This window comes from Candidatus Nanosynbacter sp. TM7-075, from assembly GCF_022828255.1.
GTDB lineage: Bacteria > Patescibacteriota > Saccharimonadia > Saccharimonadales > Saccharimonadaceae > Nanosynbacter.
In genome coordinates this window covers 57,672-281,983 of sequence record NZ_JAJQJW010000001.1, presented here as the reverse complement: position 1 = coordinate 281,983, position 224,312 = coordinate 57,672, and the positions used below count along the sequence as shown (strand labels likewise).

General features: G+C 44.3%; 241 protein-coding genes, 12 tRNA genes, 2 pseudogenes and 1 other annotated feature (1 of these 256 only partly in view). Of the genes and pseudogenes, 69 read left to right on the top strand and 186 right to left on the bottom strand.

Annotated features, from left to right (window positions below; all coding sequences use genetic code 11):
* Positions 1-45: 45 nt before the first annotated feature.
* From LRM42_RS01545 to LRM42_RS01535, 3 genes are all read right to left on the bottom strand, one after another.
* The gene (locus LRM42_RS01545; RefSeq protein WP_243812457.1) at positions 46-258 is read right to left on the bottom strand and encodes a hypothetical protein; all 213 of its coding nucleotides are present in this window, start codon (positions 256-258) and stop codon (positions 46-48) included.
* A 128-nt stretch (positions 259-386) separates the two neighbouring features.
* The gene (locus tag LRM42_RS01540) at positions 387-1,172 is read right to left on the bottom strand and encodes a carbohydrate kinase family protein (protein WP_243816481.1); all 786 of its coding nucleotides are present in this window, start codon (positions 1,170-1,172) and stop codon (positions 387-389) included.
* A 5-nt stretch (positions 1,173-1,177) separates the two neighbouring features.
* Positions 1,178-1,978, bottom strand: coding sequence for an exodeoxyribonuclease III (locus LRM42_RS01535; RefSeq protein WP_243816480.1), 801 nt, complete (start codon positions 1,976-1,978; stop codon positions 1,178-1,180).
* A 30-nt stretch (positions 1,979-2,008) separates the two neighbouring features.
* Between LRM42_RS01535 and LRM42_RS01530 the strand changes: the two genes are divergently transcribed.
* Genes LRM42_RS01530 through LRM42_RS01520 form a run of 3 tightly spaced genes read left to right on the top strand, consistent with a single transcriptional unit; the run spans position 2,009 to position 5,182 of the window.
* Positions 2,009-2,818, top strand: coding sequence for an alpha/beta fold hydrolase (locus LRM42_RS01530; RefSeq protein ID WP_243816479.1), 810 nt, complete (start codon positions 2,009-2,011; stop codon positions 2,816-2,818).
* A gap of 20 nt (positions 2,819-2,838) precedes the next feature.
* Positions 2,839-3,864, top strand: a complete 1,026-nt coding sequence (locus LRM42_RS01525; protein WP_243816478.1) for a glycosyltransferase — start codon at positions 2,839-2,841, stop codon at positions 3,862-3,864.
* A gap of 19 nt (positions 3,865-3,883) precedes the next feature.
* Positions 3,884-5,182 carry a glycosyltransferase gene (locus LRM42_RS01520; RefSeq protein WP_243816477.1) on the top strand — a complete coding sequence of 433 codons (1,299 nt, stop codon included), beginning with the start codon at positions 3,884-3,886 and terminating at the stop codon, positions 5,180-5,182.
* A 29-nt stretch (positions 5,183-5,211) separates the two neighbouring features.
* On the opposite strand, the gene smpB is transcribed toward LRM42_RS01520, so the two are convergent.
* Positions 5,212-5,688 (bottom strand): SsrA-binding protein SmpB, encoded by a 477-nt coding sequence (smpB, locus tag LRM42_RS01515; protein WP_129632756.1) that lies wholly within the window; start codon positions 5,686-5,688, stop codon positions 5,212-5,214.
* A gap of 89 nt (positions 5,689-5,777) precedes the next feature.
* Between smpB and LRM42_RS01510 the strand changes: the two genes are divergently transcribed.
* Positions 5,778-7,436: an ABC-F family ATP-binding cassette domain-containing protein gene (locus LRM42_RS01510; RefSeq protein WP_243816476.1), complete on the top strand. Its 1,659-nt coding sequence runs from the start codon at positions 5,778-5,780 to the stop codon at positions 7,434-7,436.
* A 50-nt stretch (positions 7,437-7,486) separates the two neighbouring features.
* Here the strand turns inward: LRM42_RS01510 and LRM42_RS01505 are convergent, their stop codons facing one another.
* Both LRM42_RS01505 and LRM42_RS01500 read right to left on the bottom strand, forming a co-directional pair.
* Complete coding sequence (locus tag LRM42_RS01505) at positions 7,487-7,774, bottom strand: glutaredoxin family protein (RefSeq protein ID WP_129634903.1); 288 nt, start codon at positions 7,772-7,774, stop codon at positions 7,487-7,489.
* Positions 7,775-7,822: 48 nt separating this feature from the next.
* Positions 7,823-8,047: a hypothetical protein gene (locus LRM42_RS01500; RefSeq protein ID WP_129632746.1), complete on the bottom strand. Its 225-nt coding sequence runs from the start codon at positions 8,045-8,047 to the stop codon at positions 7,823-7,825.
* 39 nt (positions 8,048-8,086) lie between these two features.
* On the opposite strand from LRM42_RS01500, the gene LRM42_RS01495 reads away from it, so the two are divergent.
* The 10 genes from LRM42_RS01495 to atpC are packed head-to-tail and all read left to right on the top strand — an operon-like array spanning position 8,087 to position 15,166.
* Complete coding sequence (locus LRM42_RS01495; protein ID WP_243816475.1) at positions 8,087-8,347, top strand: hypothetical protein; 261 nt, start codon at positions 8,087-8,089, stop codon at positions 8,345-8,347.
* Positions 8,344-9,180 carry a F0F1 ATP synthase subunit A gene (gene atpB, locus LRM42_RS01490; protein WP_243816474.1) on the top strand — a complete coding sequence of 279 codons (837 nt, stop codon included), beginning with the start codon at positions 8,344-8,346 and terminating at the stop codon, positions 9,178-9,180. The genes LRM42_RS01495 and atpB overlap by 4 nt, the downstream gene beginning before the upstream one ends.
* Positions 9,181-9,216: 36 nt before the next feature.
* Positions 9,217-9,429 carry a H(+)-transporting ATPase gene (locus LRM42_RS01485; RefSeq protein ID WP_129637300.1) on the top strand — a complete coding sequence of 71 codons (213 nt, stop codon included), beginning with the start codon at positions 9,217-9,219 and terminating at the stop codon, positions 9,427-9,429.
* Between the two features lie 16 nt (positions 9,430-9,445).
* Positions 9,446-9,988 carry a F0F1 ATP synthase subunit B gene (atpF, locus tag LRM42_RS01480; protein ID WP_243816473.1) on the top strand — a complete coding sequence of 181 codons (543 nt, stop codon included), beginning with the start codon at positions 9,446-9,448 and terminating at the stop codon, positions 9,986-9,988.
* Complete coding sequence (locus LRM42_RS01475) at positions 9,989-10,387, top strand: F0F1 ATP synthase subunit delta (protein ID WP_243816472.1); 399 nt, start codon at positions 9,989-9,991, stop codon at positions 10,385-10,387.
* 8 nt (positions 10,388-10,395) lie between these two features.
* Positions 10,396-11,922, top strand: a complete 1,527-nt coding sequence (gene atpA / locus LRM42_RS01470) for a F0F1 ATP synthase subunit alpha (protein ID WP_129744594.1) — start codon at positions 10,396-10,398, stop codon at positions 11,920-11,922.
* Positions 11,923-11,925: 3 nt separating this feature from the next.
* Positions 11,926-12,807 carry an ATP synthase F1 subunit gamma gene (atpG, locus tag LRM42_RS01465; RefSeq protein WP_243816471.1) on the top strand — a complete coding sequence of 294 codons (882 nt, stop codon included), beginning with the start codon at positions 11,926-11,928 and terminating at the stop codon, positions 12,805-12,807.
* Entirely contained in the window at positions 12,804-13,253 is a 450-nt protein-coding gene (locus LRM42_RS01460; RefSeq protein WP_243816470.1) for an NUDIX hydrolase, read from the top strand. The genes atpG and LRM42_RS01460 overlap by 4 nt, the downstream gene beginning before the upstream one ends.
* A gap of 51 nt (positions 13,254-13,304) precedes the next feature.
* Positions 13,305-14,738: a F0F1 ATP synthase subunit beta gene (gene atpD / locus LRM42_RS01455; protein ID WP_243816469.1), complete on the top strand. Its 1,434-nt coding sequence runs from the start codon at positions 13,305-13,307 to the stop codon at positions 14,736-14,738.
* Between the two features lie 2 nt (positions 14,739-14,740).
* Positions 14,741-15,166 carry an ATP synthase F1 subunit epsilon gene (gene atpC, locus LRM42_RS01450; RefSeq protein ID WP_129632721.1) on the top strand — a complete coding sequence of 142 codons (426 nt, stop codon included), beginning with the start codon at positions 14,741-14,743 and terminating at the stop codon, positions 15,164-15,166.
* A gap of 35 nt (positions 15,167-15,201) precedes the next feature.
* Here atpC and LRM42_RS01445 read toward each other — a convergent pair whose 3' ends face one another.
* From LRM42_RS01445 to LRM42_RS01435, 3 genes are all read right to left on the bottom strand, one after another.
* The gene (locus LRM42_RS01445) at positions 15,202-16,077 is read right to left on the bottom strand and encodes a protein kinase family protein (protein WP_243816468.1); all 876 of its coding nucleotides are present in this window, start codon (positions 16,075-16,077) and stop codon (positions 15,202-15,204) included.
* A 13-nt stretch (positions 16,078-16,090) separates the two neighbouring features.
* Complete coding sequence (locus LRM42_RS01440; RefSeq protein ID WP_243816467.1) at positions 16,091-17,134, bottom strand: tRNA dihydrouridine synthase; 1,044 nt, start codon at positions 17,132-17,134, stop codon at positions 16,091-16,093.
* Between the two features lie 795 nt (positions 17,135-17,929).
* On the bottom strand, positions 17,930-21,226 hold the full coding sequence (locus tag LRM42_RS01435; protein ID WP_243816466.1) for an ATP-dependent helicase: 3,297 nt from the start codon (positions 21,224-21,226) through the stop codon (positions 17,930-17,932).
* A gap of 99 nt (positions 21,227-21,325) precedes the next feature.
* Between LRM42_RS01435 and LRM42_RS01430 the strand changes: the two genes are divergently transcribed.
* From LRM42_RS01430 to LRM42_RS01420, 3 genes are read left to right on the top strand one after another with little or no spacing between them, the layout of a single operon-like run.
* Positions 21,326-21,643 (top strand): hypothetical protein, encoded by a 318-nt coding sequence (locus LRM42_RS01430; protein ID WP_243816465.1) that lies wholly within the window; start codon positions 21,326-21,328, stop codon positions 21,641-21,643.
* Positions 21,644-21,698: 55 nt separating this feature from the next.
* A complete protein-coding gene (locus tag LRM42_RS01425; protein WP_129635180.1) occupies positions 21,699-22,187 on the top strand; it encodes a hypothetical protein in 489 nt (162 codons plus the stop codon).
* The gene (locus LRM42_RS01420; protein ID WP_243816464.1) at positions 22,187-24,499 is read left to right on the top strand and encodes an HAD-IC family P-type ATPase; all 2,313 of its coding nucleotides are present in this window, start codon (positions 22,187-22,189) and stop codon (positions 24,497-24,499) included. The genes LRM42_RS01425 and LRM42_RS01420 overlap by 1 nt, the downstream gene beginning before the upstream one ends.
* A 5-nt stretch (positions 24,500-24,504) precedes the next feature.
* On the opposite strand, the gene LRM42_RS01415 is transcribed toward LRM42_RS01420, so the two are convergent.
* The 3 genes from LRM42_RS01415 to LRM42_RS01405 are packed head-to-tail and all read right to left on the bottom strand — an operon-like array spanning position 24,505 to position 29,082.
* On the bottom strand, positions 24,505-25,698 hold the full coding sequence (locus LRM42_RS01415; protein WP_275973069.1) for a restriction endonuclease subunit S: 1,194 nt from the start codon (positions 25,696-25,698) through the stop codon (positions 24,505-24,507).
* Positions 25,699-25,706: 8 nt separating this feature from the next.
* Positions 25,707-27,746 (bottom strand): HsdM family class I SAM-dependent methyltransferase, encoded by a 2,040-nt coding sequence (locus LRM42_RS01410; protein ID WP_243816462.1) that lies wholly within the window; start codon positions 27,744-27,746, stop codon positions 25,707-25,709.
* On the bottom strand, positions 27,739-29,082 hold the full coding sequence (locus LRM42_RS01405) for a class I SAM-dependent RNA methyltransferase (RefSeq protein ID WP_243816461.1): 1,344 nt from the start codon (positions 29,080-29,082) through the stop codon (positions 27,739-27,741). Before LRM42_RS01405 ends, LRM42_RS01410 begins: the two co-directional genes overlap by 8 nt.
* A gap of 73 nt (positions 29,083-29,155) precedes the next feature.
* Between LRM42_RS01405 and LRM42_RS01400 the strand changes: the two genes are divergently transcribed.
* A tRNA-Gln gene (locus tag LRM42_RS01400) sits at positions 29,156-29,230 on the top strand.
* A 141-nt stretch (positions 29,231-29,371) separates the two neighbouring features.
* Complete coding sequence (locus LRM42_RS01395; protein ID WP_243816460.1) at positions 29,372-30,046, top strand: hypothetical protein; 675 nt, start codon at positions 29,372-29,374, stop codon at positions 30,044-30,046.
* Here LRM42_RS01395 and LRM42_RS01390 read toward each other — a convergent pair.
* The 6 genes from LRM42_RS01390 to LRM42_RS01365 form a co-directional block, all read right to left on the bottom strand.
* Positions 30,043-30,207: a hypothetical protein gene (locus tag LRM42_RS01390; RefSeq protein ID WP_243816459.1), complete on the bottom strand. Its 165-nt coding sequence runs from the start codon at positions 30,205-30,207 to the stop codon at positions 30,043-30,045. The genes LRM42_RS01395 and LRM42_RS01390 overlap by 4 nt on opposite strands.
* A gap of 152 nt (positions 30,208-30,359) precedes the next feature.
* A complete protein-coding gene (locus tag LRM42_RS01385; protein ID WP_243816458.1) occupies positions 30,360-31,025 on the bottom strand; it encodes a DUF2268 domain-containing putative Zn-dependent protease in 666 nt (221 codons plus the stop codon).
* A gap of 130 nt (positions 31,026-31,155) precedes the next feature.
* Positions 31,156-32,904, bottom strand: coding sequence for a DUF262 domain-containing protein (locus tag LRM42_RS01380; RefSeq protein ID WP_243816457.1), 1,749 nt, complete (start codon positions 32,902-32,904; stop codon positions 31,156-31,158).
* A 143-nt stretch (positions 32,905-33,047) separates the two neighbouring features.
* Positions 33,048-33,506, bottom strand: coding sequence for a GreA/GreB family elongation factor (locus LRM42_RS01375; protein WP_243816456.1), 459 nt, complete (start codon positions 33,504-33,506; stop codon positions 33,048-33,050).
* Positions 33,507-33,583: 77 nt separating this feature from the next.
* The gene (locus LRM42_RS01370; protein ID WP_243816455.1) at positions 33,584-34,534 is read right to left on the bottom strand and encodes a sensor histidine kinase; all 951 of its coding nucleotides are present in this window, start codon (positions 34,532-34,534) and stop codon (positions 33,584-33,586) included.
* A complete protein-coding gene (locus LRM42_RS01365) occupies positions 34,531-35,199 on the bottom strand; it encodes a response regulator transcription factor (RefSeq protein ID WP_243816454.1) in 669 nt (222 codons plus the stop codon). The genes LRM42_RS01370 and LRM42_RS01365 overlap by 4 nt, the downstream gene beginning before the upstream one ends.
* A 64-nt stretch (positions 35,200-35,263) precedes the next feature.
* On the opposite strand from LRM42_RS01365, the gene LRM42_RS01360 reads away from it, so the two are divergent.
* From LRM42_RS01360 to LRM42_RS01350, 3 genes are read left to right on the top strand one after another with little or no spacing between them, the layout of a single operon-like run.
* Positions 35,264-36,013 carry an ABC transporter ATP-binding protein gene (locus tag LRM42_RS01360; RefSeq protein ID WP_243809466.1) on the top strand — a complete coding sequence of 250 codons (750 nt, stop codon included), beginning with the start codon at positions 35,264-35,266 and terminating at the stop codon, positions 36,011-36,013.
* A complete protein-coding gene (locus LRM42_RS01355; protein WP_243816453.1) occupies positions 36,006-37,238 on the top strand; it encodes an ABC transporter permease in 1,233 nt (410 codons plus the stop codon). Before LRM42_RS01360 ends, LRM42_RS01355 begins: the two co-directional genes overlap by 8 nt.
* Before the next feature lie 2 nt (positions 37,239-37,240).
* Positions 37,241-38,374 (top strand): AI-2E family transporter, encoded by a 1,134-nt coding sequence (locus LRM42_RS01350; protein WP_243816452.1) that lies wholly within the window; start codon positions 37,241-37,243, stop codon positions 38,372-38,374.
* Positions 38,375-38,412: 38 nt separating this feature from the next.
* Here LRM42_RS01350 and cysS read toward each other — a convergent pair whose 3' ends face one another.
* Both cysS and LRM42_RS01340 read right to left on the bottom strand, forming a co-directional pair.
* Complete coding sequence (gene cysS / locus LRM42_RS01345) at positions 38,413-39,846, bottom strand: cysteine--tRNA ligase (protein ID WP_243816451.1); 1,434 nt, start codon at positions 39,844-39,846, stop codon at positions 38,413-38,415.
* Between the two features lie 145 nt (positions 39,847-39,991).
* The gene (locus LRM42_RS01340; protein WP_243816450.1) at positions 39,992-40,657 is read right to left on the bottom strand and encodes a hypothetical protein; all 666 of its coding nucleotides are present in this window, start codon (positions 40,655-40,657) and stop codon (positions 39,992-39,994) included.
* A 307-nt stretch (positions 40,658-40,964) separates the two neighbouring features.
* On the opposite strand from LRM42_RS01340, the gene LRM42_RS01335 reads away from it, so the two are divergent.
* Positions 40,965-41,795: a hypothetical protein gene (locus tag LRM42_RS01335; protein ID WP_243816449.1), complete on the top strand. Its 831-nt coding sequence runs from the start codon at positions 40,965-40,967 to the stop codon at positions 41,793-41,795.
* A 12-nt stretch (positions 41,796-41,807) separates the two neighbouring features.
* Here the strand turns inward: LRM42_RS01335 and LRM42_RS01330 are convergent, their stop codons facing one another.
* Positions 41,808-42,788, bottom strand: coding sequence for a DHH family phosphoesterase (locus tag LRM42_RS01330; RefSeq protein WP_243816448.1), 981 nt, complete (start codon positions 42,786-42,788; stop codon positions 41,808-41,810).
* 209 nt (positions 42,789-42,997) lie between these two features.
* On the opposite strand from LRM42_RS01330, the gene LRM42_RS01325 reads away from it, so the two are divergent.
* On the top strand, positions 42,998-44,164 hold the full coding sequence (locus LRM42_RS01325; protein ID WP_243816447.1) for a PKD domain-containing protein: 1,167 nt from the start codon (positions 42,998-43,000) through the stop codon (positions 44,162-44,164).
* A gap of 68 nt (positions 44,165-44,232) precedes the next feature.
* Here the strand turns inward: LRM42_RS01325 and recR are convergent, their stop codons facing one another.
* The 10 genes from recR to rplJ all read right to left on the bottom strand — a co-directional run bounded on the left by recR (position 44,233) and on the right by rplJ (position 53,088).
* A complete protein-coding gene (recR, locus tag LRM42_RS01320) occupies positions 44,233-44,850 on the bottom strand; it encodes a recombination mediator RecR (RefSeq protein ID WP_232736512.1) in 618 nt (205 codons plus the stop codon).
* A 4-nt stretch (positions 44,851-44,854) separates the two neighbouring features.
* A complete protein-coding gene (locus tag LRM42_RS01315; RefSeq protein WP_129744088.1) occupies positions 44,855-45,145 on the bottom strand; it encodes a YbaB/EbfC family nucleoid-associated protein in 291 nt (96 codons plus the stop codon).
* Between the two features lie 32 nt (positions 45,146-45,177).
* Positions 45,178-46,638: a glycosyltransferase family 39 protein gene (locus tag LRM42_RS01310; RefSeq protein WP_243816446.1), complete on the bottom strand. Its 1,461-nt coding sequence runs from the start codon at positions 46,636-46,638 to the stop codon at positions 45,178-45,180.
* A gap of 21 nt (positions 46,639-46,659) precedes the next feature.
* Complete coding sequence (dnaB, locus tag LRM42_RS01305) at positions 46,660-48,012, bottom strand: replicative DNA helicase (protein WP_129635267.1); 1,353 nt, start codon at positions 48,010-48,012, stop codon at positions 46,660-46,662.
* On the bottom strand, positions 48,012-49,460 hold the full coding sequence (gene dnaX, locus LRM42_RS01300) for a DNA polymerase III subunit gamma/tau (RefSeq protein ID WP_243816445.1): 1,449 nt from the start codon (positions 49,458-49,460) through the stop codon (positions 48,012-48,014). The genes dnaB and dnaX overlap by 1 nt, the downstream gene beginning before the upstream one ends.
* Positions 49,461-49,506: 46 nt before the next feature.
* Positions 49,507-49,899, bottom strand: coding sequence for a hypothetical protein (locus LRM42_RS01295; RefSeq protein ID WP_243816444.1), 393 nt, complete (start codon positions 49,897-49,899; stop codon positions 49,507-49,509).
* A gap of 571 nt (positions 49,900-50,470) precedes the next feature.
* The gene (locus LRM42_RS01290; protein ID WP_243816443.1) at positions 50,471-51,346 is read right to left on the bottom strand and encodes a DUF2797 domain-containing protein; all 876 of its coding nucleotides are present in this window, start codon (positions 51,344-51,346) and stop codon (positions 50,471-50,473) included.
* A 9-nt stretch (positions 51,347-51,355) separates the two neighbouring features.
* Positions 51,356-51,871 (bottom strand): hypothetical protein, encoded by a 516-nt coding sequence (locus LRM42_RS01285; RefSeq protein ID WP_129744342.1) that lies wholly within the window; start codon positions 51,869-51,871, stop codon positions 51,356-51,358.
* A gap of 249 nt (positions 51,872-52,120) precedes the next feature.
* Positions 52,121-52,498 (bottom strand): 50S ribosomal protein L7/L12, encoded by a 378-nt coding sequence (rplL, locus tag LRM42_RS01280; protein WP_129632638.1) that lies wholly within the window; start codon positions 52,496-52,498, stop codon positions 52,121-52,123.
* A gap of 65 nt (positions 52,499-52,563) precedes the next feature.
* On the bottom strand, positions 52,564-53,088 hold the full coding sequence (rplJ, locus tag LRM42_RS01275) for a 50S ribosomal protein L10 (RefSeq protein WP_243816442.1): 525 nt from the start codon (positions 53,086-53,088) through the stop codon (positions 52,564-52,566).
* A gap of 59 nt (positions 53,089-53,147) precedes the next feature.
* Positions 53,148-53,284: a sequence feature (ribosomal protein L10 leader region), on the bottom strand.
* A gap of 377 nt (positions 53,285-53,661) precedes the next feature.
* Here rplJ and LRM42_RS01270 point away from each other — a divergent pair.
* Positions 53,662-54,051: a hypothetical protein gene (locus tag LRM42_RS01270; RefSeq protein ID WP_243816441.1), complete on the top strand. Its 390-nt coding sequence runs from the start codon at positions 53,662-53,664 to the stop codon at positions 54,049-54,051.
* Between the two features lie 1,162 nt (positions 54,052-55,213).
* Here the strand turns inward: LRM42_RS01270 and rplA are convergent.
* Complete coding sequence (rplA, locus tag LRM42_RS01265) at positions 55,214-55,900, bottom strand: 50S ribosomal protein L1 (protein ID WP_129632827.1); 687 nt, start codon at positions 55,898-55,900, stop codon at positions 55,214-55,216.
* Between the two features lie 451 nt (positions 55,901-56,351).
* Between rplA and eno the strand changes: the two genes are divergently transcribed.
* A complete protein-coding gene (eno, locus tag LRM42_RS01260) occupies positions 56,352-57,632 on the top strand; it encodes a phosphopyruvate hydratase (RefSeq protein WP_129634982.1) in 1,281 nt (426 codons plus the stop codon).
* 64 nt (positions 57,633-57,696) lie between these two features.
* Here the strand turns inward: eno and LRM42_RS01255 are convergent, their stop codons facing one another.
* The 8 genes from LRM42_RS01255 to LRM42_RS01220 form a co-directional block, all read right to left on the bottom strand.
* Positions 57,697-58,254 (bottom strand): L-threonylcarbamoyladenylate synthase, encoded by a 558-nt coding sequence (locus tag LRM42_RS01255; protein WP_243816440.1) that lies wholly within the window; start codon positions 58,252-58,254, stop codon positions 57,697-57,699.
* 59 nt (positions 58,255-58,313) lie between these two features.
* Positions 58,314-58,739, bottom strand: a complete 426-nt coding sequence (gene rplK / locus LRM42_RS01250; protein WP_129632624.1) for a 50S ribosomal protein L11 — start codon at positions 58,737-58,739, stop codon at positions 58,314-58,316.
* 66 nt (positions 58,740-58,805) lie between these two features.
* Complete coding sequence (nusG, locus tag LRM42_RS01245) at positions 58,806-59,351, bottom strand: transcription termination/antitermination protein NusG (RefSeq protein WP_129632621.1); 546 nt, start codon at positions 59,349-59,351, stop codon at positions 58,806-58,808.
* Between the two features lie 10 nt (positions 59,352-59,361).
* Positions 59,362-59,691 (bottom strand): preprotein translocase subunit SecE, encoded by a 330-nt coding sequence (secE, locus tag LRM42_RS01240; RefSeq protein WP_129634978.1) that lies wholly within the window; start codon positions 59,689-59,691, stop codon positions 59,362-59,364.
* 89 nt (positions 59,692-59,780) lie between these two features.
* Positions 59,781-60,974 (bottom strand): ATP-binding protein, encoded by a 1,194-nt coding sequence (locus LRM42_RS01235; RefSeq protein WP_243816439.1) that lies wholly within the window; start codon positions 60,972-60,974, stop codon positions 59,781-59,783.
* A 30-nt stretch (positions 60,975-61,004) separates the two neighbouring features.
* The gene (locus LRM42_RS01230) at positions 61,005-61,697 is read right to left on the bottom strand and encodes a M48 family metallopeptidase (RefSeq protein WP_243816438.1); all 693 of its coding nucleotides are present in this window, start codon (positions 61,695-61,697) and stop codon (positions 61,005-61,007) included.
* Positions 61,698-61,699: 2 nt separating this feature from the next.
* Positions 61,700-62,242, bottom strand: coding sequence for a P-loop nucleotide/nucleoside kinase family protein (locus tag LRM42_RS01225; protein ID WP_129744334.1), 543 nt, complete (start codon positions 62,240-62,242; stop codon positions 61,700-61,702).
* Between the two features lie 60 nt (positions 62,243-62,302).
* Positions 62,303-62,379 (bottom strand) — tRNA-Trp (locus tag LRM42_RS01220).
* Positions 62,380-62,506: 127 nt separating this feature from the next.
* Between LRM42_RS01220 and LRM42_RS01215 the strand changes: the two genes are divergently transcribed.
* The gene (locus tag LRM42_RS01215; protein WP_243816437.1) at positions 62,507-63,709 is read left to right on the top strand and encodes a glycosyltransferase family 4 protein; all 1,203 of its coding nucleotides are present in this window, start codon (positions 62,507-62,509) and stop codon (positions 63,707-63,709) included.
* The gene (locus tag LRM42_RS01210; protein ID WP_243816436.1) at positions 63,706-64,908 is read left to right on the top strand and encodes a glycoside hydrolase family 57 protein; all 1,203 of its coding nucleotides are present in this window, start codon (positions 63,706-63,708) and stop codon (positions 64,906-64,908) included. Before LRM42_RS01215 ends, LRM42_RS01210 begins: the two co-directional genes overlap by 4 nt.
* 66 nt (positions 64,909-64,974) lie before the next feature.
* On the opposite strand, the gene rpmG is transcribed toward LRM42_RS01210, so the two are convergent.
* Positions 64,975-65,193: a 50S ribosomal protein L33 gene (gene rpmG / locus LRM42_RS01205; RefSeq protein ID WP_129632843.1), complete on the bottom strand. Its 219-nt coding sequence runs from the start codon at positions 65,191-65,193 to the stop codon at positions 64,975-64,977.
* 129 nt (positions 65,194-65,322) lie between these two features.
* Positions 65,323-66,444 (bottom strand): ADP-ribosylglycohydrolase family protein, encoded by a 1,122-nt coding sequence (locus LRM42_RS01200; RefSeq protein WP_243816435.1) that lies wholly within the window; start codon positions 66,442-66,444, stop codon positions 65,323-65,325.
* 110 nt (positions 66,445-66,554) lie between these two features.
* On the opposite strand from LRM42_RS01200, the gene LRM42_RS01195 reads away from it, so the two are divergent.
* Complete coding sequence (locus tag LRM42_RS01195) at positions 66,555-68,423, top strand: site-specific DNA-methyltransferase (RefSeq protein WP_243816434.1); 1,869 nt, start codon at positions 66,555-66,557, stop codon at positions 68,421-68,423.
* Positions 68,423-71,524: a restriction endonuclease gene (locus tag LRM42_RS01190; RefSeq protein WP_243816433.1), complete on the top strand. Its 3,102-nt coding sequence runs from the start codon at positions 68,423-68,425 to the stop codon at positions 71,522-71,524. Before LRM42_RS01195 ends, LRM42_RS01190 begins: the two co-directional genes overlap by 1 nt.
* A 75-nt stretch (positions 71,525-71,599) precedes the next feature.
* Here the strand turns inward: LRM42_RS01190 and LRM42_RS01185 are convergent.
* From LRM42_RS01185 to infA, 26 genes and pseudogenes are all read right to left on the bottom strand, one after another.
* Positions 71,600-71,675: transfer RNA gene (locus LRM42_RS01185), tRNA-Thr, on the bottom strand.
* A gap of 47 nt (positions 71,676-71,722) precedes the next feature.
* Positions 71,723-72,010, bottom strand: a complete 288-nt coding sequence (locus LRM42_RS01180) for a hypothetical protein (protein WP_243816432.1) — start codon at positions 72,008-72,010, stop codon at positions 71,723-71,725.
* 107 nt (positions 72,011-72,117) lie between these two features.
* Positions 72,118-72,411 carry a hypothetical protein gene (locus LRM42_RS01175; RefSeq protein WP_243816431.1) on the bottom strand — a complete coding sequence of 98 codons (294 nt, stop codon included), beginning with the start codon at positions 72,409-72,411 and terminating at the stop codon, positions 72,118-72,120.
* 20 nt (positions 72,412-72,431) lie between these two features.
* Entirely contained in the window at positions 72,432-72,713 is a 282-nt protein-coding gene (locus LRM42_RS01170) for a hypothetical protein (RefSeq protein WP_243816430.1), read from the bottom strand.
* Positions 72,714-72,817: 104 nt separating this feature from the next.
* On the bottom strand, positions 72,818-73,099 hold the full coding sequence (locus LRM42_RS01165) for a hypothetical protein (RefSeq protein ID WP_243816429.1): 282 nt from the start codon (positions 73,097-73,099) through the stop codon (positions 72,818-72,820).
* A 12-nt stretch (positions 73,100-73,111) separates the two neighbouring features.
* Positions 73,112-73,375: a hypothetical protein gene (locus LRM42_RS01160; protein WP_243816428.1), complete on the bottom strand. Its 264-nt coding sequence runs from the start codon at positions 73,373-73,375 to the stop codon at positions 73,112-73,114.
* A gap of 108 nt (positions 73,376-73,483) precedes the next feature.
* Positions 73,484-73,777: a hypothetical protein gene (locus LRM42_RS01155; RefSeq protein WP_243816427.1), complete on the bottom strand. Its 294-nt coding sequence runs from the start codon at positions 73,775-73,777 to the stop codon at positions 73,484-73,486.
* A gap of 354 nt (positions 73,778-74,131) precedes the next feature.
* Positions 74,132-74,216 (bottom strand) — tRNA-Tyr (locus LRM42_RS01150).
* Between the two features lie 6 nt (positions 74,217-74,222).
* Positions 74,223-74,299 (bottom strand) — tRNA-Thr (locus LRM42_RS01145).
* A 43-nt stretch (positions 74,300-74,342) separates the two neighbouring features.
* Positions 74,343-75,026, bottom strand: coding sequence for a tetratricopeptide repeat protein (locus tag LRM42_RS01140; RefSeq protein WP_243816426.1), 684 nt, complete (start codon positions 75,024-75,026; stop codon positions 74,343-74,345).
* A gap of 10 nt (positions 75,027-75,036) precedes the next feature.
* Complete coding sequence (locus LRM42_RS01135; RefSeq protein WP_243816425.1) at positions 75,037-75,846, bottom strand: AAA family ATPase; 810 nt, start codon at positions 75,844-75,846, stop codon at positions 75,037-75,039.
* Entirely contained in the window at positions 75,847-76,992 is a 1,146-nt protein-coding gene (locus tag LRM42_RS01130; protein WP_243816424.1) for an RluA family pseudouridine synthase, read from the bottom strand.
* Positions 76,993-77,004: 12 nt separating this feature from the next.
* Positions 77,005-78,048 carry a tryptophan--tRNA ligase gene (gene trpS, locus LRM42_RS01125; protein ID WP_243816423.1) on the bottom strand — a complete coding sequence of 348 codons (1,044 nt, stop codon included), beginning with the start codon at positions 78,046-78,048 and terminating at the stop codon, positions 77,005-77,007.
* Positions 78,049-78,115: 67 nt separating this feature from the next.
* Positions 78,116-78,421 (bottom strand): hypothetical protein, encoded by a 306-nt coding sequence (locus LRM42_RS01120; RefSeq protein ID WP_243816422.1) that lies wholly within the window; start codon positions 78,419-78,421, stop codon positions 78,116-78,118.
* Positions 78,418-79,007, bottom strand: a pseudogene (locus tag LRM42_RS01115) (non-canonical purine NTP pyrophosphatase). Before LRM42_RS01115 ends, LRM42_RS01120 begins: the two are co-directional and overlap by 4 nt.
* A gap of 15 nt (positions 79,008-79,022) precedes the next feature.
* Positions 79,023-79,598, bottom strand: coding sequence for a class IV adenylate cyclase (cyaB, locus tag LRM42_RS01110; protein WP_243816421.1), 576 nt, complete (start codon positions 79,596-79,598; stop codon positions 79,023-79,025).
* Positions 79,595-80,458 (bottom strand): alpha/beta fold hydrolase, encoded by an 864-nt coding sequence (locus LRM42_RS01105; RefSeq protein ID WP_243816420.1) that lies wholly within the window; start codon positions 80,456-80,458, stop codon positions 79,595-79,597. Before LRM42_RS01105 ends, cyaB (LRM42_RS01110) begins: the two co-directional genes overlap by 4 nt.
* Before the next feature lie 70 nt (positions 80,459-80,528).
* Complete coding sequence (rpsI, locus tag LRM42_RS01100) at positions 80,529-80,927, bottom strand: 30S ribosomal protein S9 (protein ID WP_129632884.1); 399 nt, start codon at positions 80,925-80,927, stop codon at positions 80,529-80,531.
* 1 nt (position 80,928) lies between these two features.
* Positions 80,929-81,360: a 50S ribosomal protein L13 gene (rplM, locus tag LRM42_RS01095; protein WP_243816419.1), complete on the bottom strand. Its 432-nt coding sequence runs from the start codon at positions 81,358-81,360 to the stop codon at positions 80,929-80,931.
* 1 nt (position 81,361) lies between these two features.
* On the bottom strand, positions 81,362-81,748 hold the full coding sequence (gene rplQ, locus LRM42_RS01090; protein WP_129636875.1) for a 50S ribosomal protein L17: 387 nt from the start codon (positions 81,746-81,748) through the stop codon (positions 81,362-81,364).
* Between the two features lie 2 nt (positions 81,749-81,750).
* Positions 81,751-82,674 (bottom strand): DNA-directed RNA polymerase subunit alpha, encoded by a 924-nt coding sequence (locus LRM42_RS01085; RefSeq protein WP_146423081.1) that lies wholly within the window; start codon positions 82,672-82,674, stop codon positions 81,751-81,753.
* 21 nt (positions 82,675-82,695) lie between these two features.
* Positions 82,696-83,316 (bottom strand): 30S ribosomal protein S4, encoded by a 621-nt coding sequence (gene rpsD, locus LRM42_RS01080; RefSeq protein WP_232736548.1) that lies wholly within the window; start codon positions 83,314-83,316, stop codon positions 82,696-82,698.
* A gap of 2 nt (positions 83,317-83,318) precedes the next feature.
* Positions 83,319-83,708, bottom strand: coding sequence for a 30S ribosomal protein S11 (gene rpsK / locus LRM42_RS01075; protein WP_129745336.1), 390 nt, complete (start codon positions 83,706-83,708; stop codon positions 83,319-83,321).
* Between the two features lie 15 nt (positions 83,709-83,723).
* Complete coding sequence (gene rpsM, locus LRM42_RS01070) at positions 83,724-84,110, bottom strand: 30S ribosomal protein S13 (RefSeq protein WP_129632902.1); 387 nt, start codon at positions 84,108-84,110, stop codon at positions 83,724-83,726.
* A 2-nt stretch (positions 84,111-84,112) separates the two neighbouring features.
* Positions 84,113-84,229 (bottom strand): 50S ribosomal protein L36, encoded by a 117-nt coding sequence (rpmJ, locus tag LRM42_RS01065; protein ID WP_129637195.1) that lies wholly within the window; start codon positions 84,227-84,229, stop codon positions 84,113-84,115.
* 54 nt (positions 84,230-84,283) lie between these two features.
* Positions 84,284-84,526, bottom strand: coding sequence for a translation initiation factor IF-1 (infA, locus tag LRM42_RS01060; RefSeq protein WP_129635133.1), 243 nt, complete (start codon positions 84,524-84,526; stop codon positions 84,284-84,286).
* Between the two features lie 105 nt (positions 84,527-84,631).
* Here infA and LRM42_RS01055 point away from each other — a divergent pair, with 105 nt between their 5' ends.
* Positions 84,632-85,207, top strand: a complete 576-nt coding sequence (locus tag LRM42_RS01055; RefSeq protein WP_243816418.1) for a hypothetical protein — start codon at positions 84,632-84,634, stop codon at positions 85,205-85,207.
* Between the two features lie 51 nt (positions 85,208-85,258).
* Here the strand turns inward: LRM42_RS01055 and secY are convergent, their stop codons facing one another.
* Positions 85,259-86,734, bottom strand: a complete 1,476-nt coding sequence (gene secY, locus LRM42_RS01050) for a preprotein translocase subunit SecY (RefSeq protein ID WP_243816417.1) — start codon at positions 86,732-86,734, stop codon at positions 85,259-85,261.
* A 136-nt stretch (positions 86,735-86,870) separates the two neighbouring features.
* On the opposite strand from secY, the gene LRM42_RS01045 reads away from it, so the two are divergent.
* Entirely contained in the window at positions 86,871-87,584 is a 714-nt protein-coding gene (locus tag LRM42_RS01045; protein WP_243816416.1) for an OmpA family protein, read from the top strand.
* Positions 87,585-87,650: 66 nt separating this feature from the next.
* Here the strand turns inward: LRM42_RS01045 and rplO are convergent, their stop codons facing one another.
* From rplO to LRM42_RS00910, 27 genes are all read right to left on the bottom strand, one after another.
* The gene (rplO, locus tag LRM42_RS01040; protein ID WP_243816415.1) at positions 87,651-88,124 is read right to left on the bottom strand and encodes a 50S ribosomal protein L15; all 474 of its coding nucleotides are present in this window, start codon (positions 88,122-88,124) and stop codon (positions 87,651-87,653) included.
* On the bottom strand, positions 88,124-88,714 hold the full coding sequence (gene rpsE / locus LRM42_RS01035) for a 30S ribosomal protein S5 (protein ID WP_129632920.1): 591 nt from the start codon (positions 88,712-88,714) through the stop codon (positions 88,124-88,126). The genes rplO and rpsE overlap by 1 nt, the downstream gene beginning before the upstream one ends.
* A gap of 1 nt (position 88,715) precedes the next feature.
* Positions 88,716-89,066: a 50S ribosomal protein L18 gene (gene rplR / locus LRM42_RS01030; protein WP_243816414.1), complete on the bottom strand. Its 351-nt coding sequence runs from the start codon at positions 89,064-89,066 to the stop codon at positions 88,716-88,718.
* A gap of 2 nt (positions 89,067-89,068) precedes the next feature.
* Entirely contained in the window at positions 89,069-89,602 is a 534-nt protein-coding gene (gene rplF / locus LRM42_RS01025; RefSeq protein ID WP_129632941.1) for a 50S ribosomal protein L6, read from the bottom strand.
* A gap of 89 nt (positions 89,603-89,691) precedes the next feature.
* The gene (locus LRM42_RS01020) at positions 89,692-90,426 is read right to left on the bottom strand and encodes a hypothetical protein (protein ID WP_243816413.1); all 735 of its coding nucleotides are present in this window, start codon (positions 90,424-90,426) and stop codon (positions 89,692-89,694) included.
* 165 nt (positions 90,427-90,591) lie between these two features.
* Positions 90,592-91,044, bottom strand: coding sequence for an NUDIX hydrolase (locus LRM42_RS01015; protein ID WP_243816412.1), 453 nt, complete (start codon positions 91,042-91,044; stop codon positions 90,592-90,594).
* A gap of 132 nt (positions 91,045-91,176) precedes the next feature.
* A complete protein-coding gene (locus LRM42_RS01010) occupies positions 91,177-91,917 on the bottom strand; it encodes a uracil-DNA glycosylase family protein (RefSeq protein ID WP_243816411.1) in 741 nt (246 codons plus the stop codon).
* Between the two features lie 352 nt (positions 91,918-92,269).
* On the bottom strand, positions 92,270-93,007 hold the full coding sequence (locus LRM42_RS01005; RefSeq protein WP_243816410.1) for an alpha/beta fold hydrolase: 738 nt from the start codon (positions 93,005-93,007) through the stop codon (positions 92,270-92,272).
* Between the two features lie 274 nt (positions 93,008-93,281).
* The gene (gene abc-f, locus LRM42_RS01000; protein ID WP_243816409.1) at positions 93,282-94,892 is read right to left on the bottom strand and encodes a ribosomal protection-like ABC-F family protein; all 1,611 of its coding nucleotides are present in this window, start codon (positions 94,890-94,892) and stop codon (positions 93,282-93,284) included.
* An 82-nt stretch (positions 94,893-94,974) separates the two neighbouring features.
* Entirely contained in the window at positions 94,975-95,370 is a 396-nt protein-coding gene (rpsH, locus tag LRM42_RS00995; RefSeq protein WP_243812383.1) for a 30S ribosomal protein S8, read from the bottom strand.
* Between the two features lie 26 nt (positions 95,371-95,396).
* Positions 95,397-95,666 (bottom strand): 30S ribosomal protein S14, encoded by a 270-nt coding sequence (rpsN, locus tag LRM42_RS00990; RefSeq protein ID WP_129630942.1) that lies wholly within the window; start codon positions 95,664-95,666, stop codon positions 95,397-95,399.
* Positions 95,666-96,250 (bottom strand): 50S ribosomal protein L5, encoded by a 585-nt coding sequence (rplE, locus tag LRM42_RS00985; RefSeq protein WP_129743752.1) that lies wholly within the window; start codon positions 96,248-96,250, stop codon positions 95,666-95,668. The genes rpsN and rplE overlap by 1 nt, the downstream gene beginning before the upstream one ends.
* Complete coding sequence (gene rplX, locus LRM42_RS00980; RefSeq protein ID WP_243812382.1) at positions 96,250-96,570, bottom strand: 50S ribosomal protein L24; 321 nt, start codon at positions 96,568-96,570, stop codon at positions 96,250-96,252. The genes rplE and rplX overlap by 1 nt, the downstream gene beginning before the upstream one ends.
* Entirely contained in the window at positions 96,570-96,938 is a 369-nt protein-coding gene (gene rplN / locus LRM42_RS00975) for a 50S ribosomal protein L14 (protein ID WP_129630950.1), read from the bottom strand. Before rplN ends, rplX begins: the two co-directional genes overlap by 1 nt.
* Positions 96,935-97,246 (bottom strand): 30S ribosomal protein S17, encoded by a 312-nt coding sequence (gene rpsQ / locus LRM42_RS00970; protein ID WP_129630953.1) that lies wholly within the window; start codon positions 97,244-97,246, stop codon positions 96,935-96,937. The genes rplN and rpsQ overlap by 4 nt, the downstream gene beginning before the upstream one ends.
* Positions 97,246-97,455 (bottom strand): 50S ribosomal protein L29, encoded by a 210-nt coding sequence (gene rpmC, locus LRM42_RS00965; protein WP_129635100.1) that lies wholly within the window; start codon positions 97,453-97,455, stop codon positions 97,246-97,248. Before rpmC ends, rpsQ begins: the two co-directional genes overlap by 1 nt.
* Positions 97,455-97,868: a 50S ribosomal protein L16 gene (gene rplP / locus LRM42_RS00960; protein ID WP_243816408.1), complete on the bottom strand. Its 414-nt coding sequence runs from the start codon at positions 97,866-97,868 to the stop codon at positions 97,455-97,457. Before rplP ends, rpmC begins: the two co-directional genes overlap by 1 nt.
* Complete coding sequence (gene rpsC / locus LRM42_RS00955) at positions 97,869-98,504, bottom strand: 30S ribosomal protein S3 (protein ID WP_243816407.1); 636 nt, start codon at positions 98,502-98,504, stop codon at positions 97,869-97,871.
* Complete coding sequence (gene rplV, locus LRM42_RS00950) at positions 98,505-98,963, bottom strand: 50S ribosomal protein L22 (RefSeq protein ID WP_243816406.1); 459 nt, start codon at positions 98,961-98,963, stop codon at positions 98,505-98,507.
* A 2-nt stretch (positions 98,964-98,965) separates the two neighbouring features.
* Entirely contained in the window at positions 98,966-99,232 is a 267-nt protein-coding gene (rpsS, locus tag LRM42_RS00945; protein ID WP_129630968.1) for a 30S ribosomal protein S19, read from the bottom strand.
* Positions 99,233-99,238: 6 nt separating this feature from the next.
* Entirely contained in the window at positions 99,239-100,078 is an 840-nt protein-coding gene (gene rplB / locus LRM42_RS00940) for a 50S ribosomal protein L2 (RefSeq protein WP_129630971.1), read from the bottom strand.
* The gene (locus tag LRM42_RS00935) at positions 100,078-100,398 is read right to left on the bottom strand and encodes a 50S ribosomal protein L23 (RefSeq protein ID WP_129630974.1); all 321 of its coding nucleotides are present in this window, start codon (positions 100,396-100,398) and stop codon (positions 100,078-100,080) included. Before LRM42_RS00935 ends, rplB begins: the two co-directional genes overlap by 1 nt.
* A gap of 1 nt (position 100,399) precedes the next feature.
* Positions 100,400-100,999, bottom strand: coding sequence for a 50S ribosomal protein L4 (rplD, locus tag LRM42_RS00930; RefSeq protein ID WP_129744859.1), 600 nt, complete (start codon positions 100,997-100,999; stop codon positions 100,400-100,402).
* Positions 100,999-101,613 (bottom strand): 50S ribosomal protein L3, encoded by a 615-nt coding sequence (gene rplC / locus LRM42_RS00925; RefSeq protein ID WP_129630980.1) that lies wholly within the window; start codon positions 101,611-101,613, stop codon positions 100,999-101,001. Before rplC ends, rplD begins: the two co-directional genes overlap by 1 nt.
* Before the next feature lie 190 nt (positions 101,614-101,803).
* Entirely contained in the window at positions 101,804-102,136 is a 333-nt protein-coding gene (locus tag LRM42_RS00920) for a hypothetical protein (RefSeq protein ID WP_129630986.1), read from the bottom strand.
* Positions 102,137-102,205: 69 nt separating this feature from the next.
* The gene (gene rpsJ, locus LRM42_RS00915; RefSeq protein WP_129630989.1) at positions 102,206-102,523 is read right to left on the bottom strand and encodes a 30S ribosomal protein S10; all 318 of its coding nucleotides are present in this window, start codon (positions 102,521-102,523) and stop codon (positions 102,206-102,208) included.
* Positions 102,524-102,617: 94 nt separating this feature from the next.
* Positions 102,618-103,559 carry an L-lactate dehydrogenase gene (locus LRM42_RS00910; protein ID WP_243816405.1) on the bottom strand — a complete coding sequence of 314 codons (942 nt, stop codon included), beginning with the start codon at positions 103,557-103,559 and terminating at the stop codon, positions 102,618-102,620.
* 145 nt (positions 103,560-103,704) lie between these two features.
* On the opposite strand from LRM42_RS00910, the gene LRM42_RS00905 reads away from it, so the two are divergent.
* Positions 103,705-104,472 (top strand): hypothetical protein, encoded by a 768-nt coding sequence (locus LRM42_RS00905; RefSeq protein ID WP_146423612.1) that lies wholly within the window; start codon positions 103,705-103,707, stop codon positions 104,470-104,472.
* A gap of 74 nt (positions 104,473-104,546) precedes the next feature.
* Here the strand turns inward: LRM42_RS00905 and tuf are convergent, their stop codons facing one another.
* The gene (gene tuf / locus LRM42_RS00900) at positions 104,547-105,731 is read right to left on the bottom strand and encodes an elongation factor Tu (protein ID WP_129630995.1); all 1,185 of its coding nucleotides are present in this window, start codon (positions 105,729-105,731) and stop codon (positions 104,547-104,549) included.
* A 114-nt stretch (positions 105,732-105,845) separates the two neighbouring features.
* Complete coding sequence (gene tgt / locus LRM42_RS00895; RefSeq protein ID WP_243816404.1) at positions 105,846-107,051, bottom strand: tRNA guanosine(34) transglycosylase Tgt; 1,206 nt, start codon at positions 107,049-107,051, stop codon at positions 105,846-105,848.
* 39 nt (positions 107,052-107,090) lie between these two features.
* Here tgt and LRM42_RS00890 point away from each other — a divergent pair, with 39 nt between their 5' ends.
* The 3 genes from LRM42_RS00890 (at position 107,091) to LRM42_RS00880 (ending at position 111,057) form a co-directional block, all read left to right on the top strand.
* On the top strand, positions 107,091-109,058 hold the full coding sequence (locus LRM42_RS00890; RefSeq protein ID WP_243816403.1) for an alpha-amylase family glycosyl hydrolase: 1,968 nt from the start codon (positions 107,091-107,093) through the stop codon (positions 109,056-109,058).
* 111 nt (positions 109,059-109,169) lie between these two features.
* Positions 109,170-109,565, top strand: coding sequence for a hypothetical protein (locus LRM42_RS00885; protein ID WP_243812997.1), 396 nt, complete (start codon positions 109,170-109,172; stop codon positions 109,563-109,565).
* Between the two features lie 100 nt (positions 109,566-109,665).
* On the top strand, positions 109,666-111,057 hold the full coding sequence (locus tag LRM42_RS00880; RefSeq protein ID WP_243816402.1) for a threonine/serine exporter family protein: 1,392 nt from the start codon (positions 109,666-109,668) through the stop codon (positions 111,055-111,057).
* Between the two features lie 69 nt (positions 111,058-111,126).
* Here LRM42_RS00880 and fusA read toward each other — a convergent pair whose 3' ends face one another.
* From fusA to LRM42_RS03955, 10 genes are all read right to left on the bottom strand, one after another.
* A complete protein-coding gene (gene fusA, locus LRM42_RS00875) occupies positions 111,127-113,217 on the bottom strand; it encodes an elongation factor G (protein WP_243816401.1) in 2,091 nt (696 codons plus the stop codon).
* Positions 113,218-113,321: 104 nt separating this feature from the next.
* Positions 113,322-115,799 carry a S1 family peptidase gene (locus LRM42_RS00870; RefSeq protein ID WP_243816400.1) on the bottom strand — a complete coding sequence of 826 codons (2,478 nt, stop codon included), beginning with the start codon at positions 115,797-115,799 and terminating at the stop codon, positions 113,322-113,324.
* A gap of 12 nt (positions 115,800-115,811) precedes the next feature.
* Entirely contained in the window at positions 115,812-116,306 is a 495-nt protein-coding gene (locus tag LRM42_RS00865; protein ID WP_243816399.1) for a YajQ family cyclic di-GMP-binding protein, read from the bottom strand.
* Between the two features lie 79 nt (positions 116,307-116,385).
* Positions 116,386-116,865, bottom strand: a complete 480-nt coding sequence (gene rpsG / locus LRM42_RS00860) for a 30S ribosomal protein S7 (protein ID WP_129635155.1) — start codon at positions 116,863-116,865, stop codon at positions 116,386-116,388.
* Between the two features lie 2 nt (positions 116,866-116,867).
* Positions 116,868-117,281, bottom strand: a complete 414-nt coding sequence (rpsL, locus tag LRM42_RS00855) for a 30S ribosomal protein S12 (protein WP_129631024.1) — start codon at positions 117,279-117,281, stop codon at positions 116,868-116,870.
* Positions 117,282-117,554: 273 nt separating this feature from the next.
* The gene (gene rpoC / locus LRM42_RS00850) at positions 117,555-121,388 is read right to left on the bottom strand and encodes a DNA-directed RNA polymerase subunit beta' (RefSeq protein WP_243816398.1); all 3,834 of its coding nucleotides are present in this window, start codon (positions 121,386-121,388) and stop codon (positions 117,555-117,557) included.
* A 1-nt stretch (position 121,389) separates the two neighbouring features.
* Complete coding sequence (rpoB, locus tag LRM42_RS00845; protein ID WP_243816397.1) at positions 121,390-124,731, bottom strand: DNA-directed RNA polymerase subunit beta; 3,342 nt, start codon at positions 124,729-124,731, stop codon at positions 121,390-121,392.
* Positions 124,732-124,901: 170 nt separating this feature from the next.
* Positions 124,902-125,546, bottom strand: coding sequence for a dTMP kinase (tmk, locus tag LRM42_RS00840; protein WP_243816396.1), 645 nt, complete (start codon positions 125,544-125,546; stop codon positions 124,902-124,904).
* 2 nt (positions 125,547-125,548) lie between these two features.
* Complete coding sequence (locus tag LRM42_RS00835) at positions 125,549-125,989, bottom strand: HIT family protein (RefSeq protein WP_243816395.1); 441 nt, start codon at positions 125,987-125,989, stop codon at positions 125,549-125,551.
* A 2-nt stretch (positions 125,990-125,991) separates the two neighbouring features.
* Complete coding sequence (locus tag LRM42_RS03955; RefSeq protein WP_243816394.1) at positions 125,992-126,711, bottom strand: dCTP deaminase; 720 nt, start codon at positions 126,709-126,711, stop codon at positions 125,992-125,994.
* Positions 126,712-126,815: 104 nt separating this feature from the next.
* Here LRM42_RS03955 and LRM42_RS00825 point away from each other — a divergent pair, with 104 nt between their 5' ends.
* Both LRM42_RS00825 and LRM42_RS00820 read left to right on the top strand, forming a co-directional pair.
* Positions 126,816-127,310, top strand: coding sequence for a dihydrofolate reductase (locus LRM42_RS00825; protein WP_243816393.1), 495 nt, complete (start codon positions 126,816-126,818; stop codon positions 127,308-127,310).
* Between the two features lie 46 nt (positions 127,311-127,356).
* Positions 127,357-127,692 carry a hypothetical protein gene (locus LRM42_RS00820; RefSeq protein WP_243816392.1) on the top strand — a complete coding sequence of 112 codons (336 nt, stop codon included), beginning with the start codon at positions 127,357-127,359 and terminating at the stop codon, positions 127,690-127,692.
* 53 nt (positions 127,693-127,745) lie between these two features.
* On the opposite strand, the pseudogene LRM42_RS00815 reads toward LRM42_RS00820, so the two are convergent.
* The 4 genes and pseudogenes from LRM42_RS00815 to hisS all read right to left on the bottom strand — a co-directional run bounded on the left by LRM42_RS00815 (position 127,746) and on the right by hisS (position 132,026).
* Positions 127,746-128,683, bottom strand: a pseudogene (locus tag LRM42_RS00815) (thymidylate synthase).
* A 91-nt stretch (positions 128,684-128,774) separates the two neighbouring features.
* Entirely contained in the window at positions 128,775-129,368 is a 594-nt protein-coding gene (locus tag LRM42_RS00810) for an ATP-dependent Clp protease proteolytic subunit (RefSeq protein ID WP_243816391.1), read from the bottom strand.
* A 7-nt stretch (positions 129,369-129,375) separates the two neighbouring features.
* Positions 129,376-130,665 (bottom strand): trigger factor, encoded by a 1,290-nt coding sequence (gene tig, locus LRM42_RS00805; protein ID WP_243816390.1) that lies wholly within the window; start codon positions 130,663-130,665, stop codon positions 129,376-129,378.
* 26 nt (positions 130,666-130,691) lie between these two features.
* Positions 130,692-132,026 carry a histidine--tRNA ligase gene (hisS, locus tag LRM42_RS00800; RefSeq protein ID WP_129743768.1) on the bottom strand — a complete coding sequence of 445 codons (1,335 nt, stop codon included), beginning with the start codon at positions 132,024-132,026 and terminating at the stop codon, positions 130,692-130,694.
* Positions 132,027-132,243: 217 nt separating this feature from the next.
* Between hisS and LRM42_RS00795 the strand changes: the two genes are divergently transcribed.
* Complete coding sequence (locus LRM42_RS00795) at positions 132,244-132,675, top strand: hypothetical protein (RefSeq protein WP_243816389.1); 432 nt, start codon at positions 132,244-132,246, stop codon at positions 132,673-132,675.
* On the opposite strand, the gene LRM42_RS00790 is transcribed toward LRM42_RS00795, so the two are convergent.
* Entirely contained in the window at positions 132,672-133,208 is a 537-nt protein-coding gene (locus LRM42_RS00790) for a TrmH family RNA methyltransferase (protein WP_243816388.1), read from the bottom strand. The genes LRM42_RS00795 and LRM42_RS00790 overlap by 4 nt on opposite strands.
* Before the next feature lie 268 nt (positions 133,209-133,476).
* On the opposite strand from LRM42_RS00790, the gene LRM42_RS00785 reads away from it, so the two are divergent.
* Positions 133,477-133,707, top strand: a complete 231-nt coding sequence (locus LRM42_RS00785) for a hypothetical protein (protein ID WP_243813011.1) — start codon at positions 133,477-133,479, stop codon at positions 133,705-133,707.
* Between the two features lie 305 nt (positions 133,708-134,012).
* On the top strand, positions 134,013-134,471 hold the full coding sequence (locus tag LRM42_RS00780) for a hypothetical protein (RefSeq protein ID WP_243813012.1): 459 nt from the start codon (positions 134,013-134,015) through the stop codon (positions 134,469-134,471).
* Positions 134,472-134,597: 126 nt separating this feature from the next.
* Here the strand turns inward: LRM42_RS00780 and LRM42_RS00775 are convergent.
* Together LRM42_RS00775 and LRM42_RS00770 are read right to left on the bottom strand one after the other, a co-directional pair.
* A tRNA-Leu gene (locus LRM42_RS00775) sits at positions 134,598-134,684 on the bottom strand.
* Positions 134,685-134,724: 40 nt separating this feature from the next.
* Positions 134,725-136,335 (bottom strand): FAD-binding oxidoreductase, encoded by a 1,611-nt coding sequence (locus LRM42_RS00770; protein WP_243816387.1) that lies wholly within the window; start codon positions 136,333-136,335, stop codon positions 134,725-134,727.
* An 84-nt stretch (positions 136,336-136,419) separates the two neighbouring features.
* Here LRM42_RS00770 and LRM42_RS00765 point away from each other — a divergent pair.
* Positions 136,420-136,504, top strand: a tRNA-Leu gene (locus LRM42_RS00765).
* A gap of 128 nt (positions 136,505-136,632) precedes the next feature.
* Here LRM42_RS00765 and LRM42_RS00760 read toward each other — a convergent pair.
* The 4 genes from LRM42_RS00760 to LRM42_RS03975 all read right to left on the bottom strand — a co-directional run bounded on the left by LRM42_RS00760 (position 136,633) and on the right by LRM42_RS03975 (position 138,308).
* A complete protein-coding gene (locus LRM42_RS00760) occupies positions 136,633-137,046 on the bottom strand; it encodes a hypothetical protein (RefSeq protein WP_243816386.1) in 414 nt (137 codons plus the stop codon).
* 267 nt (positions 137,047-137,313) lie between these two features.
* A complete protein-coding gene (locus LRM42_RS00755; protein ID WP_243809246.1) occupies positions 137,314-137,454 on the bottom strand; it encodes a hypothetical protein in 141 nt (46 codons plus the stop codon).
* Positions 137,436-137,984: a non-canonical purine NTP pyrophosphatase gene (locus tag LRM42_RS00750; protein WP_243809243.1), complete on the bottom strand. Its 549-nt coding sequence runs from the start codon at positions 137,982-137,984 to the stop codon at positions 137,436-137,438. The genes LRM42_RS00755 and LRM42_RS00750 overlap by 19 nt, the downstream gene beginning before the upstream one ends.
* A 12-nt stretch (positions 137,985-137,996) precedes the next feature.
* Positions 137,997-138,308, bottom strand: a complete 312-nt coding sequence (locus LRM42_RS03975; protein WP_445083037.1) for a 7-cyano-7-deazaguanine synthase — start codon at positions 138,306-138,308, stop codon at positions 137,997-137,999.
* A 165-nt stretch (positions 138,309-138,473) separates the two neighbouring features.
* Between LRM42_RS03975 and LRM42_RS00745 the strand changes: the two genes are divergently transcribed.
* From LRM42_RS00745 to typA, 3 genes are all read left to right on the top strand, one after another.
* Positions 138,474-138,550 (top strand) — tRNA-Val (locus LRM42_RS00745).
* A 19-nt stretch (positions 138,551-138,569) separates the two neighbouring features.
* Positions 138,570-139,091 carry a hypothetical protein gene (locus tag LRM42_RS00740; RefSeq protein WP_243816385.1) on the top strand — a complete coding sequence of 174 codons (522 nt, stop codon included), beginning with the start codon at positions 138,570-138,572 and terminating at the stop codon, positions 139,089-139,091.
* Positions 139,092-139,188: 97 nt separating this feature from the next.
* Entirely contained in the window at positions 139,189-141,012 is a 1,824-nt protein-coding gene (typA, locus tag LRM42_RS00735; RefSeq protein WP_129744899.1) for a translational GTPase TypA, read from the top strand.
* A gap of 62 nt (positions 141,013-141,074) precedes the next feature.
* Here typA and LRM42_RS00730 read toward each other — a convergent pair whose 3' ends face one another.
* Positions 141,075-141,644, bottom strand: a complete 570-nt coding sequence (locus LRM42_RS00730; RefSeq protein WP_146423587.1) for a hypothetical protein — start codon at positions 141,642-141,644, stop codon at positions 141,075-141,077.
* Between the two features lie 36 nt (positions 141,645-141,680).
* Positions 141,681-142,853, bottom strand: a complete 1,173-nt coding sequence (locus tag LRM42_RS00725) for a replication-associated recombination protein A (RefSeq protein WP_243816384.1) — start codon at positions 142,851-142,853, stop codon at positions 141,681-141,683.
* A 102-nt stretch (positions 142,854-142,955) separates the two neighbouring features.
* Between LRM42_RS00725 and LRM42_RS00720 the strand changes: the two genes are divergently transcribed.
* Positions 142,956-143,702, top strand: coding sequence for a slipin family protein (locus tag LRM42_RS00720; protein ID WP_129743970.1), 747 nt, complete (start codon positions 142,956-142,958; stop codon positions 143,700-143,702).
* Between the two features lie 141 nt (positions 143,703-143,843).
* Here the strand turns inward: LRM42_RS00720 and LRM42_RS00715 are convergent, their stop codons facing one another.
* From LRM42_RS00715 to LRM42_RS00700, 4 genes are all read right to left on the bottom strand, one after another.
* Entirely contained in the window at positions 143,844-144,521 is a 678-nt protein-coding gene (locus LRM42_RS00715) for a J domain-containing protein (protein ID WP_243816383.1), read from the bottom strand.
* Positions 144,521-145,435, bottom strand: coding sequence for a hypothetical protein (locus tag LRM42_RS00710; RefSeq protein WP_243816382.1), 915 nt, complete (start codon positions 145,433-145,435; stop codon positions 144,521-144,523). Before LRM42_RS00710 ends, LRM42_RS00715 begins: the two co-directional genes overlap by 1 nt.
* Complete coding sequence (locus LRM42_RS00705) at positions 145,436-145,924, bottom strand: hypothetical protein (protein WP_243816381.1); 489 nt, start codon at positions 145,922-145,924, stop codon at positions 145,436-145,438.
* Positions 145,925-146,268: 344 nt separating this feature from the next.
* A tRNA-Gly gene (locus LRM42_RS00700) sits at positions 146,269-146,343 on the bottom strand.
* A gap of 72 nt (positions 146,344-146,415) precedes the next feature.
* Between LRM42_RS00700 and LRM42_RS00695 the strand changes: the two genes are divergently transcribed.
* The 5 genes from LRM42_RS00695 to LRM42_RS00675 all read left to right on the top strand — a co-directional run bounded on the left by LRM42_RS00695 (position 146,416) and on the right by LRM42_RS00675 (position 149,114).
* Positions 146,416-146,491 (top strand) — tRNA-Phe (locus LRM42_RS00695).
* A gap of 49 nt (positions 146,492-146,540) precedes the next feature.
* A tRNA-Gly gene (locus tag LRM42_RS00690) sits at positions 146,541-146,616 on the top strand.
* Positions 146,617-146,718: 102 nt separating this feature from the next.
* Positions 146,719-147,006, top strand: a complete 288-nt coding sequence (locus LRM42_RS00685) for a metal-sensitive transcriptional regulator (protein WP_243816380.1) — start codon at positions 146,719-146,721, stop codon at positions 147,004-147,006.
* Entirely contained in the window at positions 147,006-147,482 is a 477-nt protein-coding gene (locus LRM42_RS00680; RefSeq protein ID WP_243816379.1) for a DUF4396 domain-containing protein, read from the top strand. Before LRM42_RS00685 ends, LRM42_RS00680 begins: the two co-directional genes overlap by 1 nt.
* A 45-nt stretch (positions 147,483-147,527) precedes the next feature.
* A complete protein-coding gene (locus tag LRM42_RS00675) occupies positions 147,528-149,114 on the top strand; it encodes an alpha-amylase family glycosyl hydrolase (RefSeq protein ID WP_243816378.1) in 1,587 nt (528 codons plus the stop codon).
* A gap of 13 nt (positions 149,115-149,127) precedes the next feature.
* Here LRM42_RS00675 and LRM42_RS00670 read toward each other — a convergent pair whose 3' ends face one another.
* The 6 genes from LRM42_RS00670 to tyrS form a co-directional block, all read right to left on the bottom strand.
* Positions 149,128-149,427 carry a hypothetical protein gene (locus tag LRM42_RS00670; protein WP_129744853.1) on the bottom strand — a complete coding sequence of 100 codons (300 nt, stop codon included), beginning with the start codon at positions 149,425-149,427 and terminating at the stop codon, positions 149,128-149,130.
* Between the two features lie 488 nt (positions 149,428-149,915).
* Positions 149,916-150,464, bottom strand: coding sequence for a 16S rRNA (guanine(966)-N(2))-methyltransferase RsmD (gene rsmD, locus LRM42_RS00665; RefSeq protein ID WP_243816377.1), 549 nt, complete (start codon positions 150,462-150,464; stop codon positions 149,916-149,918).
* Positions 150,454-151,278, bottom strand: coding sequence for a phospholipase C/P1 nuclease family protein (locus LRM42_RS00660; RefSeq protein WP_243816376.1), 825 nt, complete (start codon positions 151,276-151,278; stop codon positions 150,454-150,456). Before LRM42_RS00660 ends, rsmD begins: the two co-directional genes overlap by 11 nt.
* Position 151,279: 1 nt before the next feature.
* The gene (gene recG / locus LRM42_RS00655) at positions 151,280-153,322 is read right to left on the bottom strand and encodes an ATP-dependent DNA helicase RecG (protein WP_243816375.1); all 2,043 of its coding nucleotides are present in this window, start codon (positions 153,320-153,322) and stop codon (positions 151,280-151,282) included.
* Positions 153,323-154,078, bottom strand: a complete 756-nt coding sequence (locus LRM42_RS00650) for an HAD-IIB family hydrolase (protein ID WP_178142960.1) — start codon at positions 154,076-154,078, stop codon at positions 153,323-153,325.
* Positions 154,078-155,301, bottom strand: a complete 1,224-nt coding sequence (tyrS, locus tag LRM42_RS00645) for a tyrosine--tRNA ligase (protein ID WP_243816374.1) — start codon at positions 155,299-155,301, stop codon at positions 154,078-154,080. The genes LRM42_RS00650 and tyrS overlap by 1 nt, the downstream gene beginning before the upstream one ends.
* 73 nt (positions 155,302-155,374) lie before the next feature.
* Here tyrS and LRM42_RS00640 point away from each other — a divergent pair, with 73 nt between their 5' ends.
* Entirely contained in the window at positions 155,375-158,035 is a 2,661-nt protein-coding gene (locus tag LRM42_RS00640) for a transglycosylase domain-containing protein (protein WP_243816373.1), read from the top strand.
* Positions 158,036-158,040: 5 nt separating this feature from the next.
* On the opposite strand, the gene LRM42_RS00635 is transcribed toward LRM42_RS00640, so the two are convergent.
* The 6 genes from LRM42_RS00635 to LRM42_RS00610 form a co-directional block, all read right to left on the bottom strand.
* On the bottom strand, positions 158,041-158,847 hold the full coding sequence (locus LRM42_RS00635; protein ID WP_243816372.1) for a PIN/TRAM domain-containing protein: 807 nt from the start codon (positions 158,845-158,847) through the stop codon (positions 158,041-158,043).
* 10 nt (positions 158,848-158,857) lie between these two features.
* A complete protein-coding gene (radA, locus tag LRM42_RS00630) occupies positions 158,858-160,207 on the bottom strand; it encodes a DNA repair protein RadA (RefSeq protein WP_243816371.1) in 1,350 nt (449 codons plus the stop codon).
* Positions 160,207-161,187: a GumC domain-containing protein gene (locus tag LRM42_RS00625; RefSeq protein WP_243816370.1), complete on the bottom strand. Its 981-nt coding sequence runs from the start codon at positions 161,185-161,187 to the stop codon at positions 160,207-160,209. Before LRM42_RS00625 ends, radA begins: the two co-directional genes overlap by 1 nt.
* Positions 161,171-163,627, bottom strand: a complete 2,457-nt coding sequence (locus LRM42_RS00620; RefSeq protein WP_243816369.1) for an ATP-dependent Clp protease ATP-binding subunit — start codon at positions 163,625-163,627, stop codon at positions 161,171-161,173. The genes LRM42_RS00625 and LRM42_RS00620 overlap by 17 nt, the downstream gene beginning before the upstream one ends.
* 40 nt (positions 163,628-163,667) lie before the next feature.
* Complete coding sequence (nusA, locus tag LRM42_RS00615; RefSeq protein WP_129636861.1) at positions 163,668-164,789, bottom strand: transcription termination factor NusA; 1,122 nt, start codon at positions 164,787-164,789, stop codon at positions 163,668-163,670.
* Positions 164,790-164,905: 116 nt separating this feature from the next.
* The gene (locus LRM42_RS00610) at positions 164,906-165,598 is read right to left on the bottom strand and encodes an HNH endonuclease family protein (protein ID WP_243816368.1); all 693 of its coding nucleotides are present in this window, start codon (positions 165,596-165,598) and stop codon (positions 164,906-164,908) included.
* Between the two features lie 20 nt (positions 165,599-165,618).
* Here LRM42_RS00610 and LRM42_RS00605 point away from each other — a divergent pair, with 20 nt between their 5' ends.
* Both LRM42_RS00605 and LRM42_RS00600 read left to right on the top strand, forming a co-directional pair.
* On the top strand, positions 165,619-168,120 hold the full coding sequence (locus tag LRM42_RS00605) for a M1 family metallopeptidase (protein ID WP_243816367.1): 2,502 nt from the start codon (positions 165,619-165,621) through the stop codon (positions 168,118-168,120).
* 253 nt (positions 168,121-168,373) lie between these two features.
* The gene (locus tag LRM42_RS00600; RefSeq protein WP_129744838.1) at positions 168,374-168,814 is read left to right on the top strand and encodes a hypothetical protein; all 441 of its coding nucleotides are present in this window, start codon (positions 168,374-168,376) and stop codon (positions 168,812-168,814) included.
* 115 nt (positions 168,815-168,929) lie between these two features.
* Here LRM42_RS00600 and rnhB read toward each other — a convergent pair whose 3' ends face one another.
* The 3 genes from rnhB to rplS all read right to left on the bottom strand — a co-directional run bounded on the left by rnhB (position 168,930) and on the right by rplS (position 170,990).
* A complete protein-coding gene (gene rnhB / locus LRM42_RS00595) occupies positions 168,930-169,919 on the bottom strand; it encodes a ribonuclease HII (protein WP_243816366.1) in 990 nt (329 codons plus the stop codon).
* Positions 169,903-170,400: a hypothetical protein gene (locus LRM42_RS00590; protein WP_243816365.1), complete on the bottom strand. Its 498-nt coding sequence runs from the start codon at positions 170,398-170,400 to the stop codon at positions 169,903-169,905. The genes rnhB and LRM42_RS00590 overlap by 17 nt, the downstream gene beginning before the upstream one ends.
* Positions 170,401-170,468: 68 nt before the next feature.
* Positions 170,469-170,990 carry a 50S ribosomal protein L19 gene (gene rplS, locus LRM42_RS03970; protein ID WP_129743651.1) on the bottom strand — a complete coding sequence of 174 codons (522 nt, stop codon included), beginning with the start codon at positions 170,988-170,990 and terminating at the stop codon, positions 170,469-170,471.
* A gap of 163 nt (positions 170,991-171,153) precedes the next feature.
* Between rplS and LRM42_RS00580 the strand changes: the two genes are divergently transcribed.
* On the top strand, positions 171,154-172,287 hold the full coding sequence (locus tag LRM42_RS00580; RefSeq protein WP_243816364.1) for an NAD(P)-dependent malic enzyme: 1,134 nt from the start codon (positions 171,154-171,156) through the stop codon (positions 172,285-172,287).
* Between the two features lie 2 nt (positions 172,288-172,289).
* Here the strand turns inward: LRM42_RS00580 and LRM42_RS00575 are convergent, their stop codons facing one another.
* Positions 172,290-173,831, bottom strand: coding sequence for a hypothetical protein (locus LRM42_RS00575; protein ID WP_243816363.1), 1,542 nt, complete (start codon positions 173,829-173,831; stop codon positions 172,290-172,292).
* 37 nt (positions 173,832-173,868) lie between these two features.
* The gene (locus LRM42_RS00570; protein ID WP_243816362.1) at positions 173,869-175,491 is read right to left on the bottom strand and encodes a GspE/PulE family protein; all 1,623 of its coding nucleotides are present in this window, start codon (positions 175,489-175,491) and stop codon (positions 173,869-173,871) included.
* Positions 175,492-175,542: 51 nt separating this feature from the next.
* On the opposite strand from LRM42_RS00570, the gene LRM42_RS00565 reads away from it, so the two are divergent.
* The gene (locus LRM42_RS00565) at positions 175,543-176,103 is read left to right on the top strand and encodes a TrmH family RNA methyltransferase (RefSeq protein ID WP_243816361.1); all 561 of its coding nucleotides are present in this window, start codon (positions 175,543-175,545) and stop codon (positions 176,101-176,103) included.
* 489 nt (positions 176,104-176,592) lie between these two features.
* On the opposite strand, the gene dnaE is transcribed toward LRM42_RS00565, so the two are convergent.
* From dnaE to LRM42_RS00510, 11 genes are all read right to left on the bottom strand, one after another.
* Entirely contained in the window at positions 176,593-180,333 is a 3,741-nt protein-coding gene (dnaE, locus tag LRM42_RS00560) for a DNA polymerase III subunit alpha (protein ID WP_243816360.1), read from the bottom strand.
* A gap of 19 nt (positions 180,334-180,352) precedes the next feature.
* Positions 180,353-180,649, bottom strand: coding sequence for a DUF5665 domain-containing protein (locus tag LRM42_RS03950; RefSeq protein WP_243816359.1), 297 nt, complete (start codon positions 180,647-180,649; stop codon positions 180,353-180,355).
* Entirely contained in the window at positions 180,618-180,905 is a 288-nt protein-coding gene (locus LRM42_RS00550; RefSeq protein ID WP_243816358.1) for a hypothetical protein, read from the bottom strand. Before LRM42_RS00550 ends, LRM42_RS03950 begins: the two co-directional genes overlap by 32 nt.
* Before the next feature lie 15 nt (positions 180,906-180,920).
* A complete protein-coding gene (locus tag LRM42_RS00545) occupies positions 180,921-181,814 on the bottom strand; it encodes a UTP--glucose-1-phosphate uridylyltransferase (RefSeq protein ID WP_243816357.1) in 894 nt (297 codons plus the stop codon).
* Positions 181,815-181,848: 34 nt separating this feature from the next.
* The gene (gene gatB, locus LRM42_RS00540) at positions 181,849-183,297 is read right to left on the bottom strand and encodes an Asp-tRNA(Asn)/Glu-tRNA(Gln) amidotransferase subunit GatB (RefSeq protein WP_243816356.1); all 1,449 of its coding nucleotides are present in this window, start codon (positions 183,295-183,297) and stop codon (positions 181,849-181,851) included.
* Positions 183,297-183,716 (bottom strand): hypothetical protein, encoded by a 420-nt coding sequence (locus LRM42_RS00535; protein WP_243816355.1) that lies wholly within the window; start codon positions 183,714-183,716, stop codon positions 183,297-183,299. The genes gatB and LRM42_RS00535 overlap by 1 nt, the downstream gene beginning before the upstream one ends.
* Positions 183,716-185,086, bottom strand: a complete 1,371-nt coding sequence (gatA, locus tag LRM42_RS00530; protein ID WP_243816354.1) for an Asp-tRNA(Asn)/Glu-tRNA(Gln) amidotransferase subunit GatA — start codon at positions 185,084-185,086, stop codon at positions 183,716-183,718. Before gatA ends, LRM42_RS00535 begins: the two co-directional genes overlap by 1 nt.
* Positions 185,086-185,373 (bottom strand): Asp-tRNA(Asn)/Glu-tRNA(Gln) amidotransferase subunit GatC, encoded by a 288-nt coding sequence (gene gatC / locus LRM42_RS00525; RefSeq protein WP_243816353.1) that lies wholly within the window; start codon positions 185,371-185,373, stop codon positions 185,086-185,088. The genes gatA and gatC overlap by 1 nt, the downstream gene beginning before the upstream one ends.
* A 65-nt stretch (positions 185,374-185,438) precedes the next feature.
* Positions 185,439-186,230, bottom strand: coding sequence for a hypothetical protein (locus tag LRM42_RS00520; protein WP_243816352.1), 792 nt, complete (start codon positions 186,228-186,230; stop codon positions 185,439-185,441).
* Between the two features lie 30 nt (positions 186,231-186,260).
* Positions 186,261-188,231: an excinuclease ABC subunit UvrB gene (gene uvrB, locus LRM42_RS00515; protein WP_243816351.1), complete on the bottom strand. Its 1,971-nt coding sequence runs from the start codon at positions 188,229-188,231 to the stop codon at positions 186,261-186,263.
* 27 nt (positions 188,232-188,258) lie between these two features.
* Positions 188,259-188,858, bottom strand: a complete 600-nt coding sequence (locus tag LRM42_RS00510; protein WP_243816350.1) for a hypothetical protein — start codon at positions 188,856-188,858, stop codon at positions 188,259-188,261.
* A 123-nt stretch (positions 188,859-188,981) separates the two neighbouring features.
* On the opposite strand from LRM42_RS00510, the gene LRM42_RS00505 reads away from it, so the two are divergent.
* Positions 188,982-189,650 (top strand): LOG family protein, encoded by a 669-nt coding sequence (locus LRM42_RS00505; RefSeq protein WP_243816349.1) that lies wholly within the window; start codon positions 188,982-188,984, stop codon positions 189,648-189,650.
* Here LRM42_RS00505 and LRM42_RS00500 read toward each other — a convergent pair whose 3' ends face one another.
* From LRM42_RS00500 to LRM42_RS00470, 7 genes are all read right to left on the bottom strand, one after another.
* The gene (locus LRM42_RS00500) at positions 189,651-190,130 is read right to left on the bottom strand and encodes a hypothetical protein (protein ID WP_243816348.1); all 480 of its coding nucleotides are present in this window, start codon (positions 190,128-190,130) and stop codon (positions 189,651-189,653) included.
* Positions 190,130-191,092: a carbohydrate kinase family protein gene (locus tag LRM42_RS00495; protein WP_243816347.1), complete on the bottom strand. Its 963-nt coding sequence runs from the start codon at positions 191,090-191,092 to the stop codon at positions 190,130-190,132. Before LRM42_RS00495 ends, LRM42_RS00500 begins: the two co-directional genes overlap by 1 nt.
* Positions 191,092-192,003: a class II fructose-bisphosphate aldolase gene (locus tag LRM42_RS00490; RefSeq protein WP_129634629.1), complete on the bottom strand. Its 912-nt coding sequence runs from the start codon at positions 192,001-192,003 to the stop codon at positions 191,092-191,094. Before LRM42_RS00490 ends, LRM42_RS00495 begins: the two co-directional genes overlap by 1 nt.
* Positions 192,004-192,478: 475 nt before the next feature.
* Positions 192,479-193,441 carry a transketolase family protein gene (locus tag LRM42_RS00485; RefSeq protein ID WP_243816346.1) on the bottom strand — a complete coding sequence of 321 codons (963 nt, stop codon included), beginning with the start codon at positions 193,439-193,441 and terminating at the stop codon, positions 192,479-192,481.
* Positions 193,438-194,274: a transketolase gene (locus LRM42_RS00480; protein ID WP_243816345.1), complete on the bottom strand. Its 837-nt coding sequence runs from the start codon at positions 194,272-194,274 to the stop codon at positions 193,438-193,440. The genes LRM42_RS00485 and LRM42_RS00480 overlap by 4 nt, the downstream gene beginning before the upstream one ends.
* A complete protein-coding gene (locus LRM42_RS00475) occupies positions 194,274-194,924 on the bottom strand; it encodes a ribulose-phosphate 3-epimerase (RefSeq protein WP_129744819.1) in 651 nt (216 codons plus the stop codon). Before LRM42_RS00475 ends, LRM42_RS00480 begins: the two co-directional genes overlap by 1 nt.
* Positions 194,921-195,373, bottom strand: a complete 453-nt coding sequence (locus tag LRM42_RS00470; protein ID WP_129631214.1) for an RpiB/LacA/LacB family sugar-phosphate isomerase — start codon at positions 195,371-195,373, stop codon at positions 194,921-194,923. Before LRM42_RS00470 ends, LRM42_RS00475 begins: the two co-directional genes overlap by 4 nt.
* A 222-nt stretch (positions 195,374-195,595) precedes the next feature.
* On the opposite strand from LRM42_RS00470, the gene LRM42_RS00465 reads away from it, so the two are divergent.
* Complete coding sequence (locus LRM42_RS00465; RefSeq protein ID WP_129744818.1) at positions 195,596-196,006, top strand: hypothetical protein; 411 nt, start codon at positions 195,596-195,598, stop codon at positions 196,004-196,006.
* 121 nt (positions 196,007-196,127) lie between these two features.
* Here the strand turns inward: LRM42_RS00465 and gap are convergent, their stop codons facing one another.
* Positions 196,128-197,150, bottom strand: coding sequence for a type I glyceraldehyde-3-phosphate dehydrogenase (gap, locus tag LRM42_RS00460; protein ID WP_243816344.1), 1,023 nt, complete (start codon positions 197,148-197,150; stop codon positions 196,128-196,130).
* A gap of 70 nt (positions 197,151-197,220) precedes the next feature.
* On the opposite strand from gap, the gene LRM42_RS00455 reads away from it, so the two are divergent.
* Positions 197,221-198,738: a RelA/SpoT family protein gene (locus LRM42_RS00455; RefSeq protein WP_243816343.1), complete on the top strand. Its 1,518-nt coding sequence runs from the start codon at positions 197,221-197,223 to the stop codon at positions 198,736-198,738.
* Between the two features lie 42 nt (positions 198,739-198,780).
* Here the strand turns inward: LRM42_RS00455 and LRM42_RS00450 are convergent, their stop codons facing one another.
* The 4 genes from LRM42_RS00450 to pheT are packed head-to-tail and all read right to left on the bottom strand — an operon-like array spanning position 198,781 to position 203,490.
* Positions 198,781-199,311, bottom strand: a complete 531-nt coding sequence (locus LRM42_RS00450) for an inorganic diphosphatase (RefSeq protein WP_243816342.1) — start codon at positions 199,309-199,311, stop codon at positions 198,781-198,783.
* A gap of 4 nt (positions 199,312-199,315) precedes the next feature.
* On the bottom strand, positions 199,316-200,248 hold the full coding sequence (locus LRM42_RS00445; protein ID WP_243816341.1) for an NAD(P)/FAD-dependent oxidoreductase: 933 nt from the start codon (positions 200,246-200,248) through the stop codon (positions 199,316-199,318).
* On the bottom strand, positions 200,241-200,918 hold the full coding sequence (locus LRM42_RS00440) for an FKBP-type peptidyl-prolyl cis-trans isomerase (RefSeq protein WP_129631231.1): 678 nt from the start codon (positions 200,916-200,918) through the stop codon (positions 200,241-200,243). Before LRM42_RS00440 ends, LRM42_RS00445 begins: the two co-directional genes overlap by 8 nt.
* A 58-nt stretch (positions 200,919-200,976) precedes the next feature.
* A complete protein-coding gene (gene pheT, locus LRM42_RS00435) occupies positions 200,977-203,490 on the bottom strand; it encodes a phenylalanine--tRNA ligase subunit beta (RefSeq protein ID WP_243816340.1) in 2,514 nt (837 codons plus the stop codon).
* A gap of 179 nt (positions 203,491-203,669) precedes the next feature.
* Between pheT and LRM42_RS00430 the strand changes: the two genes are divergently transcribed.
* Together LRM42_RS00430 and LRM42_RS00425 are read left to right on the top strand one after the other, a co-directional pair.
* Positions 203,670-203,945, top strand: a complete 276-nt coding sequence (locus LRM42_RS00430; protein WP_243816339.1) for a hypothetical protein — start codon at positions 203,670-203,672, stop codon at positions 203,943-203,945.
* Positions 203,946-204,018: 73 nt separating this feature from the next.
* Positions 204,019-204,918 (top strand): hypothetical protein, encoded by a 900-nt coding sequence (locus tag LRM42_RS00425; RefSeq protein ID WP_243816338.1) that lies wholly within the window; start codon positions 204,019-204,021, stop codon positions 204,916-204,918.
* A 69-nt stretch (positions 204,919-204,987) separates the two neighbouring features.
* Here LRM42_RS00425 and LRM42_RS00420 read toward each other — a convergent pair whose 3' ends face one another.
* Positions 204,988-205,329 (bottom strand): ASCH domain-containing protein, encoded by a 342-nt coding sequence (locus tag LRM42_RS00420; protein ID WP_243816337.1) that lies wholly within the window; start codon positions 205,327-205,329, stop codon positions 204,988-204,990.
* A gap of 85 nt (positions 205,330-205,414) precedes the next feature.
* Here LRM42_RS00420 and cyaB (LRM42_RS00415) point away from each other — a divergent pair, with 85 nt between their 5' ends.
* From cyaB (LRM42_RS00415) to LRM42_RS00405, 3 genes are all read left to right on the top strand, one after another.
* Positions 205,415-205,981 carry a class IV adenylate cyclase gene (gene cyaB / locus LRM42_RS00415; RefSeq protein WP_243816336.1) on the top strand — a complete coding sequence of 189 codons (567 nt, stop codon included), beginning with the start codon at positions 205,415-205,417 and terminating at the stop codon, positions 205,979-205,981.
* A 55-nt stretch (positions 205,982-206,036) separates the two neighbouring features.
* Positions 206,037-206,420 (top strand): hypothetical protein, encoded by a 384-nt coding sequence (locus tag LRM42_RS00410; RefSeq protein WP_243816335.1) that lies wholly within the window; start codon positions 206,037-206,039, stop codon positions 206,418-206,420.
* Positions 206,421-206,523: 103 nt separating this feature from the next.
* On the top strand, positions 206,524-206,943 hold the full coding sequence (locus tag LRM42_RS00405; RefSeq protein WP_243816334.1) for an NUDIX domain-containing protein: 420 nt from the start codon (positions 206,524-206,526) through the stop codon (positions 206,941-206,943).
* Between the two features lie 234 nt (positions 206,944-207,177).
* Here the strand turns inward: LRM42_RS00405 and LRM42_RS00400 are convergent, their stop codons facing one another.
* From LRM42_RS00400 to LRM42_RS03965, 4 genes are all read right to left on the bottom strand, one after another.
* Complete coding sequence (locus LRM42_RS00400; RefSeq protein ID WP_243816333.1) at positions 207,178-207,441, bottom strand: hypothetical protein; 264 nt, start codon at positions 207,439-207,441, stop codon at positions 207,178-207,180.
* Between the two features lie 136 nt (positions 207,442-207,577).
* Positions 207,578-208,078: an NUDIX domain-containing protein gene (locus tag LRM42_RS00395; protein ID WP_243816332.1), complete on the bottom strand. Its 501-nt coding sequence runs from the start codon at positions 208,076-208,078 to the stop codon at positions 207,578-207,580.
* Between the two features lie 284 nt (positions 208,079-208,362).
* Complete coding sequence (locus tag LRM42_RS00390) at positions 208,363-209,163, bottom strand: abortive infection family protein (RefSeq protein ID WP_243816331.1); 801 nt, start codon at positions 209,161-209,163, stop codon at positions 208,363-208,365.
* Positions 209,164-209,228: 65 nt separating this feature from the next.
* The gene (locus LRM42_RS03965; RefSeq protein WP_445083036.1) at positions 209,229-209,480 is read right to left on the bottom strand and encodes an ATP-binding protein; all 252 of its coding nucleotides are present in this window, start codon (positions 209,478-209,480) and stop codon (positions 209,229-209,231) included.
* 287 nt (positions 209,481-209,767) lie between these two features.
* Between LRM42_RS03965 and LRM42_RS00385 the strand changes: the two genes are divergently transcribed.
* The gene (locus LRM42_RS00385; protein WP_243816330.1) at positions 209,768-210,763 is read left to right on the top strand and encodes an alpha/beta fold hydrolase; all 996 of its coding nucleotides are present in this window, start codon (positions 209,768-209,770) and stop codon (positions 210,761-210,763) included.
* 5 nt (positions 210,764-210,768) lie between these two features.
* Here the strand turns inward: LRM42_RS00385 and LRM42_RS00380 are convergent, their stop codons facing one another.
* The 4 genes from LRM42_RS00380 to LRM42_RS00365 are packed head-to-tail and all read right to left on the bottom strand — an operon-like array spanning position 210,769 to position 213,179.
* Positions 210,769-211,230 carry an HIT family protein gene (locus LRM42_RS00380; RefSeq protein ID WP_243809921.1) on the bottom strand — a complete coding sequence of 154 codons (462 nt, stop codon included), beginning with the start codon at positions 211,228-211,230 and terminating at the stop codon, positions 210,769-210,771.
* A gap of 30 nt (positions 211,231-211,260) precedes the next feature.
* Positions 211,261-211,893: a DUF998 domain-containing protein gene (locus tag LRM42_RS00375; RefSeq protein WP_129744028.1), complete on the bottom strand. Its 633-nt coding sequence runs from the start codon at positions 211,891-211,893 to the stop codon at positions 211,261-211,263.
* A gap of 4 nt (positions 211,894-211,897) precedes the next feature.
* A complete protein-coding gene (gene pheS / locus LRM42_RS00370; protein WP_243816329.1) occupies positions 211,898-212,941 on the bottom strand; it encodes a phenylalanine--tRNA ligase subunit alpha in 1,044 nt (347 codons plus the stop codon).
* A gap of 1 nt (position 212,942) precedes the next feature.
* On the bottom strand, positions 212,943-213,179 hold the full coding sequence (locus LRM42_RS00365; protein ID WP_129631287.1) for a hypothetical protein: 237 nt from the start codon (positions 213,177-213,179) through the stop codon (positions 212,943-212,945).
* Positions 213,180-213,236: 57 nt separating this feature from the next.
* Here LRM42_RS00365 and LRM42_RS00360 point away from each other — a divergent pair, with 57 nt between their 5' ends.
* On the top strand, positions 213,237-214,172 hold the full coding sequence (locus LRM42_RS00360) for an MIP/aquaporin family protein (RefSeq protein WP_243816328.1): 936 nt from the start codon (positions 213,237-213,239) through the stop codon (positions 214,170-214,172).
* 52 nt (positions 214,173-214,224) lie between these two features.
* On the opposite strand, the gene LRM42_RS00355 is transcribed toward LRM42_RS00360, so the two are convergent.
* From LRM42_RS00355 to LRM42_RS00345, 3 genes are read right to left on the bottom strand one after another with little or no spacing between them, the layout of a single operon-like run.
* Positions 214,225-215,295, bottom strand: a complete 1,071-nt coding sequence (locus LRM42_RS00355) for a DNA recombination protein RmuC (protein WP_243816327.1) — start codon at positions 215,293-215,295, stop codon at positions 214,225-214,227.
* A gap of 18 nt (positions 215,296-215,313) precedes the next feature.
* Positions 215,314-215,808, bottom strand: coding sequence for a hypothetical protein (locus LRM42_RS00350; RefSeq protein ID WP_129637143.1), 495 nt, complete (start codon positions 215,806-215,808; stop codon positions 215,314-215,316).
* Positions 215,809-215,853: 45 nt separating this feature from the next.
* Complete coding sequence (locus tag LRM42_RS00345; protein ID WP_243816326.1) at positions 215,854-216,387, bottom strand: phosphatase PAP2 family protein; 534 nt, start codon at positions 216,385-216,387, stop codon at positions 215,854-215,856.
* Between the two features lie 28 nt (positions 216,388-216,415).
* Between LRM42_RS00345 and LRM42_RS00340 the strand changes: the two genes are divergently transcribed.
* Positions 216,416-216,490 (top strand) — tRNA-Gln (locus LRM42_RS00340).
* Between the two features lie 21 nt (positions 216,491-216,511).
* Here LRM42_RS00340 and LRM42_RS00335 read toward each other — a convergent pair.
* Both LRM42_RS00335 and trmD read right to left on the bottom strand, forming a co-directional pair.
* A complete protein-coding gene (locus LRM42_RS00335; protein ID WP_243816325.1) occupies positions 216,512-216,931 on the bottom strand; it encodes a hypothetical protein in 420 nt (139 codons plus the stop codon).
* A gap of 178 nt (positions 216,932-217,109) precedes the next feature.
* Positions 217,110-217,778 carry a tRNA (guanosine(37)-N1)-methyltransferase TrmD gene (trmD, locus tag LRM42_RS00330; RefSeq protein ID WP_129631305.1) on the bottom strand — a complete coding sequence of 223 codons (669 nt, stop codon included), beginning with the start codon at positions 217,776-217,778 and terminating at the stop codon, positions 217,110-217,112.
* A gap of 103 nt (positions 217,779-217,881) precedes the next feature.
* On the opposite strand from trmD, the gene LRM42_RS00325 reads away from it, so the two are divergent.
* Positions 217,882-218,448, top strand: coding sequence for a hypothetical protein (locus LRM42_RS00325; protein WP_243816324.1), 567 nt, complete (start codon positions 217,882-217,884; stop codon positions 218,446-218,448).
* Between the two features lie 205 nt (positions 218,449-218,653).
* Here LRM42_RS00325 and LRM42_RS00320 read toward each other — a convergent pair whose 3' ends face one another.
* From LRM42_RS00320 to LRM42_RS00300, 5 genes are all read right to left on the bottom strand, one after another.
* A complete protein-coding gene (locus tag LRM42_RS00320; RefSeq protein WP_243813089.1) occupies positions 218,654-219,043 on the bottom strand; it encodes a KH domain-containing protein in 390 nt (129 codons plus the stop codon).
* Positions 219,044-219,113: 70 nt separating this feature from the next.
* Positions 219,114-219,830: a ribonuclease III gene (rnc, locus tag LRM42_RS00315; protein ID WP_146422716.1), complete on the bottom strand. Its 717-nt coding sequence runs from the start codon at positions 219,828-219,830 to the stop codon at positions 219,114-219,116.
* A complete protein-coding gene (locus LRM42_RS00310) occupies positions 219,831-220,328 on the bottom strand; it encodes an NUDIX hydrolase (RefSeq protein WP_164999994.1) in 498 nt (165 codons plus the stop codon). It abuts the gene before it with no gap.
* Positions 220,309-220,767 carry a transcription antitermination factor NusB gene (nusB, locus tag LRM42_RS00305; protein ID WP_129631319.1) on the bottom strand — a complete coding sequence of 153 codons (459 nt, stop codon included), beginning with the start codon at positions 220,765-220,767 and terminating at the stop codon, positions 220,309-220,311. Before nusB ends, LRM42_RS00310 begins: the two co-directional genes overlap by 20 nt.
* 24 nt (positions 220,768-220,791) lie before the next feature.
* Positions 220,792-220,938, bottom strand: coding sequence for a hypothetical protein (locus tag LRM42_RS00300; RefSeq protein WP_164999843.1), 147 nt, complete (start codon positions 220,936-220,938; stop codon positions 220,792-220,794).
* A gap of 135 nt (positions 220,939-221,073) precedes the next feature.
* On the opposite strand from LRM42_RS00300, the gene LRM42_RS00295 reads away from it, so the two are divergent.
* Positions 221,074-221,604: a hypothetical protein gene (locus tag LRM42_RS00295; RefSeq protein ID WP_243816323.1), complete on the top strand. Its 531-nt coding sequence runs from the start codon at positions 221,074-221,076 to the stop codon at positions 221,602-221,604.
* Positions 221,605-221,612: 8 nt separating this feature from the next.
* On the opposite strand, the gene leuS is transcribed toward LRM42_RS00295, so the two are convergent.
* Positions 221,613-224,114, bottom strand: coding sequence for a leucine--tRNA ligase (gene leuS / locus LRM42_RS00290; protein WP_243816322.1), 2,502 nt, complete (start codon positions 224,112-224,114; stop codon positions 221,613-221,615).
* A 65-nt stretch (positions 224,115-224,179) separates the two neighbouring features.
* On the bottom strand, positions 224,180-224,312 hold the 3' portion of the coding sequence (locus LRM42_RS00285) for a hypothetical protein (protein ID WP_243816321.1). The gene runs 956 nt beyond the window's last position; only the last 133 of its 1,089 coding nucleotides appear in the window; its start codon lies beyond the right edge, outside the window; it ends in the stop codon at positions 224,180-224,182.

The window sequence follows — 224,312 nt, the reverse complement described above, 5'->3', positions numbered from 1 at the left end:
GAGGCTTTACAGCCTTCTAGGCAAGCTGTTTCCTTCCCGCGGGCTTTACAGCCCTTTATTCCCGTTTGTTTTCGCATTCAGCAAGAATGCGAGCCCGGAGCAGGCACCGCCCAGCGCTCCAATAAGTGCTGTGGGGAGTGTGGGTAAGGCGAGTACGAGCGAAGCCAAGGCTCCGACTAGGGCTCCTGCTAGGGCGGGGATGATGATGATCACGATAACCGTGATAATCATGATGAATACGATCCAGATTTTTTTCATGACACTTCCTTTCAAGAAGTGCTTCACTCACGACTAAGGGCTACTCTCGCCCTTGACAAGTCGCGGCGAAAGCTTGGTAGTATAATACAACTAATTGTACGTAATGTCAAGCGGATATTTATAAGAAGCTACATTTTGCAAATAGCGGTGCTGATTGCTGCTAACGGCGCTTTCGGCGACCAAATCAAGTAACTTGCGGCGCGGGCGCCGACGGTTCCCCGCCAAATTGCCATTGGTGCGTCCCATTTTTGGGTGACGACTTCTCCGCTGTGGGCAATTATTAAATTGTCGGCATGAAAAACGCAAATGGTTACGGGATATGTGATGGTGAATTTGTGAAGCGCTTCAACGAGTTGCGACAATTGAATACTGAACGTAATCATTTTTGGATAAAAAATTGCGCGGAATATTTTCTGAACTTGCGCCAGACTTGCTACGAAAACCACGTGCGGATTGTCCAAAATTTCCTGAAAACTATTCTGCACAAGGTCAATCGCATCTCGCGTCAGAACGACGGGAATTTCTGACTTTTTGATCAATTCTTCGTAGACAATTGCCGTCTGACTATTCCGCCCAGCGTCGCCGCATAATAGCAATACGTCCGCCCATCTTTCCAGCGCCAAAGTTTCAGTGAGCGCTTCGTTTGCCAAACTCCCTGATTGGTTTGTCGGTGCGAATAAAACGTCGGTCATATTCGCGGGAACATTTTTTTTCAAGGCGTCAGGGAGTAAAACGCGAGCCTCACCTACGCCAGCCTTGAGCGCCTCTTGGTAACTTTCTGCCACCGCCAAAAAGCCTAATTTGTTACCGCCGATGATTCCTAATTTTCCCGCTTGGTCGCGTCGTTCTGGCTTGTTCCATTCAACATCCGGAAAAAGTGGCTTTCCTGGTTCTTGTTTGTGCCAAAATTTCATATCCATTACAAATTTACCTCAATACTCACCGGACAATGATCGCTACCCATTTGTTCTGGATGAATTTGCGGATTAGTAACGCGATTTGCAATTTCACGCGATGCCAGCCAATAGTCAATCCGCCAACCAACATTTCGTGCTCTGGCATTCGCCCAATGCGTCCACCAAGTATAAGCGCCAGTTTTTTCAGGGAAAACCGTCCGGAAAGTGTCCGTAAATCCAGCGTCCAAATAGTTCTGAAAACCTTCCCGCTCTTCGTCGGTGAAGCCGTGCTTGCCGACGTTGGGTTTCGGATTTGCCAAGTCAATTTCCTGATGTGCCACGTTCATATCGCCACAATAAAGGACTGGCTTTGACAATTCCAGCTCTTCCAGATAAGCCAACACCGCCTTATCCCATTTTTTATATCGCAAATCTAATCGGCTCAAATCCCCTTTTGAGTTCGGAGTGTAGCAATTGACAACCCAGAAATCGTCAAATTCGGCGGTGATAATTCGTCCTTCGTCGGCTGGATTGCCGTATTCGTCGCCCGTTAAGTCAAATTGCTCAATGATGTTTGGCGGAAAACCGTCACGCCAGCTTAAGGGTGGGATTTTAGAGAAAATCGCCGTGCCGGAATAGCCTTTTTTGGCGGCGGAATAGAAATGCTCGTGATAATTCGGTAGGTCAATTTCAACCTGATCTCTGGCGGCCTTAGTTTCCTGTAGACATAAAATATCTGGATTGTACGTGTTAATAAACTTCGCGAATTCACCTTTATTTATAACTGCACGAATGCCGTTTACGTTCCAAGAGAAAAGCTTCATAATTTTATTATACCGTGATGATATAATTTAATGAATATGCTACCAATGTACGATAAGTTTTTGGGCGAAATATCAAGCGATTTCATGGACGTCGGAGGTGTGAAAACTGCTTGCTATTTTTATCAAGGCGGCTCGAATAAAACTATTTTGCTAATTCACGGCATTGGTGGAGATTTTCACGGAATGATTCCGCTGGCTTATCACCTGAAAAATGACGCGAATTTGGTGTTTGTTGACTTGCCTTCTCACGGCAGAAGTCAATTGATAAAAGATATGAAAATGATCGATATTGAAAATTGGGCGATGAATTTGATGTCGGCTTTTGACGGTAAAGGCGTGTCAGTTGACGAGGTTGTTGCCCATTCGCTTGGATGTTTGGCGGCAAATAAAATGCGATGCCGGAAAATTTGGTACATCAGTCCTCCGATGAAAACTTCGGTTATGTCGAGAATTTCCTCGTCGTTCTTTTACCGCACTCGTCGTATAAGTCAATATATTTATTTGAACTATTATTTTTCGGTGTTCCGTGGGCTGTGCTTGGTGAATAATAGACGGAAAAGCACCGTGGATTTGATACGGTGGCTGACGAAAAATACGCGAGTAACGCGGCAGCAATATTTGGAGCAATCGAAAATTGCACGGGACATTTCTCGAGGCAATAAAATTATTATTTCTGAGCGTGAGTTTACGGGATTGATAGTTGGGCGACGGGACAAGATTTCGCTTCCTGTGAACGCCGCCGATGGTGTAAAAATTGATAAATTTGTGGAGCTTGATACGGGACATTTGTCGGTGTTGGATAGCCCAGAACTGGTTGCCGAATTGATATTGGCGGAATAATTATTTGCTATACTGTAGGTATGAGTAAGAAAGACGATAAAAAACTAATTGTTGATATGATTTCTGAGAGCGAATTCACTGTTCAGGGTCATGGTGTGCATACGGCCTTTGTAGAGATGACAAATGCGCTTAAAGATCGTAATGATATTGATATTGCGGTGAATAAGGCTCGGTTAGATGCGGATATAGTCCATGCGCAAACTACCGGACTGTATTCGATGAAAAAAATGCGTCAATCTGGCGGAAAGAAGGTTGTGTCTGCTCATGTTGTACCAGCTTCTTTTATAGGCAGTATTAAGGGCGCGAAGTTGCTAGAGCCACTTGCTCGCGCGTATTTACGATGGTTTTATAATAAAGCTGACTTGGTTTTAGCGGTATCTGATTATACAAAGAATGAACTGGAAAAAATTGGTGTCAAGAAGCCAATTTCTATATTATATAACACTATAGATACGGCAAAATATGCCAATTCACCGGCGAAGAAGAAATCTGCTAGACAAAAGCTTGGCATTAGCAATGATGCTTTTGTGGTCGTTGGAAGTGGTCAAGTGCAGCCACGTAAGCGTGTCGATGTGTTTTTTAATATGGCAGAAAAGATGCCTGATGTGGAGTTTGTATGGGTCGGCGGCGTGCCGTTTGGAGTGATTGCGGCTGAGAATGGTGCTATGCAAAGAATGATGAATAATCCGCCAAAGAATTTGAAATTTACCGGTGTGATACCGCTTGACGATGTTGCTGATTATTACCGTGCGGCCGATGTATTTGTATTGCCGAGCGAGCAGGAAACCTTCGGTTTGGTTGTTGTTGAGGCTGCTGCCGCAGGATTACCTGTTGTCTTGCGAGATATTTCTGATTATGACACAACATTTAGAGATGGGGCGGTAATGGCTTCGTCTGATAGCGACTTTGTCACTCAAGTTGATAAACTGAGGCGAAATAAGAAATTTTATAGCCAACAATGCCGATTAGCAGAAAAGATTGCCAAACGTTTTGACAGTAGTGCTGGCGCCGAGCGATTGGTCGAATTTTATCGATCGCTGATATAAATGGTATAATGGGGCTATTATGAGGATAGGACTTTTTACGGACAGCTACAGGCCGTCCATTAACGGTATCGTTTACGTTGTCGAATCATTAAAGCGCGAGCTGGAAGCTTTGGGGCATGAGGTTTATGTTTTTTGCCCAGCAAAGTCTATTAGTCCGTCCAAGCAAGCCGAACTTCTCCACGAAGATGAAAATAGTCGAATAATTCGTTTCCGCTCAATTACGGGCGCGTTTTTTGATGATTACGACACGTCGGTGTTCTTCCCTCCTGTGGTGCAGCGTCAAATTGCCAATATGCATCTGGACGTCGTTCATATTTTTACGCCGTCGCAAATTGGTCTATTGGGCGTGAAGGCGGCGAAGAAAAATAATATTCCTTTGATTATCCAGCATTGTACGGATCTATACGAATTCGTCGATCATTATCCTGCGGTTTTGCCGGGAGTTTTGGCGTTGGCGGGAGTGGTTTTTCCATTGTCGGTGAAATTGAACGGACAAGATTTGCTGGAAGTTGCCAAGCTTTACCGTCCGCGTAGTGGCGTAACGAAATGGAATAAAGATATTATTGAGCGCGTTATTACTATTTTATATAGCAAGGCAGATGCGGTGATTGCTCTGTCGCGTAAAAGCCGCGATCAATTGGAATCTTGGCAGACCGAAGATTACACCTACGATGTTACTTTAATGCCAAACGGCGTGAATGCTCTTCCGCGGGCGAGCGCGAAACGAGTTGCAGAATTTCGCGAGCAATGGGGTCTTGACGAAAAAGATGAAGTGTTTGGATTTGTTGGGCGTTTGGGCGAGGAAAAGAATTTGCCAATTTTGATTCAGGCGTTTAGCGAGTTTATTGCCGAAGCTCGTCCGAAATCAAAGCTGTTGTTTGTCGGTGATTTTGAATATCGAAAGACTTTGGAAAAAATGGCAGCCGAGACGGATTTTGCGGATAGGATTATATTTACTGGCGCTATGCCACGAGAAGATTTGGGCGTGGCGTATAAAGTAATGAACGTGTTTACTTTTCCTTCGCTTAAAGATACGCAAGGCTGGGTTCTTCACGAAGCTGCTCACGCCGGAAAGCCGATTGTTATTATTGACAAGGAAGTTTCAGAGGTTGTGAAGGACGGAGTCAATGGCTATTTTGCAGAGAATAATCCAGAAAGTGTCGCAGAAAAAGTAATTGCAATTCTAAAAAGCCCGAAGAAACAAGCGGAGTTTAGTGCTGAAAGTAAAAAATTAGCCAACAAGTTTACGGAGCGCAGTCAAGTGAAGAAGCTTGAAAAGCTCTATCAAAGGCTAATTGACGCGCGCGAAAATCAATAAATCTCAGGCTGATTTTGTAATCGGTGCGGCTATCTATTAGAGATAAGCCGCCTGGTTTCTCGGTCTTGATCGCGGCGTTTGATGGTTTGTCTTTTGTCGTAATTTTTCTTACCTTTTCCGAGCGCAATTACGACTTTAATGAATTTTCCATTGGTCAACAATTTGGTCGGGACAATTGTCATTCCCTGTTTTTTGGCCTCTGTAAAATTGGACAATTGTTTTTTACTTACCAATAATTTCCGCGCTGAAGTGTCGACTGAGCGGCTATTTGCTTCTCCGCGAACGTTTAATCGCAGTGAAAAGCTGGCGTTATTTAGCCATAGTTCGCCATTTCTTAAGCTAACAAATGAGCCTTTAAGCTGGACGTGACCTTCTCTGGCGGCTCGCACTTCCATTCCAGTTAAAACCAAGCCAGCTACAATTTCTTCGCCAAGTTCATAATCAAACCGTGCGCGACGATTGACAATGTTCTGTGTGGCTGGTTTTTTGGCTTTTGGCTTTGACATGAATTATATTATAGCAAAACTTAACGCGACAGTATATTTAGGCTAGTTTGGTGCGGCTGAAATATGACTTATGTTACAATATCTCAAGCATGATAGCCGACATTCACATTACTGAGAAAAGTTTTGGCGATAAGACGTTGATGAAAGACGTCAAGTTCAGCGTGGACGACGGCGAGAAAGTTGGTGTGGTTGGTCGTAACGGTGTTGGCAAGTCGACGCTGTTTGGAATATTGAGCGGAAAAGATACTGATTATACGGGCGAAGTTATTTTTCGGCGCGGCATTACGGTTGCGACTACCGCTCAGGAGCATCATGGATTGGGCGATCAAACGGTCATTTCGTATATTCTTGGTGGACTTCCAGAATATTCCAAGCTTAAGAAAATCATCGATGAATATCCGCTGACTATGGGCGACAATATGCGAAAAATTGAGGAATATACGCAAGCCCTGGAACGATTTGACCAAAAAGGATTTTATCAAGTTGAAGAAAAAATTGAGCGAGAGCTGAGTAATTTTCAATTAGACGGTTATGGTGATCGGAAGATTTCTTCCCTGTCTGGTGGTCAGAAAAGATTAGTTGAGATTGTTAAAATTATGCACTCGGAGGCGCATTTGGCGCTGATTGACGAGCCGACAAACCACATGGATTACGTTGCGAAACAGCAGTTTATTGATTGGATGAATTCGCAGCCGCATCAAGCGATGTTGATAATTACGCATGACCGAGACGTGCTTGGGCAAGTTGATCGAATAGTTGAGATTAAGGACGGACAAGCCGTTAGTTACCGTGGAAATTACGACGCGTATTTGAAGCAGAACGCTCAAGCTACGACGGCTGGAATGAATAATTTTGAGCAGATTGAGAAGCGAATTGTTAACCTGAAACAAAAAGTTTTGGATTATCAGCGGCTTAAGGAAAAGTCGCGTAATCCTGGCACAATTCAGAAATTTAAGCGCTTGGAGAATGAGGCGCGAGCGGAGCTGGAGGAATTGTCGGAAATGGAAAAGCCGACGTTTTGGATTGACAAGGAATCCGTTGGTCAATTGGATTATAAATCGGCCGAGCGTTACGGAAAATTCAAGTCGCGTAATATTCGCCTGAGCATGAAAGACGCTTCTAGCCGCAGTCAGCACGTGTTGGTTCGCGCGGAAAATGTGGCGGTTGGGATTGGTGAGCGGATATTGTTTGAGGACGTGAATATTGATTTGCGCGAAGGTGAAGCGATTGAAATTAGAGGTCGTAATGGCGCTGGTAAGACTACGTTGATTCGGATGATTTTGGCGTCGGGCAAGAGTTTTGACGGCGGTCCTGTTCTTTATTCTGGCGATATTTTCCTTGATCCGCAGGTTCGAATTGGCGTTTATGAGCAAGAAATTGACGAGCGATATCTGTCTGATCCGCTAGAAAAAGCAATTGAAAAGTTATACATGAGTCGCGATTTGTCGATTTCTGATACGAAAATTCGGCAACTTTTGGCTGACTATTTGTTCACGGACGCTGATCGGATGACGCCGCTGGCTCGCTTGTCTGGCGGTCAAAAGGCGCGTTTTCAGATTATTGCTATGCTGGCGAACGACCCGCAACTGCTGATTTTAGACGAGCCGACGAATCACTTGGATTTGCCGAGCATCGAAGAACTGGAAACGGCGTTGGCCAAATATTCCGGCGCGATTCTTTACGTCAGCCACGATAATTATTTCCGCGAAAAACTTGGCGGCAAAGTTGTGCAAATTGGCGCAGAATAAAAATTTTCCGCCAGAATTTGACGGAAAATATTGAATCGTTTTTAAGAAAATTAGTCGGCTAGTAAGCCGTTTTTTCGTAGCAAATCTTGTAGTTTCGGTCGATCAAAACCAAGCACTAATTCCCCGTTAATATCCGTTACTGGCACGCCTTGGAAATTGCCGCCATTTTTATTTAGCAATTCCTCTTTTGCGCCAGGATCAGCCTCGATATCTTTGGAAACAAAGTCAATTCCCAGCTTCTTCAGCCATTCCATTTCCGTGTGGCAAAACGCACACCAGCTAGTGTTGTACACGACAACTTTTGTGTCTTGATGGTTGTTCGTTGTGTCTTCGCTCATATATTCCCCTATTTAATAACACTTCCAATTATAACATAACGGTTACGTCTATTTAGAATTCTTCGACGTCAAATGCCAATTTTTGCACCATTCGCAGTGGTATATATCGATCGACAAATTCGGGTTTGCTAATTCTTGGATTTCTGCTGCTTGGCGGGCTTTTATCTCTGTTGAGAAGCGACGCTTTTTTTGACAATTAGCCAACCCTGAAATTGACATCAATGATGTTTTTTGGGTTTTTTGACTATTTTTTGAATAATTTCGTCGTGGCATCTTGCAAAATAGTATAACAGATTGATATAGTGGAAAGTAATGGTAAAAGAAACTGACATTTCGGCTAATGATACAGGCGATTCTGGTGCGATGATGATTTTGGCAAGGACGATGATTGGTACAATGTGGCGAATGTTTTTGCCGACGATTGGCTTGACTTTGTTAGGATTGTGGTTGGATAATGTCAGCGGAATGAAGATGAGATGGTTGCTTGCTGGAATTGTTTCTGGCGCGATTATCTCAGTGGTTCTCGTAGCTTTGCAGATTGCTAAAATTAAACAGCAGGAGTTGAAGAAATGATTGATTATATGGCAAGCGCTGGTCCGCATATTTCAGTAAAGGTTGACGAAGTTCTCAATATTGCTGGCGTATCTATTACGAATTCGCACTTGATGGGATTCTTGGGATTGATCGTGCTGGTGTGGGCAATGTTCCGTACTCGTGCGGCGGTTTTAGGTAAAAAGAAGCATAATTTTATCACAAGACTAATTCAGTGGACGTTCGACGGACTTTATAATACAGTTTGCCAAGTCATTCCGGACCGAAAATGGGCACGTAAAGTTGCTCCGCTTTGTATTACGTTGTTTTTCTTTATCGTTGCGCAGTATTGGCTGGGACTTTTGCCGATCGTTGGTCCAATTACTATCGGTGAGCATCACACTCCGCTGTTTCGCGGTGGCGTGGCGGATCTTAATATGACATTCGGCTTGGCAATTGTGACGATTGTTGCGGCTCAGATTTACGCGTTTAAGTATTTGGGTTTTAAGGGTAATATGGGGCGATATTTCGTTAACCCGCTGCGTGATCCAATTATGTCATTTGTTGGCATTTTGGAATTAGTGGCTGAATTTTCGCGAATGCTGGGACTTAGTTTCCGCCTATTTGGTAATGTTTTGGCTGGCGAAATTCTCTTGGCAATTATCGCTTACATGACGAAGTTTTTGTCGCCCGTAGCTCTGCAGCCGTTCTATTTCTTTGAATTGTTTATCGGCGGTATTCAGGCGTATATTTTCTTTATGCTATCAACTGTGTTTATTTCCCTGGGGCTGGCTCACCATGATTCGCACGAGCCAATTGATGAAGTTCACTCCTCTGTTGAAACTAATAAATTAGCAACATCAGAGAGTGATTAAATTAGGTAATAATTAATTAAAAGGAGAATATTAACCATGGAAGCATTAGCATTCACACTTACCTACGCAATCCCAGCAGCATTTGCAGCAATTGGTGCCGCAATCGTTGGCGCAGCAGCTATGAACGCAGCTGGTCGTAACCCAGAAAAAATCAACGACCTACGCACAATGATGATCTTGGGTATTTCATTCATCGACGCTATTGCTATTATCGGTTTCGTCGCAGCAATCGTCGGCAAAGTTATGTAGTTTTCGGGAGTAAATTGTGGAGAAAATATTAACACAATTTGCCAATTCTGGCGCATCGGAAAAAGCTGGTTTGTTTGATTCGCTAGGTATTGATTGGGCGCTGTTGGCGTTTCAGACGGTAGCATTTTTAATCTTGCTATTTGTTCTTCGCAAGTTTGTCTATCCGCCAATGATGGAAATGCTCGTCAAGCGTGAAAAGGACCTGAAAGCGGCTGACGCGGCGGCAAAATCTGCCAAGGAAAACGCCGACCGAGCCGAAGAAATGACCGCCGAAATTATGCGAAAAGCACGAGCGCAAGCTAGTGATATCGTGGCGTCTGCTCGAGAAGAAGCGACCGAAGTCGTTGAAGAAGCGGCTAAAAAAGCGACTGCCAAATCTGAAGCTTTGATTAAAGAAGCGCATAATACGATTGCTCAAGAGATTGAAAACGCTAAGAAAGACCTGCACAATTCGACACTAGAGTTGGTGGCTGAAGCGACTGGCAAGGTTTTGGGCGAGAAAATTGATGCGAAGAAAGATACAAAGCTGATTTCGGAAGCGCTTGAGGAGGCTGAATAGATGAGATTAGTGTCCAGGAGAAAGTTGGCAAAGTATGCAGCTGAACAGATTTTAGCTGGCAATGACGCGGTGTTGGAAGAAATTGCTGGTCTTTTGATTTACGAAAAGCACGAACGTGAAGTTGATTTGTTGGTGCGAGACATTGAGGCAGAATTGGCTGAGAACGGTGAAATTGTAGCGTCGGTCGAGAGTGCGAGAGCGCTTGATGAAAATACAAGGCGTAAAATAGAGCAATTTCTGGCGACTGCGGTGAGCGATAAAAATAGCAAGCCAAAAGTGTCGCTAAGAGAATCAATTGACCCGACGTTGATTGGCGGATTTAAGCTACAAACGCCGACCGCAACACTGGACGCAACGGTTTCGAAGAAGTTAAACGACTTGCGGGCGAAGAAAATCTAGGAGGAAAAATGAGCAAGATTGATGTGACAGAATTAGCCAAAAGCCTGCGGGAAAAAATCGCGCAGTTGGAGGCGACAGAAGGTTTGGAAGATGCCGGCGTGGTTATTCGCGTCGGTGATGGTGTGGCTTGGGTGCACGGCTTGAGCAGTGCTGGCTATAGCGAAGTGTTGGAAATTGAAACTGACGGCGGCACGGTTGAAGCGTTTGCTTTGAACTTGATGGAAGATGAAATTGGTGCGGTGATTCTTGGTGGTGAAGATAAGGTCAAGGCTGGCGCTAGCGTTCGCCGTAAGGGTTCGGTGCTAGACGTTCCTGTCGGCGAAGAATTGTTGGGGCGAGTGGTTGATCCGCTAGGTAGACCTCTTGACGACGGTCCAGCGATTAAAACGAAGAAACGTGGTTTAATTGAGCGTCCTGCCATTGGCGTGATGGGTCGTAAGTCGGTTCACGAGCCTCTGATGACTGGCATTATGTCGATTGACGCGATGTTCCCGATCGGTCGTGGTCAGCGTGAGCTTATTATTGGTGACCGTCAAACTGGTAAAACGGCAATTGCTATCGATACGATGATTAACCAAGCTCGTCAAAAGACTGGCGTGGTGAACGTTTATGTGGCGATTGGTCAGAAATTGTCGAAGATTGCTCGATTGGTCGACCGATTGAAGGAGGAAGGCGTGATGGATCAGACGATTATCGTCGCGACCAGTCCGTCCGATGCGGCTTCCCTGCTTTATTTGGCGCCTTACGCTGGTACTGCCATGGGTGAATATTTCCGCGATAACGGCGGTCACGCATTGATGATTTATGACGATTTGACGAAGCACGCGGTGGCTTACCGACAGATGTCGTTATTGTTGCGCCGTCCACCAGGACGCGAAGCTTACCCAGGTGACGTCTTCTATTTGCACTCACGACTATTGGAGCGCTCGGCTAAATTGTCAGATAAACTTGGCGCAGGAAGTTTGACGGCCCTGCCAATCATCGAAACGCAAGCTGGCGACATTTCCGCTTACATTCCAACCAACGTGATCTCTATTACCGACGGTCAGATTTTCCTGGAAACCGACTTGTTCTATCAAGGCATTCGCCCAGCCATCTCAGCCGGTCTATCAGTTTCTCGTGTTGGTGGCGCAGCTCAGACGAAAGCCGTTAAATCTGTCGGCGGAAACTTGAAGCTCGGTCTTTCTCAGTTCCGCGAATTGGCATCATTTGCTCAATTCGGCTCAGATCTTGACGACGCGACAAAAGCTCAAATTGACCGCGGTCAGCGACTCACTGAACTTCTGAAGCAACCGCAGTATCAGCCAATGAGTGTCTGGGAGCAATTTGTTAGCATTCACGCGGTGACTGGCGGTATGTTTGACGATGTTCCAGTTTCTAAGATTAAGGACGCGCAGTCTGCTCTATTGACTTATCTCTGGAAAAATTCTAAAGATGCTATGCGTGAGTTGAACAAGGGCGACAAGCCTTCGGATGAGCAATTGAAATTGATTGATGAAGCTACGAAAGAAATAGCGAAAGGATTTGAGGAGTAATTCATGCCGAGCACTCGCGCGCTGAAAAATCGCATTCGTTCGGTGGACTCAACTAAGCAGATCACCAAGGCTATGCAATTGGTGGCGGCTAGTAAAATGCGTCGGGCTCAAGAGGCGGACAAAGCTTCTGCGCCGTACACAATGGCGGCGGAAGAGCTGTTGTCTTATTTGGCTAGCCAAGGCGCAACCGACAATCATCCGCTGTTTGCCAGGCGAAAGATAAATAAGCGATTGATTATCGTGGTGGCCAGCGACAAGGGTTTGGCTGGCGCATACAACACCAACGTTTTGAAGAAGTATTTGGAGCTATTAAAGCGTGATGACGAGCGCGGAATTGAGAACTTGACTTTGACGATTGGTCGGCGAGCTTCGCAATTCGCAACGCGCCTTAAAGATACGAAAATCATCGGTACGTATGAAGATTTGCCAGATCAGCCGTCTGGATTGACGTTTCACACGATTTTGAACACGGCGATAAATATGTTTGAGAATGGCGAAGTTGACGCCGTTACGCTTGTTTATACGCGTTTTGTCAATAGCATGGTTCAGACTGCAGAATTGGACAGATTATTGCCAGCAGGAACGAAAATCTTGGTTGATCCGAGTGAAGTTTCTAACACGATTTCTGACGCCAAATATGAGCCGAGTATTCCAGAAGTTTTGGACGCGGTGGCATATCGTTTGGTCGGCGCGCGACTATTGCAGGCGTTACTCGACGCTCGCGCTAGTGAACATTCTATGCGTATGATGGCGATGAAGAATGCTACGGATAATGCCAGTGATTTGGTTGACGATTTGACGCTAGCTATGAATAAGGCTCGCCAAGGGGCAATTACTCAGGAACTTGCTGAAATTTCTGGTGGCGTGGAGGCGATGGAACAATGATAAATAACACAACCCTATTCGTCAGTACTGTTGTTGTAAAGGACGGTAAGTTGTTGGTCGTTCAAGAGGGCAAAAATAATTATGGTCAATTAGATACCTGGAATTTTCCAGCTGGTCATGTTGAGCCTGGCGAAAGATTGGTGGATGCGGCGATACGCGAAGCGAAGGAGGAGTCTGGCTACACAGTTGCAATTGATGGTGTGCTGTCGGTGCTGTTGAAAAATACTGATTCTGGTATGTCGCTGGTTGTGTTCTTTCTAGGACACGTTGCCGATGGTTCTCCTGTCGCGCACGAAGAAGGAATCCAGCAGGTTGACTTCGTGACGTTAGAGGCTTTAGAGAAACTGAACTTGCGCTTCCCTGATGATATGATAGAGCCGGCTCGTCGAGCATTGTCGGATAAGAGTTATTCTTTGGATATAATTATGGATTATCAGGAGGCGTAGATGCGATATGAAAAGTGAGATTAATACAAAGGAAGTGCGGAGGAAAAATTGATGAGTAAAACACTAGGTAAAATTATTCAGATCGTTGGCGTGGTCGTTGACGTGGAGTTTCCACGAGACGTTGAACTTCCAGCGATTTACGACGCGTTGCACGTTAAAAACGGCAAAGAGACGCTGGTTTTGGAAGTAGCGCAGCACTTGGACGAGCATACTGTTCGAGCAATTGCCCTGTCTTCGACAGATGGATTGAGCCGTGGTGCAGAAGTTGTTGCAACTGGCGCTCCAATTTCCGTTCCAGTCGGCGCGGAAACCCAAGGACGAATGTTCAATGTTGTCGGTGAAGCGATTGACGAAAAACCGCAACCAAAGGGCAAAACCGCCCCAATTCACCGCCCTGCTCCAGCGCTTTCTGAGCAGTCAAATAAGACTGAAATCTTGGAAACTGGTATTAAGGTTGTTGACTTGATTGCTCCGCTTGCTAAGGGTGGAAAAGCTGGCTTGTTTGCTGGTGCTGGTGTCGGTAAAACTGTTCTTATTACTGAGTTGATCAATAATATTGCTAAGTTCCATTCTGGAAACTCTGTTTTCGCCGGTGTTGGTGAGCGAACTCGTGAAGGTAACGACCTCTACTATGAAATGGAAGAGGCTGGTGTTTTGGACAAGACTTCGCTGGTCTTTGGGCAAATGAACGAGCCGCCTGGAGCACGTTTGCGAGTGGCATTGTCGGGTCTGGCGATGGCCGAAGCTTTCCGCGATGAAGGTAAGGATGTCTTGCTATTTATCGACAATATTTATCGCTACACTCAGGCTGGTGCTGAGGTGTCGGCATTGCTTGGTCGTTTGCCAAGCGCGGTTGGTTATCAGCCAAACCTCCAGCAGGAAATGGGCGCATTGCAAGAGCGAATTACCTCAACGAAGAAAGGTTCGATTACCTCTGTTCAGGCTGTCTACGTGCCAGCTGACGACTTGACCGACCCAGCTCCTGCGACGACCTTTGCCCACCTTGACGCTACAATTGTGATGAACCGTGCTTTGACGGAAATTGGTATTTATCCAGCGGTTGACGTTTTGGATTCCAGCTCAAACTCGCTTGATCCAGAAATTGTCGGCGAAGAGCATTACCGCGTGGCGCGTGAGGTTCAGCGAATTTTGCAGCAATACAAAGAGCTTCAGGATATCATCGCTATTTTGGGTATGGAAGAATTGTCAGACGATCAGAAGCAGATTGTTGCCCGCGCTCGTCGTATTCAGAGATTCTTGGCACAGCCGTTCCACGTGGCTGAGAAGTTTACCGGAAATCCAGGTGTTTACGTTAAATTGGAAGATACCATTCGCGATGCTTCCGACATTTTGGCTGGTAAATACGATGATAAGCCTGAAAACTGGTTCTATATGGTTCAGGGTACGCTGGCTGATCAAGTTGCTCGCGACGCTGAAGCTGAAGCTGCCGAGGCTAAAAAACATTCTGAGAAGAAAGCTAAATAGTCATGAAATTGTCATTAGTCACACTTGTCGGTACGAAGGTTGACGAAGAAGTTTATTCGGTGTCAATTCCGACTACTGACGGCGAAATTTCCGTTTTCCCAAGCCACGAGCCGCTAGTGACGATTGCACGGGATGGCGTGATTACCGTGCGTCGACATAAAGAAGATTCTGATAATCAGTTGGAGTATTTTGCAATCTCTGGTGGTGTGGTAAAAATTGACTATTCGTCGGTGCAAATTCTGGTTGATGAAGCTGATCACGGTGACGACATCATCGAGGCAGAAACTCAGAAGGCTCTGGAGCGTGCTATTAAGGCGCGTGATGAGGCTGGTGATCAAGTTGAGCGCGAGAAAGCCAAGCAGCTTATCGATCGTCATATGGTGCGATTGAAGGTTGCTGATCTTCATAGACGTAAGCGACGACGCTAATTATATATCTGCAATACTACGAAGGAGCCTGATTATTAGGCTCCTCGTGCTATGTCTTGCTTGAGATCCTCGATTGACACTCGCGCAATATCGACAGTGTCATAGGAATATAGATTAGGAATGTCCTCTTCGTATGGCTTAATAAAGTACTCGATAATGAGTTCTGAGTCTAGCATCCGCTGACCGTCGTAATTGTATTGACCGCTCATTGAATAGGCACAACTCCCAACGTCTCGCACGAACCTAGAGATTTTTGCCGAGTCTTTGTTGGTTTGCTGAAATGTTTCGGTATCAATACACCACGGTTTAGTGCTGATAGTAAATGCAAAGTTTTTTATTTGCGCGTCATTCATTGTATACGGTTTTTCTAGGCTGTGAAAATAGTGCATAGTAGCGAATGCAGTACGGGCGATAAGCCGTGCTTTTTCTTCAGGTAGCATAGTCTCGCGGTATTCGTCGACTAGACTGTCACAGCTCCGCACGCCTTGTATAAAATCGGTAATCACTGCCACTTCTCTATTCTCGAGGCGGATAACGCCTTTCGGCTCGAAGGTGCGAATTGCTTGAGGGTGCTCTAGGCTATTGATGTGTCGCATAGTATCAATATCTTTCAATGCTGCGCGCGGTGTAAGATATGGCTTGATTGCCCAAGGTTGAGTTGCGAGAGGTACGCCTGAGCAGTATGATGTTGCATCATAAAACCCAACTTCATTGATGCTATTGCGGCGACCTTCTGAGTAATCGTCGCGAGGGTCTAACCCTATATAAAGATAATCTAATGGCACGCCTAACTGGTCGGTGCCAAATAATGCAATATCTCCTGGAGATAGTTGATCTACTTGTTCCCGTAAATCGCTCGTATCATCAATGGCAATTGGTGTTATAGATAAATATCCTTCGAGCTGACGCATAAACTATTTTATATCACAAATCACGGATATTTGCAATAGCTAGGCGGACTTCATCGGTCGTCGTAGTGTGCATCAATTTCTCCCGAAGTTCCTTTGCACCGTCAAAATCGCGAATATAAATCTTGAAAAAACGTTTTAGAGTTTCAAAAGGTCGACCGAGGGTTGGTTGGTAGTGGTCGAAGAGGTCGAGGTGGTAGTGCAGTAAGGCAATCAGCTCAGATTTGTGATGAATAGTTGAGCTATACTCTGCCTCGGAGTACTCTTTTGGCGTTCGGCTGACGGGGCTTGACGCGCCTGTCACAGCCTCCTCGACTGAGGATAGTTCAATTGCCCTCCTAAAGCAGAACGGATCACTGAAGACGCCCCGCCCGATCATAATGCCATTCACGCCAGGATGTTTTCTGGTAATTTCCAGCCCATGCTCTCGATCGCGAATGTCGCCGTTGATAGTCAGGAGCGTTTGTGGGGCAATTTCATCGCGCAGTTTAACAATCTCGTCAATCAATTCATAATGCGCCGCGACTTTACTCATCTCTTTTTTGGTGCGCAGATGAATTGTCAAATTCACAATGTCTTGCTTGAGAATTGCCGTAAGCCACTCGCGCCATTCATCGACGTAAGTATAGCCCAGCCGAGTTTTTACGCTAACTGGCAATCCAGATTTTTTGGCAGCGTCAATTGCAGCTATCGCTATGTCGGGTCGGCGGATCAGAGCTGCGCCACCGCTTTTAATGGCAGATTTGGCGGGACATCCCATATTGATATCAATTCCGTTAAAACCAAGTTTCGCGCAGTGCTTCGCGAAAGCTTCCATGTCCCCTGGCTCGCCACCCCAGATTTGCGCAATCAGTGGCTGCTCATCGTCGGTCTTAATTAGTCGCCCAGCTATGGCTTTGTCGCCAGCGTGAACCCAGCCGGTGGCATTTGCGAACTCGGTGAAAAATATATCTGGCGCGCCAGCCTGTTTCACGACATGACGAAACACGACGTCGGTGACGGCTTCCATTGGTGCCAATATGAAAAATGGCTGCGGTAAATCATTCCAAAACGATGTCATCTCTGTTATTTTATCACAAAAAGGAGAAAACCCCTCACTCTCGTCTTTGAGAATGAGGGGGATGGCGGGCTCAAGCGGTTCTGCTCGGAATTGATTTCAACGCTGAAATCGACTACCACGAGTGAATCTCGCGAGCCCGAAAATTAGAAAACATCAATACTTCCACGTGCCGGCTCACGTTGCTAGGCGCCATCGTCTAGCGGGGAGTATTGATGAACCTGAACGCCGCCCGTTGGGGCGCTCGACAGCGTTAGGTTTTTTAATTGCCGGATGGCGGACGGCGACGGGAGTTGAACCCGTCCATCCTCGATCAACCACTTCGTCGTGGAGAATCGAGGGGCTATCCTGCGCGTCCCTTGATTCTTTTCCGGACTAACCGGCTGGCTGAATCACGCCAGGAGCGGACGGACGCTCTTTTGCTGATTCTAAATCAACTTTTTCATAGATGGGTTAAGATCTATGACCGTCAATTTAACAAGAGCCAGTTCTAACCCTTACTCTTGTTGAGGGCGTCTTTCGCCTTCTGCCCGACAGAGCCTGCCTGCTTGGCGGCCTCTTCGAGCTTAGTGCGCTCGTACGGGCTGAGCTGCCCTCCAGCCATACCCTTCTTGATAGCAGTTTCTCGCTGCTTAGGCGTCCATGTGTCAAACATGGATATCACCCTTTCTAAAAGAAAAGAGCTGACCTCCTAATTATGCTCCTAGAGAGCATAACTCGAAAAGTCAGCTCTACCAACAAAGCGTTTACTATAATAACACTAATTATAAAAAAATGCAACAATATACCAGAATATTTTTATATTTCGCCCGCCAGCAGGTCTTTTTCGAATTGCAGCATTCCCTTATAATCTGGCGAATATCCAGAGATATCTGGCATATCGAGCGTGGTGATTTTTTGCCAAATGATGTTTACGAGTTTCGCGAATTCGGACAATTCTTCGCTGGAGAACGTGTCTTCCAGGCTGAGGATATCGCCGGTCTTCATGTCTGGCTCGACAAATTGCAATCGCCCGCCAGTAAACGTGAAATTGCTATAATCGCGTGAATGCTCGACCAGTAGTTGATAGAACATCAATTGCTGACGATATTTATGAAGTTTGATTTTTTCGTAATCAGCCGAACCTTTCCAGGAATGCGCCGGCTTGCCAGTTTTATAATCCGTTACGAAGATGGTTTTATTTTGCTTGTCGATGTCTACGACGTCAAGTTTACCCGTCAATCTGGCGTTATCTATAATTACGCCTTGGTTTGAAAAGTCCAATTCCGCCAAGTCCGTGTCGTGAAAATCTGAAGATTTGGCGTTTAAGAACGCGGTCAAAGCTGACTTCCCTTTATCCAAATACAACTGAAAATCGTCCGCTGGCAAATGTTGGCTCTCGAGGGATTTTTGGAAGAATTGGAGGATTTGTTCGGTGCTTGGCAATTGATGATCGGCACTGAATAAGCAATGTGCTTGCTGAAGGCTGCTGTGAATCGCGGTTCCGTAAGCTGCGGCGGAATTTTTGGCGGATGGGAAATGTAGCAAATTGTTCAATAAGAAATTCTGCGGCCCGCCACGTGAAACGTCGAGGAAATTATTCAAATGCGTCGCGGAAAGTTTGTATGTTTCCAGCGCTGGCGCCAATAAGTCCTTTAATTCCGGAATAATCGGTGAAGTTAGTCGCGTCGTCCAGTCGGTTTCAGCGAGTTCAATTTGCTCCGCTGGATCGTCGCTGGTCGGAATGATGGTTGGCGTGCAATTCGTCAAGAAACTGGCGATTATCGTATCGCTGCCAGAATCGTTGGTTTGAGAATAAGTCATGGTCAATGTGGTTTTGGCGCGAGTCATCGCCACAAAGAATAATCGAAGTCGTTCGTCGTAAGTGGCGCCCGCTGGCTGAAGTTGGAGGTTTGCGGGATATCTGATAGCTCGGCTACGTGTGCGGACTTTTTCACCCCAAGCGCTGTCAATTGCCCCAATCACGAAAACGTGCGGAAATTCCAGACCTTTGGATTTATGGGCGGTCATCAAATTTATGGCGCCGCTGAGTGAACTTGCGTGCGTGCGAATTTGCGTTAAGCGAGTTTTTGTTGAAATATGTAGGTTAATAAATTCCAAAAAATCTTCCAGAGTTGGGTTTTTATCGGTGATTCGATCGCGAAGTTTTTGGCGCAAAGTACGCAAACTTTCCAGAATTGTCAGATATGCTTCTGGGTTTTTATCTAGTTTTTCTGGCGAGAAATAGAAATTGGCGAGAGAATTAACCTGAAGGTCGCCGCTTTCGTCGTTAGTTAAGCCTAATAAATTGTCCAATTGCTCTTCCAATGGCAGATTCGGTACGTCCTTAGCGCGTTCCAAAAGCCACTCCGCAAATTCCTTAAATACGCTATTCGCCAGCATACTTTCCAGCCACAATTGCCGATTTTTGTAAGCTTGAAGACTCAACTTCCAGATGTCAAGCGCAGAAAATCCAAACGCTGGATGAGCCGTAATTTCCGGTAATAGGCTATTGGCAACATCCAAATTATTCTGGCTAATCGCCACGACAGTTCGCGCTAATTTGTCCAGAATCTGAATTATATCTTGCTCCAAAATATCGTCGTGACGCTCGTAATTGACAAAAAGATTTTCCTTATAAAGATGCGGAAGAATTTCAATGAGTTCCTTATGGTGGCGCGCAATAATCGTGATGTTTTCTGGTTTCTCGCCATTTTTTATCAGCTCGGCAATTTGTTTGGCAATTCCCGCTCGCTCTTCGCTAACAGATGAGAATTCTTGGATTTCGACTTTTGAGCCTTCGCTATTTGCGTGTGCGGTCAATTGCTTTGATAGGCCGTCAATTGTGTTTTCTAATCGATCCGCGCCTTGGGTGATGACGTCCCGCGCCGATGATAAAATGTTTTCGGCGGAACGATAATTGTCGGTCAAAACGATGATTTTTGGGTTGTGATAATGCTGGCGGAAACGCTGGATGTTGCCCACGTCTGCGCCTTGGAAGCTGAAGATTGCTTGGTCGTCATCGCCGACCGCCATGATGTTTGGATTGTCGTCGTTCTCGCTGGTCAAATTGAACAATAATCGTAATTGCGCCAAGTTTGTGTCCTGGAACTCGTCGACCATGATGAATTGGAATTGCTCTTGGAGGTTTGCGCGCAGTTCTGGGTGAGATTCGCAGGCTTGGATAACGGATAAAATCATATCGTCATAGTCAAATAACGAGCGCTCGGACAAAATATTTACGTATTTTTCGTAAACGTCAATTGCGGCGGATAATTTTTCTGCGGCGGTAAAATCTTTCAGGACAAATTCGCCATTGGCATTTTTTTCGCACCATTTATTTTTCCAGGCGGTCAGTGGCTTGGTTGAGTTTTCGTCAATTGCTTCCTGGGCGGCGTGCACAATGCTCAGCGCCAAAACGTTGGCGTATGGCGTGATTGAGGCTGGCAATTTTGAGTTTTTCTCGTCAGGATTTTTGGCGGCTAAATTGGCAATTTTCTCAGCTATCGGCGCAAACAGCTCGATTGTCTTTTTCGATATTTTGGCGGAAAATACTTGCTGAATGTCTGGCGCGATTTCGGCAATTGTACTTTGATTGTCCTCAATAATTGCCCGTAATTCCGACGGCGTTAAACCGCTTTGCTTGAACTCGGAAATAATGCGAATGAGGTCTTTAATATAAACGAATTCCCCGTTATTTTTCGCGCTTAATGGATTTCGCCAATCAAGTCCTTCGAGTATTCCAGAGATAATTTGATATTGCGTCAATTCGTCAACCGGCTGAGCGTCGGCGCCACGGAAAAAATACTCGCGATGTTGATTGATGATTTCTGTGCCGAAGCTGTGGAATGTATGAATCGCAATTTTATACGCGTCCTCACCGATAATCTGGCGAAGTCGTTGGCGCATATTTGTGGCGCCACTTTCGGTAAACGTCAAGCATAAAATGCTGTTCGGTAAAGTGTCGGTCTGTCTTAGGATTTGGGCAGTGCGCATACTTAGAAGCTCGGTTTTCCCTGTTCCTGGCCCAGCAATTACCAAAAGCGATCCGTGAATGTAGTCGACTGCTTGTCGTTGATTATCGTTTAATTTAGCGTAACGAGTATTGAAATCCATAGTTTTATTTTACCATGTTGGCGGTCTTCGGAGCGCGATATCAAAATTGCTATTTACAGAATTAGTCTAAGGTTGTAAATTTAGCATAAGGAGGATTAAATGAAAAACTTAAAGAAGATAAAATTTAGTCACATATATATGTTTGTGTTGACGATTGCGTTGATCTTTCTGAGTTATCAAGTCTACTGGCTGAATGAAAAAGAATATCGAATATCAGTCCAGTCCTCCATCGATTATCTTGAAAACGCCCAAAGCATTAAGCGACTTGAGTTTTGTGTTAATCATGCCATTAAAGATTGTACTGAAGAAAATGTCGACGCTTGGAATGAAAAACATCCAGAAGACGCGTTTAAGGGTAAAAGCCACTTGGATATTTCCCGTCAATCAGTCGAATCGGTCAGACAGGTTGGCTATTAGATTTCACATCTTTGCTATCTCGCGCACCTCATAAAAAAATGGTAAAATATTATCTATGAATAAGGCGACGTACGACGAGCTGGCGCTGGAGCGAATTGCTAAGGAAAAATTTGGTTTTCCAATTGATGTTCAATCGATAATTTTGTGGCACGCTGATGTTAGTCGCACGGCTAAGGCGTCGGTTTTTTTGACGAATAAAAAGCAGCTGATGATGTATTTGGAGGCGACTTCGCCGTTGATTTTATCTGATGTTAAAAAGATAATTTCACGAATGGGTATGCGGGCGGAATTATTTCTTCCGCCAAAAGGTCAGCCGCGATATTTTGAAGATATCGGCAAGCGCAAATTCCGCGAAGTTTTTCCTGGAAGAAAGCACGTTACGGATGAAGATTTGCATTTTTATAAAACTTTGGCGCCGTATAATCCTGCCTTGGTTTTGATTTCTGAAGTGAAAAATGGCGAGATATATCAATTCGATTCTGACGCGTACGGAAATTGGCGAGTTGGCGCAAGGTTCAGCTACAGAAGGATTCGGGCAATTTAATGCGCGACTACTTGGATATTATTAAGCGGAATCTGCTTTCACCTATTGTCGTGGTAATTTTTCTGTTGGCTGGCGCGCTGGTTTATGTTCGTGAATATCGTGACGCGTGGTTTATCTCGGTTGTGATTGTCGTGAACTCGACGATTGGCATTATTCAGGAGCTAAGGGCCAAGCGAGTTTTGCGTCAATTGGAGCTGATGAGCGCACCGAAAGCTCGATTGTTAAAAGATGGAAATGTTGTCGAGGTCGGTTATGACGAGCTTAAGATTGGCGATGAGATTCTTATTCAGGCTGGCGACGAACTACCTGCAGACGCGAAAGTTATTGAGTCGAAAGGCTTGGAGTTAAATGAAAGTATGTTGACTGGCGAGTCTGCGTCGATTGAGAAAAAGGACGGCGATGTCGTGTTGGCGGCGACTACGGTTTTGGCTGGTGAAGGTACGGCGCGAGTAATCGCGATTGGTGACGACACGAAAGCTGGCGCGATTAGCCAAGTCTTGAAGCGTTACAAACCAGAACTCACACCTTTGCAATTGGCGATTTGGCGCGCAATTTACTTCTTGACTTACGGCGCAATTGTCCTGTCGCTACTTATTGCTATCGTCTATTATTTCTCTGGCGATAACGTCGTAGTCATCCTAAAAACCATCACTTCGGCAGCGGTTACGGTCGTGCCTGAAGGTCTGTTGTTGGCGAGTTCTCTGCTTTTGGCGTTCGGCTCATTGCGATTAGCCCAGGCAAAAGTCTTGCCGCAAAAATTGTCAGCAATTGAAGCGATGGCGCTTTTGAATCTGCTGGCCGTAGATAAAACAGGCACCTTGACTAGTGATGAAGTGACGCTGGAGCAGGTTGTGGCTTTTGGTGATGAAAATGACTATTCAGACTCTGACGTTGCCAGTTTTGCGGCATTAATTGCTCATGAAACCAGCGGCGGAAATATCACTGGTCGTGCGATTTTGGCGGAAGCTACGTCGCCAAAAAATACGAAAGTTTTGGAAGTGATGGCGTTTTCGTCGGCGCGTAAAATGGCTGGCGTGAGGGCGAATATTGACGGTGAAATTCGGACTTTGATGATGGGCGCGCCAGAGTTTGTGTCGAAGTTGGCGCCAGTAGATAAGGAAACTCAGAAGAGGTTGAATGATTGGGCTGACAATGGCTTGCGCGTGTTGATGTTGGCTGAATTTTCGGACGATAAAACCAAATTGAAAGACTTGAAAAACGGCTCTGGAACGGCAATTGGTGCGGTTGTTCTGCGCAATTCCCTGCGTCATGGCGTTGTTGAAACGGTGGATTTTTTGCAGAGTCAAGGCGTAACTATTCGCGTAATCTCTGGCGATAATCCGCGCACAGTTCAATATATCGCTAAGGAAGCTGGAATTAAACATCCAGAAAAGGCAATTTTAGGTGAGGATTTGGCGGCGCTTAGCGAAGATGAATTTAATAAGGCTGCCGATACTTACACGATTTTTGCCAGGGTTTTGCCAGACCAAAAAGAGCGCTTGATTAATCGATTCCAGCAATCCGGCAAATTCACTGGCATGGTCGGCGACGGCGTGAATGACGCTCTGGCGCTGAAAAAGGCAGACCTCGGCGTGGCGATGTACGCGGGCGCTCCAGCATCGCGCCGAGTTTCCGACATTATATTGCTCAACAATTCGTTCACTTCCCTTCCGATGGGAATGAAATTGGGTAATCAAATAATGCAAGCAATCGAAGTCATCGCTGTCCTATTTTTTCATAAAATTATTTACGGCGTGACGCTTCTTCTTGCGACGATTCTCATCGATATGAATTATCCGTATTCGCCGCGTCACATTACGTTTATGAATATATTTCTGGTGACTATGCCAACTCTTATGTGGACGCTGTTTCCACCAGTGCCGAAGCATCGAATAAATCCGAAGCGATTTTGGCATGATACTTTGCTGGCTGTTGCGCCGATTGCTTTAATTACTGGCATGACTGTCGCGTTCACCTATTGGATTACCTCTGTTATGTTCCCTGGTCACGCTGCAGAAGTCGCAACGATGACCGTGCTTACTGCAACTTTGTTTGGTGTATATTTGGTGTTCTTGGTGGGGATTATGCTTGACGTAACCATCGATAAATCCGCCAAGCGTGCTCGCTTGCTTTATCTTCTGTCGGTGATTATTGTGGCGGCTGGAAGCTTTAGTTTTGGTTTCCTACGCGATTTCTTCGACTTTACTGTGCCGAATTTGTTCATAATGTGGCCAGCAGCTGGCGCAATTGTCGTAGCAATGTTGGCCCAGCTATTCATTGCTCGCTGGGCTGGTCGGCGAATTGTTCAGTAAATATTTTAATTTTCTTTGACTATCTTCTTTGTGGACTGTATTTTCTCATCCGCATAAAGAACCACGTCTTTTATAACCAGTTTTTGTACGGCAGAAATGAGAAGTTCCATAAATTCAAAATCTATTTTCCCATCTTTTGTTGGAAGTTGGATAGACATCTCTTTTGCTATGTTTCTATTAAATTTATTGCCATAATCGAATCTTCCAGAAGCAGATTTTCTAAAGCAAGTAACAATATACATTAAACTTTTGTATTCCCATTTTTCTTTATACACTAACGGATATAATCCTTGTATGTGAGAATAACCTACGTAATCAGTTGGCTGATAGAAAATCCCATCCGATGTAGTCGTATCACTATAAGTAATCATATTCCCTTTTTCTGTGGGTGACAAGTTTGTGTATCCAGTTATTCCATTATTTACGCTACTATTGGTTACGACAGGATATAATCCGTTTTTTTCAAACAAATCTTCATTCGTTAATTTGTATGCCTTAGTTGGTTTTATTTCAAACAAGTCTCCGATTTTGATTTTATTGAAAATATCTTTGAATTTGCATTCACCAAACATTATGCTATCATAAGCGTTTAATGCTTCTTTTTCTTCACTAGACAATTCGTAATTGTCTAGTCCGCTTACCGTTAGGTAAGCGGAAAGTTCGCGTATACGCTCCTCTTCGAGTTCGCGTATACGCTCCTCTTCGAGTTCGCGTATACAAGCGTCCATAAATTCAAAATCTATTTTTCCGTCTTTTGTTGGAAGTTGAATAAACTCTTTTTTTACTTTTTCCCAACCTGCCTTGTCAGTCCACGCAAAATTGCCATATATAGACTTCGCAATTGCGCCTGTTAAAAATAAATATTGATTATCATTAGGTGTATATTCCTCTTTAAACGATATAGCGTATGCATCTTGCAATACGGTAAATTCTTTATTCTGGTAAAAAGTCGCTCCCGTATTTGCTCCATTTGCAGAAATAGAGATTACATTCTTTAATATAGTGGCATTATCTCTAGGAGCATAATTGTTAAGACCTTGGTTTTCAATACCCGCAGTCAAAACAGGAAGAGTAAACTCTGCTATTTTTTTTGGCGATAAATCGCCTACCTTCATCTTTAAATTGTTCGTTTTTAATTTCTCAAACAAATCTCCGATTCTATACTCGCCCCACTGAACGTCTTTAAGCTTTTTGTTCAGTGAGGAATCTATTTTCCCAGGCGGTTGTCCTCGCTCTCATTTTTAAGCAAGTTTGACACTTCCCACGCCAGATAATCAGCCACGGTCTTTTTAAAATCCTCTAATGTTGGTCTTGTGTCTATTGGCGCTGTCTGATTCCAGTCTGAACCGTTTTCTGGATCAATATGCCCTTCGTAATATTCTTTTTCCGTAAAGATATTTAGCTTACTCTTTCCGAATCGCACAAGGTCTACTACTTCCTGGTATCTTTCTTTTGCCCTGTCGGTATCTCTTAGATTTACACTAGCCTTTTTCCTGTTGGTCCTTGTGTAGCCGTCGTTTGAAAAGTCTATGAATTTAACGACTTCGTCTTTTTGGTGCGCTTCTCCTGCCCTAAACACGTATATATTTGTCTGTACGCTTGATTTTCCAACGAATAAATCTATAGGCATTTTAATACTTGCAAGTAGTGTATTCTTCGTAAGAATCTTCTTATTGAGTTCCTTTGCTTTTCCGCTACCTGCTGAATTTTGAATGATAATGGCTGCGTATCCTCTGTCCATCATGGAAAGCGCTTTTTCTACGAAAATCATTCCATTGCCCTCTGCTGAATAAGGTGGATTAAGCACAAAGGCGGTTGCTGGGAATTTTTCATCTGTTTTGCCGAATCCGTATTTGCCATCAAAATCAAGAAGCGAGTCTTTATTTAAGATGTTTGAGCTTCCATCTCCCATAAGTATCATGTTTAAGATTGCAAGCATATAGATGTTTGATAACACCTCTAATCCTAGAAGCTGCTCTGCTTTTATTTTGAGTTGTTTTTGCTCTAACTCTAATGGAGATGTTATTTTTGCTTTTGCGTCTATAATCATCTCATTCATCGCGGCAACAAGTAGACCTGCGCTTCCTGTCGCAAAGTCCCAAACGTAGCTGTCTTTGTCTACTCGAGCAAGTTTTACTAAAAGATTAGCGACATAAGATGGAGTTAACACTACGTCATTTAGCTTATCTTGCGTAAAGCCAAGCCACGAGTACATTTCATTAAATAGCTTACCTGTAAAGTCTGTAGTCAGTCCTATCTTATAATAAATACCCAAGTCATCAACTATCTTTGAAAATATTCTCTTAAGCTGACTTTCTCCGTTTATCGGCTTATTAATATTTTCAGATAATAATGTGTTTTTTAGAGTCCTTACGATAAGGTCTTGTTTTGTCTTAGGCAAGTTTTTCTGTTTTAAGAACGCCTCTATCTTTCTAACAATAATATCCCCGTCCGTATTTCCCTCTTCTGTAGATGATTTTAATTCGGACTTTTCAAGCGGTCTTACTTTGTCTGGTATTCCGAGCGTTGCCATAATTGAAGCTGAAACAAGATACACTCTGTCGTTTTCACTAAGCCCTTTTTCGTTTGCATAGATGTCATTGTTAAGCTTTACGAGGCTTGCATTTATCTCTTTCTCTCTTTTGTCTTTGAGTGCTTCCAATTCTTCACTTGATAAAGAGAGTTCATTTACTTTTTTAATAAAATCATTAAAATTTTCTTTTCTCAAAAACGAAAGATCGCTGTATTTTCCTACTTCTTGTCCAATACCCAAGTTATCTTTGGACACATAATAAACACCTATAGAGTGTTCTATCTCGCCGTTGGCTTTTTTATATCCCGTAACACCAATAGCGATTACGTCAGTGTAGCTTGTGTAGTGAAGTACGGCATTTGCGTAGTGTACTGCGCCATTTACAGCATAGCTATTGATATTTTTGTAGTTAGGTTCATTTTTGCTTGTTCTGTTGTCTACTCTGCCATCTTCGTCAAGTCTAACTAGTTTATCTTTATAGCCTTTGTATTCTATAAGTACTGGGTAATGATTCAAAGCCTCATCTTGCAATAAAAGTTTAGCGTCTGGTCTGTTGCCGCCTGCGCCACCACTCTTTGACTTATATTCGTCTAAAGCCTTATCTATTTCCTCATTGAGGCTTTCTTGCTCTAGTTTGTAATCTAACTTGTAATCTTTAAGCCAGCCGTTCACGAGGTCGGCAATTTTTGGTTCTATGGATTGTTGCTTAATCATTTTTACTCTCCTTTTCAATATTCTCTAGCTTCTTGTCCAAAACCACAAGGTGCTCAATGTGCGGCGTCCTCGGGAAGAAATTGTAGCCTTGATGATGCACGATTTCGTATTTTTCTTGAAGCAAGCTGACGTCTCGCGCCTGCGTGACGGGATTGCAGCTCAGATAAATAATCCGAGGCGGCTCAGTTTCCAGCAGTCGATTAGTAACATCCGCGTGAAGTCCAGCACGCGGCGGATCAACGATGACAATTTGCTCGCCTGTTATATATTCCAGAGATTTTTCGCTTGGCGCCAAAATCGCCTTGGCATTCGGTCGATTCAGCTTGGCAATATTCCTCTGCATTTCCGCGACGGCATGTTCGTTAATTTCCACCAGCGTCACGTCGTCGCCGCCAATTGTCAAACCAATTGTCCCAACGCCAGAATAAAGGTCGAGCGTTGGCATTTTTTCATTGCAATCGATCCATTTTTTCATATCGTTCAGGGCTTTTTCGTAAACGGGAATGTTGACCTGAAAAAATCCTTCGCAGGCGTAGTTGAAGGCGACGCCTAAAATCGTGTCGCTCAGTGTTGTGTCGCCGAATTTGTTCAAGCGTTCGGTGATTCGGCTGGCTGGGCTTTTGGGGTCGGAATAGATTATTTCGCCACCTTTGGCTGATAGTAATTTGGCTTCATCGTCGGAAATCAGGTTTTCTATTCGATCTTTTACGTACAATTGCCAGACGGCGTTTCCCTGTTGATCTGAGCGAATCAGGAGTGTTTTTAATTGGCGTGCGACGATTGGTTTTTCTCGTAATAGATCGCGGATTTCAATTGCCAATTTATTTATACTCGGGTGCGCCAAGCTGGTTCCATCGACGACGACTTTTCCCTTGCCGCCACGCTTAAAAAATGCCAAGTCCAAAGTTTCTTTTTCGTCGTCATCCGTTTTGTCACCGAACCAACTGAACTCGACTTTATTGCGATAATTAAATTCTACGCCGTCAGAAAATACCTCGATTTTTTCAGGCAATGTGATGTTGTGAAGTAAAAAAGCTTCTTCGATTAGCGACGCTTTGTACGATTGCTCGCTGGACATCGGCATTATTTGCCAAGGGCTGGTGCTTAAATAGCTATTTTCATCCTTCGGCGTAATTCGCTCTGGGCTTTTCTCGATAATTTCCGTCACTATTCCCTCGACGAAGTGTGATTTTTTCTTTGTCACGCGAATCGTTACAAGTTCTTTCGGCAGTCCTCCCCAGACGAACGCTTTGCGGCCGTCGTCAAGCGTCCCGATGGCTTGCCCGCCGCCAACGATTTTTTCCAATCTTAAAGTCTCAAAAATTTGTTTTCTCATTAGATTATATTATATCAGGATGTGTGGATTTTTTCTGGCTGGCGTGCTATAATCGTCATTGTCCTGGCAATAGTGGGACGTCGCCAAGTGGTAAGGCACTGGGTTTTGGTCCCAGCATTCGCAGGTTCGAATCCTGCCGTCCCAGCCAAGCTGTATAACAGAGTGAGTGACAAGGTTCCATGACCTTTAGCTACCATGAATAACTACCTCTGTTGTAAAGCTTGGTTAAATAGGAATTACTGTCCAGTCCGGAATGGCTGGACGGCTTGTAAGGTAATTGCTGCGCTTGATGAATTTATCGAAAGAAAGGAAGAAGATGAAAATCAATAAACTTGCTTTACAGGCATTTTATGAATCACACAGAGACGAGTACTTGCGGCGACGATTTTCTGGTGACAAAGCCTTATGGGATGAATCATACAAATGGGATATATTGCCGCGCCTTAATAAAGAGCTGGCGGCGTACGACTCGGTTAATGGTGACTCGATTGCAGAGATCGCGCATATTGTAACGCACCATACAAATACTAGCAATTTTGCTAACTGGCGTGATATTGAAGACCTAAAAGCTCTTCTATTACGTAAAAATGCCCATTCGGTCTTGAGTGAATTATGGTTAGCAAAACCCGAAACGGCTGCGGAGTGCATTCAGACGGCTAGTCAACTTGCACAATTGTTTATGTCAGACAAAAGCTTTGCTCCGTCTACCTGGGCATACCTGCTGGCAGCACTCGATTGTAATTCGTTTGCACTGTATCGTGAAGTGATTATGAAACAAGTTGCTGAGATATGTGGTGTTGATAGCCCTACTGCTGCATCTCAGGGAGAAAAATACACGTTGCTCAACGACGCCGCATTGTATCTGGGTGAGCTAATGCGAGATGATATCAACGACGTGCCGTATATGCAGGCACTGAATGGGCAGGATTTTTTGTGGGTTACGCTAGAATATTCTGATTCTTAAAAGTCTGTTCCTTCATTTTCTGGAATGCCACGCGCAATGTTGTACTCTCTAATTTCTTGGTGGCGCTTCTCCTTATACTCCTCAAAAGAATACCTCTTAATGACTGAACCCGAATCGTCATATTCGACGTATTGCACGCCGCCAGCTGTCATTTTATCCACATCTCTTAGTCCCCAATAGGTCCTTATCCTTGCTACTCCCTGTATGCGTTTTATTTCGTCGCCGTAGGTTTTAATGAGCGATCACAAAAAGCGTAGTTTAAAACTACGTCTCGTCCCCGTTGTTACGCATATCACGACAGGGACTCTTCAATCTATAGGATAAAATCCTTGTAACTTGCCAAAGTCGCCTGTGCGATAGTCTGACTAGTTTGATGTAGGTGTTGCTTCACGAAGTAATACCCAAGTTTATATCCCGCCCAGCGCGGTAAAACATCATCGCCGGTGAAAAATATTTTGGTATAATTGTAAACCTTGTCTTCAAAATTGCCTTGTAGTGTGGCAATTATCTTATCAATTTCAGCTTGAGAAGTTTTCTGCATTTCTCTCAGGAAAAATTGTTGGTTTCGCCGTCCGAGTTTATTCATCGCTTCCTCTTCTAGCGCGACCGCCAAGCCCTCTAAAATCATCCCATCAAACATAGTTTCGGCATATTCAGGCAGTTTTTCCCAACGCAGCGAATGCGACATTTCGTGGCAAATCGTTTCGAAAATAAAATCCTCGCTAATCCCGTGCTGGCTTTTATCAACAGAAATCATAATCAAGCGCGAATGAAGCGTTTTGCCAGCGATTCCGTCCTCGGCGATAGTTGGCAGCATAAACGAAGGTGTAGCGATAATTACATCAACTTCGTAATCAAACTGCGCGAACTCGCTCGAAACAAAAGTCTCGGCTTGTTGCGCTGTATTTTTGAATATGGCAATTTCGGCATCGGTGAAAGTTTGGTTGGCGTTAGCGATGTGTAGGTGGAGTTTGCTCATGGTTTTACTATACTGTAATAACATAAGTATTACTATAGGGGTAACGCTATTTATTAAGTGCAATATTTAAATGGAAATCACTAAAATCTTAGCAGCGACCTTCCGCTCTTTTGGGCGATTTTTTTTGTTTTTAAGCAATCAAGCCATTTTTATCTAGTAAATTCATAAAATCGTCAATAAACAAATTAGTCCTCTCGACAATTTCTTTTTCTCCGAATTTTTTATAAACGTTGCTTATATTCTTGAGCTCAAGATTTTCTGTTCCGCCTATGCGCTGTCCTCTACTGTTGTCAAAACCCTGGTAATATTTAATTTTATCTTCGAATCTATAGTCGGATGCACGAATATTGATCCGTTTTTCTAAAAGAGATTTATTGCCAAGGAGGTCGATTTGTCGATTATTAGACAATCCTTTCTCATTTTCCTGCCGCTTTCTGGGATAAATATGTTCAATATCAAACTGCTGAGAGAGTTTTGGATATAATTGCTCTTTATTAAGCATCATACGAAGCGCCAGCATGGATTTTGTGATTGGTCTGCCGTTCTTGAAATCATAAATAAGGATCGCACTGCGTGTTTGCTCTTTATCAAATTTGAAGTCTGAGAATGTAACTTCATTCAGATTAACTATATTCAGCATCTCGGCAAAAATAGGCGTTCTTAATGCGTTCACGCCTGGGTGCATTATTGCGTATCCCCATATGAATGCAATTGTACGATCGAGAAACATCTTAAAATCTTCATCACCCAATTTTCCGTCTTCGGTGCGATTTGCTAAATAGTAAACAGATATGAAATAATTCCACATGCTATTTGGCGCGTAGTTTAATATAAAGAGCTTCTTTAAGACGTCTTCGCTGAAACGTTCACGATTTTGATCGGTAATGTCTTCCCAGAATTGAGCAAGATCTTTAAGATTTTCAAAAGTGTCATCTTGTTTAAGTACGGAATATTTATCACGCTCATAGAATCTTCTGAGTGACTCGGTCGTGGAAGACTTGTTATTGTCTCGCTTGGCACGAATAAAATACATATATCTTGTAAACAAATCGTCCATTGGTGTGCCGGTGATTGGGTGAAAGATTTTTTCACATGTCTCCTCGAGTTTTTTCCAATCTTTAATAAACTCATCCCTGTCGTCTTCACTTTTCTGTTTGTAATATTGATAGAATTGAGCCTTAAAAATATCGGAATCCGAAAGCGGGAGACCCCTATCGTTTAACGTTGAGAATATACGAAGGGCGGTATCTTGAGACTCGGCTTCAATTGGCATTAAGATGCAGTTATTAAGAATTCTTGCTGGTAAGTTCTTTGCAAAAGTTGGGAAGCTATTGATGAATTCATCAACTTTTTTAAGGAAAAACCTAAAGTTATTGGCATATCGGCTAGTTTGGCTGTCGGTAACGATGCCTGTTCTTAGGATTGAAAGGAACTCCTCCTTGTCTTTATCGGTGGCTACGACAGAATCTATTTTTAGGTGATCTTTATCTGGCTTGCCCATTTCATCTGTTTTCCATATACAGCTGGCGATACGCTCGGAAAAGTCTTTTGAGCCTTGGTCTTGCATTTTGGTGAAGCGATCGTAAAAGGCTCGAAGGAGAAGCATGAATGTGGTTAGGCGCTGCTGACCGTCGATCACTTCTTGTTGTTTTTTGTCGTTTTCAAAAGTCACAATTGAACCGAGAAAATACTCGTCGTTCCCATCGAACTTCGTAGCATCATTGTCTGGTATTGCAAAAGAAAATATATCATCCCAGAGAGTCTGGCAACTATCCTCATCCCATGCATATGGACGCTGGTAATCTGGTATGATGTAGTCTGCTTTTCTATCCGATAAGAGTGCATAGATACTTTTTTGGTCTACGTTTAGCTTTGACATAATATCCCCCGTTTATTTTTTGTCGCTAAATTTGTGAATATTCTTAGTGTAATTATAGCATGCCGCAGCATCGGCTTATTGCTTTATATAAAAAAGCTCCCACTCGCTAGTGAGAGCTAAACTGTCATGGTGGACAATTTGGATTAGCTAATTTTAACGACTTGTAGCTGTCTGGTCATCAAGCCATTTTTCCAGGAAACAGTTTCGGATTTTTTGTGATTTAACAGGCTTTTCCCTAGCGGGCTATCCACGGAAATTCGCCCGTCCAGAGGGTTTACTTCCAGGCTATGAACCAGCGTGTAGCGGAAGATTTTTCCTTGTTGATCCACCAAATCCACGACTGAGCCAATAGCGATTTTTAATCGATCGCGCTTCCTTGGCAGCGGCTTGGCGTGACGCAAAATGTCCTTCTTCATAAAGATTTTTGATTGAATATTTTCCAGTTGCGTAATTACATCGTTGCGGCGTAATTTGTCATCACGCGATTTGGCGCGCCCAATTTCTTTCAATTCTAATATGAGCGCTTTCTCTGAAATCTCTAGCCCAGAAATTTCTTTCTGAAGCTCCTTAAATCCTTTTTTGCTTAAAAATGTTGTACTCATACTTCCCCTTTCGGATCGGCAATTTTGCCAATCAACAATCCCATTACAACATCCAATTCTGAAAAATAGCTGAAAATTTACAGAATCGGCAAGGAAATTGTGAAAATGGTTGAGTTTTTTGAGGTGCTAACAGAGATTTGCCCGCCTAGCGCTTTTGTCAATTGTTCCGCTAATGGCAATCCTAATCCGTAGCCTTTTGTCTGTTGGTTGCCGCGGAAAAATCGTTCAAAGACGTGTGGCAGAGTTTGTTGTGAAATCGTGCCGTCGTTGATGAAGTTGACGGTGATGTTTTGTTTCGATGGAATGATGCAAATTTTTACCACAGAATTTTTCGGGCTATGTTTCAATGAATTGTCGAGCAAAATCGCGCACAATTCTCGCGTCGCGGTGTGATGAAGCGGAATATTTATGTGTTCTGGGCAATTCATTTTAACTCGCGCTTCAGCTTTCCGTTCGCGAACGAGTTCGGATATCAATTCCGTCAAGTTAAAGCTTTTATCTTCCAGCGCCAACTTATTTTCCGTTCGCGACAGTTCCAGAAGCATCGCCGTAAGCTCGGTCAATTTATTTATTTCCTCCAAATTGCTTTCCAGAGTTTCTGTAAGCTCTGCCTTATTCGCCTTCTGATTTTTTAACGTAAATTCAGTCTCTGCTTTCATAATTGCCAAAGGAGTTCGGAGCTGATGGCTAGCATTAGCAACAAATCGTGATTGGGCTTTGTGGGCGGTTTCTATCGGTCGCAAAGTAATTTTCGCTAATAAATATGAACACCAACCGCCAGCGAGCAGAACGATAAGATTTATATAGCCCAAACTAATCAAAAGATTTCGAGTTGAATTATCTATTCTCTCTGACAAATTAATCGCAGGAAAATCGCCCTTCCTTTGAACGATAATTTTATGAATTTGCGCATCAACTTCCGAGCGCGCCACCTGAAAAATAATGCTACTAAACAGCAAACTGACGATCATCAAAATCATCAAATACCAGCCCGCCAACTTAATTGTTGCTGAAGTAAAAATTTTCATGATTCAATCCTATAGCCGAAGCCGCGCACGGTTTTTATCAATTGTTTTTTGAACGGTTTGTCGATTTTTTGGCGTAGATTTTTTATGTACGCCTCGACATTATTCGGTAAAATATCAGCGTCAAAATCCCAAACGTGATCAATCAGCGTTTCTTTACTGAGAATCTGATTCGGATGTTGTATCAAATATTCCAGCAGTGCATATTCTTTGTTCGTGAGGTCAATATTCTTCCCAGCTCGCGTTACGGTTTGCTGTTGCTTGTCAATTTTCAAATCGTCAATTTTCAAGATGTCTGGCTGGCTAATTGGTGGACGACGAAGCAAAGCTCGCACACGCGCCAACAGCTCGTCAATTGCAAAAGGCTTAGTCAAATAATCATCAGCGCCCACGTCCAGCCCAAGCGTTTTATCTTCGGTCGTGCTCAGTGCTGTCAGAAACAGAATTGGCATATTTTTCCCGTTTTCGCGCAATTTTTTAACAATCTCCGTGCCCTCTAATCCCGGCAACATTCGATCAACAATCAACAAATCATACGGCTGACTATCCGCCAAATTAAAGCCCTCTTCCCCGTCGTACGCCGCATCAACCGCGTATTTTTCGCGCTTCAAAGATTCGGTTATGACCCTCGCAATTTTTCGTTCGTCCTCAATAACCAACAGTCGCATATTTTATATTATATCTTTTTTCCCGCGCTAAGTGCTATAATTTTATTTAAAGAAAAGGAGGCATATGCCAGATAATAAAAAAATGGTTGAGATTCGTCATTTTAAGATGAGTTTCGGTGATAAAACTGTTATAAAAGATCTGAGTTTTGATGTTTTTCGCGGCGAAGTTTTTGGTTTTTTGGGAAGTAATGGTTCGGGAAAAACTACGACATTGCGTGCATTATTGGGGCTATATCAGCCGACCGCGGGCGATTTATTGATAAACGGCAAGCCGTATTCGGTAGAAAGTCAGATTCGCCTCGGATACCTTCCTGAGGAGCGCGGTTTGTATAAAAAAGAAAAAGTCTTAGACGTGATGCTTTACTTTGGTCAGTTGAAGGGCTTGAGTCGTAAAGAAGCTAAGGATTTTTCTCTGAAGTTTTTGGAGCGTGTCAATTTGAGCGACAAGGCTAATACACAACTTGATAAATTATCTGGCGGACAACAGCAGAAGATTCAGCTTGGCGTAACGATTATGGGCGATCCAGAACTACTGATTATGGACGAGCCCGCCAAAGGTTTTGATCCAGTGAATCGCCGTTTGTTGATGAATATAATTGAGGAGCAGCGAAAAGCTGGCGCGACAATTATTTACGTTACGCACCAGATGGAGGAAGTCGAAAGATTGTGCGATCGCTTGATTTTATTGAAGGACGGTCAAGCGGCGGCATACGGCACGTTGGAAGAAGTAAAAAGTCAATTTGGCGGCGCTTCAATGGACGACATTTTTGTCCAAGTTTACGGCGGCGAAGCGAAGGAGTTGAGTGATGAGTAAAATGCATAATTTGGGGACGGTTTTCAAATTCGAGACGCTTAGAACACTGAAAAAACCGACGTTTTGGTTGACGGCATTAGGGTTTCCTCTGTTGATTGGCGTGCTGTATGGCATTATGTTTTGGTCGCAAAGCACGACTATTGAAGCGTCAAAAAATCTGGAAAAGCAAGAATTTTCGTTGGAGGTTACGGACGATTCGAAGTTGGTGAAGCCAGAAATACTGGCGGCAATTAAAGCCAAAACTGCCAAATCGAAAGAATCTGGAATTGACGACGTAAAAAATAATAAGGTTGATGCTTATGTTTATTTTCCAAAGGATTTGAGCAAGCAAAAGGTTGAAGTTTATGGTAAAGATGTTGGGTTATTCCAAAACGGAAAATACGGCGCGGTGGCGCAGAGTTTATTGAGTCAATCGGTAGCAAGCGGCATTAGTCCAGCGCAAGTTGCAATTTTACGCGACAAAGTCCAATTGTCATCAACCACATATCTGGACGGAAAAGAACACGGCGGCATTAATGAGATGATTGTGCCGGGAATGTTTTTGGCTATTTTGTTCATTCTCATCAGTATTTTTGGCAATCAAATGCTTATTAGCACCACCGAAGAAAAAGAAAATCGCACGGTGGAAATGCTGCTGACGACCGTTAAAACCGACACTTTGATTACGGGTAAAATTCTGTCTTTGATGGTGCTGGCTTTGATTCAGATTTTGGTGATTGTTTTGCCGGTTTTGGCGGGCTATTTGGCATTTGGCTCGAAATTGCAATTGCCTAATCTGGACTTGAGCACGCTCGTATTTGATCCTGTGAGAATTGGTCTGGCGATCATAATTTTCTCCGCCAGCTTCACTTTATTTACGGGAATGTTGGTGACTTTGGGCGCGATGATGCCGACCGCCAAAGAAGCCAGCCAGTGGTTCGGAATTGTGATTATGCTATTCATTGGTCCATTTTACGGAATCACGGCGTTTGTTTCCTTCCCAGATTATTTCTTCGTTAAGTTCTTGTCGCTATTTCCATTCACCGCGCCGATTCCATTGTTGTTACGAAACGCAATAGGCAATTTGCCAATTTGGGAAGCTTTGCTCGGTACGGCAATTTTGGTCGCTACAGCGGTGTTTGTCATGTGTCTATCGGTGCGCGTTTTCCGCTACGGCGCAATGTCTTATGATAGTAAATTATCTCTGTCGGCGTTGCGGACACGTCGAAAAGCTGGTAAAGTTTAATTATGAAAGTACGTATAGAGATAGACACGAAAACATTTGTGCGATTTTGGCTGGTCGTGATGGGCTTTGGTCTGGCTGGTCTGGCAATTTATTCCGCAAAGGACGCGCTGGTTTTATTGGGAATTTCCCTGTTCTTGGCGTTGGCGTTGAACCGTCCGGTTGCGGCAATTGCTAAAAAACTTCCTGGAAAAAGTCGATTAGGCGGCACGGCACTGGCGTACACGACGCTGGTTCTGCTTTTGGGTTGTGTGATCTGGTTTGTTATTCCGCCAATTGTCCAACAATCTGCCAAATTTGTCGAGAGTATTCCGAGTATAATCGACCAAGCAAGCTCACAGTGGCGTGGCGTCAATGATTTTATTGATAAGAACAATTTGCGCCCACAGGTCGATTCGATGATGGAAAACATCAAACAGCAATCTTCGTCTTGGGCGACGAGCGTTGGCACGAATCTATTGTCCAGCGTTGGTTCTTTGGCGTCATTCTTAGGATCGTTATTCTTGGTGCTGGTGTTGTCATTCCTGATGCTTCTCGAGGGTCCAACTTGGGTGAAGCGTTTGTGGGGATTATACAACGACGAAGAAAAAATGGAGCGTCATAAGAAGCTGGTCGGTCGTATGTATAACGTGATTACGGGATATGTTTCTGGACAATTGACGGTTTCTGGAATCGATGCGATATTATCAGGTTTCGTGGTGTTTGTGCTGAGTTTGACATTCCCTGTCATAAATTCCAATTTGGCAATGCTCACCGTTATGGCGACGTTTGTGTTGACGCTAATTCCGATGTTTGGCGCAACGATAGCTGGCGCATTGATATCGTTGCTATTGTTCTTCAATAATATGACAGCTGGCGTTATTTACGCGATTTATTTTGTGATTTACCAGCAGATTGAGAATAACTTTGTCTCTCCTTCTATCCAATCAAAGAAGGTTGAGTTGTCGGCTCTGACTGTCTTGGTCGCGGTGACAATTGGTTTGTATGTTGGTGGTCTATTGGGTGGTTTGGTTGCTATTCCAGCCGCTGGTGTTGTGAAGGTTTTGCTGGATAATTACTTGGAACAGGTCAAGTCTAAGCGCGTTGAGAGCGAAAAACCGCTTAATAAATTAGTTAAGAAATTGAAAAACGAAGATTAGTTGACGCAGAAAAAATATAGCCCGTTGAATCCAGCGGGCTATTTCCATGTCCAAACGCTGCCGCTTGGCGTATCACGAACGGCAACGCCAGCCTGAAGAAGTTCATCGCGAATTCTGTCGGATTCTTCCCAATTTTTCTCTGCGCGTGCTTGACGTCGCTGGATAATCAGCCTCTTCAAATCATCAGTAATATCAGGCGTAGACTCAGCCAAATCCAGCCCTAAAATCTCGTCAATTTCATCAATAAACTGCACTAAACTCTGTCGATGAATTTTGTCAAGCGGCGTATGATCCAACTTTGAAAATACTTCATCAATCAACGCCAGTGCGCCTGGAGTATCCAAATCATCATTCAATTTCTCGACCAATGCCTGACGCCCCGCTAATAACGAAACCGAATCGTCCTGCTCATCTTTATCATCGTCATCCTCCAGTGTGTCGTGAGTCTGATGCCTCAGAGCCGCGTAATCCCGCCAATGATTCAATCGCGCCTGCGCTGCTTCCAAGATTTCCCAGGTAAAATTGCCTTCCGTCTGGTAATGTTTGCTGAGAATCGCCAGCTTAAACGCCATCGGACTAAACCCTCGCGAAATAATATCTTTCAGCGTAATAATATTACCCAGAGATTTACTCATTTTTCGACCGTCGACTTTTATGTGATTATTGTGTAGCCAAATTTGAGAAAATTGCTTCCCAATCAGACTCTCGCTCTGGGCAATTTCATTCGTGTGGTGAACTGGAATATGGTCAATCCCGCCAGCGTGAATATCAATGGAGTCGCCGAGCGTTTCACGGGCAATTGTTGAACATTCCAGATGCCAGCCAGGAAAACCGACTCCCCACGGACTGTCCCACTCCATATCGCGCTTGGCGTCTTTTGGTGAAAACTTCCATACGGCGAAGTCAGTAATATTGCGCTTCCCCTCAACGCTCACTCTGGCGCCAGCTTCCAGGCCCGCTACGTCCAGACGCGCCAATTTTCCGTAATCCTTCAAAAGCGACGTATCAAAATACATGCCGTCGCCGTCGATTTTATATAAAAATCCTTTATCGTCCAGTCCTTTTGCGAAGTCAATCTGCTGTTGAATATAATCCGTCGCCCGCACCAAATAGTCAGGTTTTATCAATTTCAGCACGTCGTAGGCTTCATGATTTGCAACGGAAATGTATCTTTCCGCCACATCCCAGGCAGTCTTCCCTTCACGGCGCGCACCTTTTTCCATTTTGTCCTCGCCGTTATCATCATCGCTGGTCAAATGACCAACGTCGGTGATGTTTTGCGTTCGAATAACTGGAATATCTTGCCAGCGCAGCAATCGCACCAACACATCCCAGTAAATATAGCCAACCCAGTTGCCGATGTGCGGCTGCGAATAAACTGTTAGACCACAGGTGTAAAACTTGACCGTTTCCCCGTCAAGCGGCTTCAGTTCATCTTTTCGTCTAGTGAGCGTGTTATAGAGTTTTATCATTAGTTCTATTGTACGGCACTCTGGCTGGTTTTCAAAATTGTAATAAAAACAGCCCCAGTTGGGACTTAATAATTTCAAGGAAGAAATGACAGACAGCATTATTACAAAACGCCGCCTGCCATTTCTCCTGATGAGCTAGTGTGGACTAGCTCTGGGGACTGGGACGCTTCCACTCTAGGAGGATCTTAACCCTCCCAAGCATTTTGTGCAACTGGGAGATTTGGTGCTCTTCCAGTCGAAGAAGATCGGAATTATCGAGAAGCGTCTTGATATTCTCCTTCACCTGCAGCGCAGGTTGAGTGATCTCGACGAGGTAGTCGTCGAGATTATTCACCTCCTCTCTACGTCCTTCCAGGCTACAAGTCGCCTTTCTTAAGGCAGAGATGATCGCGCCATTTAGGCGTTTCGTCATCTTGGCGTGGTGTAGTGAAAGGCGACCGTAGGCCGACATTATCTCCTGACTCAACCAGGTCTGAGTCCTGCCTGTGGATCCTGCTGTAACGAACGCAGCAAGGAGACCCTGATCTGTTGCTTGTGAAGTGTTGATCACTCTGCGAACAGAGTGGCACTTTACATCTAGAGTAGAACTCAAGATGTCGTGCAAGAGAATCATGACTGAGAGGCATCTCTTGGTCATATCGTTGAGAACTGTCTTTCTTTCTGAGTCTGGAATTTTGCCGGACTTCTGTAATGCGCGATCCAGACCATCGATGGCATTCTTTAGGTTACGAAAGAGCTTGATGTCGCTCTCCTTGAAGACAAAAGTCTTTCCGCTAATTTTCAGAGTGTTGTCTTTTCCCTGTCGAGACATGATCTCTTTCCTGTCTTCTCACCCCTGGATGGTTAAGTGACGTTTTGTCACAAGGCGAGATCTCATTCCTCTTTTCTGCTTTTTATAAAAGGAATAAGAACTCACCTTGTATATAACTGTCTGTCAAAGTACGCTTTCGGACAAGGACTTACTCAACTTGTCAACAAAAGCTGGTGTTATTTATACCACACTTATATTAAAAAGTCAACTCTAACCTAGTCCTATCAGGGTCTAAGACGTCGTAGCTATGTCGCCAGATAAGACCTCGTACTTGACAAAATAAGATATTTAATATATAATAAAAAGTATGAGAGAAAAAGTGCAGGTGCGTCGTCCGCCAATATTCAGCTACGATAGGCCTATTACACTGGATTCTTTAAAGTATATGAAAGATAGGTTGATAGGTGCTTTAGAGGAGCCTGAGATAATTGATAAACTGGGGAATCTAGCCTTAGGACTATGTAATACGGCTCAAATGCTGGAGCCTATGAAATCTGTTGAAGGTGAAGAGCTGGGAGGCAGTCATCCTGACCCAGACTGGACAGATAAAAATATAATACCACTTACTGGGAGTAATGAGTTTGTTGTTTCTGGAAGGCAGATATCTCTTATGCCAGTGCAAAAAGATAGAATAAGCGATACTTTTGCTAGTGAAAGTATCGCCAGAATGTGTACTTATGTAGATATCTATTCGCCCACAAAAATAAAAAGAACAGGTGTTGGCGGTTTTTGTAGTACTACTTTTTACGAAATGGGGGACGTCGGGACGGGCCCTTATGTATATCTTCGCCCTGTTATTAGTGTGGCTCAGAGTGGACTGACATGTGTTAATACCGCCACATTGGGTCACGAGACATCTCATGCGCATGATTGTGTTGCGAATCCAGTTTCGGAAATAGACCCTAAATCCGATCAAGCAAATCTCCGTTCTGAATTGCAAGCTTATGCCGTGGGCAAAGTGATTCAGGATTATTCTACATATAATGATAGAATAATGTTTAGTTACCCTAGTGTGCAAGATCGAGTAGAAGAGGTGCGAAGAATGGTCAACGGCCCCCTATGGTCTGAGGGTGCATTTGATGTGAATGATGATTTGATAGAGCAACTAGATAGAGCAGGCCTGAGAGGTATATATTGATAGCGTAGTGGATCAATATTTTGTTTGTAGAGCCTGATCTGTCGCCGTAACTAATTCCCGTACGATTTCGTCATAGCTTTCATACACACGGAAGCCGGCTGCATACGGATGGCCGCCGCCACCGAAATATCCAGCCACGGTGTCGGCAATTGGCAAATTACCCCTTAGGCGCGCAGTTAATTTGCCGTCAGGGTAAGTTTTAATAACGCAGCTAAGCGCCACTCCTTCAACCAGCTTCAACTCGTCACCAATCAACGCTCCAGGGTTATAGGCGTCGCTGTAGGCTTGGATTTCCTCAAACGGTACATGCACCAACGCTAATTGTCTGTCTAATAAATATTCGATTCGCTCGATCAACTTCCCCTTGTACGCCAAAATTTCTGGCGATTTTTTCATAAATTCACGTCGTCGCTCTTCAATTTTCGCATTGGATGCGCCCAGTTCTGTTAATTCGCCAGCGACGCGAAAGGTTGCTGCGGTGGTATTTGGCGTAGTAAGACCCAGGCTATCGCTCATAATAGCTATTAATAAATCTTCGGCCGCCTGAGGGTTTATCTTCCAGTCGGAATGCTTGAACAGTTTATATAGCAATTCCCCGGTCGCCACGACGGTTTCTGATAACATAATATGATCAAAGCTGAGCGTAGATTCGACCGTGTGATGATCGATAACCAGAGTTGGGTGCGTTTCCAGAAAATGTCGCGCTCCAGGAGTTTCCAATACCTTACTGAGAAGCACGTCCGCGCTCGTATCGACAATTATCGCGGCGTCGGCTTGAAATGGAAAGTCGTTCTGCACTCGATCCCAACCGCGAATATAATGAAGATATTTCGGTATATCTACTGGACAATATAAAGCAACAGCCTTCCCTAGGTCGCTTAGGACTTCTTCCAGCGCCAAGCTTGAGCCCAAGCTGTCGCCGTCGGGATTTTCGGCTTGAATAATAACTATATTGTTTGCGGATTGGATAAATTGTTTAGCTGTATCTAGCATATTATTTATTATAACAAATGATTTTTACTCTAATATAATATATATTGTTTTTAATTACATAAGTGGTATAATATGTGATGGACTATTAAAAATACTGCGCAATCGAAAAAAACATAAACATTTTTATAAATTATTATTGACAAAATATAAAGATTGTGCTAGTATGAGGACATAAAGCCTGAAGATAGGGCTGGAAAAGAGGAGTTTTTATGAACAAATTTAAGAAAATCGGCATTGCTATCTCTTTGGGATTTGCTATGCTCGGTGGAATCTGGTTGGCATCACCTTCACAGGCTGCCGGCTGTAACAGTTTTAACGTTGTATACTGTGGTACACATTCTATGTCAGAATTGCAAACAGCATACAGCCGTACAGAAATTAAAGAACTATACAAAGAGTGGTACGTTACTGAGACTATGGTTCAGGGCGGATCAAATATGCGCGAAGGTGTAGTTGACGCAAATGGTAACATTACAGTTGACGGTCGTGTTGTAGCTACAAGTGCTATAACTGTACAGTCTAAAGCTGGTACTCGTCAGCCTCAGCCACAACGTAGCTACAAGACTTCAAACGGATATACCTACTATCAATACACAACTGGTCAGAGCTTTGTTGACGGACCTAAGAGCTACAATATTTACGCATGGTTTGACAATAACGGCTCATTTATCACTGGTGTGATTAAAGACTGTGGTAACCCAGTTTGGGGTAACCCAACAACACCTCCAGCAAAGCCTGCTCTAACATGTGACGCTTTGCAAGTAACTGAAATTTCTCGTAACACCTTCAAATTCAGCGTTAAGGCAACTGCTAAGGATGGCGCATCTATCACCAGCTACACATACAACTTCGGTGATAACAACATCAAGACAACTAACTCATCAGAAATTCAATACACTTACGCAAAAGAAGGCAACTACACAGTTACTATTACTGTAAACGGCAAAGAAACTGGTGAAGTTAAGAGGCAAAACCCTAACTGTCAAAAAACTGTTACGGTTAAGTCAGAGCCAAAAATGATCGTTTGCGACCTTAATACTAAGAAATATCCAACAGAAATTAAGGAATCAGAGTTCGACAAGAGCAAGCACTCAAAGAATCCGAACGATTGTAAGGAAGCACCTGCTAAGATTAAAATCTGTGTAATCGAGAAAAAAGAGATTCGTGAAATCAAGAAGGAAGAGTACAACGAGTCAAAGTACACAACTGACTTGAGCAAGTGTCAGGAAACCCCTACACCAAACACTCCTTCAACACCAACACCTAGCCCAGAATTGCCAAAGACTGGTGCAAGTGACGCGATCATGTCAGCACTAGGCCTAGGTGGACTAACTACAGCTACTATCGCTTACATCGCTAGCCGCCGCCAAATGTAATAAGCTAAGCTAGCAACGAAATACCCGCCGAGATGGCGGGTATTTTTATTGGTTATGAAGCTTTAAATTTATAATTGTTTTCGACCTTCTAGTGCGTGAGTTAGCGTAATTTGGTCTGCGTACTCAAGGTCAACACCGACTGGAATGCCTCTAGCTAAGCGTGTGATAGTCGTATTCAAGCCAGCTTCTTGGATGTAACGCTGTAGGAATAGCGCGGTCGACTCGCCTTCAACTGAAGCATTCGTGGCGATGATAATCTCCTGAACGTCGTCGGTTTTTATGCGCTCAATTAGTTCTGGGATATGCAATTGCTCTGGTCCAATATTATCAATTGGTGAGATAACGCCGCCCAGCACGTGGTATGTACCCAAGAACTGCCCTGTTCTTTCTATAGCAACGATATCTAGCGGCTCTTCGACTACACAAACTACTTTTTTATTCCTGTTCGAATCTGCGTATAAAGGTGACACGTCGTCATCTGAATCGATCAACGCAAATGTCTTCGGGCAGGTTTTTACTCGGTCGTGCAATTGGTCTAATGAATGCGCTAATTGCTTTGCAGATTTGGGATTACGGCGTAAAACCGCGTAGGCATATCTTTCAGCCGTACGCGGTCCAACTCCAGGTAGATTACCAAAATCATCAATTAAAGCAGTCAGGGCTTTTGGTAAAATGTCGATTGACATGACTTTAGAATGGCAAGTTGCCTAGGCCGCCCATCAATGGCTTCATAGTTTCAGCAGCGACTTCCTGAGCCTTTGTCATACCGTCGCGAACTGCGATTTCGATCCAGTGTTCCAACTCTTCAATATTCTCCAGATCAATCATTTCTGGGTCAATCTTTACAGATTTAATCTTTAACTCGCCAGTGATTTGTACGATCACAGCGCCATCGCCAGCCTCAACTTCGATGATTTCTTTGCCTAATTGTTTCTGTGCTTTGCGTAATTGTTGCAGCATTTTTACCTGATCAAACGCCATATTCCTCCTTATTTAACACTTACAATTATACCCTATTTGCGGTCGGATGTGTAGATATAGAAGCGGTCGCCGTCTTTATGGTCATTGACGATTACTGACGACAAGTGTCCAGAGTAAGTCTGCGGAATTTGAGACTTTACGCTGTGGCTCACATATAAAGTCTGTCCTACATTCGCTGGCGCTGTGTGGATAATTGATATCTGGTGATAGTTGTGTTTTTTAAGCGCTTCGTAAATTGGCGATTCTTCTTTGCTGACCAATAACAAGAATGAATCGGTCGGCGCGGTATTTTTACGGAGTAGAGATAAATCTTTATTAAAGCGCGAAACTGCTTCTGGGAAATAACGATAACCGTCAATATAGCGGAAGCTGCCGCCTGCCACCATAACGATGATTAGCATTGATATAAGAACCAGTCCTGCGCCGCGAGCGTATGGGTTGCGCGGGAAAAGTCCGTACCACATATTCATTAGGGATTCCAATCCGACCGCCAAAAGAATGAATAGTGGGATGATGATTATCGGGGTGAGGCTTGGCTGGAAGATGAGTAGCGCCAATGCTAAGATTAGCCACGACCAAATCATAAACGAGCGGGCGCTGGAGATTTTTTGGAAGCTGCGGAATAGCCCTAGTCCGATCAATACCATTGCGTTGATGTCCATAATTGGCGTGATTTGGTTCCCTACTACTGATGGAAAAATGCGGATGTATGTGTAATATAAAGTCCTGAGGTTTGCAACGATGTCAAAACTTAGACTGTTGATGCCGATGAGGTTGTAAAATAGCGCGTGGGATTTATAGCAAAGAAAACTAATCGCACAACCAATCGCGAATAAAATAGCGGACGGCACAATCCAAGATTTACGATGTTTTCGGGAGATGAGGAAATAGCGTGGGTGCGGATGTAGAAAGGCGATGATCAGAAGTCCCAGATTGATATACCAAAAATACGGAGTGAAGAGGCTGAATGCCGTGGTGATGGCTAAGCTGATTCGCCAAATGGAAGCGTTCTGGGCTTTCTGGAGAATTAATGTAGCAAAAAGTAAAGTTAGCGCGGTGTAAAAGATGTATAAAATGCCAACAGTTGCGCTTTGTCCGATGAATAAGAATTGTCCGGTCGTTGCCATGATCAATAATGATAGAATCGTTGTGGACGGCTTAAACCAGCGTTTTAAGAGGAAGAAAATAGCGACGGAGCTGGCGATTGAAAGGATTACGGCGGGTGCTTTAATTGTTAATAAGCTGACGCCAAACAGTTTGAAGAATAACAATTGAAGAAGGTGAAATGGCAGATTCGTGATGGCGATTCCCTCGATGCTAAAATTCAAATGATTTGTCGTATTGACCATGTCGATTTCTGCTTGCGACAAGCCCCCCGGCACGTGCAACGCGGAAATTATAATAGCTCCTGTGTATAGCAGCGCCAGCAACGTATAGCCGAAAACGTAGCGCCATCGGTAAAGGAATATATCGGTAACTTTTTGCTTTTTCATTGGTATGATTATAACACAATTCTATTCATGCTTGCGATCCAGGCTCATAAAGCGTAGGCGCTCTGGGTGGAAGTACAATTGGACTTTACCAACTGGGCCGTTACGGTGCTTAGCGATGATTAAGTCTGTAATATTCTGGACTTCTGGGTTGTCAGGCTCGTAATATCCAGGGCGATAAATAAAGCTCACGATGTCGGCGTCCTGCTCAATGGAACCGGATTCACGCAGGTCGGCTAGTTGTGGAATTGGCGGCGTGCGCGATTCAACGGAACGGCTCAGCTGGCTCAGGGCAATTAGCGGCACATTCAATTCGCGAGCAATAAGCTTCAGTCCACGGGAAATTTCCGAAACTTCCTGAACGCGGTTTCCGTTGTGGTTTCCGTTGGCCTGCATAAGTTGCAAATAGTCGACGATGATTAATCCCAATTGGTTCTCGTGGGCAATTCGACGCGCTTTAGTTCGCATCTCCAAAACTGATAATCCCGGCGTGTCATCGATATAAATTGGTGCCTCAGCCATTTCTCCCATAGCCTCAGACAATTTAGCAAAATCTTCATCGCTCAGATTTCCGGTGCGAATATTCCAGCTATCAACCCCCGACGCATCCGCCAACATACGGTCGACCAGCTGCTCCTTGCTCATCTCTAGGCTGAAGAATAGGACAGGATTTTTCTCAATCGTCGCCACGTTATAAGCCAAATTTGTCACCAGCGTTGTCTTACCCATGGCTGGACGCGCCGCCAGAATAATCAAGTCCGATTTTTGCAAGCCAGCGGTCATATTGTCCAGATCGCGATAGCCAGTGCGGACTCCTCTGAGAGAGCCTTTATTTTTACTGAGCTCTTCGATTCGATCAAAGCTATCCGTCAGAATACTTTCCAGACTGACCAAATCTTGCTTGGTTGATTGGTCTGATACGCTGAAAAGTTCAGCTTCGGCCTTCTCTAATAATTCCTGCGTGGTCGTCGATTCGTCATAGCCAAGCTCGGAAATGTCACCGCTCGCTTTTATCAGACGCCTGCGAACTGCTGCTTGCGCAATCATCTCCGCGTAAGCCGATGCGTGCGCCGCCGTTGGGACGTAGTTCGTTAGCTCTGTCAGATATGCCGATCCGCCGACTAATTCCAGCTCGTCCTTTCGTTTCAATTCGTCGGTTAAGGTCAATAGATCGACAGGCTTATGTTTTTCAAATAGTCGCATCATTCCAGCAAAAATCAATCCGTGATTCTTGTCGTAAAAATCGCTAGGGTGAGTAATCTCTGCGGCGTCTGCCAAAACTTCCTCGTCAATTAAAACCGCCCCAAGCAAACTCTTTTCCGCGTCCAAATTTTGTGGTGGTATCTTCCCTTTTACTTCTTCGCTCTTGTCTGCCATTAAATATCCTCCAGCTTAACTTCTTCGCCACCACCCATTAATTCTGCAATTTCCGCCAATTTTTCGTCCTCTGGCGGCTTCTTCTCTCCAATTATATCAATTTCCAAATCCATCGCGGTTTCTTCTGAGATAATTTCCGAAATCAATGGTTTGTTTTTTGCGTCGTCCAGCTTTTTCTTATAAAACGCGGAACCTGCATAAATTGTCAATTTTTCACCATCAAACGACCACTGGCTTTTCTGTAATAATGACGCCAGTCCGAGGGATTTTCCCTTCGCTCTTTCAATGACTTTTTCCCAATTTAGCTCTAGTGGCGCGTCAGTTTTCTTTGGTTTTTCGGCGGGTTTTTTTGCTGGCTCGGCTGGTTTTTCTTCTTTTTTAATCGGCTTTTCGGTCGGTTTTGCTGGCTCTGCGGGCTTGATTGGCGTTGGTTTTTCGGCGGGTTTTTGGGTCGCGGCTTGAGCTATATTTTTCTTTGGCGCGACTGGCTTTTTTGCCTGCTGAGAATTGCTATTCATGAATATCGTCAATAATTTCAAGTCTGGGTGCGGGTGTCGATCAACCTCGATCAATTGCTGAACCAACCCAATAAGATTCGGATTTTTCCGTAATCTATTGCGAGCAATCGACAATAATTGATGCGACACAACAATTGAATTCGCGCCGCTATTTTCTAATTCCTGGAAGATATTTAGGACTTTCTCATTGTCGTCGGATGGATATGAATCCAACAAATTGCCAAGTATTGTCGCGTCACTCAGTCCCAAATATTCGGTAACCATATTCGCCGTCAGTGGCTGGTCTGATGTTGCTAAAATCGACAATTGGTCAAGCGTACTAATGCCGTCACGGAATCCGCCACGGGAACGTTCAGCAATTAACCTGGCGGCGTCCTCTTCGATTGCAAATCCCTCTTTCTTCGCTATATTCATTAACTGGCGCGTCATAATTTCCGTCGGAATTGGGCGGAAGAAAAATTGCTGAACACGGCTAAGAATGGTGGCTGGAAGTTTGTCGGCGTCGGTTGTAGCTAAGATAAACACCACGTGTTCTGGCGGTTCTTCCAAGGTTTTTAATAGCGCGTTAAATGCTGATTTTGACAGCATGTGAACTTCGTCGATGATATAAACTTTTTTCGGTGCAGAAACAGGCGCGACTTGGGCCTTTTCTCTTAAAGCGCGAATGTCATCAACGCCGTTATTGCTGGCTGCGTCAATTTCAATAATATCCAAGTTTGAAGAATCGTCGTCATATGGCAAGTGGTTAATTTCGTGCGCCAGAATTCGCGCCACCGATGTTTTTCCCACGCCGCGCGGTCCGGTCAACAAGTACGCATGAGCAATTTTTCCCTGCTCTAACGCTCGACGTAAAATACTAGTCACGTGATCTTGACCTAAAACTTCATCCAAACTGCGACTGCGATATTTACGATATAGCGCCTGACTCATCCCCTCATGCTCCTCATGAGATAATTATATCAGAAAACGGCATTTTTTATGGATAGCGCAGATCGATTTTGTGTTTTGTTTCGGCGACATAAAAACGGTAGTAACTATTAGGGTCTGACACGGTTGGATCTTCAAGTATCTCGTCGTTTTCTTTTATCTCAATATATTCATCATTGCTATGCGGCGTGATAAGCTTAGTAAATTCAAACGCATATTCACCAGAAATATTCTTTAACTCTTGACTTTGATCTATTGGGTCAGCATAGTCGGTCATAACTAGTATAAGAAAGTATCCATCCTTACCGCCGAATAGGTGAAAAGTCGTATCTGGACTAAGCGGTATCAGTGGTGCGAATTGTCGAACATAACCCAATTTTTCGAGAATTGGAAATGCTTCAAAAATTACCGATGGGAATATAAAATTTGAGTAATTGTTCATAGTGAAATTATACCAGGTAAGATGGATAGTTTTCAGGCATATCCAGATGTCTTATGACTCAGAAGCCAGTGAGGTGATCGCGCAAGTCGTTGCCGTTCATGGTTTCCCATGAGTTGTCTATGATAACCTGGCCGCCCTCGCTCTCAGGCAGCCTCCAATAGACGATATTTTCGCCGAGCGGACCGCCAGTGGCTCTGACATGACCATGACTATCACCGGGTATGTTACCAAACCTGCCGCCGTAGTAGACGTTAACAAATGTGATTTCCGAGTATTCGAGATCGCATAAATACGATTATTATTGTAATAATGGCAGTAATTATGCAAGTTAATAACAGAGCCTTAGACTTCTTGCTAATTTTTTCTTTCTTAAGGATGAATATTGATGTAATTAGAGTCACCACTCCCAAGATGTATGGCAAGTATCGTGCCAGTACTATTGAAGTATTTAATAATATTGTAGTTAAGCTCATTGGTAGCCTCCTTTACTGTGAAAGTTTGATTTATATATATCAGTAATAGAGTAAAATTTCAAGCTATTTCATCAAAAGCATATTGTAAAAATAAGGTTCTAAAATAACGTTAATTGCTCTGTTGGTAAATCCAGCTCAATTTCTCTGTCAACTTTTTGCGCCCGATAGCCAATAAGCTTTTTAATATTGTAAGCCAGCAGCTGACTATCGTAATCAGTGATGACAATTGAGCCGATGACGCTGCGTACATGTCCGACCAATTGACCATAATCCTTCATTAAAACGACACGTGACAAATCAACACCAGCGGTTTGAAAATAATTTTCGCAAGGAATTAGCTCGGATTTCGGAAACGACACGCCAATTTTCTGCTCAATTTCAAGTAATTTTTGTCGCAATTCCCTTTCGCCGTCAGTACGGTTAAACGCTTGTTTTATTAATTCCATCTTTTTGTGAACTGGCAGAGTTTCAGCTATTCCGTCTAGCTTGGAAATTTTCGCCTCGTACTGCCTGGCGATCAATGCCGAAGAAAACGTTTCTAATTTTATGGCTAATCGCGCTCCCTGCTCCAATAATCTCCGAATTCCGCGCTCTTCTTGCGAGATTCCAACTTTTATGACGTTCGGCGCGAAGTACGCCAAGTAAACAAAGTGCGGGTTTTGATTGATTTTTTCTTGTTGGGCGGAAACCGAATTGGCGTTGTAAAATGCTGGATTGAAGCCTGTTTTATCGCGGCATTTTAGGCAATTTTCATACTTTTCATCAACCGTGGCGTAATCTGGACAAATTTGGCTACAGCGATTCTCAAAATCCACCCAACCCGCGCAATACTTGACAGAAAAATCAAACTTAAGAGATAAATCTTGTCCAAATAATTCATGACGCTCAATTTTATCGCCAACTTGACATTCAATAAAAGGCTTATTATCAGCGTTAAAACTGGCGTAACTGAGCAAGAACTCGCTCGGTATCATAAGATTTCCTTATAATGCAGCTTCGACAGCAGCCCAAGTTGCGTCAGGATTGTCTTCAGGGATGATGATTGTAACTTGGTCGCCGACGTTAATTCGGAAGTAAGTTACGCTAGCAAGCAAAATACGATATTCGCGGCCGGAAGCCTCGACGTAGTAAATTCCGTCGTGCTGGACGAGCGTTCCGATAATCTGCTTTCGCGGCACAGGACCGATTTGCTTATAAATAAAGCTGCCGTCTTCAGCGATTGTCAATTTCATCAAGTCGCCCTCAACCAGCTTCGACTTTGAAGCGTAGTTAGCTGGGATTGGGTAATTTTTACCATCCGGGCTGAGCATCATTTGTCCGTCAAATACGCCTTCGATAATCTTTCCCGCTACATTATCTGACGAAGTTTTTGGCGTAACAACTTGACCATCGTCGCCAATAATACTAATCAATAATTCTTTTGCGGCAGCTAAATTGGTCTCCGCCTCTTGAATAAGTGTCCTCAGACGCTTAATTTGCTTTTCTGGTAATTCAGACATGGTTCTCGCAATTCCTTTGTCTATTTTTATAATACTTAACTAATATATAGCATATCCTTACATTTATATCAAGTCGCGTTATCTATTTTTATCCAATTTTCCACAGCGCTATAAGATATGAATAAAAAAGTGTTGCAAATTTTACTCTTGAAATTGACGCGTGGTTCGTGATATTAAGATTGGCGACATAAAAATCACCGCCCAGAGCGGACGGTGATTAAACGAAACAAATTGGCATTGTATAACAAATTATGAAAGCTCGACAGTAGCGCCAGCGTCTTCCAAAGTTTTCTTTGCAGCTTCAGCTTCGTCCTTAGAAACTTTTTCCTTGACTGGTGCTGGAGCGCCGTCAACGATAGCTTTTGCTTCACCTAGACCTAGGCCAGTGATTTCCTTAACAGCCTTGATGACTGCAACCTTCTGAGAACCAGCGTCTTTCAAAGTAACTGTGAACTCAGTTTTTTCGTCAGCAGCAGCGGCGTCACCACCAGCAGCTGGACCAGCAACAGCTACAGCTGCAGCAGCTGGCTCGATGCCGTATTCTTCTTTAAGATGATTTTTCAATTCGTTAACTTCTAGAACTGTCAATTTTACAAGTTCTTCAGCCAATTTCTTAATATCAGCCATTGATATTCTCCTTTATTATTATATTGTTGCGATGATTGCAACGTTACTAGTGTTGATTGCTAAACTTAAGCAGCAGCTTTGGCTTCGATGCCGTCCAAAAGTCCGTGCAAATTGCCGCCAAGCGCGTTGACTGTGTCGTGTACTGGTGATAGCAATTGTGATACCACTTGAGCAACGAGTTGGTCTTTGCTTGGTAGGCCTGCCAATGCTTTAACGTCAGCTTCGCTAATTGCCAAGCCTTCGCCTGAGAAGCCACCTGCAAGTTGTAATGCTGGATGTGTTTTTGCAAACGTGTCCAATATCTTTGCTGGCATAACTTCATCTTCGCTACTTACGGCGTAAACCAATTGACCAACCAATAAGCTGGTGTCGGTTTCTTTGTAAGTGTCGATTTCCTGAAGAGCTACGCGTACCAATCGGTTTTTAACAACCTTGATGGTGACACCCGCTTCGCGAGCTGCCTTGCGTAGTTCTTGTAGGTCGGCAACGGTAAGGGTTTGATATCGAGCAAAAGCCGTGCCCTTAGCGTCTTTTAATAGCTCTGTCAGTTCAGCAACCAAAGTTTGTTTTTTATCGCGTGAAATTGCCATAAAAATCCTTTCTTTGATTGAGTTAATTTGTTATGTGCCAATTTGTTAACGTGCGGTAATGGAGAATCAAAAAACGTCTTTGATTCTCGCACTACCAAAGACGTCAAATAAAACTGTTAGTTTCATCCCTCGGTGGCATTTTTATACTTGTTTTACGTCAAGTCGCCACTGTCTTTGGTAATGTTCCAGACTATTGTAGCAGAAATGACAACGAAAAACAAGAGCTATGGCGATTATTTTCCAGCCGATTATTTTACAATAATAACGTAATAAAATCAATAGGCGTCTATGTCTAACCAAAGAGAAAACCCGCTCCGTGGTGGAGCGGGCGAACGAACCTCCTTTTCTCTCTGATATCTATCTGTCTTCGTCGAGGGGTGCTAGTCGATTAAACTAACACCCCTCGACGATAAGGGTTAGTCCTCTGGGTGTGCCGTCTGGCGACGACGCGCCCAAATAAGGAATAATCCTCCGAGAGCCACTAGCGCGACCGCGCTGGTGGCTGCGTCTCCACTTGCACCAGTGATCGCCAGCTTCTTGTGCTGGCGTGCTGGTGCCGGTGTCGCCGACAGCGTGGGCACGGGTGTCGGAGTTGTCGACGGCGTGGGTGTCGGCACCGGTGTTGCCGACGGTGTCGTGCTCGGCGTGGGTGCCGTGGTTGGCGTCGGGCTCGGAGTCGGCGTGACCGACGGGCTTGGTGCCGACGGACTCGGACTCGGTGATGCCGACGGGGTCGGGCTCGGTGCCGGGCTTGGTGCCGACGGACTCGGTTCAGGAGTCGTCGATGGGCTCGGACTCGGAGTCGGTTCCGGTGTCACACTAGGTGTCGACGGTGTCGGCTCCGGGGTCGGAGTCGCGGTTGGAGTCGGACTCGGTGCGGGTGTCACGCTAGGCGTCGGACTCGGAGTTGTCGACGGTGTCGGCTCCGGGGTCGGGGTCACAGAGGGAGTGGGTGTAGGCTGAGGAGCAGGCGTCGTGCCGTCTCCGTCGGTCCCTCCATTAGCCTTGATCTCGACCGTCTTCTCATAGCGGACGCCATTGACGGTAGCCACATTCGTGACCGCCTTTGCGCCATCAGGGTTCACCGGATCGGGGGTGTAGGTCACACAGACCTTCGATCCCTCGGGAGCCATCATCTTGATGGTCTCGTTGTCAACCTGAGTAGCCGTGACCTTGATAACGGTCTTCGGGTTCCACGTCTCATCCGTAGAGCACGAGACAACATTCGAGAGACGGGTGCTCTCGTCGTGAATTGTGTACTCAGTGCCAGGCGTGGTGACCCAGCTGATCATCCAAGAGACGGTGTTGTCAGGATTGACCCATCCCGCCTTGAAGTTGTCGATACTTGCGTAGGGGTAATGCACAGGACCGCAGTCCCTATCGCATGTACCATCACCGTTGCTATCACCGAACGTGACTGTCGACGTCTTGCCCTCCAGGATAAACTCTGCGGTGGTCTTACCGACCGCACTTTCCTGAATTCGGGCTGCCGACCACCAATGTCCTGTGACATTTGTCTTGTTGACCATGGTGTCGGGCACCGTGTCAACGGTGCAGGTGAGGGCGGTATTATCAACCGTGCAGTCACCAATCCGTTCTCCTCCGTCGAGGACAAACGGGAAATTGGTGGCCCATTTGAGATCTACGTTAGCATGGACAGAGAAACTCTGTCCGATCTCAAGTTTTTCCGTCGCCCACGTACCGTCCACGCGGACGGAAGACGTGACGTGAGTGCCGGAAGAGGTTACCCGGGTGATTTCGGCGGTCATCTGGTGACCGGTAGTGGCGGTAGACGCCACTTCGATACCAGACGAGGACTGTGCCTCGTTGGTGGCGTACGATGCTCCTCCGAAGAGGAGCATTCCGATAATGCCGACAAGAATTGCCAGCATTGAGACTCTCAGTGGAGTCTTGGTGTGACGGCTCATCGCGCCATCCTTTCTCTCGTGAAAACTTTAGATAGCAGATGTTAAGGTTCTTATCCAGCGCTAGGCTGGAAATCAGAAGCTCTGAACATCAGCCATCTAGGTGGACTTTACTATTTTATCATAAAAAATGAAAAATGCAATAGTAACGCAAAAATCCCGCCAGAATCGACGGGATTTAATTGCCTGAAATATAAAGATTACAGAGAGTTCTCTACTTTAATGCCAGGGCCCATAGTTGTGGCAATTGCAACGCTCTTAACGTAAACGCCCTTTAAGCTGGATGGCTTCTGGGAGTTCAAACTGGTTAAGAATGCGCGTGCGTTTTCTGACAATTTTTCAGCGCCGAATGACACCTTACCGATTGACAAGTGAACAATGGCTTGCTTATCAACGCGGTATTCAACTTTTCCGGCTTTTGCTTCAGAAACGGCTTTAGCGACGTCGGTAGCAACGGTGCCAGACTTTGGATTTGGCATCAAACCGCGCGGGCCAAGCAAACGTGCGTATTTACCAAGCTTTGGCATGTACTGTGGAGTTGCGACCAAAATGTCGAAGTTCAATTCTTCCTTGTCTAATTGGCTTAGGAATTCTTCGTCACCGATGATGTCGGCGCCGGCTTTTTTAGCGGCAGCGTGTTCTGATTCTGGTGCGAAAACAGCAACTCGAACGTCCTTACCTGTACCGTGTGGCAATGCTACGGTTGAACGAATGTTTTGGTCGGCTTGGCGTGGGTCAACGCCTAGGCGGATGTGGATTTCAACGCTAGCGTCGAATTTGACTGGGCTGGTTTCAGTAGCCAACTTCAAAGCTTCGTCTAAGCTGTACAATTTGTTCTTTTCAACGTTTTTTGCAGCGTCTTGATATTTCTTACCGCGGCGCTCCAAGCGTGGACGAGTAACTGGCTTTGGACCTTTTTTTACGTGAGCTTCGGCGTCGTCTGATTGTGGAGTAGTGTCGCCAGCTTCCTTGCGAGCTTCTTTCTCTGCTTTTTCAGCGGCTTCGTCAAGAGCTTTTTGGCTACGCTTGCCAGACTTAGCGACAGTAGCTTCGCGCTCGGCAACAACGTCTTTGTCTTTGTTGTCGTGAGATTTGCTTGCGTCTGTAGCTTCTGCAATTGCTGCTTCAATTTCAGCGATTGTGTTTTTTTCGCTGACTTCTAGTTTTAGTTCTGCTGCTTTTTCTAGCAACTCGGCTTTCTTTGCCATAAAAAATCCTTTCTGTGGTACGAACGGCAATTTGTCATCTTAACAAATCAGCCTCCCAACATTGATTGATAGTGATGAAATTATACCATATTTTCAGAGATTGAGGCAAATGTTTGATAAAATAGTAATTATGGATATAACAATTACAAACATACAAGCAAGGCAAATTTTAGATTCGCGTGGAAATCCGACGGTTGAGGCGGACGTGACTTTGAGTGACGGTTCGTTTGGGCGTGCGGCTGTTCCGTCTGGCGCAAGCACTGGCTCTTTCGAGGCTGTTGAGCTTCGGGACGGCGAGCTGGCGTTTGGCGGTAAAGGCGTGCTTCGTGCGGTCGAAAATGTCAATGGTGAAATTGCGCAGGCTTTGAAAGGCTCTAATCCGTTCGACCAGGCCGCAATTGATGAAAAAATGAAGAGTCTGGACGGTACGCCGAATAAGGCGCGTTTGGGTGCGAATGCGATTTTGGCTGTGTCGCTGGCCGTGGCGAAAGCTGCTGCTAAGTCGCGTGGCGTGGAGTTGTATCAATATGTCAATAGCTTGGCTGGAAATCCTGCAATGTGTCTGCCGATGCCGATGATTAACGTGATGAACGGTGGTCAGCATGCGTTGGGTGCGACTGATTTTCAGGAATATATGATTATTCCAACTAGCGCGGCAACTTTTGCGGACGCAGTTCGAATGAGTGCTGAAGTTTTTCATGCATTGGCAAAAATCCTGAAAGATGAAGGCTATCCTACAACGGTTGGCGATGAAGGCGGCTATGCACCTCATGTCAGGAATGGTAATATGGAGCCTATTTTGTTACTATCTCGCGCCATCGAGCAGGCTGGCTATAAATTAGGCGTGGACTTTGGCTTTGCGCTGGATGTTGCAGCGAGCGAGCTTTACAAGGACGGCAAATATAACTTGGCGACTGAGCACCGAATTCTGTCGGCTGACGAAATGATTCGCACGTATAAAGCTCTGCTGGAGCGCGTCCCTGTTCTCTCGATTGAGGATGGATTGAACGAAGAAGCTTGGGAGGATTGGGAGAAAATGACGGCTGATTTGGGCAATTTTGCGCAATTGGTTGGCGACGATCTTTTGGTGACGAATGTCGAGCGATTGAAGCGCGGAATTGAAGAAAAGGCTGGCAATGCGATCTTAATCAAGCCGAACCAAATTGGTACATTGACTGAGACAATTCAAGCTGTTTTGATGGCGAAGAATGCTGGTTGGAATACAGTGATGAGCCACCGATCTGGCGAGACGGAGGACGTAACGATTTCTCACTTGGCGGTCGGTTTGGGTACAGGTCAAATTAAGACTGGCTCGATGTCGCGTTCAGAGCGAATTGCTAAGTACAACGAGCTGCTGAGAATTGCGGAAAAGCGCCCAGATTTGGAAATTGCGCATCCGTTTGTAAAGTAACTCACGCAAAAAGACTTCCCCGTAATTTAGAGGAAGTCTTTTTTATTTGGCAATTTTCCGAGGATTATCTTCTTAAAAACTCAATTTCCCCGCCCTCGTTGATTCGGACGATTTGCGACGGTTGAGCGTCGGCGACTTCTCCAGAATCGACATAAATCGGCACTAATTCGTGGAAGTAATTTATCGCTTCGGTGATGTTTTTTGCCGGTTCTTCTCCCGATGGATTTGCACTGGGCGCGACCAAAAGACCGACGATTCGAATTAACTCTGCTAATGGAGATTCTGGCACGACTCTGAATGCCAATGTTCCGCCGTTCCTCGGAAGATGTGGCAGAAAATTAGGGCTCACTTTGGTGGCGATTGTTGTTGGTCTATTTTTGGAGATTTCTTGATATTTGTGTTTGATCGACGGCGTGAGATTAGGAATGTCGTCAATATCCGCAACCAAAATAATGACCGGATTATTCAAAGGGCGCCGCTTAACTTCGTATAATTTCTCGACGGCTTTTTCTGAATTGGCAGCGGCTAATATTCCGTAAATCGTATCAGTTTTAGCAATTATCAATTGCTCGTTCTGGAGCGCGGAAATTACACTGTTGTCTAAAATATTCTTCACAATCATTTATTTTACCATAAAATAACCCCGAGAAGTTCGGGGCTATCTGTTAAAAGTTCTGTAGCTTAGTCGACGACTTCAACGCCCATTGAGCGTGCTGATCCGGCGATAACTTTCATTGCGCCTTCGATGTCGATTGCGTTCAATTGATCTTTTTTCGCTTCAGCGATTTCTTGCAATTGTGCGCGAGTAATCTTACCAACCTTGTCTGAGTGTGGCTTGCCGCTGCCCTTTTGGATGCCAGCTTTTTCACGAATCATATCGTCAACTGGCTGACCAAGTGAGTTCCAAGTAAATGTTCGGTCTTCGTAAACTTGAATGTGAACAATTACATCCTTACCCATCATGTCTTTTGTAGCGTCATTGAATGGATTGATGAAGTCCATCATGTTTAGTCCCCACTGACCAAGCGTTGATCCCACTGGAGGACCTGCTGTTGCTCGACCGGCTGGAATGCGTAATTTCAAATTACCAATAATTTTCTTTGCCATAGTTCTTCCTTATAGTTTGTAGTGCGTAACTCGAATATTGTATCGAAAAATGCTTAAAATTGCAAGCTAAACTTTTTTAACCTGCAAGGCGTCCAACTCGACTGGAGTGTCACGGCCAAACATGCTGACCATAACCTTCAAAGTACCCTTAGATGCGTCAATTTCACTCACGGCGCCATCAAAGCCCTTGAATGGACCGTCGATAATTGAAACAACTTCGCCCTCTGAGAAATCAATCTGATGCTTTGGCTCTTCAACGCCCATTCGCTTCTTAATCTTCGCAATTTCTTTTTCAGAAACTGGAGTTGGCGTAGTGTCGGCGCCCACAAATCCTGTAACGCCTGGTGTGTTGCGGATGATGTACCAAGTTTCGTCGGTCAATTTCATCTCGACTAAGACATAGCCCTGGAAGATCTTAGCCTCAACAATTTTACGCTTACCGTTGCGAATCTGGATTTGCTTCTCCTTTGGCACGATAACGTCAAAAATCTTATCAGCCATATCGACGCCGTTGATTCGTTGGCGGATTGATTCGGCAACTTTTTCTTCATAGCCAGAATAAGTGTGAATTGCATACCATTGCTTGCTATCGTCATATCGTTTTGAACTCATAGTCTCTCCCTTACTTCAAAATTTGGTTAAAGCCCCAGTTAAATGCGGCGTCAAGTAATAAAATCAGAACGACAAACACAAAGGTGAAGATAAGCACTGCCGCTGTCATTGCCCAAGTGGCTGAGCGGGTTGGCCAGCGAACTAGCTTCAGCTCTTCCCAGGCGCCCTTAAAATATCCAATCAATCCACCTTTTTCGCCAGACTTTTTAGGTGTTTTTGTGGTGATTTTTGTTGGTTTATTGATTTTTTTCGCTACAGTTTTTTCTTTTTTTGGCGCGTCGTCAGTAGCCTTGATTCGACGAACCGTAGTTTTGCTGCTTGCCTTGCCCTTCTGTGCCATATTTTCTCCCAATTTAAAAAGTCTGTTTTTCACAGACTGTCAATAGCCATTGTAATTCATCCAGTCCAAAAAAACAAGTTGACCGAATATTATTTGTCATTTTTTTTGAACTCTTTTAGTTTGAATCCGAACGTCGATCCGTGGTTCAATCGGCTTTCTACCTCAATTTTGCAGCCCAATTTCTTCGCCAACTTAGCGGAAACATATAGACCTAATCCCGTGCCTTTCGTCTCGCGAGTTCTATAATCTTCTGCGCGGTAAAACTTATCGAAAATTTTTGCCATGTCGGCTTTGCTAATGCCAATTCCCGTGTCAATAACCTTGAAGGTGATTTCGCCAGATTTATTTTTCTTGATGGATAAAGTTATGGAGCCTTTTTGTGTATATCGAATAGAGTTGGTAATGAAGTTTTGGAGAATTTCCTCCAGATATAGACGAGAAACCTTAACCACGCCAAGTCGCCCGCCGATATCCAAATTGAAAGCTAAGCCTTTTTCGCCCGCCTGAGGTGAATATTCGGAATTTATCTGAGCCGCCAACTCTGTCACGTCAATTATTTCCGTTTCATCGGCTACTCCTCGCTCTGCTCGTGATAGCGTACTGAGGTCGTTGATCATTCGCGCTAGAAATAAAATTTGCTTATGAGATTCGTCAATGGCTTCAGGAATTTTGCTGGTCATTTTACGCTCGACCAGTAATTTGGCGTTACTCAGCGAACCTTCAGCAATAGCAATTGGCGTGCGTAATTCGTGACTAACTACGCTAATAAATTCATCGCGCTCCTCCTCGAGGCTCTTCGTCTTCGTGATGTCGCGTAAAATAAGTACATATCCGTCCGGTGTCATCTTGTCGCCGCCCTGAACTGGCGCAAGCGTAACTTCCAGGCGAATATAATCGCCATCTTCGATTTTCATTAAGACGTCGTCGCGCTGGCGAATTGCGGAAGATTTGGTGAGTTCCTTAAAAATGTCAATCGGCTTTTTATCTGTCGTTTCAAGGTTCAGCACCTGACTGATATGTTCGCCGTTAATTCCGCTGTTCGTGTCAATTAAATTAAGCGCCGCCGAATTGTATGTATTGATAATTCCGTGTTCGTCCGTACTGAGAATCGCGTCGGTAATATTATTGATAAGCGTGATCATTCTTTGATGTTCACTAAGGCTCTTTTTACCATTTTCACAATCAGATTTATCGCTAATTTCCGACAATATTTTATGTAAAACAATAGCTATAACACCTAAAACAACACTCAGAGTGATCAATAGAAAAATTAGCGCCCACATAGCTAAAGTATAGCATAAGCATATGCGTTTCTATATGTATGGCGAATATTTTTTCAATTCATTTCGGTGGATTTTATAATGCGGGTCAAATTTGGCAACTTCGTCCCAGAATTTTGTCGAGTGATTCATATGCCTGGTGTGACATAATTCGTGGATAATTACGTAATCAATCAGCTCAAATGGCAAGTTCATCATTCCGATATTCAAGCTAATCGTCCCAGACGAGGAGCAACTTCCCCAGCGACTTGATGAGTGTGTGATTTTACTCCGAGCAAAAGAAAAGCCGTGTTCTTTCGCTAAAAACGACAATCGCCTCGGCAGATACGACTTGGCTTCTTTTCTGAGCGCGATCAGAATTTTACTGCGGATAAGTTGTTGGTTTGCGGCCGATTCGACGGATTCCGCCTCGTTGATTTCTGCCAATATCTGCGTCCCGACGATTTTCACGCTCGAAGGCTTCGCGGCCGTTTGTATCAATAAATGATGACTTTTGCCAATTTGCTGATTTTTCGTGTAAGAAAGTTTTTCTCTGTATTTAGAAACTAATTCGCGGATTTGCTTCCGAGAAGTTTTGACCAATGCCTTTGCAGCTAACAGCGGCGCATATGGCGGCATTGTAATTTGTATTCGTCCATCTGGTGCAATTTTCAAACTAACAGTCTTCGCCAAGCTGCGTTTTTTAACGACAATTTCTCCGAATTCTTCGTCGGTAATAATTGTCATGATTAACCTATGTTAATGCGATTTCCGGCAATTGGGCGGCGTGGAGCTTCTGGGCGACTGGCACCAATTTGTTTAAGAACAGTGCGAGCTTGACTGCTTAAGGTGTGACGACCGCTGATCACGACGTAAGATTCGCTGCTGTGCGGCGCTGAAAACTGCTTCAATCGTCGCTCGAAAGATTCGTCATTTCCGCCGTAAGTCTTTATCCAGCGATGCTTGGCTGTGGCGGGATCGGTTTGAACCCAAACAAATAGGACTTTATATCCGTATTCCCTGGCAAGACGATTGATACGCATACGATTCGTGCGCTGATCTGTTGATCCGTCCAAAATAACAGTTTGCTTAGTCTTCAAAAATTCTTCCAAAAGCGACAATGTTGCGTCAGAAATGGTTTTTGTATTGTCCGTAAAAACTTCAAATTGTCGAGAACTTACCACTGGAGAATTGAAAATCTTTGCAAATTCTACAGCGAATTGTGTCTTCCCTGAACCTGGCGCACCAACCATGGCGATAATATGCGGAAGTGAAGGTGATAAAGGTTTCATATTGAGAAATTATAGCAGATTTTTGACTAATAAAAAAGATTCTCTTTCAAGCGAGAATCTTGGCAGGAGTGGAGGGGCTCGAACCCCCGACACCTGGTTTTGGAGACCAGTGCTCTAGCCACCTGAGCTACACTCCTATAGCAACTATTTTATCACGAATTAGCTTTGTCGCAAATGTTAAAATTGTGAAAAATAAAAAATTCGTGAAAAAGATCCCAAAATCTCTTGAAAAAACATAAGCGTAGTTCTACAATTAACTCAGAGATGAAAATTTTAATGCTTGGGTGGGAACTTCCTCCGCACAATAGTGGCGGACTTGGCGTTGCTTGCTATCAGATGTCGAAGGCGCTTGCTTCGGAGGGCGTTGATATCGACTTTATTATCCCCTACACCGCCAAGCATCCCGGAATTGACTATATGAATATCTATTCAGCTACTCCTTTGCCGCCGAATTATCACGATTTGGGCGCGTATAATAACGGCTCAGAGGAAGACCGCGAAAACGCTAAGGACGAGTGCGGTCTTTCGCCGATGCGTGCTGTGCAGAGGCGTTACGGTAAATACGTTCGGAAGTTTGTGAAAAATCATCAGCCTGACGCGATTCACGCGCATGATTGGTTGACGATGGAAGCTGGAATAATTGCTAAGGAAATGACGGGCGCGCCGCTAATTGTGCATGTTCACGCGACGGAATTTGATCGTTCTGGCGAGCAGTCAGGAAATCCTCTGGTTCACGAAATTGAGCAACAAGGCTTGCTGATGGCTGATCGGATAATTGCCGTTAGTGAGATTACGAAGGAAATAATTGTTAAGAATTATCACATTCCGCCAGAGAAAATTGAGGTGGTTTATAACGCGATTGATTTGGCTGATTTGCCGCCGCATGAGTATGACGCCAGTACCTACAGGTATTTGGAAGAGTTGAAAAAGGACGGCTATACGGTTGTCGGCGCGTTGACACGACTTACGGTTCAGAAGGGTTTGACGTATTTTGTGCGAGCTGCAGCGAAGGCGCTTGAAAAATATGAGAAGATTGTTTTTGTTTTATCTGGAAATGGTGAGCAAAGAGATGAACTGATTGAACTAGCGGCAGATTTGGGAATTAGCGATAAGATGATTTTTACGGGATTTGTGCGTGGAAAACAGTGGCGAGATATTTACTGCTTGATTGATGTTTTTGTGATGAGTTCGGTTTCTGAGCCATTTGGCTTGACTGCTTTGGAGGCAGCACATCATGACACGGCGTTGCTTATTAGTCGTCAATCTGGCGTCGGCGAGGTTCTGAATAATATTATGCGGTTTGACTATTGGGATGTGAATAAATTGGCGGATGAAATTGTTAATATCGCCGAATCACCTGCCTTACAGAAATCTTTGAAGAAAAACGTTAAGAGTGAATACTCGAGAATTTCCTGGCAAGATGCAGCTAGAAAATGTCTGAAACTGTACAAAGGAGCGCTGGCATGAATAAAAATAAAGGAATAGTTTTATATCTACACGTACACCAACCGTGGCGAATACGCGAGTATAGCATATTTGACGTGGCTTGGAAGCATAACTATTTCTCTGGCGGTCAAAATCCAGATCAGGACAATCAAAAAATATTCCAAAAAGTTGCAGAAAAATCGTATTTGCCGATGAATGCTTTGCTTGAAAAATTATTGAAAAAATATCCTGATTTTAAGATTTCACTGAGTTTTAGTGGAACATTTTTAGAGCAAGCTGAAAGGTTTAATCCTGAAGTTTTGGAGAGCTTTAAGCGCTTGGTAAAGACTGGTCAAGTAGAAATATTATCAAGTCCGTATCATCACAGCCTGGCGTTTTTCTATTCACGCAAGGAGTTCGAGCGTCAAGTTGAGCTTCACCGCTGGAAGATTCGTGAGATTTTTGGTGCGGAAACGCGAGTTTTGGCAAATACAGAATTGGCATATAGCGACGACTTGGCAAAATGGGCTGAGCAGGATGGTTTCAAGGGTGTGTTGGCTGAAGGCTGGGATCCGATTCTGAATTGGCGCAGTCCGAATTATGTATATCGCCCGAGAGGCACGAAGAAAATTGGATTGTTGCTTAAGAATTATCGATTAAGTGATGATTTGGCGTTTAGGTTCAGTGATCGAAAATGGAATGAATGGCCGTTGACTGCGGACAAGTTTAATACATGGGTGGAAGATTCTGTCCGTTACGCGCCACTGCTTAATTTGTTTATGGACTATGAAACTTTTGGCGAACATCAATGGGCGGAATCTGGGATTTTCGGCTTCTTTGAGAAGTTTGTTGATAAATGGCTGAGTGCTGATGGCAATACTTTCTATACCGTTAGCGAAGCGCTGGACGCGAATGCGCCTGCTGGTGAAATAAGTATGCCGTCACCTGTAACATGGGCGGACGCCGAGCGGGATTTGACGGCTTGGAACGGAAACAGCTTGCAGAAAGAAGCTCTGCGATATATCTATGAGCTTGAATATGAGGTCTTGAATAGTAAAGACGAAGGTTTAATTAGCGATTGGCGAAAATTGCAAACTTCAGACCACTTCTATTATATGGGAACGAAGAATTTTACCGACGGCGATGTCCATGCTTATTTTAGCCCGTATGATTCGCCATACGACGCCTTTCTTTACTATATGAATACCATTCGTGATATGCGTTCGCGCCTGAGAAAGTAGCTAAATATTCTCCTCAAATAAAAACTCCCTCTTAATGCGAGGGAGTTTCTGTATAATCCTGTTAAATTAGCTTTTACGAGCTTTAACTTCGTTACGACCAAGGTTTTTCTTAGTCTCGGTGTAAGTAGCGTGTTGCTTTGCAATTGGGTCGTACTTACGTAGTGTCAATTTACCCTGACCTTTTGTGGTGCGGTTCTGGGTGTTAACAGTAGTATAGTAAGTTCGGTGGTTGCTCAAGTTACTCACCAAACCAATCAGCTTTCGTTTCGTATTCTTCTTTGCCATCTCTTTACTCGTTAGATTTTATAAAACGTCTTGGCTAATTATAGCATGGGTGAAGTGAAAATGCTAGTACCATATCAGATTTTACTAATTTTTATGCTTACTTCGCCGATCGATAAGACGTGCTGGACTCTAATCTTTCTTTTCCAAGTATAAATATTTATTCAGCCATTCATCCGTCGGTTCAAGGTGTTTGTCGTCAATCTTTTTGAGCGGCATATTTTTTGCCATATCATCCGCAAGTTCCAATATTACGTCCTTGAGCTCAATATTATCCTTGTAATAATCCGGTATATTTTTATAGCCAACTCTCGCTCCAACAATATTTCCAGTTATTGCTGCTGTCGAGTCCGAATCCCCGTCGTGATTCGCCGCCGCGATGATCGCCTCCTTAAAATCGTCTTGATACTTGATCGAGCAATAAATAGCAATTGCAACCGACTCTTCGGCGACCCAACCCTCTCCGAGTTGATAAAGAGCTTCTTGATCTTCAACGTCAGATTTGGCTAAGCGAACGGCATTATTAAATAGTTTGGTCAGCTCAGCTTTTTCGCTATCACAACCAATCTCAAAAGGATCTTGATCTCCATAAACCTTCTCAGTAGTCCAGTCGTTCATTTTCTGGATTGCGATTTGCACAGCCTCTTCTATTGATTTTCCGTCCAGTGCGTAATAAATTATATATCCCAGCGCGTATGCAGAAAGAATTGCCAGAGGATGTCCGTGAGTCAGCGCGCAAGATTTGGCAGAAATTTCACCGACAACGTCTTCTTTGCAATACAAGGCAATTGGCGCAATTCGCATAACTCCACCGCAGCCTTTACTGCCGTTGAGGCCGCTTTCTAATGTCCCCATTTCTCCTGAGGAAAGTGAATCAAGGCACGTCATTCCTGGACTTCGCACGGCGTTTAACTCCGGAATATTTTTTATCCAAGTTACTGGCGTGTGCTCGACCTGTCCAGCTTTTTGTTGCGTATCAAGCCAATCCAAATATGCCAAATATATCGCCCTCGACGGAAGCGGCGCTATACCACGTGTTTGAAGTCGTGTAGATCGCCATAAAAGTCCGCAAGCTGTAAATAGTGTCATCTGCGTATCGTCCGAAATCATACCAATTCCATCCGTAAATCGAGTCGTTGACCTCGGCACTATGTCGCGCTCAAACTCTATTTGATAGCCAAGCGCATCACCAATTGCCCCGCCCAGCATTGACCCGCGCACTTTATCAACTCTCTGCTCTATCGATTGTTTCATCGTAACACCCTCCTAACCTTGTTAAGATTATATCATTAGCTAAGTTTTTGGCGGTGTTTTATAGTATAATTACGGTAAGGATATTTATAACAAACCGTGGAGGAAATCTTATGAATGATAATGTCGAAAAGATCGACTTGAACCGCGTAGACTGGAAAAGCAGCCGCGAATTCTTTGAATCGTTGGGTGAAGCGCTGAATAAGCTGGAAGATAAAGATGAGTCGTACGACTTTACTTGGGTTGGTAAACGAAAGTCCATTATTGAGGCTGGCGCGCCAATTGATAAGATTCTCCGCCCAGACGTGGAAGCTTCCAAAGATTTTGACAATACAAAGAACATGCTAATCGTTGGAGATAACCTTGACGCGCTGAAACTCCTCCAAGAATCCTACCTCGGTAAAATAAAAATGATTTACATCGACCCTCCATATAACACTGGTCATGACTTTGTGTACCATGACAACTTTACGGTTAAAAAAGCTGACTTTAAGGACGATTCTACGGATTCTGATGGCAATGTAATTGTCTCTGGAGACGAGTACGCAGAAAACTCAAAGGCAAACGGCAGATTTCATTCAGACTGGCTGTCGATGATGCATCCGAGGTTGAAGCTGGCGAGGAATCTTCTGACTGATGATGGGGTTATATTTATTTCAATTGATGATAACGAGCAAGCGAATTTGAAGAAACTGTGTGATGAGGTTTTTGGTGAGGATAATTTTATTACCCAAATTCCTAGGTTAACTTCCGCTCAAAGATCTGGACAAGAGCAATATATGAACGTGTCTCACGACTATGTCATGTGTTACGTAAAAAATCATAACTATGATTTTAATAATATAATAACCAGAGACCTTACAAATAAAACTATATTAAAAGACAAGAATGGTCGCTACATAAAAGGCGATACGAAGGCTATTCTAGCCGCTATTACCCAAGGATATTCGAAGGGTGGAGATTATGATTTTGAATATAACGGTAAAAAATATTCTCCAGTGACGAAAGATGGCACTAGAAATAGATGGCTTTGGTCTAAAGACAGGATGCAGGCAGCTGCCGACCTAGGCATTCTCGTAGAGACTGGAAGCACTCTTAGAATGCAGCTATATCTCGATAAAAGATTTGACGAAAAGACCAATTCCTTAGTAGATAAAGATGAAAAGCTTATTTTTCACACGGCTGATTTTATGAAAAGTGAATACGCAAATGCTAATGGTAGCTTAGGGTTAAAAAAGGCTTTTGACGGTTGTGATATTTTCTCTAACCCTAAACCTATAAGACTCATAGAGGATTTAATTAGGCTTAATACTTCTAGCTCAAAAGAAGATATCATTCTCGACTTCTTCTCTGGTTCTGGCACCACTGGTCATGCCGTTATGGACTTAAACGCTAAAGATGGCGGAAAGCGTCAGTACATTTGTGTGCAGCTTGATGAAAAAACTGATGAAAAGTCAGAAGCCAAAAAAGCTGGATACGGCACCATTGACCAGATTACTGCTGAGCGTCTGCGTCGTGCTGGGGAGAAAATTAAGTCTGAACATCCAGAGGCGGATATTGACACAGGCTTTCGTGTATTCCGCGTTGATGACAGTAATGAAAATGAAAACATTCGTAAGCCACTGGGTGAAATTAATCAGAGTGACATGTTTGACATGATTGATAACGTTAAAAAAGACCGCACGCCGCTGGACTTATTATTCGGTATAATTTACACCTCTGCCCTGCCGTTTGACCTTAAACTTGAAACATGTAAAATTGGCGAGAATACGGTTTATATGTATGGCTACTTGGACGAAAATACGGGTCTTATTGCCTGTTTTGGTGATGAAATTCCAGAAGAAACTGTTAAAGAAATTGCCAAATTAAATCCTCTGACTGCCGCGTTTAAGGATTCGTCGTTTAAGAACTCCGCTGAAAAAATTAATTTGTCTGAACACTTCCGCATTATTAGCCCTGACACGAGAGTTAAGGTGGTCTAATGAAACTAAGATTCAAGCACCAAAAATTCCAAGAGGACGCAGTTAAGGCGACTTGTGATATTTTTACTGGGCAAATAAAATCCGAGCATCGATTCCTGGCGGATCAAGGTGACAGTGCGAGCTTTATTGATATGTACGGTTTTGGCAATGAGGATATTTCCCTGCAAGATGCTCAATTGATTAAGAACCTGCATGAAGTTCAGAGTCTCCAGAATATTCCTCGTAATGCAAAAATCGAGCGCCTTAATAATAGGCCGGCATTTACCATTGAGATGGAAACTGGTACTGGTAAAACTTATACGTATATTAAAACGATGTATGAATTAAATAAGCAATACGGCTGGAGCAAGTTTATTGTTGTGGTGCCGAGTATTGCGATTCGCGAGGGTGTTTATAAGACTTTTCAGACGACCGCGGATCATTTTGCTGAAGATTATGGCAAGAAGATTCGTTTCTTTGTGTACAATTCCTCCAAGCTGAGCGAGCTGGAACAATTTTCTGGCGATCCAAATATTAACGTCATGATTATTAATACGCAGGCTTTTAATGCCCGTGGCGCCGATGCCAAGCGTATTACGATGAAGCTTGATAGTTTTCGGTCTCGTCGTCCGATTGACGTGATTGCCGCCACAAAACCAATTGTGATTATTGACGAGCCGCAAAGTGTTATTGGCACAAGTAAAAAAGCGAACATCACCCGCTCTTCCATCTCCAATTTCAACCCGCTATTTTTCTTAAACTATTCCGCGACCCATCGTGAAGATTTTAATAAAGTTTACCGTTTGGACGCCGTCGATGCTTACCAAAAGCAGCTTGTGAAGAAAATTACAGTTAAGGGTATTACAGTTAAGGGCGGTACTGCGACTAACGGATATATTTATATCCAAAAAATTAATACTTATCCGAATAAAAAGCCAACCGTTACGGCCATATTTGAGTTTGATTCAAAAACAGGCACTGGGATACGCCGTAAAACGAAGACTCTTAGCTGGGGTGATGATATCTATAAGCATTCAGGCGAGCTGGAGGCGTATCATGATGGATATCTAATTACGGAGATAAACGCCAGAGAGGGCGACAGGTATGTAGACTTTAAGAATGGTCTTCGTATTTATGAAGGTGAAGTCATTGGTGAAACTAATGCTGAGGATTTGCGTCGTATTCAAATACGTGAAACTATTATGTCTCATCTGGAGACCGAGCAAAAGCTCTTTAAGAGAGGAATTAAAGTTCTTTCTCTATTCTTCATCGACGAGGTTGCCAAGTATAAATATTATGATGAAAATGGCGAACATAAAGGCTCCTACGCGAAGATATTCGAAGAGGAATTTACAAAAGCTATAGATATTTACCTGAACCAGCAGCTTCAATTCGAAGAAAATGCAGATTTTCGTAAATACTTAGAAAAATTTACCCCGTCTGAAATACATTCCGGCTACTTTTCTATCGATAAAAAAGGTCACGCCATCAACAGTAAAGAGGGGCGCGAGGGTAATGGCTCTGATGATGTTTCGGCGTACGATCTTATTATGAAGAATAAGGAGCAGCTGCTGGACTTGAAAGAGCCGGTGCGATTCATCTTTTCTCACTCTGCCCTGCGCGAAGGATGGGACAACCCAAACGTCTTCCAGATTTGTACACTTCGTGATTCTGATGCCGAAATTAAGAAACGTCAGGAAATTGGTCGTGGACTTCGATTGTGTGTGGATCAAAACGGTATTCGTCAAGATGCGGAGATTCTCGGTGAAAATCTCGTCCATGATACGAACGTACTTACTGTCATTGCGAATGAAAGTTATGAGAGTTTTGCGAATAGTCTTCAGTCTGAGTTTAATGAAATTATTGCAAGGCGCCCAAAGGATGCATCTGCTTCATTGTTTAATGGAAAGATAATACAGGATGCCAGTGGCGAAAAGACCATTACACTCGACGACTCTGCTGCTGCGGATATATACATGGGACTAGTGAATACTGGACTTGTTGACAAGGTTTCAAAGCAGTTGACGGATGCATATCATTCGTTAAATGACGAGCAGAAGATTCAAAAAGTTCGCGAAGCTGTTGGCAAGCTGTACGCTCCGTTTGCAGAGAACATTAATAACATCCTATCTTCTGTTTACGATTCAAAGCGTGGGCGGCTTGTGACTAATAATCGCAATAGCGAGAAACTTGAACTTGATAAAGAAAAGTTCGCCTCTAAGAAGTTTAAGGAGCTGTGGGACAGTATTAATGAAAAGACTTATTATACCGTGGAGTTTGACGACGGTGAGCTTATAGAGAGGTGTGTGGATTCTCTTAATAGAAATATGCGCGTGACAAAGACAGAAGTTATTATTACCGAAGGTTTGTTAAAGACTGCCGGTAAAGATAAATTGGAGATGTATAAAAATAAAATTGGTGTGCCAATCGCTGTTTCTGAAATTGCGAATGACACAGTTAAATACGATATTATCTCTGAACTTTCCAGGTCTTATAGCGATGGTGGTACAGGTCTCACGCGTAAGGCTATAGCAAGCATTTTATCTAGAATTGAACCGAGTGTATTTCATTCGTTTAAAACAAATCCTGAAGAGTTTATTCACAATGCAATTCAGCTCATAAATGACCAAAAAGCCTCGACAGTAGTTAAGCATATTGAATATGACAAACTAAACGAGAAATGGGACAGTGGAGAAATCTTCATCAATGAAAGTATTACCGGTGAATATGGCTACAACCTCATAGATACTCCCGATCATCATCTATATGACAAATTGCGCTACGATTCTGAAATTGAAAAGAACTTTGCGAGAGAACTTGAAAAGAGCGATGCAGTGGAAGTTTACGTGAAACTTCCAAAGAGATTCTACATAAATACTCCAATGGGCAATTACAATCCAGACTGGGCAATTGCGTTTAAGGACGAATCCGAGGTAAAGCACATTTACTTTGTGGCGGAAACTAAGGGCGTGAGCGAGGGACAACTTGATGTCGGTGTGAAAGGTATTGAAAAAGCTAAGATTGAGTGTGCCAGAAAGCACTTCGAAAAGATTAGCAATGGCGACCGTATTTATGGAGTTTGTAACTCGTACGAAAAATTGCTGGAGTTGGTAAGTTACTAAGACTTTGTAATCCTTCCGTGGCTTGAGCTATATGATATAAAAAAGATCCGCATCTCTGCGAATCAGTGTTTCATATGGAGCCACGATCGGGGCTTGAACCCGAGACCTCATCCTTACCATGGATGCGCTCTACCAACTGAGCTATCGCGGCGTAACAGGCTTAATTTTAGCATATTAAGCCGTGTTTAATCAACCGAGTTATTTTTTACGAGTGGATTTTTTGGCTGGCGCGCTGGCTTCTTTTGGTAGTTTTGGCGTGACAAATGCCTCTATTATTCCCCACGCTACGCTATTAACTAAGAACGTAACAAACAATATTCCTGAAGCTGATGCCGCCAAGTGTGCTGATGAGGCGTTAAATAATGTCAATAATCCCGCTACAGCCAGCCCGATTATGGCTAGCATAATATAAGCGTATTGTAATTTCAATCGTTGGTTTTTCTCGCTATTCCACAATGCCAGAATAGATTTTGTAAATTCAAACATACCTATATAATAGCACATATGCTTATAAAAGTCAATGGCGCTCAGCCTGGCGTCTTGTGGCCAATTCTATAAAAATGTCCACGTAAGAAAAATATTATTTTCCGGACTTATAATTTATCAATTAGCTCGAGTAGCTTTTCCCATGAGGCTCTGTCGGTGTAATCATTATCAACGGTAACAGCGTATACGCAAACTTTATACAGGAGAGGATATTCTTGTGAATTAATCCAAGTCTGCATCTCCAAAGGATACGCTAACTGGTCAGAAACTCCAATAGCCGCACCATAATCAGTAGTCAATAAATCAAGCCCATCGGCTCGAATCTGCTCTGCCCAGTACTTGCAGTGCTTGACTGCTTGTTTGTAGGTCATTTGAGGGTATTGGTTGCTGCTACTATTCATATTTATCATTATAATGGCTTTTATTGATTTGTTTTACGCGTCTTAATCTCGTCAGCAATCGCAAATAGCGCCTGCCAGTCCTTTGGTTTATCGACGCCTTTATCTAAGCTACTCAATATAGACAACATCTCATCCAGAGCGGGATCTAACTCGACTGTCGAGTCATGTAGCGTCAAGCAAAGTAATTCATCGACGATACGTTCAGATTTAGTTTGCGGATAGCGTGCGTTAGGCTGGTTATAATCTCCTCGCTTACACAACTCCGCGATATCCATAGCACACGCAGCTTGAATTAATGCCAATACTTTAGCGGTATTACCATTTTGAACTATACTATCTGGCGCTTTCTGTATAATTCTATCTCATATTATAACATCTATGTAAATGAACCAGTTTTTAGTTACGCTTATGAGTCACGAACTTTTGGCAAGAATTTCTGTATAGATCGCTCACATTGATTAAGCAGTTCGACGTTAAGCGGTACTGGGCTATTGTTATTTAAAGAATAATACCTCTGGTCACATACACTAGCGAGATCATCCCACGACACGACAGACGAGTCTTCAAGACCACGCGCCAACGAGAACGCAAAGCTATCAAGATATTCAAGGACATCTGAACTATCGGCATTTTCACGAATCATTTGAATCATATCACGTGCTAGAATTGCCTGCTCATTCTGTTTCATAATCTTATTGTGTCAATTAATCTGGCTTAGCTTTTCCTTAATCTCATGTATGATATTGGCAGCATACTCCGTGTCTTCAGTTGTTTCAAGTTCGGCGCCCAATTCGGCAATTTCGTCGAGTAGTGGATAATTATCCTGGAACACGTCTTCCCAGTCATCGCGCGCAAGTGTCGCACCTACAATATAACTACCTAGACAGTCGAGCGGCTCATTCTTACTGTTTTGCAGTATATGCTTGATTTTATCTATTACAATCTGCTTTCTGTCGTCATACATGAAACTATCATAACATGAAATTACCCCCATTTCTGGGGGCAATTCGCATCCTTTCTACACTAGCGGTTGGGTCGCCGCTCCGAGAACAAATTTTCTGGTTTTCCGGTTTTACAATTTATCAATTAGCTCTAGCAACTTCTCCCATGACGCCCTGTCTGTGTGGTCGTGGTCGACAACGCCAGCATAGTATCGTATTGCATAAATATCTGGATATCTTGGGGCTGAGATCCATTCCTGCATATCTAGTGGATACGCTAACTGGTCAGAAACTCCAATAGCCGCACCATAATCAGTAGTCAATAAATCAAGCCCATCGGCTCGAATCTGCTCTGCCCAGTACTTGCAGTGCTTGACTGCTTGTTTGTAGGTCATTTGAGGGTATTGGCTCTTCTTATTATTCATATTTGTTATTATATAACATGAAAAAGTCTCAGGCTAATAATAATATAATATTAGCCTGGGACGGTCGTCTCCTTTCTATCTATCGAGCATCTTTTGGCTGATGCTTTGCTAGGCTTCTGGCTCTTATGAGCGCAAACCAAGTAGTTGGTAATGCGTAGGGTAATATATTCGATTGACGTATCTTTGATATGGTAGACATTAGGAAACCTCCTTTTACTTAGCTGCTATTCACTCCTAAGTTTACGGGGGCGTTTTTGGTTTAGTTTAATTGACCCGGTTTTTGGTAATGTATCAACGGTGTTTGTGTCGATCAATATAAAAAGTCGCCCGAAGAAGGCGACGATGTTTCAAACTTGGTGCTGGAAGTAGGACTCGAACCTACGAAGCCTTACGGCGGGAGATTTACAGTCTCCTGTGATTGCCACTACACGATTCCAGCGTGATGTGGAGCCGCTTCTCGGGCTCGAACCGAGGACCTACGGTTTACAAAACCGTTGCTCTAGCCAACTGAGCTAAAGCGGCAACTGAATTTATTTTATCAATTTTTTCTCTCTGTGACAAGAGTTTACATAACTATTTTTCGTGGTTGATGTATTTTACGCTGTTGGCGTGGACGTGGCGCGTCGGCTTTCTTTGATGGTGTCGTCGGAGTTAGCATTTTTGTAGCTTTCTTACGCAATTCTTCAGCTAATTCAGCCTGTCCGGCATTGTCATACGCTTCCGCTAAAATCTTCAACGTCTGAGGAATCGGCTCTAATTCGACAGCCTTCTCCAGGGCGTTAATAACCTTCTTCGTATTCCCTATCTTCTCCTGAACCTTAGCGTAAGCGATGTAGCGCGCCGCCAAATCATCTTCCATTTCCAGTGCTTGCTCGAATGCTAGCGACGCCTTTTCATAATTCTCTGTTTCATAATAAATTAAGCCGACATTATGAAGGCTGGAGGCACTTGGCTCCAAACTCTGGGCAATCTCAAAACACTCGATGGCGTCTTTGTATGCGCGTTGCTTGGCGTATAAAATCCCTAAGCGGTTGTACGCCGTGGCGTTTTTCTCGTCGACTCGCAAAATTGTCAATAAAGCCTTTTCCGCTCGTAAATATTTATTCTCACGAATTGATTCTTGGGCAATTTCCCATAACTGATCAAGTTTATTAGTAATCTTAGTTGGCAGATCGCCAGTTTCTTTAATTGACGGATGATAAAAAATCGCCCAAATCATTAAAATTAGAATGAGGAATAATCCAAACATATCTATACTATTATATCACAAGTTGCGTCAGCGCCAGCCTGACGTTGGCGTTGGATTTTAATGCGCTCGCAACAGAGGTGGTTTTTTCAAGTTGCTCTTCAAGTGACGGATTTATTCCGTGGGATAAAGATTGAAAGCGAATCATATTTACTATAATATCCGTCAATAATATCGCTTTTTGGCGGTCAGGAAAGTATTTGGCGAGATTCTTAAACACGTCGTATTCCCGATTTGTGGCTAAAATTTGCTTTGCGTCGGTGGCTAATTGTCGATATTCGGCGAATTTTTCTGGATTTTCCGCCAACTCTTTAATCAACAATGGTCGCCCTGCAGCTAAAAAAAGAATTTGCTGGCTAGAGGCGGGGTCTAAATTGTACTTTTCAAGCAGTTTTTTATCTTGGGCGGATGTCGTTTTATGAATCGTCAACGTCTGGCAACGAGATCTAACAGTATCAAGCATTAACTTCGGGTTTTTCGCAACAAGGATAAAATTGGTATTTTTATTCGGCTCTTCCAGCGCTTTCAGGAATGCATTTTGCGACGGCTCGGTCATTGAATCGGCTTCGTCAATGATAATAACTCGACGATTTATAGCGTAAGTTCGAAGCATAGAGATGAGCTCGCGGATTTGATCGACAGATATGGTCTGCTTTTCCGGAAGCGGTTTCAGGTGAAAAGTATCGCTATTTTTTGCTAGAATTTGAGCCACACCTAGTCCATCAAGTCCATAATCCGCAATTACTAAAAGCGCGTGCGGCAATTGCGATGAGATCTGGCTGATTTTTTGAGTATCTCGAGCGGATATAATCACTTCAGACATCTATAAATCCTCTGGGAAGAATTCCTTGAATTCGTCAGGAACTGCAGCTTCAAAAACTTTTCTCTCACCAGACGGCAAAGTTATTTCTAATTTTTGAGCATGCAACATCATACGACAATCCGAAGACTTTCCGTAAACTCGATCGCCAAGAATCGGTGCATTCAAGTGAGCCAAATGGACACGCAATTGATGAGTTCGACCAGTGGTCGGCTTCAATTCCACAAGCGACTGAGTATCATTTTCCGCCAAAACATGGTAAGTCGTCTGAGCTGGTTTACCGTTCGGATCTATACGAAAAGTGCTCGGCGCTGAAGGATTGCGACCAATTGGCAGATCAATTTTTGCGGCATTCAACTTTGGCTTGCCGTCGGTTATTGCTATGTAGGTTTTTTTGGCGGTTCGCTCGGCAAATTGCCTCTGTAGATGTGCGGCAGATTCTGGGTTTTTGGCTATAATCAACAGTCCCGAAGTATCGCGGTCAAGCCTATGGACAATTCCTGGACGATCCGTGTCCGTCGCAAACGAAGTTTTCGGACGAATTATCTCTGCAACCGTCGGCTCATCAGAAAGCCCACCCTTTGCATGTGTCAGCAACCCGCTTGGCTTATTGACGACAATCACATCATCGTCTTCATATAAAATCGGCAAATCTACATCCGTCTGCTCTTTTTCTGGCAAATTAAGCGCAATCTCATCAGTTTCATCAACCTCAAACTTCGGCGTTGTCGCGACTTTATTATTGACCGAAACGTATCCAGCTTTTATGTATTTTTGCCAAAGACTCCGGGAAATTGTCGTGTCGAATTTGGTCGATAAATAAATATCCAAGCGCACTTTGGTTGGCGAAATTCGGAACATTATGACATATTTTCCCTGGAACGGCGTTTCGATAAATTCCGGGTCTAGTGGATTCGGCAAAATCTCAGCGTTATCTGGTTTTTCCGTCCACAGCTCGTCAATAGATTCTTCGTCAACAATCGAGCCGTAAAGCAGCGCAAAATGCTGCTTATTCAAAATAAATTCCGCAAAAACATGCGACTCGTCCGTTTGAATCTCCAGCCGACGCAGCGCCTTGACGGGCGTATTATCGTCCGCCAGTTTGTATAATCTAGCTATTTTCAGCACTGTCCGAGGTAATATTTTCACGCGATTTGCTCCCTATTTTCGAAGCCCTACAGCTTTTTGAACGCGGTACAAAGTTTCATTGGCGACGGCATTCATATCTTTTTCACTGGAAGCCAGCTTTTCTTCAATTGCTTGCTCATCAACCGCCGCAAGCCGATTCTGGAAATTCTCCAAAAATTCCGCGACTTCGTCGGCCACAATTCGCTTGAAATCGCCATAACGATCCATACCGAAGTACTCGTTGGCGGTCTGCTCCAAAGTAACTTCCCTGCCAGCGTCTTGCCGAACCAAAGTCAAAATCTCCAGCAAATTAGAAATTCCCGGCTGATTTTCCTTGTCGTATTGAACCTTGCCAATTGAATCTGTTGTTGCGCTCATTATTTTCTTATGTGCCGATTTTGGATCGTCGGAAAGGAAAATAATTCCCTTGCCGCTCTCGTCGGATTTGCTCATTTTCTTCGCTGGATTCACGAGATCTTTAATCCTCAATCCTTGATCTTTTCCGAAGAATTGATGTTGCTGAATTACAGGTTTCGGCACGATAAATAGATCACCAAACTTACGGTTCATTCGCTCGGCAATATCACGCGTGAACTCCAAATGTTGGGTCTGGTCGTCGCCAACTGGCACGTAAGTCGCGCCATAAAGTAGAATGTCGGCAGCCATCAGAACGGGATAGTTAAATAGTCCGACGGAAGCGTCACCTTTACTTCCCTTGTCCTTAAACTGCGTCATTCGACTCATCTCGCCAAATCCAGTGAAGCAATCCAGAATCCACGCCAGTTCGCTGTGCGCCGGAATGCGACTTTGGCGATAAAGATGAATGGAGGGGTTGTCCAGTGGCAATCCGGCGGCGGTATAAACTCGCGCGTTGTTCAGAATGCTGTCGTATAGTTTACTATGGTCAATTGGCGTCGTAAAACTGTGAAGGTCTGGGATGAATAGATTGATATCATATTCGTCCGAGCGACGTTTCGCCATGTTGATAATCGGCAAGATAGCCCCAAAGTAATTACCTATGTGGATGTTGTTGTTGGCGCGCACGCCAGTGAGGATGACGGGTTTTGATGGTTTCATTAGGTATATTATAGCATTATTCGATCGTTAAGTAATGGGGCGATATATTATCTGTATTCTTCCTAGCTCAGCTTAGTTGTTGCTTTATAATCTTTAAAGATTTTTTATATGTAGACGCTATATCATTTTCTATCTTTCGTATAGATGATACATCACTGTCCTGGGATGTTGCTATGCCATCAAAGTTACTTGCTAAATCATCCCAGTCAATTGTTGGATAGTCAACTTTATCGCAGCCAGTCAATCTCGCCATTACAAAACACAACGAGCTAAGAGACTCCGCCACCTTATATTTATCTGGCGAATCTCGGTAGAGATCAATGATTTCGCGAGCAATGATAGCCTGTTGGATATGGTTATTATCAGCTTTCATGTATCTATTAAATAATCCCTCAGCATCGCGAGCCCGTCAACTTTCTCAATTATCGTCAAATATTCCTGCCATTCTTCATCATTCAATTCTGCTAAACTGCGACCAGGAAAGCTCGGATGTCCATAAATATATAACAATTCCGTCCAGCCATGGAGATTATTGCCACGTGGCTCGTCAACGATAAATCCCTCTTCGTTGGCTACAAAAATATGGTCTTTTTCGCCGTCAAAATAGCCAACCGCAAAAGAAAAAATAGCTCGACGATCAGCCTCGCCCTTCATTAACTTAATAATGCCGGGATAACTAAAGCTATTCAGTAGCAATTTAACAAACGGCCCCGGAAATCCTTTCAGCGCTGGAATGAAAAACCGCGGTCATCAACGACCAGGCGCTTGTTTGGAAACGCTTTCTTGGCTTGAGATAATTTACTTTTGGCAATCGTCTGAATATCCAACCCTCGCCCTTCGTCAAAATCATAATCGAGCTGCCTTAAATCAACACCAAGCGGCTGAAGGAGTTCTTGAAGACTGGTGAATTTGCTGTGATTGGAAGTAATGAAATAAATTGAGCTATTCTCTTGTTTCATATTGATAAGTATACGCTAACTAACGTTATTTTGCAGATTTCTAATACTTGTGTCGTACGGAATTTTCCATAATTTGCCGTCAATGTTCAGGCTTTTCAGAAAATTGTACATTTGTTGTTGAATGTTTTTTACGTCGGCGCTATCTTCGGTCAAAACCTCCAGTTCAATAAATAACCCCAATCCAGCAACTTCATCAATGCAAATCGTATAGTCCTCAGTTTTCGATTCAAGGCGGATTTTATCAACCGTAACGATTTCTTGCCAGCCCAGCGCTGTGAGCATTTGGCGCGCCGCATTTCCGTCATCAACTGCAAATTCATATTCATCAGACGCTAGCTTTGTCTGCTCCTCGACCTTCAATGTCATCAAGCTTCGTCGCAACTCGCCAGTTTCCGGATTAAGAACGTCGCGCACTCGCATAATTTTTGAACCAGGAACAATTGGCGCGTCAACTTGCTCGGGCAATAAAAACACCGTGTCAATTTGGCGTTTGCTTGATATTGACGTGATGAATTGGCTTTTAAGTATGGCGAGAAGTTCGTCGCGTGTTATGTTGCTCGATACCTTAAATTTGGACTCTACTTCAATCATAAGCTTCCTCGTTTGGACTTTGCTATAAGACGACTCGTTTTTGGTGAATATTTTCCCGCCAAATACTCTTTCACAATTCCCGACAGCTTCTTCGCATATTTATCGGTTATTTCATGCCGCTGAGCTGCCATTGACGTATGAGTGATATTGTTATGATCTTTTGCTAATTTCTTCAGGTTTCTCTCGACAATCAGCGGATCAAGCTTTCCAGACAAAATAGCAATCGGAAGAGTGAGCTTAGCGATGTCATTCATTGTCGTTTGATTGATAATCGCGGTGTTCAAGGCTGTCAAGAAGGATTCGGCGGTAACTTCATCAGCCTTAAATCCAGCGTCAGGCCAAATATTGTGCCGATCAGCGAATTGCAAAAAACGTTTCGAGCTGCGCGGATGACTATTGAAAAACTCATAAAGCGCACGCAAAATCTTCTCTGGATGATGAATTTTTTCGTCAACCCTCGGATAATATATAGGTGGACTGCACAAAATCAGTGACTTGCTTAACTTTGGATATTGCTTGGCGAGCTCTACGGCAGCCAGCGACCCCATAGAATGACCGATGATAATATCTACGTGATTTATGAATTCCCTGCGCAAAGTGGCGACGATGCTTGCGGCTTGGTCGTGAACATTGTAGGATTTCCAATCAGGCTTGGGCGAATTGCCGAATCCCAGCATGTCAATTGCTATAACTCGCGTGCCCTTTGGCAAATACGGCTCCAGCGGTGTCCATGTTTTCCATGAAGTCCCCAGTCCATGAATGAGTAAGATTGTCGCTTTCGGTTTTTCCGGACGAGAAAAATAATGCACGTTCAATGCATACGGAATCCGTAACCAGCGATGGATAATCTTGTCCAACATATTTTTAGTATACTATGAAAATACTCCGCCTGCATGTGAAACGGAGTATTTTGTGATAGCCTTTTCTGTACTAACGCTTAGAGAATTGTTCGCGCTTACGAGCAGAACGAAGACCGTACTTCTTGCGCTCTTTCTCGCGTGGGTCACGTTTCAATAGCTCAGCCTTCTTCAGAACTGGACGCAGGTCAGCGTGAGCGGCTGTCAAAGCTTTTGCGATACCAAGCTTGATAGCGTCAACTTGACCAGCCAGACCGCCACCTTTAACTAGAATAGTAACGTCGAATTCTTTTTGCTTGCTGACAATTGCAAGTGGGTCAGTTACTTCTGCTAGCAAGGTTTTGTTGCCGTCCAGGTACTCAGCAGCAGGCTTGCCGTTGATTGTAATGGTGCCTTTGCCAGGAAGTAGGCGAACGCTTGCTGAAGCACTCTTGCGTCGACCTAAGCCATAGAAATAAGTATCAGCAGCCATATTACTTTACCTCAACTTTCTCTGGTGTTTGTGCTGTGTGAGCGTGGTCGCTGCCAGCAAAAATGCGTAGGCGCTTTAGGCGCTCTGCTTGCAATTTGTTCTTTGGCAACATACCTTTAACAGCTTCTTCAATAATTCGCTCTGGGTGGCGTTCGCGCATTTTTTTGAATTGCGTTTCCTTAATTCCACCTGGGAAACCACTGTGGCGATAGTAATACTTATCAGTTTCCTTGTATCCAGTAACGACTGTCTGCGCAGCATTGATCACAACTACGTAGTCGCCACCGTCAATGTGAGGAGTGTAAGTTGGCTTGTATTTACCAGTCAAATGCTTGGCAATTTCTGTAGCCAAACGTCCAAGTGGTAATTCGCTAGCGTCAAACAATACCCAACGGCGAGAAACTTCAGATGGTTTTTGTGAATAAGTCTTCATCTTATTTTCCTTCCTTTGGCATTGGTTTAATATCGTCAACAAACTCGATGATTGCCATTTGAGCGCCGTCGCCGACTCGCAAACGTGTTCGTTCAACGCGAACGTGTCCGCTGGTTCGACCACTTAGCTGTGGCGCGATTTCATCAACTAGTTTGTAAGCAGCGGCGCGTGTGCTTAATGCTGCAATCACCTGACGTCGGCTTGCTAGGTCGCCCTTTTTAGCCTTGGTGATGATTTTTTCAATGTGACGCTTTAGTTCCTTAGCCTTTGGCAAGGTGGTCTCGATCTTTCCGTACTCAACCAAGCTGGTAGCCAGACCTTTGAGTAGGGCTCGTCGCTGATCACGCTCGCGGCCGAACTTGCGCCCTTGATATCCGTGTCTATGCATAGTTAAAACTCCAACTCCGCCATCTTGTCACGTACTTCGTCTAGTGCCTTTGAACCGAAGCCTTTCAATTCTCGCAAATCTTGCTCAGTCAAAGTTACCAAATCGCGAATAGTGCGGATTTCATTGTTAATTAGCGCGTTCGTCGTGCGGGCGCTTAAGTTTAGCTCTTCGATTGGCATTGCTAGCTCCGACTCTTCGTCTTCCTTAGCTGCACCAAGTGCTGGTGCGCCAGTTACCATCGTGTTGCCAGCCAAAGCTGTGTATTGATTGACAAGAATCGCTGCTGCTTCTTCGAACGCCTCACGAGGTGTGATTGTGCCGTTAGTTTCAACAGTGATTGCCAATTTGTCCAAGTTCGTTTCCTGACCAACACGAGTTGAGTCGACTTTGTAGCGAACGCGCAACACTGGTGAGTACATTGCATCAATAGCAATCATGTCGCTGTGCAAACGCTTTTCGCTTGACTCTTCAATTGTCTGATAACCGCAACCTGCCTCAACTACCAAATCCATAACCAAATGCTTGTTCGGGTCGTCGATTGTAGCAATTACTTGCTCTGGGTTAACGACTTCAACGTCAGCATTAGTTTTAATGTCAGCGGCAGTCACTTCGCCAGCGCCAGATTTCTCAATGCGCAGTTCAACTGGATCGTCAGTAAATACGCGTAGGTGAACGTTTTTCAAGTTCAACATAATGTCGACAACATCTTCTTTGATGCCTTCAACAGTAGTAAACTCGTGAGTTGCGCCTTCAATTCTGAAAGCTACAACTGCGCCACCGCGAACGCTTGACAATAGAACGCGTCGCAATGAGTTACCAAGAGTATTACCGTAGCCTGGGTGAAGTGGCTCGATTAGAAAAGTAGCGCTGGTTGCTGAAATGTCATCAACGCTCGCGAGTGCTGGATTGTAAATTGCTTTTGCCATAATTCTTCCCTAACCCTTCTTTTATCGTGAGTAATACTCAACAATTAATTGCTCGTTGATGTCAGCTTCTGCTTCCTCGCGCTTTGGCAAACCAGTTACTTCAATCTTCAGCTTCTTGCTATCAGCTTTTAGCCAACTTAGTGGGCCTTGGACTGAATTGTTGATTACATCGTCAATTCGTGTAAAGTACTCTGACTTGGTACTCTTTGGACGAACCGTGATGACATCGCCAGCTTTAACGCGAATCGATGGAATATCGACGCGTCGGCCGTTCAATTCAAAGTGTCCGTGGCTAACTAGTTGACGAGCTGCGCGACGTGATACGGCAAATCCAGAACGATAAACAACGTTATCCAAACGGCGCTCTAATAGCTTCAACAGGTTTTCGCCGGCCAAACCTTCTTGAGCGCGTGTTGCTTCGTTCATCAAGCGAGCAAATTGCTTCTCAACTAGACCATACAAACGACGAACTTTCTGCTTTTCACGAAGCTGTGTAGCGTATAGGCTTGGCTTATTCTGACGACCATGTGCATGCTGACCTGGAATGCCAGATTTTTTCGCCAAAATTTTATGTGCTTTTGGATGAAGCGCATAACCTTCGCGGCGGCTTTGCTTGACAATTGGTGAATTATCTCGTGCCATAATTATGCCCTCCGTGCCTTTCGTGGACGAACACCACCGTGAGGCACGCCAGTTACGTCCTTAATGCTTTCTACTGAGATGTCGAAGGCGCTGACCGCACGAATAGCGGCGTCACGACCCAAGCCGACACCTTTCACGAAAACGTCAACAGACTTCAAGCCGTATTGAGATTTCGCAGCTTCAGCAGCTTTTTCAGCAGCAACCTGTGAAGCATAGGCTGTACCTTTTTTGCTTCCACGGAAACCACATGCACCAGCTGATGAAGCGGTTAGTACGTTACCCTTCTTGTCGGAAAAAGTAACGATAGTATTGTTAAATGTTGCCTGAATGTGCAGCTGACCAGCTGGGACTGATCGGCGCTGCTTCTTCTTGGTAGATTTTGCGTCTGCCATTTCTTAGTCCTTTCTTTAGGTCTTACTTGCTGCTTTTGGTTGTGTACCGCCCACGGCGATGGCGCGACCCTTGCGAGTTCGTGCATTCGTACGAGTCCGCTGTCCGCGTGTTGGCAGTCCTGCTTTGTGGCGAAGACCGCGATAGGCGTTGATATCCTTCAAGCGCTTAATATTATTTGCCACCAAGCGCTGGAGATCACCTTCAACGGTGTATTCGCTGTCAATAATTTCGCGAATCTTGTTTTCTTCAGCCTCGGTGAGATCTTTCACCCGAGTGGTCGGCTCAATTTTAGCCGCCGCAAGGATGCTCGAAGCGTGCTTTGGCCCAATACCGTAAATATAGGTGAGCGCAATTTGCACCTGCTTCTCTGTTGGGATAACTACCCCAGCAATTCGAGCCATGCTTAACCCTGCCTTTGCTTGTTCTTAGGTTTTTTCTTGTTGATGATATATAGTCGGCCTTTGCGGCGAACGAACTTATCATCGGGACTGATTTTTTTCACACCTGCACGAACTTTCATAAAGTGCTTAAATCTCCCTTCCCGAGTAAACCCGAGATTACCGTTAATATTTAACTACCGACCTTGAGGTCGATCGTCACGTAGGCGGAAGCTGATTCGTCCCTTTGTAAGATCGTAAGGGGTCATCTCAACCTCAACCTTATCACCAGGCACCAGACGAATATAGTGCTTACGCATTCGTCCTGAAATGTGCGCGATGATACTATGGCCATTCTCCAGTTCCACCTTAAATTGAGTATTAGGCAGTGCTTCCACTACCTTTCCTACCATTTTGATGACTTCCTTTTGACTCGCCATAAGTTACAGTTGTCAATTATACAGTACTAAACACAGTTTGACAAGGGTTTTCGCCGTAAATTTACGTGCTATAATTGTGCTATCAAATTTAACATAAGGATTTTTATGGCAAGCAAGAAAAAACCGGCAAACTTTAAGGTTACAAAATCGAAGAATGAGATAATGATCGCGGTGTTAATCGGTCTGGTGACGGCTTTGATAGTGATGGTTATTGGCGTAATTTTATTACACGTCAACCAAACTTCCGACAAGACGTTTCAAACAGTCGAAAATGTTGACGGTGGATCCGTGAACTTGGGCTCTCTAGGCTTCCGAATCGAAGGAGATAAATTAGTTATTCGTAACGATTCAGTCACACAAGAGATTCGCTATTTTCTGAAGACAGAAACTAAAAAATCAGGCTGCAAGGATAACAACAGCGTAACTGTGGTAATTGCCCATTCCCAGGACGAGAAACAGTTGTTGCTGGGCTATGGTTGCGGCAATTCTGCGGCGCGAATGTTCGCAATTAAGAAAGACGACGGGTGGAAAGTGATTTCCCCAACCAATCAATTTAACCTATTTGACATTCCGAGCTGTAAGATGGTTGATGAAAATAACATTAGTAATGAAATTGCGCCAGTCTGCCAAAATGAGAAAAAAGTTGGCGACAATTTATCTTACGATTACAAAATACGATAATCCATTCGCAAAAAGAATTCCCCGCTTTTCGGCGGGGATTTTTAATGTCAATTATTTTTTCTTAAACAAACGACGCTTCTTACTCTTCTTTTTGTCGCTATCAAGCAGCTCGTCTGGGTCAAAGTCGTCATACGTAACCATCAGCGCACGAGAGTTGACTTGTCGCAGAGTTTCAAGGGCAACTGATACGATAATCAAGATTCCTGTACCGCCAATTGACAAACGCAAACCTTGCAAACCTGTCAAATTGTACGTGAGATATTCCGCGACGAATGGCAAAATAGCCACGATTCCCAGGACGATTGAGCCGAACAAAATCAAGCGATTGACGGTTCTCATGAGATATTTTTCAGTCTGAGCGCCCGGACGCACGCCTTCAATAAATCCGCCCTGCTTCTGCAGATTTTCGGCAATTTCATTAGCGTTAAAGACGATTCCGGTATAGAAATATGTAAAGGCGATAACCAAGATGAAGTATAGGGTTGGGTAGATAAATGCTTCTGCGGTACTGCCGGTGAATGAGCCCGCGTTTGGAGCTTGGAACCAAGTGATCAATTTGTTGGCAGTCGGTAGAAGATTGGCGTTACCAGACGCTTTCATAACTTGACCAACAAATTGCGGCAAACTCAGGAATGCAACCGCGAAGATGACCGGAATAACTCCCGCAGCAATCAACTTAACCGGCAAAATGCTTTTTACGTCGCCGTAATTACTGTTTCCGTGAACGCGCTTTGCGTAGTTAATTGTAATGACGCGCTGAGCTTCGTTGATTTTAACTAGGAAATAAAGGACGATAAGTCCGGCAATTGACATGATTAATATCGTCCAGAACATAACTGGGTTTACGGGGAGAGTGAACCAGTTGAAGACGTTTAAGCTGCCAGATGAGGTGTTGAACAATGATGAGATTAATGACGCGAGCATTTGTGGCAATTGGCTGATGATACCAGCGAAGATTACGATAGAAATACCGTTGCCGATTCCCTGCTCAGTGATCAACTCGCCAAGCCACATCAGAAGAACAGAGCCTGCCGTCATTGAAGTGATTGAAACGATCCATTCCATCATCGTCGGGTCGGCCAACGTCGTACTGCCGCCTTGAAGAACTGTTTGCCTTAAGATGAAGATGAAAGCGATTGACTGGACAATAGCAAGTGGCACAGTAATAACACGCGTCCATTGCTGAATTTTCCGACGTCCAGATTCGCCGTCTTTGTGTAGCTCCTCAAGCCTTGGAATGGCTTTAGTTAGAAGCTGAATGATAATACTAGCAGTAATAAATGGACTAAGCCCAACCAACACCAGAGAGAAGCTCGACAATGCGCCACCAGATAGCAAGTTCAAAATTCCACCGAGGTCGGATTGTCCAAGTACCGACGAAATCGCGTTACGCAGCTGCGTTGGTTCAGCCAATGGCACTGGAATGTGCGCTAATAATCGATAAACAACGATTATTCCCACGACGATAAATAGTCGTTTTTGCATATCTTTATTTTTCAGCGAGCGAAAAATTATTCTCCAATTCATGTTTTAGCCCCTCATAGTCACTAACAATTCTTAACTCTGTTAATTATACAGTACCTTAGCGGATATTTCCATACTAAAAACATAAAAGCGTATGCGTTATAATTGAGTCAATAACATAACGTAAACGAGGTATTATATGCAACAGCAACCTGAAGTCCCATCAACTCCACCGATTACGCCACCGCCAAACCCAGAATTTCCCCAAAATTATCCACCAAAGAAAAGTAAATTGTGGCTATGGGTTACATTGGCAATCGTGGGAGTGCTGGCGACAATCGGAATAGTGGTGGCAATTGTTCTTGTGTCAAATAAAACCACTCCTTCAAATAATACGAATATTTCACGGAAAGAAGCAGTCAAATCTAAGGACGAGAAGAAAAACGAAGACAAAAAGCAGAATTTAGCTAAATCAGATTCAAAATGTTTAACGTCTGCTGATTTTCGAAAAGCTGGCTATGGCTATATGAAAGACGGCTATTTTACGCTTAGCGACGGTAAATACAATTTTAAAAATGTTTTCTTCAATGCGGATTCGACGCAATATACATATGAAGGAATTGCCGTTGACGAACTAGCTAAACTGGGGTCGCTATACAAATCAAATAGTCAAAAGGAATTTTCAATTGAGCTAGTCGGTCAAACATACGAGAGTTCAAAGACAAGTGCTGGCACAAAATTAGCCATGGAGCGCGCCGATAAAGTCAAGCAAGGTCTAGTCTCGCAAGGTTTTCCTGAGAATAAGATTATTATCTCTGAGCCAAAAATTGCCAGCCACGACAATAGCGACGACACCGCCGACAGAAACGTGACTATTTATCTAGTCGTGCCGCAAGAATGTAGCGAAAAATAGTCCAAAAATCAGGGCAAAAGAAAATCCCCTTCTCTTTTGAAGGGGATTTGTCATTGTCGAGAAAGATTATTTCTCTTCAGCTTCTTTCGCGCTTTGGCGTATAGGTGTAGCTACTTTCTCGAATGAGCCACCAGCTTTTTCGATGGCAGCAACAACTGAAGCTGAGGCAGCTTGTACTTTCAAGTCAACCTTAGCCTTCAATTCACCACGAGCAATCACCTTAACCGTGTGGAATGGGGTTGCAATGTAGCCTTCAGTGAACAACAAAGCATTGTCAACGGTCTTGCCGTCAAATGCGTTCAAGTGATCCATGTATACAACTTGAGCTGGAGTTCGCAAGCTCTTGAATCCGCGAGCCTTTGGTACAGCTTGAGCTAGTGGACGCTGACCGCCCTGGAACATTACTCGAAGCTTCTTACCTGTTCGGGCGTTCTGACCTTTAGTACCGCGACCAGCAGTTTTACCTTGACCAGCAGCAATACCGCGACCAACGCGCTTTTTATTCTTGTTTGCTGAAACTTGGAGATCATTGTACTTCATTATTTAGCCTCCTTTTTAGCAACCTTCTTTACAGGTTGAGCGCTTAGCCATTGATCGCGTGGAACTAATGACTTTAGAGCTTCAATAGTCGCGTAAGCAATGTTAACCTTGTTGGTTGAGCCAAGAGATTTGGTCAATAGGTTACGAACACCTGTTACGCCGATAATTTGGCGAACTACACCACCAGCGATAATACCAGTACCAGGAGCGGCTGGCTTGATCAATACGCGTGCGCCAGAGAATTTAACTTCGCTGTCGTGCGGAATTGTTTCGCCGTTTAATGGCAATGTAATTAGGTGCTTTTTAGCGACTGACGTAGCCTTAGCTACTGCAGCTTGAACGTCTGCACCCTTGGCAACACCGACGCCAACTTTATCTTTGCGGTTACCAACAACCACCAAAGCCTTAAATCGGAAACGGCGACCACCCTTAACCACGCGAGAAACGCGGTCAATGTTGATTACCAATTCTTCAAACTCTTTTGGTGCGTCATCGCGCACATTTCGCCGGTCATCGCGGCGACCACCACGTGGATTTCGAGGTCGACGACCTTCTGCACGTGGGGTAGTATTTGCAGCTTGCTCTGCCATACTAAAACTCCAATCCTTCTTGGCGCGCAGCATCAGCCAAAGCCTTTAGGCGACCAGCGTATTGACGACCATTTCGGTCAAACACTACTGCGCTAATCTTAATTTTCTTTGCTTTTTTAGCAATTTCAGTACCGATAGCAGCACTTTTTTTAGTCATCGTGCCAGTTGCTTTTGTGCCAACCGTAGTTGCTGCAGCCAATGTCTTGCCAGCTACATCATCAATCAACTGTGCGCTAACGTGCAAATTGCTAATAGTAACTGTCAAGCGTGGGCGCTCTGCCGTGCCTGAAACCTTAGCGCGAACGCGGTTTTTGCGAAGAGCGCGGTTGAGTAGCTTCTTATTTTCAGCCATGATTACTTACCTGTCTTTCCTGCTTTACGCAAAATCTGCTCGTCGACGTACTTGATACCCTTGCCCTTGTATGGTTCAGGCTTCTTCAAGGCGCGGATTTCCGCTGCAACTTGGCCGACTTGTTGTTTATTGATACCGCTAACAACGATGATCATTTTTTCGTTGGTAACAGTTACGCCTTCTGGGGCTTTGTATTTGACTGGATGTGAAAATCCAAGTGCCATTTCCAGCTCATTATTACTTGAGCTAACACGGAAACCGACACCGTTAACCTCTAGGCGTTTTTCATAACCTTTGGTTACACCGATTACCATGTTGTTGATTAGCGCGCGCATCAGACCATGCTGACTACGGGCTACTTTGGACTCGTCCTTAGGATGCACCGTGACTTGTCCGTCTTCGACTTTCACCTCAACTGCTGGTGTGATGAATTGCTTCAATTCACCCTTTGGTCCTTTAACGACCACATCACCAGAGTCAACCGTGATTGTCACACCGGCCGGAATAATCACCGGCAGTTTTCCGATTCGACTCAGACTCATTACTCACCTTTCGTGTGATTTGATATTAACTTCAGTATTTTAACACAGACTAGGGGTAAAATGCAAGGATGATTATATTCCAACTATATGATTTTACCTATAATCTCTATAATAATTCCAACAACCAAAGGGGCTATTACAAAGCTCAATATGGCAATATATGGCTTATTCATCTCTTTGCTCGTTCTACCATCAACCGCTTTATTAATTCTATTGTAGTGTGGTATGATCTTAGGTAATATCCATAAATATAAAAATAAATATAAAAATAATTGTATGGTAATATACGAAAATAGCAACTTTGCTATATAACTCACTAGCGAATCTAAATGTACTTCGCCGGGGATATTTTGTTGTGATGGGATAAATAATACGGCGAGTACTATCACTAGCGACATATCCCAGATATTTTTTAGAAGCTTTTTATAATCCCAGAAAGGGACTTTACAGTTGTTAATTAGGAACTGCTCTATTTGCTGCTCGACGTATACCATATCTCCCGGGCTATGTTTTAGATGCATACTTAGAATGACCGTATCTGAGGAATAAAAATTTATACTAAGGTTATTGTAAGAATCATGCTCTCTAATCTGAAAGTACAACTCGTATATTTTTCTCCCTCTAATCTCATCAATGGACTCAAGCTCAAAACGCTTATCCTTATTATCAGAAAATTTGACATCCTTGCTGTAGGTAATCTTTCGACTACTTTGTTTGATTGCGTCCGAGATAATATCATCAAACTGCTTTAATTTGTCGTAGTCAAGAAAGACATTTTTTATACGTTTAGTTTGATCGTGATTTTGTAACTTCATCATTTTAGTTGGTTTGTGTTTACACCAATATCCTCCCGCTCATTAGTATACCATAAGCACACCCTAAACAAGGTGCTGGTCATGACATCTTTGGAAATACTAACCAGGAGGATCTGCGGCGAATTGAGGATGCTGAAGTGTAGATAGGGGTCGATAGGCTTGAAGTCATTACTCGGCCGTATCGAGATATTTGCATGGGTATATCTTTGAAAGATTGCCAATCAGCGTAGAATCTAGCTTTTCTTGTTTGATTTCATGAATATCGAAATAGTTAAAGTTTGAAACTTCATCTGTTTTACGAGGTATCGTTAACAGAGTAACTTTGTAGGCAATAATCAAAACGGGGTCGTCGAACTTTGTATTCCACGTTGGAATAATCAAGGGATTTTCTGCAGCGACTTCGATATCTGTCTCTAGTTCTTCCAGAAACTCTCGTTTCAACGCTTCTGTAATATCCTCACCATGTTCTAGCCCACCGCCAGGAAAGTCCCATGAGTCACTTCTCTCTTGAACGAACAGCAGTCTACCTAATTCATCGCGCACTAATCCCTTTACTACTACTCGATATGCCGACCTTATGTCTTTTAGCGCTCCAGCTCCCATATGATAAAAGTTTATCATAAAAAATAAACGCCCTGCAATGAGGACGTTTATTTGATTTGCGTGAGGCTTAGTAAACCTTCAACAACAAAATAACATAATCAATCTTTTTGAACAACTCGTCATGTATTAATGTTTCATTAAAATTTTTTATTAACTATACGCTATCTCCTTTTCTTTGTTATAATTTTGCTTTAAAGCTGTCAAATACTTTTCAAAATATTCATATTTATGTTTAGAATTATACTGCATTATAAATCTCGGATGTTCCAAAGGTATGATTTCATCAAAAAAATTATATTTTTTGTTTATTTTAGATAAAAATGTATAATTATCTCCACTTCCTATGCAATAACACACAGAAGTATCAATTCCAAAATCAATTTGTGCCTGTATTGAACTAACGATCAAAGAATACAATATTTCTTGCAATTTTTTACTATCATAATAATTACAGTTAACCTCATTTCCCTTTGAATTGGTTCTAACTATACCAACAGGACAGACAAAATTCATATAAAAATCCGAATAAAACTTTTTGCATCCACCATATTTTTCGATTACATCATATAAAAAACCTGAAGATGATTTGTTAATATAAAACTTATCAATCAAAATACCAGTTTCTTTTTGAAGATGTTCCGCATCCTCAAATGGCACCCCCGTAACAGCTGTTCCTCGACGTGCTGGTGAACTTCCTAATATTATACGACGTTTATTACAATCATTGTAAAACCTTTTGTAGAACGTTGTTGAAATTTCATTTACTATTTCTTTTTGACTTCCATTAAACGGATTTATAATTTTAAAACCATCCGGTAATTCCATTGATATTTTAGATAATTTTTTATTAAATTCTATTACTTTCTGACCGAATGTTTTTTGTTCAATCATTTAATACCTCCTTTAAAATATAACATCATTTTTTTACCTTAGCTGATAAAAAAGTTCTACATTTGTAGGAAAAAATCTAATATTTTCAAAACAATTATTACGAAGTTCCGTTGACAATTTTTTTACCATATCAAAACCTCTATAAATATCAATAAATTCTGTTCCTGGAATTATATATTGATCCTCTGGGCATAAAAAGCCATTTGCAATAGAAATAATTATACTACCACCATTCTTAATGCAACAAACTTTTTAGAATGAATATAATTTAAAGACATAAAAATAAGAGCCTTTCGGCTCTCATCATACTTACTATTCAAACTGCTCATGTTTACTAAAATTTTCCGAACAGTTATTTTATCAGTTTCTTAACTTTTTCTGCATATTCATTTGGGTGATTAATACTTAAATCTCCGTGATAATAACCACTTAATATTTCTAATTCACTATTAATTAATTCATTGTGTATTATTTTTGCAGATTTAATCATAATTGGTCTTTCTTTACTTCCTACTACCACTATTGATTTTGATTTGTTAGTTTTTATATTCTTAAGATGATAATTGGAATTAGCTTTTAAAAATGAAATCATATTATCTTTTGTTATATTAGAACTATCAATATAATACTTATCAAATAATTCTTCTTTTATTTTTAAACTTTTAAATTGAAGTTTAGAAAACCACTTTTTATTTATAAGTCCATAAGACATATTAATTGATGATTCTATAAGTTTATTTGTCATTTTCATTGGGCATACTAAAGCACTTTCAATTATTGCATATTCACATATATTGTCTCTTTTTGACAATATATCTAATAAAATTTGTGCTCCTAGTGAAAGTCCTCCTATAAGTTTAACATTTCCGTTATAATTATTATCAATATATTCAATTATTTCATTTGCATTACTTTCAATAGAAGTAAAATCTCTATCACTTCCTGAATGGCCATCTAATATTGGTAATATTACATGATAATTACTTTTTAATATTTCTGACACTTCTTCATAATTCCACCATGATAATCCACCACCATGTAATAACATAATAATATCTTTATTAGATTTTCCATATTCTTTAACTATCATAAAATCACCCCTTAGTTAAATTATAATATACAAAAAGCAGTAGAATTGATGTCATCACGTCCAAACAAAGCATATTTTGGTGAATCTTTACCACCTTCGTACTTGCCTGATGACTGAATTTTATTACAAGATACTATAACATTTTCAATTGGAGATATTATTGTAGTCCTTTTATCACTTCTTGCTTCTACTGTTTAATCACCAGCTAGATCGTCTAAACTTACATTTAAATATTTTAGCTAATTCTCTACAAAGCTATTCCATCAAGTCTTTTTTATATTTTAATTTTCTCCGTTATCCCTATATTTTTGATAAAGTCTTGATCATGAGACACTATCACAACGCCTCCTTTATACTGACCTAGCGCCAATTCCAAAGCTTCAATCGTAGGAATGTCAAGATTATTCGTCGGCTCATCCAGGATGATAAGATCAGGAGAATCCGTTGACATAGCAGCAAGCAAAACTTTAGCCCGTTCGCCACCGCTGAGATCTATTGCTTTTGTCGAAGAGATTGTTCTTTTATCTAGACCAAAACGAATTAATATATTGATCGCGTCATGTAATTCAAGTTTTGGCGATAAGTACCGCAAATTATCCAAAGGCGAGTTGTCTTTAAGCGGCAATGATTGCGACTGATTCATGTATATTATTTTTGCATTTTCGCCTTTTTTTATTTCTCCGCGATGATACTCGGGTGTATTATTTCCCATAATAAAATTGAAGAGCGAAGATTTTCCTGAACCATTCTCTCCTTGGATCAATATTTTATTGCCAGGACGTACATTAAAAGTAACGGGTCCTATCACCTTCTCTCCGTCATGTGAAATACTTAGCGATTGCACAGAAATAAGGCTATGCTTCTTAGACGATACTTCATCGAAAGCAAACTTAATAGCAATTTCATCCTCCACTCTCTCAGGTTCATCCAATTGTCGCAGGCGAGACTCCACGCCTCCAGCCGCCCCTGCAATATTTGAAGATGCGCGCTCTTTACGAAAATTATCATTTAACTTATCACTATCCGATTTTTTGTGGCTAGCTTTGGCCGAATTCGCACGAATTCTCGCATCCCGCGCAACGCGGTATAGTCGCTTTTTCTCCTTTTCATATTGCTCATAGCGGTCAATCATTGCTTGACGGGCTTCACGTCTTGCTTCAATATATTCATCGTAACCAAGATTATACTTATTCACACCCTTGCCGCCAGTCAATTCTATGATCCGTTCTGCGGTGTTACGTAAGAAATGCCGATCATGAGACACGATCAAAAATGAAGCTGGCGAATTGTCAATAAAATCTTCAAGCAAAATTACTCCGCTGTCATCAAGGTTATTAGTTGGCTCATCAAGTAAAATTAGATCATAACGAGACGCAAAAACTGCCGCCAAAGCTATCCGTGTGCGTTGTCCCCCGGAAAATGTATTCAGACGTCTATCCGGATCAATATCACCCAGAGCTGCCCGCGATAAAGCCTTTTTAATCGTCGTGTCAAAATTTGCTACTTCGAATTTTTCATACCTCTCCAGAGCTTCGCCATAAGCTAATAGCGTCTTTTCACTAGCCTCTTGGGTTAATCTCTCACACTGATAATCAAATTCTTCTCTAGCCGACTTAACGCCGGTCACTTCTTCTATAAAATCATAAACTGTCTTATCGAGCCATTTATTCAGGTTTTGTGGTAAAATGCCTATCTCTTCACCACTCGAAATAATATCGCCAGATGTAGGCTGGATATCTCCGTTTATTATTTTTAATAAAGTAGTTTTTCCGGCGCCATTTGGACCAACTAGTCCAATTTTGTCTCCGGCGTTAATAGCAAAGCTTACGTCGCCGAACAATTCTCGACTATTAGTTTCATAAGACACATTCTTAAGATCAATCACATCACTATTATACTATCTCTGTACAGATAGATATAAAAATAAACGCCCTGCAATGAGGACGTTTATTTGATTTGCGTGAGGCTTAGTAAACCTTCAACAACAATTCACCACCAAGTTTAGCCTTGGCTGCTTCGGCACCAGTCATGACACCTTTTGATGTTGAGATAAGTACCAAACCGCGGCCGCTCTTTACCTTTGGAATCTCGCTAGCGCCGACGTAAACGCGACGACCAGGTTTTGAGATACGGGTAATTTCGTTGATAGTGCTGTTAGTTCCTTTTTCATTGATAGTAACTACCAACACGCCACGAGGTTTAGCATCTTCCAGCTTGACATCTGCCAAGTAGCCGTTTTTGACTAATTGTTCAGCGATGACTTTCTTCATCTTGCTGGACGGAACACGAACTTCCGTTTTGCCAACCAATTTCGCATTGCGGATGCGAGTCAGAAGGTCGGCGATTGGGTCTGTAGTTTGCATAGACATATTCTAATCTCCTTTCCTTCTTACCAACTACTCTTTGTTATGCCTGGGATTTCACCCTTGGCTGCTTTTTCGCGGAAATTGATACGGCTCAAGCCGAATTGACGCATGTAGCCGCGTGGGCGACCAGAGATGCTATCACGGTTCTTGTGCCTGGTTGGACTAGAATTGCGAGGCAACTTCTGCAAGCCATCGAGGTCGCCAAGTTCTTTCAACTCAGCACGCTTGGCTGCAAACTTGGCAATCATCTTCATACGCTTCTTATCACGAGCGACCATTGATTTCTTAGCCATTACTTGACGCCTCCTTTCTTCTCAAACGGCATGCCGAATTTTTCTAGCAACGCCTTAGAAGCTTCCTTGTTGCCGTTCTTGATAACAAATGTAACCTGCAAACCGTGCAAAACTTGAGTTTCCTCAAATGTCAATTCTGGGAAAATCGATTGCTCGGTAATGCCTAGATTGTAATTGCCACCTTTATCAAACTTCAAGCCAACGCCGTGGAAGTCACGAACGCGAGGCAAAGCAACGTTAATCAAACGATCCATAAACTCGTACATACGAGCTCCGCGCAAAGTTACGCTAACACCAATTGGCGCGCCCATACCTTTACGAATGCTAAATGTCGCGATTGATTTTTTGGCTCGTCGAGCCACTGGTGCTTGACCGGTAATTTTCTCGACGGTGTTTTTGACAATTTCGAAATGACGCTTGTCATCTTTCTTTTTGCCGGTACCAACGCTCACGACGATCTTTTCCAAAGCTGGCACTTCATGCACGTTCTTTAGATTCAATTCGGCTTGTAGTTCCTTAAGGTAAGTTCCTTGATACAAGGCTTTCAAGCGAGGAGCTGGCACGACAGTTTTCTTTTCTGCCATTATTTAATCTCCTTATTTTTTGCTTGACGAGCAACACGAGTTTTGCCGCCGTCAGCATTCTTTACTAAACCAACCCGACTGGTTTTGCCTGATTTCTCATCAACAACCAAAGCGACTTTGCTGATATCCATTGGTACGTGAATATCTTTTTTACCGCCTTTTGGATTGTACTGGCTTGGCTTAACGTGGCGATGTCCAGCACCAACACCTTCAACCAAAACAGTTTGGTCTTTTGTGTTAACTTTTAGAACTTTACCAGTTGTGCCTTTATTTTTACCAGCAATAATTTTTACGGTATCGTCTTTATGAATTCGAGCCATTAGAGTACCTCCGGAGCTAAGCTAACGATCTTCATGTAGCCCATATCGCGAAGTTCGCGTGGAACTGGACCGAAGACACGAGTAGCTTTTGGTTGCTTGTCATCGTTGATAATCACTACGGCGTTGTCGTCAAAACAGATTGTTGAGCCGTCTTTGCGATGAATTTGATCGCGAGTACGAACAACTACAGCTTTAACAACAGATTTTTTCTTAACGTTACCGGTTGGGCTAGCGTCTTTTACCGAGCAGACGATTACGTCGCCAACGCGAGCGTAACGGCGTCGTGTACCGCCAAGAACGCGGATACACAGAACTTCCCTAGCACCTGAGTTGTCGGCTACCTTAAGGCGAGATTCTTGTTGGATCATTTGTCGTCCTCCTTAGCCTCTTCCTTAGTTTCGCCAGAAACTTCGTCCTTTAGTTTGATAGAACCGCGAGACTTTTCAATCACCTTAACTAGAGTGAAACTCTTAGTCTTGGAAATTGGGCGAGTCTCTTCGATCTGCACCTTGTCGCCTTCACCTGCTTCGTTGGTTTCATCGTGAGCAGTGTATTTGCGAGTCACGGTGTACTGCTTGCCGTATAGCGGATGCGTTTCGCGGCTAGTGACCGTCACAGTGATGGTCTTGTCGCGCTTGGCACTCGTTACGACGCCAATCAATGTTCGTCGGGCCATTACTTGCTCTCCTTTGTATTATTAATTTGTGTCAGCAGGCGTGCAATTTCCTTTCGGAGTGAACGCAACGCTTTTGGATTAACTAATTCGCCAGCAGCGTGAGAACGTTTTGCTTGAAGTAAGTCGTTTCGCTTTTCAGCCAACTCCTTCTTCAAATCGTCAATCGTCTTAACAACTGCTGCTTTAACAGATTTCTTCGTTTCAGCCATTATGCGTCCTCCCGCTTGATGAACTTACATTTGACTGGCAATTTGTGGCTAGCCAGACGCATTGCTTCGCGAGCAACTTCCTCTGAAACACCCTGCATCTCAAATAGAACAGTGCCAGCCTTTACCTTAGCAACGAAGAACTCTGGATTACCTTTACCGCCACCCATCTTCAAGCCAAGTGGCTTTCGGGTAACTGGAGTGTGAGGGAAGATTCGAATCCAAATCTTACCGCCACGCTTGATGTAACGAGTCATCGCCTGACGAGCAGACTCGATTTGGCGGGAGTTGATGCGCTCATTTGATTGTGATTGCAATGCAAAGTCGCCGAACGCGATGTAATTACCACGGGTTGCATTACCGCGGTTTTTTCCAATACGCACTTTGCGGTGCTTAGTTTTCTTTGGTAACAGCATTTAGCGACTCCTTTCTCCCTTATAAATCCACACTTTCACGCCAATGATACCAGCTGGTGTCTGAGCGCGAGCACAGTGGAAGTCAATATCAGCGCGCAAGGTATGTAGAGGCACTGAGCCTTCAATTACCTTTTCGCGACGTGCCATTTCAGCGCCGTTCAAACGACCAGCCACCTCAATACGAATACCTTTAGCACCAGCATTCATGGTGTTTTGTGCGGTCATTTTAGTTGCACGGCGGAAGTTGATTCGGCGCTCCAATTGGCGAGCGATGTTCTCAGCTACCAATTTGGCTGCCAATTCTGGACGGCGAACTTCTTCAATGTTGATACGAACTGACTGACCAGCAATCTTCTCAACTTGCTTCTTCAATTCGTTCACGCCAGCACCACCGCGACCGATAACAACACCAGCTTTTGCCGTGTGAATTGTAATCGTGATCAAGTTAGCGCTACGCTCAATCTCAATGCGATTGATAGTTGGGCGTGAGGCAAATTTCTTTTCAATCAACTCGCGGATTTCGTGATCCTGACGAATCGCCTCTGCAAACTCTTTTTTATTGGCCGTAAACCAACGAGAGCTCCAGTTCTTATTGACCTGTAGGCGGAAGTTGATTGGATTCACTTTTTGACCCATTTACTTCTCCTCCTTTTTTGCTGCCGGTTTAGCGGCTTTTTTAGCTGCAGGCTTAGCAGTTTTTGCTTCTGCCTTAGCTTCGGCCTTTTTTGCAGGCGCTTTCTTTGGCTTTTCCGTACCAGTTACTTCAACCAAAATATTTGAAGTCTTTTTCTGGAATGGCAAAGCGCGGCCACGTGATGCAGGCTTAAAGCGGCGCAAACGTGTACCAGTAGTAACACTCAAAGTAGTAATTACTAAGCTTTTCGCATCCAAGCCGTGGTTGTTGATGGCGTTTGCCTTAGCGCTTTCGATAGCCTTCTTAACTGGGCTAGCAGCGCGCTTTGGAACGTGCTCTAAGATAACTAGTGCATCAGCTATAGTACGGCCTCGTACCAATGCGGCAACCAAGCTAACCTTGCGTGGCGCCTGGTCGACACCTTTTGCGTAAGCGCGAACAGTATAAGTTGTATCAGCCATGATTACTTCTTATCCTTTCCGCCGTGCTTACGGAACTTACGAGTTGGACTAAACTCACCGAGTTTGTGACCAACCATGTTTTCGGTAATCAGCACAGGGACGTGTACTCTACCGTTGTGGACAGCAATCGTTCGACCAACCATCTCTGGGGTGATAGTCGAAGCGCGCGCCCACGTTTTGATAACAGTTCGATCGTCAAGGCTAAGAGCAGCAATTTTCTTTGCTAGCTTTACATCGACGAATGGACCTTTCTTTAATGAACGACTCATCGTGATTTACCTCTTCCTCTTCGCGTCGTGACGCGTGCGTACGATTAATTTATTTGAGCCTTTACGGCGACGAGTTCGATAACCTAATGTCAATTGACCCCAAGGAGTACGTGGTGCTTTACCAGTACCGTGGCGACCACCGTCACCACCACCATGTGGGTGGTCTGCGGCGTTCATAACGACACCACGAACGGTTGGGCGAATACCCTTGCGACGCTTGCGACCAGCTGAACCGATCTTAACATTTTGGTGCTGGACGTTACCGACTACACCGATAGCAGCGGTAGCTTCCAAGCGAACTTTGCGAACTTCGCCAGATGGCAATTTGATAGTTGCGTAGTTGCCTTCTTTCGCCATCAACTGAGCTTTAGCACCAGCAGCGCGTACCATTTGTGCGCCCTTTCCAGCGGTCAACTCAATAGCGTAAATCATCGTACCAACAGGAATAACTGACAATGGCAAGCGGTTCGAAGCCTCAATTGGAGCTTCTTCGCCAGTTCGGATAGTTTTACCCTTAACCATTGAGGTGTCAGCCAAGATGTAGTGGTACAAATTGTACTGATCCTTAACTCGAGCAATACGAGCTGAGCGGTTTGGATCGTATTCGATTTCTTCAATCGTCAAGGTCAAGCCTGCTGGCAAATTGTGGTTCACCAAGCGGTAGTGACGACGAACGCCGCCTCCGCGATGACGAACAGTAATTCGACCTTGGTTGTTGCGACCGGCATTTTGCTTTTTAGCTTTAATCAGACTTTTAAGAGGTTTTCTTGTTGTAATGTCTGACAAATCCTGACTCGTCATGCCGCGACGAGCAGGAGTGGTTGGATTGTAAGCTTTCACTGGCATTACTTGGTCTCCTCCATCTGCTGCTCTACTGCGTCAAACACATCGAGCTTATCGCCTTCTTTCAGCGTCACGTAAGCCTTCTTCCAATCCTTGCGCGTTGTTGTGCCAGGATAACGATTCTTGCCTCGCGAGAAGCGTACAGCCTTGCCGTCTTGTACTAAGGTTTTAACCTTAACTACAGTAACGCCAAATTGTGCTTCTACAGCTGATTTGATTTCGTTCTTATTCAAGTTAAGTGGAACGCGTAGCACATATACACCATTGGCGCTCTGTGCGTAAGCCTTTTCACTAACGCGTGGGATAATAATCGTCTGTTTCATATTACGCTTCCTCCTTGCCCAACCATGCAGTAATTACAGGTAGAGCTTTCGGTGTTATAACGATTGTATCCGCATTCAGAATGTGATAAACGCTTAGATAATTAGCGCGAACCACCAAAACGTTCTGAATATTGTTTGTAGCACGCATAAGTTCTGGCGTCTTCTCATCTACAACGATCAGAACGCGGCGCTCGAACTTGTTGTCAGCTAAGAATGTTGCGACTTCCTTGGTCTTGCCAGTAGTCTTAACGTCTTTAACGACAATTTTCTTAGCTTCGTTAGCTACGGTCAAAGCTTGGCGAACTGCCACTTTCTTAGCAGTCTTCGACAATTTTTTAGTGTAGTTTTCATTGCCGCGTGGGCCAAATACTACACCACCGCCGCGCCAGATCGGGTTACGAGTTGAACCGAAACGTGCTCGACCAGTTCCCTTTTGCTTCCATGGTTTTTTACCACCACCAGAAACTTCACCGCGCTGCTTGGTTGTAGCGCTAGCTAGGCGTGCGTTTGCCAAGTAGCTGTCGTATGCCAATTTCAACAATTCGTGATTTGGCACTTCCACAGCAAAAATGTCTTTAGGAAGTTTGGTTGAATCTGCCATTACTTGTTACCTCCTAAAATAATCAGCCCCTTTCGTGGTCCAGGAACAGCGCCCTTAACCCCGATTAGATTGGTCTCTGGATCAACATATGCCACTTCCAAGTTCTTGACAGTAACACGTTCGTGACCCATGTGGCCAGCCATCGTCTTACCCTTGAAAACTTTTTGTGGATACATCGAGCCAATTGAACCTGGCTTACGAGTATTACCTTTACCACCGTGCGTCTTACGATGACGCTTAAAGTTGTGGCGTTTAATGGTTCCAGCGAAACCTTTACCTTTGCTGGTTCCGGTCGCATCGACAAAATCGCCGACTTCAAACGCGGAAACATTAATTTCACTGCCAACTTTCAGATCCTCTGGAATCTGGTCGACACGGAATTCCCGAATATGTTTCGGGGTCACTTGGGCTGGCTTAACGTGTCCAGCCACGGCCTTGCTCAGGTTCTTACCCTCTCCAAAAGCTACCTGTACCGCATTGTAACCGTCGGTTTCGACAGTCTTCACCTGAGTCACGGTGACAGGGCCGGCTTGGATCAGCGTTACCGGAATGGCTTTGCCGTCTTCAGCCAAGAGCTGGGTCATACCAAGTTTGGTACCGAGAAGTGTTTTCACTTTTCCTCACTCCCACTTAAATACTCCTGATGACGTGCGGTTTCTGGATTCTGGGAGAACGTTAAATGTAAACATCCGCTCATAGCCAGACCTGCTCATTCATCAAGGAGAACAGTTGATATTACGCGTAATAGAAATTACTTCCTCACTATAGCACGTTATGTATATTATTGTCAATAAAAGACAGGCTCTAAATCATCACGCCAACTGGCGTAAACGAAGTCAGAATTGCCATGAAAATTATCGTGACGTACCAAATTTTCCGGTTGAATTGATATTTCTCAATCTTTAATACCAGCAGCAGCGCAATGAATAGCCCGACAGGAATGGCTTGGACAACCAAACCGCCAACTTCAACTGGATTTTTTAGACGAAGCCACAGCGCACTTAATATCACAAAAACCACCAATTTCAAGAAAAATGAGCCGTCGTTATCATAAATACGTTCGCGCCCCTTGCGACTAAACAGCTCGCTAGACTTCGAGCGATTGCGAGCATAAGTACGAGTTTTTTGTTTTGTCATAAGCTAAATGGAATTATAGCATAAAAAATCCGCCCCATTCAAGAAGCGGAAATTTTATATATCGTTAAATTACATACGAATTTCAGCGTCAACGCCAGCTGGCAAATTCAAGTTCTGCAAGCTGTCAATCGTCTTTGGTGTAGCGTTCGTAATGTCAATCAGACGCTTATGAACGCGGCGCTCGTAAGATTCACCGCCAGTTTTGTAAACGTGCGGACTCTTTACGACGGTGTAAGTGCTGCGTCGAGTTGGCAAAGGCACTGGACCAGCCACGTTAGCACCTGTGCGAATTGCGGTGTCGATAATTTGTTTTGCTGATTGGTCGATGACTTTGTGGTCATAAGCCTTCAGACGAATACGGATTTTGATTCCTGTATCTTGAGCCATAGCTCCTCCTTATGTGCGATCTCGTAACCTCTAATTGTCCTATTTATAGCCAATCGAGTTCTCGAGATAAATTATTATTAACTATGCGATTATATCAGCAATTTTCCGCTTTATCAAGATGAGAAATCATTTCCGCAATAATTCCAGCGGATTTATCCAGCGATTCTTTTTCTCGCTCGGTAAGCGGATAGCCCGCCAAAATCTTCACGCCGTCGCTGCTGATTGTTGATGGCAATCCAAGCACAACGTTATTCAGTCCATATTCACCTTCAGCCAAAGAGCAAACAGGATAAACAGTGTGCGTCGATTTTCGGAGCGCCGAAACAATCTTAGACACGACAAACCCAATCGCAAAATATGTCGATTTCTTTGTTTCAATCACCCGATATGCTCGGTCGCGAACCTTCTGCTCAATTCCATCAATCATTTCCTCTGTAAATCCAGGATATTCCCTAATCGGCACTTCACCAATTTGCGCCGTTTCAATTGTCGAAAATGATGAATCACCATGCTCGCCCAAAATATAAGCGTCAACCGCTTTACTATCGACATTGAACGCATCTGCCAAATACGACTTCATTCGTGAAGTATCAAGCGTCGTGCCCGTCCCGAATACGCGATTTTTCGGCAAACCAGATTCCTTAAGCGCCACGTAAGTCAGAACATCAACCGGATTACTGACAATCACCAAATACGGCTTCGCGCCATTCGCCATAATATTTTTCACAATATCACGCATAATTTTTGCGTTAACGTCAATCAATTCCAACCGAGTTTGACCAGGAAGTTGCGGCGCACCCGCGGTAATCACAACGATGTCATCGTCATTGATATCAGAATAATTTCCCGTATGAACCACGACATTTCTGTCAATTCCCATCGCGTCATTGATGTCAGCCGCCTGACCCCAAGCCAAATCCTCATTACGGTCAATCAACACAATCTCTTCGATGACACTACGTAATGCGCACGCATAAGCCGCCGTTGCACCAACCATTCCACCGCCGCCAACAATTAGCAATTTCTGTCTATTCACCAAAATCTCCTTTTTCTGTTTTATATTAGATGTCTTTATTCTGCCATAAACATTACCGCTTTGTCAATTAACTTTACTTTACAGCAAAAAACATGTATAATATCGGCAATCTATTAACTTTTACATATTATCAACGGGAGGATATATGGAAAAAAGAATGTTTGCAGAAAAAGCGCCACGCGTCGATACTGCAAAAGTATATCGAGCACTTGCAATGCTAGCTTTATTACCATCGTGTGTATTGGCTGGATGCGCAGGCGAAAAAGGAGTTGATGCTGGAAGTTCAAGTTCAGCCCCATACGGCGGCTCTGAAACTGCCACATCTCAGCCAGAAAATAGCAATACCGAGAATCCGTCACAAAATAAGAAAGACGATTCTGCGGGAAAAATAGATATAGAAAAGAATTCAATGTATTACGCAAAATACAACGTTCGCGAAGGTTTTTCAGCTTACTGTGTAGAACACGGTTACGAGGATCCTCAAATAGTAGACTGCTCGGTATATTTTTGCGATGGGGATGATATGGTTCGGCTTAAATTCGATTTTTTAGATCTCGCCGAACAAACTCAGAGAAAAAGAGTACCTGAAGCTTCGGATCTAATGAGAAAAACAAACACACTAGCAATACAATACGAGGATTATGTTCCAACCGAAATCACAAAGAATGAAGACGCATGTCGAGAGAAGAAAAGCAGCGTAGGACAATTCACTAAGCCTGTATCTTCTTCACGCAGCGAAAATGAGCAACACCTCTGCCTTCCTCAATTTATGGACACGATAGATGGTAAAAAGGTGGGCATGAAAATCACAAAGACTACATCTGTCGATGAGAAAGAGAATGACGGACCGTACTATCCTCTATACAAGATTGGTACTTCTGAACAATGTTTTGACACAAGATTCCTTGATTAGACATACATTATCACAGCGACATCAAAAAATCCCCCGAAAGTTCGGGGGATTTAATTAGGCTTGTGTTATCAAGATTATTTGTTAATCTTTGTAACAACACCAGCACCAACTGTACGGCCACCTTCGCGGATAGCAAAGTTCAAACCTTGCTCCATAGCGATTGGTGCAAGCAACTTAACCTTGAAGGTTACAGTGTCGCCTGGCATAACCATTTCTTTGTCAGCTGGCAATTCAACTTCACCAGTAACGTCAGTTGTGCGGAAGTAGAACTGTGGCTTGTAGCCCTTTGAGAATGGAGTGTGGCGACCGCCTTCTTCCTTCTTCAAGATGTAAACTTCAGCTTCAAACTCAGTGTGTGGAGTAATTGTGCCTGGCTTTGCCAAAACTTGACCACGCTCAATGTCGCTGCGCTCAATACCGCGTAGCAAGACACCTGCGTTGTCACCTGCTTGACCTTGATCAAGAGATTTCTTGAAGGCCTCAATACCAGTTACAACTGACTTCTGAGTTGGCTTCAAACCAACGATTTCAACTTCGTCGTTCAATTTAACAACACCCTGCTCGATACGACCAGTTGCTACTGTACCACGACCCTTAATTGAGAAGACGTCCTCAATTGGCATAATGAATGGTTTGTCCATGTCACGTGCTGGCTCTGGAATGTAGCTGTCCATTGCGTCAACCAATTCCATAATAGCGTCTTCGTATTTCTCGTCACCTTCAAGAGCCTTAAGAGCAGAACCCTTGATGATTGGAGCGTCTTTGTCGAAGCCGTTCTTTTCAAGAAGTTCGCGAACTTCTTCTTCGATCAGCTCAACCATTTCTTCGTCAGCCATGTCCATCTTGTTCAAGAAGACAACGATCTTTGGCACACCAACCTGCTTTGCAAGCAAAACGTGCTCACGAGTCTGAGGCATTGGGCCGTCAGTTGCAGCGATAACCAATACCGCACCGTCAACCTGAGCAGCACCGGTGATCATGTTCTTGACGTAGTCAGCGTGTCCTGGCATGTCAACGTGTGCATAGTGACGATTCTTTGATTCATACTCTTGGTGTGAAGACGCGATAGTAATACCACGTTGCTTCTCTTCTGGTGCGTTGTCGATCTGGTCGTACGCAACAGGTTTGTTAACTGCGCTTGGTAGGCGCTTTGCCAACACTGCAGTAATCGCAGCAGTCAGCGTAGTCTTACCGTGGTCAACGTGGCCCATTGTACCAACGTTAACGTGCGGTTTGCTTCGGTCAAATGCATCTGCCATTTGTAGAAGTTCTCCTTAATTTAATTATTATTTTTCACGCGGGTACAGTCCATAAAAAAGACCTCACGGCGTATGAGTTTAATTATAACGATTTTCCAATCAGTTGTAAATAGCCTATTTCTTACTATAATACTTCGCCAAGAACGAATCGCGAAACTCGTAAAAAGTTCCATCCTCCAAGCTGGCTCGAATATCATCAACCAACTTAACGATAAATCGCTCATTATGAATTGACAACAACGTCCCAGCCAACGACTCGCGGGCGTGCAAAAGATGACAGAGATAAGCCGCCGTGTAATTCTTGCAAGTATAGCAATCGCAATCGTCCATAATCGGCGCAAACATCTCGCGGTATTTTTGACCGCGCACATTGACTCGACCAAATGGCGTATACGCGGCGCCGTTCCTAGCCACTCGCGTCGGACTCACACAGTCAAAGGTGTCAATTCCCTGCTCAATCGCCGCAAAAATATCGTCAGGCTCGGAAATTCCCAGTAAATGACGCGGTCTATTTTCAGGCAGAATTTGATTGACCCACTGAATCGTTTGCGCCATAGTTTCCTTTTCCAACGCGCCACCGATTCCATAGCCATCAAAATCCATCGCGCCCAAAAACTCGGCAGTTTGCTTTCGCAAATCCTCGTAATTCGCGCCTTGCAAAACGCCAAATAAAGCTTGATATGGCTTATCTGGACGAGCCGCCCTTAAGCGCTTGACTTCCTCCAAACTTCGCTCTGCCCAAGCATGCGTCCTGGCCAGCGCCTCAACTTGATATTCATACGGATCAATCAAAGAGGTCAATTCGTCAAACGCAAAAGTAATGTCAGCGCCAATTCCAGCCTGAATTTGCATGGACAATTCTGGCGTAAATTTATGATAAGAGCCGTCCAGATGCGACTTGAACATCACGCCGTTTTCGTCCACCCAAGCATGGCGCGACGATTTTTTAGCAATCGCAATTTCCTCATCGACATCAGTGCTCATTGCCAAAACTTTCTTAAAGCCAGAGCCCAAACTCAGAACCTGAAACCCACCGCTATCCGTGAAAGTCGGACCATCCCAATGCATAAATTTGCCAAGATATCCTGCCTTTTCAATCAACTCATGTCCTGGCTGCAGATACAAATGATAAGCGTTCGCCAGCACTGCCTGTGCACCAACATCCTTCACCATCTCCGGAATCATCGCCTTAACATTAGCCTTAGTTCCAACCACAATAAACGCCGGCGTTTTAATATCACCGTGTGGCGTGTGAATAATTCCTGTTCGCGCCAACGTATCGTTAAATCGTGAAGTTATTTCAAAAGAAAAAGGTCTCATTTGATAGATTATATCAGTTTTTTTCGCTACACTAGAAACATGAGCAATAAAACCCTCGTTGATTTGGACCAGTGGCTAGCCCCACACAAATCCACAATTCAGGCGCGCGAGAAGTATATTTCTTCGAAACTGAAAAAGGTTTTAAGTGGCAAGACGCCAGCCAAATTCGCGATGGGTTTTTTACATTTCGGACTTCATAAAACGGATGTGGGGTGGACGTTTAGAGAATGGGCGCCGAATGCCACTCGAATATTCTTAATTGGCGATTTTTCAGATTGGAAAGAGTGCAAGGAATTCGCCTTAAATCGCGGTGAAAATGGCGAATGGAGCATAAATCTTCCTAAAGATTCACTTCGCTACGGACAGAAATATAAATTGCGTATCTATTGGCCTGGCGGCGATGGCTGGCGACTGCCTTCATACGCAAATTACGTCGTTCAGGACGAAAATTCTGTCGATTTTTCCGCGGTCGTGTGGTCGCCAAAAACTCCCTATGATTGGCAATATAAAACTCCGCCCAAACCAAAAGTTCCCCTAATTTACGAAGCGCATATTGGTATGAGTAGCCAGAAAGAAAAAGTTGCCAGTTTCAGTGAATTTACCACGGAGGTTTTGCCGCGAATTAAAGAATCTGGCTACAACACCATTCAACTTATGGCAATCGCCGAGCATCCATATTACGGCAGTTTCGGTTATCACGTCAGCAACTTTTTTGCGGTTTCGTCAAGATTTGGCACGCCCGACGATTTTAAGAAATTGGTTGACACGGCGCACGGAATGGGACTGCGCGTCATCATTGACCTTGTTCACGCGCACGCCGCCAAAAACGAAGTCGAAGGTCTGAGCAATTTCGCTGGCGATCCGACACAATATTTCAAGCCAACAAATCATCCAGAATGGGATTCGCGATTATTCGATTACGGCAAGCCAGAAGTTTTGCATTTTTTGGCAAGCAATTGCCGTTGGTGGTTGGACGAATATCACGTTGACGGATTTAGGTTTGATGGCGTAACTAGTATGATTTACCACGACCACGGACTCGGGAAAAGTTTCACTAGTTATGACGATTATTTCCACGATAATGTCGACAAAGACGCGCTCGCTTATTTACGGCTGGCAAATGAAACCATTCACGCCGTTCGCCCCGACGCCACGACAATTGCAGAGGAAATGAGTGGTTTTCCTGGACTTGGTGCATCGACAAAGGACGGCGGGCTGGGCTTTGATTATCGCTTGCAAATGGGCGCGCCAGATTTATGGATAAAAACCCTGAAAGAAAAAAATGATGAAGATTGGGATTTGGGGCAATTGGCTTACACTTTGAGTTCGCACCGCCCAGAAGAAAAAGTCATCAATTACGCCGAAAGTCATGACCAAGCGCTCGTCGGTGATAAAACGCTGATTTTCCGATTGATTGATAAAAATATGTATTGGCACATGGATAAAATTGATCCAGATTTAACAGTTGAGCGTGGCGTGGCGCTGCATAAGCTGATTCGCTTGATGACAGCTGGACTGCATGGCGGCGGTTATTTGAATTTTATGGGCAATGAATTCGGGCATCCGGAATGGATTGATTTTCCGCGTGAAGGCAATAATTGGTCATTTAAGCACGCTCGTCGGCAATGGAATTTGCGCGACAATGGCTTCTTAAAATATCAATGGTTGGGCGATTTTGACGCGGCGCTAATGAAAATTATTCGACAAATTGACAATTCCAACATTCAGCACCTGACGGTTCGCCAATCCGATCACACGGCAAGTTTTATGCATAGCGACTTTTTATTTGTTATCAATTTTTCACCCGACAAATCTCACTCAGATTACGTAGTACCCGCAGAAGCCGGCTCTTATAAATTGGCGTTAAGTGGCGACGACAAGAACTTCGGCGGGCAGGAGCGAATAGACCATAATTCCCGATTTTTTACTTCCCCAGCTCACAATAATCACAACCTTAAAGTTTACTTGCCAGCCAGAACGGGCATTATTTTACAGAAAGTTGATTAACCTCCTCCTGATGTTGACTTTTTTACGCAAGTGTGGCATAAATTAATACAGCTTTCGTTGACAATCCCGTCAACGAAAGTAGTCCTTGCATATCTTGAAAAGGAGTCAGTCATGCTGAAACTCAAACTTGCTGTCGCGTTCGTCGCCCTGACTGGTCTGGTTCTACTCCTTATGGGGAGTACATACCTCACTGTGTCTTTAGCCATCATCTGTACAGCAGTAGCGCTGGCGCTGTCACTCCATCTAGTATTTAGATGGTTCACAGGAGAACAGCACGACTATCTACTATGGTTCTTCTTGGTAGCAGCGTACATTATATCGGGATCGATGGCAATTAGTGTGCTCCAAGACATCGGAGCTGTCGATACGGTGCTTAGTGCTGTAATCGACCCGGTACAGAAAATAGAGACAGTAGGGTATTATACCTCGTCTCTGAGTTCTATCGCTATCCTCCTAGCGGTTATCATCCCGCAGTCACCCATGCGGGATGATGATAACGAGGACTAACCGCCCGCCAATAGAAGTAGTTCGCCTGAGGCTTAGGCCTCGGCTTGAGCTCTCTTGGCGGGCTATTTCTATTGGCATAAAATTTGTTACACTAGATATTGTGAAGAAAAAAGTACCAAAATTCATTGAGCAATCATTAGCCCGAGTCGCTAACCTTTACAGCTTTGAGCCGGAGCATCATCTGGAGAAAATTGACGAAAGTTTGACGCCGAATATGCGAGCTTTGCGCCTGGCTATGACGATTGCCGAGCAGCTCCTGAGCATGGGCGTGGTGGCGCGCGATGTGGTTCGTATGGCGCAAGGAATTACGCGGACATATTGCCGCAGACCCGTTCACGTGGACGTGAGCTACACTTTGGTGACAATTTCTCAAGACCGCGGAGTTAGCCATGAGCCTTTGACGATGGCGCGAGTTATCGTTCCTGACGACCCTAATTATCAATTAATTCAAGCATTGCAATTATTAGCCCTCGACATTCGTCGCAAGCAACTTTCCCTGGAAGAAGCCGAGGAACGATTGCAACAAATACTCAAAAAACCCACCGAACATTCCCGGCTAGTCGTTTACGCGGCGGGCGGATTGGTGAGCGCGGGTTCCGTCATTCTGTACGGCGGCAGTTTACTCATGGCATCAATCGCGTTTCTCCTCGGATTCCTAGCGACTGGATTACTGAGGTGGCTGGGGCGTATTGGCGCGCCGCTGTTTTATTCGCAAGCCCTCGTGGCGATTTTCGTAACATTGGTGGCGGCGGGCGCGGCTTGGTGTAGCAATTATCTGGGACTGAGCGTCAACGCAACATTGTTGGTTATCAGCGGAATTGTCCTGTTAGTCGCGGGATTAATGTTTGTCGGCGCATTCCAGGACGCAATCGACGAGTATTACATGACTGCCAACGCCAGGTTATTAAAAGTCGTAATGGCGACGGGCGGCGTAATTGCTGGCGTGATGGTCGGATTATACATTGCGACAAAATTTGGCATTACTTTCCCAGCAACGCCAGATCGATTGACATTGGCGGACGGACACACGCAATATTTGGGCGCTGGAATTATCGCGGCGGCGTTCGTTCTGAGAAATCATTCTCGATTTTTAGGAATGGTTATCTCTGGATTAATCGCAATTTTCGGCTGGTGGATTTCAAGATTAGCAATGAGTTTTGGCTTTGATATCGTAACAGCGAGCGGCATCGCGGCGGCGGTAATTGGGCTGGTCGCAGTCCTGACTTCCAGATTGTGGAAATTCCCTTCCTTGGCGATTATCGCGGCAGGAATCGTACCGCTAGTCCCAGGATTGTCGCTTTACAACGGATTAATGGGCGTCGTTCTATATCCGCCAAATAGCGCAAACTTCCTACCAGCCTTAGCTATCTTAGCGCGAGCAATTCTCATCGGCGTAGCAGTGGCGATTGGTGCGTCATTCGGCAACATCGTCGGTCGCCCAATTCGCCGACAATTCATCAATTTATTCCGTCGCAACACGCAGATATCATGAAAAATAACCAGAAATTTAACCAAATAAAAATCCCCGGATTCGCTCCGAGGATTTTTTATGAGGTAGAGATTATTTATTTCGCTTTTCGATAATCTCTTGCGCAACGTTTGGTGGAACTTCCTCGTATTGAGCCAATTCCATCGTTGAAGCGGCGCGACCCTGAGACATTGAGCGAATGTCTGATGTGTAGCCGAACATATTTGCTAATGGCACAAACGCCTTAATCAACTTAGCGCCACCCATCAAGTCTTCCATAGCGTCGATACGTCCGCGACGTGAGTTAAGGTCGCCGATGATGTCACCCATGAAGTCTTCTGGTGTAGTAACTTCAACCTTCATAACTGGCTCGAGCAAGATTGGGTTAGCCTGCTTAATACCTTCACGAGCAGCTATTGAGCCTGCCAATGAGAACGCCAATTCTGAGGAGTCGACATCGTGGTATGAACCATCGTAAAGTGTAGCCTTAACGTCAACAACTGGATAGCCAGCAATAACACCGCCTTCCAACGTTTCGCGAATACCCTTCATTACGGCCGGGCGATATTCCTGAGGAACCACACCACCCTTAATTTCATCAACGAATTCAAAGCCCTTACCGGTCTCATTTGGCTCAAAGCGAACCCAAACGTCACCATATTGACCGCGACCACCAGACTGCTTGGCGTGCTTACCTTGAACTTCAGAACGACCCTTGATACTTTCGCGGAAGGCAACCTGAGGTTCACCAATGTTGGCTTCAACCTTAAATTCGCGCTTCATACGGTCGATAAGAATGTCCAAGTGCAATTCGCCCATTCCTGACATAATTGTCTGACCTGTTTCCTCGTCGGTGTGGATTCGGAAGGTTGGGTCTTCTTCAGCCAAGCGCTGCAACGCCAATGCCATCTTCTCTTGGTCAGCCTTTGACTTTGGCTCAACCGCGATTGACACAGGTGGCTCTGGGAATTCAATTGACTCAAGAGCAATTGGATGCGCTACATCAGACAAGGTGTTACCAGTCGCGGTAGATTTCAGACCAACCACAGCGGCAATGTCACCGGCTTCAACCTTACTAATTTCTTCACGCTTGTCAGCAAACATACGAACGATTCGTCCAATTCGCTCTTTTTCACCAGTTGTCGTGTTAAGAACGTAGCTTCCTGAGGTCAAAACACCAGAATAGACACGAACGAAGATCAATTTACCAACAAATGGGTCGGCAGCAATCTTAAACGCCAAAGCCGACAAAGGCTCTTTATCTGATGGCTTGCGGCTGACTTCGTCGCCAGTCTTTGGATTCTTACCCCAAATTTCATCAACATCTAGAGGGCTTGGCAAGAAGTCAACCATCAAGTCAAGCAACTTCTCAACGATCACGCCGCGACCATCACCACCAGTGACTAGATAAAAGTCACCAGCCAAAACGCGCTTGCGTAGAGCCATTTTTAGCTCGTCAACGGTAATAGCGTCCTCGCCCTGCTCCAAAAATTTCATAGTAAGTTCGTCGTCAGCCTCAACGGCGTTTTCAACCAACAAAGAACGTGCGTTCTTAGCTTTTTCAAGCATGTCAGCTGGAATTTCACTAACCTTAAGTTCGTGGTCTGTGTAGTCGTCGTAGGTGTAAGCCTTCATGTCAATCAAGTCGACAACACCGTGGATAGTCTTTTCAAAACCAATTGGCAAGTGAACTGGGAAAGCCTGCTTGCTCAAGCGGTTGTGAATTGACTCTAGAGATTTGTAGAAGTCGCCACCAGTCTGGTTGATCTTGTTAACGAAACAAATACGAGGCACGCCGTACTTATTGGCCTGGCGCCAAACGGTTTCAGACTGAGCCTCAACACCCATCTTACCGTCAAAGACCGTAACCGCACCGTCAAGCACGCGCAAGCTACGCTCAACCTCAGCAGTAAAGTCGATGTGCCCTGGGGTGTCGATAATATTGATCTTGTGATCTTTCCAGAAACAAGTCACAGCAGCTGACGTAATAGTAATACCACGCTCTTTCTCCTGTGCCATCCAGTCGGTAGTAGCACCGTCACCTTCACCACGAACCACACCGATCTTATGCGTCAAGCCAGTGCGGTACAAAATACCCTCAGTTGTCGTCGTTTTACCGGCGTCAATATGGGCAATAATACCAATATTTCTAAAATTCTTTAGCGGAACATGCGTCTCTGCCATAAATTTTCCTTTATATTACGTTAATTTGCCGAGATTTTTGGTCAATTTTTTGGCACCAAAAAACTACTCTTGCGTTTTATTATATCAGTTATCTATGTTTTTGACTAGCTCTGAGTCGGAGGATTTTTAGACTCGTTGTCGTTCTGAGCTGGCGCCGCAGGCGAATAGTTAGCTGGAGGCTGTTGCATAGGCGGCTGCGCGTATGTTGGCGGATATTGACCAGGTTGCTGCTGATAGTAATTTTGTTGCGGATATTGCTGTTGCGGCGGAATTGGCTGCCGATACGGTTGCTGCGGATACCGAGGCTGCTGCGGGAATTGTCCAGCGACAGGATATGGATAGGCATTCATCTTACGTCGATTACTGACAGAAACAGCAATTGCGATAATTGACACTGTTAAGAATAATGTCCCCGTTGAAAGAATCACCACAACCACGATTATAACTGTAGTGTTATTTTCTGATTCGCTCGTTCCAGCTTCTACGCTAGATGCCTCGCTTTCCGTAGAATCATCTGGAGTATTGGATGAAACTTCGATCATCTTTGCCACTAAATAATTGTCGGGATATTTTTTATCCAATTGTTCAAATTTAGCTTTTGCCTGAGAATATTTACCTTGGGAAAAACTCTCCAAGCCATCTTTCCAGAGTTTAGTCAATTCGCCGTTCGCCGATAACGTAACATTATTTTTCTTCGCCATAGTTTTCAGATCTGCGATATCACGGAATATTCCCTCTCCAAAGCAAGAATTGTTGCGCTCGCCCCTATCCGCACAGGATGAGCCGCCGTAAGTATTCAATCCAATCTGCTTGCCATCCTCATCGAACGCTGGACCACCACTATTGCCCGCTGCAATTTGCGCGCTCATTGAAAACAGCTTATGACCACCCGCGTCACTGCCCGAACCAGAAACATCACCTTGAGTAACAGTTGGGACGGTCTTACTCTTCTTCGTATTTACGCCATCGTCGACAATCGCTGGATAACCAATCGCCGTCACTCGATCACCTCTAGAAATCTTAGAGCTATCGCCCAATTCTACCGCCGGAAATCGCCCTTCAACCTTCAGAATCGCCACATCACTTTTGTCGCTATTCAGATCCATCCCGCGACCCTTCAAATCAACTTCCGCGTCAATTTTCTTGGCTGGAATATTAGTCTTCGTCTTTTTCCACTTAAGATTGCCCGAACCGTCATCTTCGCGCGCAATAGGTTCGCTTGAGGTCTGGATAACGTAATCGTATCGATCGTTTTGCGAACGTATATTATCGGCAGGAACCTGATTGATAAGACCGAGAATTGCCGCTTGCGCACTCTGATCGCCGCCATTAGCCTTATTTGCCAAATCCCGAAGCGTCTCTCGAGTCACATAGCCCGCATCTATCACAAACTTTATATATTTATTCATGTTCTCTTGCGTGTTGAGACCCATGATCATACTCTGATTAGAAACTTCAGTAACATGCCCATTTGTAGCAATGTAGCCATCGTCAGAAACAATCGATCCACTACCAATTCCGCCCGTGCATAAGCCATTCAGCTGCATACTCGCACCATTCTGTGCCGTATAAATCATATCAGCACAACGATATGTTCCTACGCGAACCGTAGCAATTTGATTCCTTGCCACCACTTTGATAACGGAATCTTCGTCCAGTTCATCCAAAGTATTCGTAGTGTCTTTATCTTCTGAGAAATTTTCTGCCTTAGTTTCGGTCTTAGCTATCGTAGCGGAAGCCACTTGCGCCTCACTATTACCATCAGCCCTAACCAAGTAGCTACTGTCTGGATTCTGGAAAGTAACCTTAGCAACCAGCGCCTCCATTTGATCAATGTACGGCTGCGTGTACGAATTCTTGCTCAACGCAAAAATCGTCATCCAGTACGGTCTGCCGTTCTGAATTGTCAAGTAAGTTATTTTTTCACCAGTTTTCTGCCACTTGCCGTCAATAGTGCTTCCGTAATCGACGACCATCTTCTTAAACTTACGCCCAGAAATCGTCGCGTCGCTGGTGTGATATTTTAAGTTTGGATTATCCTTCTTCTGCTTGTTGATATCGCCCTGAAGCATCAAATCCAAATCTGAATATTTCTTCGTGTCTTTATATTCTTCAGGCATTGTTGACCGATCAAAATAAGCCTTTTTGCGCGAAGTTATGATTGAGAAGTCTGGCATAATCTTCCTAAACGAGAACTTCTCTTCTTCCTCATTCGACTTTTCTGAACCTTTTCTGAAATGCAATCGCAAAATCGCATAAGCGCGGCTTTCTTTCAATTCATCATCGGCATAAGTGGTGGCGCTATACTGCTTTTCATTAGAGTCTTTATTTAAGACGTGACCTTCGCCAGTAAAAATGCTCTTGTCATACCGAATCGAATAGCCGTATTTGGAAACGACTTTTTGCAAACTCTTAGCATCTTCTTCGGCAAAAATCTTCTGGATCTTCTTTTTTGCGATTTTACTAACTCCGGAAGAGCGGTTATTATTAACGACAATCAGCCCAACTATAACAGAGATCAAGAAAACCACACCCAGAACGATGGCTGCAATCTTTAATTTCTTCATTGACTTCTGATTCATACCGCTTCAATCCTAACGATAATTTACAAATTGCAAAGGTGTGTCATAATCACTTTCTCGCAATAAACTAATAACTTTCTGTAGTTCATCCTTCGACGCAGAAGTAACACGAACGAGGTCGCCCTGAATTTGCGGCTTAGCTTTCGGCGCATTAGCGCGAATATCAGCGGCAATCTGCTTCGCCGTCGGCTGATCAAGACCTTGCTTGAACGGAATCTCCCAAGTCGTTTTCAGGTTCGAAACAACTTTCTCTTTTGATAAATCCAGAACTTTACTTGATTGACCGCGCCCCGCCAACTTCTTGCGCACGATGTCTAATACGGCGTCAACTTGCCAATCATTGTCGCCGGTAATTTTCATACCCTTTTTATCGTCCAGCCAATCAATTGCCGCACTCGTCCCCTTAAAATCATAACGCCCTTGGATTTCTTTTTCAGCCTGCATGAAAACATTATTCATCTCAGCCTTGTCAATTTCTGACACAATATCAAACGAAAAACTCGCCATCTTCCCTCCTAATTTTTTCTATTATACCAAAAAATCGCCCCGTTTAGAGCGATTTTCTGATTTTGCTTTCGGGCAATAATTAGCCGCGAGCAAAGTGCGCAAAGGCGCGGTTAGCTTCAGCCATCTTGTGGGTGTCTTCCTTCTTCTTAAAGGCAGCACCAGCTTCATTGTAAGCGTCAACAATTTCCAATGCCAAACGCTGTGAATATGGCATTCCACTACGAGCGCGAGCTGCTTGAACTAGCCAGCTAAACGCATAGTGCAATTGTCGATGTCCCTGAACTGGGAATGGAATCTGGTAGTTAGCACCACCAACGCGGCGAGATTTGACCTCAAAGCTTGGGCTAACGTTCTTCAATGCTTTTTCAAACACTGCCAATGGATCTTCAGAATCCAATTTCTTAGCGGCAGTTTCTAGGGCTGCGTAAACAGCGCGCTCAGCCGCCAATTTCTTGCCGTCTAGCATTGACTTGTTGATCAAACGCTGAACTAGTACGCTTTGGTATCGGCGATCAGGCTTAAGTTCACGCTGCAGTTTCTTGGTAACTTTACGAGGCATGATTATTTATCCCCTTTCTTTGTACCGTACTTAGAGCGGCCCTTCTTGCGGTTGTTAACACCCTGAAGGTCAAGTGCGCCACGTACGATGTGATAACGTACACCAGGAAGGTCAGGCACACGACCACCGCGGATCAAGACCACAGCGTGCTCCTGCAAGTTGTGACCTTCACCACCGATGTACGCCCAAACTTCATAGCCGTTGTTCAATTTAACACGAGCAACTTTACGCAAAGCTGAGTTTGGTTTCTTTGGCGTCTTAGTCGTCACACGCACACAAACACCACGCTTAAGCGGTGCATTCTGGTCGTAATAACGTGTTTTTAGGGCGTTATGAATACGACCTAGTGCTGGCGACTTGGACTTTTTCTTAGCCGTTTGGCGCGGTTTGCGCACCAATTGGTTGATTGTTGGCATCCAATTTCTCCTTGGTTGATTAACTAATTATGGCATTTTGCCTTACGGTTTGGATTCAGCAACTCCTCTCCGTGTCTATACCTTTTCCGCCGAGATTGCAGTCTGTACACATTCAAACCACCGCGCACTCCGAAAAGAGGAAACTCTGAGAGGAATTATAACACACTTGACGTCAAATATCTACCCAAAATATAAAAATAATAGATGTCACTAAAATTTAATAGAAAACCGCCCCGGAATTGAGGCGGTTCCTGTAGTTGCGAAGCCTACTTATTAAGCGACAACTTCTTCTTCGACGAATTCGTCTTCGCTCGGTGTTTCGAGTTCTTTGCCTTCTTCGACAGCACCAGTTCCTACTGGAATCTTGCGTCCGATGATGACGTTTTCCTTCAAACCGTGCAAGTGGTCGGCTCGACCAGATACGGCGGCGTTAATCAAGACGCGAGTAGTATCCTGGAAGGATGCGGCTGATAGCCATGAGTCGCTCCAGATTGACACCTTTGTGATACCGAGTAGCAATTGCGTGTAGCTAATCAAGTTCTTACCTTCAGCAGCCAATTGCTTATTCGCATTGACCACAGCGGCCTTAGAAACGATGTCGCCAGTCACGAATTCGCTATCACCAGCATCTTCGATTTGCACGCGACTAAACATTTGGCGAACAATAATCTCCAAGTGCTTGTCAGCCACGTCCTGACCCTGAGCAGCGTAGATTCGCAGAACTTCGTTGATGATGTAGCGCTGAGTTGCCTCAACACCCTTAAGTCGCATCAAATCGTGCAAGTTCAACGATCCAGCCGTCAATCGATCACCAGCTTCAACAACATCGTTTGCCTTAACGACCAACTGCATATTGCCTGGGATTTCATAACGAGTTGGCGAAGCAGCCTCTGCCGCGATCACCAAAGTATCTTCGGCCGACTCAATTACACCGTCAAACGGCGCAATCAAAGGTCGAGTGTCGCTCTCGCCAGTTGCCAAGACATCGCCAGCCTTAACGCTTGAGCCAGCCTTGACCACAACGGTTCGTCCTTCTAATGGCAATCGTTCAACCTTGCCGGATTCTGGTGTAATTTGAACGATATACTTCTTGCCATCTTCCCAAACATCGACCAAACCAGCAACTTCCGTAATAAATGCTTGACCCTTTGGCGTGCGCGCTTCAAACAACTCTTCAACACGAGGAAGACCTTGGGTAATGTCACCACCAGCAACACCAGAGTTGTGGAAGGTACGAAGCGTCAACTGAGTACCCGGCTCACCAACTGACTGAGCGGCGATAACACCGACTGGCTGATGATTGCCAACCAATTTACCAGTCGACATATCAATACCGTAACTTCGCTGTGGAATACCGTTAAGGTTATTTGTTGATAATACAGACTGAATCTTAACGCTTTCAATGCTTTCGTCGTCATCAATTGAATCTGCGATTTCACGCGTGATCAATTCATTCTTATTGACGTGACCTGGAATTGTTTCAGCAGCATAACGACCAGCCAAACGGTTTGAGAAGTCAATCATCGTCTCTTCAGTTTCTGATCGGTAAATTGCGTAACCTTCGTCATCTCCATCAGTGTCTTCAACGGTAAAGACATCTTGTGCAACGTCTACCAAACGACGAGTCAAGTAACCTGAGTCGGCAGTCTTAAGAGCTGTATCAATAAGACCCTTACGTGCGCCACGAGTTGCAATAAAGGCTTCAAGACTAGACAAACCGCCGGTGTAAGAGCTGCGGATTGGAAGCTCAATCTCATGGTTGGTTGCGTCCATCTGAACACCGATCATCGCGCTCGCCAACTTCACGTTGGAAATATCACCACGAGCACCAGAGTTAACCATCATAGAAATACTGGTGTCCATGTGCGCCAATTGGTCTTTCAGGAATGCCGTAATCTTATTGTCGACGTTTCGCCATGCGCTAACCGTCAAGTTATATCGCTCTTCCTCAGTAATCAAACCTTGGTCGAATTGCTCAGAAATCAAAGCCGCCTTAGCATCACCTTCAGCCACAAATTGAGGGATTTCCTCGAAGTGGACGTAGTCGGTCATACCAGTCGACACAGCCGCAACCGTAGCAAAGCGGAAAGCTTGACCCTTCATGCGGTCTGCAATCTTAGCGGTTTCTTCGGCGCCGTACTTGTTAAAGATTTGCGCCAGCACTTTCTTAAGCTGTTTCTTGGTCTGGACATTATTGTCATACGGGAAATCTTCAGGCAGAATTTCATTGAAGAAGACGCGACCCAAAGTTGTTTCACGCATTTTACCTTTCGCAAAGATACGAATTGGGGTTTGCAAGTGAATTACGCCATTGTCGTAAGCCATTTCTGCTTCGTAAACAGAACTGTAAGTCTTAATCTTATCAGTCTGAGCTTGTGGCTTGTCGTAAGTCAAGTAATAGTTACCAAGCACAATGTCCTGCGAAATGTGCAGCACTGGCGCACCATCGGCAGGCTTCAATAAGTTGGCAGTTGCGCTCATCAATTCACGAGCCTCAGCTTGAGCCTCTTTTGATAGCGGCAAGTGAACAGCCATCTGGTCACCGTCGAAGTCGGCGTTAAATCCGGCACAAACTAGCGGGTGCAACTGAATAGCCTTTCCTTCAACCAAAACTGGCTGGAAGGCTTGAATTGACAAACGGTGCAAACTTGGTGCGCGGTTAAGTAACACGTACTTGCCTTCAATTGCTGAATCCAGCGCGTCCCAAACTACAGCTTCACCAGCTTCGATTAGGCGTGAAGCCGAGCGAATATTGTGCGCAAATTCATTCTTAATCAACCAGCTAATCACGAACGGCTTGAACAATTCCAGCGCCATTTGCTTTGGCAAACCACATTGGTTAATCTTCAATTTTGGACCAACCACGATAACCGAGCGACCAGAATAGTCAACGCGCTTACCAAGAAGGTTCTGGCGGAAGCGACCTTGCTTACCCTTTAGCATATCACTCAAGCTCTTCAAGCTACGGCGACCACCAGTCGAACTAACCGCGCGACCGCGTGATGCTGAATTGTCAATCAAAGCGTCAACAGCTTCCTGAAGCATGCGCTTTTCATTGCGCTGAATAACTTCTGGCGCGTTAAGCTCAATCAACTTCTTTAGGCGATTGTTTCGGTTGATAATTCGGCGATACAAATCGTTCAAGTCAGATGTCGCAAATCGGCCACCAGACAACGCCACCATTGGACGAAGATCCGGAGGAATAACTGGCAGAACGGTCATACATAGGCTTGACGGCTTAATACCAGCAGATTCCATACTCTCCAACATCTTCAAGCGCTTTAGCAACTTCTTCTGTCGCTGACCTTTTGCAGTTTCAGCTTCCTCTGTTAATTCAGCGATAAGCTTTGGTAGGTCAATATTGTCCAAAAGTTCCTTGACTGCGCTGGCGCCCATGCCAACTTCGATCAATTCGTCATATTCTTCTGGCAAGTTGCGATATTCGCTCTCTGAGATCAAAGCACCCCTGTTTAAGCTTTCCAACTGAGATTTCTTACCAACGTAAGCTTCTTCCAACTCCTCAACTTCACGGCTCTGCTCTTTAGCTAGTTGCTTAACATCAGCGCCATCTTCTTCAGCCATTTTTTCGTAACGGATTTTGATAGCCTTACGAGCCAAATCAGTTTCCGCTTCCAAATCTGCCAAATATTGATCACGAGTTGCTTCGTCAACGTTTAAGATGACGTAAGTTGCAAAGTAAACGATTTTCTCAATATTACGAACCGTCATGCCAAGCAGCTGGCTCATGGCGCTTGGCGTGCCGCGCATAAACCAAATGTGCGCAACTGGAACTGCCAATTGAATGTGTCCCATTCGCTCACGGCGAACGATTGATTTAGTGACCAATTCGCCGTTCTTATCGACAGCAGCTTCGCGTGATCGAACACCCTTAAGCTTTGAGTCGTGTGGATTGATGTCCTTAACTGGACCAAAGATTCGCTCACAGAACAATCCGTCGCGTTCTGGCTTTTGTGTGCGATAGTTAATTGTTTCTGGCTTCAAAACTTCGCCGTAGCTCCATTTCAGAATGTCTTCTGGGCTAGCTACCGCCAAACGAACCGCGTCAAAATCGCTGATGCCCGTTGCGTTAAATGCAGAATTTGCCATCTTACGCGTCCTCCTTTATCTCTTCTACTTCATCAATATCTTGCACGCTCATGCCATCGTCAATTTCACCGATGTCATCTGATTCGTCCAAGTATGTTTCTTCTTCCTCATTGTCAGCAGCAACGGTTTTGTCTTCCGGACCACTTGAAGCAATAACGTGCTCAGCGTCAACTGTTGCCTCGTCGTCAACCAAGTCAACTCGAAGACCCAGACCTTGAAGCTCCTTAACCAACACGTTGAAGGATTCTGGAAGTTTTGGACCAACAATTGGCTCATCCTTAATGATTGACTCGTAAGCCTTTGCACGACCGTAAACGTCGTCGGACTTAATTGTCAACATTTCCTGTAGGGTTGCAGCGGCGCCGTAAGCTTCCAATGCCCAAACCTCCATTTCACCGAAGCGCTGACCACCGTTTTGCGCCTTACCACCAAGCGGCTGCTGAGTAACCATCGTGTATGGACCAGTTGAGCGGGCGTGAATCTTGTCAGAAACCATGTGGTGCAACTTAATCATGTGCATCACACCAACTGTTGTTCGCTCCTCAAACGGTTCACCGGTGCGGCCGTCAAACAATTGACTCTTACCGTCACGCGCCAAACCAGCTTTTTCTAGCTCGTCGGAAATCTTCTCACTTGGAACACCGTTAAATGACGGAGTTGCCACACGGTAGCCCAATGCTCGCGCTGCCATACCAAGGTGAGTTTCAAAAATCTGACCAAGGTTCATGCGGCTTGGCACACCAAGTGGGTTCAAAACTACGTCAACTGGCGTACCGTCTTCTAGGAATGGCATATCTTCAACAGGAAGAACTTTCGCCACAACACCCTTGTTACCGAATCGTCCAGCCATCTTGTCACCAACGCCAATCTTTCGCAATTGCGCAACGAAGATCTGAATTTGCATCAAAACGCCAGCCTTCAACTCGTGACCATTTTCACGACTAAAGATCTTAACGCCAACAACTTTACCGCCGCCTGCGTTGTTCATTCGCTGTGATGTATCGCGAACGTCCTTAGCCTTTTCACCGAAGATTGCGCGAAGCAAGCGCTCCTCGGAGCTCAATTCCTGCTCGCCCTTTGGTGTAATCTTACCAACCAAAACATCGCCAGCCTTAACCTCTGAACCAATTTGAACAATCCCGTTCTCGTCCAGGTGACGCAAACTTTCCTCGGAAACGTTTGGAATATCGCGCGTCACAATCTCTGGACCAAGCTTCGTCTCACGAACCTCAACGGTGTAATCTTTAATGTTAATGCTTGTCAATCGATCATCTTCAACCAAACGACGACTCATAATAATCGCGTCTTCCATGTTGTAGCCACCCCATGGCATAAAGGCAACCAGAAGGTTTTTACCTAGGGCAATTTCACCGCCGGCAATTGAGGCGCCTTCAATCAGAATGTCGCCCTTCTTAACCTTGTCGCCACGCTCAACGCGGACTTTTTGGTTGTAGCAGCGATCGTCATTGTTCTTTACGAAATGCTTCAACGTGTAAATCTTTACGCCGTCGGCATATTTAACGTGAACTTCGTCGGCATCAGCGCGAACGACTTCACCGTCGCCACTAGCCTGAATCAAGTGACCACTATTCTCAGCCACGGCCTTTTCAATTCCAGTACCAACAGTTGCGGATTCTGGACACAATAGAGGAACCGCCTGGCGTTGCATGTTTGAGCCAGTCAAAGCACGGTCGACACGAGTCTTTTCAATAAACGGAACCAACGCCGCAGTCGAACCTAGAATCTGACGGTGAGCTGCGTCCATGAATGTAACTTGGCTAGCATCAACTTGTGATGGCTGCATGTTACTTCGAGCATTAACGCGCTCGTCGCGGAAAGTTCCGTCTTCATTAAGAGCCTCACCAGCATCGGCAATAACTTCACCAATTTCCTGTGAAGCATCCAAATAAACAAGCTCATCAGTGACTTTTCCGTCTTTCACACGAAGATATGGAGTTTCAATAAATCCATATTCATTAACACGTGCGTAAGCCGCCAAGTTCAGCACCAAACCGATATTCGCACCTTCTGGCGTTTCCACTGAACAGATACGACCATAGTGAGTTGGGTGGGCATCACGAACCTCAAATCCAGCGCGCTCACGAGTCAAACCGCCAGGACCAGTCGAGCTCAAGCGTCGCTTGTGACTCAATTCTGACAATGGGTTAACTTCGTCAAGTAGCTGCGACAACTGGCTTGAAGTAAAGAATTCACGAACAGCTGCAACAATTGGACGAGCGTTAATCAATTGACTTGGGCTAACACTTTCCAAATCGGCCACACTCATGCGATCCATCGCGTTACGCTGCATTCGAAGCATACCAACACGGAATTGTCGGGCAATCAATTCACCAACCAAGCGAACTCGGCGGTTGCTCAATGCGTCAATGTCGTCAGCTGGCTCTTGCGTATTGTTCAAGCGAATAACTTCACGCAAAATCGCCACCAAATCGCTCATTTGCAACGTACGATTTTCAGCCGTATTTGCAACATCCAGACCCAAGCGTTGGTTCAATTTATAACGACCAACCCGCGAATAATCGAACCGCTTGAAGTCAAAGAACATTCGCTCAATCATCTGACGAGCGTTATCAACCGTTGCCAAGTCGCCTGGACGCAATCGACGATAAACCTCAATCAACGCCTCGTTTGCACCACGAGAAGTATCCTTATCCAAAGTTTCGTCAATGTATTTTACGTCACCAGTGTCAATATCAGCGAACAACTCTTTAATTTCGCTAGTCTTTGGATAGCCCAAAGCGCGCAACAAAGTCGTTGCTGGCATCTTGCGGCGGCGATCAATTTTTACGTAAATTGCGCCGTTAGAAGCCGTCTCAAATTCCATCCAAGCTCCACGTCCTGGAATGATTTTTGCGCCGTAGTAATTACGTCCCGCTACCGTTTCAGCAGTGAAGAAAACACCAGCAGAGCGAATCAACTGGCTAACAACCACGCGCTCCGTACCGTTGATAATGAATGTACCGCGCTCGGTCATCCATGGATATTCACCGAGGTAAATTTCCTGCTCTTCAACTACGCCAGTTGTCTTGTTTGTCAATTCAACCGTTGCGTGCAGCGGAGCCTCAAATGTCAAGTTGTTTTCTTTGGCAAATTGGTCAGTGTTTTTTGGCTCGCCAAAATAGTATTTGCCGAACTTTAATGACAACTTCTGACCAGTGTAGTCGTCAATTGGGTTAATTTCTGAAAATATCTCACTCAAACCTTCTTCGACGAACCAGCGCCAAGAATCTTTTTGGTGAGCGATTAAGTTTGGTAGCGGCAGGGCATTATCACCAGAGGTGAAATAGACGCGCTCGCTACTTGTGGTTGGTTTTTTTGCCACAGGCGTAAACACTCCTCGCTTTAATTAGTGGTTAATAGGCGGCCGTGAAGATCTCTAATTCATAGCCCAAAATCACGATTTGCCTACTCGCAATTTTCACCCGCCATGAATACACTACTTCTATAACTACTCATTATGACGAAAAACGTCAATAAAATCAAGGGGTTTTACTAGTGTTTTTCAATATTATCAATCAACATATCGTGAACTTCGTCAATCGTCCCGTCAGCAGAAACTACCGGAATTCCGTATACTTTGGCAATCTCCAAATATCCATCGTCGACTTTTTTCTGAAAATCTTGCCCACGCGACTCAAAAGTATCAGGATTTTTCAGCTCGCCGCGCATAGAAATTCGCTCTTCCCGCTTATCGCGACTCAAACTCAAAATAACCATAACATCTGGCTTCAAATATTTTTCATCGGTGAACAATTCTGTCAATCGCAGAATTTCCGACTCGTCATAACCTTCGCCTCGCCCCTGATAAACCAGCGTTGAAATATAATTTCTCGCGCTCAAAACAATTTCCCCACGTTCCAACGCAGGCTGAATTTTTTCCCGCCATAGTTCACGCCGAGCTGCAGAAAATAGCGCCACATTCACCGCCGCAGAACGCGCCAGATCGCCGTTTTTTATAACTTTTCGAAGTTCATTTGCTATCGGAGTTGATTTTTCCGGATCATCGCTTCCCGGCTCTTCGATCACGCAGACCGTTCGCCCGATTGACCGAAAATATTCCGCCAATTTCGCGACCTGCGTCGACTTGCCCGTCCCGTCATTGCCTTCGATAACTATATATTTTCCCGCGTCGCTCATCATTACCTCGTAATCACAGTATGCGGCTTATTCAGATAAATCATCATCTTTTTCGCCTTGCCGTCAACTTTTATAAAATGCGTGTGCTGGTGCGCCATTGACCTGGTTTTACTTCCTTGAGCTCGGGCGTAAATCGAATAGCCGTTATTCTCAAATTTCGCAATCTGATTCATATAGTCAATCTTTTCCTCGTCGCTCAAATTCGCCAGCGAATCCACGTGCCGTTTCGGTATCACCATCAAATGGTCGTCCACGCCGCAGCCATCCCAAAAATTATAGCCAAATCTGTTCTTAATGATCAGACAATGCGCAGTTTCACCAACGACCTGATCTGTGTGATGCTTTACCAATTGACAAAAATCGCAGCCGTCAGACTTGTGCTTTTTCCTGTGATCGATATATTCTTTTTCCTTCGTCCGTGAGCGAAACATTGAACCTGCCATCATCACAAAATCCCCTCGCTAAGTCCCGCGATTTTCATCGGTTTATGTCGACGGTCCTTAAACGCCCGCGGCAACATCATTTCTGGACGCCAAGTTTTTATCAATTCATCCAAATCGTCAGTGTGCTGATATTTGCCGCTCATTCCACCGCGTCCACTAGCATATCCGCCATCAACCTGACCAGTGTGATGAAAAATCAATTGCCCAATACGTTCGCCAACAGGCAAAACCACACTCTCATGCTTATTCAAATTGTAAATCTCAAGCGTAATCCGATTGATATATCCCGGATCAACCCAGCCAGCATCAAAACACACCGCCACGCCGTTTCGCCCCCAAGAGCTACGACTTTTCACCTCAGCCGCGCCGCCATGCGTCCGAATTCCAACAAATTCGTGCGTGTGTGCCAAAATTCGCTCACCAGGTTTCAGTACGATAATCGGATGATCTGGCGGAATATTCTTAAATTCCCGAAAACCGTGCCGCTCACACCATTCGGCGTGCGGAATTGCCTTAAGCGGACCCTTGAAGTATCGATTGACCTCAGACTCGTCAAACGGATTATAAACTCGCGAAATATCGTCATATTCCTGCTTATAAAAATTAAAGCCTAGCGTAAAATCTAAGCTGGCTTCCGATACGTTTTTTGGGTTGAACGGCGTACAGACAATTGTCCCGTCTTCAATCGCCGCTAATATATCTTTATTTGAGTACACGCTCACTAAACACCTCCCATTGCGTGATTTTTCTACCAAATCTTATTATGGCAAGTTTATGCATTCCTATCAAGCTTTCAGTAAATTTTACAGCATGTTAAACTGAAATTATGGAAAAAGCCATTATTGTAGCTTACGATAAAAACCGCGCCATCGGACAAAATGGCGATATGCCGTGGGGGCGAAGTTTGCCGGCCGACTTGGTGAATTTTAAGCGTTTGACGAGAAATAGCAATGTCATCATGGGCAGAAAAACGTTTGAGTCAATTGGCTCGCGACCACTTCCAGACAGAGAAAATATCGTCATCTCGTCCAAGCCAACTGGCGTCAAAAAAGTTCTTACGGCTATGAATTTACGAAGTGCCCTGGCTTTATCGCGATATCCGACTTTTATTATTGGCGGCTCACGAGTTTATAAAGACGCGCTAGATATTCCAGAAATTGACACTATTTACGCCACAGAGGTTAATGCCGAGTTTCCCGATGCTGACACTTTTTTCCCAGAAATAGATATGGACGCATGGGAGGAAGTAAGTCGCGCACATCATTCGGTAGATAATGAAAATAATTACGATTTTGATTTTGTGATGTATAAAAGAAAATAGCCTTCTTAAGTTGACAGTATTTGATGTTTGTGGTATAGTAGAGATTATGAACGAACGACCCACAGTACGCGTAGCAGTCCTTGAGAGAATGGAAGATGTCACGCTTGCAGATCTCCCAGAAGGCAAAACAATATTACTATCTGGCAAACCTACCGAAGCAAACAACACAACATTCAATGATAAAGTTCCCGTCATAGAAAAATGGACAGACGAAGACGGAAGAACTAGAATATTAGGAAGGTACGCGACCATAATGTATGACGCCAACACTCAAGAACTGAGCCTCGCTCTACCCGATCAAGAGATTACCAGACTACGACGCTCCGACACTGAGGACCAGAACTATATAGCCTTTACAACCGAGGATCCTGATAAAGAATAAAAACCGACAGCCTCAGCCAACAGACGTAAAAATCACGAATCACGCAAATCACACTACACAGCAATCGGCGCCTTGATCGGTGGATGATGCTCGTAGTCCTCCAGGCGGATATCGTCAATAGTGAAATCGTCGATACTCTTGATGTCTGGATTCAACCACAGCTTTGGTAGCGGCAACGGACGGCGCGATAATTGCTCGTCAACCTGCGCGCGGTGATTATTGTAAATATGTGCACTATTTAAGGTATGGATAAACTCGCCGGGTTGCTTGTCGGTAACCTGAGCGACAATCGACAAAAGCAGCGCATAGCTGGCAATATTAAACGGCACCCCAAGGAACATATCCGCCGATCTCTGAGTCAGCGCTAAATCCAGTTTATCCTTCTCGCCGTCTTTACCGGATCTTACGTTAAATTGAAACATTGTATGACAGGAGGCAGCCCGCCGGCTTGGACAATGTCATCAATTTCCGCCACATTCCACGCGCTCACGATATTCCGACGCGACTCTGGGTTTGTCTTTATTATGTCAATGGCGTTCTGAATCTGGTCAATAATTCCGCCCTTCCCGTCCGGCCATTTTCGCCATTGGACACCATAAACAGGTCCCAAATTTCCCCATTCTTCAGCAAACGCATGATCGTTCGCAATCTTATCAATAAATTCCTTCATGCCAGCGCGCCACTTGTCGCCGTTAATTTCTGGTATTTTCTGACCAGTTTTTTCTAGGTAATTTTTATATGGCCACTCATCCCAGATATGAACGCCGTTTTGCGCCAAATATTCAATATTGCCCGTACCCTTGAGAAACCACAAAAGCTCATGAGCGACGCTTTTGAAATATAACTTCTTCGTGGTCATAGCTGGAAATCCGTCCGCCAAATTATATCGCGTCTGAATACCAAAAACTTCTGTCGTCCCCGTTCCCGTACGATCGCCTTTTTGCGCACCGTTATCACGAACGTATTTCAATGCGTCTAAATATTGCCTCATAAGCCCTCCTTGCCTATCTCAAATTATGACAATATCCTCCAAAAACCACAAGCATAATCACTAGTAGTTTTAACAACAAACACGCAATTTTTTACGACAATTTAGTCAAAACTTTGTCGATTAGACCGTACTTTACAGCTTCATCTGGCGTCATCCAATAGTCACGCTCCATATCGAATTTAACCTTAGCCAACTTCTGACCGGTGTTTTTCGCCATAATCTTCGCTAGCATTTCCTTAACTTCCAAAGTTTCCTTCATGTCAATTTCCATGTCGGTCACTTTTCCGTGCGTTCCAGAAGACGGCTGATGAATCATAACCTTGGCATGCGGCAAGCAAAACCTCTTACCCTTAGCGCCAGAGCTGAGCAAAAACGCGCCCATGCTTGCCTGCAAACCAATTCCATACGTCGCCACATCGGGCTTAATAAAATTCATCGTATCATAAATTGCCATTCCATCATAAACGCTGCCGCCTGGACTATTGATATATAGCGAGATGTCCGCTTGCGGGTCAACATATGCCAAATGCAGTAATTGCGCCACTACACTGTTAGCGGTATGTTCGTTAACGTCTTCGCCAAGGAAAATAATTCTCTCATTCAACAATCTTGAATAGATATCAAAAGCACGCTCGCCGTCAGCCGACTTTTCAACGACAGTTGGAATGAGATATGATTTTGGCATATTTACCCTATTTCTTCGTGTTTAGTTCAACCAATTTAGCAACGGTCTTATCTGTAATCATTCGGTTGGCAATATCGCGGTGAACGTTTGGATTGTCAAATTGCTCTAATATTTTCTTATCTTTGCCGTATTGCTGCTTAAAGAAATTAATTTGTTCTTGGATCTCGTCACGAGAAGCGTCAATCTTCAATTCCTTCGACAATTCCGCCAATACCAAGCCAGCCTTAACGCGCTTTTCAGCCGCTGGACGAGCCTCTTTCTTTATCCACTCTTCTTTATCCTTGAAGCCCTGAGTCTTCAAATAGCTGTCCAAACTCAGTCCGCTATACATCAAATTCTGAGTCAAGTCACGCTCGATTGATCGCAATTGATCCTCAACCAAAAGTTCTGGCAGCGCGGCTTTACTTTTTTCCGTCAACTCACCAACCAGCGCGTCCTTAAATTTCTCATCAGCTTCACGCTCTTTTTGCGCGGTAAGTTCACGCTTGATGTCCGCTTTTACTTCTTTCATCTCTGTAAATGGACCACATTTTGCAGCAAATTCATCGTTTAGTTCTGGCAATTTCAATTCATTAACCTTGTGAAGTTTCACGGTAAACACAACGTCTTGACCTGCCAAATTCTCAGCGTGATAATCCTCTGGGAATTTCAGTTTCAAATCGAACTCTTCACCAGCCTTATGACCAATCACGCCTTCTTCAAATCCAGGAATGAATTGACCTTCACCAAGTTTCAAACCATATTCCTTAGCCGAACCGCCGTCAAACGCCACGCCGTCTTTCTTTCCCGTAAAGTCAATCACAGCCTCGTCGCCGAGCTTAGCGGCACGCTTGACCTCTGATTTTTCAGAATAGTTTTTACGGATTCGCTCAATAACCTCATTGACATCTTTATCCTCGACCTTAGCTGCTTCTTTTTTCGCTGTCAATTTTTTATAATCGCCCAATTTTACTGGCGGAATAACTTCAACTTCAGCCGTAAATTCCAACTCAGAACCAGGAACAAACTTCTTAACTTCAACGCTAGGTCGGTCTAGGGCTTGCAATTTCTCCTGTAAAAACGCCTCAGCTACTGCCTTTGACAAAGCATTCTCCAGAATCTGCTCTTGAAGCGCATTCGGATCAATGTGCTTAGCGGCTATGCTTGCGGGAACTTTTCCTTTGCGGAAACCTGGAACTTTGATATCGCGCGCCAACTTTGTCAAGGAAACCTGCTCTGCGTCAGCCAATTCGCTAGCGCCCAAAGAAATCGTCAATTGAACTTTAGTATCTGATAGTTTTTTTACAGTAGTCTTCATAAAGACTAATTATAACAGATATCAGACTATACCTCAAACAGAGCGTCTTCATCGCCATCATATCGACGATCTTTGACAATTGTCACAATTCGTTCAGCGCCAACTTTCTGCTCATCAGATTCCACCAAGTTTCGAACCGTGTATGCACCGCTAGCAATTTCATCCTCACCCACGAACACCGCAAACGGAATTTGCTTTTTCAACGCCGCTTTTATCTGCTTGTCAATCTTTCTACCAGTTATATCCAGCTCTGCTCGCACGCCTTCACTGCGCAATTTTCGCGCCAAATCGTCCGCGCCAGCCATAGATTCTTTTGACACCGGAATTATATACACATCTGTTTTAGACGCCAATTTAGGCAACAAGCCGTGTACTTCCAAAAATTGCTCCATCGTTGTCGCACCCATGCCGACGCCGACCGTAGCAATCGGTTCAACGCCAAATAGCCCGACCAATCCGTCATATCGTCCTCCGCCAAACAACGCTCGGTTATTCTCTGGCGAATTGTCAAACAGCTCAAAAACCATGCCCGTGTAATAGTCCAGTCCGCGCATCAAAGTAACATCAAACACTGCATTCGTAATGCCTTTTTGGCTAAGCAATTTCATCACTTCGCGAAGCTGCTTGACGCTTTCATCTTCCATCAATTCGCTCGGCAAATCATCAACAGACTTCATGCTGATCATTTTTGCTAACTTCGGCAGACCTTCTGACGCTTGATTGCCAAAAATCTCAATCGCCTGACGCTTAAATTCTTCGGCAGGAATCTTATTTTTCCTATCAAGCAACTTCATCATCATCGTCGAACCAACAATATCAAGCTTCAAAAATTGGCTCATCAAACGATTGATCAATTGGCGATTATTAACCCTGACCGTAAACATTTCTTGCTTGGCACCAAAATTCATCACGCTAGCGTGGCTCAGCTCAATAATCTCCGCGTCCGCCGCCGCGCCGTCCACGCCAAACAAATCCGCGTTTAATTGCCAAAACTCACGCTCACGCCCACGTTGCGGTCGTTCATAGCGCATAAAATTAGCAATTGAATACAGCCGCGCAGGCATCGCCAATTCCTGGCGCTTAGCCGCCACCATTCGAGAAATCGACGGCGTCATCTCAGGGCGAATTGCCACCATTCGACCGCCACGATCTTCAAAAGCGTATGTTTGCTCACCCGCCAATTCTTGACCCGACTTCGCCAGATAAATATCTAGCGGCTCCAGCAGCGGCGCGCCATATTCTTCATAGCCAAAACTCTCAACCGTCTTGTGCCAAACATTAAAAATATAATTCTGCAGACGCTTTTCCTCTGGAAAATAGTCTCGCGAACCTTTGTAACTTTGTGTAGATAAACTGCTCATGTTAGCTCCATTATGTCATTATTTCTTATTTATAGCAATCAAAAACGCCGAGGCAGAACTCGGCGCGTACAATCAAAAAATCAGAGTCCTACCTCGGCAACACGTGTGAATGATGGAATTTAGGTAAAATCATACGCTTATTGTAATAAATTTCATGCTTTTTGTAAAGTAGGAACTGACGGAGTTATTGCGAGAAATAATGGTGTATCATTAATTTATGGACAACATCACACATCGCATCGCCGAATCCATTCGCGCTAACGATTTTTCCACCTACCAGCGCGAGCGCTATCCTGCCATTCAAGAAGGCGAGTTTGTTCGCTTTACGGATGAGGATTTTCGTGGCATTGATTTCGACCAGTTTGTCATGGGCTTTTTCGTGTTTCAGAATTGTAATCTGGACAACGCAAAGCACATCTACGGGCAACCAATTTATTTTACCGATTCGTCGGTTCGGAATGTGGATTTTCGCGGCGTAAAAGCTATTATTGAAGCAAAAGACTGCGACTTCCGTGGTATGAAATATGACGAGGAAACGCAATTTATCTATGGTAGCGGGAAATTGGCAGCACGATCGCGTTTCATAAATTGTAAATTAGATGATGAAACTCGTGATTTTTTGAGCCAACAAGGCGTAGAAATCAACTAATTGTTTTCCGCCAGCACATTTTGCTGCAGCCAACAATACATCGCCACGGTAGCCGCCGCACCGACGTTTATGGAGCGAGTCGAACCAAACTGCTCAATCGCCACAATCTTATCCGCAGCGCCAGCCAGCTCCGCAGAAATCCCCGGCCCTTCTTGCCCAAACACCAAAACCGCGTGCTTTGGTAGCGACGTTTGCGACATATTAACACTTCCTGGGATATTATCAATCGCAATAATTTCCCTGCCTTCAGTCCGCATTTTCTCAACAAACTCTTCCGTCGTCGCCAGATACGTAATGTGAAGATATTTATCTGTCATCATGGCACCGCGCTTATTCCATTGCCTGCGCCCAATCACATAAATCTGCCGCACGCCAAACGCATTAGCGCTCCTGACAATTGTCCCCATATTAAAATCTCGCTCGGTATTTTCCAGCGCAATCACCAAACCGTGATCTTCAGAATCCAACTCATTTACAATCTCCGATTCGCTCCGACCCTTAAACTTATCAATGACATTTCTTTTATCTTCCATCTCTGTTATTTTATCAAAGTTCCTGAGCAAATAACAAAAGTTGAGAGTCTTCTATTGACTTAATTACCATAGAATGGTATAGGTAATATTAGTTTTCGTTGACGAGTTGAGCAAATCCTTGTCCGAAAACGTTCATTGACAAGTAGCCGAAACACAAGGCGAGTTTTTATTTCTTCTAAGAGCTTTAAAGAGATAAAATCTCGTCTTGTGCATAAAGAATGCGCATATATCACAGTGAGGGCGAGAAAACGCAGGAAGAGCAAAGACCGTGAATAAAAAGACCAATACGACGGCACTGGAGAATTTTCTTCGTCGAGCAACCGCGTCTGTCGAGGGGAAGAAATTAACCCTCGACTATATCCCGAAAGAAGGTATGATATCACACGCGATTGCCACTGATGTAGAGGTCAGGAAACTTCTTGACCAACTGAGGAGAGAAGCTATCGTGCTGGCGCAAGTAGCGCAAAGCCTTCTGGACCACACGGGGACAGAAGACTGACAACGCGGGATATATGATGAGTTGATCCACATTCTTTTTTATGGCTGCTTGTCATATATCCCCTGAAATCATTTTGAAATAGTCTCATTTGAGGCTGTTTTTATATATTCTATTGACTTTTTTACACAAGTGTGGTATAAATGAAAGTAGCTTTCGTTGATAAGTTGAGTAAATCCTTGTCCGAAAGTGAACTTTGACAGGCAATCGAACACAAGATGAGTTTTTATTTCTTTTTTAAAACCACCATAAGAGAGATAAGATCTCATCTTGTATTGTAAAGAACACAATACGTTGCACCCACGCAGATGAGAGAACAGAAAGATAGCACAATGTTTATCGATGTCTCTGACGATCTTTCCGCTACGACGAAAGACCTGAGTTCGAAATGGCACACCGCCATGGAGATTATCTGCAAGGACGAGTATATCCCCGTCCTTCAAGTAAGGCGATTCGTCCAAATGATTCGCGACACGTGTCAACGAGTGCAAGACCTCCAGGTCTATGCGAACATGTGTCTCGCGCAAGCCCCAGCCATCGTTGTAGGCGTCAACATCTACAACGATGCTGTACGCGTCTCTTCAGCCCTAGAGGAGCTGAAAATCTTCGTTGACAAGCACGTCGCCACCATGACGGACGAAGACCAGTTCAAGAGTATCTTGAGCGAGATTGATGATACTCTTCTGTGCTTGATGTACGCAGGAGAATCCATGCAACGAGAATACAGCCGCGACGAGGCCGTACTCAGCAATCCCTGGATTGACTGACGTTATATAGTCTACATGACGGGTGATTGTTCTTTTACGATTGCCTGTCATGTAGACTCTGAATTTACGACATTAAAAATCACCCTAACTACGGGTGATTTTCTTATGGTGAAAAATTTCAATTCTTGGTGCGGATGAAAGGACTTGAACCTTCACGTACTTGCGTACACTAGCACCTGAAGCTAGCGCGTCTACCAATTCCGCCACATCCGCATGGGCTACGCGTCAATTATAGCCCAATTTTCACCCAGTATCAAGCTTGATTGCGAAGCTTACACCACGCGTTTAATTCCGCCGCCAACTCCTTCGGCTGGGCCTCCGCTTTAATTCCTGGGTTAAAAATTCCAGCTGGATCAAAGATTTTTTTCACCTTTGCGTATAATTGTTTTTCATCATCTGGCAGATTTTTATAGATAAAGTTAGCCTTCAATCTTCCGTCACCACCAAAGCCCGCAAAAGAACCTTCATACTTATTAACAATCTGAGAAATTTCCGCTAACAACTGAAGAATCTTCTGGCGCTCACTTACCTTTTTACTGTCAAACGTCGGATGCAAAGAAATATAATCGCTTGAAAAGTCAACAAAAACTGGCAAATCCACGCCGTACTTAGGTTCCAGCGACTTCAACTCGCTAAGGAAACTGTCAATCTTTTCTGGCGCCATTAAAATCCCAGAAAATACGCGCGGCGTAATCATATGCGGCTCGCTTGGAGTTTCCGCCAAAGCCAAAACAGAATGCAAACTGAACAAATCCTGCTCTTCTAAATGTAGAGTTTTTATGTCAATCGCTTCTGATGATTCCAATTTTCTAGTCAATTTCTTCGCGGCTTTATTACGTGCTCTGTCAGAGAAGTCATCAAAGATAGCCAAGACTACCGCACCCTTAAAGCATTCTTTCGGCGCCCACTCAACCACTTTACCGACGACCGCAGCCTGACGAAAGAATCGCCCGTCGATTATTTCCACTGCCGAAGCCTTATTTTTCATCGCTAATTCCACGGCTGATTGCGCGTCTGACAACTTTTTATATGATGCGGCAACAACTGAATATTCCGGACGAATAAATTGCGCCTTCATAATAACTTCGCAAATCACACCCAGACTTCCCTGACTACCAATAAACAGCGGCGTCAAGTCAAACGACCCGTCTTTTTGCTTCACCTGAGAAATCCCGCTATAGCCAACTGTATCCGGCAAAGCTGGGTCCATTTGCGAAATCAGCTCGGCGTTATCTGAGATTAAATTATCAATCTCTCGATAAATCTCGCCCTCAAACGTCGATAATCCTTTTTTCTTGCTCAATTCGCGTCGAGATATGCGACCAGTCTGGATCACGTCGCCATTACTTAGGACAATTTCAAGTTGCTGAACGGCATCAGCAAAACGACCATGCGCGCCAGATAATATTCCAGACGGAGCTGTGTTAATTGCGCCACCAACCGTGCCTTCTTCCGCCACATACGAGGTTCGCGGCAAGCCCAAGCCTTTATGTGTAGACAAAGTTGCGTTGATCGCCGAAAGAGAAATTCCCGCTTGAGCATGAATCAGTTGCTGGCGAGGATCAATACCAACCACACGATTCATATACGTTTTTTCGTCAATTGCAATACCTTTATTCGTCGCTGCGCCAGTTTCATCATTGCCACAACCACGAACAAATACAGGTAAAACATGACCTTTCTCTGCTAATTGAGAACAAAATCGCATCACTTTCCTGATGTCGTTCATATTAGCCGCACGAACAATCATTTCTGGTCGGCGCACCAAAAGTCCATTGTCAGCTTCAACTTGACTCAATGCAAAATCCTGCGACGCGACTTCGCCACTAAGATGTTCATTCAAATATTTCGCAACTTTATTCATCAATCCTCCTTAGTATGCTACTTCAATTTTAACATAAGCGCGGACAGTTGATAAGTAGAATTTGTTTTGATATAATCGGGTTATGCGGATGTGGTGGAATTGGTAGACACGCATGCCTTAGGAGCATGTGCCTCACGGCGTGAAGGTTCAAGTCCTTTCATCCGCACCAAGAACTGAATTTTTTCACCATAAAGAAAATCACCCATGATCAGGGTGATTTTTAATGTCATAAGTTCAGAGTCTACATGACAGGCAATCGTAAAAGAACAATCACCTGCCATGCAGAGTAGAGAATCGCTAGGATTGCAGGTAATCACTGGAAATCTTCATGATATGGAGAAGGGTGTCATAGATTGTGACCTGAAGATCAGCCACTGAATTTGCCTCTTCTTCGTTTTCCATGGGGATGCTCCCCAATACCTCCTTAATGATTGCGAATGATAGTCTGGCTGATAGAGCCTCGTCGAAGACACCTTCTACGGTGTCTTTTGCGTCAAGCCCATCGGAATCAACCCCTTCTTTGTCACACTCCCCAAGGAAGTAGTAGTATACGAGATTTCCTAGACTCTCCGTATGATCCTGTACTGATTCAATAGAACTTCTGAAGCAGCGCTCCTTGACGGGATCTTCAAAACGGAAATCATTGAGGATATCATCGAGGACAGTGCGACGAATGTCCTTCCAAAATAGCCTGAGCAATTTGGTTGACATATTAAGGTGGAATACGTAGGTCTCGAATCGCGTGGACATGGTTTTCACCTTTCTTCTGGTGTTCTCATCTCTGCGGGTGTGCAGCGAAGTGTTGTTCTCTTAACAACACAAGATGAGATCTTAGTTCTCTTGGCATTCAGAAAAGAAATAAAAACTCATCTTGTGTTCGATTGCCTGTCAAAGTTCACTTTCGGACAAGGATTTACTCAACTTATCAACGAAAGCTACTTTCATTTATACCACACTTGTGTAAAAAAGTCAATATTATTAGGGTCTAGATTGTTTAACAAACCTCTCTGGCGTATCAATTAAGCCATCTCTGTTAATGTCTTCACCCTTCTCTGATAAATAATCTTTTATGGCGTCGATCAGTTTCGCCTCCGCTGAACTTATTTTTGCTGCAACCACTGCGCTAACTCCTTCCATACTACAGCTATCATGTCGGTCTTTTCATCGTCACTCATCTCAGCTATCGTCTTGTTTGCGCCATCAACTTTGAAATATTTATCGTAGTCACGACCATTCTCGCCGCGTGGTTCGCTGAGTAATTCGCCATACACTTTGTACGCAAACGTCTTGATTTCTAGTCCATCTAGATACGTAACCGTACGCTGAGTGTATGCCCCTCTGTCATCTTTAAGCAATTTTATTATGTTTTCTATGCCGATAGTATCAAGTGCGTACTTCGTATAAACCCCTGGAAAACCTTTGAGGCTTTTGATGAACAGTCCAGAATCCATAACAACCAGTGGGCTCTTTAGTAGTTCGTAGTATTTTTGAGCTTTATCAATGGATACTTCTTCTTGGCTATCTGATTGAATTTCCGGTACATCAGGTAGCTCCCTGTCGGGAGCTGTGAGTGTTAGACCCGCCCCCAATAATGCCTGGTTTGCTCCAGCTAATTTATATTTGTTGGTTGTGGCGTAGGTTATATTCATAAAGCCCCTCCTTTATTGAATTATTCTTTTCTTTGCCATACAGCTCTTGCATAAAAAACATTCTTCATTACCACTAGTACAGGAGTAAGTATCGTCTAGGGGAAAATTATTGGACTGAGCCCATAATACTAAATCGTTTTTTGTCACGTAGTCTTTGTATGGAAATAGCCCAGGTATCATCAATGGTGACATTACCTGCCAATCCCAATCATTAGTATTGGAACAGACCATGATCGTATCAGCAACGAGGGACAATAGACTCATATCTGGATATTCCGACCCCTCAGGAAGCACCTTTTCTGCGCCTATTATCACCGTTCGTATAGTCTCCTTGTTTACTCAACTTGTCAACAAAAGCTACTTTTGTTTATATCACACTTGTATAAAAAGTAAATAGGATATACTCGACGTAACTTGTCAGGACTTGAAACCTGAACTATAATTAGCTCACATCACGAGTTCGTTAAATAAAACGACAGATGTAATTGCGGGAAATTAGCTCAGTTGGCTAGAGCGCACGATTCACATTCGTGAGGTCACAGGTTCGAGCCCTGTATTTCCCACCATTTCACGTTAGGTATAAATATGGAATCTTTTTACGTTACGTCAACCCATCTTGACATAGATATGGCGACTGAACCTCATCCTTCTGGATTGGTTATATTCTCGCGAGAATTATCTACAAACGGGAAGCCGACTGGGCACATAATAGTATCTCCCGAGAACCATCATACAGATATATATTACGATTATCTTAAAAGGAATGAAGCTTTAGTAGCAGAACGTGAACGTTGGGGAGTAAAAAATCGACAAGGCAAGATTGTAAATTATTTCACCCGAACAGAACCTGCTTATGGAATGTATATACCCCAGTTAGACGACATGCCGGACTACCCCGAACTACTAATAGCCTGTACGAAGAATAAAAAAGCGAAGAGATTAGCCCACCAAGAATTAAAAGTAGACTCGGCGCAAGTTAAATTGGCGACGCAAGCTCTCGGTATAGTAATGGCTGATCTAGATATTTTACATAGTACTGACGGCAAAACTCGGCTGATAAATTTTCCAAAAGACCAACTTGACGAACAGCAAATTACAGTATATTAAAGTATTAAACACAACTTTCACTCTTTTTATTTTCCCCTTATCGTGGTAAAATTTTATATTAAGAGGAAGGTCTGTGCTAATATCAGACCATATTTTTATGAAGGACGCTAGCAAGATTCGAAACATTGCCATTATTGCCCACGTCGACCACGGCAAAACGACCATGGTTGACGGACTATTAAAGCAGTCGCGAACATTCCGCGACAACCAAGCCGAGATGAGCCAGGAATTGATTATGGATTCCGGCGATCAAGAGCACGAGCGCGGCATCACCATCACCGCCAAACAAACGTCAATTTTTTACGGCGACTACAAAATAAACATCATTGACACGCCAGGACACGCCGATTTCTCTGGCGAAGTTGAGCGAACCTTGAATATGGCTGACGGCGTTCTGCTAATCGTGGATGCGCAGGAAGGTCCGATGCCTCAGACCAAATTCGTATTAGCGAAGGCGCTTGAGCTGGGGCTGAAGCCTGTCGTGATTATCAATAAGATTGACAAGCCAGCCAGGCGAATTGCCGAAGTTGAAGATGAGTTGAGCGATCTGTTTTTGGAGCTAGCGACCGACGATTCTCAATTGCAATATCCAATTTATTACGCAATCGGACGTGACGGAAAATCATGGAAAGAAATTCCTGCAAACACCGACGAAGACGCAGATTTGACGCCAATTTTTGACGCGATTATTAACGACATTCCAGCGCCAGATGTGACGGAAGATGGCGCATTTCAATTGCTTGTTACCAGCTTGCAATATGACACATTTCAAGGAAAATACGCGATTGGGCGAATTGCTCGCGGATCTGTTAAGCGTGGCTTGCAAGTCAGTTTGATGAAAAATGGCGAAGTCGCGGGCTCTGCACGAATTGAGAAAGTTTTTGGCTATCGCGGCTTGAATCGCGAAGAACTTGACGAAGCTTTTGCTGGCGACATTGTGGCGCTGGTTGGCGTGGCTGACGCGCATATTGGTGATACGATTGCCGACAAAGAACAGCCTGAAGCGCTACCAACAATTGACATTGAAGCTCCGACTTTGAGCATGTACCTCGGACCAAACACCAGCCCAATGAAAGGTCGCGAGGGCGAGTTCACGACATCCAGGCAAATTGGCGACCGATTGAAGCGAGAGCTTGAAACCAACGTGGCGCTACGCGTTGAGGAAAACGGAATTGGCTTTACTATTTCTGGGCGTGGCGAATTGCACTTGAGTGTTTTGATTGAAACCATGCGACGCGAAGGCTTTGAGTTTGAAGTTGGACGACCGCAAGTTGTTACAATTACCGAGGACGGCGTCGAAAAAGAACCGATTGAAGAATTGCAAATTGAAGTCGGAAGCGAATTTATCGGTGCGATTAGCCAAGAGCTTGGCGCGCGACATGCTGAAATGAAATCCCAGGAAACGACCACCGCTGGTGCTGCTCGCCTGACTTACATTTTGCCGACGAGAGCGCTGATTGGTCTGCGCAACATTTTATTGACCGCCACCAGAGGTACGGTGATTATGAATTCCCTGCCTCACGGATATCAACCGCTTGGCGGTAAACTACCAAAAACCCGCAATGGAGTTTTGATCGCGTTTGAGGCTGGCACAACAACACCTTACGCCCTGCAAGCAGCCGAAGCCCGTGGCGAATTATTGGTCGGACCAGGAACAGAAGTTTACGCCGGAATGATTGTCGGAATCTATAATCGCCAAGAAGATATCGAAATCAACGTTTGTAAGGCTAAGCATTTGACTAACATGCGCTCCAAATCATCAGATGGAACTGTACAATTGACGCCATTTACGCAGTTTAGCTTGGAGCAATGTATCGACTTTATCGAAGATGATGAACTTTTGGAAGTTACGCCAAAATCATTACGACTTCGCAAGCGATATCTGGACGCAAACGAGCGAAAGCGCGCCGCGAAACAATAGTCGTGTAAACCATAAAAATAACCGCCCCGTAATGAGGCGGCTATTTTTAATGTGAGCATCAACTAATTGACAAGAGTTTCTTTGACTCGACGAGAAGCAAAGAAGTACAAGATTACCAATCCTTCTACTATTAGCATTGTAACGATTCCGGTGATAAATGCCGAAACCTCTACTCCCGATCTTCCAGATGCATATATAACTACCGCATTCGCAACGTTGCCCAATCCAGCCGTGGCGATCGTAGCAACAGCTAGCCACTTGCCAAGACGCTTCTGCATCGTTATGAACACAACTGCACAAATAGCTAAGACTACTAATATAGGTGAAAATATCAAAGAAATGACGTTTTCAGGCTGACTAAGATTCATTATCGCCTGGAAAAACACTGCTGTATTGACAAGGCTACCGATAACAAAACAAACAACAAAGAACATTAACCAACCCTTAACGCCCTTCAGAGATTCTGCCATCACGACATATTGCACTGGCGCTGCTTGAGGTTGTGCAAAATATTGCTGGCTGACTGGTTGCTGCTCATACGGTGTGTTCTGCGGTTGTGGTGCGGGACCGTATTGTGCGTTTGGATCAGGCTGTGGCGCATATTGCGGCTGCTGAGGTTCTTGTTTTGGCATATTAATTTCTCCTTTTAAGAATATTGGTAATGTCAATTATACCACATCCTTAATTTCCTCTGGTAAAAATCCTTTGTCGTGCTTAAAGCCAGCTTGCCATTTGTAGCCCTTGTTATAGCCCAAATCTTTCATCAATTTGGTCGGAGCATTCCTGAGATGTAACGGCACGGGAGAATTCGGATATTTACGTGCCAGTTCAAAAGCGCCGTGCATTAAATCGGTAATTTCACGCGATTTCTGACTACGAGCCAACGCAATAGCGCAATGGAATAAATTGTACTTCGCCTCCGGAAGACCGACGCGCTCAACAGCCTCAAACGTTGCAATTGCCAAACTCAGCGCACCATTACCCGCCAGCCCGATATCTTCCGACGCAAAAATCACCATTCGCCGAGCAATAAACTTCGGATCTTCGCCCGCGTCAATCATTCGCGCCAAATAATACGTCGCAGCCGTCGCGTCACTGCCCCGCAATGACTTGATAAAAGCGGAAATCACATCGTAATGCGAATCGCCTTTTTTATCATAGCCCGGAAGCCGCTTCTGAGCCGCCGCCTTAACCACTTCCGGCGTTACTTTTTCATTAAAACTCAGCGCCAATTCCAAATTGCCCAACGCCACCCTTGCATCGCCGTCCGATAATTCCGCCAAATAGTCCAGAGCTTTGGGCGAAACTTGCTTAGACTTTTTCAAGACTTTCAGCGCTCTTTTTAATACCGATATAATTTCGTCTTTTGTCAATCGCTGGAGAACCAAAACCCGTGAACGCGACAGCAGCGGCGTGATGACTTCAAAGCTCGGATTCTCGGTCGTCGCACCGATTAACGTAATTAGTCCACTCTCAACGTGCGGCAAAAACGCGTCTTGCTGCGCCTTATTAAAGCGATGAATTTCGTCAACGAATAGAATTGTCCTGAGTCCTAAATTCCAATTTTGACGAGCATGTTCAATCACTTGTTCAACGTCTTTTTTTCCGCTTGTAACTGCTGACAACTCAATAAACTCCGCCTTCACCTCACGTGCAATAATCCGCGCCAACGTCGTTTTTCCAGTTCCCGGCGGACCCCACAATATCAAACTAACCGGCTCGCCATTCTTAACAATCCTCCTCAATAACTCGCCCTCGCCAAGCAAATGACTCTGCCCTATCACCTCGTCCAGCGTCTGCGGTCTCATCTGTTCAGCCAGTGGCTGCCTACTATCACTCATACTTCCATTATATCGCGAAATCCATAAAGCCAAAAAGTCGTCCGCCGTTTACACTTTCCTCACACAAAATGCTACAATAGATCTATATAAATAGGAGGAAAAATGGGAGCATTTGTAGTAATAATCTTAGTATCTATCGGGCTTTATGTGCTTGGTGGCATTAAAATTGTCAATCAATATCAGCGCGGCGTGGTTTTAACACTTGGTCGATTTACTGGTGTTCGCGAACCAGGATTAAGAGTCGTCATTCCAGGATTGCAGACAATGATGTTGGTCGATATTCGTTCAACTCCAATTGACGTTCCAAAACAAGAAGTCATCACCAAAGACAACGTCACGGTCGGCGTTGATGCGGTGGTTTATTTCCGAGTCATCAACGCGCCAAAAGCCGTGCTGGAAACCACGAACTATATTTACGCGACTAGCCAATTTGCCCAAGCGGCATTACGCGACGTCACCGGTAACGTTGATATGGACGATTTGCTTGCCAAGCGCGAAGAAATTTCCCAGCAAATCAAGGAAATTGTTGATGCCGAAACTGACAAATGGGGCATCGATGTCGAGAACGTTAAGATTCAGAATATCGAACTTCCTGGTGACATGAAACGCGCTATGGCCAAACAAGCCGAGGCAGAACGTGAGCGCCGCGCCAACATCATCAACGCTGACGGCGAAAAAGCCGCAGCCGAAACATTAGCTCAGGCCGCAGAAATCCTAGCAAAAACCCAAGGCGCTATCAATCTGCGAACGTTGAACACCTTAGAGCGAATCTCTACAGAGCCAAGTCAAAAGACGATGATGCTGTTCCCTATCGAACTCATCGACGCAATTCGTGGCGGTAAGAAATAGAACATTTATCAATAAAATAAGCACTCTGTAATTTTACGGAGTGCTTTATAATTCCTGGTGGAATTTTACAACTCCGCTAGAACCTATTTTAGTACAAAATGTTAAAAACTGTGAGCCGCCACATGTTGCAAGTGACACGCCCTATATATTAAATAACCAGTAAAGAATGATTGTTATAACAGTAAATCCAGCAATCAGTGTATTTCTTATATTCTTGTTTTCAACGGCCCTAAACCCGTCCTCTGTAAGCCAATGCTTTTGAAAGTCTGCTTCAAAAAGTACATGGCAAACTCCCTGATAATTAACCACAAAGAGTGGTACTTTTCTAAAATTGTTCCTTTTCTTGCTATAAATCTTCAATACCTTAGTACGGTAATAATCAGAGCCTTTGTATTCGTAGAACAATGCTTTTTTATTAACAACAACTTTGTAGTACAAATAATCGCCTAGTTGTATATACTGGCGCGCGCCAGCCGAATCAACAACTTCCAATCCATTAACAAAAGTGGCAACATCATAATTTTCTGGTGCTGGTGACTCCTCTTTTTTATATTCTTTCTGCTTGCCATACTCCGCATGGCTTCGCTCATGCTTTTTATATGACCTATAAGCTATGCTCTCGTCATACGATTTCCGTTCTATAGGGTCGTTCAAAATTGAGTAGATAAACTGAAGTCTTTTGAAAAGTTCATCATCTTTTTCTGAACCTGTATCAGGATGATACTTGAAAGCAAGCTTTCTGTAAGCTTTTTTTATTTCATCTTGCGAAGCAGTAGGCTCAACGCCCAAGAACTCATAATAATTATCTGAATTAGCCACTAATTATTATCTCCAATAGCGGTAAACGTTATCAGTAAAATCGGAATAATTAACGATACGGCTATACTGATTAGCACCTTAAATACTGTGTGCATTTTTGTCTTGCCAGCAAGAACGTCTCTCTGTAGCTTTATTAAGTAGAAAATTACAACCGCAATTAAATACAAAAAGGCAAAGCTCCAAATGAGAGAACTAACACTGTTATTATGCGTACTGTCTGTATTGCCGCCTAAAAGGTCGCCCCAGTTGAAATTAGCAAAAAATGCTCCTATTGCGGGTATAGTCAAATAAATGAGGAATAAGAAAGATTGAACATATATGCTTATGGCTGGCGACAGCCATATATAGTGATACCATTTTATTCCTAATAACTTGCCCTTATCGTCCTCCTCAAATTTACCTACTAATTTTTGTCCTGTGTTAATACCAACAAACGTTAGGACGCCAGCACCAATAAACTGGAAAACAATAAAAGCCATGTATAAATTATCTTGTCTGATAACATCTCTCATGCGCACAAAGCTTTCGTGTAGTGCGTCATTCCTAAATATTGCAATAATCAGGAATAAAATGATAACATACCCAAAAATACCAACAATGGCATTAACCATGCTTATCGTGACTTTATCGCTTGCCCTGATTTTACGCGCCATGTGTGAATATGCGACACCGAATATAAAAGCAAGCCCACAGATAATGGCGAATTTGACAATGCTCCATAGCGGCTCATCAGTCCAAAATAAATTGCTAGGATTAAAATTCTTACCGAGATTAACAACACCCCTGTTATTAAGAATAGTAATAAACTTTCCTATAGCGTCTTGTAAAACAAGCCAGACAAGCAGATAGCACGCAATAAAATACTTGAGCTTAGCGTTAAAGTCTAGGCTTCTATTGAAAGTATCTCTTGCCATTTATTCATTAGCTCTTCCTGCACTCTCAGCTAAAGTCCCACCAATGATACGCGTGCCATACGTCAATATAACGTTAATTAGTAGTACGAAGAATATGCTCCAACGACCGTTAAATATCGCTGCCGCCATTCCGATAGGCACTACACCAATACCGCCTATGAATAGACCAATAATCACAGCTATCCAGCCCCAAAGTGTCAACGTAACCAGCAAGCCAATAATCCAAGTCTGCAAACCATAAACATACGATGATAGGAAAATGATGATACCTACAACACCACGAGCAACACCACGAGTTTTACGCGATATAGCCATCAGTAAAGCAATGACATTGATTGCAAACAATATACCTGTTAGCCAGCTGACAAACGGTAATATAGTCGCACCTACCGTTGCGCCTACTGTAAAGAACAATATTAGGGCGATGATACTACCCACAAAAAACGCTATGCCTAACAATACGCCACCGATGGATTTTAGTGTTTCCATGTAATCTCCTCTTTTATATTACATCGTGGCGAAATACAAAAAAGCCCGCCACGAGCGATAGCCGAAACTACCCGATACCGTTTCCAGTACCGACCATAGAGAAATAGCGACTCATGACGAGTTTTTATTTCTTCATGGTTTATGTGATAATTATACTATTTACACCGCATTTTTGCCATATCTAGCAAAAAGCACATCCGACCAGAAAAATCCGACCTTTTCATTTAAAAAATAAGGAATCGGCGGGGGTCTAAAAAGGTTTTTCTGGAGTGAAACGCAGCACGGCTTGTCGTGCTAGGCGGCGCGGCTCACAGTTTTTAACATTTTGTACTAAAATACTTTCTTGGTGCGGATGGGGAGAGTCGAACTCCCATCTCAACCTTGGGAAGGTCACATAATAGCCGCTATACGACACCCGCGTGCTCTCATTTTATCACGCTTGCACAATGCGGGCAATCTGTAGTATAATTGACAGTAGCAATCACCCGTGTGGCTCTTTAGCTCAGTTGGTAGAGCAGAGGCCTGAAGAGCCTTGTGTCCCCAGTTCAAGTCTGGGAGGAGCCACCAAGTATTGCATTTCATTCTCGGTTTTGTTACAATAAATCGTGAACCGCATGCGGGTATAGCTCAGTTGTTAGAGCGCTTCCTTGCCATGGAAGAGGCCAGGAGTTAGAGTCTCCTTACCCGCACCAATTTGATATTTAGCCATCCGAACGGGTGGTTTTTTCGTATGTTAATCCTTAGATAGCTAATTACATTTGACATAATACCCCCATGGGGTATATGATTATTTTATGGATACAGCAGACATCAAACGACGAGCCCTGCATCGCACAAAGATCATATTAGGACAAATGCGCGGACTCGAGAAACAAATTACCGACGACGCGTATTGCATGGATGTTTTAACCCAAAACCTAGCAATACAAAAGTCATTAGCGTCGCTTAATAAACTTATTCTGGAGCGACATCTCCGCACACACATTGCCGATAAAATGGCGTCCGGCGCCGAAGCTCAACAAAGTAAAGCGATAGAAGAATTGCTCAATCTATATGAATTAAATAATATAAGGACAAAATAATGAATCACGAATCTCACAACCATTGCAATACAAAAAATTCAACCAAACGTATGGCGCTAGCGGCAAGTTTGCACTGCCTGGCGGGATGTATGATTGGCGAGATGATTGGCGTTACCATCGGCACACACGCTGGATTTGCACCACACGCTACGGTCATTTTAGCGTCAGTCTTAGCTTTCATCTCCGGCTACACCGCATCAATCATACCATTAGTACGCGCCAAATTATCGCTCATAAAATCCTTAAAGTTAGTTTTCGCCGCCGACACATTATCCATACTGTCAATGACTGTCGTAGACAATATAATCATGTTAATCATTCCGGGCGCTATGGATAAGAACTTAGCTCATCCGATTTATTGGGTTAGCCGGCTAATTTGTATGTTCGCCGCGTTTGCCGTATCATATCCCGTCAATCTATATTTGTTACGTCGAGGCAAAGGTCACGCATTGACTCATCATTATCATCACATGTAATTTATTTGTTTTGATTTTCCCTATCATCTCGCTTATACTTAAATCATGAAAACTTGGCAAGATGTCGCCTCTCTTTATCAAATTTATCCGCGCAGTTTTCTGGATACGAATGGCGATGGAATTGGCGATTTGAACGGCATTACCGAGAAGCTGAATTATTTATCATGGCTGGGCATCGATTCGATTTGGATTTCCCCATTCTTCGTATCACCGCTGACCGACTTTGGTTATGATATCGCAAATTATCGAGCTATTGATCCGACTTTCGGAAAAATGCACGATTTCCAGACACTCCTTAAAAAAGCCCATGATCTCGACATTAAAGTTATGATCGACCTCGTTCCCTGCCACACTTCAGACCAACATCCGTGGTTTCAAGAATCCAGATCTTCACGCGACAACCCCAAGCGAGATTACTATATTTGGCGCGACGGAAAAGATGATAGCGAGCCTAACAATTGGCGAAGTTTGTCTGGCGGCAGTTCGTGGGAATTTGACGAGCACACTGGGCAATTTTACCTGCATTCGTTCCTGAAAACGCAGCCAGATCTGAATTGGGACAATCCTGCAGTGCGTGCTGAAATAAAAAGTATAGTGCGATTTTGGTTTAATGTGGGCGTCGATGGAATGCGCGTCGATGCAATTTGGGGAATTTCCAAAGATCCCGACTTTAAAGACGATTCTCCAAATCCTGACTTTTATGGCAATCCAAACGATTACGGAGCATTTATTCACGACCACTGTAAAATGGGACCGCATTTTCAGGAATATTTGCGAGAATTGGCGTCAGTTTGCGATGAATATGACGACAAGCAAATGGTGTTTGAATTTTATCCCGACGATAAGCTGGATGATATTTATCATCAATACAGCCAAATCCTGACAGTCCACCCGAAAGCCTCGGCGTTTTTTATGGAATATCGCGACAACGAATGGCACGCTAAAAATATTGAGAAAAAAATTGAGAATTATCTACAATCAGCAAGCTCAACCACGCCATTTTTCTGCATCGGAAATCACGATCAGCCGCGAGTCGCCTCCAGATTGGGCGAAGAACGCGCCCGCGCCCTCAGCTTCTTAAATCTCCTCACTCCAGGAATTAGCGTAGTTTATTACGGCGACGAAATTGGCATGATAAATGGAGAATTGACCGCTGATGACATTCAAGATAATTTTAGCCCCGCCAATTCTGTTGTTGATAGCCGAGATTTGGAACGCACGCCAATGCAATGGAATGATTCGCAATTTGCGGGCTTTTCAAGTGTAAAACCTTGGCTTCCTATTAATGATAATCACACGAAGATTAACGTTGATAGCGAAAAAATCGCAAACGATTCTCTGCTTAATATGCACCGAGGACTGCTAAAATTGCGCCAAGCTCTCCCGATTCTTAAGAATGGCAGCTTGAGTATTGTAGAAAACACCGGCAACGGATTTATTCTTGGATTAAAAAGAGAGCTATCCGGTCAACGTGCTTATATTTTCATCAATTTCGCAGACGAGAAACAAAGCTTTTCCACTCCAGAAAACGCCAAGATCATTGCCTCAACTCACTCTGTCGATTTAATTACCGCAGAAAATCTCCAAATGATAATTCCAGGATATTGCGGAGTTTTACTTATTGTCCAGTAATAAAAACACTCAACTAGAATAAGGTTCCATCTTCAGTATCGCACTCCTCTATGGGATAGAGACCCGCGCATTCAGTCGCCAACCTAGCCATATTCTCTTTAATTTCCTTGTCATTAGCAGCCTCGGTGAGAGCTTCTAAGTCTAGATAGCAATCATCACTGTTTTGGCTAGATTCTGCTGTATCGTTTTCTAACTCCTCGTCACTAACCTTATTAGCTTCTCTATAAGAGCCGAAGTTACTCAGATTATCGTTCAATATTACCTGTTGCGCGTTCGTGTTTGTTCCACTTGGTAAATAATCAATACACGGCATTTCTCTATATTCCTCCTCTTTTTACTTTACCTATAAACCATTATACGACACCACCAGATATAGTGGTAGAGTTAACTTCACAACACTATCAAACAACAGAACCCTTCGCTCCGCTCAATTAAACTATTGTTCGCTTAGCGACTGAGTTAGTGGGTGGCGGCTTTTCTTAAATTTATAGATACTCACGAGACTCACCCACCGACACAGCCGCTAATAGTTTATTGATGCCCTAATTGTTAAAGATCACTTTCTGACATATTTGCTTTGATTGTTCTAGCTAATCTCCGTCACTCCTATAATTCTCGCTATTGAGTCGGATTGAGCTATATCTTTCAATGCGGTCAGTGTAGTTGTTCTGTCTACAAGAGGTCATCAATTTCAGATTGCCAACCTCTTCAAACAGAAAAACCCGCTGGCTCTCTACTTCCAGCGGGTTTTGCTATACAACAAAAATCGTCCTGACAAACACCAGAACGACTTATAAGAATTTAATTTTCCAATCGTAGGAACTTGGTGAGGTGCGCCTCCCCATAACTACGACTGTCCACCACAACAGTTTTGTCTTGAACCGGCACCTCACCTATTCCTGGATGTGATAATATCATAGTTCCACCCGGTTTGAGTAGTCTCATTAGCTTAGAAACTGTGGAAAACTGTGGATTATGGTACGGCGGATCGGCAAAAATAATATCAAACTCCCCTGTTGAACTCGCACTTTCTAGCCAATTTACTATCGTTGTTTTTATTACAATAGATTTTTCTTCGACGCCCAAAATGCTTATGTTTTCAGCAATTACTCGCTGAGCGACTCGATCTCGCTCCACGAAAACCACCGACTCTGCGCCGCGACTTAATGCCTCTAGTCCAACAGCACCAGACCCCGCAAAAGCATCCAAAACCTGCGCGCCGCGTATTGATTCACCCAAAGAATTGAACATAGCTGAGCGCACTCGCTCACCCATAGGATGCGTCGTTGAGCCAGGCGGAGTTTTTATGAATCGTCCGCCAAATTCGCCAGAGATAATCCTAACTCTCACTTTTTTCTGCCTCAAGTTTCCAGATAGACGCCAACCAACCCAACATCACCGACTTTATAATAATCGGCATTAGCTCGTGATTTGTCTGCCAAGCAAGGTCCGTCGTCCAACCACTCTTGCTAAAATTGTCATACATTTTCATCGATGCCACGGCGTGAACTTGGTTCAAATAGTACTCACGATAGCCGTGATTTTTCACTTGCAATATCTCACCACTACTCGGAATTGCGTCCTTAAAACGCGGATACGATACCACGCTAGCCACGCCAGCCTCAAACGCCACGTGCGTTGTCATCATACCTTTGGCGCCCCAGAATTTCCAGTTGTTCTTAATCAACTCAATTCCATTGTCGCCCTTCATGAGATTTTTCTTCAAAATTGAGGTTCGCGTCTCCAATCCTTCACCGCCGCGAAGTTCCGCCATAGCTTGTTCCAGAGGAAAATGATGAGCCGGAGTCAAACCGTCGGTAATCGCGTGCGCCATCCACGCCGCCTCAAACGCTGCTCGCTCGGAATTGTTTGTTCGTAGAGCCTCGACTAAATTGCCAATATGTCCGTCAATCATCTCCAAAAGTGCAGTGTCATTCGGATTGTCCGGATTTATAAAATGCCACGGCTCGTCCACGGCCGGACTCTTTCGCTTGACGCCGTCAGGACCATTCTTGCCCTCAAAATGAAGAATGTTTTTAATGTCAGGAAAATCACACCAATCAGGAAGAATTGGTTTTATATTTCTCCTTGCGACTCGATCTATTTTTTGGTGGACGCCAATAAATCGACCAGAGCCATCCCTAATTGTTGTTCCTGCATACATATTAATTTAAAACAGTTAATCGCTGATAGCGACTGACGGCATGCGCCAGATGATTATATTGTAGCAAATCTTGCCCCTCTTTGACAAAACGTTCGGCTTCGGCTTGAGCGCGAGCAATTAGCGCCGTATCCGCCAGCGAGGCAATTTTCAAGTTCAAATCCCCGTGTTGCATTTTTCCGTAAATCTCGCCAGGTCCACGCAATTTCAAATCAACCTCCGCCAAATAAAACCCATCTTGCGACTTCTCAATCTCTCGAAGTCGTTGACTCGGCTTATCATGGCCGCTCATCATCAAATGACAAAAACTCTGATGCTTCCCGCGCCCAACTCGTCCGCGCAATTGATGCAACTGACTCAGTCCGAAATTGTCCGCATTTTCAATCAGCATCACTGTCGCATTCGGCACATTCACACCAACCTCAACCACAGTCGTACTCACCAACATATCCAGCTCGCCGTCCGCAAATTTCTGCATCACTTCAGCTTTTTCTTCAGCAGGAAGCTTTCCGTGCAACAGCTCAACTCGACGATGACTAAAAACAGTCTTGGACAATTTATTATATTCCGCTTCCACCGATTTTTTATCATTGTCTGGATTATCATCAATCAACGGACAAATAACGTAAGCTTGGCGACCTTTGGCTAACTCATTTTCAATCGATTCGTAAAGCTTCGGAGCTGATGCTGGCGACCAAATCTTAGTCTGAATTGGCTGGCGACCAGAGGGCAACTCGTCCAGAATAGAAATATCCAATTCTCCGTACAATGTCAGCGCCAAGCTGCGCGGAATCGGCGTGGCTGTCATACTTAAAAGATGCGGCATAAAATCAGACTTTTCCAATAAAGCTTGTCGTTGCTTTACGCCAAATCGGTGCTGTTCGTCAATCACCGCGAAACCTAATTTATGATACGCAACTTTTTCCTGAATTAGCGCGTGCGTGCCAACCACAACATCAATGTCGCCGCTAGCTAAATTGTCCAATAATCGACTGCGCGCCGCACCTTTCACGTGACCCGTCAGAAGCGCAACCGACACGCCAAATGGCGACAATAACTCGTCCAGCGTTTTCGCGTGTTGCTGCGCCAAAATCTCCGTCGGCGCCATAATTGCCGTTTGAAAACCAGCCTTCGCCACTTCTGCTGCCACCAATCCCGCAACGACGGTTTTTCCCGAGCCAACATCCCCTTGCAACAATCGATTCATCGGATGATCAGACTCCAAATCTTGCAGAATTTGCCACGCAGCTCGGCGCTGAGCGTTCGTCAAAGGAAACGGCAATTGATCGACGAAACTCTTCACGACCGACTTATTAAACGGAATTTTCCAGCCTGTTAATCTGGTTTGTTCTTGCTTGTTAAATTGTGCCGCCAATATCATCTCGAACAACTCCTCAAACGCCAGGCGCTCACGACCTCGAGAAATTTCCTCGTGAGTTTTTGGCGCGTGAAGAAATTTAACCGCCTCAGATCGACTAACCAATTTTTGGCGCCGAATAATGTTTTCCGGCAAAGTCTCGGGCAAAAAATCCATAATCGGACGAATATTTTTCATCAAATCTTGCACAGTTTTTGGGCGGATATTTTTGATCGATTTATAAACTGGCTGAATTCCAGAATTATTTTCCGCAGCAGTTTTGGCAATTTCTTTTGCCAGCTCGACGGACGGATTATTGATTTGATAGCGATTATATTGCATACCAAATTGACCAGAAAAAATAAATTCTGCATCAGATTTTAATTGCGTTTCGCGGTACGGTTGATTGAACCAAACCGCCTTAACTTTGCCCGATTTATCCGCCAAAACCGCGGTCGTGATCCTAAGTCCACGCCGAACAATACGCGTCGAAACCGACTCGCAGCGCGCCTTAACCGTAACTTTTCCCGGCTGAAGATCTGCGATATTAACCGCGGTTGAATAATCGTCATACGCTCGTGGTAAAAAATCCAAAGCGTCGGAAATCGTTTTAAGACCAGCCGCCGCTAGAGCCTGAGCAGTTTTCGGCCCGACGCCTTTAATTTGCTCAAGAGGAGTTGTTAATTTCATCTACGAAACGGCGTTAATGCCTTCCAGAGCGTAAGCCGTATCCTCCCAGCCTCTCACGCCGATTGAATCTACACCCATTTGCTTCACTGGAAAATCATTGCCACCTTCTTCAATTTTGTCACCAAAGAACAGCGTTTCTTCTTTCGACCAGCCGTTCAATTCAAGCAGCCTGCCAATCCCATAAGCCTTATCAATTCCCGGAAGTGTAATGTCAGTGCTGGTCGTACCGCCAATTCGCACCTCAAGCCCAGGCAGCTTCTCCGCCACCTTGTCGCGATATATCGGACGGACATCCTTATATTTTTCAGCCCACGCATATTTATCTTCAGGTGTAGCTTGCTGCCCCAAAGCCGACATAGTAATCTGGCTATGTCGATCTTCAATTATTTCACCCGCAGGATTTTCGCACCAAATACCCATTTCCTTCGCGACTTCTTCCAGCGCTGCAGTTATCTGAGTTTTTTGTTCGTCAGACAAATCGTTCGCATACTGAATTTTCCATTCATCATCGGCGGCATCAAATCGATAATATCGAGTACCGCAAGTCGGCATCGCGTGAAACTTCTGAAGCAACTCTGGAGTAACGTTCAGCCTATCAATCACCTGCTTCTTTATCTGTTGAAACGTGCCGCCAGTAATCACACAAACGTCATAATTCTCAAGTAATCGACTAAGAATTCCAGCCATACGGTCGCTAATTGGCGACTTTGTAATTGCTAGCGTATCGTCCAAATCAAAACCGATAATTTTTTTCATTATTCATCCCCTTCCATAATTAATACAAATGTGTTTTTACCCTTCTTCAGTAGCGACGTGTCATTGACGACTTTATTTTCGGCAAGCTTTTCGCCGTTTAGGCTAATGGCGCCAGATTTTAACAATCGCTTTGCTTCGCCGTTAGAGCCAACTGCACCGGATTCTACCAACGCTCCAATCACATCAATTCCAGCATCAACGCAAGGAATTTCTTCAGCCAAAGCACCTAAATCATCGTCCGACAATTTCTTAAAATCGCCGCCACCAAACAACACTTCGTTCACACGCTCAACAGATTCACGACGCGCGCTACCGTGGACAATGTCAGTAACTTCACGAGCCAAAACCTTCTGTGCCGAACGCGCACCTGGATTAACAGCGTGATTTTCAGCAATAGCTTCAATTGTATCGCGGTCTAGCGTAGTGTACATCTTCATATAGTCAATCACACCATCGTCATCGACGTTCAGCCAGAATTGATAGAATTTGTAAACGCTGGTTTTATTTTCATCAAGCCAAATTGCACCGCCCTCAGACTTGCCAAACTTACGGCCAGTTGCTTTATTGATGACCAACGGCACTGAGTAAACGTGCGCTTCGCTGCCCTCTAGCTTGCGGATAAGGCTAACGCCAGTCGTCGAGTTTCCCCACTGATCAGCGCCGCACACCTGTAGCGTAACACCGTGCTCTCGGAATAAGTGCAAGAAGTCATAGCCCTGCATTAATGAGTAGCTAAATTCAGCATAGCTAATACCACTGCCGCCCTCGCCGATGCGCGATTGGACAAACTCGCGATCAAGCAGCTGTGTCATTGACATATATTTACCAACTTTATATAAGAAATCAATGTAGTTTATATTACGAAACCAATCAGCATTATTAACCAGATGAAAATCACGCCCCTCAAAAACGCGCCTGTACTGAGCCGAAATACACTCCACGTTGTGTGCAACTACATTAGCATCGCGAACTTCGCGCTCGTCCTTCTTACCATCCGGATCGCCAATCATACCAGTAGCCCCACCCACCAGCAAATATGCTTCGTGTCCATACTCCATAAATAGCCGTACCATCATCGCTGCTGCCAAATTACCAATCTGCATACTATCAGCGCTTGGGTCAACGCCAAAATAGAACTTGCGCGGCGTATCAACCTTGCTAATATCGTCGAATGTCATTTGATTGACAAACCCACGCCATTGTAATTCTTCTGATAATTTCATATCACTCCTTTTCTATATATTAGTATAGCAATTTTACAATTGAAGCGAAACATATGCGTGATATAATAGAATTGTGAAGAAAAAGACTACGATAAGCACCGCCGGACACGGCTCAAGCGATAAGAAATCTCCGTCGAAACGGATGAACTTATATGCCAATTTGGCGCAGAAATATAAGACTAAAAAAGATAAGGACGCGCGCGAACGAGCGGAATATTTGGCGACTTTGCCGAAACATCCCGTAAAGCGATTCTTTTATCGATTACATCCGAAGCGATTGGCGAAATATTGGTTCTCCAAGCGCGGCGGACTGATGGCGCTGAAAATTCTTGGCGTTAGTATTTTGTTGATGCTGCTACTTATCGGCGGAATGTTCGCCTATTTCCGTAAAGACCTCGATAAAATTCGCCCTGGCGAGCTTGCTAAACGCGTTCAAACGACCGTCACTAAATATTACGACCGCAACGACAATTTGCTTTGGGAAGATAAAGGTACGGGCAATTATCAATTGGTTGTCGAATCTGACCAGATTAGCGATTATTTGAAAAAAGCCACTGTCGCAATTGAGGATCGAAATTTCTATAATCACCACGGCATCAGTATTAGCGGCATGTTGCGCGCAATGCTCTCGACTGCTTCACGACGCCAAGTTCAGGGTGGATCGACTCTGACACAGCAGCTAGTCAAGCAAGTTTTCTTCGCAGATGAGGCTGGCGACCGATCAATTAGCGGTATTCCTCGAAAGATCAAGGAAATCATCCTCGCAATTGAAGTCGAGCGCATGTATAGCAAAGACCAAATTCTGTCATTATACCTGAACGAGTCTCCGTACGGCGGTCGTCGTAACGGCGCAGAATCAGCCGCCCAGACATACTTTGGCAAGCACGCTAAAGATCTGACGCTGGCGGAAGCGGCGCTAATTGCTGGTATTCCGCAGAATCCGACTTACTACAATCCATATAACACCGCTGGAAATAAGGCTTTGATTGCCCGACAACATACAGTTCTGGATTACATGGCCGAGCAAGGCGTTATTACCAAGGATGAGGCTGAAAAAGCTAAAAAGATTGATATTTTAAGCACACTTAAGCCACAGACTGAACACTTGGAGAATATTAAGGCTCCTCACTTCCTATTGATGGTTCGCAATCAGTTGAGTAAAGAGCTTGGCGAATCAGTTGTTGGACGCGGCGGATTGACGATTAAGACCACCCTCGACTGGCGAATTCAGGAGAAACTTGAAAATGAAATGAAATCGTTCTTTGCAACAGGTCGACCAGATTCTGTGCGAATTAGTAACGGCGCCGCAACAGTCGAAGACGTTCAGACTGGACAAATCGTAGCACTTGTTGGTAGCCGCGACTTTAATTACACTGGCTTCGGTCAGGACAACGCCGCAGTTTCCTACATTCAGCCAGGTTCCACGATTAAGTCACTCGTCTTTGCTCAATTGTTCGACAAACACGACAGCAAGCAAGCATACGGTAGCGGCACCGTCTTAGCCGATGAAAATATCGATAAACTGTACGGCGCAACCCTAAGGAACTGGGACAATAAGTTTATGGGCGCCATCAATATCCGAAGAGCGCTAGCCCTATCCCGAAACGTTCCAGCCATTAAGGCCGCTTACATCGTTGGCGACGGATCCGCTAAGCCTGTCGTCGAGGGAATTCGCAGAATGGGCGACACTAACTATTGCCGCCAGGAAGAAAATGCCGGTGGTTACGGACTCGGTGCAGCAATTGGCGCATGTGGAACCAAGCAGACAGAATTGGTGAACGCCTACTCAACGCTGGCGCGAATGGGAGTCCAAAAAGACGTCTCAAGCGTGATTGAAGTGAAGAACAGCCAAGGCGAAACTCTGAAAAAATGGAAAGATGAAGGCAAGCAAGTTATCGATTCGCAATCAGCATACATCGTGAACGATATCTTGTCCGACCGAACCCCTGGACTTCACGGCTGGATGGGCATCAATGGTGTTCGAACCTCTGCAAAGACTGGTACATCCGACAAAGGCTCACAGCCAAAAGATCTCTGGATTATCAACTACAGTCCAGCTCTGGTTATGGGAATGTGGCTCGGAAACTCCGACACCAGCGTGATTGGCACATCAGCCTCCAACTACGGCATGCCAGTAATTAGAAGCGTTATGGAATTTGCCCACACTCAAGTTTACGCCAAAGAAGGCAAATGGAAGTCAGGTCAATGGTATGAGCGACCAAGCGGAATCCAGACTGTCAACGGCGAACTCTACCCGTCATGGTGGAATAAGAAACAAAGTCAATCTACAGAGAAAATCACCTTCGACAAAGTCTCTAAGAAAAAGGCAACGAATTGTACTCCAGACGGCGCAAAGGAAGAAATTGAAGTGACAAAGATTATCGATCCTTTGACTAAGAAAGAATCAATTACCGTTCCTTCAGGCTACGACGCGAACGCAGAAGATGACGTCCACAAGTGCGACGACACTAAACCGCAAATTGGAGCAATATCATACACCAACAGTGGTAAGAAATATACGATAAATGTCGACGTTACAGCAGGAACTTGGGGCTTATCGGCAATCGAAATTACCGTGGATGGAAAGAGTATTAAGAGTTCAGAAATTACTTCAAGCGGCAAGCAGACCGCCACAGTAGAGCTTGATACAACAGGAGCGCACACAGTTTCTGTAACCGTAAGAGACTCAGCATATTACACCGCCACTTCAACTGGCAGCATTCAAGTCAACTAAATAAACTATTGTTTATTCACCAAATTAATCAGCTCAGCCTCGTGTTGAGCTGATGTTTTTGAGCGACCATTTGTGCGCTTTTTAGGAACGCTAGTCTTCTGCTTTACAGGTTTTTTCTGTTCAACCACAAGCTTCGCAAACATCATTTTTCCAGCGTCGGTCTGCAAACTTCGGATAATCTCAATCTTCTTCGTTTGCCCAATGTAGCGCTTGGCGTTCTCAACAACCACCATCGTTCCATCTTTCAAATAGCCAACCGCTTGATGAGAATCTTGTCCCTTCTGCGACAACTCCAAATCCAGCTCGTCGCCAGGTAAATAGCTCATCCTCAAACTTTTCGCCAGCTCATTGATATTCAAAACCTTAACGCCGTCAACCTGCGCCACCTTATTCAAATTGTAATCAAGCGTCAATACCGCCGCGTCCATCTCCTTCGCCAATTTCAGTAAGCGCGAATCCACACCTTCAGGCACGCGAATATTATCGTCATATAACTCGAATGAAGACTTCAAAATATCCTTAAGTTCCTTAACAACATCCATGCCAAATCGCGCCCTTTCACGCTTGTCATGGTCTGCGCCGTCGGCTAATAATTGCAATTCCGTCAATACGCTCCTCGGCACAATAATTTTTCCCAGCAAAAATCCGGTCTTCGCCAGCTCAGTCACTCGTCCGTCCATAAGCACTGACGTGTCGACCAAAATCGGTGCTGCGCTCACTGATGAATTTCGTCGCGGTTTTGCCAAGAAATAAACTTCAGCCGCCAAACCAAGCAACATTACAATTATTATCAATCCGTAAAAATCTTTCATTTTTCCCTTTCTATTGCAAATAGTCAATCAGCGCCTGTCGCATATCACTGACGCCTTTTATAAATTTATCTTTATGAACTTTCGGCGCAATCGCATAAGAGAAGCCCAGCTTCTTCGCCTCTTTAATTCGAGCTTGCCAATTCGTCGCCGAGCGGACCTCGCCACCCAAACCAATCTCGCCAAACACCACAGCACCTTCATCCAGACTTCGCCCAGCGCTAGCACTGGCAATCGCCATCGCCACAGCCAAATCAGCCGCTGGATCATTTAATTTCAGGCCGCCAACAACATTGACATAAATATCTTTATCCGCCAATTTCAGCTTCGTTCGCTTCTCCAAAACCGCCACCAACAGATTCAATCGATTCAAATCAAAACCGCTCGCCGTGCGCTTAGGATAGCCAAAATTCGTCGGATTAACTAGCGCCTGAATTTCCACCAAGAGCGGACGTGCGCCTTCCATGGTCGCCAGTACAATTGACCCATCCAGATTCTGACGCTCCGCCAGAAGTTCCGCCGACGGATTCTTCACGATTCTTAGCCCCTGCTCGCCCATCTCAAAAATCGCCGCTTCGTTAGTCGAACCATATCGATTCTTCTGCGCCCGAACAACTCGAAAACCGCCATATCGATCGCCCTCAAAATTCAGTACAACGTCCACCAAATGCTCCAATATTTTCGGACCAGCAATTGAGCCCTCTTTAGTGACGTGACCAACCAAAATAACCGCCGTACCCGAAGCTTTGGCGGCACGAATAATTACATTTGACGAGTTGGTGATCTGACTGACAGACCCAGGAGCCGAGGAAATCTCGCTGAGGGAAATTGTCTGAACCGAATCGACAATTGCCAGATCATATCCGCCTTGCTGAATTGACGCCGCAATATCTTCCGCGCTATTACTGGACGCCAGCTGCATTTTTTCCGAATCAGCCGCACCCAAACGCTCCGCACGAAGCTTCACTTGAGAAACCGACTCCTCACCGCTTACATATAAAACCGACTTCGACTTTGCGATATGTGCCGCAACTTGCGCCAAAAGCGTACTTTTCCCAATTCCTGGCTGCCCCGCGACCAACACCACGCCGCCAACCAAGAAACCGCCACCCAAAACAGCGTCCAGATCGTCAATTCCCGTACTTAATCTTTCTAGCCCAGACTCAGAAGCAGCTTCACGAATGTTAGACGTTTTCAAGGCTTTGCCGCGCCCAGCCGATTTATCGACAACAGATGACCCGCCAGAAGAAACGACCTGCTCGACTAGCGAATTCCATTCCCCGCAATTTTCACACCTGCCAGCCCACTTTGAAAAGCTAGCCCCGCACTGCTGACAAACAAATTGACTTCTAACTTTCGCCATTATTTCGCCCCCTCTAAACTATCCAAACTTTTATTCAATTCATCAATTTGCACACCCAATTCCCTAAGCCGCAAAACATCAGAATTGTAAGAATTGATCTCAGAATTCAAATTGGCACGCCTTTCGTTCAACTCCGAGAGTTCCGCCTTCAAGGCTTGGCGTTGACTATAAAAATCACTCTGTGACAAAAATCCGCCACTAACGCCCGCTCGCCGATTAAAGTCCGCCACGCGACTATTATAATCCGCCAAATCAGTTGAATATTGCGATAATTCTCTGTTCAATTTTTCCTTTCGAACCTTCAACGACTCACTCAACTTCTGAGCTTCATTTTCCCTGGATTCAAATTTTTCTTGATATTGTGCGTGCAATTTCACGACTTCGGATCTATCAGTAAAATATCGTCGATAATATTCTTCCAACTCATCGCCCAAATCGGCAAATTCCGTCCCTAAAATTGAGTGTAGCTCGTTAGCTCTCGTTCCAGGTTGCGCACGATCGTAATACTCCATTCGCTCGGACAATTTCTTATTTTTCACATTATTATAAGCCTGCTCCAAAAGCTCGCTCAAATGAGACTTCTCCGACGCGCTCAACCTTTCCCAAGCAGCGTGCAACATCTCATGCGCCGCCGTCACTTCCTTTACGCCATCAAGTTCAGAATTGGTCACGTTATAAATATAAATATCCCTAGACGACGGATTATAACAACCCAAAATTGCGTTTCCCTTTTCCACGCGACGGCAATCTTCGTTAAATTCGTTCGCCGATTTGATTTGCGGATTAGAAACATAGAACATTTTTCTGCCAGTGTCTGACATTTTCACGCGGTCAGCAATAGCGACAATTTCCGCACTTGGTTTATATTGCCACAGCGTAATCTCATCAATAATTTGCTGACGATTCATCATCACAAAAACCGCAGCAGAAAGTACAATTATCGGCGTGAGGACGCTGAATATTTTACGCACGATTGACATTAATCACCACCTTATCATTATCAATCTTAGCCTCCAGCGTGTCGCCAGGTTTTGCTTTATTGGACAATAAAACATCGCTTAACGGATCCGCCAGCTCCGACTGAATTGTTCGCCTTAGAACTCGCACGCCGCGTTGCTCGTCAAATCCCCGATCAATCAACCAACGCTTCGCCGAAGAAGTAATATCAAGCGTCATTCCATGTCGACCAACAGCCCTGACCAAGTCAGACGTGAGATTGTCGAAAATCTTTCGCACGACCGAGCGAGACAACGGCTTAAATGTAATCACGCTATCAAATCTGCCAATCAATTCTGGACGCAAAAATTCCTCAAGCTCACGCAGAGCGGCACGCGAATTTTTCTCGTGACGATTTTCGCTAGCCGACTTTTTCTGCCCAGACGCACCAAATCCCAGCTCCGAATCCTGAATCATTTGCTCGGCGCCGACGTTGCTCGTTAAGATGACAATCGTCTGCCGAAAGCTCACCGTTCGCCCGTGAGAATCGCTCAATTTGCCGTCCTCCAGAATTTGCAAAAGCAAGTTCAGAACGTCAGGATGCGCCTTTTCAATTTCATCAAACAACACCACGCTATACGGTCGACGACGAACTTTATCCGTTAATTTCCCGCCATCCTCATAGCCAACATAACCAGCCGGCGCACCAACCAGCCGACTAGCCGTGTGACGCTCGGAAAACTCGCTCATATCAATCTTAATCAAGCTATCCTCGCCGCCAAAAACTTCCCGCGCCAGAACTCGCGCCAATTCCGTCTTACCAACTCCAGTCGGGCCCAGAAAGATAAACGACCCAAGCGGCCCACTCTGACGATTTAACCCAGCTTTATTACGACGAATCGCGCGCGCCAGTTGCTCAATCGCTTCATTCTGACCAAGAACACTCTGACTCAGTCGCTTTTCTAGGCGAATCAAATCCTTCATCTGATTTAACGATAATCTGTCAATCGGAATATTCGTCATTGCCGAAACCGCTCGACGCAAATATTCATCGGTCAATACGGGTTCATCACTGGCTTCATCTTTCAGCGCTTCGGCTTGCAATTCCAATTGCCTCATTTGCATCTTAAATTCTGCGGCTTTTTCGTAATCTTCAGCTTCCACAGCTGCATCAATTTTTCCAGCCAATCGCTTAATTTGGCGAGCCAACTTGTCCTTACGCGACAATTTTATTGGCGAGCTAGACTTCAATAAACTCGCCGCCTCGTCAATCACGTCGATCGCTTTATCTGGTAAAAATCGCTCCGTCACGTAACGCTGACTCAAATCCACCGCCTCAGTCAGCATTTCGTCAGGAATTTGAACTTGATGATGCTTAGCTAATTTTCCTCTCAAACCTCGCATCATCTCCACCGCCTCTTCTGGCGATGGCTCATTGATCGTCACCGACTGGAAGCGCCGTGACAACGCAGCATCTTTTTCGATATGTTTTCGATATTCATCAAACGTCGTCGCGCCAATCAGTCGCACCTCGCCTCGCGACAAAGCTGGCTTCAACACATTCGCCGCATCCATCGAGCCTTCAGCCGAACCAGCACCAACCAACAGATGTAATTCGTCAATAAACAAAATAACTTCTTGATGCTTTTTGGCGACCGCCAGAACTTTTTGCAATCGCTCCTCAAATTGCCCACGATATTTCGTCCCCGCAATCATCGCCGTCAGATCCAATTGAAAAAGTCGCTTGCCTTTCAAAAATTCGGGAACTTTATTATCAGCAATCCTTTGCGCCAAGCCCTCAACGACCGCAGTTTTACCGACGCCAGGTTCGCCAATCAGCGCTGGATTATTCTTACTACGCCGACCCAAAATCGTGATCATTCGCTGGATTTCCGACGCTCGACCAATCACCGGATCCAAAAATCCTTCACTAGCACGCCGCGTCAAATCGACACCGAATTTCTCCAAAACTCGCAAATCGCCAGAATTTTTACTCGCCACACTGCGTTCACTCTGCAGAGATTCAAACTGCTGTTTATCAAACACATCTTCCAAACTTCCACGCAGATTGTCAATGTCAACGTTCATATCTCGCAGCAATTTAGTCGCTCGCGCCTCGCGCTGCTGCAACATTCCATAGACGATGTGTTCCGTGCCAATTTTTTCCTGCCCAAATTCAACCGCCAATTGCCAAGCAATTCTTATCAATTCAACAACTTCAGCACTCAATCCCTTACTTACAATCGTAATCACCAGCGGCTTTGCGGTCAGATTCAACGCCATTTCCGCACGATCCAAAGTTACGCCGTTTTCTGCCAGTATTTTTGCACCCAATGACGAATTCTGCGCCAACACACCAAGTAAAATATGCTCCGTGCCAACATATTCACTTCCCTCATTATGCGCCAGAAAACCAGCCCGCCCCAAACTGGCTCGAGCCGTTTCCGTCAGCCGAGGTTCTAATTCAGAAAAATCTTCTGACATATCGCCCTCCTTTCGTTTTCGGCGATTCGCAGAAGGCAGCTTATTCCGCCACCTCCTCAACTACGCTCATCAAGCTATCCTCAATATTCTTTCGAGGTTTTGGTTCTGCCTTAACAGGAGTTTTTGCTTCGATGTCTAATTCATAGCCAGTCAATCGACTTGCCAGGCGAACATTCTGTCCAGCGCGACCGATTGCTATTGATTGCTGATCTTCGCTAACATAAACCGTCGCACGCTTCTCATCTTCATTGACAGTCACACTCAAAACTTCTGCCGGGCTCATCGCATTAGCAATAAATCCAGCCGCATCTTCCTCGTATGGAATAATGTCAATTTTTTCCTGCTCGCCAATCTCATTCATCACAGCCTGAACGCGGGCGCCGTGACCACCAACAAACGTACCAACTGGATCAACGCCAGGTAGCGCTGAAGAAACCGCCAATTTGGTTCGACGACCAGCTTCACGTGCAATCGCCTTAATCTCAACTGCACCAGTTTCCATCTCTGGAACTTCTTGATTGAACAAGAATCGCACAAACTCTTCATTGCCGCGGCTAAGAATCAATTGCGGACCGCGACCTTCGCGCTCAATGTCCTTAATATAAACCTTAATTCGACGACCAACGCCGTAATATTCGCCAGGAATTTGCTCACTCTGAGGCATAATTCCGACAGCCTTACCAAGCTCAATTCGCACAACGCGTGGCTCAACTCGCTGAACCGTACCGATAACAACCGTACCGATTTTATCCTCAAATTCCGCTAAAACAACTTCACGCTCAGCTTCGCGCAGACGCTGCAAAATCACTTGCTTAGCAGTCTGAGCTGCAACTCGACCAAAAGTCGTCACGTTATGAGTTTCCATCACAACTTCACCACCAAGCTCAGCCGCAGGATCTATTTCCTTAGCTTCCTCTAGATCGATTTGATTAGCGTCATTCTCAACTTCTTCGACAACAGTTTTAACAACCGACACGACAGCCGTACCGTTATTGATATTCAAGCTAGCGCGAACCAACTGATCTCGCGTGCCATTATCACGACGCCAAGCCGCCGCAATCGCCTGCTCAATCACGCTCAAAACTGTTTCTTCTGGCAAGTTTTTTTCCTCAGCAATCGTACGCACTGCCAACGTCAACTGCTTAATGTTCAAGTCTTCCATTATGTTCTCCTTCTTATTAATTATATCTTTTTCCGTCTCAAACTTCCATAAACGAAAAACTCCGACCTGCCGGCCGGATGAGTACTTTCTCATTGTATTAAAAATTTTTCATTTTGTCAATTTACTTCAGTACATTTTTCCAAAATACCCGACATTGCGCTTTTTTCAGCTTCCGTTACCCACAAGCGATATCGTCGCTTTATTGCTATCTGGCGCGCAATATATTGGCACCTAAAAGGCTTATTGCTCGGTAGCCAAGTCGCCGCATCGCCATCACCTTTGGCTTGGTTTGCTGGACCATCAACCGCTAATAAATTTAACGGATCATTCGCTAATTTCTCTCGCTCCTCTGGAGAAATTTGCTGCGCGCCCTTTTGCCAAGCATCACTCAAAGCCACGACGTGATCAATCTGAACCTTAGAGCTGGTTTTTTCGCCGCGCTGAAATTGAATTGTTTGACCAGTGTACGGATCGTTCAATATACCCGATAAAACTCGACATTTTTCATCAATTTTCTCATCCGTCAAATCTCGCGCCAGAATCACTTCTCGTACGGAACAGCCGTTAATTTTGCCCCAGCCGTTGCCGAATTGCTTTCTGGAATAACCAGTCTTTGGCGCACGTCCTTTGACTTCTATCTTTTCCAATTCCGATTTCGCATCCGAATTGCCAAATAATTCTCGTTGTGTTGAAGTTTGAATTGTCTGAGGTTCGGGTTGCGAAATTCGCGAAGCCCAAACCGCCACGCCAGCCACCAAAATCACCAGCGCAATCACCACTTGCCGACGTCGTATTTTATTCACCCTCATGACTGTATTATAATTAAACTATGACTAAAGTTCCACGACTACTCGACACATTCACACCAAATCATTACAACTTAACTCTCGACTTAACACGTGCCGAGGAAAAAGAATTTTCTGGCACAGTTATCATTTCTGGCGATTCCACCAGCGAATCAATTTCGCTACATTCCAAAGGCTTAACAATTCAATCAGCCACAATCGACAATCAGCCTGCCAACGTTTCATTCGGCGAGTTTGACGAATTGAAATTATCCCAGCCGAACCTTAAAAACGGAAACCATACAATTCACATCGATTTTTCTGGAACCATCACCGACGCAATGCACGGTTTATATCCTTGCTATTTCACTCACGACGGCGTTAAAAAACAACTTTTTGCAACTCAATTTGAATCACATCACGCCCGCGAAGTTTTCCCTTGCGTTGACGAACCAGCTGCCAAAGCTGAATATGATTTGACGCTAATAACTCGCCCAGGGATAACAGTTTTGGGAAATATGCCCGTAAAACACGAAGAGGAAAATGGCAATTCTATCACGACGACATTTGAGAAAACACCACGAATGAGCAGTTATCTTCTGGCTTTCGTCATCGGCGAATTGCACAAAAAATCCGCTCGCACCAAATCTGGCGTCGAGGTCAACGTCTGGGCAACGCCAGCTCAGAATGAAAATACCTTAGATTTTGCGCTAGACATCGCCACTCGTTCAATTGATTTTTATGACGAATATTTCGGCGTCAAATATCCATTGCCAAAATCCGACCACGTCGCCCTTCCCGACTTTTCCTCTGGCGCAATGGAAAACTGGGGATTAATTGCTTACCGCGAAAGTTGTTTGCTTGCGGACCCAGAATTGACCCCAGAATCATCCAGGCGCTTCATTGCCACGGTTATCGCGCACGAACTCAGCCATCAATGGTTCGGCAATTTGGTTACCATGCAGTGGTGGAATGACTTGTGGCTCAACGAAAGCTTCGCCAATATGATGGAATATGTAGCAATTGACGCGCTCCAGCCGGATTGGCATATGTGGGAAGATTTTGCCACGAATGAAGTAACGGCCGCGCTCAGACGCGACAGCTTGGACGGCGTTCAATCAGTTCAAGCCGACGTCAATCACCCAGACGAAATCAGCACTTTGTTCGACCCAGCAATTGTTTATGCCAAAGGCGGACGACTACTTGTTATGGTTAGAAAACTTATCGGCGAAGAGGCATTTCGCGCTGGTCTTAAATCATATTTTGAAAAATTCGCGTATAAAAACACTGTCGGAAATGACCTATGGCAAGAATTAGAGTCGGCGAGTGGTCAGCCAATCGTCAATCTAATGAACGCTTGGATTTCCCAACCTGGCCTTCCTGTCGTATCAGTTTCAAGCAGTCACGACGCGGCGATTCTAAGTCAGGAGAGATTCTTCATCGGCGAACACCAACCATCCGACGCATTATGGCCGATTCCATTATTCGCAAACCAACCGCTTGACGTAAAAATCTTGGATCAAAAAGAAACCACCGTTTCTATTGAAAAGCCATTGCAATTAAACTGCGGCTTAAGCGCCCACTTCGTCACCAAATATGACGAATCCACTCGCGAATATTTATTGAAAAACATTACAGAATTGCCAACCTTGGATAAGATTTGTATCTTACAGGACGCGACAATACTCGCCCGCGCTGGATTTGAAAATTCGGCGTCACTGCTTCCATTGGCGTTATCCTTAAAAACCGAAACCAACGAAAAAGTCTTCGGTATGGCGGCTGGTGCCTTGACGGAACTACGAAAATTCGTCGATGATAATGGCGCGGCCAGAGATTTATTAAAGAAAATTTCTGGAGAATTTGCGCGCGCCACATTTGAGGAATTGGGCTGGGATGAAAAATATGGAGAATCGGACGACGACCGCGAGCGGCGCACCACGGCTTTGAGTTTGATGATGTATAGCGAAGATAAAGAAGTTTTGAATGAGGCGAAAACGCGTTTTGACAACAATAAACTGGAAGACTTGCCGACAGAAATTCGAGCTTTAATTATCAGCGCAAACGTGAGGCATTTCGAGACGCCAGAGATGATTGAAAATCTCTTTGCCGCATATAAAAACACGCCGTCAAATGACCTGCAGAATGATATTGCAATTGGACTAACTTCCACCAAAAACCCTGAAACAGCAGAAAAAATTCTTGCCAACATTAAAAATTCCAATATTATCCGCCCACAAGACGCCAGCCGTTGGTTCGTGTATTTAATTCGGACCAGAGAAAGCCGCCAGATTGCTTGGAATTGGTTAAAGGAGAACTGGGCGTGGGTCGAAGATACATTTGGCGAAGATAAAAGCTACGACGATTTTATTCGCTATGCCGCCACAGCCCTACTGACAACCGACGAACTTGACGATTTCCGACAATTCTTTGAGCCGATGATGGACATTCCAGCCCTAGCCAGAACGATTAAGCTGGGAATTACCGAAATATCAGCACGCGTTGAGCTGATTAAACGAGACAAAGAGGCGGTTATTTCCGCGTTGTAAATAATTTGGTCGCATTATTTTGCGGTTTTTGACAAAATCTATTGACATTTTATTATATTAGTGGTATAAATGAGTACAGCTTTTGTTGATAGAACAAATGTTTTGTCCGAAAGCGCACTTTGACAAGGCAGTCATTGCGGGATGAGTTTCTATTTCTTTTTTTAAAAAATATCAAAAAGAGATAGGATCTCATCCTGCACTGAAGAAAAGTGCTTTACCACAGCCGAGTGGGGACGAGAGGAAGGAAAGAGCAATGCTCACGAAAGAAAATCTCGAAAGCATGCTAACCGAAAACACGGAGGCAATCTCCGTGTATACGGAAATTCTGAAGGGGAAGGTATCCACGCTGAATACCTACAACAATGGAATCAGCGATATCATGGGTGATTACCCTAACCTCCAGAAGACGCACATCCAGGAGGATTCGGAAGCCCTTCGAGATCTACTGGTCTCTATCTGCCATAATGGCCTGGAAGGGTCATTGGAGGCAGTACAAGGAAAGATCAACGAGATGCTGGGCGCAGTCTCATCCATAGCGGAAGAGGAGTCGTCTATGTCTGATTGGCCAGGATGCTACTGGATCCAGTACTGGAAATTCCTGCGTGATCTGAGAGATCTCATCACAACGGAAGTTCCCTTGTATCAGGCGAGCAACCTTGCTATCGCCAAAAAGCTTGCTGAGCTTGCGGATTAATTCGCAAGCAGAATGTACGATGAAGCAAACTTACTCTTCGCCACGATTGCCTTGTCGTACATTCCCTATAATTAATACACTTAACGTTAAAGAGTCCTCATTCGGGGCTGTTTTTTTATTCCAGCACCACACACTCTTTAGCTACGGGCGGATTTCCATCAACAGAAATTGCCATCATTTGCATATCACAGCTTTCATATTGCGCGTTTTTGGCAATGAACATCTCCGCAGAAAAGCGTATTTGTTGCTGTTTTTTATTTGTAATTGCCGCCAAGCCATCGCCGAAATTGTCATTTTTACGATATTTGACCTCTGTAAAATATAAAACATTATCTTTTTTACTAACAATATCAATTTCACAATATCGCGTTCGCCAATTCCGCTCTATAATCTCATGGCCATCAGCCGCCAACCAATCCGCCGCCGCTTGCTCACCTTTATCGCCAATTTGACGCGTCGTGTCTTTTTGCTGGTTTTTAGATTTTCTATCGTCAGACGCATTTTGCGAATTCGCCTCAACATTAGCATATTTAGCCAACGGCGCAAAACTCAGCCGATGCAGCGGAGTTACGCCCAGATTATCAATAGCCGCTCGGTGCTTCGCCACTCCATAACCAACGTGTGAAGAAAAATCATATCCCGGATAAATATTATCCTGCTCTGCCATAAATTTATCACGAGCCACCTTAGCAATAATCGACGCCGCCGAAACACTCGGGATCAGACCATCGGCTTTCGCTATAATTGTTACGTACTTTTCTAACGGCGTACCTGCCAAAAAATTGACCGTCCCATCGATAATAATCTCATCAAACTTCGAGCCGTTTTTCTGACATTTCGCTTGAATTTCTTTGACTGCGCGCCGTGTCGCCAACTTAAGCGCCTCGCTCATTCCTATTTCATCCAGCTCCTCAGCAGAAACCCAGCCCAACGCCCAAGCCGACGCTTGCTCGCGAATTTCCTCATCGAGCGATTCACGTCGTTTTTTGGTCAATTTTTTACTATCATCAAGCCCTTCAATTTCAGCGCCACCCAAAACCACCGCGCCAATCACCAATGGTCCAGCCCACGCGCCGCGCCCGACTTCATCAATCCCCAGAATCACCCGACAATCTTCCCTTTTTCGTCATAAAATCAGCAATAATCCAGCCAATCCAAATTGTTGCCGCGCCTAATGTATTCGCCAAAATATCCCAATTCGTGTCGTCCAATTTTATGCTCGCCAAACCTGCCTTGACCATAAATAATTCCGCCAACTCATTAATACAACCCAGCGCCGAAACTAAAGCGAAGACTGAAAACGCCATCACCAGCCAATGCGCTCGCCATTTCATCGACGAGACCAAATACGCCCAGAATAGTCCTGTAAATAGCCCACCGCCCACAAAGTGCGTCGTAAAACTAGTGTCCTGTCCGTCAATTAACGGCGATGGCAAATACCAAGATATGAAAAACAGCAGACACGCTGTGTAAAGTAGCCAGCGATATTTTTTCTCATTATCAAAGCCGTTTCTTTTCAAAACGTAAGGCGTCGCCACAGCCAAAGTCGTCGGAACAAGGACGGATATATAATGAAATATTGCCATATTGAGATTATAACATGAGAAAACCGCCTCAGATTAAGAGACGGTTTTAACGATTAACCAATTGACAATTACGCGTCTTTATGACGAGCTGCAACTTCAGCAGCCTTAGCGTCAAGTTCAGCCTGAGCGGCATCTTTTTCAGCTTGTTTTGCAGCAGCAGCCTGAGCAGCTTCTTCCTTCAAGCGTTCAGCTTCCGCTTCTGCCTTAGCGTCATGAATGTCATTAACAGCAGCGCGATCGAAATTCTTAGCCGTCAAGCGAGCTGACTTACCGCTACGCTGACGAAGGAAGCTTAAGAACTTGCGGCGAACCTTAGCACGACGAACAATCTCAATCTTCTCAATCAGTGGACTGTGCATCAAAAATGACTTTTCAACGCCAACGCCTGAAGCGATCTTTCGAACCGTAATGCGTGATGTGTGCGATTTTTTATTGTCGGTGCGGATAACAACACCCTCGAACATCTGAATACGCTCTTTGTTGCCTTCCTTAATTTTCTGGTAAACACGAACTGTGTCACCGCTGCGAGCATCGACAACTGCTTGCTTTTTTTGTGCTTGGTTGATTTTGTTGATTAACTCAAAACTCATAATTTTTCCTATCTTCCGAACTCGCTCCGACTGGCCACGCAGTTGTACCTCTGCGGCTCCATATCAAACAAGACTCGAATATTTAACTCTCGTACAATTACATAAGATAATAACACAAATCTGAAGAAATATCAATTAAATAAAATTGGAGTATAATATAGTTATGGATTACAATAAATTAGCACTCGAACTACACGAAAAATACAAAGGTAAAATTACGACTAGCCTCAGAGATAAAGAGGAGCTTAATCGCGATAAGCTTAGCGCCTATTACAGCCCTGGCGTCGGCGCAGTCAGCCAAGCAATTGCCGAAAATCCAGCCGATTTGCCAAAATACACTTGGACAAACAATCTAGTCGCCGTAATCTCAGACGGCTCAGCAATTTTGGGCTTAGGCAATTTGGGACCAAAAGCCGCCATGCCAGTTATGGAAGGAAAAGCTTTACTATTTAAGCATTTTGCCGATGTCGACGCCGTGCCAATTGTGTTAGACGTCCACGAGCCAGAAGAAATCATTGCCACAGTTAAAGCCATCGCGCCAAGTTTCGGAGCCATCAACCTCGAAGATATCGCCGCACCAAAATGCTTTGAAATTGAAGAGCGATTGAAGGCAGAGTTAGATATTCCAGTCTTCCACGACGACCAACACGGCACGGCCGTCGTTGTGTTGGCGGGCTTAATTAACGCCGCTAAATTGACAGGGCGAAACCTGGCAGATTGCAAATTCGTGGTCATCGGCGCAGGCGCAGCTGGCACGGCAATCATAAAATTGTTAAATCTTTACGGAGCAAAAAACATCGTAGCGGTGGATAGCCGAGGAATTGTCGGAAAATCACGCACAGATTTGAACGCTGAAAAAACTGCGTTATTGGAATACGTCGATGCATCGCAATCTGGCTCAATTGAAGACGCCATCACTGACGCAGACATATTCATCGGCGTATCACGCGCAGGACTGCTCACTCCAGAATTAGTCCAAAAAATGGCGAAAGATCCAATCGTATTTGCACTAGCAAATCCTGTTCCAGAAATTATGCCAGATGTCGCCAAACAAGCCGGCGTCGCAATCATCGGCACGGGTCGTAGCGACTTTCCAAACCAAGTCAACAATTCCCTGGCCTTCCCTGGAATTTTCCGCGGCGCATTAGATCACGGAGTTAAGAAAATAACCGACCAGCACAAATTGGCGGCCGCTGAAGCGCTAGCTAACCTGGTCGAAAATCCAACCGTCGATAAAGTCGTCCCAACCGCGTTTGATGAGGGTGTTGTTGAAGCTGTCGCAAATGTCATTAGATAAGCCTAAACACCAGCACCGTCAGCTGCCTCAATGCGCCTAGTCCGCCCAGTAAATACTGGCAATAATTCTTCCTGGTTATTTTTGTCGCAAGCACCCAAAAGCATTAATAAATGAGTTACACCGTTCTCTTCTAGTATCTTTCTCACAGACTCATCATCCACCTTATCCACAGCGATGTGCGACACATACATCCTTAGTGCGTCAGATGTTTGGGCTTTCCAGCTAAAGATACTAAAAGGATACTTATTTTTATCTCGATATCTTAAGGTCGTCCAAGAATCACGTAATCCAGAATCTGACGTTGCAACAATTTCTGCCGCTAATTTTAATTTATTATAAAGACTGGGCAAAATACTCTTCTGCTTTTTCTTAGTCTCATAGCCAGACATTCTGTGTTCAATTCTCTTGGCTGCTTCAGTACGAGCATCGACTACTATCGTAACATCATTACCGCTTCTTTTAATATATAAAACCTTAGCCATTTCATCATCTAACCACGGAAATGTTTCGTGACTAAGCTCTATATAATCCCCGACCTTCAAGTTAACCTCAGTATCCTTAATATTCTGATCACTCACCTCGCAATTATCCTGGCGTGATTGCTTCTTTCTCTTTCTCTTCTTCGCCTTATTCAAAGATTCAGCGGCGATTTTAGGTGCCACTTCATAGCCATTCAATTTCTCCGAAAGCACCCTCAGGGCGTCGTCTAAAGACTCGCTCAGATGCTCTTTAGCCATAGATTCAGCAAGGCTACGAACCACTGGAATGTTTTCCTTAATTGTCGCTTCTTTATACTGCTTGGTTAGCTCCTCTTCGCTTGGCAATTTTATGGATTTTATAAACTTAAGAACACTGTTGGCAAATTTTAAATCACCTTCAGGATTAATACCATTACATTCCTCATCTTCAACCTCCTTGAGTTTACGACGCTCAAAGTCTTCCAGCAAACTGCTCAACTTCATCTTGCCATCATTACCTGGAATGCGTTCAGGTCTAGTAATTGTAAAATCATCAGGTAAACCAAAAGCCCCATCCTCAGTAAGGCTATCAGTCACAGCCTCCCTTGCCTCTGCGATAAAGCGCATATATTCACGATCTGCAAGTTCAGGACTAATTATTTCATTAGCATGCTGCCATCGTCTTACGTCGGGAATCGCATACTCTTCAGCTTGGCAAAATTCTGGAATATTCACTTCCGCCAGCTTTTCGGGGAAAACTACACTAAGATTTTCCCTTATAAATTTCTCGTATGTTCCATTAAATGTACTTCTTAATGATTCTTTGACTTCCTCTATATCAAAATCTGTCTCTATGCAATCTGAAAGCCCGTTATACTCCTCCTCAATTTGCTGGAACAACCCAAGAATCTTCTCATAAGATTCTTGATATTCACCACGCAACTCCTCACCTTCAACAAGAAACGGTACACGCTTAATAATAAGCTTTACATGACCTATAATTCGACTTATGTAGTTTTTATTAGGATCTTCTACCTGAGATAGTTCACCTTCAACAACATAACCATCCCATTGTCTTTCGCTCATAAACTAATATTTTATCAGTTTATGGATATAAAGTCAATTATATTACTCTATTGACTTCTTCTAATGTCGTTTCGCCACGAAGAGCTGCCAACACGCCAGCCTGAAGTAGCGTCACCATGCCATCTTCTTTTGCGGCCTTTTCAATCGCTTCTGTATGAACATCCTCAACATCGCCGCGCAGGAACTTCTGAATATTCTCACTCACAACCAACTGCTCCATTACTGGAATTCGCCCCTTATAACCGAACGGAACGTCGTCCGTCGGCACCGCACGCCAAAGCTTAAACGTATCCAAATCTGGACAATCAACATTCTCCGGCAAATCCTTCAAAACCTCTTTCACCCACTTGCGAGTCGCCTCATCTGGCTCATATTCTTCCTTGCTATCATCCCACAATCTCCTCACCAGTCGCTGAGCAATCACCAGCCGAACCGCCGAGCTAAAAATCGGATTTTGCCCAATCATATCGATCATACGACTAAACGCCGCCGCAGTCGAATTGGCGTGAAAACTGGATAACACCAAGTGTCCCGTAATTGACGCCTGAATCGCAGTCTTCGCAGTTTCATTGTCGCGAATCTCACCAACCATCACCACATCTGGGTCAAGACGCAAAACACTACGCAAACCATCAGCAAACCTCTGTCCATTTGTCGTATCAATTGGAATCTGAGCAATCCCAGGAATCGTATTTTCTACAGGATCTTCCAGCGTAATAATCTTTCGATCCTGAGTATTAAGAGCATTAAGAATGCTATATAACGTCGTAGACTTTCCCGAACCAGTCGGACCAACCATCAACAACATCCCGCGCGGATGAGAAATAACTTCATCGATTTGCTTGCGCTCTTTCTTTGAAATACTCAATAGATCCAAATTCAACATTGACTCATCGAAATTGAACAATCGAAGCACCAAGTCCAAGCCATACACCGTCATCACGGCTTCCACGCGCAAATTCAGCACATGCGATGCGCCATCTCTATGAATTTCCTGCTGCATATGCCCAGATTGAGGCTCTCTGGAAGCGGTAGAAATATTCGCGCGCGACGCCAAAGTCGCCATAATCACTCGATATCTATCCCTACTAAGCTCCGCCACTGTGTGCAAAGCTCCATCAACACGCATACGAATTCGAATCGATTCGCGCTGATTTTCGATGTGAATATCCGACGCACCCAACAAATCCGCTTGGTCAATCAAATAATTAAACACGTCATTTGTGCCGACGGAAGCCAAAGTCTGAGTAACCTGCGCCAGAGTATCGCTATCACCTTCCTTGGCAATTTCGATGTTATCGTAAATCACTTTTTTTGGCGGATCAAACCTAAGCATAATTGACCGAAACGCCGAACCAGAAATTAAGAAGAAGAAGATTCGCTTGCCATTTTCAACATACTGATCTCGCATTTGCTTCATCAACGACTCAGAAGTTTGCGACGTAACGCCAAATCGATAAGACTGATCTTCCTCATTAAAGGCTAACGGGACCAACCTGCCTTTATACATCTCTTCTATCGTCAAAACACCCTTAAGTAAGGGTAAAGTCTCTTCAAATTCCCGCCCATCAAGATATTGAAGCCCTAAAATTGACGCTCGACGACGAGTCGCTTCCTCATCTTGCTCACGGCGCCGCGCCTGAATTTTATCTTCGTCCATATGAAAATTATACCAAAAAGCTTACGGTTTTACGAGTGATATAATAGTGATATGAATCCAGAAATTACTCTGTTAGTTCACAATATTCGCTCGACACATAATGTTGGGGCAATTTTTCGCACAGCCGAAGGATTTGGTATAAAAAAGATTATTCTTAGTGGTTACACGCCGTATCCAGAATTGAGTTTATGTAGCGAGGCGCCTGCTTGTGCGCTTGTTGATGGAGAAATTCGATCTGAAGATCCCCGCTTGCCGCATATTCGCGAAAAAATCACCAGCCAAATTCATAAAACTGCTTTGGGTGCGGAAAGTTTGGTGCCGTTTGAGTTTTACGAGGATATCAATGATTGGATTAAAGAGAATCAGCGAACAGAAAACTTGCCAATTATCGCGCTTGAGCAATCAAAAGATAGTGTGATGCTATCAGAATTTCAGCCGCCTGAAAAATTCGCGTTGCTGCTCGGCGAAGAAGTCCACGGAATCACGCCAGAACTTTTGGACAATTGCGACTTCACCGTAGAAATCCCAATGTTCGGCCAAAAAGAATCATTCAACGTGTCAGTCGCAACAGGAATTGCGCTATTTGGACTGATTTTCCCGAGAATGAAATAATCTCAACAACACATAAATAAATCCCTCAAGTCTGATTATTGACTTTATCAACCATATGTGTTATATTTGTATGAGCTTTCTCTGGAATCCCCCGGAGAAAGTAGTCCCCTACACGAAAGGTTCGAGGAAATGTTTGACATTTTCTTCATCTTTACAATCATGGCAACCATGTATATTTCATGGTATAGCTACAAAGCCCCCTCGGGGGTTAGTCGATGGCTGCATGCGATAGCCGCTGCGTCGGCAGCGTGTATGACGTTCTTCTTCGCCTACTTCATGGTAGGCGAGTCGCCAGTTCGGCCCCAGTATCACATGGTACTGGTATGTGTGTGGTACTTCATCCTCGCAATCGCATATGCAACCTTTTATTATAAAGGCTGTATCAAAGAGCGCGAAAGACTTCAGGGGCGCAAGTCCCGCTGACAGATGATTAAGTTAGCCCGCCAGAGCAATCAGCTCCGGCTGAGGCCTCTGTCAGCGGGCTAACTATCACTTTAGAATTACACACTCTTCACCCAGAGTGTTTTTTAATTGGCTTAATAAATTGTCATTAGCATCCACCTTAAACGGCAGACGCATGGCTGATTTTTCTTTCTCGCCCAGCACCAAAACCACGTCAGTCGTGCCAGCATTCTCGCCGCAAACAGACTTCATTTTCACCAACCGCGAATGGTCATTCGGATCTTTGATATACACAAATAACTTTGAGGCAGGAATTTCTGGCGCAACGTTAACAGGTGCCGAATGAGCTTTTGGCTGCGGTTTGGCGGCGTCATTCTTTACGACAGACTTCGGAGAAGCTCCATTTTTCTGATTACGATAAGCTTCACGGCGCTCTTTTTTTACAGCAGAGCTAATTTTTGGCGCATCCATTTTACGACCAGTCGACTCATAGCCATTGATATCGTTATCCGTAATCGCAATAATATCATCGGCAATTAGCTTACTTTCATTGCCCAAATTTCCGTCACGATCTCGAGCTGAATTTTTACCAGAAACTCGAATCACCGCGTCCTGAACTAGCTTGGCGCCAACTTTCTCATACAGATTTGGAAAGACGATTATCTCACCCTCGCCGAATTTATCCTCAATTCCCACGAACGCCATCTTCGAACCGCTTTTTGTGACAATTGTACGAACGGTGCTAATAATTCCCCCGACCGTCATCATCCGACTGTCGTACTCAGGAACTAATTGCGTCAATGGTTGAGTTTGTTCGCTCAAATACGTTTCATACCTATCAAGCGGATGCGCCGAGATATACAGCCCCAACAATTCTCGCTCCCACATCAAGCGCTCTTTATCGTCGTGTTTCACAGGAGCCTTCTGGAGATGAAGAGTCGATTGGACGCTCGCCGCGTCATCGCCACCCAACATTCCGAACAAATTGGTCTGCCCACTGGCGGCTTCTTTTTGGAGCTTGGACGCAAATGACGTAATGGAATCCAGATTGAATAGTAAATCAGATCGATCGCCCATATCATCAAACGCACCAGACTTAATAAGCGACTCCCAGGCTTTTCTGTTGAACTTGCTGGTTGAAACGCGCCTAGCAAAATCCTCAACCGACGTAAACGGTCCATCTTCGCGCGCCCGTAGAACTTCCTCGACCGCACCAACACCAACACCCTTCACCGCCGACATTCCGAAACGAATTTTATTCTCATTCGGCACCACGGCAAACTCAACGAACGATTCGTTTACGTCAGGACTCAGCACGCTAATTCCCATGTGCTTACATTCAGTAATTTCAATTGCCAGACGATCAGTGTCGTCATGGTCGCTAGTCATAAGCGCTGCCATAAACGCGTCAGGATAATGCGCCTTCAGATAAGCCGTCCAATAGGCGATCAAACCATAACAAGCGGCGTGCGACTTATTGAAACAATAGTTGGCGAATTCTTCCAGCTGAGTCCAGAACGTTTCCGCAATTTCCTTAGTTGCGCCACCAACTTTAACCGCACCCTCGACAAATTCAGGTTTGACCTTTTTCATCAAGTCAATTTTCTTCTTACCAACAGCCTTACGCAATGTGTCAGCCTGACCACCAGTAAATCCACACCATTCCTTAGAAATCTGCATAAACTGCTCCTGATAGACCAAAATTCCGTAAGTATTTTTCAGCGAGTTTTTCATTCCAGAATGCAGATAAGTTATTTCTTCTTCGCCGTGTTTGCGCCTAATAAAACTGTCAATAAACTGCATTGGACCCGGACGATAAAGAGCCACCATAGCAATAATATCTTCAAACGTAGTCGGCTTCAGTCCACGCAAATATCGCTTCATTCCCGCCGATTCCAACTGGAATACGCCAGTCGTGTCGCCGCGCTGAAATAGCTCATACGTTTTTTTATCATCAAGCGGCAGCTCCGAAAGATTAATTTCTTTCTTGTAAGCTTTTCGGATAATCCTCATGGCGTTATTAATAATCGTGAGGTTCGAAAGCCCCAAGAAGTCCATCTTCAATAGCCCCAGTTCTTCAACCTCGCCCATCGGGAACTGAGTTGCCACCACGCCCTTTTGCGCCATTTCAAGCGGGATATAGTTAGCCAACGTATCTGGCGCGATCACCACGCCACAGGCATGAACGCCGTGGCTACGAATCGTCCCTTCCAGCTGAATTGCATAATCCAGAACTTCCTTCGCAGTCGGATTATTTTCATATTCATTCCGAAGGTCCGCATCCTCTTTAATACTCACAGACAACGGAATATGTCGCCCCTGGTTTGGTGGCGGAACTAACTTCGCCAAGCGGTCGCTCTCAGCGTACGGAACTTCCAAAACCCTGGCAACATCACGCACTGCCATACGACCAAACATCTTGCCAAACGTTGCGATATTACTGACGTGATCTTCGCCGTATTTTTTTGCACAATATTCAATCACTTCATCGCGACGCGTATCCTGAATATCGACGTCGATGTCGGGCATAGAAATACGATCAGGATTAAGGAATCGCTCAAATAGCAAACCGTATTTTAGAGGGTCAAGATCTGTAATGTTCAATGCATACGCAACAATCGAGCCAGCCGCACTACCACGCCCTGGACCAAAAACAATTCCTTGAGATTTTCCCCAGTTGATAAAATCCTGGACGATCAAGAAATAACCTTCATAGCCCATATTTCCCATCACGCCAAGCTCCATCTCAGCGCGTTCACGAACCTCATCAGACAGCTTCGGAATAATCTCGTCAGGATCCAACTTTTCAGCCTCCTCCTTCGAAGCTCCATTGTAACGCTGCAACAAACCTTGATATGTCAATCTAAGCAGATACGAATGTTCGTTCTCGCCGTCTGGCAATGGATATTTTGGAATAAGAATTCGCCCAAGCTCAATCTCAACATCGCAGCGATCAGCTATTTTTTTCGTGTTGCGAATAACTTCAGGAAATTCCTCGCCCCAGTGATCGATAATATCGCGCGGATCCGTCAAGTGAAGTTCAAAATCCTTCAAGCTCATTCGCTTTTCATCACTAAGATACGAACCCGTCCCAACACAAAGCAGAATCTCGTGCGCGTCTTGATATTCGTGCGTCAAATAGTGACCATCACAAGTCACTACCATTTCAATATCAAGCTCTTTTGAAAGCTTGAGCAAGCCCTCGTTAATCTTCGCCTGCACATCCCAATGCGTGTTCGACTTCGGATGTCCGTGGTCCTGTAGTTCCAAATAATAACGATCGCCAAAAATCGACTTGTACCACTTGGCAATATCACGAGCGCGATCATAATCATCTTCTTTCAGCGCCACGCCAATTTCACCGCTCGCACAACCACTCAGAACAATCAGCCCCTCATTCAACTCCTCCAACAAATCATGGTCAATTCGCGGCTTATAATACATTCCCTCCAGATTGGCGCGCGTCGACAACTTCATCAAGTTGTGAAAACCCGTGTTGTTCATCGCCAGCACGGTCAAGTGAAAACGCTGCTTGTCCTTGCCTGGATCGCGATCAAATCGAGAACGAGTCGCCACGTAAGTTTCAATTCCGATAATCGGTTTAATTCCCGCTTTTTTGGCAGTCTTGTAATAGTCCAAAATGCCACTCATCGTGCCGTGATCAGTTACGGCGGCAGCCTCCATCCCGAGCTCCTTAACCTTATCGACCAAGTCATGAATCTTAGTCAATCCGTCCAGCACCGAATGGAAAGTGTGATTATGAAGATGTACGAAATCTGACGGCTTCAAAGCCGCCGACGATGATTGTTCGCTTTTCCCCTCAGTCATTAATAACAATTATAGCACGCTATTGACGACGTTGCATTGTCTCAATTAAGTGGTTGATAAAATCAGCCAACGGCGGGAAAATGTCGGCAAATTGCCCCAAAATCCAAATCAATATCGCAATCAATAACGTCGCACCCAAAGCGCTTCCAAGACCAAAGAAAATTCCGCGAACAAAATTCACCCAGTAAACTTGATGGCGAGATTTATGAAAATCAAAAAACAAATCCTCCAAAATCGCCCGACGAGCACCGTTTTCATTATCGCGAACAATTTTCTTCGCCAACTTATTTGGCTGTTCTTTGGCTGACTTTTTCACTCTTTCTTACCTTTTTCTTTGAGAAAAATTTCGAGAAAAATCCGCTCTTTGAAGCGAAGCTTTTGGCTAGTTCCACGCCAATTGAAACCGTACTTACAATTCCATTTAAGTTAGCAATTCGCTGACTTATTGCCTCCACGTTCTGCTGGGTTTGACGAATTTGACGCGTTAATTTGATGATAGAAATTGTCATAGCGATCATCATGATGACAAAAATCACCATCAAAACCACTAGAATAATAAGCAATCCGTTCATGCTATTTATTATACATTATTTTAGGCGATCCGCCAGATGAGCACGCAATTTATCGCCGAAGTTAGGATCACGTAACCCAAAGTCGATCACCGTTTTTAGATATTCCAATTTGTCGCCAGTGTCGTAATAAGTGCCGTTCGTAATCTCTACGCCGTAAAAATCAAAACCATCATCAATCATTTGTTGCATAATTGGCTGAATCGTAAACTCGCCGTTGCCGTCAAACTCTTCCTTGGCTTTGTCTAGATAGCCGAAAATTTCACCCGGAAGTAAATAGCTACTAACGCTCGCCAAATCAGAAGGCGCGTTCTCCTTGCCCGGCTTTTCAACGATATTCGTCATTTTTATAACGCCGTCCTTCACTGCTTGACCGTTGACGACTCCATAACGATCAAACTCCGCGTCATCAGTGATTTTCTTACACGACAGAACCGCTCCATCTAAGCTTTCTGACGCCTCGATCATTTGCTTGAAACGACTTGGACTAGCCGCAATAAAGTCATCCGCAAATGTGTAAATCACAGGCTCGTCATGATGAATCAAATGTGAGGCGCAAGCCAAAGGTGTTGCGTTGCCGTACGGACCTTTTTGGCGAATATAAATAAAGTTCGCCATATCAGCCAGATTCTGCACCGCGTCAATGAACGGCTGTTTTTTAGGACCGCCAGCGCGCAAATTAGCCAAAAGTTCTTCATTCGGCTCGTCAAAATGATCCTCGATTGCTCGCTTATTCGCGCTACCGATAATAATGATGTCTTTAATGCCAGCCTCAACCAATTCCTCGACGACGTATTGAATAATCGGCTTATCAATCAGCGGCAACATTTCCTTTGGCATGGCTTTAGTTTGTGGCAAAAATCGCGTACCAAAACCGGCAGCGGCGATGATAGCTTTAGTCGGTTTTCTCATATTTCAGCTCCTATTCCCTATTATTTCAGCAATTCTAAAGTTTCTCGCGAATCAGTTTTTGCGCAAGGCTTGGGTTGGCTTGACCCTTAGACTTCTTCATGACTTGCCCAACCAAATAGCCAATAGCCTTATCTTTTCCAGCCTTGATATCTGCAATTGACGCCGCCGAAGCTGGATCATTCAGAACTTCGTCAACGATTGCAGCAATCGCCGATTCATCAGAAACCTGCAACAAATTCTTCTCTTCGGCAAGCTTGCGCGGATTTTTTGCGCCAGCCAGAAGCTCATTAAATAACTCCTTCGCATTCGTGCTGGAAACTTCAGACTTCTCTGTCATTTCAGCCAATTCTATTAAATCATCAACCGCCACACGTATAGATTCACTGTCCATTTGCGCGTCACTTTCATCAGAAGCCGTCAATGCACTCGCAAACCAATGCGCGACTCGCTTAGCGGAAGCCTCGCCAGACTTTTCCTGAACTTCCAATGTAATCTGGGCGTAATCCTGATTAGACAAAAGCGAATTGATAACAGATTTGTCCAAGTTCAGCGCGCTCCATTTTTCCCTATATTCACCTGGGAGCATCGGCACCTTGGACTGAATTTCAGCAATCACCTCGTCAGTCAACACAACTGGCGGAATATCTGGATCTGGCATATAACGATAATCCTGCGCGTCTTCCTTTGACCTCTGAGAAATAGTTATCTGCTTGTCATCATTCCAACCCCTGGTCTCCTGAACAACTTCTTCGCCACGCTCCAAGACATCGACTTGGCGCTTGAACTCATACTCGGCGGCCCTTTCAACACTGCGGAAGGAATTGAGGTTCTTAATTTCTGCGCGCTTTCCAAGCTCTGTCGCACCCTTCTTTGCCACCGAAATATTAACGTCAAATCGCATATTTCCGTGGTACAAATTGCCATAAGTCACGCCCGCGTAAACCATCAATTTATGAAGCTCCGAAACGTAAGCTTTGGCTTCCTCAGCCGAATGCATATCTGGCTCAGAAACAATCTCAATCAGCGGCGTGCCAGCGCGGTTAAGATCGACCAACGAATAGCCGTCGTGATGTGTCAATTTACCAGCATCTTCCTCCATGTGAGCATGATCAATTCGCACGCGTTTCAAAGAACCATCTTCCAACGGCGCATCGACATATCCAGCCAGAATAATCGGATTATACATCTGCGAAGTCTGATAGCCCTTTGGTAAATCTGGATAAAAATAATGTTTTCGGTCAAATCGGCTAACGTGTGCAATTGGCGAATTCAAGGCTTTTCCAGCGCGAACCGCCAACTCAACAGCGTGCTTGTTCAAAACTGGCAACATCCCCGGCAAACCAAAGTCAATCTGATGCGTCTTGCTATTCGGCTCAGCATCGCGAGCGTCATTATCGGCCGGGCTAAATAGCTTGGTTTTCGTCGCTAGCTGAACGTGACATTCAATACCAATTGTCATTTCATAATCGTCATATACACTCATTATAATGCTCCCAAATCTTTTAATGCCTGTTCAAAACTCGCCATAGCTCGACGAAAACTCTGCGCCGTTACCGTTACGTTGGTTTCGTGGGCAATTTGATTACGCAATTTATGTGCCGCCCAAAGCCCATTTTCATCGCTCCAATATCCCTTGCGAGATTTCATACGTTCACCCATCGTCTCGCCAGCCACGCCGCAGTCGCGCATAGCTTTGTCCAGCAACTTGTCCGCATTCATTATCGCCATCTGCATACTTTCCGATTTTCTGGTTTCAACATTGCGCAAAATTTGCCGCCAAACCCTCTGATACATTTCCTTGTCAATTTGACCGCGACCACGAGAAGTCAATTGAATGAAAATCATCAGCAAGGCGCCGATAATCAACGCCGCAACAACTATCGCAACCATCAATCCGTCCATCAAATCTTCTCCACTTCCGAAACCAGCTTCAGCAAGTTCTTGTCCGACTTATAATCGCCGATAAGCTGCACGCCAATTGGCAATCCTTCATCGCTATTTCCAGCCGGCGCGGCAACTGCAGGAAGCCCAGCCAAACTTGCCGGCACAGTCATAATGTCCGCCAAATACATTTTTATCGGATCGCTAGCATTTTCCCCAATCTTAAACGCAGGAGTCGGCGCAACCGGCATCAATAGCGCGTCATATTCGGTAAATAACTTCTTAAATTCGTCAATAAGTAGCGTCCTGGCTTTTTGGGCCTGCATATAGTAAGCGTCGAAGAATCCGCTTGACAATACGAAACTTCCTATCATAATTCGTCGCTTATTCTCAGTCATGAAACCTTCATTTCGACTGCGACCGTAAAGTTCCGCCAAAGTTTTTACTTCCGCTGCTTGATGACCATATCGCACGCCGTCATATCGCGCCAAATTCGAGGACAATTCCGCCGGCACAATTATGTAATACATCGCCAGCGAATGTTGCATCATACTCAAATCTACTTCTTCAATTTCATAGCCAAGCTTCTTCAATTTCTCCGCATAATCAAGCGTTTTTTGGCGGACTTCCGCGTCCACGTCGTCGGTCATACATTGCTTAACTAGACCTATTTTTTTCTTTGCAAATTCTGGTTGGTTATTCCAAAAATCAGACAAAGTCGTCATATCTTTATCATCGCGACCAGCCATAATTTCCATCACCAAGTCCGCATCTTCAGCGTTCGTAGCAAAACAACCAATTGTGTCCGTGCTTGACGCCATCGCCACTACGCCATAACGACTAACTGCCCCATAAGTCGGCTTAATTCCAACCACTCCGTTAAAGCTGGCTGGCTGACGAATCGAACCGCCAGTATCCGTACCAAGCGCAAACGGAACCACGTCGAGCGCCGTAACTACCGCCGATCCACCAGATGATCCACCAGCAACTCGCGTTTCATCTGCAGCGTTCTTAGTTGGACCAAATGCCGAGTTTTCCGTCGAACCGCCGTGCGCAAAAGCATCCAAATTCGCCTTACCGATGCAGATCGCACCTTCCGCTTCCAATTTCTCAACAGCCGTCGCCTGTAGTGGAGCGTTAAAGTTTTCTAACATTTTTGAAGCGGCAGTCGTTGGCGCACCAAACGCCAAAAAATTGTCCTTCACGACAAATGGCACGCCCGCCAATCGTCCAGAAATCTCGCCAGCATCAACTTTTTCTGCTCGCTCCAGCGCACGCTCTTCCGTCAAGCTAAGCAGCGCATTATACTCCTCAATTTCACGCGCTCGTCGCAATGCTTCTTTTACGTTCTCGACCGCGCTCTTGCCAATAAAATCACTAATCCTACTCATTACAATACCTGCGGAACTTTCACTTGGTTATTCTGTTTTTCTGGCGCTAAATTGAGCAATTTCTCAACAGGAATCCCCGCCTGAACTTCATCCTCGCGCCAAACATTGCTCAATCCTGTAACTTGATAAGTCGGCTCAACACCCGGCACATCAAGCTCGCCCAACTGCTCAATATAGCCAATTATATTTTCCAAATCTTGGCGCAGTCCGTCGGTTTCGTCATCAGTCAATGCCAGACTACTCAAACTCGCCAAGTGCTGAATATCGCTGGTAGAAATAGTTATCATACCAATATTATACCACTAAAAAAAGCCGCCCATCAAAGTGAGCGACTTTATTTTTCCAAGTTTTATTACATTGAGTAATCTTGGTAGTTCTTATAGCGGCTGTAGTCTGATGGAATAGTCTTTACTGAGCTACCCGTGTCGTGCGCTTTGACAGCGATTGTGATAGCGCCAGTCAATAGTACGACAGAAGAAGCCACAATCAACATCAAAGACAAAGCCTTTGACATATTGCGTCCTTTGACAATTTGGCAAATGAAGTAAGCGCCAGTAGCAACAATTGCAAGAGCTAATGCGTATGGCAAGAATTCACCCAAGTACAAACTCTTATAGAATTCGCCACCGTCACCAACGCCGATAAACAGCAATGAGTTGATCAAAATGCTTACCAATCGAGCAGCCAAGTCGACAGCTGGAATAATCAAAACCGCCAAACCGCCGTAAGTTACCAACTTGTAAGCTGTTCGCTTTGTGTAGCCTTCACGCTCTGGAACGGCTTTTGATACACGAGAGAATAGAACTAGTGACAATACAGCCAAAAGCACAGCAAATACTGACGCTGCAATAATTCCCGTTCCCTGAGTTACCATCGATGGGGCGAAAAATCCGCCGACACTTCTTAATAACATTGATGTTGAATTTGTCCACAAACCAAACACCTTAGTTATGATGTCAATCAGCAACATGATTGAAATAATCGCCGAACCCATTGCCAAAGCGTATTCCAAAGTTAGCATCTTCGCCTTGCCCTTATTTGGGTCTTCGTATGCATATTGTGGATATGCTTGATAAGCATTTGGTTGCATCGGCATTTCTGGTTGCGCGACGTTTGTTGGCTGTGGTTGTTCTTTTGTTGCCATAATCCCTCCTAATCTAATAGTATTTTCATTCTACATCGTATGACGAATTTCTGCAATTAAGTCACGCAGCTCCGCCGCTTTTTCAAATTCCAAATTAGCGCTATGCAGTTCCATTTGCGCCGTCAGATCTTTAATCAAAGCCGGATATTCATCCTTTGGAATTTTCTTCAGGTTAAGCTTTGGCTTTTTATCAGATTCTTTCTGCGGAATAATCGAGCGCAAACCGTCGTCAATTTTCTTCTGAATAGTTTGCGGCGTAATATTATGCTCTTCGTTATATTTTTGCTGGATCGCTCGACGTCGATTCGTTTCGTCAATTGCTCGACGCATACTGTCCGTAACATTGTCGCCATACATAATAACTCGCCCATCAACGTGCCGCGCCGCTCGCCCAATCGTCTGAATTAGCGCCTGCTCACTACGCAAGAAACCTTCCTTGTCGGCGTCCATAATTGCCACCAAACTTACCTCCGGAAGGTCCAGACCTTCGCGCAATAGATTAATTCCAACCAGCACATCATACGTTCCAAGTCGCAAATCTTTCAGAATATCGCCACGCTCCAGCGTATCAATTTCGCTATGCAAATACGCCGTCTTCACGCCGTTTTCCGTCAAATAAGCGCTCAAATCCTCCGCCATTCGCTTGGTTAACGTCGTCACCAACACGCGATGACCTTTTGCAATCGTCTGGCGAATTTCCTCCATCAAATCATCGACTTGCCCATCGGTTGGTCGAACTTCAATCGGCGGATCAAGCAACCCAGTCGGCCTAATCAGCTGCTCAGCTGGCTTTGGCGAATGAGAAAGCTCATAATCTCCCGGCGTGGCGGAAACGTAAATTGCCTGATGAATATGCTGATTGAACTCGTCAAATCGAAGCGGGCGATTGTCTAGTGCGCTCGGAAGACGGAAACCATGCTCAACCAAAACTTCCTTACGGGCGCGATCACCGTTGTACATTCCCCGAACTTGCGGCAATGTCATGTGCGATTCGTCAACCAAAAGCAACCAATCGTCCGGAAAATAATCAATCAAAGTCGCAGGCTGCTCGCCAGGTTCTCGGTCGGTCAAATAGCGCGAATAATTCTCAATTCCTTTCACAAAACCAGTTTCCTTCAACATCTCCAAATCATATTTGGTGCGCTGACTTAGCCTTTGTGCCTCTAAAAACTTACCGTTATCCTCAAACCATTTCAGTCGTTGATTAAACTCATTCTCAATTCCGACAATCGCTTTTTCAATTCGCTCACGTGGCGTCGAATAGTGGCTGGACGGGAAAATTGTCAATTGATCTGGCCGATCCAAAATCTCGCCGGTCAAAGGGTCGATCTTCGTTAGTCGCTCAATTTCATCGCCAAAGAATTCCACGCGAACCGCAGTGTCTTGGCCTGCTGGAAAAATATCCACAACATCGCCGCGCACCCGAAAAGTTCCGCGCGCAAAATCGACGTCATTGCGTTTATACTGAATGTCGGTTAGTAGGCGAATAAACTTGTCCTGAATTCGGCGTTCACCAACGGTCAATTTAATAGCCATGTCAGCGTAAGTTTCTGGCGAACCAATGCCGTAAATACAACTCACGCTCGCCACGATAATTACGTCGCGGCGCGTAAGCAGCGCAGAAGTCGCAGCGTGCCTAAGCCGATCAATTTCGTCGTTGATTTTCGAATCTTTCTCGATGTAAGTGTCGCTTGAAGCGATGTACGCCTCTGGCTGGTAGTAATCAAAATAGCTAACAAAATAGTGGACTTCATTGTCCGGAAAAAATTCCTTAAACTCAGAAAAAAGTTGCGCCGCCAAAGTCTTATTGTGAGCCAAAACCAGCGTCGGCACATTGCGCTTAGCGATAATATTCGCCATCGTAAATGTCTTCCCTGAACCAGTCACACCTAATAAAGTTTGTTCGCGCTGACCTTTTTCCAAACCGTCGACCAACTGAGCAATTGCTCGCGGCTGGTCGCCCGTGGGCTGATATGAAGAAGAGAGGCGAAATTTATTCACCTCTCTATTTTACTATATTTATGAAAACTAGTCTTGGCTATAAGTTTGAGACGAGCCAGAAACTTCACATTTGCCGTCAACCAAGCGGCTCGGAACCGACGCAGACTTCAAATCTGAACATGACATACCACCTTGCTGCGTGCCCGCAACAATTGCAATTTCACCAGTGCCGTTCTTTGGTCCGATAATAGTATAAGCGTTCGTCAAGCCATATACTGCCGCATATTTTCCATACGCACGGTCAATGATTGGCTCATATACTGAACCTTCACGTTCTGGAATTGGCTGACCGACCTTAGACTTCAAGAACTTCTTCAAAGAGCTGTCAATGTCCAACTTATCAACATCGCTTGCTGAAGTTAAACGAATGCCCGTGCCGTCGCCTTTGGTTCGGAAATCTTTATACTCTTTCTTTGCCTCATTTGACAGCTCCTCGCCTTCACCGCGAGTTTTTTCCAGTGAATCAGATGAATCCTTCTTTGTCTGGCTACTTTTTACCGAAGCGCTAGAATCCTTATCTTTATACACAGCACCAGCAATTATCCAAGTAGCCATAGCAACAATGATTATACCCATAACAATCACTGCCGCGATCAGCCATTTATTAGCCGTTGATTTATTTTCCATAAAACCTCCATTTAGATCGTGCTTTGATTGTATATGATGGATTATTTGCCGTCAATGTATTGTAACCATAGGCATTTTATGATATAGTAATAAAGTTAAAATCATAAAATAAAAAGGATAATGATGACACCGAAAAATGTTTGTATTCCGCGCGAACTGCAACTTCAGGCTGCGATGTTCAGATTAGGAAAAGTCGATGACGAAATTCATGCCGGCTATGAAATTCTCCAAAAATATCATAAAACCGTAACTTTTTTTGGGTCGGCCAGGATAACCGAAGATAACGAATATTATCAAAAAGCCAAAGATTTAGCGTTTCAGCTAGCCAAAGAAGGCTACACAATCATCACCGGCGGTGGAGGCGGAATTATGGAAGCAGCAAACCGTGGCGCTATGGAAGCTGGCGGAAAATCAGTCGGATTCAACATTCGCTTGCCACACGAGCAATCATTAAACAACTACACGACAGACTCGTTCGCATTCACCCATTTTGCACCACGAAAAATCGTTATGACACTTCTAGCTGACGCGTACGTTTGTTTCCCCGGCGGATTCGGTACAATGGATGAAATTTGCGAGATTATCACATTGACGCAAACCAAGAAAATGGCGCCAGTGCCAATTGTTCTGTTTGATAAAAAATTCTGGGGCAAATGGGATGATTTTGTGCGCGAAAATATGCTTCCAAATAAGCTGATTTCTGACGGCGATGAAAAAATCTACACAATCACTGAAGATATTACGGAAGTGGTTGAACTAATTAAAAATCAGCGAACTTGTTGCGACCGATAATTATTCCTTAGGTTTCGGCTCAATCCAACAAATTCCACCCTGGCAGACCACTCGCTCCACAGCTGGATTATATGTGCGCGGGTGGTTTTTATATCGGCGCGTAATCTCAAATCCCAGACCTCGCTTGCCGTACGTTGTCTGCTGCTTCCCCAGAGGTAACTGGCAGTGATAGTTATTTATAATATCAATCGGATTAAACGAAATCACCTGACCATCAACGTCCAAAAGCACCCATTCAGAAGCCTTGAACGGCGCCCATTTGTCCACTTTCGGCGCAATGGCCATTAGTGATTGATAAATTTCTTCTGCCGTAGCGTTTGACGGATCCAGACCTAGAGATCGAATAATTGAGTGTGCTCTAGCCAATATTTCCGCAATCAATCGCACATCGCTGTCATCCCTAGTCATCTGCCTGAGCTCGGTTAATGCTCGACGCTTTTTCGCGTCACCGCCCAACAATTTTCCCAAATTCTGCGCCATTATATTTCCCTTTCTTGAATTGGCATAGTATGAAGTACTGTGCCGGCATATAAAATTCCAGCTTTTGCACCAATTTTCATAACCACTGAGCTAGCGTTCGCACTGCCCATAATCACAGAGTTTTTCAAATTACCGCTTCGCGCCCATTCGCTCAAAAATCCCGACGCAAACGCATCTCCAGCGCCAGTTCTGTCAATTGACGGTCTGTCGTCGTACATCAGCGCTCGCACAATAGTTTTTCCGTCGCTTGCAATTGATCCATTTACGCCGTCCGTCACCAAAACGACCGGAACTAATCTCAAGCCTCTTCTAACCAAGGCTTCCAAATCCTCGCCAGACACCAATTGCTGCATCTCTTCTTTGTTCAAAGTTAAAACATCGACATCAGACAATAATCCCAGCAATTTATCCTTTTGTGCCAATTCTTTCTTCCCGGGATTAAAGCAGATTTTCATATCGCGGCGTTTGGCTTGCTGGAATAATTTGTGAAGCATCGGCATATTTCCCGCCAAAGTTGAAACGTACAACCAATCCGCGTCCTCTTCAGACAAATCAAAATCCGCCTCATGATAATGCGTTGAAGCTCCGCGGTATGTTAAAATCGTCCGCTCGCCATTTGAAGCTAATAATAGCACCGAATATCCCGTACTATATTTTGGCGAATATCGCACCAAATGTGTGTCAATATTTTCCTTATCCAAGTCAGCAATCACCGCTTGCCCCGCTGGATCATGACCGATTGCGCCCATAAAACTAGCATAATGACCTTGCCTGGAAAACGTTACCGCGGCGTTTGTAGCTCCACCACCAGTCGAGAAATGAATCTGGTTTACGTCAGCCTTTGCCCCCAAATCCAACCGCGCAAAACAATGTTCCGGACTTTCACAAACTGGCGTCAGCGCGTCTGATTGACTTAAAAATACGTCTTGAATCGCCGCACCAACGGTGATGATTTTCGCCATTAAACCACTGCCTTTCGCACGGAATTAAACGCCTTAATCTTCGACTCCACCACTTCCTGTACAGCGGCATAAACTGGCGGCATTAATTTAACGATAGCGTACTCATTTGGATTTTCTCGCAAGGTTTTCTCCAAGGTCGTTCGGAAAGCGTAACGCATATCAGAATTGATATTGATTTTAGAAACGCCAATTTTCGCGGCATCCTCAAAATAATGTAGCGGCGTGCCAGAGCCACCATGCAACGAAATCTGGCAATGAATCGCTTCGCGAATGTCAGCCAACAAATCCAAATCCAACACTTTCGGAACTGGATATTTGCCATGCAAATTGCCAATTGCTGCCGCAAAAGTATCAATTCCAGTCGCCTCAACAAACGCACGCGCACCCTCTGGCGTAGAGAAAGTCTTTTTTATTTCCTCATAATTTATATCTTCCGTATGAACATTTGAACTTCCGCCAAAATAATGCGGCTCAGATTCCACTAGCGCGCCGGTAAACTTGGCATATTCAACAACTTCACGAGTCTTCGCAATAATTTCCTCGTCCGAAGCGTCGTGATTTGCCTGAGAAATATCAATATGAATAAACTCATATCCAGCATCAATCGCTCGCTTACAACCTTCAACTGTCGGACCGTGGTCCAAATTCAAGTACATTTCAATTCCGTACTCAGCCTTATAATTGTCCACCAAATCGCGAACGTTCTCTAGACCCATAGCCTTCACTTCGGCGTCAGAAACCTCAACCAACACTGGTGATTGGAGTTTTTGTGCTGCCCGCGCCACCGCAATCAGCGTCTCTTGATTGTCAATATTAAACGCCCCAACCGCAAAACGCTGCGCCCGTGTCCGCTGCATTAAATGACGCGCCCGCGTCGTGTTTTTCCGAATCTCTGAAATCGATAATCCCATACTGCCCCCTAAAATACTTATGGTAATTATATCAATTACCGCCCGCTATGCCAAGAGAATTGACATTATGTTGTTTTGGTGATAACATAAAATAACTTTTGCTCGGGGCTTTGTCTAAGGGCGGAAGAGCCCTTTGGTCTTGAGCATTTTCTTCTCAGAAAGGAAGAAAAATGGATCTCATTAATAGAGCAGTCGTCTTAATGGTGAGAACATTTATCACCATTATCCTGCTTCTATGCACTGCGTGGTGTGCGATAACCATCCACCTCCTCATGGTTTACGGACCGCTAGAGGGGATAACGTTTGCCATGGGGAGCATTATGCTCCTCGTGATCATCTACGGCATGAAGCACAGCGACGATCGTAGGCGCGACCGTCGCTGTGACCGTAGGCACGACCACACGTGACGCACATACCCGTCAGGACTACCGCTTTGAGGTCTATTAGACCTTGGCAGTAGCTCCTGGCGGGTTTTTCACTGGAGAAAATTGACAACACTACAAACAATTGAATCGACATCCAAACCGTGCTTTTTCCACAATTCAGACATTTTGCCCGACTCGCCAAATGCGTCATCAACACCAATTCGCTTCATCTTCACCGGCATATTCTCACTAAGAACTTCTGCCACGCTTGAGCCGAATCCACCAGCAATCTGCCCCTCTTCCGCCGTAATAACAGCTTGGCATTTTTGAGCTGCGTTAAGTATCGCATCCTCGTCCAGCGGCTTAATCGTCGGAAAATGAATCACTTCTGCCTGAATGTCATATTCATTCGCGAGCTTTTCCGCCGCCAACAGTAATTGATAAGTCATCACGCCAGTTCCAAACAAAGCAACATCTTTACCGCGCCTCAACGTATAACTTTTTCCAATCTCAAAAGTAGATTGATTTAAGAATAACGGTGTTTTTTCTCTTGGCAATCTTACGTAATTCGGGCGTTTATCTCCAGCCATTGCCGCCGCGATCAGCTTGGCCTCATTAGCATCACCGGGCGCCAAAACCACCATATTAGGCAAACTTCGCATCAGCGCAATATCTTCCAACATTTGATGCGTCGCGCCGTCCGGACCGACATTAAGCCCCGCATGAGAACCGACCAGCTTGACCGGCTGATTATTTAAGCAAACAGTCGTGCGAATCTGCTCCCAATTGCGACCCGGACTAAACGTCGCATAACTGGCCGCAAACGGAATATTTCCCATAGCCGCCAGTCCAGACGCCACGGTAACCAAATTCTGCTCCGCCACGCCAACTTCAATTGCCCGCGGACTCCCGATTTCCTCGTAAAACTTACCAAAGCCAACGCTCTCCATCAAATCCGCACTCAGCGCCACTACCAAATTATTTTTCTTCGCAATATCCACCAAGCCTTCGCCAAAACCCATCCGAATTGCCGCAAGTTCCAAATTCTGCCAATTCTCCATTAAGAAACTCATTCGCCACCTCCTTCACTCAATTGAGCAAGCGCCCGCTCCGCCTCCTCGGCGTTCGGAGATTTTCCGTGCCAACGGTAATCATATTCCATAAAATCAACGCCACGACCAGGGATTGTATGCGCAATTATCACGCTCGGCTGACGAGAATTCTTTGCCTTATCAATCGCCTGAATTATCGTCGAATGATCATGCCCGTCAATCTCCTGCGCATCCCAGCCAAAACTTCGCCATTTGTCCGCCAAATCACCTAGCGGCATCACCTTTTCCGTATCGCCACCAATCTGAATATTATTTCTATCAACAATCGCAATCAAATTCGCCAGATCATATTTTTTCGCAAACATCACCGCTTCCCAAATATTCCCTTCGTCAAGCTCGCCATCGCCCAAACTACAGTAAACGAATCGCTCAGAATTGCCACCCAAATATTGCAATGAATACGCCATGCCGGCTGCCTGGCTCAGACCGCAACCCAGAGGACCGCTAGTCGTTTCAATTCCTGGTAAACTGCCGCGTTCTGGATGACCTTGAAACTTGGAACCAAATTTTCGCAAATTAGCCAGCTCTTTTTTATCGAAAAATCCTCGCTCCGCCAGCGTGGCATATAAAAGTGGCGCATAATGACCATTACTCATCACGAAAATATCCCGATCTTCCCAATTAGGATTCTCAGGGTCTAATCGCATGGCGTGAAAATACAAAATCGCCATAACGTCAGCGAATCCCAAGCAGCCAGCCGAATGACCCGAGCCAGCCTCGGATAACTCACAAATAACAGACTTTCGCAGCTGTTTCGATATTTTCTTCAATTTCGCTATTTGGTCGACATCCATTAAAGCACGCTCGTTTTATTAATCTCCTGTTGCAATCTGGAGAAAATGGTGCGCGGATCTGACGATTTCTGAATAACGCCGCCAACGTTCAAAACGTTAACGCCACCCTGAACCAGGCTGTACGCATTATCTACCGCCACTCCACCGTCCCAGCCGATTTCAACACTAGGATTAATAGCCTTAATAAGTCGTATTTTTTCTAGTTGCATCAAACTAGCAGTGCCGCCAAATCGCCCCAGTTCACCGCTAAAAATCATCACATGATCTGCTATTTTTATCAATTCCTCAACCGTTCGCGGAACCGTTGGCTTTAGTAGCGCTAATCCCGCCATAATTCCAGCTTGACGAATCTGCATAAGCGCAGTCTTCACATCTCCCGTCGCCTCTGCGTGAATAATAATCATATGAGGTCTTAGGGCAATCAACTTCGGAACATATTCAGCAACATCATTAACCATCGCATGAATATCAATCATCCAACCCTCTGGCGCCCATAATTCTGGAATTCCAACTGTCAACGTCGGGGCAAATTCTCCATCAGAAATATCAATATGCACACGCTCAACAAGACCAGTTATCTTATCAACCTGCTCTTTATATTGATCAGCATTCTCCGCCAAAATTGCTGGTGCGATTACAGAACTGCTCATGACAATTCATCCAACTGCGCATTACGCCTATTAAATCGCGGAGCATTCGCATAAGGGGTGTTCAGCCATGTTTCCACAATTCCTTTCCACGCCGATTCGTTGTCTTCCAAAACTCGCGCTGGCAAACATAGAACATTCGAATCGTTATCTTGGCGCGTCATTTTCGCCTCAAACGCATCCCAAATCACGCTAGCTCGAATTCCCTTAAAGCGGTTCGCCGCCATACACATTCCTTGTCCACCGCCGCAAATTAATATCGCACGCGGATCTTTACTATCATCACCAATGACCTTCAACGCCGCCGCCTGCGCGAATTGCGGAAAATCGTCATCAGGATTTAATTCTACACCGCCAACGTCTTGAACGTCATAGCCATTTTTAACCAAATAGGCAAAAACTTTTTCTTTCAACATAAAGCCACGATGGTCAGATCCGAGGTAGATTTTCATAATTTTAGTATAAGCGTTTTCGGTGATTTTTGCAAGGAAAAGTTAGGTATTTTATCAGGGGTAGGGTGTAGCTATTTGACAAAGAGTATTGACATTTCGCGGCTGGTATGATATATATATCAGCTTTTCAAACCGTGAAAAGTGACTCCCGGGGAGTTCACCCCGGTTGAGGTCGCGGTTCTGAAAGGCCGCACCTCAAAATCTTCCCTAGGAGGGAAAATAATGTCTACCGAAATCTTGACTGTGGTCGTTAGCACCGCACTCATCGCTGGACTGTTTACCATCACTATCGTGGAACTGTACCGGCGCCGACTGGCGGCGGCGGCGCTGTCCGCGTTCGCGACGTGCGCTACTGCGCACATCGTGTTTGTCATGAGTGCGTGGAAGGGGGCGGCGGTCGCGTACTTGGACGCGCCGACGATGGAATCGGCGGCGTGGCCGCCAATCTCGTCGCTTCCCACGGTGGCGTACGACTCCACCGCCTGGGCGGCTGTCGTCTTCTTGATGGCGAGCGTCGTGCTCGGAGCCATTGAATGGAAGCGCAGGAGGGTCGCCGAAAAGGAGATGGCAGCCTTCCTGATGGACATCCTTGGGGTCGATAAGTCCAAGGAGAATGAGTCCGAGAAGGACTGAGGACTGAGATGCTACGCGCCAGCAGAAGGCGCACTAAGATAAATATTCTGTAAAACCGCCGGAAATACCGGCGTCCCCGCACTATCACGGTGCGGGGTTATTTCCTTTTTGGGAGATGTCCTTATTCACTCTTTTTCAGATAATACGCCACATCCGCCACCAGTTCAACCAGCCGGTTCGAATAGCCCCATTCATTGTCATACCAGACCATAACCTTGATTAAATTACCGCCAACTACCTTCGTCAACGGAAGATCGACAATTCCAGAATATGAATTGCCAATGAAGTCGCAGCTCACCAAAGGTTCCTCAGAAACACCCAAAATGCCTTGATAGAAATTACTCTGGGCGGCTTTTTTGAACGCGTCATTTACCTGCTCGACAGTTACGTCTTTCCTGAGAAGCGCCGTCACGTCGCTAAGCGACACCACTGGAGTTGGTACACGCACGCTAAGCCCATCAAATTTTCCAGTTAGTTGTGGTAAGGTTTTAGTCACAGCAATTGCGGCGCCAGTCGTAGTCGGAACAATATTTTCGGCAGCGTTGCGACCTTCTCTAAGATCCTTGGACGGCGCATCCTGAAGCTTTTGGCTAGCTGTATAACTATGCACCGTCGTTAACATTGACTTTTCAACGCCAAACTCCGCGTCCAAAATCGCCATAACCGCACCCAAAGAATTGGTCGTGCAGCTAGCATTAGAAACAATTGGCGTCGCGTTTTTTACCTTGTCATCATTAGTTCCCAAAACAATCGTATCGACTCCCTCAGACTTCGTCGGACCACTGATAACTACACGTTTTGCACCAGCCGTTAAGTGCTTGCCCGCGCCGTCTTTATCAGTGAAAAATCCTGTCGATTCAATCACCACATCAATTCCCAAATCTCGCCACGGCAGATTTTCTGGATCTTTCTCAGCCAGCACCTTAACCGACTTTCCCTCAATAATCAGTTCGTTTTCCGTAAAATCAACTTGACGTCCGTACTCACCGTAATTGCTATCATGCTTCAACAAATATGCCAAAGTTTTTGTGTCAGTCAAATCATTGATCGCAACAATTTCCAAGTCGCTTCGCTCGTTCGCAATCTTAAACGCATTGCGTCCGATTCGCCCGAAGCCGTTAATTGCTATTCTCGTTACAGCCATATCGCCCTCCCTGTTAGATATTTTCGCTTTAGCTTTTCTTAATTATACTACAAAGTTGTATAATATAAACATGACGCGCGAAGAGTTATTATCAATCGCTGAACAAAAATACGACGAAGTGCCAGTATTGGTTTTAGCGAGCGCAATCGATTACGCCACGGAAAAGCACGCTGGACAAAAGCGCAAAAGTGGCGAACCGTATATTAATCACCCATTGGCGGTGGCGGGAATTCTAATTGAATGGGGTATGGATATTGATACAGTCGTAGCGGGAGTTCTGCATGATACCGTTGAAGATACCGACGCAACTTTAGACGATTTGGAAAGTTTGTTTGGACGCGATGTGGCGTTTCTGGTGGATGGCGTAACTAAAGTTTCGCAAGCTCGCGCTGGAATGCGAAATTTGGATAGTTATTTGCCACACACGAAGGACAATTTGACCAAGTTGATGATTGCCGTGGGCGAAGATGTGCGCGTGATAATTATCAAGCTAGCCGACCGCCTGCACAACATGCGAACGCTACAATTTATGACGCCAGAAAAGCAGAAAAAAATTGCCAGAGAAACGATTGAAGTTTTTGCACCGCTGGCCGACCGCTTAAATATGGGGCGAGTTCGCGTTCAGTTGGAAGAGCTGAGTTTTAGATATTTGATGCCGAAAGCTTTTCAGGAAACCAAAAATTTGATGGACAGTCGGCTGAAAAAATCGCAACGAAAGCTGGATCACGTTCGCCGTGAAGTTGAAGCACGTCTGAAGGCGGAAAAGCTAGTTTTTCAGATGGACGGACGCGTTAAGAGCGTTTATAGCTTGTTTAAGAAATTGGACAAAGTTGGCGATATTGATAAGATTTATGATTTGATTGCCCTAAGAATAATTGTCGACGATTTATCGACTGGATATTTGGTTCTGGGGATTTTGCACGATATGTATCAGCCGATGTACGAGAGGATTAAGGATTACGTTGCCAATCCAAAGCCAAATGGATATCAAAGTCTGCACACAACCGTACAAACTCCGAGCGGACAAATTGTCGAGTTCCAGATTCGAACCAAAGAAATGCACGAATACGCCGAGCGTGGATTAGCGGCTAGTTTCCATTACAATGAGCAAAAATTGACCGACGCCTATAAAAAAGGAAAAATCGGAACTATGCCAGCCGATTTATCGTGGATTCGCGAACTTCAGGAGGCTGCTGCCTTAATTAGCGAAGGAAAGCGATTCGACTCTAACAAATTCCGAATGAAGCTATTTTCTGATAGGATTTTTGTGTACTCACCAAAGGGCGACATTTACGATTTGCCTCGCGGGGCATTCCCCTTGGATTATGCCTACCGAATTCACTCCGATATCGCGGCGCGCGCAAGTGGATTTAAGATCAATGGCGTAATGAAGCCGTTCAATTACAAATTACAGCACGGCGATACAATTGAAGTTTTAACAAGCAAATCCGCTCGTCCAAAACCAGATTGGCGAGACGTCATAATTACACCGCACGCCAAAGATAAACTACGCCTACAATTATCCCGCTCAAACGGCATCTTACAACAATTAACTGGCGGCGTTTCCTCGTTATTCCGACACAAGTAACGCTCGCCAGTCTCTCGGTTTTAATCAATAATCAAACGTGATTTATTTTTCGTTCCAACGAGTAATTGACTCGCGGATAATTTGCTTTGCTCTTTCTACGTCGCCAAAGCCCTTAACTACAGTTGAACCAGGCTTCTTCAAATCCTTGTAGTGATTGAAGTGGTGTTCAATTTGCTTCAACAATTGTGAAGGTAGATCTTCTAGTGAGTTGATTGCGTTGCCAATGTTTCGGTCGTCGGCTGGCACAACAATAACCTTATCGTCAACTTCATTATCGTCAACAAATTCCAGCACGCCGATAACCTTTGCTTCCATAAAAATACCGGTCGTCAGCGGCTCGTCGGTGATAATTAGCGCGTCCAATTCGTCGCCGTCTTCATCCAAAGTCTGCGGAATGAAACCGTAGTTTGTTGGCTTTGCAAAAATAGCTGGCTCAACACGGTCCAACTGCATCACTGCAAGCTCACGATTCCACTCAATTTTATGACTTGATCCCTGTGGAATCTCAACAACTACATTTACGACGCCATTTTCGACATCACCAGGTGTTAAAATTTGATTAAAATCTGCCATCTTTTTACTCCTCTCTGGCTTTTTCTTGTAAATATTCACGAATCTGCACCGCTGCCACCGCACCTTCACCAACCGCCGAAGCGATTTGCATAGTTGCTCCCGAGCGTACATCGCCAGAAGCAAAAACGCCAGGAATATTAGTGTGCAGATGTTCGTCAGTAATGATGTGTCCGCCCAAATCCAGCTCAACGTCCGAGTTTGTCAGGAATTGCGTGTTCGGAATTAGCCCAATAAACACAAACAATCCGTCAGCGGTAAATTCTTTCTGCTCGCCGTTTTGGGTCGATTTAACGCCGTAAAACTTATCGTCCTTGACAATAATTTCATCAGTCGTTGCACCGATGTGAACGGTAATTTTTCCATCATCGACATACTTCTGCAAATCTTTTTGCAAGATGTCACTGGCGCGCAACTTACTGCGAACTAGCAGATCAATGTGGCTAGCGTATCGCGTCAAAAATATCGCCTCTTGCACCGCTGAGTTTCCGCCACCGACAACGATTAGATTTTTATCACGATAAAACGCACCGTCGCAAGTCGCACAGTAATGCACGCCTCGACCATATAATTCATCTTCGCCCGGAACACCTAATTTGCGGTAATTCGAGCCAGTCGCTAGTAAAACTGACTTCGCGCGGACAGATTGACCGTCAATTGTCAGCTCCAATTCGCCATCAACTTGCTTCAATTCTGTCACGTCGCCATACTCAATCTTCGCACCAAATCGCTCCGCTTGTTGTTGCAATTCAGACGCCAATTTCATTCCCGTAACGCCCTCAGCAAATCCAGGATAATTGTCAATTTGATCAGTAATCGCCGCCATTCCGCCGACCACGCCACGCTCATATAGCGTCGTGTCGACATCTTCGCGCGACAAGTAAATTGCCGCCGTTAACGCGCTTGGACCAGCGCCAACAATAACAACATCTTTAGACATTGAAACCTCGCGATCGATAATATTGCTTCATCACTTCTGGCATCTCTGGCTCTGGAATATCGGCTGGCTTTTCAATAGCCATCACCACGAACTTAAGTGGAGAATTTGCAGGAATTTTATCACCCTGAGCCTTGTCGCCATAAGCCTTGTTGGCTGGGATTGTTAGTTCGCGCACGCCGCCAATTTTCATACCAATCAAACCCTCTTTCCAGCCCTGAATAACCGCGGTATTTGCCGGGCCGTCCATATTGAGCGGAGCTTTCAACTTGCCGTCAGCAATTGATTGATCGAAAATCTCACCCTTAGCGTTCCAGCCAATGTAATAAACAGCCAACTTGGTGTCGTCCTTAACCTCAGCGCCTTCGCCCTCAACCAAATCTTCCTTAACAAGCTCTTTCACATCACCAGCTTCAAACGCGCCAACTCGCGAGCTAAACTCAGAAAACTTGCCGTAATATTTTTGGCTCAATTCATTAGCCTGAGCCTCTACTTTCTTTTTTCGCTCGTCAGTAGCCTTGGTGTATTCATCCTGAGCCTTCTTAAACGCGGCTTGATCTTTGGCTTCATTTCCAGGCGCCACCATCATAGCGACAAATCCGCCAACGGTCCCCAAAAACATCATGCCGGCAATAACCCAAATACCTATTCTCTGGCCTTTTGTAGTTGCCATATTCCTCCTTTATTTACCTTTCAATTATAGCAATTTTTATCAAGCGCAACAAATCACGTTAAACCTGAGCGGCGTCAAATTCTTCCGCAGCCATCGCGGCAATTTCCTCAATAATCGGCGCAATGTCTTTATCTTCCAGCGTCCGCCCGGCGCTCGTAAACTTTACATTCAAAGTTACAGTTTTTGTCGAATCGTCATTTTTTGGCTGATATATCGCAATCGGCGTTATGCTAATTTGTAACTCACCGTGTTTTTTCGCAACTTCTTCAGCGCAAGTATAAACCTTCGCGTAATCAACATCTGAATCCATTTTCAATGAAATATCTCTGGCAGTCGACGGAAAACGACTTAACGGCTGGTAATTATAACCCTGATTTTTACTCAGATTTTCCTGCAATTTTTCAATATCAATAGAAAACGCTGCCGTATAATCTGGCAATTTGAAGTTGCGTCGGGCAGACTGAACCAGCTCGCCAACAATCCCCAAATTGTCGCCATTCTTCGCCATAATCCAAGCACTGCGTTTCGCATCAAATGGCGCTGGGATACCGCCGTCAGATTCCGCAATCTTCACAAAATCAACCTCAATGCTCAAATCTTTCATCAACCTTTCAGCAATTTTCCTCACCTTGTAAAACGGCGCGCCAACTTGAGGTTTTTTATTCGCATAAACTCCGTCAATGAAAGTCTTTTCAATAGGCAAATTCTCATTATTAAGTCCTAATTTCTTATCGTGAATTTTGCCAATTTCAAACAGCATAAATTCGTCATGCCCAGATTTTACATTGGCGTGAACTTTATCCAGCAAACTCGGCAAAATGCTAATTCGGTAATATTGCAAGTCTGGGCTAAGCGCATTACTCAAGCGATACGCACGGCTCGGATCTTGGTCAGAATTTTTCAAAACGCGCTCATGAACGAAACTATACGTCAAAACTTCGTTCGCTCCAGCTCGCGACAAACTTTGACGAATTCTCTGTTTCAATTCACGACGCTCATTCTTCAAAGCAGGCTTGATGCTTCGCTCTGGCAAATGACGCGGCAATCTGTCAAAGCCATATAATCGCCCAACTTCCTCAACAATATCTTCAGGAAGCTCAATATCTGTTCGCCAAAATGGACTGTAAACCATCACGCCAGCTTCGCCATATTTATTACCATCGTCAACGATAAATTCAACATTCTTTAGTAGTGCTTCAATCTCATTTTCGGCAAAGTCAACACCTAGACGTTCTTCGACAAACCTTTTAGGAATCAACAATCCACCGTGCCAGTGCTTACCATCGACCAACACTTGTCGCAATGAAGAATGATTCTTAAATAGCATAGGACTAGCTTGCTCACCACCAACCATACCAATTAACCATTTTAAGACAGGGTCAATTTGTGCTGGCGACTGTCCCTTATTGAAACGGGTCAGCGCATCTGTAAAAATTCCGTGACGCATAGCTGTGCGACGTAGCGCGTACATATCGAAATTGGCACATTCAAGGACAATGTTCTTCGTTTCAGCCGAAACTTCCGTATCAACTCCGCCCATAATTCCAGCTAGCCCAATCACACCTTCGCTATCAGCAATGACAATATCGTCAGACGTCAATTCATATTCCTTGCCATTAAGCAAACCGACTTTCTCACCATCGTGCGCCATTCGCACGCCAAGTTTATGCCCGCGCAACTTGTCGTAATCATAAGCGTGAGTCGGCTGCGCCGTCATAAACATCACGTAGTTTGTCGCGTCAACGATGTTATTGATAGGCTTGCCGCCCATTGCGACTAATTGACACTGTAGCCACAACGGACTTGGATGAATATCTACATTTTTTATAGCAACCACAGAGAATGCGGACGCAAGCTCATTAGCTTCATTAAATACTTCAAGCTCTAAGCTATCGCTATCTGCGAATTCTTGAATAGCATTATACCAGTCAGGACTATTGAACTGCTGATGAAAAATGCCAGCAATTTCGCGCGCCACACCGAGTTGCCCAAAACAATCCGGCCTGTGTGTAAACATCTTATTCTCAATTTCCAGCACGTAATCATCCAGCCCAAACACTTCCGCAAAACTCGCGCCAGCCTGAAGTGTAACGCCTACTGGAATATCACGCTCATTGATCTCAATAATTCCCTCGTGATCCGTACCAATCGCCAGCTCATCAGCCGCCGCCAGCATGCCCTGGCTTAAGATTCCACGCAGCGGTCGCGCATCCAGCACGAACGGCTCGGCGTCATCAAAACTTGCTGGGACGGTGATTTTTGGCGGCAACCAAATTGCCCACATATCAGCATGAACATTCGGCGCACCGCAAACCACTTGCACATAACCATTGTCATCCCTTGGAACGTCCGCCACGCCACCATCGTCAATTTTAGTCACGCTCAAACGATCCGCATTCGGATGTTTTTCACACTCAACAACCCGCACAATGCGCGCGCCACCATATTTGGCTTTCAGGTCAATCACTTCCTCGACACCACCAAGCTGCTGATTGACACGCGACACCAACTCATCAACTGGCGGCAACTCAAAATTAATCAATTGTTTTATAAGATTTAAGCTAACTTTCATACTGATATAATTATATCATTTTACTGACAAGTAATCGACCTTAGAAAACTATAAATAATCAAGGCAAAAATTGTTCTAGGATAAAATACAGCCGTCCTTGAACAAGCGGGAGATAATCCTCAAGAACGCCCCTCTCTTCAGAGCTGGAGAGGAGTCATTTCCTGAATTATAATATAGCTATGAACTATGATAAATATCTAGAACTACAGACTCGCCTAGAATGGTTTTATGATTTTCATCCAGAGTTTTTTAATGATATTTCGCCCGAACAGAAGAAACTACTGCAGGATACGTTCCTGTACGATGCGCCCGACGAACACTATCCGGAGTCATTACGGAATTTTTACGATAAAAATATTGACAACCAACCAGCACTTCAGAATGATATGTTCTTAGCGGTAGATGCTTTATATAAAGCGGCGGGAGCTGGAAGCTTGTTTGACTATGATGAATAAAGCTTTTCTTCGTATTAACACGCCACCAAGCTTATAAGATTTAGGCTAATTTCCATACTGATATAATAAACTCATGATCCACAACTTGCATTCAGCATATTCTTTACCAGCAGACCACGACACGTGTCACTTGTTTGAGCATCTGATTATTAGGCGATTCTTAAAGGAAACGGAAAAAGTTGGCGGCAACCGAGCTTTTGCTGGAGAGTTGTATGGCACGACTAGCGAATCAAGTGTATTTTTTACGTCCGCACTGTTCACAAGTGAGTCTAATACATTATTTGAAGAAATCATCAACGATATTACGCCTTTTGAGGAGCCTCTTATTCAACAGTCCATCTCGCACATAGAAGCCGAGATGCAGTCCAACATTGATATAGCAGACGTGACATTATTACAAGAACAGCTCGCTCTTTGTCAAAAATATTTTATCTATAGTCAAAAAACCACTCCCAGCAATTCACGCCCAAAATCTAAGATTTCTCCTCTTAAAATCAGCCATAGTCCGAAGGATTTTACAGACGTTAAGATTGATATAGAAATTGCCGACGCCAGTGATGAATTGACTGCCGCATTTTTCTGCACATACCCAATACTTTTAGATCTAGTGCGCGATATTTGTTTCGATAAAATCTCATCCTACCCGTCCAGCCCCGGAAAGTTTATAGCGTACTATGACGGAAATTACACCAGCCAAACCTACACCGTAAAAAATACAGACCTTGCTCGACTGAGCTCAAGTGAAACTATACAAACATATTTACAAAACTTTAACATATCCTCGCACGCAACCGACCTAAGAAATCTTGCCGAAGCTTTCACGTCTGACCCATTTTATATTTCAGTGCCCATATATTTTTATCAACAAACCGCCACGCCACTATCCAGAAATGACCTAGTGAAAACTATAAACGTCGCAAACATGAATGCAATCCTAAAACAAGTAAAGACGACGATAATCCTGGATTATTAATCCTAACTAATTTTCTAGCAGAAAGAAAAGATTCTGAAGAGGAAATATTAACGCCGCCAATATGCAAGCTTACTGACAAACCTTAAACTCAATACCAATCACTCCATAAATCTTTTGGTCTTCAATAGAATAAAATTCAGAAATTTGATTTTCTAACCATTCGACATTATCACCGCCGAACTTTCGCGGATTATTGTGAGAAAATAAGTCACGAAATGTCGCGCATCTCAGCAAACCAACAACCTCAGCGGTAACAGTTTGCTTAGAATTATCTCTATTTGTAAAAATAATCCGATCCCCAATCTGGATTTTCTGTCGTTTGGCGTCATATAGTCGCGACTCGATGGTCTTATTGCCAGAAATAATAGCATTAAACGGCTCAGTCGCCAATTTTAATTGGTGTGTGGTCATAAAATTATTTGCCTTTCTTGCTATAATTAAACCATCATATAAATAAATATTCAAATATCTACACTTCCATAAGAAAGGCTATCAAATGATCAAAAAATTACTAGAAATCGAACGCAAGCGCCAGCTAGCGGGCAATATTGAAGAGCTAATCGGACGGTTGCAAAACATCGGTTTTGAACTAAAGAGTAATCTTCGCGAAATTGATACGTATTATTCTCGTCCTGATGTCGACTTTATGCAGACGGTTGAATGCTTGCGGATTCGCCAGCGTGATAGTTTTGCTGAGATAACATATAAGCCAGCAACGACCACTGCGACGCATACGGAAAATAATGTAATCATCAAGCCCGAGACAAACCTACCAATTCAGCCCGAAGATGCGGCAACCGCCAAGCAGCTACTGGCAAACCTCGGTATGATACAACTGGTTGAGGTCAACAAATACCGTCGCTCATTTCAGTCCTCTGACTTTCTGCAAGCAACGGTATCCATCGATGAAATTAAAGATGCTGGGACTTTCGTGGAAGTTGAGGTTTTGTCAGATGATGAGACTAGTGCGCTGATGATGATTAGTGAAATTGAAACCAAACTCGGTCTGGAATCAATGGAAATTGTGACGCGACCTTATCGGGATATTTGTATGGGCTATTAAGAACGCTGACGCCACAAAACTTCACAACTCCACTCGCAACCAATATAATATACTCATGAAAAATAGCATCGGCATCACAATACCAGATTTTATCACTCAAGCTTTTCCTTTACTTAATGAAGCAACATATGTTCGTGAATTTGCTTCTTTCATCACGCTGTATCCAGATGCGGTCTATTATCTATTTCAAACAACAGCTAGTCAATCGCTCATACTTGTAGCAATTGACTATCCCGACCCAACAGACGAGAGCCAACAAGTAAAGAAAATATCTGGCGGTTTTGAGTTTGAATTCACATATCTTATCAAGCCGTATGCCAATGACCAACACCTCAGAATCTGTCCAAATGATGAAGTAGAAGAACTATTTTTCGTCTCAGACCCAAATGGTCGTTGCCACTATTATCTGGCAGCAGTCAAACAAAAACGGAGTTGGTAGGTTTATGTTGACTGAGTGTTTACGAGTTCGACATGGGAGTAACCTAGCTCGTTTAAGCGAATATTATATCCTTTAGTTGGCAACTTAAGATGGTAATCGAAATATGATTAAAATAGTATCAAAAGCGCTTATTAAGAATAAAAATGGTAAATATCTACTGCTTTATAGGGGAGACACACACCCTAATTTCCCTGGGCATCTTGACCTTCCTGGAGGAGAAGTAGAATCGGAAGAGACCTCTAAGACGGCGACCGCGCGAGAAGTACAGGAAGAAACTGGCATATGTATATATCCAAATGACTTAAAAAAGCTATTTATTAAGCAGTACAAAAACACAAAACATGTACTTTTTGAGACAGTCATAGATAAGACTGAGGCTGACATTTCTGTTAAATTGAGCTGGGAACATAAAAAATACCGCTGGATGACGTTATCGGAATTATTAGATACTAATATTCCGGAGGGCGCAGATCCTTATTATATAGATGTTATTGATTATTTAAAGCATTTATCCGAGACTTGATCTGTCCGACATATTTTCCCATATTATGTGCAGGGCTATAGCATAATTACCCTCGCCATAGTAGACTCCTTGAATATAATTATCCCACCAGTGAGGATGACGGGTTTGGATGGTTTCATTAGATATATTATTCTCCCGATATGCTCCAAGAGAAATTTGCCCAAAAGAAAATGCGACAAACTCGCCTGTCGCATATACTGGCTCTATTTTATCATATTCGACTTAAAAATAAAATTATTTAGAAAAATACTCTTCAATTTTTGCCGCTAGCTTAGTTTCTTCAGTTTCTTCATCGATAAACTGACCGCCAGCGTAAATCTCTCTCACTAGATTACCGAGCGAGTCAAACAATAAATAATAGTTATCAGCTATCCACTCGTCATCTTTAGCAAGCGACACCAAATAGCATTCCTGACCGTTGTAACTACCTAGTTGATAAAAACGCTTGTCGCCATATTTCTCTTTAATGTAGTTCTCTATTTTTTGGTTAATTTTCATCGCTTACTCTCTTTCATAATTAATTTTATCATCTCCTTGTCTAGTTCTCGATTATCAACTCGAAATGCCCAAAACGCATATCGTGGTCGAGCACCGTTTGACATGTCACCGATAAACTTATAACATTATTCGACTATTAGCGGGCGCGAGATTGCGAAATATACGCCTGTAAAATTGTTTTTAGGTCCACGCTGTGGCGAAAGTTTATATTATCAACCCCACTCAGATCAACCCACTCCGGCACACCGTTAGTGTAGGTCTTCTCGCTGTCGGTTATATTATCGTTATTGATTTGCCCGTGTAGCTGGCTGTGGGTAAAGTACAGTTGGATTGACTGATTGGCTTGCGCCTCAGCGTTGCGCTTGAAGAAAGTGGTTGCTTGATGAATGATTTTATCTGGTATGATAGTCAGTCCAGTTTCCTCCTTAACTTCACGGACAATTGATTCCTCGATCGTTTCACCTTTCTCGACGCCGCCGCCAATCAAGCTATAACCGTCCCATTGCCTAGTCAAAAGAATCTTATTATCCTCAATAATAACCGCATACACGCCGACGCGAATATTTAATTCGTCAACAGGAACGGTGTATTGATTACCGAAGACGTCTTTACAGATGATGGATTTAATAAAAGTCACCTCTTTCAGATTATAAGCATCCTCTTGTTTATAATATCGTGCGGATGTCAATTATGATCTTTATTTTAGCATGGGCGGGCGGGAAATTACTATGTTTTACCGCAACTCTCTAGATGCTTGTCAATTAACAGAATGTCCGCTTGATCCTTACTCCTATCAAGTAGCGATTTCCATCTGCGAACCTCCTCAATTGACTCCTCAATTGACATAAATTTTATCCCGTCGATTACTGTTGTTTTTATAGTCGCATCTAACTAGTCCAGATTAAAACGCTCTATTGAGCCCTATTCTTTCCTATCTTTATACGTGTCCCAAACAAAATTTACGACAGCCACCGAAGAACTTACAACAAGCCCTGCGTATCTTGGAGACAGTTGAACAGCCCCAGCGCTTTTACCGTGGCCATTTCCATGCTTATTTCTAATCTCAGCTATGCCTTTTATGATCTGATTTAGACTACTTAAGATTGTTTTTACATTCTTATCTGCTTTTGCTGTATCATTAGTATTTGCGTCTATATTTAATCTTGTGAAAACCTTTTTCTGAAGATCCCCTAGGTTATCACTATTACTATAGCTAATGTCACATTCGTTCAAGATAAATTTAAAACAACTTTCTACTAAATTTTTAGCCTTGTCAATAGCATCATTCGGTGATTTTTTAATACTCTCCTGCATTAACCTTATTTCTTCAGAAATATATTCATCATCAAAATGCTTAACCGTATCCGCCATAATACTTTCTAGGACTCTATCATTTGGCGATATTATCGAAATATCAGCTTCTAGCTTCTTAGCCCACCTATCTTTTTCATCATTCCTATAAGAAGAGTCTTTAGGTAGTTGCCAATAGTGCTTAAGGAGATCTCTTGTTAAGGTTAAGCCTTTTTCAGGTTCATCAGCTAAGAACTTTTTAAGAGCCCTACCCTTGCTCACTTTTTGTTCAGGATCTGTATTATATCTATCTTTTACAGATTCCCCGATACTGGACATAGTCAACTCTTGAAAATCTTTATCATTAAGGTCGAGTACAAAACCATTATTTACGAAAATTGCTATGGCTTGTGAACGAATTTGGTCATTCATATGTTTAACCCACTACCCTTTCTCTTGAGACATGGTTATTGTATTTTTCTCTAGCTCTCTGTCCACTACTCAAATCTTACCACAAACCACGCGTCCTGTCTGCGTAGCGCAAAGTCATAATCTAGGCCTTTAGCGTCGAGCAGCATTTTCACCATGTAGAGGCCGATGCCACTGCTGTCGGCATGTTGCTTTGTGGCGGCACTGCTCCGATAAAACGGGTTGAAAACGTGCTGGAGTTGTTGTTTAGTCAGTGATTTACAGACGTTTTCGATGGATAACTCATGCTGACTGCAGGTAATTTTTATCACACCCCGCATCGCCGTGACGTACTGCGTTTAGCACCAGGTTCGAGATGACGTGGCGCATCATGTCGCGGTTGACACTAGTGGTCGTCGGCTCTGTATTAACCGTGAAAGTCATGCCGCACGTTTTTCCAGCCGTTGCATAGTCGTCACCACAGTAAAACCGTGCTGACGGAGGAATTGCTCGACACTAATCCGCAAGACTATCTCATCTTCTACAGAAGGAGAAACGTTTGGATTTTATTGCACATAATTAAGTATACCAACTTCACAATTCCATACATAATCAATATAATACATCCATGGACACTTCACGAAAAAATCGCATCATAAAAATTACTATTTGGGCAGTCTGCTCAATTGTCGTTACAGCCGCCTTATTAGCCGCCACAGCTTTCTTTTGGCCAGCAGCATCCAAGCAATTGCAATCTTCAAGCTCTGAAAAATTGAGCTACAACGACGCCATCGCCGCTGCAAATCGTACTGTTAGTGAAGACACTTCAAATACCGACATTAGACCAGAATGCCGATCGATTATTAAAACCCACGGCAAAAAAACCGCCAAAGCCGTCATGATGATTCATGGAGTAAGCGCATGCCCACAGCAATTCACAGACTTGGGCAACACCTTTTTTAATGCCGGCTATAACGTCTATATTCCCCGCGTTCCCAGCCATGGCCTCACCGATAACAAACGACACGGAGAAATCACCATTCCAGCAATGGCGCAATTTATGAATTCCAGCACCAGCATAATTAGCGGTTTGGGTGATGAAACGGGAATTGTCGGACTTTCTGGCGGCGCAAATATGGCAACTTGGATTACTCAGTACAACAGCCAAACCATATCACGAGCGTTACTTCTATCACCTTTTTATCAGCCTTCAGAGTCGGAAACTCCTTCCTGGAAAATTCCGCTTTTACGAAATCTTTATGGACGTAATATTCTTCCAGATTCGTTTACGGGTAGCAATTTGTCATATCGCGCTCTTGGAAAATATATAATAATCGCCAAGAACTATAAATCTGACCTAAAAGCTCCAGGACTAAAATACGTCGGGGTTGTAACGAGCGAAAACGATACCGCAATTGATAAAAATCTCGCGGTCAACATACCTAAGCAAATGGCTGCAGCTTCTGGCGCCAAATTCCAATATTATTCAATTCCGGCCTCATTTGGCATCGGTCACGACATTGTAGCCTTAAACCAAGACGAGGTTAAAAAGCACGCCGACAAATTATATCCGTTCTATTTGGATATGTACGAAGGAAAAGACGTAAAATTAGAGGCGAACTAGCTATCCTATTTACCTTGCACGGCTAAAATTCGCGCCTGAATTTCATCTAATTGAGCATCGTCCATTTTCGGACCGTCAGCCGTGGTTAACCAACCAGGATATTCCTCATAAAACGCTTGTTCGTGTGACACTGGCGAACCAATTCCCTTTGCCAAATCACCATGAAGCGGCATCAATTTGGCATGCACATGCGCTACTCCCGTGCCCTCAAAAATCAGCGCCACTCGTGGGGTGTCAAATGCTTTTTCCAAAATACCAGCAACTTTTTTCACCGCCAGCATCATTTCGGAATATAAATTATCATCCAAAGAAAATACGTAATCGCCCGGATTCTGCTTCGGAATCACCACAGTAAAACCTGGCGTATTCGGAAACGGTGTTAAAAATGCTAGGAATTTCTCATCTTCCCAAATCTTCCAAGATTTCATTTTTCCAGATACGATGTCGTCAAAAATTGTGTGATTCATAATTACTCCTTCTGAAGTAATTATAGCATTTTACGAAGTTTTCAGGTCGGACAATTTAAGCTCCATTCGACGACAAACTAGAACTAGCCACATCGTCGCAAAAATCCCCAATAAAACTTCTACTATCACAAACCAAAACTTGCCCATTGCGTAACCTTGCGCCGCTATAATTGCCGCAAAAATCGGAAAACTGAAAGATGAGATTCGCTCACGATGAGTTAAATAGCTCAAACTCGATGGCAAAAGAAACATCAAAAGCACCATCAATATCACGATGCCACGCGAGAAAACAAAATGCGCCGCGTGCATTGTGTCGTTCGGACAAAGCGCCACTCCTATCATACAAATCGCAAACAATGAAAGTATCCAACCAGATATCCGAGCAGAGCGAATTTGACCAAGCTTAAGATAACCGCGATTCATAAAAAATCCAATCGTTGCCATAATCAAACCAGATAAAAATACTCCCGAGTTGAACGAAAATGCAGACAAACGGTTCGAAGTGGTTTCGCCCAATCTACTCAAACTCCAGTTCGTCCACCGAGTATCATCAGAAAGCAGCATCGCCACGATCAAGCCTACAGCCAAAACGACACCATTAAGAATACAGAGCGCCTGAAGGCGATTCTTACACAAAAAATCCTTAATCTGTCGAAGTTTCATATTGCTAAAATTGTTTCAAAAAGTCCAACTTGCCACTTTCAAAATGACGGACATCTTCGATTCCATACTTCATCATAACCAAGCGGTCGATTCCGCAACCAAAAGCAAATCCTGTATATCCATTCGGGTCAATTTGCGCCGCCCGAAGAACATTCGGATGAATCATTCCACAGCCCAATAGCTCAATCCAACCTTCACCAGAGCAAACTTTACATTCAGGATTTTTTCCTTCACAAAACGGACAGCTTAACGCAAACTCGAAGCTAGGCTCAGTGAATGGAAAGTAAAATGGATTAACACGAACGTCTAGTTTCTTGCCGTAATATTCCTGCAAAAATTCTTGCAACGTAGCAATCAAATTGCCAACATTAACTCGGCGTGAAACGTACACACCTTCGACTTGATAAAATGTATGCTCGTGGCGCGCATCCAAATCTTCGTTGCGAAAAACGCGATCAGGAACGATAGCGGCAATAGCCTCGCCTTTTTCCAAATTGTCGCGATATTTCATTAGCACACGATTTTGCATAGTCGACGTATGCGCTGGAGCAATCAAACGATCGCCATTAGAATCAGTTTCCTCGGTCATAAACGTATCGTAATCGTCGCGCGCTGGATGACCCTTTGGAAAATTCAGACTCTCGAACATATGGAATTGATCGTCAATCTCTCTGGACTCTTCCGTGACAAATCCCATGCGATTAAAAATCTCAGAAATGCGCTCAATTTCAGCGCTCAGCGGATGAATCGTGCCTTGTTCGCTCGGCAAAAGTTCGGGCTTTGGCGAATTCACATCCATCGGCGCCGTAACGTCAATCGGTTTCAAGTCAACTTTTTCCAGCTCTTCCAGTCGCGCAGTAATAGCCTGTTCAATCGCCTGCTTAAGCTCGTTAATTCGCTTGCCAAACGGACCACGCTCAACTGGCGGCAACGACTTGATTTGATCATACAATTCCCTAAGTCGTCGATCACGTAAAAACTCACGCGGAGATTTGGATTGCGAAACCGCCAAAACTATTTCTCTTCTCAATTCATCTAAATCAACCATTTTATCGTCCTTGCATTAAAAACATTACAATCACCGCACCAGCCATAATAGCAATTAAAATCCACGCCCACGCCAAAGTCGTCGTCTGTTTCGTGCCTTCCAAATATCTTATGTCGTCGACACCGTCCATAGTTGCCTTTTCTTGCAAACTCGAAGCCTTTGCCTTCTCTCTTAATTCCGCCGCAATTCGCTCTTGTAGTTCACTGCGCTGATCCTGTTGATTTACAAATAATCCCATAACTACAGTATAGCAAATTATGTTATAATAGTCGTGATATTACTTTAAGGAGGGAATATGGCTACGAAGAAAACTTCAAAGAAAGCCCCAGTTAAAGCCGCAGAAAAGAAAACCGCTGCCGCTAAGACTGAAACCAAAACGACCGTCAAGCGCGTCGTTGCTGAATCTACCGCTAAAAGCAAGCGTGTCAAACTAGATTCTAAATTACCAGACAATTTAATCAACGCCGTTATTGCGGAAGTTATCGGCACGTTCATTTTGACACTTGCCGCATTATTCGCATCAGACATTTTGTCATCAATGTATGTCGGTTTTGCGTTGATGTTCATCGTTGCAATCATCGGCAACATTTCTGGCGCACACGTAAACCCAGCTGTCACATTTGGTCTATGGACAATGCGTAAGCTAAAGACTGTACTTGTACCATTTTACTGGGGCGCTCAATTCCTCGGTGCAATGGCAGCTATCGTGCTTGTTGGCTCATTAACAAACGGCGGATTTGCCCTAAGCTTTGACCAATTCACCGCGTTCTCTTGGAGTATCTTCGCGATGGAGTTAGTCGGTACCGCTGTATTTGTATTTGGCGTCGCCGCAGTTTTGCAGCGTAAAGAAATCAAAACAGCTGGTCAAGCTTTTGGAATTGGCTTGGCATTGATGATTGGTCTTGTCGTATCTGGCTCAATCTCTTCGTACATTAAAAGCACTGCTATTGCAAAAATCCAAAAAGAGCAAAGCACTACTCAAACTGAGAAAAACGGCCGCACTTACCCACGCGAAATCTACATCTCAGGCGCAACTTTGAACCCAGCAGTTTCTTTGGCTGTTACAGAGAAAACCGATTCTCAACTACGCAGCAACGGAGTATTACCAGCTGAAGGCGAAAAAAGCTATTCACGCTTTAGCCTGGAAGTAATTGCCGCTACCCTAATCGGTGCAGCATTAGGCGGCAACCTATTTCTACTCGTCAATTACCGAAACAAAGACGAAGAATAGATTATAACTTCACAATAAAATATCCCGCTTAATCGGCGGGGTATTTTTTATGTCAATCTTCCTGAGCCGGCCGATCAATCAGCTCCGGCTGCGCTTGATTATCGCCACCAGAAATTCGCACAACATCCTTATCGATCTTCCCTAGCTCCTTGTACGTATTGTTGTAATGACCAACGGTCGTGCTAAGACTCTTACCCATTTTCGTCATCAGCTCGTCAAACTTTTTAATATGAACACCCAATTGACCAACTCGAACCTGGATATCCTTAGCTTGCTCTTCAATCTGCAAACTACGAAGCCCCTGAAGAACGGTCTGCAGGTACGCGAGAAAGCTAGTCGGACTAACAATAATCACTCGCTTATCTCGGAATGCATATTCAATCAAATCGCGACTCGAACCGCCCTGACCGACATTATTAATCAGAAGATCGTAATACAAAGATTCACTAGGAATAAACATAAAAGCAAAGTCCATGGTATTTTCGCGCGGACGAATATATTTACTAGTTTCGTCGATTCGCCCCTTAAGGTCAGCCTTCACCTTATTTAGCCACATTTCACGCTCAGATTTTGTCTCGGCGTTAATCATGCGATTGTAATTCTCCAAAGAAAACTTACTGTCCACCGGCAATATTTGACCCTTGTCCAGAAAAATAACCGCGTCAACAATTTCACCATCCTTGAAACGATATTGCATTTGATATTGCTTGGCTGGCAAAACGTTATCCAACACGCTTTCCAGATAAAACTCACCAAAAACCCCGCGTTGCTTTGGATTTTGCAACACGTTTTGCAAGGTTTTCAGATCGGTCGCCACATCAACCACACGCTTATTAGTCTCATCCAATTTTGCCAATCGCTGCGTCACATCAGCCACCAACTTCGCGCTTTCTGACAATTGTTTCTGTACGGAAGTCTGGACTTGCGCATTGCTTCGCTCCAACTTATCACTAACGGATTCATTCAGTTTCGCAATAGTTCGACCTAACTCCACGACATCGGTTTTAATCAACTCGACGGATGATTGATTTTTTAGCTCGCTGATTTTTGATTGCAAGACAAATAAAGTCGCACCCAAACCAATAGTAATAACAATTAAGAGAATAATGATAATGATTTCCATACACTTAGTGTACAGTGATTACAATGCTAAGACAACTCGTGCTAAGATTGCGAATAAAGTCATAAATAAAATCGCCGCGCCATTGCCACGAATTCTATTCAACCAGATTAACGACAAATATACCAAAACTGTCGCCAAAACTACCCATAGCAATGACAAAATCCAAGATCCGCCAGCCCATAATGTAGCACCCCACAATGACACGGTTGCCGCGATTACTACCAATAGAGGTCGCTTAATGCCAAATACCGCCAATACCGGCACCAACATAATTCCCGCCAAAACCAGCGCGACGTAAGATGCGATGCTCGTGCTGTTTGCACAAATAGAAATATGCTCAGCGTTCGCACAAAATACGGGTGTAATCATAAATTTATCAAACGCAAGCGCCAGTAACCAGATAGCCACGCCGCTAGCGACTAAAATCGCCAAAATCCTCAAGAAAACTCGCCTTGAAAATGGATATGTGTAATCTGATATTTCTTCACGAAAAATAGCTGACAATAATTTCATACGTAAATTGTAACGTAAACTTGTCAATATTGCAAATGTATATGCTTAAATATTATGCTTTTTCAGGATATTCATCGGTTTGTACCAAATAATCCCTACACAAGCAATCAATAATCCGCCAATAACGTCAAGCGGCGTATGCACCAGAGCAATAACCCGACCGACACATATTAAGATTGTCATAACCAAACAAACAACAGCCAGCCGCCAACTCTTTGCTCCGAAAAATACCGCCAAAGTAATCGCCATTGTAAATAGCGCGTGATCAGACGGAAAACCCGGATTATTAAGGAATGACGCGCCAGCGGATACACCCAGAATCTCGAACGGGCGCATCTGATCTGGTTGATAAATTGACCCGATAATTTTTGCCGCCACGTAAGCAGTCAAACCAGCCATTAGCACCTGGCTATAAACTTGATATTTCTCTTTATTTGGAACTAATTTTATCAGCGCGTACGCACCAATTAGCACGACCGGTACCACCAGTCCGTCAGCAATTAGCTTTACAATCCATTGCAAGTTCATACTACCAGTATATCGCGTCAACGCTGGCCAGTAAACGCTTGCGGAAATCATTTTTCTATAGTACAATTATGTTTGCCGTTGGGATGTCGCCAAGTGGTAAGGCAGCGGGTTCTGGTCCCGCCATTCGGGGGTTCGAATCCCTCCATCCCAGCCAAGTTTGAAATTTAGCAGCCAATTATTTGGCTGTTTTTTTCGTCGATAAATTTGCACAGATCAGCAAAGCCCACATCACGAATACCAGAAAAATCGCAGCCACACTATTCACATTCTTTATCGTTGCACCAAATATCACCGCCGCATGTCCGTTCGCAAACGTCAAAAAACTAATTACCGTCATAATCCCCAAACTCAAAAAACCAGCCATTCTGCTCGTCAGAGTAATTCTTTTTGGCATATCCATATCAATTAAAAATGGCAACGACGTTAGCTCAACAACCACCAATATTATCGCAATCGAAAGACTTAAAGATGACGGAATCCCCGCATAAGTAATGAACGCAGAAAACTTCTCAAACGTAAATAATTGACATAATAATGGCACAATTATTAATAGTCCTGTAATCAATTTAACAATTTTATTCACTTTTCTAGACATAATTTCAGTATAGCTTGCGTGTCAAAAAAGCTCAAGCTTGTTGTATTTTTTACGAAAGCACTTGCACTTTTTATAAAAACGTCATAAAGTTAAATCAGCGAACGTTACAAAAATAAACACCACAAAATCGTATCTTTCGCTCTACGACAAATCCACCACAACTTAAAATACCCCGTCTCTATGGGGTATTTTTATTGGTCAATATCCGTGATTGTTCAGCGCGCCACTCGGCAATTTTTCCGTGATGTCCGCTCAATAAAACATCCGGCACACGTAAACCTTTAAACTCCTCAGGTCGTGTATATTGTGGAAATTCCAACGTTTCTCCATCTGAAAAACTTTCAATTTCCGCAGACTTTTCGCCGCCCAAAACTCCAGGAATCAACCTAACAATAGAATCAATCATCATCATCGCCGCCAGCTCTCCGCCCGTCAGCACAAAATCGCCAATACTCCATTGCTCGTCGACCAACTCCAAAATTCGCTCATCAACACCCTCGTATCGCCCGCAAATAAATATCACACCCCTGTCATCATCGGCTTCTTTCTGGGCTTTAGCCTGCTTCCAGCGTTGCCCTCGCGGACTCATTAATACCACTTTCGCTGTTTCATCCTGAGATTTCGCAAATTCTACCGCTTTCCATAACGGCTCAACCATAAGAAGCATCCCGTCGCCACCGCCATAAGGAGTATCATCAACCTGACGACGAGGGCCCAAACCAAACTCCCGCAGATTCACCGTCGTAAGCTCCACGATACCGTCTTTCTGAGCCTTCCACATCATGGAATTATTAAAAACTCCCGTTGTCATTTCTGGAAAAAGCGTAATTACTTGAAATTTTCTCATCTGTTACAGTGTAGCAAGTGTTGACTTTTTTGTCCAGGTATGATATATATATCAGCTTTTGTTCAACCGAACAGAAGTAGCCCTTACATAGGAAGGAATTGTCATGCACAAGGACGCTGAATCATGGGAGATGACGCTCGCGGAATGCGGGTTGTTGTCTTACTCTACTGTGGAAGAAGCACCCGACGGTCATGTATCCATCACTATCACCGCCTTGGTCTCTATGGAGCCAAACGCATCCAACGAGCAGTCGGAGGAAGCGGCATTCGAGGTCCTCCTCGGGTCCGAGGTCAGCGCTATTTGGTGGGCGGACGATGGCTATGGAGTGACTCTTAATTCTCTGTACGATAACTGTACCATCACCGTCTACGACGGCACCGGATGGTGTGATTTCGACAAGAGGGACAAAGAGTCTGTCCAGCTCGACCAGCAATTTGGGGAGATATCTTGGGAAGGTCATCCCGAAATTTATCTGTACGACTTCCTCAATGAAGTTGTCGGAAGCGAGCTTACGAACGTCTTTCTTAAGCACGCCTCCCCTGAGGTCTGTCTGCGGAGGATTTATGACACCGAGGAGTGTCAGAGACACCTTCCTCAGAGGATCGAAAATAGCTCCCACGAACTCTGGGACAACGTGCATCCTGCGTGGAGCATTCGCTCCCGCAACTAGGGCTTAACGCCCGCCGAAAATAGCTCGCCTTGATAGGCTCGAACCTCTCGGCGGGCTATTTTCATGTCTTTTTACAGAAATTATTCCCCACCAAAAAACCGTCCCAGTAAGGACGGTTTTTTAGCACAAATAAGGCTCTCAATGGTTACCCATTGTCTCGCATAGAGCTGTTCTCGCATAATGTCTGTGCTTGAACTGGTTTTAATTATATATCAAGATCGTCGAGTTCTGCAAGTTCTTTTCTGGTGTTTTCTGCGTAAGATGATTCATTTTCCACAGTTTCATCTGTTGAGTTATCCACAGAAGCATTACCGTTATAATCATTTTCCTCGCGTGCGCCAGAAAAACCATCATTGTTAACGATCTTCAAGTTGTATCGAGCGTCATTCTTTGCGCCCAAAGCCCGCAGAAGTGTACGCAAACTCTGTGCCGTACTGCCGCGCTTACCAATAACTCGACCCAAATCTGCTGGATTAACTGTCAATGTTAGTAAAACACCCTTTTCATCAATTGTTCGATCTACTACAACATCTTCTGGATGTCCAACCAACGCCTTTACAGTATATTCTACAAACTGCTGATCTATTGTTGACATTCTGCCCCTCCTCCTGGAATTAAACTGTATTTTCATTATACACGAGCAGTTTACGCCGTGCAAACTTTAATTATTTCTCGCCAGATTCTTTATATTTAGCAATTGCAGCACGAGCAGCTTGCTGTTGAGCAACTTGCTTAGATGGACCAATGCCTCGCCCCATCATATTATCGCCAACAAAAACCCCAAGGGTAAAGACCTTATCATGATCTGGACCTTCTTCGCTCAGGACTTTATATACCGGCGTTTGATTGTCAACTCGCTGAGAGATCTCCTGCAAATATGACTTCGGATCACGCCAACTGCCCGACTCCAAAATTCCATCTAATTTAACTATGATATGCTTGTGAATAAAATCGCGAGCATCGTCAAAGCCACGCTCCAAATAAATAGCACCGATTACCGCCTCAAATGCATTGGCTAAAATCTGTAAATGCGCTCGCTCTGAGCCGTTCTTCTCACCCTTTGACATACGAATCAGCGGACCATAACCCAACTTATCGCCAGCATCGCCAATACTTTCCGTTCGTACCAAAGCTGCCCGCCAAGCAGTCAAAATTCCCTCTGGCTCGGAAAAATGCGTAAACAAATATTCCGTTACCGCCAATTCCAAAACCGCATCACCTAAAAATTCCAAGCGCTCATTGTGATGATGAACGGATTTTCGATGCTCATTCACATAGCTACGGTGAGTCAAAGCTGTAATCAGCAAATCCAAATTCGTAAATTCAAAACCTAATTTTTCGCGCGCAAAATCTTGATATGGCGCAGTGTTCATTCCGTTCATTTATAAGTTCTCCTGTCTAATTCGTTTCATCGCCAAAAGAATCAGCTTGCCAATATCTTCATATTCAACTTCGTCCAGCGCCTCATGAAAACTAAACCATTTAAGACCATTCATCCACTCTTCCTTTTGGAGTTTCTCGTTAGGATCCAACGCCTTAACTAGATAAACTTGCGTTGTCATCAATACCAATTTATCGATTCGACGATAACGAAAATTCACCTTGCCCAGCCAGCCGTGCAGTTCAATTTTCTTCAGCCCAGTTTCCTCGCCGATTTCCCTACGAGCCGTCACTTGAGCTGTTTCACCTGGTTCAATGTGCCCTTTCGGAATTGTCCAGCGGTCGCGAGCGTCCTGATAAAGCAAAAACTCTGCCTCGCCCTTTTTATTACGACGAAAAATTACGCCACCGGCAGTTGGCTCGCGTACAATTTCCTGAATCAATGGCTTCTTGCTACCACCAAAATATTTTTTTATCTTATCAAAGTTGCTTGTTCTCACTGTCGGACTCCTCCACGAGAGTACGGAGTGCCGTGCCAAGCACGCCATTCACAAACTTACCCGAGTTATCCGAACCGAACGCTTTTGCTAATTCTACCGCTTCGTTAATCACCACTTTTGGCGGAACGGTATCTGCACAATATAGCAATTCATATAAACCAATTCTAAGTACTGCCCGATCAATTCGCGGTAACTGACTGATAGGCCATTCTGGCGCTAGTGGCTGTAATTTCTCATCCAATTGACTCTGCGTCGAAAGTACACCGCTGATCAAATTATCGATAAATTCAATATCGTCAACCGATGATTTATATTCAGCCAAATTACGCTTTAAAATAGTCTTATAGTCAACATCGCTATCGCCAACCTCTTTGCGAAATTCATGTTCATAAAGTGTTTGCAGTGCGACAATTCGTCCCAAATGACGGTTTGATGCCATTATTAAGCGTCCTGTTCGTAATTATTATTTTGTTGTTTTACCGGTTTCACGCTTGGTTGTCTTCACCTTAACTGGTGAAGTTGCGTTAACACGACGTGCCAATTTTAATACCAAGTGACTGCGACGAAGACCAGTTTTACGTGGGCTACTCTGCTTCTTAGGTTGTGCCATAATTTATTCTCCTCTTTTAGGTTGTCATAAAACTTACGTACCATTATACCTTTTTTATTAGACAATCTCAATAGCCTGTCTGTAAATTAGATAATAATATTGACTTTTTATGTCGTTTATGTTAATATAGCAAACATGAACACGGAACGATTTACATCACAAAACAACAATGAAGACGACAGATCTGTAATAGAAATACCAAAATCTGTAGTTAAAATCGGTGCAGTAGCATTAGCCGCGTTAGGATTGGCTGGAGCTGCAAACGCCCTAGGCTTATTCTATAGCCCTAAATCACCAGAAAAAGGACCAAGCCCTGCCCACCAAGTAGCTCAAGTTGTAGAGGATTATAGCAATGGAATCATCACGGAGCTACCAGAAGATACAGAGATTCGCACTGTCACTCTTGAAGAGGGAGAAAATCCGACTTCGGTGGTTGAAGCAGCCATGGAAGAATACAACGAGGAAAATCCTGAAAATAAGATAGACTCTAATGAAGCAAGAAGCTCCATATACGAAACTGCTGTCTACATGAAAGATCTCTACAAAAACAAGACTGGCGACTCAGAAATCCAACCAGGATCTACTGTCGACATTGCCATAGGCGACATAAACGGTGACGGAAAGCCAAGCATAGCCATAGCAGGAATAAAGAACGAATCGAAGTAGACTGTTTCCTAGACTACAATATTCACCAGCTTGCCTGGAACATAAACCATCTTTTTAGGTGGTTTATTGTTTGTGAATTTCTGGACATTTTCGTCAGCTAGGGCTGCCGCTTCAACACCCTGCTTGTCCATATCACTCGGCAGTTCAAGTTTTGCACGAAGCTTGCCATTCACTTGAACTATAATAGTCATCGTATCACTCTTTAGATATTTTTCGTCCCACTTCGGCCAATGGCCAACGTGAACCGTATCATCATGACCCATTTCACGCCACAATTCCTCTGTGATATGCGGAGCAAAAGGCGCCAAAATCTGAATCAAGCTTTCTAATGCAAATCGCCACTCGTCCGACGTGTCAATTCCATGCGATTCTTTTATCTTATACAGACCATTGACCATTTCCATCATCGAAGCCACGGCTGTATTAAACTTCTCATCTTCAATGTCGCGAGTAACTTTTTTAATTGTCGAGTGAGTTAATCGCAATAGTTCTTGAGTTATTTTTTCATTCGCGCCAAGAGAGTCGTTTGGATTCCTATCAACGAACTCCTGAACCAAGTTCCATGCTCGATTTAAGAACCTGTAAGTTCCCGGAACGCCACGAGGATCCCATGGTGCGTCCATGTCATAAGGCGCGATGAACATTTCGTAAACTCGCAACGCGTCGGCACCATATCCGCTGTCCATAATCTCCATTGGATCAATGACATTGCCCTTAGACTTGGACATTTTCTGACCGTCTGGTGCCATAATGTATGCATTGTACATCATTCGCTTGAAAGGTTCTGGAGTCGGAACGAGGCCGAGTTTATAGAAAAATCGCATCCAAAAACGACTGTATAGCAGGTGAGCCACGGCGTGGTCGGCGCCATTGTAATAATCAACCGGCATCCAATGGTTAATTCTCTCAGGATTCCATGCTTCATTATCATTGTGCGGGTCGAGATATCGTAAGAAATACCAGCTAGAACAAGCATAGCCGTCCAAAGTGTCAGTCTCACGACGACCCTCTACCCAATTGTCGCCGTCAGGCTTATTTTCTGTAATCGGCACAGTTTTTCCAGTTTCAACATCCACCCAAACTCGCACCCAATCATCAACTTGAGCCAAAACAGAAGTATTCCCGCCCGTTGGCTTAAAGTTCTCCACCTCTGGCAAAATCACCGGCAAGCACTCATCAGCTACAGCAATTGGCGCACGACCATCAACATGAACAATTGGAATCGGAGCACCCCAATAGCGCTGACGAGAAATCAACCAATCGCGCATTTTATACGTGGTTTTGCTTCGCCCAGAATTCTGCTGCTCCAGCCACGCAACAATTTGCTCGCGAGCATCCTCACTCCTGGTCCCGTTAAATTGTCCGGAATTTATCAACTCACCTTCACCAGAATAACAGCCAACATCGGCTGAATGCTCAGGCCTATCAATAACCTGGATAATCGACAAGTCAAACTTCTCAGCAAACGCAAAATCTCGCTCGTCGTGCGCCGGCACAGCCATGACTGCGCCGGTTCCATAGCTGCCCAAAACATAATCCGCCACCCAGATTGGCAATTTTTGACCATTAACTGGGTTTATGGCATAACTGCCAGTAAATACGCCTGTTTTCTCTTTATTCTCTTGACGTTCAATATCGGATTTTTGTTGCGAAGCTTGGACATACGCTTCAACCTTTTCGCGCGTATCAGAATTGACCAACTGAGAAATCAGATGATGCTCCGGTGCCAAAGCTACATACGTCGCGCCAAATAACGTGTCAGGACGAGTTGTGAAAACTGTAATCTTGGAGTCTTGACCGCTAACCGCAAACTCAACTTCCGCGCCAGCTGATCGACCGATCCAATTCTTCTGCATGGTTTTAACCATTTCCGTCCAATCAAGCGCATCGGTTGCCTCTAAAATTTCATCTGCATACGCCGTAATTCGGAAAAACCACTGCTTGAGATTTCGCTTGGTTACAGGATTACCGCAGCGCCAACATTTGCCACCTTCAACCTGTTCGTTAGCAAGCACCGTGTTATCAGTTTCACACCACCATTGCGGCTGCTCTTTTTGATATGCCAAATCGTGCTTATATAATTGCGTAAAAATCCACTGAGTCCATTTGTAATATTCTGGATCAGCTGTAGAAATTTCTTTTGTCCAATCATAGCTAAACCCAAGTCGCTTCAATTGCTCCTTAAAGTGAACTTTCGCCTCATCGTGCGCTACACGTGGCGTTTTTCCGACTTTAATAGCGTAATTTTCAACCGGCAAACCAAAGCTGTCCCAGCCGATTGGATGATAGACATTATAGCCCTGCTGACGCTTGAATCGTGCTTTGATGTCGGCAAATTGAAAAGTACGACCGTGACCAATGTGAATTCCCGCCCCTGTAATCCCCGGAAGCATGCTCAAACTGTAATATTTCGGCCGAGTAGTGTCGTTAAAATCGACCGCGTAAGTACCGTCAGCCTCCCATTTGTTTTGCCATTTTTGTTCAATTTCTGTCGGATTATAGCGTCTCATATCTGTAATTATAGCAAATAATCCCGCTCATTACGAACGGGATTATTATTAGGCAATTAAGTTATTTACCTAGTCGAGGTTGATGACAATCCGCTCGAATACCCTTCCATAAAACCTTCTATAAACTCTTTCAAGCTCTCAGCACTCGAAGGAACCTTGATTTCTTCAGATTTATTCACATTGATGTCAAATGAAATT

Coding starts and splice junctions, on each gene's coding strand:
- LRM42_RS00350 (WP_129637143.1), bottom strand. CDS start 215,808: ATGAAATTATTGTCAGCTATTTTTCGTGAAGAAATATCAGATTACACA.
- rpmC (WP_129635100.1), bottom strand. CDS start 97,455: ATGGCTGAAACGAAGAAATCTGTTAAAGCAGCAGTTGTTAAGACGATT.
- tig (WP_243816390.1), bottom strand. CDS start 130,665: ATGAAGACTACTGTAAAAAAACTATCAGATACTAAAGTTCAATTGACG.
- cyaB (WP_243816421.1), bottom strand. CDS start 79,598: ATGATTGAAGTAGAGTCCAAATTTAAGGTATCGAGCAACATAACACGC.
- cyaB (WP_243816336.1), top strand. CDS start 205,415: ATGATCAAAAAATTACTAGAAATCGAACGCAAGCGCCAGCTAGCGGGC.
- rplJ (WP_243816442.1), bottom strand. CDS start 53,088: ATGGCAATTTCACGCGATAAAAAACAAACTTTGGTTGCTGAACTGACA.
- LRM42_RS00790 (WP_243816388.1), bottom strand. CDS start 133,208: ATGGAAGATAAAAGAAATGTCATTGATAAGTTTAAGGGTCGGAGCGAA.
- LRM42_RS03965 (WP_445083036.1), bottom strand. CDS start 209,480: ATGCGGGGTGTGATAAAAATTACCTGCAGTCAGCATGAGTTATCCATC.
- LRM42_RS00295 (WP_243816323.1), top strand. CDS start 221,074: ATGAACACGGAACGATTTACATCACAAAACAACAATGAAGACGACAGA.
- LRM42_RS00680 (WP_243816379.1), top strand. CDS start 147,006: ATGAATCACGAATCTCACAACCATTGCAATACAAAAAATTCAACCAAA.
- LRM42_RS00320 (WP_243813089.1), bottom strand. CDS start 219,043: ATGTCAACAATAGATCAGCAGTTTGTAGAATATACTGTAAAGGCGTTG.
- LRM42_RS01410 (WP_243816462.1), bottom strand. CDS start 27,746: ATGATTAAGCAACAATCCATAGAACCAAAAATTGCCGACCTCGTGAAC.
- LRM42_RS00345 (WP_243816326.1), bottom strand. CDS start 216,387: ATGATTTCCGCAAGCGTTTACTGGCCAGCGTTGACGCGATATACTGGT.
- LRM42_RS01295 (WP_243816444.1), bottom strand. CDS start 49,899: ATGAACAATTACTCAAATTTTATATTCCCATCGGTAATTTTTGAAGCA.
- leuS (WP_243816322.1), bottom strand. CDS start 224,114: ATGAGACGCTATAATCCGACAGAAATTGAACAAAAATGGCAAAACAAA.
- LRM42_RS00935 (WP_129630974.1), bottom strand. CDS start 100,398: ATGAAACAGACGATTATTATCCCACGCGTTAGTGAAAAGGCTTACGCA.
- radA (WP_243816371.1), bottom strand. CDS start 160,207: ATGGCGAAAGTTAGAAGTCAATTTGTTTGTCAGCAGTGCGGGGCTAGC.
- LRM42_RS01350 (WP_243816452.1), top strand. CDS start 37,241: ATGAAAGTACGTATAGAGATAGACACGAAAACATTTGTGCGATTTTGG.
- LRM42_RS01520 (WP_243816477.1), top strand. CDS start 3,884: ATGAGGATAGGACTTTTTACGGACAGCTACAGGCCGTCCATTAACGGT.
- LRM42_RS01215 (WP_243816437.1), top strand. CDS start 62,507: ATGAAAATTTTAATGCTTGGGTGGGAACTTCCTCCGCACAATAGTGGC.
- LRM42_RS00590 (WP_243816365.1), bottom strand. CDS start 170,400: ATGGCAATATTTCATTATATATCCGTCCTTGTTCCGACGACTTTGGCT.
- LRM42_RS00780 (WP_243813012.1), top strand. CDS start 134,013: ATGAGAGAACAGAAAGATAGCACAATGTTTATCGATGTCTCTGACGAT.
- rpsH (WP_243812383.1), bottom strand. CDS start 95,370: ATGCAAACTACAGACCCAATCGCCGACCTTCTGACTCGCATCCGCAAT.
- LRM42_RS01200 (WP_243816435.1), bottom strand. CDS start 66,444: ATGAAACAATCGATAGAGCAGAGAGTTGATAAAGTGCGCGGGTCAATG.
- LRM42_RS00485 (WP_243816346.1), bottom strand. CDS start 193,441: ATGAGTTTCTTAATGGAGAATTGGCAGAATTTGGAACTTGCGGCAATT.
- cysS (WP_243816451.1), bottom strand. CDS start 39,846: ATGATAAAACTCTATAACACGCTCACTAGACGAAAAGATGAACTGAAG.
- LRM42_RS00535 (WP_243816355.1), bottom strand. CDS start 183,716: ATGGACGGATTGATGGTTGCGATAGTTGTTGCGGCGTTGATTATCGGC.
- smpB (WP_129632756.1), bottom strand. CDS start 5,688: ATGTCAAAGCCAAAAGCCAAAAAACCAGCCACACAGAACATTGTCAAT.
- LRM42_RS00425 (WP_243816338.1), top strand. CDS start 204,019: ATGATCCACAACTTGCATTCAGCATATTCTTTACCAGCAGACCACGAC.
- rplN (WP_129630950.1), bottom strand. CDS start 96,938: ATGATCCAACAAGAATCTCGCCTTAAGGTAGCCGACAACTCAGGTGCT.
- LRM42_RS01355 (WP_243816453.1), top strand. CDS start 36,006: ATGAGTAAAATGCATAATTTGGGGACGGTTTTCAAATTCGAGACGCTT.
- LRM42_RS00820 (WP_243816392.1), top strand. CDS start 127,357: ATGAACGAACGACCCACAGTACGCGTAGCAGTCCTTGAGAGAATGGAA.
- nusA (WP_129636861.1), bottom strand. CDS start 164,789: ATGGAAGACTTGAACATTAAGCAGTTGACGTTGGCAGTGCGTACGATT.
- LRM42_RS00505 (WP_243816349.1), top strand. CDS start 188,982: ATGACACCGAAAAATGTTTGTATTCCGCGCGAACTGCAACTTCAGGCT.
- LRM42_RS01180 (WP_243816432.1), bottom strand. CDS start 72,010: ATGTTTGAATTTACAAAATCTATTCTGGCATTGTGGAATAGCGAGAAA.
- LRM42_RS00375 (WP_129744028.1), bottom strand. CDS start 211,893: ATGAAACTTCGACAGATTAAGGATTTTTTGTGTAAGAATCGCCTTCAG.
- LRM42_RS00825 (WP_243816393.1), top strand. CDS start 126,816: ATGGAAAAAGCCATTATTGTAGCTTACGATAAAAACCGCGCCATCGGA.
- rpsQ (WP_129630953.1), bottom strand. CDS start 97,246: ATGGCCCGACGAACATTGATTGGCGTCGTAACGAGTGCCAAGCGCGAC.
- LRM42_RS00685 (WP_243816380.1), top strand. CDS start 146,719: ATGGATACAGCAGACATCAAACGACGAGCCCTGCATCGCACAAAGATC.
- LRM42_RS01510 (WP_243816476.1), top strand. CDS start 5,778: ATGATAGCCGACATTCACATTACTGAGAAAAGTTTTGGCGATAAGACG.
- LRM42_RS00705 (WP_243816381.1), bottom strand. CDS start 145,924: ATGGAAACACTAAAATCCATCGGTGGCGTATTGTTAGGCATAGCGTTT.
- LRM42_RS00865 (WP_243816399.1), bottom strand. CDS start 116,306: ATGGCGAGTTTTTCGTTTGATATTGTGTCAGAAATTGACAAGGCTGAG.
- tuf (WP_129630995.1), bottom strand. CDS start 105,731: ATGGCAGATGCATTTGACCGAAGCAAACCGCACGTTAACGTTGGTACA.
- nusG (WP_129632621.1), bottom strand. CDS start 59,351: ATGAGTTCAAAACGATATGACGATAGCAAGCAATGGTATGCAATTCAC.
- rpmG (WP_129632843.1), bottom strand. CDS start 65,193: ATGGCAAAGAAGAATACGAAACGAAAGCTGATTGGTTTGGTGAGTAAC.
- rnc (WP_146422716.1), bottom strand. CDS start 219,830: ATGAACGGAATGAACACTGCGCCATATCAAGATTTTGCGCGCGAAAAA.
- fusA (WP_243816401.1), bottom strand. CDS start 113,217: ATGGCAGAGACGCATGTTCCGCTAAAGAATTTTAGAAATATTGGTATT.
- LRM42_RS00325 (WP_243816324.1), top strand. CDS start 217,882: ATGCACAAGGACGCTGAATCATGGGAGATGACGCTCGCGGAATGCGGG.
- LRM42_RS01485 (WP_129637300.1), top strand. CDS start 9,217: ATGGAAGCATTAGCATTCACACTTACCTACGCAATCCCAGCAGCATTT.
- LRM42_RS00600 (WP_129744838.1), top strand. CDS start 168,374: ATGCTCACGAAAGAAAATCTCGAAAGCATGCTAACCGAAAACACGGAG.
- LRM42_RS01330 (WP_243816448.1), bottom strand. CDS start 42,788: ATGCTAGATACAGCTAAACAATTTATCCAATCCGCAAACAATATAGTT.
- LRM42_RS01370 (WP_243816455.1), bottom strand. CDS start 34,534: ATGAAAATTTTTACTTCAGCAACAATTAAGTTGGCGGGCTGGTATTTG.
- dnaE (WP_243816360.1), bottom strand. CDS start 180,333: ATGACTGAGGGGAAAAGCGAACAATCATCGTCGGCGGCTTTGAAGCCG.
- LRM42_RS01155 (WP_243816427.1), bottom strand. CDS start 73,777: ATGAATAATAAGAAGAGCCAATACCCTCAAATGACCTACAAACAAGCA.
- rpsE (WP_129632920.1), bottom strand. CDS start 88,714: ATGGCAGAGCAAGCTGCAAATACTACCCCACGTGCAGAAGGTCGTCGA.
- LRM42_RS00475 (WP_129744819.1), bottom strand. CDS start 194,924: ATGAGCAGTTCTGTAATCGCACCAGCAATTTTGGCGGAGAATGCTGAT.
- LRM42_RS00465 (WP_129744818.1), top strand. CDS start 195,596: ATGTCTACCGAAATCTTGACTGTGGTCGTTAGCACCGCACTCATCGCT.
- LRM42_RS01325 (WP_243816447.1), top strand. CDS start 42,998: ATGAACAAATTTAAGAAAATCGGCATTGCTATCTCTTTGGGATTTGCT.
- LRM42_RS01045 (WP_243816416.1), top strand. CDS start 86,871: ATGCAACAGCAACCTGAAGTCCCATCAACTCCACCGATTACGCCACCG.
- LRM42_RS01020 (WP_243816413.1), bottom strand. CDS start 90,426: ATGATGAAGTTACAAAATCACGATCAAACTAAACGTATAAAAAATGTC.
- rplR (WP_243816414.1), bottom strand. CDS start 89,066: ATGGCTGAAAATAAGAAGCTACTCAACCGCGCTCTTCGCAAAAACCGC.
- LRM42_RS00605 (WP_243816367.1), top strand. CDS start 165,619: ATGACTAAAGTTCCACGACTACTCGACACATTCACACCAAATCATTAC.
- LRM42_RS00430 (WP_243816339.1), top strand. CDS start 203,670: ATGAACTATGATAAATATCTAGAACTACAGACTCGCCTAGAATGGTTT.
- rplV (WP_243816406.1), bottom strand. CDS start 98,963: ATGGCTGATACAACTTATACTGTTCGCGCTTACGCAAAAGGTGTCGAC.
- LRM42_RS01015 (WP_243816412.1), bottom strand. CDS start 91,044: ATGATAAACTTTTATCATATGGGAGCTGGAGCGCTAAAAGACATAAGG.
- LRM42_RS00670 (WP_129744853.1), bottom strand. CDS start 149,427: ATGCCGTGTATTGATTATTTACCAAGTGGAACAAACACGAACGCGCAA.
- LRM42_RS01365 (WP_243816454.1), bottom strand. CDS start 35,199: ATGCGACTGTTGGTTATTGAGGACGAACGAAAAATTGCGAGGGTCATA.
- rpsL (WP_129631024.1), bottom strand. CDS start 117,281: ATGCCAACAATCAACCAATTGGTGCGCAAACCGCGCCAAACGGCTAAG.
- tmk (WP_243816396.1), bottom strand. CDS start 125,546: ATGAGCGACGCGGGAAAATATATAGTTATCGAAGGCAATGACGGGACG.
- rplL (WP_129632638.1), bottom strand. CDS start 52,498: ATGGCTGATATTAAGAAATTGGCTGAAGAACTTGTAAAATTGACAGTT.
- atpG (WP_243816471.1), top strand. CDS start 11,926: ATGCCGAGCACTCGCGCGCTGAAAAATCGCATTCGTTCGGTGGACTCA.
- LRM42_RS00500 (WP_243816348.1), bottom strand. CDS start 190,130: ATGGCGCAGAATTTGGGAAAATTGTTGGGCGGTGACGCGAAAAAGCGT.
- LRM42_RS00405 (WP_243816334.1), top strand. CDS start 206,524: ATGATTAAAATAGTATCAAAAGCGCTTATTAAGAATAAAAATGGTAAA.
- LRM42_RS00470 (WP_129631214.1), bottom strand. CDS start 195,373: ATGAAAATCTACCTCGGATCTGACCATCGTGGCTTTATGTTGAAAGAA.
- pheT (WP_243816340.1), bottom strand. CDS start 203,490: ATGAAAGTTAGCTTAAATCTTATAAAACAATTGATTAATTTTGAGTTG.
- LRM42_RS01290 (WP_243816443.1), bottom strand. CDS start 51,346: ATGATACCGAGCGAGTTCTTGCTCAGTTACGCCAGTTTTAACGCTGAT.
- LRM42_RS00380 (WP_243809921.1), bottom strand. CDS start 211,230: ATGAATCACACAATTTTTGACGACATCGTATCTGGAAAAATGAAATCT.
- LRM42_RS01425 (WP_129635180.1), top strand. CDS start 21,699: ATGAATAAGGCGACGTACGACGAGCTGGCGCTGGAGCGAATTGCTAAG.
- dnaX (WP_243816445.1), bottom strand. CDS start 49,460: ATGAGTCAGGCGCTATATCGTAAATATCGCAGTCGCAGTTTGGATGAA.
- LRM42_RS00410 (WP_243816335.1), top strand. CDS start 206,037: ATGAAAAATAGCATCGGCATCACAATACCAGATTTTATCACTCAAGCT.
- trpS (WP_243816423.1), bottom strand. CDS start 78,048: ATGAAACCATCAAAACCCGTCATCCTCACTGGCGTGCGCGCCAACAAC.
- rplD (WP_129744859.1), bottom strand. CDS start 100,999: ATGGCAGATTCAACCAAACTTCCTAAAGACATTTTTGCTGTGGAAGTG.
- rplE (WP_129743752.1), bottom strand. CDS start 96,250: ATGGCAGAAAAGAAAACTGTCGTGCCAGCTCCTCGCTTGAAAGCCTTG.
- LRM42_RS01500 (WP_129632746.1), bottom strand. CDS start 8,047: ATGCCACGACGAAATTATTCAAAAAATAGTCAAAAAACCCAAAAAACA.
- rplB (WP_129630971.1), bottom strand. CDS start 100,078: ATGCCAGTGAAAGCTTACAATCCAACCACTCCTGCTCGTCGCGGCATG.
- LRM42_RS01430 (WP_243816465.1), top strand. CDS start 21,326: ATGAAAAACTTAAAGAAGATAAAATTTAGTCACATATATATGTTTGTG.
- LRM42_RS00660 (WP_243816376.1), bottom strand. CDS start 151,278: ATGTATGCAGGAACAACAATTAGGGATGGCTCTGGTCGATTTATTGGC.
- LRM42_RS00835 (WP_243816395.1), bottom strand. CDS start 125,989: ATGGCAGGTTCAATGTTTCGCTCACGGACGAAGGAAAAAGAATATATC.
- LRM42_RS01120 (WP_243816422.1), bottom strand. CDS start 78,421: ATGAAAGCTGATAATAACCATATCCAACAGGCTATCATTGCTCGCGAA.
- LRM42_RS01310 (WP_243816446.1), bottom strand. CDS start 46,638: ATGAAAAAGCAAAAAGTTACCGATATATTCCTTTACCGATGGCGCTAC.
- LRM42_RS01005 (WP_243816410.1), bottom strand. CDS start 93,007: ATGATAGTTAAAGAATATGGAAAATCTAATAAAGATATTATTATGTTA.
- LRM42_RS00510 (WP_243816350.1), bottom strand. CDS start 188,858: ATGGAAAATAAATCAACGGCTAATAAATGGCTGATCGCGGCAGTGATT.
- LRM42_RS01210 (WP_243816436.1), top strand. CDS start 63,706: ATGAATAAAAATAAAGGAATAGTTTTATATCTACACGTACACCAACCG.
- LRM42_RS00905 (WP_146423612.1), top strand. CDS start 103,705: ATGGAAAAAAGAATGTTTGCAGAAAAAGCGCCACGCGTCGATACTGCA.
- rpsN (WP_129630942.1), bottom strand. CDS start 95,666: ATGGCTAAGAAATCAATGGTCGCTCGTGATAAGAAGCGTATGAAGATG.
- LRM42_RS01085 (WP_146423081.1), bottom strand. CDS start 82,674: ATGGCAAAAGCAATTTACAATCCAGCACTCGCGAGCGTTGATGACATT.
- LRM42_RS00725 (WP_243816384.1), bottom strand. CDS start 142,853: ATGAGTGATAGTAGGCAGCCACTGGCTGAACAGATGAGACCGCAGACG.
- LRM42_RS01225 (WP_129744334.1), bottom strand. CDS start 62,242: ATGAAACCTTTATCACCTTCACTTCCGCATATTATCGCCATGGTTGGT.
- LRM42_RS00750 (WP_243809243.1), bottom strand. CDS start 137,984: ATGAATATAACCTACGCCACAACCAACAAATATAAATTAGCTGGAGCA.
- LRM42_RS01540 (WP_243816481.1), bottom strand. CDS start 1,172: ATGAAATTTTGGCACAAACAAGAACCAGGAAAGCCACTTTTTCCGGAT.
- gap (WP_243816344.1), bottom strand. CDS start 197,150: ATGGCTGTAACGAGAATAGCAATTAACGGCTTCGGGCGAATCGGACGC.
- LRM42_RS01160 (WP_243816428.1), bottom strand. CDS start 73,375: ATGTATGACGACAGAAAGCAGATTGTAATAGATAAAATCAAGCATATA.
- LRM42_RS01140 (WP_243816426.1), bottom strand. CDS start 75,026: ATGTTTGGATTATTCCTCATTCTAATTTTAATGATTTGGGCGATTTTT.
- LRM42_RS01460 (WP_243816470.1), top strand. CDS start 12,804: ATGATAAATAACACAACCCTATTCGTCAGTACTGTTGTTGTAAAGGAC.
- LRM42_RS01360 (WP_243809466.1), top strand. CDS start 35,264: ATGCCAGATAATAAAAAAATGGTTGAGATTCGTCATTTTAAGATGAGT.
- LRM42_RS00550 (WP_243816358.1), bottom strand. CDS start 180,905: ATGAACGGATTGCTTATTATTCTAGTGGTTTTGATGGTGATTTTTGTC.
- LRM42_RS01495 (WP_243816475.1), top strand. CDS start 8,087: ATGGTAAAAGAAACTGACATTTCGGCTAATGATACAGGCGATTCTGGT.
- eno (WP_129634982.1), top strand. CDS start 56,352: ATGGATATAACAATTACAAACATACAAGCAAGGCAAATTTTAGATTCG.
- LRM42_RS00300 (WP_164999843.1), bottom strand. CDS start 220,938: ATGGCACAACCTAAGAAGCAGAGTAGCCCACGTAAAACTGGTCTTCGT.
- rplO (WP_243816415.1), bottom strand. CDS start 88,124: ATGAAGTACAATGATCTCCAAGTTTCAGCAAACAAGAATAAAAAGCGC.
- LRM42_RS00650 (WP_178142960.1), bottom strand. CDS start 154,078: ATGAAAAAAATTATCGGTTTTGATTTGGACGATACGCTAGCAATTACA.
- atpD (WP_243816469.1), top strand. CDS start 13,305: ATGAGTAAAACACTAGGTAAAATTATTCAGATCGTTGGCGTGGTCGTT.
- LRM42_RS00720 (WP_129743970.1), top strand. CDS start 142,956: ATGGGAGCATTTGTAGTAATAATCTTAGTATCTATCGGGCTTTATGTG.
- rplP (WP_243816408.1), bottom strand. CDS start 97,868: ATGCTGTTACCAAAGAAAACTAAGCACCGCAAAGTGCGTATTGGAAAA.
- LRM42_RS00565 (WP_243816361.1), top strand. CDS start 175,543: ATGAATCCAGAAATTACTCTGTTAGTTCACAATATTCGCTCGACACAT.
- LRM42_RS01285 (WP_129744342.1), bottom strand. CDS start 51,871: ATGTCTGAATTACCAGAAAAGCAAATTAAGCGTCTGAGGACACTTATT.
- recR (WP_232736512.1), bottom strand. CDS start 44,850: ATGTCAATCGACATTTTACCAAAAGCCCTGACTGCTTTAATTGATGAT.
- LRM42_RS00445 (WP_243816341.1), bottom strand. CDS start 200,248: ATGTCTAAAGATGTTGTTATTGTTGGCGCTGGTCCAAGCGCGTTAACG.
- LRM42_RS01435 (WP_243816466.1), bottom strand. CDS start 21,226: ATGGATTTCAATACTCGTTACGCTAAATTAAACGATAATCAACGACAA.
- LRM42_RS00420 (WP_243816337.1), bottom strand. CDS start 205,329: ATGACCACACACCAATTAAAATTGGCGACTGAGCCGTTTAATGCTATT.
- rplQ (WP_129636875.1), bottom strand. CDS start 81,748: ATGCATAGACACGGATATCAAGGGCGCAAGTTCGGCCGCGAGCGTGAT.
- nusB (WP_129631319.1), bottom strand. CDS start 220,767: ATGGCATCAAACCGTCATTTGGGACGAATTGTCGCACTGCAAACACTT.
- LRM42_RS00760 (WP_243816386.1), bottom strand. CDS start 137,046: ATGTCAACCAAATTGCTCAGGCTATTTTGGAAGGACATTCGTCGCACT.
- LRM42_RS00710 (WP_243816382.1), bottom strand. CDS start 145,435: ATGGCAAGAGATACTTTCAATAGAAGCCTAGACTTTAACGCTAAGCTC.
- LRM42_RS00610 (WP_243816368.1), bottom strand. CDS start 165,598: ATGAGGGTGAATAAAATACGACGTCGGCAAGTGGTGATTGCGCTGGTG.
- gatA (WP_243816354.1), bottom strand. CDS start 185,086: ATGAGTAGGATTAGTGATTTTATTGGCAAGAGCGCGGTCGAGAACGTA.
- LRM42_RS00570 (WP_243816362.1), bottom strand. CDS start 175,491: ATGGACGAAGATAAAATTCAGGCGCGGCGCCGTGAGCAAGATGAGGAA.
- LRM42_RS01505 (WP_129634903.1), bottom strand. CDS start 7,774: ATGAGCGAAGACACAACGAACAACCATCAAGACACAAAAGTTGTCGTG.
- rpsS (WP_129630968.1), bottom strand. CDS start 99,232: ATGAGTCGTTCATTAAAGAAAGGTCCATTCGTCGATGTAAAGCTAGCA.
- LRM42_RS00545 (WP_243816357.1), bottom strand. CDS start 181,814: ATGAGAAAACCGACTAAAGCTATCATCGCCGCTGCCGGTTTTGGTACG.
- LRM42_RS01195 (WP_243816434.1), top strand. CDS start 66,555: ATGAATGATAATGTCGAAAAGATCGACTTGAACCGCGTAGACTGGAAA.
- pheS (WP_243816329.1), bottom strand. CDS start 212,941: ATGGTTGATTTAGATGAATTGAGAAGAGAAATAGTTTTGGCGGTTTCG.
- rpsK (WP_129745336.1), bottom strand. CDS start 83,708: ATGGCAGACGCAAAATCTACCAAGAAGAAGCAGCGCCGATCAGTCCCA.
- LRM42_RS01475 (WP_243816472.1), top strand. CDS start 9,989: ATGAGATTAGTGTCCAGGAGAAAGTTGGCAAAGTATGCAGCTGAACAG.
- gatC (WP_243816353.1), bottom strand. CDS start 185,373: ATGATAACTATTTCTACCAGCGATATTCAGCACTTGGCGAGTTTGAGT.
- LRM42_RS00480 (WP_243816345.1), bottom strand. CDS start 194,274: ATGGATGTCGACCAAATAGCGAAATTGAAGAAAATATCGAAACAGCTG.
- LRM42_RS00885 (WP_243812997.1), top strand. CDS start 109,170: ATGCTGAAACTCAAACTTGCTGTCGCGTTCGTCGCCCTGACTGGTCTG.
- LRM42_RS01375 (WP_243816456.1), bottom strand. CDS start 33,506: ATGAGTACAACATTTTTAAGCAAAAAAGGATTTAAGGAGCTTCAGAAA.
- LRM42_RS00575 (WP_243816363.1), bottom strand. CDS start 173,831: ATGAGCGAAAGACAATGGGATGGTTATGTTGTTGAAGGTGAACTATCT.
- gatB (WP_243816356.1), bottom strand. CDS start 183,297: ATGAGTGTATATGACGATTATGAAATGACAATTGGTATTGAATGTCAC.
- LRM42_RS01545 (WP_243812457.1), bottom strand. CDS start 258: ATGAAAAAAATCTGGATCGTATTCATCATGATTATCACGGTTATCGTG.
- atpA (WP_129744594.1), top strand. CDS start 10,396: ATGAGCAAGATTGATGTGACAGAATTAGCCAAAAGCCTGCGGGAAAAA.
- LRM42_RS01340 (WP_243816450.1), bottom strand. CDS start 40,657: ATGTCTCGACAGGGAAAAGACAACACTCTGAAAATTAGCGGAAAGACT.
- LRM42_RS01175 (WP_243816431.1), bottom strand. CDS start 72,411: ATGAATAGTAGCAGCAACCAATACCCTCAAATGACCTACAAACAAGCA.
- recG (WP_243816375.1), bottom strand. CDS start 153,322: ATGAAATTAACAACTCCTCTTGAGCAAATTAAAGGCGTCGGGCCGAAA.
- LRM42_RS00890 (WP_243816403.1), top strand. CDS start 107,091: ATGAGCAATAAAACCCTCGTTGATTTGGACCAGTGGCTAGCCCCACAC.
- LRM42_RS01535 (WP_243816480.1), bottom strand. CDS start 1,978: ATGAAGCTTTTCTCTTGGAACGTAAACGGCATTCGTGCAGTTATAAAT.
- rplK (WP_129632624.1), bottom strand. CDS start 58,739: ATGGCAAAGAAAATTATTGGTAATTTGAAATTACGCATTCCAGCCGGT.
- rplM (WP_243816419.1), bottom strand. CDS start 81,360: ATGAAGACTTATTCACAAAAACCATCTGAAGTTTCTCGCCGTTGGGTA.
- LRM42_RS01525 (WP_243816478.1), top strand. CDS start 2,839: ATGAGTAAGAAAGACGATAAAAAACTAATTGTTGATATGATTTCTGAG.
- secY (WP_243816417.1), bottom strand. CDS start 86,734: ATGAATTGGAGAATAATTTTTCGCTCGCTGAAAAATAAAGATATGCAA.
- LRM42_RS01440 (WP_243816467.1), bottom strand. CDS start 17,134: ATGACATCGTTTTGGAATGATTTACCGCAGCCATTTTTCATATTGGCA.
- hisS (WP_129743768.1), bottom strand. CDS start 132,026: ATGAGCAGTTTATCTACACAAAGTTACAAAGGTTCGCGAGACTATTTT.
- trmD (WP_129631305.1), bottom strand. CDS start 217,778: ATGAGAAAATTTCAAGTAATTACGCTTTTTCCAGAAATGACAACGGGA.
- dnaB (WP_129635267.1), bottom strand. CDS start 48,012: ATGGCAGACAAGAGCGAAGAAGTAAAAGGGAAGATACCACCACAAAAT.
- LRM42_RS01165 (WP_243816429.1), bottom strand. CDS start 73,099: ATGAAACAGAATGAGCAGGCAATTCTAGCACGTGATATGATTCAAATG.
- LRM42_RS01405 (WP_243816461.1), bottom strand. CDS start 29,082: ATGAGAAAACAAATTTTTGAGACTTTAAGATTGGAAAAAATCGTTGGC.
- LRM42_RS01315 (WP_129744088.1), bottom strand. CDS start 45,145: ATGGCGTTTGATCAGGTAAAAATGCTGCAACAATTACGCAAAGCACAG.
- LRM42_RS01255 (WP_243816440.1), bottom strand. CDS start 58,254: ATGATTGTGAAGAATATTTTAGACAACAGTGTAATTTCCGCGCTCCAG.
- LRM42_RS00635 (WP_243816372.1), bottom strand. CDS start 158,847: ATGAAAGATTTTTACGGATTGATAATAATTGTAATGTTGCTTGGTTTG.
- LRM42_RS00810 (WP_243816391.1), bottom strand. CDS start 129,368: ATGCCAAAATCATATCTCATTCCAACTGTCGTTGAAAAGTCGGCTGAC.
- LRM42_RS00355 (WP_243816327.1), bottom strand. CDS start 215,295: ATGGAAATCATTATCATTATTCTCTTAATTGTTATTACTATTGGTTTG.
- rpsD (WP_232736548.1), bottom strand. CDS start 83,316: ATGGCACGAGATAATTCACCAATTGTCAAGCAAAGCCGCCGCGAAGGT.
- rpsM (WP_129632902.1), bottom strand. CDS start 84,110: ATGGCTCGAATTGCTGGGGTAGTTATCCCAACAGAGAAGCAGGTGCAA.
- LRM42_RS00740 (WP_243816385.1), top strand. CDS start 138,570: ATGGAATCTTTTTACGTTACGTCAACCCATCTTGACATAGATATGGCG.
- LRM42_RS00920 (WP_129630986.1), bottom strand. CDS start 102,136: ATGACAAAACAAAAAACTCGTACTTATGCTCGCAATCGCTCGAAGTCT.
- rpsJ (WP_129630989.1), bottom strand. CDS start 102,523: ATGGCTCAAGATACAGGAATCAAAATCCGTATTCGTCTGAAGGCTTAT.
- rpsC (WP_243816407.1), bottom strand. CDS start 98,504: ATGGGTCAAAAAGTGAATCCAATCAACTTCCGCCTACAGGTCAATAAG.
- LRM42_RS00620 (WP_243816369.1), bottom strand. CDS start 163,627: ATGTCAGAAGATTTTTCTGAATTAGAACCTCGGCTGACGGAAACGGCT.
- LRM42_RS00795 (WP_243816389.1), top strand. CDS start 132,244: ATGGACAACATCACACATCGCATCGCCGAATCCATTCGCGCTAACGAT.
- LRM42_RS01530 (WP_243816479.1), top strand. CDS start 2,009: ATGAATATGCTACCAATGTACGATAAGTTTTTGGGCGAAATATCAAGC.
- LRM42_RS00450 (WP_243816342.1), bottom strand. CDS start 199,311: ATGGCAGATTTTAATCAAATTTTAACACCTGGTGATGTCGAAAATGGC.
- LRM42_RS00870 (WP_243816400.1), bottom strand. CDS start 115,799: ATGAATCAGAAGTCAATGAAGAAATTAAAGATTGCAGCCATCGTTCTG.
- rpmJ (WP_129637195.1), bottom strand. CDS start 84,229: ATGAAAGTTCGTGCAGGTGTGAAAAAAATCAGTCCCGATGATAAGTTC.
- LRM42_RS01380 (WP_243816457.1), bottom strand. CDS start 32,904: ATGTCAAAGCTAAACGTAGACCAAAAAAGTATCTATGCACTCTTATCG.
- atpC (WP_129632721.1), top strand. CDS start 14,741: ATGAAATTGTCATTAGTCACACTTGTCGGTACGAAGGTTGACGAAGAA.
- LRM42_RS00455 (WP_243816343.1), top strand. CDS start 197,221: ATGACGCGCGAAGAGTTATTATCAATCGCTGAACAAAAATACGACGAA.
- tyrS (WP_243816374.1), bottom strand. CDS start 155,301: ATGAAATTATCAGAAGAATTACAATGGCGTGGGTTTGTCAATCAAATG.
- rpsG (WP_129635155.1), bottom strand. CDS start 116,865: ATGCCTCGTAAAGTTACCAAGAAACTGCAGCGTGAACTTAAGCCTGAT.
- LRM42_RS01055 (WP_243816418.1), top strand. CDS start 84,632: ATGGCAAGCAAGAAAAAACCGGCAAACTTTAAGGTTACAAAATCGAAG.
- LRM42_RS01105 (WP_243816420.1), bottom strand. CDS start 80,458: ATGTTGGACAAGATTATCCATCGCTGGTTACGGATTCCGTATGCATTG.
- LRM42_RS01190 (WP_243816433.1), top strand. CDS start 68,423: ATGAAACTAAGATTCAAGCACCAAAAATTCCAAGAGGACGCAGTTAAG.
- LRM42_RS01420 (WP_243816464.1), top strand. CDS start 22,187: ATGCGCGACTACTTGGATATTATTAAGCGGAATCTGCTTTCACCTATT.
- LRM42_RS00440 (WP_129631231.1), bottom strand. CDS start 200,918: ATGGCAACTACAAAAGGCCAGAGAATAGGTATTTGGGTTATTGCCGGC.
- LRM42_RS00625 (WP_243816370.1), bottom strand. CDS start 161,187: ATGTCAATCGTGCGTAAAATATTCAGCGTCCTCACGCCGATAATTGTA.
- LRM42_RS00675 (WP_243816378.1), top strand. CDS start 147,528: ATGAAAACTTGGCAAGATGTCGCCTCTCTTTATCAAATTTATCCGCGC.
- rplX (WP_243812382.1), bottom strand. CDS start 96,570: ATGGCTCGAATTCATAAAGACGATACCGTAAAAATTATTGCTGGTAAA.
- LRM42_RS00580 (WP_243816364.1), top strand. CDS start 171,154: ATGGATTACAATAAATTAGCACTCGAACTACACGAAAAATACAAAGGT.
- LRM42_RS00400 (WP_243816333.1), bottom strand. CDS start 207,441: ATGAAAATTAACCAAAAAATAGAGAACTACATTAAAGAGAAATATGGC.
- LRM42_RS00385 (WP_243816330.1), top strand. CDS start 209,768: ATGGACACTTCACGAAAAAATCGCATCATAAAAATTACTATTTGGGCA.
- atpB (WP_243816474.1), top strand. CDS start 8,344: ATGATTGATTATATGGCAAGCGCTGGTCCGCATATTTCAGTAAAGGTT.
- LRM42_RS00335 (WP_243816325.1), bottom strand. CDS start 216,931: ATGTCTAGAAAAGTGAATAAAATTGTTAAATTGATTACAGGACTATTA.
- LRM42_RS01010 (WP_243816411.1), bottom strand. CDS start 91,917: ATGATTGAACAAAAAACATTCGGTCAGAAAGTAATAGAATTTAATAAA.
- LRM42_RS01335 (WP_243816449.1), top strand. CDS start 40,965: ATGAGAGAAAAAGTGCAGGTGCGTCGTCCGCCAATATTCAGCTACGAT.
- infA (WP_129635133.1), bottom strand. CDS start 84,526: ATGGCGAGTCAAAAGGAAGTCATCAAAATGGTAGGAAAGGTAGTGGAA.
- LRM42_RS01235 (WP_243816439.1), bottom strand. CDS start 60,974: ATGTGGGCGCTAATTTTTCTATTGATCACTCTGAGTGTTGTTTTAGGT.
- LRM42_RS00770 (WP_243816387.1), bottom strand. CDS start 136,335: ATGAATAAAGTTGCGAAATATTTGAATGAACATCTTAGTGGCGAAGTC.
- LRM42_RS00730 (WP_146423587.1), bottom strand. CDS start 141,644: ATGCCAAAACAAGAACCTCAGCAGCCGCAATATGCGCCACAGCCTGAT.
- LRM42_RS01230 (WP_243816438.1), bottom strand. CDS start 61,697: ATGACAATTATTACCGACGAAGAATTCGGAGAAATTGTCGTTAAAAAA.
- LRM42_RS00520 (WP_243816352.1), bottom strand. CDS start 186,230: ATGGCAACAAAAGAACAACCACAGCCAACAAACGTCGCGCAACCAGAA.
- LRM42_RS00365 (WP_129631287.1), bottom strand. CDS start 213,179: ATGGGATTATTTGTAAATCAACAGGATCAGCGCAGTGAACTACAAGAG.
- LRM42_RS00490 (WP_129634629.1), bottom strand. CDS start 192,003: ATGGGATTATCGATTTCAGAGATTCGGAAAAACACGACGCGGGCGCGT.
- typA (WP_129744899.1), top strand. CDS start 139,189: ATGAAGGACGCTAGCAAGATTCGAAACATTGCCATTATTGCCCACGTC.
- rpsI (WP_129632884.1), bottom strand. CDS start 80,927: ATGGCTGCTGATACTTATTTCTATGGCTTAGGTCGACGCAAGAGTGCT.
- LRM42_RS01445 (WP_243816468.1), bottom strand. CDS start 16,077: ATGCGTCAGCTCGAAGGATATTTATCTATAACACCAATTGCCATTGAT.
- rpoC (WP_243816398.1), bottom strand. CDS start 121,388: ATGGCAAATTCTGCATTTAACGCAACGGGCATCAGCGATTTTGACGCG.
- secE (WP_129634978.1), bottom strand. CDS start 59,691: ATGGCACAGAAGGGCAAGGCAAGCAGCAAAACTACGGTTCGTCGAATC.
- LRM42_RS01385 (WP_243816458.1), bottom strand. CDS start 31,025: ATGAGCAAACTCCACCTACACATCGCTAACGCCAACCAAACTTTCACC.
- tgt (WP_243816404.1), bottom strand. CDS start 107,051: ATGAGACCTTTTTCTTTTGAAATAACTTCACGATTTAACGATACGTTG.
- LRM42_RS00360 (WP_243816328.1), top strand. CDS start 213,237: ATGGCTACGAAGAAAACTTCAAAGAAAGCCCCAGTTAAAGCCGCAGAA.
- LRM42_RS01135 (WP_243816425.1), bottom strand. CDS start 75,846: ATGTCTGAAGTGATTATATCCGCTCGAGATACTCAAAAAATCAGCCAG.
- LRM42_RS01395 (WP_243816460.1), top strand. CDS start 29,372: ATGAATTTATCGAAAGAAAGGAAGAAGATGAAAATCAATAAACTTGCT.
- rplS (WP_129743651.1), bottom strand. CDS start 170,990: ATGAGTTTTGAGTTAATCAACAAAATCAACCAAGCACAAAAAAAGCAA.
- LRM42_RS00390 (WP_243816331.1), bottom strand. CDS start 209,163: ATGAATGACCAAATTCGTTCACAAGCCATAGCAATTTTCGTAAATAAT.
- LRM42_RS00495 (WP_243816347.1), bottom strand. CDS start 191,092: ATGGCGAAAATCATCACCGTTGGTGCGGCGATTCAAGACGTATTTTTA.